The 223,843-nt window shown below is 62.0% G+C and carries 210 protein-coding genes, 7 tRNA genes and 1 pseudogene (2 of these 218 only partly in view); 125 read left to right on the top strand and 93 right to left on the bottom strand.

All coding sequences use genetic code 11. The features are described from left to right. From AACO21_RS04155 to AACO21_RS04120, 8 genes are all read left to right on the top strand, one after another. A protein-coding gene (locus AACO21_RS04155) for an ATP-dependent DNA helicase (protein WP_346191228.1) crosses the window boundary here: on the top strand, positions 1–895 show its final stretch. It extends 1,046 nt beyond the left edge of the window; only the last 895 of its 1,941 coding nucleotides appear in the window; its start codon lies beyond the left edge, outside the window; the stop codon is at positions 893–895. Beyond that, a complete protein-coding gene (locus tag AACO21_RS04150) occupies positions 888–2,075 on the top strand; it encodes a hypothetical protein (RefSeq protein ID WP_346191227.1) in 1,188 nt (395 codons plus the stop codon). The genes AACO21_RS04155 and AACO21_RS04150 overlap by 8 nt, the downstream gene beginning before the upstream one ends. 17 nt (positions 2,076–2,092) lie before the next feature. Continuing rightward, on the top strand, positions 2,093–2,593 hold the full coding sequence (gene mobB / locus AACO21_RS04145) for a molybdopterin-guanine dinucleotide biosynthesis protein B (protein WP_346191226.1): 501 nt from the start codon (positions 2,093–2,095) through the stop codon (positions 2,591–2,593). Then, the gene (glp, locus tag AACO21_RS04140; RefSeq protein WP_346191225.1) at positions 2,593–3,804 is read left to right on the top strand and encodes a gephyrin-like molybdotransferase Glp; all 1,212 of its coding nucleotides are present in this window, start codon (positions 2,593–2,595) and stop codon (positions 3,802–3,804) included. Before mobB ends, glp begins: the two co-directional genes overlap by 1 nt. Next, complete coding sequence (gene moaD / locus AACO21_RS04135) at positions 3,801–4,049, top strand: molybdopterin converting factor subunit 1 (RefSeq protein ID WP_346191224.1); 249 nt, start codon at positions 3,801–3,803, stop codon at positions 4,047–4,049. The genes glp and moaD overlap by 4 nt, the downstream gene beginning before the upstream one ends. A 1-nt stretch (position 4,050) precedes the next feature. Further along, complete coding sequence (gene ylqF, locus AACO21_RS04130) at positions 4,051–4,971, top strand: ribosome biogenesis GTPase YlqF (protein WP_346191223.1); 921 nt, start codon at positions 4,051–4,053, stop codon at positions 4,969–4,971. 74 nt (positions 4,972–5,045) lie between these two features. After that, positions 5,046–5,121: transfer RNA gene (locus AACO21_RS04125), tRNA-Asn, on the top strand. 47 nt (positions 5,122–5,168) lie between these two features. Next, positions 5,169–5,243, top strand: a tRNA-Thr gene (locus AACO21_RS04120). Between the two features lie 45 nt (positions 5,244–5,288). Here AACO21_RS04120 and AACO21_RS04115 read toward each other — a convergent pair. Next, positions 5,289–5,516 carry a hypothetical protein gene (locus AACO21_RS04115; protein WP_346191222.1) on the bottom strand — a complete coding sequence of 76 codons (228 nt, stop codon included), beginning with the start codon at positions 5,514–5,516 and terminating at the stop codon, positions 5,289–5,291. 215 nt (positions 5,517–5,731) lie between these two features. Between AACO21_RS04115 and AACO21_RS04110 the strand changes: the two genes are divergently transcribed. The 5 genes from AACO21_RS04110 (at position 5,732) to AACO21_RS04090 (ending at position 13,608) form a co-directional block, all read left to right on the top strand. Continuing rightward, positions 5,732–7,789 (top strand): TonB-dependent receptor, encoded by a 2,058-nt coding sequence (locus AACO21_RS04110; protein ID WP_346191221.1) that lies wholly within the window; start codon positions 5,732–5,734, stop codon positions 7,787–7,789. A gap of 260 nt (positions 7,790–8,049) precedes the next feature. Beyond that, positions 8,050–9,165, top strand: coding sequence for a sialidase family protein (locus AACO21_RS04105; protein WP_346191220.1), 1,116 nt, complete (start codon positions 8,050–8,052; stop codon positions 9,163–9,165). Beyond that, on the top strand, positions 9,165–9,647 hold the full coding sequence (locus AACO21_RS04100) for a TlpA disulfide reductase family protein (protein WP_346191219.1): 483 nt from the start codon (positions 9,165–9,167) through the stop codon (positions 9,645–9,647). Before AACO21_RS04105 ends, AACO21_RS04100 begins: the two co-directional genes overlap by 1 nt. Before the next feature lie 211 nt (positions 9,648–9,858). After that, a complete protein-coding gene (locus AACO21_RS04095) occupies positions 9,859–12,150 on the top strand; it encodes a TonB-dependent receptor (RefSeq protein ID WP_346191218.1) in 2,292 nt (763 codons plus the stop codon). A 231-nt stretch (positions 12,151–12,381) separates the two neighbouring features. Beyond that, a complete protein-coding gene (locus AACO21_RS04090) occupies positions 12,382–13,608 on the top strand; it encodes an OFA family MFS transporter (protein ID WP_346191217.1) in 1,227 nt (408 codons plus the stop codon). 68 nt (positions 13,609–13,676) lie between these two features. On the opposite strand, the gene ettA is transcribed toward AACO21_RS04090, so the two are convergent. Both ettA and AACO21_RS04080 read right to left on the bottom strand, forming a co-directional pair. Beyond that, the gene (ettA, locus tag AACO21_RS04085; RefSeq protein WP_346191216.1) at positions 13,677–15,341 is read right to left on the bottom strand and encodes an energy-dependent translational throttle protein EttA; all 1,665 of its coding nucleotides are present in this window, start codon (positions 15,339–15,341) and stop codon (positions 13,677–13,679) included. An 87-nt stretch (positions 15,342–15,428) separates the two neighbouring features. Beyond that, entirely contained in the window at positions 15,429–15,962 is a 534-nt protein-coding gene (locus AACO21_RS04080; RefSeq protein ID WP_346191215.1) for an RcnB family protein, read from the bottom strand. A gap of 138 nt (positions 15,963–16,100) precedes the next feature. On the opposite strand from AACO21_RS04080, the gene AACO21_RS04075 reads away from it, so the two are divergent. Together AACO21_RS04075 and AACO21_RS04070 are read left to right on the top strand one after the other, a co-directional pair. Then, positions 16,101–16,177, top strand: a tRNA-Arg gene (locus tag AACO21_RS04075). A 264-nt stretch (positions 16,178–16,441) separates the two neighbouring features. Next, the gene (locus AACO21_RS04070) at positions 16,442–16,834 is read left to right on the top strand and encodes an Hpt domain-containing protein (RefSeq protein ID WP_346191214.1); all 393 of its coding nucleotides are present in this window, start codon (positions 16,442–16,444) and stop codon (positions 16,832–16,834) included. Here AACO21_RS04070 and AACO21_RS04065 read toward each other — a convergent pair. Continuing rightward, positions 16,831–17,517: a response regulator transcription factor gene (locus AACO21_RS04065; RefSeq protein WP_346191213.1), complete on the bottom strand. Its 687-nt coding sequence runs from the start codon at positions 17,515–17,517 to the stop codon at positions 16,831–16,833. The genes AACO21_RS04070 and AACO21_RS04065 overlap by 4 nt on opposite strands. Positions 17,518–17,722: 205 nt before the next feature. On the opposite strand from AACO21_RS04065, the gene AACO21_RS04060 reads away from it, so the two are divergent. The 3 genes from AACO21_RS04060 (at position 17,723) to AACO21_RS04050 (ending at position 19,921) form a co-directional block, all read left to right on the top strand. Beyond that, positions 17,723–18,250, top strand: a complete 528-nt coding sequence (locus AACO21_RS04060) for a phasin family protein (protein ID WP_346191212.1) — start codon at positions 17,723–17,725, stop codon at positions 18,248–18,250. Between the two features lie 100 nt (positions 18,251–18,350). Next, the gene (locus AACO21_RS04055) at positions 18,351–18,791 is read left to right on the top strand and encodes a cyclic nucleotide-binding domain-containing protein (RefSeq protein WP_346191211.1); all 441 of its coding nucleotides are present in this window, start codon (positions 18,351–18,353) and stop codon (positions 18,789–18,791) included. Further along, on the top strand, positions 18,788–19,921 hold the full coding sequence (locus AACO21_RS04050) for an AI-2E family transporter (protein WP_346191210.1): 1,134 nt from the start codon (positions 18,788–18,790) through the stop codon (positions 19,919–19,921). Before AACO21_RS04055 ends, AACO21_RS04050 begins: the two co-directional genes overlap by 4 nt. 77 nt (positions 19,922–19,998) lie before the next feature. Here AACO21_RS04050 and parC read toward each other — a convergent pair whose 3' ends face one another. Genes parC through AACO21_RS04030 form a run of 4 tightly spaced genes read right to left on the bottom strand, consistent with a single transcriptional unit; the run spans position 19,999 to position 26,335 of the window. Then, entirely contained in the window at positions 19,999–22,317 is a 2,319-nt protein-coding gene (parC, locus tag AACO21_RS04045; RefSeq protein ID WP_346191209.1) for a DNA topoisomerase IV subunit A, read from the bottom strand. Further along, on the bottom strand, positions 22,314–24,245 hold the full coding sequence (locus AACO21_RS04040) for an ATP-binding protein (protein WP_346191208.1): 1,932 nt from the start codon (positions 24,243–24,245) through the stop codon (positions 22,314–22,316). The genes parC and AACO21_RS04040 overlap by 4 nt, the downstream gene beginning before the upstream one ends. 7 nt (positions 24,246–24,252) lie before the next feature. Continuing rightward, positions 24,253–25,023, bottom strand: a complete 771-nt coding sequence (locus AACO21_RS04035) for a substrate-binding domain-containing protein (protein ID WP_346191207.1) — start codon at positions 25,021–25,023, stop codon at positions 24,253–24,255. Positions 25,024–25,075: 52 nt separating this feature from the next. After that, a complete protein-coding gene (locus AACO21_RS04030) occupies positions 25,076–26,335 on the bottom strand; it encodes a putative Na+/H+ antiporter (RefSeq protein ID WP_346191206.1) in 1,260 nt (419 codons plus the stop codon). 216 nt (positions 26,336–26,551) lie between these two features. On the opposite strand from AACO21_RS04030, the gene AACO21_RS04025 reads away from it, so the two are divergent. Beyond that, entirely contained in the window at positions 26,552–29,704 is a 3,153-nt protein-coding gene (locus AACO21_RS04025; protein ID WP_346191205.1) for a response regulator, read from the top strand. Positions 29,705–29,722: 18 nt separating this feature from the next. Here AACO21_RS04025 and AACO21_RS04020 read toward each other — a convergent pair whose 3' ends face one another. The 3 genes from AACO21_RS04020 to AACO21_RS04010 are packed head-to-tail and all read right to left on the bottom strand — an operon-like array spanning position 29,723 to position 32,317. Continuing rightward, positions 29,723–30,244: a gamma carbonic anhydrase family protein gene (locus AACO21_RS04020; protein WP_346191204.1), complete on the bottom strand. Its 522-nt coding sequence runs from the start codon at positions 30,242–30,244 to the stop codon at positions 29,723–29,725. A gap of 50 nt (positions 30,245–30,294) precedes the next feature. Further along, positions 30,295–31,068, bottom strand: coding sequence for an alpha/beta hydrolase (locus AACO21_RS04015; RefSeq protein ID WP_346191203.1), 774 nt, complete (start codon positions 31,066–31,068; stop codon positions 30,295–30,297). 10 nt (positions 31,069–31,078) lie between these two features. Beyond that, a complete protein-coding gene (locus AACO21_RS04010; protein WP_346191202.1) occupies positions 31,079–32,317 on the bottom strand; it encodes a dicarboxylate/amino acid:cation symporter in 1,239 nt (412 codons plus the stop codon). An 83-nt stretch (positions 32,318–32,400) separates the two neighbouring features. Here AACO21_RS04010 and AACO21_RS04005 point away from each other — a divergent pair, with 83 nt between their 5' ends. Together AACO21_RS04005 and AACO21_RS04000 are read left to right on the top strand one after the other, a co-directional pair. Continuing rightward, complete coding sequence (locus tag AACO21_RS04005; protein WP_346191201.1) at positions 32,401–32,754, top strand: nucleotide pyrophosphohydrolase; 354 nt, start codon at positions 32,401–32,403, stop codon at positions 32,752–32,754. A 116-nt stretch (positions 32,755–32,870) separates the two neighbouring features. Then, on the top strand, positions 32,871–33,899 hold the full coding sequence (locus AACO21_RS04000; RefSeq protein ID WP_346191200.1) for a cyclic nucleotide-binding domain-containing protein: 1,029 nt from the start codon (positions 32,871–32,873) through the stop codon (positions 33,897–33,899). Between the two features lie 112 nt (positions 33,900–34,011). Here AACO21_RS04000 and rlmJ read toward each other — a convergent pair whose 3' ends face one another. Then, a complete protein-coding gene (rlmJ, locus tag AACO21_RS03995) occupies positions 34,012–34,857 on the bottom strand; it encodes a 23S rRNA (adenine(2030)-N(6))-methyltransferase RlmJ (protein WP_346191199.1) in 846 nt (281 codons plus the stop codon). Here rlmJ and AACO21_RS03990 point away from each other — a divergent pair. The 14 genes from AACO21_RS03990 (at position 34,856) to moaE (ending at position 50,180) form a co-directional block, all read left to right on the top strand. After that, positions 34,856–35,221, top strand: coding sequence for a DUF3301 domain-containing protein (locus tag AACO21_RS03990; protein WP_346191198.1), 366 nt, complete (start codon positions 34,856–34,858; stop codon positions 35,219–35,221). The two genes, rlmJ and AACO21_RS03990, sit on opposite strands and share 2 nt — an antisense overlap. Beyond that, entirely contained in the window at positions 35,205–36,053 is an 849-nt protein-coding gene (locus AACO21_RS03985; protein WP_346191197.1) for a D-hexose-6-phosphate mutarotase, read from the top strand. Before AACO21_RS03990 ends, AACO21_RS03985 begins: the two co-directional genes overlap by 17 nt. Positions 36,054–36,112: 59 nt before the next feature. Further along, positions 36,113–36,520, top strand: coding sequence for a hypothetical protein (locus AACO21_RS03980; RefSeq protein WP_346191196.1), 408 nt, complete (start codon positions 36,113–36,115; stop codon positions 36,518–36,520). Between the two features lie 97 nt (positions 36,521–36,617). Next, complete coding sequence (locus tag AACO21_RS03975) at positions 36,618–37,874, top strand: TolC family protein (protein WP_346191195.1); 1,257 nt, start codon at positions 36,618–36,620, stop codon at positions 37,872–37,874. A 9-nt stretch (positions 37,875–37,883) separates the two neighbouring features. Next, entirely contained in the window at positions 37,884–38,378 is a 495-nt protein-coding gene (locus AACO21_RS03970) for a hypothetical protein (RefSeq protein ID WP_346191194.1), read from the top strand. Next, positions 38,375–39,523 (top strand): HlyD family efflux transporter periplasmic adaptor subunit, encoded by a 1,149-nt coding sequence (locus tag AACO21_RS03965; protein WP_346191193.1) that lies wholly within the window; start codon positions 38,375–38,377, stop codon positions 39,521–39,523. The genes AACO21_RS03970 and AACO21_RS03965 overlap by 4 nt, the downstream gene beginning before the upstream one ends. A gap of 9 nt (positions 39,524–39,532) precedes the next feature. Continuing rightward, positions 39,533–42,661, top strand: a complete 3,129-nt coding sequence (locus AACO21_RS03960) for an efflux RND transporter permease subunit (protein ID WP_346191192.1) — start codon at positions 39,533–39,535, stop codon at positions 42,659–42,661. Positions 42,662–42,685: 24 nt separating this feature from the next. Next, positions 42,686–43,069, top strand: coding sequence for a hypothetical protein (locus AACO21_RS03955; RefSeq protein WP_346191191.1), 384 nt, complete (start codon positions 42,686–42,688; stop codon positions 43,067–43,069). Between the two features lie 25 nt (positions 43,070–43,094). Continuing rightward, positions 43,095–43,559, top strand: a complete 465-nt coding sequence (locus AACO21_RS03950; RefSeq protein WP_346191422.1) for a DUF411 domain-containing protein — start codon at positions 43,095–43,097, stop codon at positions 43,557–43,559. A gap of 157 nt (positions 43,560–43,716) precedes the next feature. After that, positions 43,717–46,671: an EAL domain-containing protein gene (locus tag AACO21_RS03945; RefSeq protein WP_346191190.1), complete on the top strand. Its 2,955-nt coding sequence runs from the start codon at positions 43,717–43,719 to the stop codon at positions 46,669–46,671. 9 nt (positions 46,672–46,680) lie between these two features. Next, a complete protein-coding gene (locus AACO21_RS03940) occupies positions 46,681–47,046 on the top strand; it encodes a hypothetical protein (RefSeq protein ID WP_346191189.1) in 366 nt (121 codons plus the stop codon). Positions 47,047–47,319: 273 nt separating this feature from the next. Then, complete coding sequence (locus AACO21_RS03935) at positions 47,320–48,066, top strand: DUF2189 domain-containing protein (RefSeq protein ID WP_346191188.1); 747 nt, start codon at positions 47,320–47,322, stop codon at positions 48,064–48,066. Positions 48,067–48,097: 31 nt separating this feature from the next. Continuing rightward, positions 48,098–49,684, top strand: coding sequence for a peptide chain release factor 3 (locus AACO21_RS03930; RefSeq protein ID WP_346191187.1), 1,587 nt, complete (start codon positions 48,098–48,100; stop codon positions 49,682–49,684). Positions 49,685–49,706: 22 nt separating this feature from the next. Further along, positions 49,707–50,180 (top strand): molybdopterin synthase catalytic subunit MoaE, encoded by a 474-nt coding sequence (gene moaE / locus AACO21_RS03925; RefSeq protein WP_346191185.1) that lies wholly within the window; start codon positions 49,707–49,709, stop codon positions 50,178–50,180. Between the two features lie 74 nt (positions 50,181–50,254). Here moaE and AACO21_RS03920 read toward each other — a convergent pair whose 3' ends face one another. Continuing rightward, positions 50,255–51,886, bottom strand: a complete 1,632-nt coding sequence (locus tag AACO21_RS03920; RefSeq protein ID WP_346191184.1) for a methyl-accepting chemotaxis protein — start codon at positions 51,884–51,886, stop codon at positions 50,255–50,257. A gap of 159 nt (positions 51,887–52,045) precedes the next feature. On the opposite strand from AACO21_RS03920, the gene clpB reads away from it, so the two are divergent. Then, complete coding sequence (clpB, locus tag AACO21_RS03915; RefSeq protein ID WP_346191183.1) at positions 52,046–54,628, top strand: ATP-dependent chaperone ClpB; 2,583 nt, start codon at positions 52,046–52,048, stop codon at positions 54,626–54,628. 110 nt (positions 54,629–54,738) lie between these two features. Here clpB and AACO21_RS03910 read toward each other — a convergent pair whose 3' ends face one another. The 3 genes from AACO21_RS03910 to AACO21_RS03900 all read right to left on the bottom strand — a co-directional run bounded on the left by AACO21_RS03910 (position 54,739) and on the right by AACO21_RS03900 (position 56,566). Beyond that, entirely contained in the window at positions 54,739–55,029 is a 291-nt protein-coding gene (locus AACO21_RS03910; protein WP_346191182.1) for a DUF2502 domain-containing protein, read from the bottom strand. Positions 55,030–55,242: 213 nt separating this feature from the next. Continuing rightward, positions 55,243–55,824 (bottom strand): FlgO family outer membrane protein, encoded by a 582-nt coding sequence (locus AACO21_RS03905; RefSeq protein ID WP_346191181.1) that lies wholly within the window; start codon positions 55,822–55,824, stop codon positions 55,243–55,245. A 1-nt stretch (position 55,825) separates the two neighbouring features. Beyond that, entirely contained in the window at positions 55,826–56,566 is a 741-nt protein-coding gene (locus AACO21_RS03900; protein ID WP_346191180.1) for a hypothetical protein, read from the bottom strand. Positions 56,567–56,741: 175 nt separating this feature from the next. On the opposite strand from AACO21_RS03900, the gene AACO21_RS03895 reads away from it, so the two are divergent. After that, complete coding sequence (locus tag AACO21_RS03895) at positions 56,742–57,539, top strand: DUF1684 domain-containing protein (RefSeq protein ID WP_346191179.1); 798 nt, start codon at positions 56,742–56,744, stop codon at positions 57,537–57,539. Positions 57,540–57,613: 74 nt separating this feature from the next. Then, entirely contained in the window at positions 57,614–58,036 is a 423-nt protein-coding gene (locus AACO21_RS03890) for a DUF4395 family protein (RefSeq protein ID WP_346191178.1), read from the top strand. 131 nt (positions 58,037–58,167) lie between these two features. On the opposite strand, the gene AACO21_RS03885 is transcribed toward AACO21_RS03890, so the two are convergent. Both AACO21_RS03885 and AACO21_RS03880 read right to left on the bottom strand, forming a co-directional pair. Continuing rightward, positions 58,168–60,861 carry a bifunctional acetate--CoA ligase family protein/GNAT family N-acetyltransferase gene (locus AACO21_RS03885; RefSeq protein WP_346191177.1) on the bottom strand — a complete coding sequence of 898 codons (2,694 nt, stop codon included), beginning with the start codon at positions 60,859–60,861 and terminating at the stop codon, positions 58,168–58,170. An 83-nt stretch (positions 60,862–60,944) separates the two neighbouring features. Continuing rightward, a complete protein-coding gene (locus tag AACO21_RS03880) occupies positions 60,945–61,355 on the bottom strand; it encodes an OsmC family protein (protein ID WP_346191176.1) in 411 nt (136 codons plus the stop codon). Here AACO21_RS03880 and AACO21_RS03875 point away from each other — a divergent pair. Next, positions 61,354–61,896 (top strand): methyltransferase domain-containing protein, encoded by a 543-nt coding sequence (locus AACO21_RS03875; protein ID WP_346191175.1) that lies wholly within the window; start codon positions 61,354–61,356, stop codon positions 61,894–61,896. The genes AACO21_RS03880 and AACO21_RS03875 overlap by 2 nt on opposite strands. Here AACO21_RS03875 and mnmH read toward each other — a convergent pair. Beyond that, positions 61,869–62,930 carry a tRNA 2-selenouridine(34) synthase MnmH gene (gene mnmH, locus AACO21_RS03870; RefSeq protein WP_346191174.1) on the bottom strand — a complete coding sequence of 354 codons (1,062 nt, stop codon included), beginning with the start codon at positions 62,928–62,930 and terminating at the stop codon, positions 61,869–61,871. The genes AACO21_RS03875 and mnmH overlap by 28 nt on opposite strands. A 4-nt stretch (positions 62,931–62,934) precedes the next feature. Further along, on the bottom strand, positions 62,935–63,558 hold the full coding sequence (locus AACO21_RS03865) for an arylesterase (RefSeq protein WP_346191172.1): 624 nt from the start codon (positions 63,556–63,558) through the stop codon (positions 62,935–62,937). Between AACO21_RS03865 and AACO21_RS03860 the strand changes: the two genes are divergently transcribed. Next, on the top strand, positions 63,557–64,231 hold the full coding sequence (locus tag AACO21_RS03860) for an ABC transporter ATP-binding protein (RefSeq protein ID WP_346191171.1): 675 nt from the start codon (positions 63,557–63,559) through the stop codon (positions 64,229–64,231). The two genes, AACO21_RS03865 and AACO21_RS03860, sit on opposite strands and share 2 nt — an antisense overlap. 81 nt (positions 64,232–64,312) lie before the next feature. Here AACO21_RS03860 and AACO21_RS03855 read toward each other — a convergent pair whose 3' ends face one another. The 5 genes from AACO21_RS03855 to hpnC form a co-directional block, all read right to left on the bottom strand. Continuing rightward, complete coding sequence (locus AACO21_RS03855; protein ID WP_346191170.1) at positions 64,313–65,182, bottom strand: HDOD domain-containing protein; 870 nt, start codon at positions 65,180–65,182, stop codon at positions 64,313–64,315. A gap of 2 nt (positions 65,183–65,184) precedes the next feature. Next, a complete protein-coding gene (locus AACO21_RS03850) occupies positions 65,185–66,468 on the bottom strand; it encodes a bifunctional diguanylate cyclase/phosphodiesterase (RefSeq protein WP_346191169.1) in 1,284 nt (427 codons plus the stop codon). An 84-nt stretch (positions 66,469–66,552) separates the two neighbouring features. Next, positions 66,553–67,782, bottom strand: a complete 1,230-nt coding sequence (gene hpnE / locus AACO21_RS03845) for a hydroxysqualene dehydroxylase HpnE (RefSeq protein ID WP_346191168.1) — start codon at positions 67,780–67,782, stop codon at positions 66,553–66,555. Between the two features lie 5 nt (positions 67,783–67,787). Beyond that, positions 67,788–68,621, bottom strand: a complete 834-nt coding sequence (hpnD, locus tag AACO21_RS03840) for a presqualene diphosphate synthase HpnD (RefSeq protein WP_346191167.1) — start codon at positions 68,619–68,621, stop codon at positions 67,788–67,790. 4 nt (positions 68,622–68,625) lie between these two features. Continuing rightward, positions 68,626–69,435 (bottom strand): squalene synthase HpnC, encoded by an 810-nt coding sequence (gene hpnC, locus AACO21_RS03835; protein WP_346191166.1) that lies wholly within the window; start codon positions 69,433–69,435, stop codon positions 68,626–68,628. A 53-nt stretch (positions 69,436–69,488) separates the two neighbouring features. Between hpnC and AACO21_RS03830 the strand changes: the two genes are divergently transcribed. Both AACO21_RS03830 and AACO21_RS03825 read left to right on the top strand, forming a co-directional pair. Then, positions 69,489–69,573: transfer RNA gene (locus AACO21_RS03830), tRNA-Leu, on the top strand. 228 nt (positions 69,574–69,801) lie between these two features. Next, entirely contained in the window at positions 69,802–71,121 is a 1,320-nt protein-coding gene (locus AACO21_RS03825; RefSeq protein WP_346191165.1) for a hypothetical protein, read from the top strand. 270 nt (positions 71,122–71,391) lie between these two features. Here the strand turns inward: AACO21_RS03825 and AACO21_RS03820 are convergent, their stop codons facing one another. After that, positions 71,392–73,596 (bottom strand): OsmC domain/YcaO domain-containing protein, encoded by a 2,205-nt coding sequence (locus tag AACO21_RS03820; RefSeq protein ID WP_346191164.1) that lies wholly within the window; start codon positions 73,594–73,596, stop codon positions 71,392–71,394. A 355-nt stretch (positions 73,597–73,951) separates the two neighbouring features. Between AACO21_RS03820 and AACO21_RS03815 the strand changes: the two genes are divergently transcribed. Continuing rightward, the gene (locus AACO21_RS03815) at positions 73,952–74,965 is read left to right on the top strand and encodes a diguanylate cyclase (protein WP_346191163.1); all 1,014 of its coding nucleotides are present in this window, start codon (positions 73,952–73,954) and stop codon (positions 74,963–74,965) included. Positions 74,966–75,015: 50 nt separating this feature from the next. On the opposite strand, the gene dinB is transcribed toward AACO21_RS03815, so the two are convergent. The 4 genes from dinB to AACO21_RS03795 form a co-directional block, all read right to left on the bottom strand. Further along, on the bottom strand, positions 75,016–76,167 hold the full coding sequence (dinB, locus tag AACO21_RS03810) for a DNA polymerase IV (protein ID WP_346191162.1): 1,152 nt from the start codon (positions 76,165–76,167) through the stop codon (positions 75,016–75,018). A 206-nt stretch (positions 76,168–76,373) separates the two neighbouring features. Then, positions 76,374–77,345, bottom strand: coding sequence for a ParB/RepB/Spo0J family partition protein (locus AACO21_RS03805; RefSeq protein ID WP_346191161.1), 972 nt, complete (start codon positions 77,343–77,345; stop codon positions 76,374–76,376). An 80-nt stretch (positions 77,346–77,425) separates the two neighbouring features. Further along, positions 77,426–78,400: a DHHA1 domain-containing protein gene (locus tag AACO21_RS03800; protein ID WP_346191160.1), complete on the bottom strand. Its 975-nt coding sequence runs from the start codon at positions 78,398–78,400 to the stop codon at positions 77,426–77,428. A gap of 21 nt (positions 78,401–78,421) precedes the next feature. After that, complete coding sequence (locus tag AACO21_RS03795; protein ID WP_346191159.1) at positions 78,422–78,625, bottom strand: SlyX family protein; 204 nt, start codon at positions 78,623–78,625, stop codon at positions 78,422–78,424. 133 nt (positions 78,626–78,758) lie between these two features. Here AACO21_RS03795 and AACO21_RS03790 point away from each other — a divergent pair. The 15 genes from AACO21_RS03790 (at position 78,759) to rpoS (ending at position 90,208) form a co-directional block, all read left to right on the top strand. Continuing rightward, positions 78,759–78,835: transfer RNA gene (locus AACO21_RS03790), tRNA-Val, on the top strand. A 136-nt stretch (positions 78,836–78,971) separates the two neighbouring features. Beyond that, the gene (gene thrS, locus AACO21_RS03785) at positions 78,972–80,888 is read left to right on the top strand and encodes a threonine--tRNA ligase (RefSeq protein WP_346191158.1); all 1,917 of its coding nucleotides are present in this window, start codon (positions 78,972–78,974) and stop codon (positions 80,886–80,888) included. A 24-nt stretch (positions 80,889–80,912) separates the two neighbouring features. Then, entirely contained in the window at positions 80,913–81,434 is a 522-nt protein-coding gene (gene infC, locus AACO21_RS03780) for a translation initiation factor IF-3 (RefSeq protein ID WP_346191421.1), read from the top strand. 141 nt (positions 81,435–81,575) lie between these two features. Next, complete coding sequence (gene rpmI / locus AACO21_RS03775) at positions 81,576–81,773, top strand: 50S ribosomal protein L35 (RefSeq protein ID WP_153148261.1); 198 nt, start codon at positions 81,576–81,578, stop codon at positions 81,771–81,773. Positions 81,774–81,784: 11 nt separating this feature from the next. Next, positions 81,785–82,144 carry a 50S ribosomal protein L20 gene (rplT, locus tag AACO21_RS03770; protein ID WP_121459511.1) on the top strand — a complete coding sequence of 120 codons (360 nt, stop codon included), beginning with the start codon at positions 81,785–81,787 and terminating at the stop codon, positions 82,142–82,144. 121 nt (positions 82,145–82,265) lie between these two features. After that, entirely contained in the window at positions 82,266–83,312 is a 1,047-nt protein-coding gene (gene pheS, locus AACO21_RS03765; protein ID WP_346191157.1) for a phenylalanine--tRNA ligase subunit alpha, read from the top strand. A gap of 21 nt (positions 83,313–83,333) precedes the next feature. Further along, on the top strand, positions 83,334–85,718 hold the full coding sequence (pheT, locus tag AACO21_RS03760; RefSeq protein WP_346191156.1) for a phenylalanine--tRNA ligase subunit beta: 2,385 nt from the start codon (positions 83,334–83,336) through the stop codon (positions 85,716–85,718). A gap of 14 nt (positions 85,719–85,732) precedes the next feature. After that, positions 85,733–86,035, top strand: a complete 303-nt coding sequence (locus AACO21_RS03755; protein ID WP_346191155.1) for an integration host factor subunit alpha — start codon at positions 85,733–85,735, stop codon at positions 86,033–86,035. After that, complete coding sequence (locus AACO21_RS03750; protein ID WP_346191154.1) at positions 86,019–86,396, top strand: MerR family transcriptional regulator; 378 nt, start codon at positions 86,019–86,021, stop codon at positions 86,394–86,396. Before AACO21_RS03755 ends, AACO21_RS03750 begins: the two co-directional genes overlap by 17 nt. 34 nt (positions 86,397–86,430) lie before the next feature. After that, positions 86,431–86,507: transfer RNA gene (locus tag AACO21_RS03745), tRNA-Pro, on the top strand. A gap of 24 nt (positions 86,508–86,531) precedes the next feature. After that, positions 86,532–86,942, top strand: a complete 411-nt coding sequence (locus AACO21_RS03740; RefSeq protein ID WP_346191153.1) for an H-NS histone family protein — start codon at positions 86,532–86,534, stop codon at positions 86,940–86,942. 3 nt (positions 86,943–86,945) lie between these two features. Further along, positions 86,946–87,686, top strand: a complete 741-nt coding sequence (surE, locus tag AACO21_RS03735) for a 5'/3'-nucleotidase SurE (RefSeq protein WP_346191152.1) — start codon at positions 86,946–86,948, stop codon at positions 87,684–87,686. A 4-nt stretch (positions 87,687–87,690) separates the two neighbouring features. Beyond that, the gene (locus AACO21_RS03730) at positions 87,691–88,341 is read left to right on the top strand and encodes a protein-L-isoaspartate(D-aspartate) O-methyltransferase (RefSeq protein ID WP_346191151.1); all 651 of its coding nucleotides are present in this window, start codon (positions 87,691–87,693) and stop codon (positions 88,339–88,341) included. Beyond that, complete coding sequence (locus tag AACO21_RS03725; RefSeq protein ID WP_346191150.1) at positions 88,338–89,276, top strand: peptidoglycan DD-metalloendopeptidase family protein; 939 nt, start codon at positions 88,338–88,340, stop codon at positions 89,274–89,276. Before AACO21_RS03730 ends, AACO21_RS03725 begins: the two co-directional genes overlap by 4 nt. Then, positions 89,273–90,208: an RNA polymerase sigma factor RpoS gene (rpoS, locus tag AACO21_RS03720; RefSeq protein ID WP_346191149.1), complete on the top strand. Its 936-nt coding sequence runs from the start codon at positions 89,273–89,275 to the stop codon at positions 90,206–90,208. Before AACO21_RS03725 ends, rpoS begins: the two co-directional genes overlap by 4 nt. A gap of 95 nt (positions 90,209–90,303) precedes the next feature. Here rpoS and mltB read toward each other — a convergent pair whose 3' ends face one another. From mltB to AACO21_RS03700, 4 genes are read right to left on the bottom strand one after another with little or no spacing between them, the layout of a single operon-like run. Then, positions 90,304–91,305 (bottom strand): lytic murein transglycosylase B, encoded by a 1,002-nt coding sequence (mltB, locus tag AACO21_RS03715; RefSeq protein WP_346191148.1) that lies wholly within the window; start codon positions 91,303–91,305, stop codon positions 90,304–90,306. Next, complete coding sequence (locus AACO21_RS03710) at positions 91,302–93,248, bottom strand: DUF3488 and transglutaminase-like domain-containing protein (RefSeq protein WP_346191147.1); 1,947 nt, start codon at positions 93,246–93,248, stop codon at positions 91,302–91,304. The genes mltB and AACO21_RS03710 overlap by 4 nt, the downstream gene beginning before the upstream one ends. After that, positions 93,245–94,237, bottom strand: coding sequence for a DUF58 domain-containing protein (locus AACO21_RS03705; RefSeq protein WP_346191144.1), 993 nt, complete (start codon positions 94,235–94,237; stop codon positions 93,245–93,247). Before AACO21_RS03705 ends, AACO21_RS03710 begins: the two co-directional genes overlap by 4 nt. Before the next feature lie 17 nt (positions 94,238–94,254). Beyond that, complete coding sequence (locus AACO21_RS03700) at positions 94,255–95,190, bottom strand: AAA family ATPase (protein ID WP_346191143.1); 936 nt, start codon at positions 95,188–95,190, stop codon at positions 94,255–94,257. 127 nt (positions 95,191–95,317) lie between these two features. Between AACO21_RS03700 and AACO21_RS03695 the strand changes: the two genes are divergently transcribed. The 5 genes from AACO21_RS03695 to AACO21_RS03675 all read left to right on the top strand — a co-directional run bounded on the left by AACO21_RS03695 (position 95,318) and on the right by AACO21_RS03675 (position 98,568). Beyond that, complete coding sequence (locus tag AACO21_RS03695) at positions 95,318–96,244, top strand: histone deacetylase family protein (RefSeq protein WP_346191142.1); 927 nt, start codon at positions 95,318–95,320, stop codon at positions 96,242–96,244. 90 nt (positions 96,245–96,334) lie between these two features. Then, complete coding sequence (locus AACO21_RS03690; RefSeq protein WP_346191140.1) at positions 96,335–97,555, top strand: aspartate kinase; 1,221 nt, start codon at positions 96,335–96,337, stop codon at positions 97,553–97,555. A 55-nt stretch (positions 97,556–97,610) separates the two neighbouring features. After that, positions 97,611–97,703, top strand: a tRNA-Ser gene (locus AACO21_RS03685). A gap of 58 nt (positions 97,704–97,761) precedes the next feature. Then, on the top strand, positions 97,762–98,322 hold the full coding sequence (locus AACO21_RS03680) for a flavin reductase family protein (RefSeq protein ID WP_346191139.1): 561 nt from the start codon (positions 97,762–97,764) through the stop codon (positions 98,320–98,322). A gap of 24 nt (positions 98,323–98,346) precedes the next feature. Further along, positions 98,347–98,568 carry a DUF3079 domain-containing protein gene (locus AACO21_RS03675; RefSeq protein ID WP_346191138.1) on the top strand — a complete coding sequence of 74 codons (222 nt, stop codon included), beginning with the start codon at positions 98,347–98,349 and terminating at the stop codon, positions 98,566–98,568. On the opposite strand, the gene AACO21_RS03670 is transcribed toward AACO21_RS03675, so the two are convergent. Both AACO21_RS03670 and AACO21_RS03665 read right to left on the bottom strand, forming a co-directional pair. Continuing rightward, positions 98,546–98,839 (bottom strand): GIY-YIG nuclease family protein, encoded by a 294-nt coding sequence (locus AACO21_RS03670; RefSeq protein WP_346191137.1) that lies wholly within the window; start codon positions 98,837–98,839, stop codon positions 98,546–98,548. The genes AACO21_RS03675 and AACO21_RS03670 overlap by 23 nt on opposite strands. Next, entirely contained in the window at positions 98,836–99,093 is a 258-nt protein-coding gene (locus AACO21_RS03665; protein ID WP_346191136.1) for a hypothetical protein, read from the bottom strand. Before AACO21_RS03665 ends, AACO21_RS03670 begins: the two co-directional genes overlap by 4 nt. Positions 99,094–99,183: 90 nt before the next feature. On the opposite strand from AACO21_RS03665, the gene AACO21_RS03660 reads away from it, so the two are divergent. From AACO21_RS03660 to AACO21_RS03645, 4 genes are read left to right on the top strand one after another with little or no spacing between them, the layout of a single operon-like run. After that, positions 99,184–99,816: a YceH family protein gene (locus tag AACO21_RS03660; RefSeq protein ID WP_346191135.1), complete on the top strand. Its 633-nt coding sequence runs from the start codon at positions 99,184–99,186 to the stop codon at positions 99,814–99,816. Positions 99,817–99,825: 9 nt separating this feature from the next. Continuing rightward, complete coding sequence (locus AACO21_RS03655) at positions 99,826–100,851, top strand: J domain-containing protein (protein WP_346191134.1); 1,026 nt, start codon at positions 99,826–99,828, stop codon at positions 100,849–100,851. After that, complete coding sequence (locus AACO21_RS03650; protein ID WP_346191133.1) at positions 100,848–101,435, top strand: YigZ family protein; 588 nt, start codon at positions 100,848–100,850, stop codon at positions 101,433–101,435. The genes AACO21_RS03655 and AACO21_RS03650 overlap by 4 nt, the downstream gene beginning before the upstream one ends. 54 nt (positions 101,436–101,489) lie before the next feature. Beyond that, positions 101,490–102,077, top strand: coding sequence for an HD domain-containing protein (locus AACO21_RS03645; protein ID WP_346191132.1), 588 nt, complete (start codon positions 101,490–101,492; stop codon positions 102,075–102,077). Between the two features lie 119 nt (positions 102,078–102,196). Here AACO21_RS03645 and AACO21_RS03640 read toward each other — a convergent pair whose 3' ends face one another. Then, positions 102,197–103,123 carry a LysR family transcriptional regulator gene (locus tag AACO21_RS03640; RefSeq protein ID WP_346191131.1) on the bottom strand — a complete coding sequence of 309 codons (927 nt, stop codon included), beginning with the start codon at positions 103,121–103,123 and terminating at the stop codon, positions 102,197–102,199. Between the two features lie 116 nt (positions 103,124–103,239). Between AACO21_RS03640 and AACO21_RS03635 the strand changes: the two genes are divergently transcribed. From AACO21_RS03635 to AACO21_RS03620, 4 genes are all read left to right on the top strand, one after another. Continuing rightward, on the top strand, positions 103,240–103,761 hold the full coding sequence (locus AACO21_RS03635) for an SRPBCC domain-containing protein (RefSeq protein WP_346191130.1): 522 nt from the start codon (positions 103,240–103,242) through the stop codon (positions 103,759–103,761). Between the two features lie 13 nt (positions 103,762–103,774). Beyond that, positions 103,775–104,638, top strand: a complete 864-nt coding sequence (locus AACO21_RS03630) for an NAD(P)-dependent oxidoreductase (protein WP_346191129.1) — start codon at positions 103,775–103,777, stop codon at positions 104,636–104,638. Between the two features lie 73 nt (positions 104,639–104,711). After that, the gene (locus AACO21_RS03625; protein ID WP_346191128.1) at positions 104,712–105,809 is read left to right on the top strand and encodes an NADH:flavin oxidoreductase/NADH oxidase; all 1,098 of its coding nucleotides are present in this window, start codon (positions 104,712–104,714) and stop codon (positions 105,807–105,809) included. Positions 105,810–105,896: 87 nt separating this feature from the next. After that, positions 105,897–106,229, top strand: coding sequence for an SMR family transporter (locus AACO21_RS03620; protein ID WP_346191127.1), 333 nt, complete (start codon positions 105,897–105,899; stop codon positions 106,227–106,229). Positions 106,230–106,526: 297 nt separating this feature from the next. On the opposite strand, the gene AACO21_RS03615 is transcribed toward AACO21_RS03620, so the two are convergent. The 5 genes from AACO21_RS03615 to AACO21_RS03595 form a co-directional block, all read right to left on the bottom strand. After that, positions 106,527–106,724, bottom strand: a complete 198-nt coding sequence (locus AACO21_RS03615) for a hypothetical protein (protein ID WP_346191126.1) — start codon at positions 106,722–106,724, stop codon at positions 106,527–106,529. A gap of 196 nt (positions 106,725–106,920) precedes the next feature. Then, a complete protein-coding gene (locus AACO21_RS03610; RefSeq protein WP_346191125.1) occupies positions 106,921–107,640 on the bottom strand; it encodes a phosphoadenylyl-sulfate reductase in 720 nt (239 codons plus the stop codon). A 10-nt stretch (positions 107,641–107,650) separates the two neighbouring features. After that, positions 107,651–108,157, bottom strand: coding sequence for a DUF934 domain-containing protein (locus AACO21_RS03605; protein WP_346191124.1), 507 nt, complete (start codon positions 108,155–108,157; stop codon positions 107,651–107,653). Then, positions 108,157–109,848, bottom strand: a complete 1,692-nt coding sequence (locus tag AACO21_RS03600; protein ID WP_346191123.1) for a nitrite/sulfite reductase — start codon at positions 109,846–109,848, stop codon at positions 108,157–108,159. The genes AACO21_RS03605 and AACO21_RS03600 overlap by 1 nt, the downstream gene beginning before the upstream one ends. Positions 109,849–109,869: 21 nt before the next feature. Next, on the bottom strand, positions 109,870–110,646 hold the full coding sequence (locus AACO21_RS03595) for a sulfite exporter TauE/SafE family protein (protein WP_346191122.1): 777 nt from the start codon (positions 110,644–110,646) through the stop codon (positions 109,870–109,872). An 82-nt stretch (positions 110,647–110,728) separates the two neighbouring features. On the opposite strand from AACO21_RS03595, the gene AACO21_RS03590 reads away from it, so the two are divergent. Next, a complete protein-coding gene (locus AACO21_RS03590; protein ID WP_346191121.1) occupies positions 110,729–111,670 on the top strand; it encodes a CysB family HTH-type transcriptional regulator in 942 nt (313 codons plus the stop codon). A 67-nt stretch (positions 111,671–111,737) separates the two neighbouring features. Further along, complete coding sequence (locus tag AACO21_RS03585; RefSeq protein ID WP_346191120.1) at positions 111,738–112,580, top strand: HDOD domain-containing protein; 843 nt, start codon at positions 111,738–111,740, stop codon at positions 112,578–112,580. Here AACO21_RS03585 and nosD read toward each other — a convergent pair. The 5 genes from nosD to AACO21_RS03560 all read right to left on the bottom strand — a co-directional run bounded on the left by nosD (position 112,574) and on the right by AACO21_RS03560 (position 115,909). Beyond that, positions 112,574–113,791, bottom strand: coding sequence for a nitrous oxide reductase family maturation protein NosD (gene nosD / locus AACO21_RS03580; RefSeq protein ID WP_346191119.1), 1,218 nt, complete (start codon positions 113,789–113,791; stop codon positions 112,574–112,576). The genes AACO21_RS03585 and nosD overlap by 7 nt on opposite strands. A 110-nt stretch (positions 113,792–113,901) precedes the next feature. Continuing rightward, on the bottom strand, positions 113,902–114,693 hold the full coding sequence (locus tag AACO21_RS03575; protein WP_346191118.1) for a peptidylprolyl isomerase: 792 nt from the start codon (positions 114,691–114,693) through the stop codon (positions 113,902–113,904). Positions 114,694–114,732: 39 nt separating this feature from the next. Next, complete coding sequence (locus tag AACO21_RS03570; protein ID WP_346191117.1) at positions 114,733–115,002, bottom strand: BolA family protein; 270 nt, start codon at positions 115,000–115,002, stop codon at positions 114,733–114,735. Continuing rightward, on the bottom strand, positions 114,999–115,301 hold the full coding sequence (locus AACO21_RS03565; protein ID WP_346191116.1) for a YciI family protein: 303 nt from the start codon (positions 115,299–115,301) through the stop codon (positions 114,999–115,001). Before AACO21_RS03565 ends, AACO21_RS03570 begins: the two co-directional genes overlap by 4 nt. Further along, the gene (locus AACO21_RS03560) at positions 115,301–115,909 is read right to left on the bottom strand and encodes a septation protein A (protein WP_346191115.1); all 609 of its coding nucleotides are present in this window, start codon (positions 115,907–115,909) and stop codon (positions 115,301–115,303) included. The genes AACO21_RS03565 and AACO21_RS03560 overlap by 1 nt, the downstream gene beginning before the upstream one ends. A 52-nt stretch (positions 115,910–115,961) precedes the next feature. Between AACO21_RS03560 and AACO21_RS03555 the strand changes: the two genes are divergently transcribed. Both AACO21_RS03555 and AACO21_RS03550 read left to right on the top strand, forming a co-directional pair. Continuing rightward, positions 115,962–117,020 carry a two-component system response regulator gene (locus tag AACO21_RS03555; RefSeq protein WP_346191114.1) on the top strand — a complete coding sequence of 353 codons (1,059 nt, stop codon included), beginning with the start codon at positions 115,962–115,964 and terminating at the stop codon, positions 117,018–117,020. Positions 117,021–117,094: 74 nt separating this feature from the next. Continuing rightward, positions 117,095–117,433, top strand: a complete 339-nt coding sequence (locus AACO21_RS03550; protein ID WP_346191113.1) for an Hpt domain-containing protein — start codon at positions 117,095–117,097, stop codon at positions 117,431–117,433. Here AACO21_RS03550 and bioD read toward each other — a convergent pair. The 6 genes from bioD to AACO21_RS03520 are packed head-to-tail and all read right to left on the bottom strand — an operon-like array spanning position 117,430 to position 123,274. Further along, a complete protein-coding gene (gene bioD / locus AACO21_RS03545) occupies positions 117,430–118,113 on the bottom strand; it encodes a dethiobiotin synthase (RefSeq protein WP_346191112.1) in 684 nt (227 codons plus the stop codon). The two genes, AACO21_RS03550 and bioD, sit on opposite strands and share 4 nt — an antisense overlap. Next, complete coding sequence (gene bioC / locus AACO21_RS03540) at positions 118,110–118,871, bottom strand: malonyl-ACP O-methyltransferase BioC (protein WP_346191111.1); 762 nt, start codon at positions 118,869–118,871, stop codon at positions 118,110–118,112. Before bioC ends, bioD begins: the two co-directional genes overlap by 4 nt. Beyond that, positions 118,864–119,577, bottom strand: a complete 714-nt coding sequence (locus AACO21_RS03535) for an alpha/beta fold hydrolase (protein WP_346191110.1) — start codon at positions 119,575–119,577, stop codon at positions 118,864–118,866. Before AACO21_RS03535 ends, bioC begins: the two co-directional genes overlap by 8 nt. Continuing rightward, positions 119,574–120,737, bottom strand: coding sequence for an 8-amino-7-oxononanoate synthase (gene bioF, locus AACO21_RS03530; protein WP_346191109.1), 1,164 nt, complete (start codon positions 120,735–120,737; stop codon positions 119,574–119,576). Before bioF ends, AACO21_RS03535 begins: the two co-directional genes overlap by 4 nt. Beyond that, positions 120,734–122,089, bottom strand: a complete 1,356-nt coding sequence (gene bioA, locus AACO21_RS03525; RefSeq protein ID WP_346191108.1) for an adenosylmethionine--8-amino-7-oxononanoate transaminase — start codon at positions 122,087–122,089, stop codon at positions 120,734–120,736. The genes bioF and bioA overlap by 4 nt, the downstream gene beginning before the upstream one ends. 12 nt (positions 122,090–122,101) lie before the next feature. Then, complete coding sequence (locus AACO21_RS03520; protein WP_346191107.1) at positions 122,102–123,274, bottom strand: DUF2863 family protein; 1,173 nt, start codon at positions 123,272–123,274, stop codon at positions 122,102–122,104. A gap of 93 nt (positions 123,275–123,367) precedes the next feature. On the opposite strand from AACO21_RS03520, the gene yaaA reads away from it, so the two are divergent. Beyond that, positions 123,368–124,141 (top strand): peroxide stress protein YaaA, encoded by a 774-nt coding sequence (gene yaaA, locus AACO21_RS03515; RefSeq protein WP_346191106.1) that lies wholly within the window; start codon positions 123,368–123,370, stop codon positions 124,139–124,141. 62 nt (positions 124,142–124,203) lie between these two features. Here yaaA and AACO21_RS03510 read toward each other — a convergent pair whose 3' ends face one another. Together AACO21_RS03510 and AACO21_RS03505 are read right to left on the bottom strand one after the other, a co-directional pair. Further along, positions 124,204–127,173 (bottom strand): PAS domain S-box protein, encoded by a 2,970-nt coding sequence (locus AACO21_RS03510; RefSeq protein WP_346191105.1) that lies wholly within the window; start codon positions 127,171–127,173, stop codon positions 124,204–124,206. Between the two features lie 73 nt (positions 127,174–127,246). After that, positions 127,247–127,690, bottom strand: a complete 444-nt coding sequence (locus tag AACO21_RS03505; RefSeq protein WP_346191104.1) for a putative toxin-antitoxin system toxin component, PIN family — start codon at positions 127,688–127,690, stop codon at positions 127,247–127,249. Positions 127,691–127,741: 51 nt separating this feature from the next. Here AACO21_RS03505 and AACO21_RS03500 point away from each other — a divergent pair, with 51 nt between their 5' ends. Genes AACO21_RS03500 through AACO21_RS03490 form a run of 3 tightly spaced genes read left to right on the top strand, consistent with a single transcriptional unit; the run spans position 127,742 to position 129,711 of the window. Continuing rightward, positions 127,742–128,713 carry a tRNA-dihydrouridine synthase gene (locus tag AACO21_RS03500; protein ID WP_346191103.1) on the top strand — a complete coding sequence of 324 codons (972 nt, stop codon included), beginning with the start codon at positions 127,742–127,744 and terminating at the stop codon, positions 128,711–128,713. A gap of 9 nt (positions 128,714–128,722) precedes the next feature. After that, positions 128,723–129,388 carry an SAM-dependent methyltransferase gene (locus tag AACO21_RS03495; RefSeq protein WP_346191102.1) on the top strand — a complete coding sequence of 222 codons (666 nt, stop codon included), beginning with the start codon at positions 128,723–128,725 and terminating at the stop codon, positions 129,386–129,388. Then, positions 129,385–129,711: a YkgJ family cysteine cluster protein gene (locus AACO21_RS03490; RefSeq protein ID WP_346191101.1), complete on the top strand. Its 327-nt coding sequence runs from the start codon at positions 129,385–129,387 to the stop codon at positions 129,709–129,711. Before AACO21_RS03495 ends, AACO21_RS03490 begins: the two co-directional genes overlap by 4 nt. Here the strand turns inward: AACO21_RS03490 and AACO21_RS03485 are convergent. Further along, positions 129,708–132,965: an EAL domain-containing protein gene (locus AACO21_RS03485; RefSeq protein WP_346191100.1), complete on the bottom strand. Its 3,258-nt coding sequence runs from the start codon at positions 132,963–132,965 to the stop codon at positions 129,708–129,710. The two genes, AACO21_RS03490 and AACO21_RS03485, sit on opposite strands and share 4 nt — an antisense overlap. Positions 132,966–133,210: 245 nt before the next feature. On the opposite strand from AACO21_RS03485, the gene AACO21_RS03480 reads away from it, so the two are divergent. The 6 genes from AACO21_RS03480 to AACO21_RS03455 all read left to right on the top strand — a co-directional run bounded on the left by AACO21_RS03480 (position 133,211) and on the right by AACO21_RS03455 (position 141,087). Next, positions 133,211–134,281 carry an efflux RND transporter periplasmic adaptor subunit gene (locus AACO21_RS03480; RefSeq protein ID WP_346191099.1) on the top strand — a complete coding sequence of 357 codons (1,071 nt, stop codon included), beginning with the start codon at positions 133,211–133,213 and terminating at the stop codon, positions 134,279–134,281. After that, positions 134,281–137,367 carry a CusA/CzcA family heavy metal efflux RND transporter gene (locus tag AACO21_RS03475; protein ID WP_346191098.1) on the top strand — a complete coding sequence of 1,029 codons (3,087 nt, stop codon included), beginning with the start codon at positions 134,281–134,283 and terminating at the stop codon, positions 137,365–137,367. Before AACO21_RS03480 ends, AACO21_RS03475 begins: the two co-directional genes overlap by 1 nt. Beyond that, positions 137,360–137,662: a DUF3240 family protein gene (locus AACO21_RS03470; RefSeq protein WP_346191097.1), complete on the top strand. Its 303-nt coding sequence runs from the start codon at positions 137,360–137,362 to the stop codon at positions 137,660–137,662. Before AACO21_RS03475 ends, AACO21_RS03470 begins: the two co-directional genes overlap by 8 nt. A 5-nt stretch (positions 137,663–137,667) precedes the next feature. Further along, on the top strand, positions 137,668–138,957 hold the full coding sequence (locus AACO21_RS03465; protein WP_346191096.1) for a TolC family protein: 1,290 nt from the start codon (positions 137,668–137,670) through the stop codon (positions 138,955–138,957). Between the two features lie 136 nt (positions 138,958–139,093). Continuing rightward, complete coding sequence (locus AACO21_RS03460) at positions 139,094–139,750, top strand: response regulator (protein ID WP_346191095.1); 657 nt, start codon at positions 139,094–139,096, stop codon at positions 139,748–139,750. Continuing rightward, entirely contained in the window at positions 139,747–141,087 is a 1,341-nt protein-coding gene (locus tag AACO21_RS03455) for an ATP-binding protein (protein ID WP_346191094.1), read from the top strand. Before AACO21_RS03460 ends, AACO21_RS03455 begins: the two co-directional genes overlap by 4 nt. Positions 141,088–141,269: 182 nt before the next feature. Here AACO21_RS03455 and AACO21_RS03450 read toward each other — a convergent pair whose 3' ends face one another. The 4 genes from AACO21_RS03450 to AACO21_RS03435 all read right to left on the bottom strand — a co-directional run bounded on the left by AACO21_RS03450 (position 141,270) and on the right by AACO21_RS03435 (position 146,382). Beyond that, positions 141,270–143,156, bottom strand: a complete 1,887-nt coding sequence (locus AACO21_RS03450; RefSeq protein WP_346191093.1) for a methyl-accepting chemotaxis protein — start codon at positions 143,154–143,156, stop codon at positions 141,270–141,272. Positions 143,157–143,314: 158 nt separating this feature from the next. Further along, a complete protein-coding gene (locus AACO21_RS03445; RefSeq protein ID WP_346191092.1) occupies positions 143,315–144,757 on the bottom strand; it encodes an aldehyde dehydrogenase family protein in 1,443 nt (480 codons plus the stop codon). A gap of 110 nt (positions 144,758–144,867) precedes the next feature. Beyond that, complete coding sequence (tal, locus tag AACO21_RS03440) at positions 144,868–145,905, bottom strand: transaldolase (RefSeq protein ID WP_346191091.1); 1,038 nt, start codon at positions 145,903–145,905, stop codon at positions 144,868–144,870. 54 nt (positions 145,906–145,959) lie between these two features. Continuing rightward, positions 145,960–146,382, bottom strand: a complete 423-nt coding sequence (locus tag AACO21_RS03435) for an Lrp/AsnC family transcriptional regulator (RefSeq protein ID WP_346191090.1) — start codon at positions 146,380–146,382, stop codon at positions 145,960–145,962. Between the two features lie 135 nt (positions 146,383–146,517). Between AACO21_RS03435 and AACO21_RS03430 the strand changes: the two genes are divergently transcribed. Further along, positions 146,518–147,570, top strand: coding sequence for an ornithine cyclodeaminase (locus AACO21_RS03430; RefSeq protein WP_346191089.1), 1,053 nt, complete (start codon positions 146,518–146,520; stop codon positions 147,568–147,570). Positions 147,571–147,899: 329 nt separating this feature from the next. Then, on the top strand, positions 147,900–148,103 hold the full coding sequence (locus tag AACO21_RS03425) for a 4-oxalocrotonate tautomerase family protein (RefSeq protein WP_346191088.1): 204 nt from the start codon (positions 147,900–147,902) through the stop codon (positions 148,101–148,103). A 58-nt stretch (positions 148,104–148,161) separates the two neighbouring features. Here the strand turns inward: AACO21_RS03425 and AACO21_RS03420 are convergent, their stop codons facing one another. From AACO21_RS03420 to AACO21_RS03385, 8 genes are all read right to left on the bottom strand, one after another. Continuing rightward, positions 148,162–148,674: a TlpA disulfide reductase family protein gene (locus AACO21_RS03420; protein WP_346191087.1), complete on the bottom strand. Its 513-nt coding sequence runs from the start codon at positions 148,672–148,674 to the stop codon at positions 148,162–148,164. A 72-nt stretch (positions 148,675–148,746) separates the two neighbouring features. After that, positions 148,747–149,646, bottom strand: coding sequence for a DMT family transporter (locus AACO21_RS03415; protein ID WP_346191086.1), 900 nt, complete (start codon positions 149,644–149,646; stop codon positions 148,747–148,749). Between the two features lie 22 nt (positions 149,647–149,668). Next, positions 149,669–150,604: an arginase gene (gene rocF, locus AACO21_RS03410; protein ID WP_346191085.1), complete on the bottom strand. Its 936-nt coding sequence runs from the start codon at positions 150,602–150,604 to the stop codon at positions 149,669–149,671. Positions 150,605–150,613: 9 nt separating this feature from the next. Further along, the gene (locus AACO21_RS03405) at positions 150,614–151,210 is read right to left on the bottom strand and encodes a MarC family protein (protein ID WP_346191084.1); all 597 of its coding nucleotides are present in this window, start codon (positions 151,208–151,210) and stop codon (positions 150,614–150,616) included. A gap of 63 nt (positions 151,211–151,273) precedes the next feature. Beyond that, complete coding sequence (locus AACO21_RS03400) at positions 151,274–152,704, bottom strand: DcaP family trimeric outer membrane transporter (protein WP_346191083.1); 1,431 nt, start codon at positions 152,702–152,704, stop codon at positions 151,274–151,276. Positions 152,705–152,741: 37 nt separating this feature from the next. After that, complete coding sequence (locus AACO21_RS03395; protein ID WP_346191082.1) at positions 152,742–153,500, bottom strand: amino acid ABC transporter ATP-binding protein; 759 nt, start codon at positions 153,498–153,500, stop codon at positions 152,742–152,744. A 10-nt stretch (positions 153,501–153,510) separates the two neighbouring features. Next, the gene (locus AACO21_RS03390) at positions 153,511–154,269 is read right to left on the bottom strand and encodes an amino acid ABC transporter permease (protein ID WP_346191081.1); all 759 of its coding nucleotides are present in this window, start codon (positions 154,267–154,269) and stop codon (positions 153,511–153,513) included. Positions 154,270–154,283: 14 nt separating this feature from the next. Further along, the gene (locus tag AACO21_RS03385) at positions 154,284–155,057 is read right to left on the bottom strand and encodes an ABC transporter substrate-binding protein (protein WP_346191080.1); all 774 of its coding nucleotides are present in this window, start codon (positions 155,055–155,057) and stop codon (positions 154,284–154,286) included. Between the two features lie 411 nt (positions 155,058–155,468). Between AACO21_RS03385 and AACO21_RS03380 the strand changes: the two genes are divergently transcribed. Next, entirely contained in the window at positions 155,469–158,066 is a 2,598-nt protein-coding gene (locus AACO21_RS03380) for a bifunctional aconitate hydratase 2/2-methylisocitrate dehydratase (protein WP_346191079.1), read from the top strand. 169 nt (positions 158,067–158,235) lie between these two features. On the opposite strand, the gene AACO21_RS03375 is transcribed toward AACO21_RS03380, so the two are convergent. Beyond that, on the bottom strand, positions 158,236–158,616 hold the full coding sequence (locus tag AACO21_RS03375) for a cupin domain-containing protein (RefSeq protein WP_346191078.1): 381 nt from the start codon (positions 158,614–158,616) through the stop codon (positions 158,236–158,238). 87 nt (positions 158,617–158,703) lie between these two features. After that, positions 158,704–159,654: a cache domain-containing protein gene (locus AACO21_RS03370; protein WP_346191077.1), complete on the bottom strand. Its 951-nt coding sequence runs from the start codon at positions 159,652–159,654 to the stop codon at positions 158,704–158,706. A gap of 267 nt (positions 159,655–159,921) precedes the next feature. Between AACO21_RS03370 and AACO21_RS03365 the strand changes: the two genes are divergently transcribed. Together AACO21_RS03365 and AACO21_RS03360 are read left to right on the top strand one after the other, a co-directional pair. Further along, positions 159,922–161,019 (top strand): ABC transporter substrate-binding protein, encoded by a 1,098-nt coding sequence (locus tag AACO21_RS03365; protein WP_346191076.1) that lies wholly within the window; start codon positions 159,922–159,924, stop codon positions 161,017–161,019. 86 nt (positions 161,020–161,105) lie between these two features. Beyond that, positions 161,106–162,272, top strand: a complete 1,167-nt coding sequence (locus AACO21_RS03360) for a diguanylate cyclase (protein ID WP_346191075.1) — start codon at positions 161,106–161,108, stop codon at positions 162,270–162,272. Here the strand turns inward: AACO21_RS03360 and AACO21_RS03355 are convergent. Both AACO21_RS03355 and asd read right to left on the bottom strand, forming a co-directional pair. Further along, on the bottom strand, positions 162,269–162,481 hold the full coding sequence (locus AACO21_RS03355) for a hypothetical protein (RefSeq protein WP_346191074.1): 213 nt from the start codon (positions 162,479–162,481) through the stop codon (positions 162,269–162,271). The genes AACO21_RS03360 and AACO21_RS03355 overlap by 4 nt on opposite strands. Continuing rightward, positions 162,478–163,326 (bottom strand): archaetidylserine decarboxylase, encoded by an 849-nt coding sequence (gene asd / locus AACO21_RS03350; RefSeq protein ID WP_346191073.1) that lies wholly within the window; start codon positions 163,324–163,326, stop codon positions 162,478–162,480. The genes AACO21_RS03355 and asd overlap by 4 nt, the downstream gene beginning before the upstream one ends. 209 nt (positions 163,327–163,535) lie before the next feature. Here asd and AACO21_RS03345 point away from each other — a divergent pair, with 209 nt between their 5' ends. Next, positions 163,536–163,970, top strand: a complete 435-nt coding sequence (locus AACO21_RS03345) for an amine oxidase (protein WP_346191072.1) — start codon at positions 163,536–163,538, stop codon at positions 163,968–163,970. Positions 163,971–164,068: 98 nt separating this feature from the next. Here AACO21_RS03345 and rlmF read toward each other — a convergent pair whose 3' ends face one another. Together rlmF and AACO21_RS03335 are read right to left on the bottom strand one after the other, a co-directional pair. Continuing rightward, positions 164,069–165,076 (bottom strand): 23S rRNA (adenine(1618)-N(6))-methyltransferase RlmF, encoded by a 1,008-nt coding sequence (rlmF, locus tag AACO21_RS03340; RefSeq protein WP_346191071.1) that lies wholly within the window; start codon positions 165,074–165,076, stop codon positions 164,069–164,071. A gap of 37 nt (positions 165,077–165,113) precedes the next feature. Continuing rightward, positions 165,114–166,277 (bottom strand): NnrS family protein, encoded by a 1,164-nt coding sequence (locus tag AACO21_RS03335; RefSeq protein ID WP_346191070.1) that lies wholly within the window; start codon positions 166,275–166,277, stop codon positions 165,114–165,116. Positions 166,278–166,441: 164 nt separating this feature from the next. On the opposite strand from AACO21_RS03335, the gene AACO21_RS03330 reads away from it, so the two are divergent. The 5 genes from AACO21_RS03330 (at position 166,442) to AACO21_RS03310 (ending at position 170,579) form a co-directional block, all read left to right on the top strand. Further along, positions 166,442–167,698, top strand: coding sequence for a nitronate monooxygenase (locus tag AACO21_RS03330; protein ID WP_346191069.1), 1,257 nt, complete (start codon positions 166,442–166,444; stop codon positions 167,696–167,698). 131 nt (positions 167,699–167,829) lie between these two features. Continuing rightward, positions 167,830–168,294, top strand: a complete 465-nt coding sequence (locus AACO21_RS03325) for an ankyrin repeat domain-containing protein (protein WP_346191068.1) — start codon at positions 167,830–167,832, stop codon at positions 168,292–168,294. Between the two features lie 60 nt (positions 168,295–168,354). Continuing rightward, entirely contained in the window at positions 168,355–169,557 is a 1,203-nt protein-coding gene (locus AACO21_RS03320; protein WP_346191067.1) for a hypothetical protein, read from the top strand. 8 nt (positions 169,558–169,565) lie between these two features. Beyond that, on the top strand, positions 169,566–169,994 hold the full coding sequence (locus AACO21_RS03315; protein WP_346191066.1) for a hypothetical protein: 429 nt from the start codon (positions 169,566–169,568) through the stop codon (positions 169,992–169,994). Positions 169,995–170,138: 144 nt separating this feature from the next. After that, positions 170,139–170,579: a CBS domain-containing protein gene (locus AACO21_RS03310; protein WP_346191065.1), complete on the top strand. Its 441-nt coding sequence runs from the start codon at positions 170,139–170,141 to the stop codon at positions 170,577–170,579. Here the strand turns inward: AACO21_RS03310 and AACO21_RS03305 are convergent. Both AACO21_RS03305 and AACO21_RS03300 read right to left on the bottom strand, forming a co-directional pair. Continuing rightward, positions 170,573–171,355, bottom strand: coding sequence for a tRNA pseudouridine(65) synthase TruC (locus AACO21_RS03305; RefSeq protein WP_346191064.1), 783 nt, complete (start codon positions 171,353–171,355; stop codon positions 170,573–170,575). The two genes, AACO21_RS03310 and AACO21_RS03305, sit on opposite strands and share 7 nt — an antisense overlap. Next, a complete protein-coding gene (locus AACO21_RS03300; RefSeq protein ID WP_346191063.1) occupies positions 171,348–172,331 on the bottom strand; it encodes an aldolase/citrate lyase family protein in 984 nt (327 codons plus the stop codon). Before AACO21_RS03300 ends, AACO21_RS03305 begins: the two co-directional genes overlap by 8 nt. Before the next feature lie 157 nt (positions 172,332–172,488). Between AACO21_RS03300 and AACO21_RS03295 the strand changes: the two genes are divergently transcribed. After that, the gene (locus AACO21_RS03295; protein WP_346191062.1) at positions 172,489–175,458 is read left to right on the top strand and encodes an ATP-binding protein; all 2,970 of its coding nucleotides are present in this window, start codon (positions 172,489–172,491) and stop codon (positions 175,456–175,458) included. A gap of 96 nt (positions 175,459–175,554) precedes the next feature. Here the strand turns inward: AACO21_RS03295 and AACO21_RS03290 are convergent, their stop codons facing one another. After that, complete coding sequence (locus tag AACO21_RS03290; RefSeq protein WP_346191061.1) at positions 175,555–176,541, bottom strand: malate dehydrogenase; 987 nt, start codon at positions 176,539–176,541, stop codon at positions 175,555–175,557. Between the two features lie 199 nt (positions 176,542–176,740). On the opposite strand from AACO21_RS03290, the gene AACO21_RS03285 reads away from it, so the two are divergent. The 13 genes from AACO21_RS03285 to AACO21_RS03225 all read left to right on the top strand — a co-directional run bounded on the left by AACO21_RS03285 (position 176,741) and on the right by AACO21_RS03225 (position 190,505). Further along, positions 176,741–177,493 (top strand): GntR family transcriptional regulator, encoded by a 753-nt coding sequence (locus tag AACO21_RS03285; protein WP_346191060.1) that lies wholly within the window; start codon positions 176,741–176,743, stop codon positions 177,491–177,493. A gap of 118 nt (positions 177,494–177,611) precedes the next feature. Continuing rightward, positions 177,612–177,998 (top strand): succinate dehydrogenase, cytochrome b556 subunit, encoded by a 387-nt coding sequence (sdhC, locus tag AACO21_RS03280; RefSeq protein WP_346191059.1) that lies wholly within the window; start codon positions 177,612–177,614, stop codon positions 177,996–177,998. Beyond that, a complete protein-coding gene (gene sdhD / locus AACO21_RS03275; RefSeq protein WP_346191058.1) occupies positions 177,995–178,342 on the top strand; it encodes a succinate dehydrogenase, hydrophobic membrane anchor protein in 348 nt (115 codons plus the stop codon). Before sdhC ends, sdhD begins: the two co-directional genes overlap by 4 nt. A gap of 2 nt (positions 178,343–178,344) precedes the next feature. Beyond that, positions 178,345–180,129, top strand: a complete 1,785-nt coding sequence (sdhA, locus tag AACO21_RS03270) for a succinate dehydrogenase flavoprotein subunit (protein ID WP_346191057.1) — start codon at positions 178,345–178,347, stop codon at positions 180,127–180,129. 12 nt (positions 180,130–180,141) lie between these two features. Beyond that, positions 180,142–180,852, top strand: coding sequence for a succinate dehydrogenase iron-sulfur subunit (locus AACO21_RS03265; RefSeq protein WP_346191056.1), 711 nt, complete (start codon positions 180,142–180,144; stop codon positions 180,850–180,852). Further along, positions 180,852–181,094: a succinate dehydrogenase assembly factor 2 gene (locus AACO21_RS03260; RefSeq protein ID WP_346191055.1), complete on the top strand. Its 243-nt coding sequence runs from the start codon at positions 180,852–180,854 to the stop codon at positions 181,092–181,094. The genes AACO21_RS03265 and AACO21_RS03260 overlap by 1 nt, the downstream gene beginning before the upstream one ends. Positions 181,095–181,179: 85 nt before the next feature. Continuing rightward, on the top strand, positions 181,180–182,478 hold the full coding sequence (gene gltA / locus AACO21_RS03255) for a citrate synthase (protein ID WP_346191054.1): 1,299 nt from the start codon (positions 181,180–181,182) through the stop codon (positions 182,476–182,478). A gap of 104 nt (positions 182,479–182,582) precedes the next feature. Next, complete coding sequence (locus AACO21_RS03250) at positions 182,583–185,420, top strand: 2-oxoglutarate dehydrogenase E1 component (protein WP_346191053.1); 2,838 nt, start codon at positions 182,583–182,585, stop codon at positions 185,418–185,420. A 25-nt stretch (positions 185,421–185,445) separates the two neighbouring features. Continuing rightward, the gene (gene odhB, locus AACO21_RS03245) at positions 185,446–186,687 is read left to right on the top strand and encodes a 2-oxoglutarate dehydrogenase complex dihydrolipoyllysine-residue succinyltransferase (protein WP_346191052.1); all 1,242 of its coding nucleotides are present in this window, start codon (positions 185,446–185,448) and stop codon (positions 186,685–186,687) included. A gap of 76 nt (positions 186,688–186,763) precedes the next feature. Next, positions 186,764–188,188 carry a dihydrolipoyl dehydrogenase gene (lpdA, locus tag AACO21_RS03240; protein ID WP_346191051.1) on the top strand — a complete coding sequence of 475 codons (1,425 nt, stop codon included), beginning with the start codon at positions 186,764–186,766 and terminating at the stop codon, positions 188,186–188,188. A 124-nt stretch (positions 188,189–188,312) separates the two neighbouring features. Continuing rightward, positions 188,313–189,431, top strand: a complete 1,119-nt coding sequence (gene zapE / locus AACO21_RS03235; protein WP_346191050.1) for a cell division protein ZapE — start codon at positions 188,313–188,315, stop codon at positions 189,429–189,431. A 16-nt stretch (positions 189,432–189,447) separates the two neighbouring features. Continuing rightward, entirely contained in the window at positions 189,448–190,251 is an 804-nt protein-coding gene (locus AACO21_RS03230; protein ID WP_346191049.1) for a secretin N-terminal domain-containing protein, read from the top strand. Beyond that, the gene (locus AACO21_RS03225; RefSeq protein ID WP_346191048.1) at positions 190,248–190,505 is read left to right on the top strand and encodes a hypothetical protein; all 258 of its coding nucleotides are present in this window, start codon (positions 190,248–190,250) and stop codon (positions 190,503–190,505) included. Before AACO21_RS03230 ends, AACO21_RS03225 begins: the two co-directional genes overlap by 4 nt. Before the next feature lie 55 nt (positions 190,506–190,560). Here the strand turns inward: AACO21_RS03225 and AACO21_RS03220 are convergent, their stop codons facing one another. From AACO21_RS03220 to lysS, 7 genes are all read right to left on the bottom strand, one after another. Continuing rightward, on the bottom strand, positions 190,561–191,022 hold the full coding sequence (locus tag AACO21_RS03220; RefSeq protein ID WP_346191047.1) for a PaaI family thioesterase: 462 nt from the start codon (positions 191,020–191,022) through the stop codon (positions 190,561–190,563). Between the two features lie 163 nt (positions 191,023–191,185). Further along, positions 191,186–192,457, bottom strand: coding sequence for an aminotransferase class I/II-fold pyridoxal phosphate-dependent enzyme (locus AACO21_RS03215; protein WP_346191046.1), 1,272 nt, complete (start codon positions 192,455–192,457; stop codon positions 191,186–191,188). Between the two features lie 94 nt (positions 192,458–192,551). Next, positions 192,552–193,301, bottom strand: coding sequence for a glycine zipper 2TM domain-containing protein (locus AACO21_RS03210; protein WP_346191045.1), 750 nt, complete (start codon positions 193,299–193,301; stop codon positions 192,552–192,554). A 120-nt stretch (positions 193,302–193,421) separates the two neighbouring features. After that, positions 193,422–195,329 (bottom strand): bifunctional tRNA (5-methylaminomethyl-2-thiouridine)(34)-methyltransferase MnmD/FAD-dependent 5-carboxymethylaminomethyl-2-thiouridine(34) oxidoreductase MnmC, encoded by a 1,908-nt coding sequence (gene mnmC / locus AACO21_RS03205; protein ID WP_346191044.1) that lies wholly within the window; start codon positions 195,327–195,329, stop codon positions 193,422–193,424. Continuing rightward, positions 195,330–195,842: a hypothetical protein gene (locus AACO21_RS03200; RefSeq protein WP_346191043.1), complete on the bottom strand. Its 513-nt coding sequence runs from the start codon at positions 195,840–195,842 to the stop codon at positions 195,330–195,332. 1 nt (position 195,843) lies between these two features. Further along, positions 195,844–196,683 (bottom strand): hypothetical protein, encoded by an 840-nt coding sequence (locus AACO21_RS03195; RefSeq protein ID WP_346191042.1) that lies wholly within the window; start codon positions 196,681–196,683, stop codon positions 195,844–195,846. A gap of 51 nt (positions 196,684–196,734) precedes the next feature. Then, positions 196,735–198,234 (bottom strand): lysine--tRNA ligase, encoded by a 1,500-nt coding sequence (gene lysS / locus AACO21_RS03190; protein ID WP_346191041.1) that lies wholly within the window; start codon positions 198,232–198,234, stop codon positions 196,735–196,737. Between the two features lie 122 nt (positions 198,235–198,356). Here lysS and AACO21_RS03185 point away from each other — a divergent pair, with 122 nt between their 5' ends. Then, the gene (locus tag AACO21_RS03185; protein ID WP_346191040.1) at positions 198,357–199,478 is read left to right on the top strand and encodes a response regulator; all 1,122 of its coding nucleotides are present in this window, start codon (positions 198,357–198,359) and stop codon (positions 199,476–199,478) included. A 6-nt stretch (positions 199,479–199,484) separates the two neighbouring features. Continuing rightward, on the top strand, positions 199,485–200,648 hold the full coding sequence (locus tag AACO21_RS03180) for a response regulator (RefSeq protein ID WP_346191039.1): 1,164 nt from the start codon (positions 199,485–199,487) through the stop codon (positions 200,646–200,648). Here the strand turns inward: AACO21_RS03180 and AACO21_RS03175 are convergent. Together AACO21_RS03175 and prfB are read right to left on the bottom strand one after the other, a co-directional pair. Beyond that, complete coding sequence (locus AACO21_RS03175; protein WP_346191038.1) at positions 200,631–200,969, bottom strand: cupin domain-containing protein; 339 nt, start codon at positions 200,967–200,969, stop codon at positions 200,631–200,633. The genes AACO21_RS03180 and AACO21_RS03175 overlap by 18 nt on opposite strands. Positions 200,970–201,009: 40 nt before the next feature. Next, positions 201,010–202,114 (bottom strand): peptide chain release factor 2 gene (prfB, locus tag AACO21_RS03170; protein ID WP_346191037.1). Its coding sequence is split into 2 segments (ribosomal slippage): positions 201,010–202,032 and positions 202,034–202,114, totalling 1,104 coding nucleotides; the frame shifts between segments, so codons are not numbered across the junction. A 294-nt stretch (positions 202,115–202,408) separates the two neighbouring features. Between prfB and AACO21_RS03165 the strand changes: the two genes are divergently transcribed. Both AACO21_RS03165 and AACO21_RS03160 read left to right on the top strand, forming a co-directional pair. Beyond that, a complete protein-coding gene (locus tag AACO21_RS03165) occupies positions 202,409–203,311 on the top strand; it encodes a nitrate- and nitrite sensing domain-containing protein (protein WP_346191036.1) in 903 nt (300 codons plus the stop codon). A 16-nt stretch (positions 203,312–203,327) separates the two neighbouring features. Next, positions 203,328–205,439, top strand: coding sequence for an EAL domain-containing protein (locus tag AACO21_RS03160; protein ID WP_346191035.1), 2,112 nt, complete (start codon positions 203,328–203,330; stop codon positions 205,437–205,439). A 9-nt stretch (positions 205,440–205,448) separates the two neighbouring features. Here the strand turns inward: AACO21_RS03160 and recJ are convergent, their stop codons facing one another. Together recJ and AACO21_RS03150 are read right to left on the bottom strand one after the other, a co-directional pair. Further along, the gene (gene recJ / locus AACO21_RS03155) at positions 205,449–207,137 is read right to left on the bottom strand and encodes a single-stranded-DNA-specific exonuclease RecJ (protein ID WP_346191034.1); all 1,689 of its coding nucleotides are present in this window, start codon (positions 207,135–207,137) and stop codon (positions 205,449–205,451) included. Beyond that, positions 207,134–208,156 carry a hypothetical protein gene (locus tag AACO21_RS03150; RefSeq protein WP_346191033.1) on the bottom strand — a complete coding sequence of 341 codons (1,023 nt, stop codon included), beginning with the start codon at positions 208,154–208,156 and terminating at the stop codon, positions 207,134–207,136. The genes recJ and AACO21_RS03150 overlap by 4 nt, the downstream gene beginning before the upstream one ends. 182 nt (positions 208,157–208,338) lie before the next feature. On the opposite strand from AACO21_RS03150, the gene AACO21_RS03145 reads away from it, so the two are divergent. From AACO21_RS03145 to AACO21_RS03130, 4 genes are all read left to right on the top strand, one after another. Continuing rightward, on the top strand, positions 208,339–209,580 hold the full coding sequence (locus AACO21_RS03145; protein WP_346191420.1) for a lipoprotein-releasing ABC transporter permease subunit: 1,242 nt from the start codon (positions 208,339–208,341) through the stop codon (positions 209,578–209,580). Then, positions 209,573–210,253, top strand: coding sequence for an ATP-binding cassette domain-containing protein (locus AACO21_RS03140; RefSeq protein WP_346191032.1), 681 nt, complete (start codon positions 209,573–209,575; stop codon positions 210,251–210,253). The genes AACO21_RS03145 and AACO21_RS03140 overlap by 8 nt, the downstream gene beginning before the upstream one ends. A gap of 75 nt (positions 210,254–210,328) precedes the next feature. Further along, positions 210,329–212,344, top strand: a complete 2,016-nt coding sequence (locus tag AACO21_RS03135; RefSeq protein ID WP_346191031.1) for a methyl-accepting chemotaxis protein — start codon at positions 210,329–210,331, stop codon at positions 212,342–212,344. A 181-nt stretch (positions 212,345–212,525) separates the two neighbouring features. Beyond that, on the top strand, positions 212,526–214,541 hold the full coding sequence (locus AACO21_RS03130; protein ID WP_346191030.1) for a methyl-accepting chemotaxis protein: 2,016 nt from the start codon (positions 212,526–212,528) through the stop codon (positions 214,539–214,541). On the opposite strand, the gene AACO21_RS03125 is transcribed toward AACO21_RS03130, so the two are convergent. Beyond that, entirely contained in the window at positions 214,531–215,064 is a 534-nt protein-coding gene (locus tag AACO21_RS03125; RefSeq protein ID WP_346191029.1) for a DUF2062 domain-containing protein, read from the bottom strand. The two genes, AACO21_RS03130 and AACO21_RS03125, sit on opposite strands and share 11 nt — an antisense overlap. 84 nt (positions 215,065–215,148) lie before the next feature. On the opposite strand from AACO21_RS03125, the gene AACO21_RS03120 reads away from it, so the two are divergent. Further along, positions 215,149–215,646, top strand: a complete 498-nt coding sequence (locus AACO21_RS03120) for a DUF4131 domain-containing protein (RefSeq protein ID WP_346191028.1) — start codon at positions 215,149–215,151, stop codon at positions 215,644–215,646. On the opposite strand, the pseudogene AACO21_RS03115 reads toward AACO21_RS03120, so the two are convergent. Continuing rightward, positions 215,627–216,463: pseudogene (locus AACO21_RS03115) on the bottom strand (DEAD/DEAH box helicase family protein); the annotation flags it as partial. The gene AACO21_RS03120 and the pseudogene AACO21_RS03115 overlap by 20 nt on opposite strands. A gap of 259 nt (positions 216,464–216,722) precedes the next feature. On the opposite strand from AACO21_RS03115, the gene AACO21_RS03110 reads away from it, so the two are divergent. The 6 genes from AACO21_RS03110 to AACO21_RS03085 all read left to right on the top strand — a co-directional run bounded on the left by AACO21_RS03110 (position 216,723) and on the right by AACO21_RS03085 (position 220,912). Beyond that, complete coding sequence (locus AACO21_RS03110) at positions 216,723–217,298, top strand: hypothetical protein (protein ID WP_346191027.1); 576 nt, start codon at positions 216,723–216,725, stop codon at positions 217,296–217,298. After that, entirely contained in the window at positions 217,295–217,459 is a 165-nt protein-coding gene (locus AACO21_RS03105) for a hypothetical protein (protein ID WP_346191026.1), read from the top strand. The genes AACO21_RS03110 and AACO21_RS03105 overlap by 4 nt, the downstream gene beginning before the upstream one ends. A gap of 7 nt (positions 217,460–217,466) precedes the next feature. After that, positions 217,467–217,895: a hypothetical protein gene (locus AACO21_RS03100; protein WP_346191025.1), complete on the top strand. Its 429-nt coding sequence runs from the start codon at positions 217,467–217,469 to the stop codon at positions 217,893–217,895. Between the two features lie 87 nt (positions 217,896–217,982). Further along, positions 217,983–218,144, top strand: a complete 162-nt coding sequence (locus tag AACO21_RS03095; protein WP_346191024.1) for a hypothetical protein — start codon at positions 217,983–217,985, stop codon at positions 218,142–218,144. A gap of 286 nt (positions 218,145–218,430) precedes the next feature. Further along, entirely contained in the window at positions 218,431–220,020 is a 1,590-nt protein-coding gene (locus AACO21_RS03090; protein ID WP_346191419.1) for a DNA internalization-related competence protein ComEC/Rec2, read from the top strand. 37 nt (positions 220,021–220,057) lie between these two features. Next, positions 220,058–220,912 (top strand): alpha/beta hydrolase, encoded by an 855-nt coding sequence (locus AACO21_RS03085; protein WP_346191023.1) that lies wholly within the window; start codon positions 220,058–220,060, stop codon positions 220,910–220,912. Between the two features lie 3 nt (positions 220,913–220,915). On the opposite strand, the gene AACO21_RS03080 is transcribed toward AACO21_RS03085, so the two are convergent. The 3 genes from AACO21_RS03080 to AACO21_RS03070 all read right to left on the bottom strand — a co-directional run. Beyond that, positions 220,916–221,674, bottom strand: coding sequence for a M90 family metallopeptidase (locus AACO21_RS03080; protein ID WP_346191022.1), 759 nt, complete (start codon positions 221,672–221,674; stop codon positions 220,916–220,918). Beyond that, the gene (locus AACO21_RS03075; protein WP_346191021.1) at positions 221,674–222,561 is read right to left on the bottom strand and encodes a DMT family transporter; all 888 of its coding nucleotides are present in this window, start codon (positions 222,559–222,561) and stop codon (positions 221,674–221,676) included. Before AACO21_RS03075 ends, AACO21_RS03080 begins: the two co-directional genes overlap by 1 nt. 84 nt (positions 222,562–222,645) lie before the next feature. After that, a protein-coding gene (locus AACO21_RS03070) for an EAL domain-containing protein (protein ID WP_346191020.1) crosses the window boundary here: on the bottom strand, positions 222,646–223,843 show its 3' portion. It continues 1,814 nt past the right edge of the window; 1,198 of the gene's 3,012 nt are visible here — the last part of the coding sequence; the start codon falls outside the window, past its right edge; it ends in the stop codon at positions 222,646–222,648.

Below are 223,843 nucleotides of genomic sequence, written 5' to 3'. Positions count from 1 at the left end.
CGGCCAGTGGCGCACCATGACCGACGACGGCTATGTGCGCTGGGCCGAGGCTTTTACGCAATCGCTGCAACTGAACGCGACGCCGCTCGATGTGGCGGATATTTTCCGCAAGCAGATGGGCGGCCATCCGCGTGCCTGGATTTTTACGTCCGCCACGCTGGCGGTGCAGGGGCGTTTCCATCATTTCTGCGCCGAACTGGGGCTGGGCAATCCGGATGCCGGTTGCTGGCAGAGCCCTTTCGATTACGAAAAGCAGGCCATCCTGTACGCGCCGCTCGGTATGCCCGAGCCGAATGCCTACCACTACACCGAAGCCGTGGTCGATGCCGCGTTTCCGGCGCTGGAGGCGGCGGGGGGCGGGGCGTTTTTCCTGTGCACCAGCCTGCGCGCCATGCGCCGCACGCATGAGCTGCTCAAGGAACGCATGGAGGCCGCCGGGCTCGATCTGCCGCTACTGATTCAGGGCGAGGGTAGCAAGACCGAACTCTTGGAACGCTTTCGCCGGCTCGGCAATGCGGTGCTGGTCGGCAGCCAGAGTTTCTGGGAAGGCGTGGATGTGCGCGGCGAGGCGCTCTCGCTGGTCGTCATCGACAAGATTCCCTTCGCGCCGCCGGACGATCCCGTGCTCTCGGCGCGCATCGAGCAGATGAAGCAGCAGGGCCGCAATGCCTTCATCGAATACCAGCTGCCGCGCGCCGTGATCAACGTGAAGCAGGGCGCAGGCCGCCTGATCCGCGACGAGAACGACCGTGGCGTGCTGATGATCTGCGACCCCCGACTTTTATCAAAGCCCTATGGCCGTCGCGTCTGGCAAAGTCTGCCGCCGATGAAACGGACCAAGGAGCTGAAAGTGGTGCTCGATTTCTTCCATCAACGGAATGCCGGTCATGCTTGAACGCCGCCAACTCGATGCCGCGCTGAGCGCCGCCGGCCTGGATGCCACGGCGATGGCCGAAACGCATCCGGCCCTGTTTTCGCTGACGGCGCTGGCGCTGCCCGCTGCGGCGCTGGCCGCCACGCGCGATCTGGTGGCGGCGCTCGATGCCGTGGCCGCCTTGCCCGCCTGGCAAGCCCGGGTGCTCGCCTGGGCGCCGGCCATCGCGCAGCTGCCGCAAGCGGCGCAGGGCGTGTTTTTCGGCTACGACGTGCATCTGACGGTCGACGGCCCCAAACTCATCGAAATCAACACCAACGCGGGCGGGGCGCTGCTCAACGCGCTGCTCCTCAAGGCGCATGGCCGGCAGACCGAAGCGGCGGCGCTGGAAGCTGCCATCGTCGCCATGTTCCGCGCCGAATGGGCGGCGGCGCGCGGCGATGTGCCGCTGACGCGCATTGCCATCGTTGATGAACAGCCGGCGAGCCAGTATCTGGCACCGGAATTCCAGCTCTTCAAGCAGCTTTTCGAGGCGCACGGCATCGCCGCCGTGGTGGCCGACCCGGCCGATCTGGTGCGTGCGGGCGATGGTCTGTGCCACGCCGGCCAGCCGGTCGACCTGATCTACAACCGCCTCACCGACTTTGCCCTAGCAGCGCCGGCGCACGCCCATCTGGCGGCGGTGTATCAGGCGGGCGGGGTGGTCGTGACGCCGCATCCGCGGGCGCACGCGCTGCTGGCCGACAAGCGCAACCTGATGTTGCTCTCCGATGAGTCCAGCCTGATCGAACTCGGCGTGCCGGAAAATCTGCGCCGGATCATCCTGGCCGGCGTGCCGCGTACGGTGGCGGTCGAGGCCGGGCCGGACGATCCCGATTGGGCCGAGCGCTTCTGGGCCGAGCGCAAGCGCTGGTTCTTCAAGCCGGCGGCCGGTTTCGGCAGCCGCGCCACCTATCGCGGCGACAAGCTGACCAAGCGCGTCTTCGAGGAAATCCTGCAAGGCGGCTACATTGCGCAGGAAATCGTGCCGCCCTCCGAGCATCCGGTCACGGTGGGCGCGGAGACGCAGTCCTTCAAGGCCGATCTGCGCGCCTACGCCTATCAGGGGCAGGTGCAACTGTTTGCCGCCCGTCTGTATCAGGGCCAAACCACCAATTTCCGGACGCCGGGCGGCGGTTTTGCCCCGGTTTTCCCGGCTTGAAAGCGTAAAATCCCGCCATGAACGTTTTTGGCATTGCCGGGTATTCCGGCTCCGGCAAGACCACCTTGCTGGAAAAACTCATTCCCGTGCTCACCGCCCGCGGCCTCAAGGTCTCGGTCATCAAGCACGCCCACCACGGTTTCGACATCGACCGTCCGGGCAAGGATTCCTACCGCCACCGCGAGGCGGGCGCCAGCGAGGTGCTGCTCGCCTGCAACGACCGCTGGGCGCTGATGCACGAACGGCGGACGGAAGCCGAGACCACGCTGAGCGAGCTGCTCGGCCGTCTCTCGCCCTGCGATCTGGTGCTGATCGAGGGCTTCAAGCAGGAACCGGTGCCCAAGCTGGAAGTCTATCGGCCAGAAAACGGCAAGCCGCCGCTTTTTCCCGAGCGCAACGACATTGTCGCCGTGGCCTCCGATGCGGCGCTGGAGACCGCCCTGCCGGTCCTGCCCCTGAACGACATGAATGCCATCGCGGATTTCGTGATGGCCCGCCTGAATTTGAAGGAACGCTGATGCTCAGTTTTGACGACGCCCTGGCGCAATTGCTGGCCGCTGTCTCGCCGGTCGAAGAAATCCGCCGCGTGCCGCTGGAAGCCGCCGCCGGGCGCATTTTGGCCGAAAACCAGCGGTCGACCGTCGCCGTGCCGCCGCTCGATAATTCCGCGATGGATGGTTACGCCGTGCGCGCCGCCGATGTGACAGCGGAAGGCGTGTGCCTGCCGGTCAGCCAGCGTATCCCGGCCGGTACGGTCGGGATGCCGCTGCAAGCCGGGACGGCCGCCCGCATTTTCACCGGCGCGCCGGTGCCGGCCGGTGCCGACGCGGTGATCATGCAGGAGCGTTGCGAGCACGGGGAGGGCGGCGTGGTCCTCAACCAGGTGCCGCGTGTCGGTGAAAACATCCGTCGGCGCGGTGAAGACATCGCCGTCGATGCCGAGATTCTCCGGGCCGGTACCCGCCTGCGTGCGCAGGATGTGGCGCTGGCCGCCTCGGCGGGCCTGCCGGAACTGCCGGTACTGCGCCGCGTGCGCGTCGGCGTCTTTTTTACCGGTGACGAACTGGTGCAGCCGGGCGAGCCGCTGCCGCCGGGCGCCATCTACAACTCCAACCGGTACGCGCTGCGCGCCCTGCTCGAAGGGCTGGGCTGCGAGGTGCGCGATCTGGGCAGCGTGCCGGACCGTTTTGACGCGACCCGCGATGCCCTGAAGCGGGCTGCCGCCGAAAACGACCTGATCGTGACCAGCGGCGGGGTGTCCGTCGGCGAGGAAGATCATGTCAAGCCGGCCGTCGAGGCCGAGGGCCGGCTGGACCTCTGGAAACTCGCCATCAAGCCGGGTAAGCCGCTGGCCTTCGGCGAGGTCAACAAGCCGGAAGGCGGCAAGGCCTGGTTCATCGGGCTGCCGGGCAATCCGGTCTCGGCCTTTGTCACCTTCCTGATGCTGGTGCGCCCCTTCCTGCTCAAATTGCAGGGCGCCAATGCCCTTAACGCCGCCCGCTTCACGTTGCCGGCCGGTTTCGACTGGCCGCGCCCGGACCCCAAACGCACCGAATTCCTGCGTGCCCGGATCGGTACCAACGGTCAGCTGGAACTCTTCCCGAATCAGGGCTCCGGCGTCGTCACCTCGCTGTGCTGGGGCGACGGCCTGGTCGTCAATGCGCCGGGACAGGCCATCACCCGCGGCGACGCCGTGACGTTCATTCCTTTCTCGGAGCTGCTGTCGTGAGCATCACCATTCTGTATTTCGCCAGCCTCAAGGAAAGCCTCGGTCTGGCCAGCGAGACGGTCGACCTGCCGCAAACGGTCAAAACGGTCGGCGATTTGCGCGACTGGCTGGTCGGGCAGGGGCGCGATGCCCTGGCCACGGCCAAAAATCTGCGCTGTGCCGTCAATCAGGACATGGCTAAACTGAATTCCCCGGTGGCGGAGGGCGATGAAGTCGCCTTCTTCCCGCCGGTCACCGGAGGCTGAGATGGCGATTCAATGGTACCCGGGGCACATGACCTCGGCCCGCAAAAAGGCGGCAGAAACCATGGCCGTGGCCGATGTCGTGGTCGAGGTGCTCGATGCGCGTCTGCCGCAGGCCTCGAGCAATCCGATGATTCACGAGCTGCGCCACTTCCGCCAGCGGCCGTGCCTCAAATTGCTGAACAAGGCCGATGTGGCCGATCCGGTGGCGACCAAGGCCTGGCTTGAGCATTTTTCCAAGCAGCCGGGCGTCACCGCCGTGGCCATCTCCTGCAAGAAGGCGGGTGATGTCGCCAAGATCCCATCGCTCGCCCAGAAGCTGGCGCCGCACCGCTGCGACGCCGTGAAGCCGCTGCGCCTCCTGATCATGGGTATTCCCAACGTCGGTAAATCGACCTTGATGAATGCGCTGGTCAAGAAGAAGGTGGCGGCTGTCGGTGACATGCCGGCCGTGACCAAGAGCCAGCAGCGCATCGACATCAGCTCGCGCCTGACCATCTACGACACCCCGGGCATGCTCTGGCCGAAGATCGAACATCCGGTCGATGGCCTGATGCTGGCCGCCAGCCATGCGGTCGGCGTCAATGCCTACATCGATGAAGAAGTCGCCACCTGGCTTGCCGGCTACCTGCTCGAAAACTATCCAGGCTTGCTCAAGGCGCGCTACGGCTTTGCCACCGAGGGCATGGATGCCGTGGCCGTGCTCGAAGCCGTGGCCAGAAAGCGCGGCTGCATCCTCAAGGGGCGCGGCGGCGAACTGGATCTGGAAAAGGCCTCGGGCATCCTGCTCAACGATTACCGCACCGGTACGCTCGGCCGCATCACGCTGGAAACCCCGGCTTTGCGCGCCGAACGCCTGGCCTCCCTGACCGAGCCCTTCGTCGAAGATCCTGACGCTGCACCGCTTTCGGAAGATTTATCTTAAAAAAGTATTGCGCTTTTTAGAAACTGGTCTATAATGCGCACCTCGTTAGCAACAACGGCTAACGAAAAAGTTGTTCCCCGATAGCTCAGTCGGTAGAGCGCCGGACTGTTAATCCGTAGGTCCCTGGTTCGAGCCCAGGTCGGGGAGCCAAAGAATTGATCGCGGCTCGCAGTAATGCGGGCCGTTTTCATGTGAATGCCCATGTGGCTCAGTGGTAGAGCACTCCCTTGGTAAGGGAGAGGTCGGCAGTTCGATCCTGCCCATGGGCACCAGTTCTTCTGGTGATGATGAAAGCCGCAGCAGCGGCTTTTTTCTTTTCAGCTTTCCGAATCGATCAGGACCGGCCAGCAGGCCCAATGTCCGCATGCCGAGCGCGCCCGCCGTTCCGAGCCATCCCACGGCCCGCCATGGCAGAGGCCGGTATCCGTTTCCGCAACCACCCGCACCGTACCCGGCTCGCCCGCAACGCGCGCACCCGTCCAGCGCCGGCAACTGGCGCAGCGCTTACGGTCGACCGCGATGGCAACGGCAAAATCGGGGGGCATGGGTGCTTTATTGATAAATTATTTTGTGACGCATTAATATGCAATTCTGTTTGTTCCGATAAGTTTTAATGCTTTGCATTAAATTATTAATTTATTCTAATTTTGTGTTTTTTTGATCTGTCTAAAGTAAAGCCTTGTGTCTGCGTCAATTTGTCGCACCTGTCTGTTGTTTTTCCCAATTAAGATCCGCCTGGAACAATATAGTTGAGGGAAAAATGCAGCATACTTTCAAGCTTAATGCCTGTACTCAGGCTGTTTTTATTGCGTACTCGGTGTTGATTGGGTCTGCTATCGCCAATCAAGAAAAGATACTGCCAGAAGTGCGTGTGAGTGCTCAAGGGGAGCAGGCTCCGCTTAGCCTGACTGCACCCGGGATGGATGTTGCTAAAGAAAGAATCAAGACGACCCCTGGAGGGGTGGATTTGATTGATGCAGAAATATACAAGGCTAGTCGGACGTCTACCCTTCAGGATGCATTGAGTGGGTCCCCTGGTGTTTTTGTTCAGTCTCGCTTTGGGGCTGAAGAGTCACGTATTTCCATTCGTGGTTCAGGGATTCAGCGCACATTCCATGGGCGAGGGATTAAGCTGATGCAGGATGGGATTCCTGTCAATTTGACTGATGGAAGTTTTGATTTTCAAGCTATGGAGCCGCTGGCTGCGCGTTACGTAGAAGTTTGGCGTGGTGCCAATGCATTACAGTACGGGGCAAGTACCTTAGGGGGGGCCATCAATTTTGTCTCGCCGACTGGCTATGATGGGGAGCGGTTTCGAGCACGTCAGGAAGTCGGCTCTTTCGATTACCGTCGTAGTTTCGCTAGTGCCAGCGGTGTAGCAGGGCCTGTTGATGCGTATGCCGCGGTTGGTACTTTTTCTCAAGATGGCTATCGAGAGCATGCGCGCCAAGAAACCTATCGTTTTCTAGGTAATGTTGGCTGGCGGGTTAATGAAAATACTGAAACCCGCTTCTACCTTGGGCATTTTAAATCGAACTCCGAATTACCAGGAAGCTTGACCAAGGCTCAGCTGGATAATAATCCGCGTCAAGCAAACTCTACGAGTGTGTCAGGGAATCAGAAGCGCGATATTGAATTGAATAGGATTGCTAATAAAACAACGATCCGTTTGTCGTCGGAAAGTCGGATTGAATTAAGTGCATTTCATAGTAGCAAGAATTTATTTCACCCTATTTTTCAGGTTATCGACCAAAACAACAATGATAATGGGGTTGAATTTAGATTTGTTACAACAGCAAGTTTGGCAGGGAATCGCAACCAATTTACTTTTGGTGTTATGCCGACTTGGGGGAAAACAGATAACAGGCAGTGGCAGAATCTGAGTGGGCGCAGGGGGACTTTGCAGCGCTCTGATATTCAAGACTCGAAGAATCTCGACGTATATTTTGAGAATCAGCATCACGTCACAGATCAGTGGGTCTTCGTGGCGGGAGCTCAGGCTGTTCGAGCAACTCGAAAGCTTGATGTGACCTACACAGCAAGTTCAGACAAGGGCTTTGATCGCGACTACCAAGGCATTAATCCTAAATTGGGTGTTCGTTATGACTTGTCACCTACAGCGCAAATTTTCGGTAACCTTTCTCGTAGTTACGAACCGCCGTCGTTTGGGGAAATGTCTACTACGTTGACAAATGTGACCGCCAATTTGAAGGCGCAGCGTGGTCAGACTGCAGAAATTGGTACTCGTGGTCATTCTCGTGACTTTGCCTGGGATGCCACTTTTTATCGTGCTCAATTGAAGGATGAACTACTGAGTTATAACTTAGGTGGATCGCAGACCGCAACGATTAATGCGCCAAAGACGCGCCATCAGGGTATCGAGTTGTCTGCTGCTTGGCGCGTACTGCCGGAACTGGAACTGCGTGAAACCTATATGTGGAATGATTTCCGGTTTGATAATGACCCAACTTACGGGAACAATCGTTTAGCAGGGTTGCCTGTTCATTTTTCGAGAACTGAAATCACGTGGCGGAATCCTCATGGTTACTATATCGCTGCAAATCTTGATTGGTCTCCGCAGCGTTACGCAGTTGATTTGAAAAATACCTTGTTTGCAGATTCGTATGCAATTTGGGGTGTCAAGGCTGGGCGGCAATTGGAAAAAGATATCTCATGGTTTATTGAAGGCCGTAATCTATCCAATAGGCCTTATGCTGCCAGTACCGGTGTAATTATCGATGCTGCAGGGAAAGATCAGGCTCAATTTGCTCCTGGAGATGGGCGTTCCTTTTTTACTGGCATCGAAATAAAGATGTGATTTTTCTGGCATTGAAAGATTGGGGTGGTATTGATTAAGGATTTATTTGCCTTGAAATGCTGCTCCAACTCTATTGTCTATAGATAGCTATCGTATCAATGTTGTTCTGTGGGCACCGGAATTTGAGTCGTTTGTAAATCCAACAAGCTTGGTAATTTATGTTAAAAAAAGCGCATTTATGGCTTTCGGCCTTGGTGGTTGTCGGAGGTATCCTTCAACCGGATAATCTTGCTGCACATGAACATCCGGTTGCTTCGCCCATGGCGCAGCATTGGCAGGCGCGTCTGGCTGCCGCAAAGGGGACGGCGCTATCGGTGGCGCTGGATGCACAGGGCCGCCTGTGGTCGGTCAGCATGCGCCAGGGGCAACTCTGGTTGGCGCGTTCTCTGGATGGCGGGCGAACCTTTACCGAGATGGCGGCGGTCAACGCCCAGCCGGAGGCAATTTTGGCCGACGGGCAAAGCCGTCCGGTGATTGCCGTGCAGGGTGAGGTGGTCCTGGTGTCCTGGTCGCAAGCCCTGCCCAAACTCCATACCAGCCATGTACGGATGACACGTTCGGAAGATGGCGGGCGCAGCTTTTCGGCGCCGGTCAACGTCAATGACCATCGTGAAGAAGTCGGCCATGGCTTCAATGCCATGAAAATGGATGCCCAGGGCAATGTCGTGGTCGCCTGGCTCGACGGTCGCGAGCGCAGCGCCGCGCAGCGCAAGGGCGGCAAGTACGCCGGTTCGGCGCTGTATTACGCCACCTCCCGCGATTTCGGGAAGACCTGGTCGGCCAATACCAAGCTGGCCGACCATACCTGCGAATGCTGCCGGATCGGCCTGGCGATCGGGCCGGATGGCACGGCGGTGGCGCAATGGCGGCATCTGTTTGCCGGTGGCGTGCGGGATTTCGCCACGGCTGAACTGAAGCCGGGGGCACCCGTTGTACGGGCCAGCGAGGATGGCTGGGAAATTGCCGCCTGCCCGCACCACGGGGGTGATCTGGCGATCGATCCGGCGGGGCGCCGGCATTACGTCTGGTTTACCGGCAGCGCCAAGGGCATGGGCCTGTTTTACCGCTACGCGGAAGGGGCGCAATTCAGTGCGCCACTGCCGTTTGGTAACCTCGATGCCCAGGCCGGGCATCCGACGGTGCATGCCGATGCGCAGCAGGTCAATGTGGTCTGGCGCGAATTCGATGGGCGGGTCTATCGCCTGCGCCGCATGCAGTCGGCAGATCGCGGTGCGACTTGGTCGGCCCCGGTGACGCTGGCCGAGGCGGAAGGGGCGACCGATCTGCCGCTCTTTGTCCAGGGCGCCCGCACCCCCCTGCTGGCCTGGGGCACGGCGGAAGGTGTCCGGGTGATCGATCTGCGCGAGGTGCCCTGATGCCGACCTGGCTGAAACTGTATTGTGCGCTGTGCCTGGGGGTATTTTTCGGGAACGCGCAGGCGGCCGCTCCGCAGCCGTTCGTGGTCGGCAGCTTGCAGGAGATTCTCGCCCAGCACGCCGGCAAGCCGGTGATCGTGGCGTTCTGGTCGGTCGGTTGCACGCATTGTCCGGCTGAATTGAAAACCCTGGGCGCCCTGAAGCGCCGTCATCCCGGCCTGAATGTCGTGCTGGTGGCCGCCGATACGCCGGAGGACGGCCCGGAAACACAGCGCCTGGCAGCCCGTTATGGCTTGGGCAAGGTGCCGCAATGGGTCTTTGCCGATCCCATCCCAGAGCGCCTGCGCATGGATATCGATCGCCGCTGGTACGGCGAATTGCCCCGCACGCATTTCTACGATGCCGCGCATCGTCTGGAGGCGTTCGCCGGTGTCGTGCCCGAAGCGCGTTTGCGCGACTGGATTGCGGCTAACGTGCGCTGACACTCGCTGCCTTCCCGGCGGTTCTCTCCGAAAAAAGCCGTTCCGGTGACGTTGACCGTTGCCGGCGCGGTTTTGTGCATTTTTTCGGCAAAAAATGCACAAAAATCGGTGAACTAGTTCATTTTGACTGCGACAACGTGTCGCATTCCCGGATTTTGTTCGCTTTTCCATAATGCCGCCCTTGATAACCAGATGTGTCAGGGAGTTCGGTATGCAGCATCGTTTTCATCCTTTGGTCATGGCATTGGCGACGGCCTTTGCTGCTACGGCTCAGGCCCAGGTCGCCGAGCGCAGCCCGTCTTCCTTGGGCGAGGTCGTGGTCACCGGGCAGCGCATTGCGGATCTGCCCGAGAACAGCCGATTGTCCGGCCGCCAGGTGCGTGACTTGGGCGTGGCGACGAGCGATACGGCGCAACTGTTGCGCGATGTGCCGGGCGTCTTCCTGCAGGGGGCAGGGGGCGTTTCCAGCCTGCCGAGCGTGCATGGCCTGGGCGATGATCGCCTGCGTATCACGGTGGATGGCATGGACCTCATTTCGGCCTGTGCCAATCACATGAACCCGCCCTTGTCCTATATCGACCCGAGCCATGTCGACGAGATCAAGGTCTATACCGGCGTCAGCCCGGTCAGCGCCGGTGGCGACAGCATCGGCGCCGCCATTCAGGTCAGTTCCAAGGCGCCGCGTTTTGCCAAGGCGGGAGAGGGCGTGCTGACGACGGGCGAATTGGGCAGCTATTACCGCTCGAATGGCGATGCCTTTGGCGTCAATGCCTCGGCCACGCTGGCCACCGAGAATTTCAGCCTGCGTTATAGCGGCGCGACGGCCGAGTCGAACAACTATCGCTCGGCCAAGGCCTTCAAGCCGGATGTGAATGCCACGAACCTGCGCGGCGGCACGCGTGTCATCGCCGGTGATGAAGTGGCGTCCAGCGCCTACAAGACGGAAAACCATCAACTGGGCATGGCCTATCGCCTCGACCAGCATCTCTTCGATCTGCGCCTGGGTTACCAGCACATTCCGAATCAGGGCTTCCCGAACCAGCACATGGACATGACCGACAACAAGAGCACTCAGGTCAATGCCCGCTACACCGGCGATTACGCTTGGGGCAAGCTCGAGGCGCGTGTGTATAACGAACACACCCGTCACAAGATGGATTTTGCCGATGACAAGCGCTACTGGTTCGGTGCCTCGGCCAACATTGCCGGCATGCCGATGACGACCGAAGGCAAAACCACCGGCGTGAACGTCAAGGCGACGCTGCCGCTCTCTGCCCGCGACCTGTTACGCGTCGGCGGCGAAGTTCAGCGTTATCGCCTGGACGATTGGTGGGACCCGGTGGCCAATTCGAACGGGATGTCGCCCAACACCTTCTGGAACATCAACAATGGCAAGCGCGATCGGCGCGACCTCTTCGGCGAATGGGAAGCCACCTGGACGCCGCAATGGCAGACGCTGCTCGGCATGCGCATCAGCCAGGTCGAGATGGACACGGGAACCGTCCGTCCCTACGCCAATACCGGTGATGCCAATGCCACCGTGGCAATGCTGAATATGCAGGCTGCCGACCGCACCGCTGCTGCCACCTTCAACGCCAGCGAGCGCAGCCGCAGCAATACCCTGGTCGACCTGAGTGCCATGGCGCGCTACACCGCCAGCAGCACCCAGGATTACGAAGGCGGCTATGCCCGCAAATCCCGCGCGCCCAGCCTCTATGAGCGTTACACCTGGGGCGTGGGCGGCATGGCGATGACCATGAACAACTGGGTCAATGACGGCAATGGCTACGTCGGCAACATGGATCTCAAGCCGGAAGTCGCCCATACCTTCAGCCTGACCGGCAACTGGCACGATGCCGCGAAGCAGGACTGGTCGCTGCGCGTGACGCCGTACTTCAGCTATGTCGACAACTACATCGACGCCACCTGCGCCCAGGCCAAGACTGGCAGTGCCTGTGCCGCCGGGAAATACAACTACCTGACCCTGGTGAACCAGACGGCCCACCTTTACGGGATCGATGTCTCCGGATCGGCCCGTCTGGCCCAGGTGGCCGGCGTGGGGGAGTTCAGCTTCCGCGGCAGCCTGGCCTATACCCGTGGCAAGAACCACGATACCGGCGACAACCTGTACAACATCATGCCGCTCAATGCGCGCCTGGTACTGGAACACCGCCTGGGTAACTGGACCAACACCGTCGAGGAGCAGCTGGTCAGTGGCAAGGACGATGTCTCGGCCACGCGTGGCGAGATCAAGACGGCCGGCTACGGCCTGCTCAACCTGCGCTCCAGCTACCGCTGGCAGAACGTCCGCTTTGACATTGGCCTCGACAATGCCTTGAACAAGCAATACGGCCTGCCGCTCGGCGGCGCCTACATCGGCCAGGGTTCGACCATGTCGCTCTCGAGCAGCACGACCTGGAGCGGCACCACGGCGCCGGTCTACGGCGTGGCCGTCCCGGGTATGGGCCGTTCGCTCTATGCCGGGGTGAATGTCAGTTTCTGAGCGCGGGCAGAACCCATCCAAAGCCCGCTGCAGTTTGGCGGGCTTTTTGTTGTGCTTTCGGCGTGTTGCAGACGGTCGACCGTCGCCCAGTGCCAAAAATGCCTTTCCTTGCGCTGCAATGACGAATCGTCTCTCTCCTTTCCGCTGTCATGACCCGCTTTGTCTTAGAATGTCACCATAATTCATTACTAAGTTTTTAATTACAACAGCAGTACAAGGAGAGCAGTCATCATGGAAAAAGCAGGAAATCGGGCGCTGGTTTTAGCGGCAGGCATGCTGGTCATGCTGTGTTCCGGCGCGGTGTATATCTGGGGCGTCTTTCAGGGGCCTCTGGTCAGCATGTTCGCGTGGACGCAGACCGCGACCGCGTTCACGTTTTCACTCACGCTCGGCATTTTTGGTCTGGGTACGGTGGTGGGCGGGCGGATTGTCGATAAATTCGGCCCGCGCGAGGTGACGGCGGTGGGTGGCCTCCTGATCGGTGGCGGGGTCTATCTGGCCAGTTGGGTCACTGCTGACCGGATCTGGCTGCTCTGGTTGTCCTATGGCGCCATGATGGGGTTTGGCGTCGGGATGATCTATACGCCGATCATTGCCTGTCTGTCGAAGTGGTATCCGGACAAGAAGGGGATGATCACCGGCCTGGTCGTCGGCTCGCTCGGGGCAGGGGGACTGGTCTTTACGCCGGCGGCCAAGACGTGGGTGAGCACCTATGGCGTGCTCGGGACCTTCGCCATCATGGGCATCCTGTTCGGGTGCATGGTCGTGGGGGCGGCTTTCTTTCTGAAGAACCCGCCTGAAAACTACAAGCCGGCCGGTTGGGTGCCGCCGACCACCGGTGCGAGCGCTGCCGTGACGAGAAACTATCCGCCGGCCGCGATGCTGACGACACCGCAGTTCTACGCCTTGGCCATGGTGCTGCTCATCGGCACGATGTCGGGCCTGATGGTGATCCCGTTCGGCAAGATTCTCGCCGTCCAGGCGGGGCTTTCGGATACGGTGGCCACCATGGCCATCATGCTGATCTCGATTGGCAATGCGGCCGGCCGTTTCATCTGGGGCACCGTTTCGGACAAGCTGGGCCGCCTCAGAACGATCATGGGGATTCTGTGCATTTCCGGGACGACCATGCTCTTCCTGAGCCAGTTGACCGGCATCAGCTCCCTGGTCGGGATCGGGATCGTGGCGTTTTGCTACGGCGGCATTTTGGGCACCATGCCGGCCACGACGGCGGATTTCTTCGGTGCCAAGAATCTCGGGACCAACTACGGCGTGCTGCTGCTGGCCTTCAGCATCTCCGCCATCGGGGCGCCGATTGTGGCCGGCATGGTCAAGGATGCGACCGGCGACTTCACCACGGCGTTCCTGATCGGCGGTGTGTCGTGCCTGCTGGCTTTGGTCATCGCCTTCTTCATCAAGCCGCCCGCACCGCGGGAGGTCAGCCTGAATCCGGCCTGAGCGGGCGGGGGTTCAAGCCCAAACAAAAATCGCGGCCGAGGCCGCGATTTTTTTGAGCTGCGCTGCGCTTAGCGCGAAATCGGCTTGTAGCGGATGCGCTTGGGCTTGGCGCCTTCTTCACCCAGACGGGCCTTCTTGTCGGCCTCGTATTCCTGGTAGTTGCCCGGGAAGAACGTCCATTGCGACTCGCCTTCAGCAGCCAGGATGTGGGTGCAGATACGGTCGAGGAACCAGCGGTCGTGCGAGATGACCAGCGCACAGCCCGGGAATTCAAGCAGGGCGTCTTCGAGGGCGCGCAGGGTTTCCACGTCGAGGTCGTTCGACGGTTCGTCCAGCAGCAGGACGTTGCCGCCGGCCATCAGCGTCTTGGCCAGGTGCAGACGACCGCGTTCGCCGCCGGAGAGATTGCCGACCTGCTTGCCTTGGTCGGCGCCCTTGAAGTTGAAGCGGCCGATGTAGGCGCGGCTCGGCATTTCGAACTTGCCGATCTGCAGGATGTCGCTGCCCTGCGCGAGTTCTTCGAACACGGTCTTGCTGCCGTCGAGGCAGTCGCGCGACTGGTCGACGTAGGCCATCTTCACGGTCTGGCCGATCTTCACTTCGCCGGCGTCCGGTTGCTGCTGGCCGGTGATCATCTTGAACAGGGTCGACTTACCGGCACCGTTCGGGCCGATGATGCCGACGATGGCGCCCGGCGGGATGGCGAAGCTGACGTTGTCCATCAAGAGCTTGTCGCCGAAGGACTTGGTGACGCCGTTGAATTCGATGACCTGGTCGCCCAGGCGCTCGCCGACCGGGATGAAGATTTCCTGGGTCTCGTTGCGCTTTTGGTATTCGTAGGAGGACATTTCCTCGAAGCGGGCCAGACGGGCCTTGGACTTGGCCTGACGCGCCTTGGGGTTGGAGCGGACCCATTCGAGTTCCTGCTTCATCGCCTTCATGCGGGCGGCTTCCTGCTTTTGTTCCTGCTCCAGGCGTTCTTCCTTCTGTTCCAGCCAGGAGGAGTAGTTGCCCTTCCAGGGGATGCCTTCGCCGCGGTCGAGTTCGAGAATCCATTCGGCGGCGTTGTCGAGGAAGTAACGGTCGTGGGTGACGGCAACCACCGTGCCCGGGAAGCGGACGAGGAACTGTTCCAGCCATTCAACCGATTCTGCATCAAGGTGGTTGGTCGGTTCGTCGAGCAGCAGCATGTCCGGCTTGGAGAGCAGCAGCTTGGCCAGGGCGACGCGGCGCTTTTCACCGCCGGACAGAACGCCGATCTTGGCATCCCAGGGCGGCAGACGCAGCGCGTCGGCGGCGATTTCCATCTGGTGCTCGGTGTCGGCGCCGGAGGTGGCGATGATGGCTTCGAGGCGCGCCTGTTCTTCAGCCAGCTTGTCGAAATCGGCTTCCGGATCAGCGTAGGCGGCATAGACCTCGTCCAGCTTGGCCTGGGCCGACATCACTTCGCCTAGGGCGGATTCGACTTCCTCGCGCACGGTCTTTTCGGCGTCGAGTTGCGGTTCCTGCGGCAGGTAGCCGATGGAGAGATTCGGCTGCCACTGCACTTCGCCGTCGTATTCCTTCTCGACGCCGGCCATGATCTTCAGAACCGTCGATTTACCTGCGCCGTTCAGGCCGAGCAGGCCGATCTTGGCGCCGGGGAAGAAGGAAAGGGAAATATCCTTGATGATCTGCCGCTTGGGCGGCACAACCTTGCTCACGCGGAGCATGGACATCACGTATTGGGCCATGAAAATACCTTGTAGGGATTGCTGAAAACAAAGCGGGCCCGGCAACCGGGCCCTTCACGCATTATTATCGCCTAAATTGCAGCGCGATCAGCGCAGGATGTCCTCGATGGCATCGACCACCATGCGCGTGCCGACAGCAATCATCAACACATCGGCACCGATGCGGACATAGTCGTAACCGGCAGGCGGACGGGGCAGTCGCCCACGCAGGTCGCCCGGGATCGGGTAATAACGGATGTCCTGAGGCAGCGCGTAACCACGCTGCCATTTGCGGGCCTGACCCGGCGGCAGGCAGCCATTGCCTTTCTTGGCCAGGCCCGGCGGGCAGTGGCCGCTGCGGCGCTGATCACCGTAGTAGTCGTAGATGGCACGGCGATCGTCGTCGCCAAAGCGGATGTTGATATTGATGCCGCCATCGCGCCGGTCATCGCGGTCATAACGGTCGCGGTCACCACGGCGGTCATCATAGCGGCGATCATCGTAACGTTCTTCGTAGCGGTCATCGTCCCGGCCATGCCCGTGTCCGTGTTTGCCGCCTTTGTCAGCCAGCACGGATTGGCTGGTTCCTAAAAGGAGGCAGGTTAGGGCACAGCAGGCGCGTTGCTTGAACGTGGCGGTCATGGCTTTCGTCCTCATGAAAACGGTGGCGTGGCGATCAGGATTCCCCAAGTTTAGTGCTGTTTCTGTCCCCGCTGCAAAAAACGCGAAACAGGGCTTGCGTTCTCGCTGAATGTCCGTATAATGCGCGGCTCTGACAGCGCGCCCGTAGCTCAGTTGGATAGAGTACTTGGCTACGAACCAAGGGGTCGGGCGTTCGAATCGCTCCGGGCGCGCCATTCAGAACAAGCACTGGGGCCAATCAATTGATTGGCCTTTTTGCTTTGCGTGGGGAGAAATTGGGGAGTGTACTTGCCTGTTCTTTCCCGCGGCACGCTTGGGCATTTTTTTGCCTTTACGGCGATGCTGGCGCGATCGATGTATTGGGTCGCTTTGCCTCACTGGCTCAGAGGGCGAATCTGCTGATCCTGCCTAGGTATTCCCCCTGTTTACCATTGTCATGACTCCTCCTATCCTGCGCGGTTACGCACAGGAGGATGACAATGACGAGCAGTTCGCTGGACGATATCCCTTGCGATCTTTCCTACCTCTTGGGCAACCTGGGGGGAAATCGCGAGTCTGCCCGGCGCCTGATCGGTATTTATCTGGATAACTATCCAAAACTGCGCTCATCCCTCGAGGCCAGCTTTGCTGCCCGTGATCTGGAAGCCCTGCATAACCTGATTCACGATATCCGGGGGGGCTGTGTGCTGTTTGGTGCGGCCCGTTGCATCCGTCTGGTGCGCCAGATGGAGGATCAGATCCGCATGCATCGTTTTGATGTGCTTCAGCCGGCACACTGGGCTCAGTGGGCGGATGATGCGGAGGCATTGGGGGCTGCGCTGGAGGAACTGGCGAGCGAACTGCGCCAGTTTCTCGAGGCTGAGTTTGCTTAATCGAGCAGGGCGTGTTGCAAGGCGTAGCGGGTCAGGCCGGCCACATCGCGCAGGCCCACCCGCTGCATGAGCTGCGAGCGGTGAAACTCGACGGTTTTGGGGCTGATCCCCAGTTCGCGGGCGATGGTTTTGGTGGTCATGCCCGAGGCGACGCGTTTCAGAATTTCCAGTTGTCGTGCGGTCAGGGCGGGGGCGGAGGATTTGTCTGCCCCTTCGCTGCCAGCCGGTGAGGGCTGCAGGCGCGGTGAGATGTAATGGCCGCGTTCACGTACCGATGACAGGGCATCGGCCAGTTCCTGGAAAATGAAGTCCTTGGCAAGGTAGCCGTTGGCACCTGCATCCAGGGCTTTTTCAGCGCTTTCCTGACGGTCCACCACGGAGAGCATCAGAATTTTGGTGTCGTGGTTGAAGCTGCGGATGTGTCGGGCAACCTCGATGCCGGAGAGCCCGGGCATCATGAGGTCGAGCAGGATCAAGTCCGGCGAGAGCGTTTTGGCCATCGTGACCGCCTCCGTGCCATCCGCACATTCTCCAACCACGCTGTAACCGGGCAGTGACTCAAGCAGTGCTCGAATACCGGCTCGGGCAAGCAGGTGATCGTCCACGAGAAGGGTACGGGTCTGGTGCATGTGATCGTCGGCGGTGGATATAAGGCGCGGATGATAGAGGATGCTTTCGTTCATATCCACAGGGTATATCACTAGTCACTGCTATGAATTCTGATCTGGATCAGCATTCGTCATGGCATTGCCCATTCTGGGTTTTGTGAATATTTTGTTGCGCTGCACAAAATATGTTGACAAGCATTGAGCAATAAATAGAATGAAGTCATTGTGCGGTGCAACAAAGCCCGCCGCGAACCCCCAAAACCCCAATGGAGTGCATACCATGTACGTCAAGCCTGAAGATTTCGCCAAGTCCGGTGTCAATTTCGCCGTTTTCTTTGCCAACACTGCCTTCGAAGGCATCGAGCGCCTGGTTCTCCTGAACATGGCCGCTTCGCGCTCCGTGTTTGAAGCCACCATGTCCAATCTGAGCGCCATGCTGGGTGCCAAGGACGTGCACGCCCTGATCGAAATCCAGAAGGGCCTGGCCGCCCCGTCCGTGGAGCAAGGCATGGCCTACTCCCGCAACGTGATCGCCATTGCGACCGAAACCAAGGAAAAGATCGCCAAGGAAGTCGAAGCCAAGGTTGCTGAAACCAATGCTCAGGTTTCCGGCCTGGTTGAGAAGGCGCTGGCCTCCGCTCCGGCTGGCTCCGAAGCCGCTGTGGCCGCCGTCAAGACCGCGATCAAGACCGCGAACGAAGCTTACGAAGGCCTGAACAAGGCTGCCAAGCAGGCTGCTGAAGTGGCCGAAGCCAGCGTGGCTGCCGTGACCGACGCAACCATGAAGGCTGCCAAGAAGGTTGCCTGAGTTTTACGCGCTGCATTTTAAAAATACCGGGGTACGCCCCGGTATTTTTTTGTCTTTTATCGCTTCCTGATAGAATTTTGTCATTTTTTGGGGGGTGATCATGGCGGCTGGTGCGGAAAAATCGTCCGATTCAATTTTGCTACGTGGCTTGTCGGCACGAGAACAAACGATCATCCACGGATTTTTTCATTACCGTGACTACCAGATTGGCGAGGTCATCTTCGATGCGGGTGAAGAAGGTCAGGCGCTTTATCTGATCGAATCCGGGGATGTAGCGATTTGCCTGCCTGGGTCGCAAGCAACCCCGGTCGCCAAACTGAGTTCGGGCGATTTTTTTGGTGAAATGGGCCTGCTGGATGATGCGCCGCGTTCTGCTCAGGCTCGCGCGACGGCGCCGGCGCGCGTGGCCGTGCTGTCGCGCAGCGATTTCGATCGTTTGATGGCTTCGCATGCACGTATTGCATCATGCGTTGCTTTCCAACTGGCCAGGGAATTGGGGCTGCGTCTGCGCGGCATGTTGCAGGCCGGAGCGGTTAAATGAAGTCCTTACTCGCCCGCTATCAACCCGGTCCAGTCGTTTGGGTCGGGAATATTCTGGTTACCTGCCTGATTCTTTTCGCCTTTCAGAAGCTGCTCTGGCTGGTGGTGCCTTTTGTTTTGGCACTGGTTATTTATTATGCATTGCTGCCCCTGAAGTTTCGCCTGGTCTTGCGAGGCGTGTCGCACGACAATGCGGCAGTCAGGGTCAGCCTCGCAGCCTTTGCCCTTGTTTTGCTGATGCTGGTTTTCGGCTTCCCGGTCTTGCTGGCGGAGTCAGTGACCTGGAAGGCCACGGCCATGCGCTACTTGAATGGGGGCTTGCAAATGCTGGAGACAGTATTGGTCCAACTCGAGGGGGAGGTGGAGATGCTGGCTGAGGCGCATGTGAGTCAGGCGATGGCGCAGCAGATTGCTCACTTTTCTGCAGATTTTTCGGAAAAGCACTTGCCGCACATCGCCATGGGGATCGCTTCCTGGTCTCCGACCTTGTTGCTGGCGCCCTTTCTTGCATTTTTCATGCTCCGGGATGGATGGCGCTTCCGCAAGTTTATTATTCGCGCGGTGCCGAATGCCTATTTTGAACGCAGCCTGTATTTGATCGATCAGGTGGATCGTACGTCGCGTCTTTATTTCATGGGCCTGATCAAACTGACCGCTCTGGATACAGCCTGTCTGGCCGGGGGGTTGTGGCTGATCGGGATATCGGGTGCGCTTGGTTTGGGCCTCCTGACTGCGGTACTGGCCTGGATCCCATTTATCGGTTCTGTGGTCGGATGCGTCTTGGTGGTATTGGTGGCAGCCACGGATTTTCCGGGGGACCCCAATATGGTTTACGCCACCGTCGGCTTGTTTATCTTTGTCCGCCTGCTGGATGATTTTGTATTTATGCCCATGACCATTGGGAAGAGTCTCAATATGCATCCCATGCTGACGGTCCTGATGATTTTCATCGGTGGCGCGGTGGCAGGGGTGCCCGGACTGATGCTGGTTTTGCCGGTGCTGGGGGTGGTCATGGTCTTGGGTGAAACGAGCGGCCAGTTGTTGACCGATCCGCGCCTGCGCGCCCGGCATGCACATGCGCGTGCTTTGCGCGCACATCAGGCGAGACAGGATCTGGATTTCCCTGGCTGAGCTTTTGCTGATCGCAACTGCGCTGGATCAATAGAAAAGGGGCCAATTTGGCCCCTTTTTGCATGTCGACCGTCGGCTTACTTGCGGCTGGCCTTGGTCGGCTTGCCCTTGCCGCCGCGTGCGCCGCGGCAGTTTTCCAGGCGTTCGCCCTTGAGTTTGCCGGCTGCACCGTCAATCACCGGTTCAATGCTCTCCAGGCCCAGCTTGCCCGGTTCGGCGGCAATCAGTTTGAGACCGCGTCCCTTGGGCAACTGGCGGATTTCCTCGATGGGGAAGACCAGGGCACGGCCATCCTTGGTGAGGACGGCGATTTCACCTTCGGTGGGTGCCGGCTGGAAGATCGCCGGTTGTTCGCCTGCGTCGAGTGTCAGGAAGGCTTTGCCGGCCTTGCCGCGGGAGAGGAGGTCTTCGCCCTTGACGCGGAAACCGTAGCCGCCTTCGCCCGCAACCAGGTACAGCTTGTCGGTTGAAATGGCTTGGGCAAGGACCGTTTTACCGCCATCCTGGAAGTCGACCAGCGAGGTGGCCGGGACGCCGTCCCCCTTGCCGCCGGGCAGATCGGCGGCAGGAATGGAGTAGGCGCGGCCCTGGTGGTCGAGCAGGATCAGGTGGTCGACTGTCCGGCAGGGAATGCAGGCCAGCAGGCTGTCACCGGAGCGGAAGCTGAGCTGGGTCGGATCGACGTTGTGGCCGGTGCGGGAGCGCAGCCAGCCGTGTTTGGAGACGATGAGCGTGGTCGGCTCATCCGGGATCGAGACATTCTTGGCGTCGGAGAGGGTGACGCGCTCGGCGGCTTCGATCAGGGTACGGCGGTCGTCGCCGTATTTTTTGGCATCGGCTTCGATTTCATCGGCGACACAGGCGCGCAACGCGGTCTCGGCGTCGAGCAGGGTACGCAGACCGGCGGCCTCGGCGCGCAGTTTGGCGAGTTCTTCGCCGATCTTGATGCCTTCGAGGCGGGCCAACTGGCGCAGGCGGATTTCCAGGATGTCTTCGGCCTGGATCTCGGTCAGCTTGAAGTGGGCGATCAGATCGGCCTTCGGGTCATCCGATTCGCGGATGACTTTGATCACGCGGTCGATGTCGAGCAGGATGGCCTGGCGGCCTTCCAGGATATGAATGCGCTTTTCTGCTGCGGCGAGGCGATGGCGGGTGCGCCGTTCGACGGTCGACAGGCGGAAACGGCACCATTCCGAGATCATGTCGTACAGCGTGCCCTGGCGCGGCGCCCCGGCCAGGCCGAGGATGGTGAGGTTGATCGAGGCGTTGGTTTCCAGGCTGGTATGGGCGAGCAGCAGGCGGATCAGGTCGTCCTGGCCTTGGCGCGAACTGGCCGGCTCGATGACCAGGCGCACGGCGTGTTCCTTGCCGGATTCATCACGCACGCCGCCTTCGGAGATGGCCGAGAGGAAGGCAGCCTTGAGGTTGAGCTGTTCCGGCGTGAAGACCTTTTTCCCGGCTTTTTCCTTGGCCACCGGGTTCGAGCAGCTTTCGATTTCCGACATCACCGTGGCCGTGGAGACGCCCGGGGGCAGCTCGGTGATGACCAGGCGCCACTGACCGCGCGCGAGGGCTTCGATCTTCCATTTGGCCCGCACACGCAGGCTGCCACGGCCGGTTTTGTAGGTGGCGGCAATGTCTTCCGGCGTCGAGATGATCTGGGCGCCCCCCGGGTAGTCCGGGCCGGGGACGCAACGCAGCACGTCGTCTTCGCTGAAATCCGGGTTGCGGATGAGGTTGACCGCCGCCGAGGCGATTTCACGCAGGTTGTGCGACGGAATTTCGGTGGCCATGCCGACTGCGATACCGGAGGCGCCATTCAGCAGGCAGAAGGGCAGGCGGGCCGGGAGCAGGCAGGGTTCGTCATTGACGCCATCGTAGTTCGGCTTCCAGTCAACCGTGCCTTCGTCGAGTTCGGCGAGCAGCAGTTCGGCAATCGGCGTCAGGCGGGCTTCCGTGTAGCGCATGGCGGCGGCGTTGTCGCCGTCGCGCGAACCAAAGTTGCCCTGGCCGTCGACCACCGGATAGCGCAGGTTCCAGTCCTGGGCCATGCGCACCATGGCGTCGTAGACCGAGGAATCGCCGTGCGGGTGGTATTTACCGATCACATCGCCGACGACGCGCGCCGATTTGACGTGCTTTGGGCTCTTGTAGAGGCCCATGCGGTGCATGGCGTAGAGGATGCGGCGCTGCACCGGCTTCTGGCCGTCGGCATTGGAGGGCAGGGCGCGGCCGGTGACGACGCTCATCGCATATTCGAGGTAGCGGCGGGCAGCGTAGTCGGCCGGTGAGGGAATGTCCGGTGCTGCAGCCTGGGCTGCCGGGGGCAGGGGCGGCGGCGTCTCCGGTGATTCGGCAGGTTGCGGGGCGTTAAACAGGTTCAGCTGGTCAGTCATGTGTCTGCGGGGAAAGTACGGGCAAGCAGGGCCTGCAAGGCCTGTGCGTTAATGGGTTTCGTGACGAAATCGTTCATGCCCGCCTCGAGGCAGCGTTGGCGGTCGCCTTCTGCTGCGTTGGCGGTCATGGCAAAAATGCATGCCGGTGTCTGGCCGGTGCGGGCTTCGCGGGCCCGGATTTTCTCTGTGGCCTCGATGCCGTCCATGATGGGCATCTGCATGTCCATCAGGATCAGGTCAAAGGTGTGTTCATTCAGGATGTCGAGTGCCTTGCCGCCGTGATCGGCAATGGTGACATGGTGGCCCCAGTTGCCGAGGAGCTTGCTGGCAACGCGCTGGTTGAGGACGGTGTCTTCGACCAGCAGGATGTTCAGGGGGCGAGCCTTTTCCGCTGGCTGCAGCACGTCGACCGGGGCGGACACTTGCTCCGGCACGCGGGGCAAGGCCAGGGTGACGACAAAACGTGTGCCTTGGCCCAGGACGCTGTCGATCCTGATCTCACCGTGCATCTGTTCGACCAGGCGTCGGCAGATGGTCAGGCCGAGGCCGGTGCCGCCGTAGCGTCGCGTTGTCGATGCGTCGACCTGGGTGAAGGCCTTGAAGACCTCCTCGAGCTTGTCTTCCGGGATGCCGATCCCGCTGTCACTGACCGTGATCTGTACCCGGCAGATGTCCGGCTGTTCGGACGGCATGCTGTCAACGGTGAGTGCAATATGGCCGCGGTCGGTGAATTTGACAGCATTACCGAGCAGATTGAGCAGGATCTGGCGCAAGCGGACCGGGTCGCCGAGCAGTTGGGGCGGCAGGTCGGGCGGGATCGTTTCGCGAATCTGCAGCCCTTTGGCGCGGGCGCGTACGGCAATGTTTTCCAGCGACTCGTGGCAGAGATCGGCCAGTGACAGCGGGATGCTTTCGAGTTGAATCTGGGTCGATTCGATTTTCGAGAAATCCAGAATGTCGTTGATGATCTGCAGCAGGTGATTGGCCGAATTCCGGACAATGCTGAGCTGTTCTGTCTGCTCCGGGTTGAGCGGGCTTTCCAGGAGCAGTTCCGTCATCCCGATGATGCCATTCATCGGCGTCCGGATTTCGTGACTGATGTTGGCCAGGAACTGCGATTTGGCGATGTTGGCGGCCTCGGCCGCCTCGCGGGCGCGCTCGATATGTGCCTGAGTGGCCTCGATCCGGCGCATGGCCAGCCAGCCCAGCAGCATCACGGTCAGGACGACCAGAACGACAATCGCCAGTTGGGTATGCAGCAGATTGCGTTTTTGCTCCTGCAGCTTCTGTTCCAATGCTTGCAACTGGTTGTTGCCGACAAAAAACAGGCGGTTGGCGTTTTCGTTCAGCCGAAAGAAAAAGGAGGGGATGCTCTTGTACTGATAGAGCAGTTGCTCCCGGGTCGTGCGGAAACAGGCGACATCGTTTTCGGCGCAATGCTCCTGGCGGCTGAGCGTGGCATCCAGCGTGGCGAGGCGCGTGCGGAGTTGATCGATGTAGGGCGAGATTTCAATGACTTCGAGGACGAATTTCGAGTTGCCGGCATCGGGCTGGTAGTACTCCTGGCGCACGGTTTCGTCGTAGCCCTCGATGTTCAGATAAAGACGTTTCGTGACCACGCCGCCCGATTGCAGGACATGAATGGCATGTTCCAGCTCATTCGTGCTGCGCAGGATGTCCCGGCTCAGGCGTTGACGGGTGGCTTCACCCGCCACGGCAAACTGGAAAAAATGACTTTCGATCTGGCGAATGGTGTTGGCGATGTGCTCACCAATGAACAGCCGTGCCCGCTCATTGGCGCTTTGCGCATCGAGATCGTCGATCAGATTGCTGATCACGGCATTGACCCCGACGATGGCGAGAAAGCCCGTCAGGAAGAGGGCCAGCAGTGCAAGCAGGAATCGGCTGGTCAGCGAACGTTGGATCACGGCGGGGTCAGGGCGCGCTACGGTTGTCGAGGAAACCGAATTTGCGGAAGACGGCCTGGCCTTCCGGGCCGGCAACAAATTCAGAGAACTGGCGTGCCAGCGGCTGATTTTTCGAGAAGTTGAGTTGAATCAGCAGCAAGGCCTGCAGGGGGGCCGTGCGTGCATCAAGATCCAGCGCCTGGATATGGGGTGCATTGTCGGGAAAGAAGGCCGTTGCCCGCCAGTTGAGCGCGATATCCCCTTCGCCACGGCGCAGGGCCAGATTGATGGCACGGGAGTCCGGCATCAGCATGGCGCGGGACACGGCTTTCGGAAAGAGTTTGCGTTCATCGAGTATGCGTTTGCTTTCCAGGCCGACGCTGCCGCTCTCGGCATTGCCGAGAATCAGGGCCAGGTCCTTGCGCAGCAATTCGTTGAGATCGGCTTTGACCTGTTTCGGATTACCTTTCGGGACAAAAATGGCAATCTGGTTGTAGCCGACCACGCGATGTTCGCCGAGCAACCCTTCGCTCAGGTATTTGGTGCGATAGCTGGGCTCACCCGGTAGATAAAGGTCCCCCTGACGGCTCTTTTTCAGGCTTTGATAAAGATCTTCAGAGCCTCCCTGGGTCAGGGTGACCTTCACTTTCTGGCTGCGCTCGAATTGCTGAGCCAGTTCGGTCATCGGCCGGATCATCGTGATCCCGCAATAAATCAGGAGTTCGCGGTCAGCCAGTGCGTTCAGGCTGGTGAGCAGGCCGGCGGCCAGGCAGATGAATCCTCTCAGCGTACGTGTCATGTGCTTCTCCCCATTTTCTTATGGTGCGATTGTACGACCGATTGCAGTCCACTCAGAGGAGCAGGAAGGCCAACATCGCAACCAGCGTTGGCAGCATGGCTGCGGCGAGCAAGCCGAGCGGGCTGACCGACTCATCGGCAAAGTGCGATTTGAGGATGGCCACACCGGCGGGATTCGGCGCATTGGCGATGATGCTGAGGCCGCCTCCGGTGACCGCGCCGGCGACGATGGCGTATTTGAATTCATCGCTGACGCCCTCGACCAGCGAGGCCAGATAAGTCAGGGCGGCATTGTCGGTGATGGCCGTGAGGCCTGTGGCCAGATAGAACAGGACAGAAGGTTCGACGCTGGTCAGGCTGGGTTGCAGCCACCACTGCTGGAGGCCGCCCAGAACGACCAGGCCGGCCAGGAAGAAGGCAACGAGCAGGCCCTCGCGCAGGATGAGGGGCGACTGGTACTGCTTGTACGCTTCGGTGTAGCCGAGGAAGAGCAGAAAGAGGCCCATGAACATCGCGGGGTGGTGAGCAAAGAGCACCACGCCCACCAGAAACACCAGATGGATGCCGGCTACCGTGATCGGCGTAGCGGTGGTGTGATCTTGCCGGGCTTCCGCCGTTTTTTCCTGTAGTTCCTGGCGGAAGAGGAAGGTCACGACCAGCGCGTTGACCATGACGGCCAGGGCGGCTTTCCAGCCGAATGTCGTGAACATGAAAGCCGTATCCCAGGCCCAGGTGGCTGCCACCATGAGGACGGGCGGGGCGGCAAAATGGGTGAGGGTGCCGCCGATCGAGATATTCACGAAGAGGACACCGAGCGTTGCGTATTGCAGGCGCGGCGACAGCCTTTGCGAGAAATAGCGGTCACGCAGCATCAGGGCGGCCAGTGTCATGGCCGCAGGTTCGGTGATGAAAGAGCCCAGCAGGGGAAGGGCGGACAGGCAAAGAAAATACACACCCACCGCCGGCGAGAGGGGCAGCAGGCGAGCCAGCCCGTTGATCAAGCCAATGATGGTGTTGAGAATGGGGCGGCTGGCGGCAATGACCATAATCACGAAAACGAACATGGGCTCCGTGAAATTCCGGCTTTCCAGATAGTCGACCGCCGCCGTCTGTCCGGTGAGCCAGAACAGGGCAAGGATCAGGATGAAGGCCCAGAAGCCAAACACCACCTCGACTTCGCCGAGGAGGTGCCAAAGCCCGGCATGCCGCGGCTGGACATGCGCCAGATGGCTGAACAGCTTGGTCGAGAAGGTGTGAAGAACGGCAATGCCGAAAATCAGGGCGGCAACAATTTCAGGAAGGCTGGTGGTCATGCGGTATCCGGTCAAACAGGGGTGTGCGTCAGACAGATCATGATGTTACCTGTTCCCGCTACCCGCTAGGGGGCTTCCCCAATGCCACGGGGGGGCGATTTCCGCTTGGAAAATGGCGCCGAATGCTTGTCGCAAGCATCCGGGCGGGCTAATCTTCGTTGGCATAGGGGCGAGAGGCGTGTGCCAACAAGTAAGGTGTTCAGGCAGGGGGCGGGGATGAAGCTGTTCAGGTCGTCGATTACGGTTTTGGTGGCACTGGGACTGGTGTGCGTGACCACCCTGATTCTGGGCGGTGCGGCCTTCATTTTTCATGACAATGAACGGCGTACCCAATATACGCAATTCGAGAACACACTCGAGATGTCGGCTGACCAACTGGTGGCGGCGTTGCGTGGCCCGCTCTGGGATATCGATGAGTTGCAGGTCCTGGCGATCATGCGTAGCGCCATGCGGATGCCCTCGATTCACGCCGTTGAGGTTTCTGACGGACAACAGCGTTTTCTGCTGACCCGCGATGAAAACTGGAATGTGGTCAGCGGCCAGGCGCTGCCCGAGGGGGACGATCTCCGGGTGATCGTTCGCCAGGTGAACTATGCCCCGGACCGTGTCCTGGCCGATCTCAAACTCTATGGCAACCCGAAGGCACTGGAAGCCCACCTGCAGAAAAGCCTGCAGTTGCTGTTGTCCGGGATCATTCTGCTCGACCTGTTGCTGGTGATCAGCCTGTTTTTGCTCTTGCGCTACCTGATTTTGCGTCCGCTGGCGCGTGTCCGCGAACATGCGGTGGCGGTCGGTGAGGGGGCGGGACTGCCGGAGAAGACCTGGCGCTATTTTGGCGAACTGGACTCTCTGGACGACTCCCTGCGCAAGGCGGCGGAATTGATCATTCAGCGCTATGAGGCGGTGCGTCAGAGCGAGGAGCGTTTCCGTTCCTTGTTGAGGGCATCGCCTGTGCCGATGGTGATCTGCTCCAATGACCGACTGGTTTTCATGAATGCCGCGTTCATCCGGACATTGGGCTACGACATGACCGATTTGCCCGATACGGCGGCATGGTGGCGGAGTGCCTATCCGGATGCGGATTATCGGGAGCATGTTCAGACCTACTGGGCCCAATTCCAGCGCAAGATTGAGGATGGCCACGATCCTGAGCCGGTCGAGGCGCTGGTTCAGACCAAGCAGGGAAAACAACTGGTCATGCTGTTCGATACGGCCATGTTGGGCGCGTCGTTCAAGGACGATTACCTCGTTTCCATGGTTGATATCACGTCACGCAAGGAGGCCGAGAACAGCCTGCGCGAATCCAATCAGCGCCTGGAGGAGCGGGTCGGCGCGCGGACGCGCGAACTCAATGAGGCCAAGGATCTGGCCGAGGCTGCTACCCGGGCCAAGAGCGAATTTCTCGCCAACATGAGCCACGAAATCCGGACCCCGATGAATGCGATTATCGGGATGGCCGATCTTGCCCTGCGTACGGGCCTCACGCCGCGCCAGCACGATTACGTTGCCAAGATCAAAACGGCGGCCGATTCCCTGCTCGGGATCATCAATGACATTCTCGATTTTTCGAAGATCGAGGCCGGACGGATGGAGCTTGAGGAAGGTGAATTCAGCCTGAACGAAGTGCTTGAGAAGGTGACTGCCCTGATTGCGCTGAAAGCGCAGGAAAAAGGCCTGGAGTTCCTGATCAATACACCGCCGGAGTTGCCGGACAGCCTGATCGGCGACCCCTTGCGTCTGCGTCAGGTGCTGGTCAACCTGTGCAATAACGCGGTCAAGTTCACCGAGCAGGGCGAGATCGTCATTGTGGCCGTGGATCGGGTCGACTGGAGCGACCAGAAAGTGACCTTGTGCTTTACGGTGCGCGATACGGGGATCGGGATGGCCCCTGATCAAGTGGCCAAGCTCTTCCAGCCCTTCACCCAGGCCGATAACTCGACGACGCGGAAGTATGGGGGTACCGGCTTGGGGCTGGCCATCAGTCAGCGCCTGGTCAGCCTGATGGGGGGCGAGATCTCGGTGCGGAGCGAGCCCGGCATCGGCAGTGATTTCAGTTTCACGGTCTGTTTCGGGCTGGGCCAGAATCCGGTACAGTCCGCCCGCCGCAGCGTACCGGCGCATGCCATTGGTCGCGTTTTGGTAATCGATGACAGTGCCAATTCGCGCGATATCTTTCAGGGCTTCCTCGGTGCATTGGGGTACGAGCCCAGTCTGGCCGAGTCGGCGGAGCAAGGCATGGCCATGCTGGCCGCCGAGGTGCAGCGGGCCCCCTATCAACTGGTTTTGATGGATTGGCGCATGCCCGGCATGGATGGTTTCGAGGCTGCCCGGCGTATCCGGAACGAGCCGGCGCGTTATGGCTCACCCAAAATCATCATGGTGACGGCGTATGGCAGCACGGATGTGGCGGACAGGGCGCGGCATCAGGCCCTGGATGCCTATCTGACCAAGCCGGTCAGTGTGTCGTCGTTGTTCGATACGATCATGACGGTGATGGCTCCCCGCGATACCTATGTCGAATCAGGGCAGCTGGCCAGCGAGTCGGATGCTGCCGCGCCGTATCTGGCGCGTATTCGCGGTATGCGGGTGCTGCTGGTTGAGGACAATGAATTCAATCAGCAGGTGGCGCAGGACCTGCTTGAAGGGGTGGCCGGCGTGCGGGTGGAGGTCGCAGGTAATGGCCGTGAGGCCCTGGAAAAGCTCGCGCATACCCAGTACGACGCAGTGCTGATGGATATCCAGATGCCGGTGATGGATGGCTTCGAGGCGACCAGCCGCCTGCGTCAGGAGGCGCGTTTCAGCAATCTGCCCATCATTGCCATGACCGCCCACGCGCTGGCCAAGGATCGCGAGGCCTGTCTGGCGGCCGGGATGAACGATTACATCAGCAAGCCGTTCGACCCGCTGGCCCTGTTTGCCAGTCTGGCCCGCTGGGCGCCGGTCTGGGAGAACGTGCGTGCATCGGTGGATGAGGCCGGTGCGGCGGAGCAGGCAACGGGGAGCGATGCCAAGGACTTGCCGGGTATTTCCCGCGAGCGGGGCATGTCGCGCTGTTTCGGCAATGCCGAGTTGTACGAGCGCTTGCTCAAACTCTTCCTGAAATCTCAGTCCAGTAACGGCATGGGGATCGGCGAAGCCTTGCAGCGCGGCGATCTCGATGCGGCGGGGATGCTGGTGCACTCACTCAAATCCAGTGCCGGGACCATCGGTGCCGAGGGGTTGCAACAGGTGGCGGCGGATCTGGAATCAGCCATCAAATCGGGCGATGCCGCGCAATGGCAGCCCAAGCTGGCCGCCTTCGAGTCGGTTTTTGAAGAAGTGATGGCCGGACTGCGTGGGTATGTCTACGCAGGCAACCCGGCTGCCTGATCCGCGCCTGCGGCGGGTTCAGATTTCCGACAACGTCGTCCGGTAACGGGCGGCGTTGTCGACGTAGTGCTCGGCCGATTTTTTCAGGCGTGCCACGTCCTCGTCGCTCAACTCGCGGACCACTTTGCCCGGTGAGCCCACGATCAGCACCTTGTCCGGGAAGACCTTGCCTTCCGGAATCAGCGTATTGGCCCCGACGATGCAGCCTTTGCCGATCACCGCCCGATTGAGCACGACGGAGCCGATGCCGATCAGGCTGCCGTCACCGACGGTGCAGCCGTGCAGCATGACGAGATGGCCGACGGTGACGTCGTTTCCGATGTGCATGGGCACGCCTTCATCGGTATGCAGCACCGAGCCGTCCTGGATATTGGTGTTGTCGCCGATGTGGATCGGATCGTTATCGCCGCGCAGCGTGGCGTTCCACCAGATCGAGGCATTTTTGCCGAGGCGGACGTCGCCGATCACGGTGGCGTTCGGGGCGATCCAGGCGTTGTCGCCGATCTGCGGGGTTTTGTCGCCAAGTTGGTAGGTGGGCATGCAGGTCTCCTGATATCGGTTTTTCGGGGTTTTCGACGGTCGACCGTCGCTCAGTCGAGTGAACGGGCAACAAAGGCCCGCGTCGCCTCGATCACGGCGGCAGGTTGATCCTTGTGGGGCGAGTGCCGGCAGTCGGCCAGTTTGACCAGATCCACATCGCGGGCGCCGGCGGCGATGCGGTCGATCTGATCCATCGTCGCATATTCGTCATCCTCGCCCTGGATGGCGAGCACCGGGCAGGTGATGCCGGGCAGGCAGTCCTCGATGTTCCAGTTGCGGAAATCCGGGTGCAGCCAGATGTCGGTCCAGGCATGAAACACCGAATCGACATCGCGGTGGTGTTTGGCCAGCTTGGCCTTCAGGTCGGTCGTCTGCCAGACCTGCAGGGCGGCCCTGATGCCGGCGAGGGTGATGTCTTCAACCATCACGTGCGGGGCCAGCACGACAATGCCGCGTGGGCGGGTACGGCCCTGGCCGGCGTTGAGCAGGGCAATCGAGCCGCCGTCGCTGTGGCCGAACAGGATGTACTGATCGATGGCCAGGTGATCGAGGAATTCAGGCAGGGCGAGCAGGGCCTCGTCGTGCATGTAGCGCGGTGTGCGCGGTGTGCCGTCGCGCGGGGTCGAGCGGCCGTAGCCGTAGCGCGAATAGACAATGGCCTCGCAGCCGGTGGCATCGGCGACCTGCTGCGGAAAGTCGCGCCACATCGAGATCGATCCCAGGCCTTCGTGCAGGAAAACGATGGGGGGCGCATCGGGGCGCGGATGGGCGGAAGGCAGGCGCAGGTATTCGAGCTGCCGGCCCTGGACGGTCACGGTAAGCATGGGGTTCTCCTCAGGACGTGGGCTGATCTGCAGTCAGCTTCTGGACAATCAAGGCCCCGACCATGTCCCCCTCGACATTGACCGCGGTGCGGGTGGTGTCGAGCAGGCGGTCGATGGGCAACAACAAGGCGATGGCCTCGGTCGGCAATCCGACGGACTCGAGCACCAGCACCATGGACAACATGCCGACGCTGGGAATCCCCGGCGCTCCGATGGCCCCGAGCATGGCGACGGCAAAGATGATCATCTGGCTGGCGATGTCCAGCTCGATCCCGGCCAGCCGGGCGACAAAGAGCGCGGCAGCGGCCTCGTAAAGAGCCGTCCCGTCCATGTTGACCGTCGCCCCCAGCGGCACGACAAAGCTGGCGATGTCCTTCCGGACATGCAGGTGCTGTTCGGTGCAGCGCAAGGTGATGGGCAGCGTGGCGGCGCTGGAACTGGTCACGAAAGCGGTGATCAGGGCTGCGCGGGCGCCTTTGAGAAAACGGATGGGCGAGATGCCGGTGATCAGCCACAGGATGCCGGGCAGGACGATCAGGCCATGGAAGAGCGTGGTGCCGGTCACGACGACGATAAAGTGAGCGAGGCTGGCCAGCAGATCCGCTTTTTGCGTGGCCACCAGTTGCAGGAGCAGGGCAGCGAGGCCCAGCGGCGCCAGGTGCATGATCCAGCCGACGACCAGCAGACAGAGGTCCTGCAGTTCGGTGAACAAGGCGCGCAGGCGGTCGAAGCGCTCGCCGCCGACGACCAGGGCAATGCCGAGAAAGAGCGCAATGATGACGATGGCCAGGATATCGCCGCTCGCCAGCGCCTTGAACGGGTTCTGGAACAGGCCGCGCAAGAACTGGGCGATGTAGTCCGGGAGCGGCATCTGACGGGCCTGGTAATTTGCGGTGGCCTCGGCAAACATCGCGAGCTGCATGCCTTCGCCCGGACGGAAAAGGTGGGCGGCGCCAAAGCCGATCAGGATGGCGATGCCCATCGTGGCAAAGAAAAACAGCAGGGTCGTCGTCCACACCCGGTGCATGCGATGGTGGGCGCGCAGATTGGCCACGCCGGTCACGATGGAGGCGAACACCAGCGGCACCAGCACCATGCGCAGCAGATCGAGAAACAGGTTGCCCAGCATCTTGGCACCATAGAGCACGGGACCGCTGGTCTCGGCCGGCGCGCCATGCAGCCAGAAGCCCGCCGCCATGCCAGCGAGACAGCCGATCAAAATCCGGGTGTTGAGCGAAACCGCTTTCATGACGCAACCATGCAATGAACGAAGCGGCATTGTAGCCGCCCCGGCCTGTGGCAAGATGCCCGCCTGTTTACCCGGAGCTGAAAATGCGCGACCTGACGACGTTGACCGCCGCCCTCAAGGCTTTTCGCGATGCGCGCGACTGGGCGCAGTTCCATTCGCTGCGCAACCTGATCGTCTCCCTCAATCTCGAAGCCGGGGAGTTGCTTGAACTTACGCAATGGCTGAAGGATGAGGAAGTCGAAGCCCTGCCGACCGACCCGCTCAAGGCCGAAGCCCTGCGCGACGAGTGCGCCGACATCCTGCTCTACTTGCTGCTGGTGGCGGACAAAGCCGGGATCGACCTGATCGAGGCTGCCGAGCAGAAACTCGAGAAAAATGCGGCGAAGTATCCGGTCGATCGCTTCAAGGGATCGCGGGCGAAGTACGATGCAGTCTGAGTGGATCGGACGCGCTCGTCCTTCATCGGCCGGGCAAATGATGCGAAAGCGTCGAAAATGGGAAAACTGGTAACATCCTCCTGTCACGCGCTTGCCCTTTCCTTCCAAGGCCCATCATGCTCAATCCCAGCGACCTCTCGCAGTTTGTTCCGCTTTCCGATCTGTCTGCCGCCGCATTGGCGCAGGCCTGTCAGCTGGGAAAGGTGCTGACGTTGAACGCCGGCCAGGAAGTGTTTGCCAGAAAGGCCACGGATACATTGAGCTACTACCTCTTGTCGGGGGAGGTGGTACTGGATGCAGAGGATGGAAAACTGCCCCTGCGCATCGTTGCCGGGGCGCCATCGGCTCGGTCAGCCTTGTCCCGCCAGCGACCACGTGGGCATCGTTGCCATGCCGCCAGCCAGTGCCAGCTGGTCGTTTTTTCTGAAGATGATCTCGATCATCTGTTGGCGCGTGATCAGGCAACGGCCTATGAGGTGACGGAGTATGAGGGGGATGATCCTCAGTGGATGTTCGACCTCTTGCGTAACCCCGCCTTCGAAAAATTGCCTCCGGCAAATTTGAATCAGTTGTTTGCCCGATTTCAGCCTCTCAGCCTCTCAGCCGGAGCGTGTGTGATCCGTCAGGGGGATGCCGGTACCGATTACTATCTGATCCGCAGCGGTCGCGCCCGGGTTTCCCGCATGACAGCGGGGGCTTTGCCGATCACCTTGGCGGAGCTTGGGCCGGGGCAAGGATTTGGCGAAGAGGCCCTGATTTCGGGGGAGCCTCGAAATGCCAGTATCGAGATGCTGACGGACGGGCAGTTGATGCGTCTGTCGGCTGCGGACTTCCATGCCTTGCTCAAAACCTCACTGGTCAGCCAGGTCGATGTCTTGCAGGCTGGCAGAATGGTTAAAGAGGGGGCGCAGATGGTGGATGTGCGCTTGGAGTCCGAGTTTGCGACCGGCTCCTTGCGCGGGAGCATCAATATTCCGCTATACCTGCTGCGCCTGAAGGTGGCGACGCTGGACCGCACAAAGCCCTGCATCCTGATTTGCCAGAGTGGGCGACGCAGCAGCGCAGCGGCTTTTCTGCTGGCGCAGAGAGGGTTCGATGTGCGCGTGCTGAGCGGTGGGCTCGATAGCCTTGGCGAGGCTCACTAGGCCTGCTGAAGTGTGCAGAAGCTTGTGGGCTCAGGCATGGACGCCGGGCACCACCCGCAGGCAAAGGCAGTACCCGGATTAAAACAGGCCGGCGTTGAGGCCGCGGCCGAACTCAGTCGCCCTCGCTCTCCAGCGTGTACTTGGCGCCCGGTCCCTGGGCCAGCAGGCTGGTCAGCGCGGGGAGTGTTTCGTGCAGGGTTTTTTCCAGCGTCCACGGCGGGTTGATGATGAACATGCCGCTGCCGTACATGCCGATGCCGTCCGGCGACGGGGCGCTGACTTCCAGCGTGGCGTGCAGCCAGTTCTTGGCGCCGAGGCCCTTCAGGCGGCCCGGCAGCTGGCGTGACTCGATCTTCGAGAGCATCGGGTACCAGATCGCGTAGGTGCCGGTGGCGAAGCGCTTCAGGGCTTCCTGCATGGCCTTGATCAGGTTGGCGTAGTCGGGCTTCGTCTCGTAGGACGGATCGATCAGCACCAGCGCCCGGCGCGGCGGCGGCGGGAGCAGGGCCTTGAGGCCGGCAAAGCCGTCGCTGTTGGCGATCTGCACCTTGCGCCCGGCGCCCTTGAAGCAGTCCTGCAGGTACTGGATGTCGGTGCTGTGCAGTTCGAAGAGGCGCAGGCGATCGCTGTCGCGCAGCAACTGGCCGGCCAGCCAGGGCGAACCCGGGTAATGACGCAATTGACCGTCCGGATTGAGCATTTTGACGAAATCCAGATAGTCGACCGCCGCCGGCGGCAAACTTTTCGCGTCCCACAGGCGGCCGACGCCATCGCGCCATTCGGCGAGCTTGTTGGCCTGGGCGGAGTCGAGCGCGTAGCGGCCGGCCCCGGCATGGGTATCGATCACCCAGAACGCTGCCGGCTTCTCGCCCATGTACTGGGCGATCTGCAGCAGGATCAGGTGCTTGAGGACGTCGGCGTGGTTGCCGGCGTGAAAGGCATGACGGTAACTGAGCATGGGCGAAGTATACTGCGGCCCCATGCCGCTCACCGAAACCTTTTTCCTCTGCCTGGCCGCCGTCGGCGCCTGGTATTGGCTCGATACCCTGAAAGTCCGCGAAATCGGCATTGAGGCCGCCCGTCGCGCCTGTGCCGAAGAGGGCTGGCAGTTTCTCGACGAAAGCGTGGCGGGGCGGGGTGTTCGCCTGGCGCGCGATGACGACGGTCAACTGCGCCTGCGCCGCATTTATGCCTTCGAGTACAGCGACACCGGCGACAACCGCCGGCAGGGGAGCGTGACCCTGCTGGGCGACGAGATCGAGCTGCTTTCCCTACGTACACGCCTGACCCTAGTCCAGAATACGCATGAAACCGACCATTGAAACCATTGACTTCCACGGTATCGAGGCCCTGCGCCTGACCGGCCCGCGCGGCGCTGCCGCCGTCATCAGCCGTCTCGGCGGCCAGGTGCTCTCCTGGACCACGCCGGACGGGCGTGAGCGCCTCTTTCTGTCCGACAAGGCCGTGTTCGACGGCAGCCAGCCGATTCGCGGTGGTGTGCCGGTGTGCTTCCCGCAGTTCGCCAACCTGGGCGACCTGCCCAAGCACGGTTTTGTCCGCACCCGCCTGTGGGATGTGGCGGCGCGCCGGGCCGGTGACGATTACGCGCTGGTCACCATGGAAACCGCGGATGACGAAGCAACCCGCGCCCTGTGGCCGCATGCCTTCAAGCTCGAACTGACCGTGATGGTCGAGACGGACCGCATCGACTTCGAACTGTGCGTGGCCAATACCGGCGAGACCGACTTCACGTTCACCGGCGCCCTGCACACCTATCTGCGCACCGTGCAGGTCGAGGATGTGGCCATCGAAGGCCTCTACGGCCACGATTACCGCGACGCCGCCAAGGGCAACACGGTCCAGCGTGACACCGGCACCCAACTGCTGATCGAGGCCGAGACGGATCGCGTGTATCGCCAGATCCGCCGCCCGCAACTCGTGCAGGCCGGCAACCTCAGTACCGGCATTCAGAGCCAGGGTTTCCCGGATGTCGTCATCTGGAACCCGTGGGTCGAGCAATGCGCGGCGCTCAAGGACATGCCGGCGGACGGCTGGCGTCACATGCTCTGCATCGAAGCCGCTGCCGCCGATACGGCCGTGACCGTACCGGCGGGCGAAGAGTGGTACGGACGCCAGACGCTGGTGGCGGTTTGAGGCCAGATTTTTTGATGCGAATCGTTTGCAAATAGCGCACTTTTGGCTATAGTCGGCGCATGCGTGCCTTTCGTCATCTGATCGCCCGTCTCGTCCTTGCCGTGATGCTGGCCACCGTCTTCTCGCCGAGTTTCGGCTGGGAGATGCTGGAAGGCATGACGCCGCATGACGCGAGCGCGACGCTGGGCGACATGCACCATGCGCCTCAGTTGGCCGAGGAGAACTGCCACGGCCATGCCAAGGGCGATGCACTGGCGAGCGACACGCACGCCAGTTCGCCGGCAGACGGCGATCTCCAGCATCACTGCTGCCCGGGCCATGTGCTGGGGCATCTCCAGGCCGGGCTGGGGCAGGGCTTGGCCTTGCCGCTGCCACGTGCCAGCCGGGCGACGGTCGACCGTGCCGAAACGGCTTTTTCTTCCCGCGCCCCGGACGGGCTTGAACGTCCGCCCCGTCACGCCGCCTGAGGGCGGCGGCTGACCGACTTTCTCCCTTTTTGAAAGCGGCCCCTGGGGCCGTAGGCTGGCCGCCGGTTGTCATGTATTACAACCGGAGTGATTCATCATGCGTGCCTTTTTTCAGCTCGCACAGTTATCAGCAGTGCTATTGACCTTGAGCCTGGGCGCAAGCGCCCCGGCGCGTGCGGATGCGGCTCATCCGAATCCGCCGCCGGGCCGGGGTGCCCTGGCGGTATTTTTTGAACAGGCCTGGGCCGGCCAGCCGGCAGCGGCCTCGTTTTCGGAGCGGACCCGCGCCGCGACGGCGCAGCGCGAAGCCGCGTCCACCTGGACGGCGGCCCCGCCCAGCATCGAAGTCGGCGGTCGAACCGATCGCTACAACCGGGATCGCGGCAGCCGCGAGCAGGAGCTGGGGCTGGTCTTGCCGCTCTGGCTGCCGGGCGAGCGCAGTCAGTCGCAAGCCCTCGCGGAAGCCGAAGGGGAGGCCTTGCACGCCCGCCAGCGGTCGACGCAGCTCAACCTCGCGCAATTTGTCCGGGATGCCTGGTGGGCCTGGCTGGCCGCCGCCAATGAAGCCGATCTGGCACAGGCGCGGCTGGCTGCGGCCAGCCGTCTGCGCGATGACGTGGCCCGTCGTTTCAATGCCGGTGATTTGTCGCGTGCCGATCTCAATCAGGCGGCCGGTGCGCGTGCCCAGGCCGAGGCGCAAGTGGCCGAGGCCGGTGCCGCCGAGCAGTTGGCCCGCTACCGCTTGCAGGCCTTGGGGGCGCCCTTGCCGGCCAGCCCCGAGATCGTTCCGGAACCTGAGCCCGCCGCAGCCGGTGCAACGGCACCGCACCCGCGTGTTCAGGCCTTGCAGGGGCGGGCCGAGGTGGCCCGGCAGCAGGCAGCCCTGGCGCGCGTGCAGTCGCGGAGTAATCCCGAACTGACGATTTCGACCCGGCGTGATCGGTCGACCGGCGGCGAGGCCTTCGATCAGACCTGGGCGCTGGCATTGCGCGTGCCTTTCGGTGCCGGTCCTCGGCACGAAGCGCGGCTGGCCACGGCCAATGCCGAGGCGGTGGAGGCTGAAGTCGAACTGCAGCGCGAACAGGCGCGGATCAATGCCGAGCAAGGCGCGTATGCGGCCTGGGTCGAGGCGGCCCGGCAGCAGGCGCAGGCCGCGTCACAACGGGCCGAACTGGCGCGTGAAAACCGCCGTTTCTACGACAAATCCTTCCGTCTGGGCGAGACCGACCTGCCCACCCGTTTGCGCATCGAAAGCGAAGCCATGGAGGCGGAGCGGGCGCTGGTACGGGCGCGCATCGCGCAGGCCCAGGGCATTTCGCAGTGGCGCCAGGCCTTGGGCCTGTTGCCGGAATAAGGAATACACATGAAAAAACATCTCTGGATGGCGTTGACCGTCGGCCTCTGTCTGGCCGGCCTGGTGCGCGCTGATGAGGGGGCCGTGCCCCTGCCGGTGGCCGTGCTTGAAAGCGAAAGCTTCGAAGCCGTTGGCCGACTGAAGGCCGAGGGGTTCAGCTGGTACATCGATCAGGCCGACAGCAATGCGCCGGTGCTGGGCGCAGCGGTGGACATCGAGTCTGGCGGACGCAGCGTCAAAGCGGTGTTCCGGCCCGAGACCGGCGATTACTGGGTGGCCGATGAGGCCTGGTTGAAACCGCTGCGTGCCGCCGGCCATCACCCGCTGGCCCTGACCGTCATTGCCGGGCAGGACAGCGATCTCCTGGCTGGCGAACTGCATGTCGAGGCGGGCGACTCTGTTTCCCCGGGCCGCTTTGACGCGGACTGGCGCTGGGTCGGGCTGGCAGTGTCCGGCCTGCTGGTGTTCGTCTGGTTGCGTCGCAAGCGGGGAGGTGCCGTATGAAAACGAGGCTGAATTTGAAACCGCTTGCCATGCTGACGCTGCTCCTGCTGGGGCCTGCCCTGAACACGGGGGCGTGGGCGCATGAGGGACACGACGATGGCGATGCGAAAAAAGCCGTGCTGGTGCCGGGCAATGCGCCGCTGCGCCTGCCGGACGGGACGGTCTTTCTCCCCAAATCCGCCCAGCGCGGCATGGGGGTGTTGACCCAGGCGCTGGTCGCGGCCGATTTGCCGCGCACGCTCGAACTGCCGGGGCGGGTCATCATGGACCCGCACGTCGGTGGCCGTGTGCAGGCCATGATCCCGGGCCGCATCGAGGCGGCCGGGCCGCATGGTTTGCCGGCCGCAGGCAGCAAGGTGAAAAAGGGCGACATCCTGGCCTGGGTGGTGCCGGCATCCGGCGCCATCGAACGGGCCAACCAGTCGGCCTTGCAGGCAGAACTGAAGGCCAGCCTGGGCCTGGCCGAACGACGTCTGGCGCGCCTGCGCGAACTGGCTGACACGGTGCCTAAAAAGGACATCGATACCGCCGAGAGCGATGTGGCCAGCCTGAAAGGGCGTCTGGCGGCGGTGAGCGGCGGCTTGTCCGGCCGGGAGGCGCTGGTTGCGCCGGTGAGTGGCGTGCTGGCTGCGAGCAATGCCGTGGTCGGTCAGGTGGTGGAGCCGAAGGAACTGATTTTCGAACTGATCGATCCGGACAGCCTGCATGTTGAAGCCACCGCCTTTGATCCGATCCCGCTCGATCAGGTGGCTGCGGCCACAGTCGCTGTCGGCGAGGGCAGCCAGCAGCAGGCCATTCCGCTGAGTTTCGTCGGGGCGCCGCGCCGGCTGCGTGAGCAGGCCTTGCCGCTGATTTTCGAAAATCATGCGGCCGGGGCGGGCATGGCCCTGCCGCTGGGCCAGCCGGTGAAAGTGCAGGTCAAATTGAAGTCGACCGTCAGCGGCCTGCCGTTGCCGGCCTCGGCGCTGACCCGCAATACCGCCAACCAGATCGTGGTCTGGGTGAAGACGGCGCCGGAACGTTTCGAGGCCCGTCCGATCCGCAGCGAGCCGCTCGACGGCGTGCGCGTGCTGGTGACCGACGGCCTCAAGGCCGGCGAGCGGGTGGTGGTGCAGGGCGCCAGCCTGATCGCGCAGATTCGCTAGGAGCTGCCCATGTTTCAATGGTTAGTCGAAAAAAGCCTGGGCAGCCGCCTGTTCGTGCTGGTTGCGGCGGCGGTGCTCATGGTCTGGGGCGCCGTGCAGGCGACCCGTCTGCCGGTCGACGTGTTTCCCGACCTCAACAAGCCGACCGTCACGGTGATGACCGAGGCGGGCGGCATGGCCCCGGAGGAAGTCGAGCAATTGCTCAGTTTCCCGCTGGAGACCGCGATGAGCGGTTTGCCCGGCATCGCCAACGTACGCTCGATTTCGAGTGCCGGTCTGTCCTTCGTGTATCTGACCTTTGACTGGAGCGTCGATGTCTATCGCGCCCGGCAGATGGTCAGCGAACGTCTGACGGCCATGGAGGCGACGCTGCCGCCCGGCGCCGTGCCGCGCATGGGGCCGGTGTCGTCGATCATGGGCGAGATCATGCTGGTGGCCATTCCGATCCGGGGCGGCCAGGCCGATCCCAAGGCCGCCCGCGAGTACGCCGACTGGGTGCTCCGGCCGCGCCTGATGGCGATTGCCGGCGTCTCGCAGGTCATCCCGATCGGCGGCGAGGTGCGTCAGTTCCAGGTCCAGCCGGATACCCAGAAGATGGCGACGCTGGGCATTTCGCTGGCGCAGATCGAGGACGCGGTGCGCGGCTTTGCCGCCAACACCTCGGGCGGTTTTCTTGAACTCAACGGCCGCGAGTACCTGATCCGCCACCTGGGCCGCAGCGCCCGTCTGGACGATCTGCGCAATCTGGCACTGACCTCGCGCGAATCGGTCAGTGGCTACCAGCCGATCCTGCTCCGTCAGGTCGCCGAAGTCGGTTTTGCGGCGGCGATCAAGCGCGGTGACGGCGGTTTTGCCGATGCCGAGGGCGGCACGCCGGCGGTGATCCTGAGCATCCAGAAGCAGCCGACGGCCGATACGGTCGACCTCACCCGGCGCCTCGAAAGCGCGCTGGCCGAGCTGAAAACCAGCGTCCCGGCCGGCATGAGCGCGCCGCAGGTGATCTTCCGCCAGGCCGATTTCATCGAGGCCTCGCTCGGTAACCTGCAGATGAAGCTGCTCCTGGCTGCCTGCCTGGTGGCGGGCGTGCTCTTCTTCTTCCTCGGCAACTTCCGCACCATGCTGATTTCGCTGACCGCGATTCCGCTGTCCATCCTGACCGCCATCCTGGTCTTCAAGTGGCTGGGGCTGTCGATCAACACCATGACGCTGGGCGGGCTGGCCATCGCCATCGGTGAACTGGTGGACGATGCGGTCGTGGATGTCGAGAACATCCTGCGCCGCCTGAAGGAAAAGGCAGCCAGCGGTGTCGCGTATTCGGTGCGCGAGACGGTGATTGCCGCCTCGCTGGAAGTTCGCACGGCCATTGTCTACGCCACCCTGATCATCGCCCTCGTGTTCGTGCCACTTTTTGCCTTGCCCGGCATTGAAGGGCGTTTGTTCGTGCCGCTCGGCGTGGCCTACATCGTCTCGATCCTGGCCTCGCTGGCGGTGTCGGTGCTGGTCACGCCCGTGCTCGCCTCGCTCCTGTTGCCGGCGCTGGTGCGCGAGACGCATGGCGAAACACGGCTGGTGGTCTGGCTCAAGGGCCACTACGCACGGGCTCTGCAGCGCGTCCTGGCGGCGCCCAAGGGGCCCGTGGCCGCAGCGGCTGCGATGGTCGTGCTGGCGACGGCGGCGGTGCCGTTCTTCCCGACCACCTTCCTGCCGCCGTTCAACGAAGGCTCGATCACCCTCGGCCTGCGCCTCAATCCCGGGGCCACGCTGTCCGAGTCGATCCGCATCGCCAGTGCGGCGGAACAGGCCCTGCGCGGCCTGCCGGAAATCCAGCACATGGGTCGGCGGACCGGGCGGGCCGAGCTCGACGAGCATGCCGAAGGCGTGCATGTGACCGAGTTCGAGATCAAGCTGAAGCCGGGCGGGCGGCCCAAGGAGGCGGTCTATGCCGACATCCGCCAGCGCCTCAAGGACCTGCCGGCCAGCCTCAGCCTCGGTCAGCCGATTGCCCACCGCATCGACCACATGCTCTCTGGCGTCCGCGCGCAGATCGCGATCAAGCTCTTTGGCGAAGATCTCGATACGCTACGCTCGCAGGCCGGGCTCCTGCGCGAGCGCCTGGCGAAAATTCCCGGCATGGCCGACCTGGAAATCGAGAAGCAGGTGCTGGCGCCGCAGATCAAGGTGCGGGTCGATTTCGACGCGGCCGCCCGCTACGGCATCTCGACCGCGCAGCTGACGCGCAGCCTGCAGACTCTGGTCGATGGCGAGAAGGTGACGCAGATCGTCGAGGGCAACCGCCGTTTCGATCTCGTCGTTCGTCTGCCGGAACGCGGGCGCTCGCTGGAAGGCCTGGACAAGCTGCTGATCGAAACGCCGGGCGGGCGCGTCCCGCTCTCCAAGCTGGCCAGCATCGAGGATGCCGACGGGCCGAACCAGATCACCCGCGACGAAGGCCGGCGGCGCATCGTCATCTCGGCCAACGTGCAAGGCCGGGCCTTGTCCGAGGTCGTCGATGAACTGCGTGCGGCGGTTGCCGCCTTCCCGTTGCCGGAAGGCTATTTCATTACCCTCGGCGGCCAGTTCCAAGCACAGGAAGAAGCGGCACGGCTGATTGCGCTGCTCGCGCTCGGTTCGGCCCTGCTCATTTTCATGGTGCTCTACAGCCGCTACCGCTCCGCCGTGCTGGCCGGGCTGATCATGGCCAACGTGCCGCTGGCGCTGGTCGGCAGCGTGATCGGCCTGTGGCTCTCCGGGCAGCCGCTCTCGGTTGCGGCCCTGATCGGCTTCATCACGCTGGCCGGGATCGCCACCCGCAACGGCATCCTGAAAATCAGCCATTACCTCAACCTGATGCGCTTCGAGGGTGAGGTGTTCGGTCTGCCGATGATCGTGCGCGGCTCGCTCGAACGCCTGACGCCGGTGCTGATGACCGCGCTGGTCGCGGCCTTTGCGCTGGCCCCCTTGCTCTTCGAGGCCGAGCAGCCGGGGACGGAAATCCTGCATCCGGTGGCGGTCGTCATCTTCTCCGGGCTGGTCAGTTCGACCCTGCTCGACACCTTCATCACCCCGGCCCTGTTCTGGTTGTTCGGGCAACAGCCGGCCCAACGTCTGCTCGCCGAAGGCGGCGAGGACAATTTCTGATTCATTTCTGCAAGGAGTTTGAAAATGCATGCAAAAACCCTGTTGACCGTCGCCGCCACCCTGTTTGCGCTGGCGCTGCCCATGACCGGCGCGCAGGCCCATGTCGATCACGGCAAGCCGCAGTTCGGCGGCGTGGTTGCCGAGGCCGGTGAGGCGCAGTTCGAAATCGTCAGTGCCGACGGCAAGATCACCGTCCATGCCAGCAATCATGGGGCGCCTGTCGCCACGGACGGGGCCAGTGGCAAATTGACCATCCTGGCCGGGGCAGAGAAGCGCGAAGTGCTCTTGAAAGCAGCCGGCGCCAACCGCCTGACGGGCGAGGGTACTTACAGCGCCGGTGCCAAGCTGCTCCTGCAGGTGCAGTGGCCGGGCAAGGCCCCGCTGCAGGCTCGCGTGGTCGTTCGTTGAGGGGGCGGCGATGCGTCCCCTCATGATGCGTCGTCGCCTGCTCGGTGCCGCGGCCCTCGGTCTGGGGCTCGGCCTCTCCGGCCTGACCCGCGCGGCCCGGCCGACGGTCGACGTCTGGAAAGACCCGAATTGCGGGTGTTGCCAGGACTGGATTGCCCACCTTGAGCAGGCGGGCTTTGCCGTGCAGGTGCACCCCACCGGCAATCAAGCCGCCCGTCAGCGCCTGGGCTTGCCCGAGCGCTACGCCTCCTGCCATACCGCGCAGATTGGCGGCTATGTGATCGAAGGGCATGTGCCTGCCCGTGATATCCAGCGCCTGCTGCGCGAGCAGCCCAAGGCCCTGGGTCTGGCCGCGCCGGGCATGCCCGTGGGGTCGCCGGGGATGGATGGCCCGGCCTACGGGGGACGTCGCGATCCCTATGCGGTTTTGCTGGTCCAGCGCGATGGCAGCAGTCGGGTTTTTGCCCGTTATCCGCAGGCGGGGGGATAGGCGCTGTGCCAAAACAGGGTGATCCCGGGGGAGACCGACGCACAGCCTCCCCGGGGGACACCCTCGTTACCTTGCCGGCGGGTTGGGCGCTGGGCTAGGATGCCGCTATAAAGAACGCGGGAGTAGGGGAATTCGGGTGCCTTTTTTGCCTGGTCGCATGAGTATCGTCGCCACGTTGGCGACCCTGGTGGTGTGTTTGCTGGCCAGCGGCGTGGTGGGTTGGCTCGATCTCCGACGTCAGTCGAGCGATGAGCGCCAGCTCGTCCTGATCGAACTGGCCCCGGTCCGGGCGGACCTGGAAGGCACCATCAACGCGACCTTTCGCGCCACGGACGGCTTGTGTAACCTGATTGCCATCCAGCGGGGGGTATCCCCCGATTTGTATGCGGAAATGGCACGCATGGCCATCGCGCAAAGCCCGCATATCCGTAATATCGCAGCGGCCCCCGATGATGTGGTGCGCTTTGTCTATCCGCTTGAAGGCAATGAGCGCGTCCTCGGCTTGCGTTACGAGTCGGTGCCGGAGCAATACCGCACGGTGAAACTGGCGCGCGAACTGCGCCATGCCGTACTGGTCGGTCCGGTGAATCTGGTGCAGGGCGGACGGGCCTTGATCAACCGGACACCGGTATTTATCTCCCACAACGGCAAAGAAACCTACTGGGGGACCGTGGCCATTGTGGCGCGTGTGGAGTCCCTGCTGGCGCCGCTGATGCAAGGCGAGCAGGGGCGTGTCCGTTATGCCCTGCGCGACAAGCGGGATACACAGGGCTTGATCCAGGGCGACCCGGCGGTCTTTTCGGCCAGCCCGGTCGTCACCGAGATTCAGGTGCCAGGCGGGACCTGGGAGCTGGCCGCCGTGCCGGTGGGCGGCTGGCATTCGCGCAGCCTGCTGCATTCCGTCTTCTTTCAGGTCGGTATTCTGATCAGCCTGTTGATCAGCACCATCGTCATGCTGCGCGCCTCGCATTTGCAGCAGGCGCGGCAGCGGCAGCGCGAACTGGAGCAGGAAATCGCCGAACGCCAGCGTCTGGAAGTGGCGGCGGAACTCACCCGTCAACAGCTCTTCGCCAATCTGGAGAACACGCCGACAGTGGCCATCCAGTGGTATGACGAAGACGGACGCGTACTCTACTGGAACCCGGCGTCGGAGACGCTTTATGGGTATTCGGCGGGAGAAATGCTGGGCACGATTCCCGAAGGCACCTTGTTCGACAAGGCTACCTTTGATGCCTTCCTGGAGATTACCCGCGAGATCAAGGCCTCCGGCCAAGCCTACGGGCCGTATGAGATCAATACCCGCCACAAGGATGGCCGCGTCATTTCGCTGATGGCGACCACCTTTGCGATCCCGATGGATCAGGGCGGAATCGGTTTTGTCTGCATGGATGTGGACATGACTGAACACAAGCTGCAGCAGGAGCGTCTGAAACTCTCTGCGGCGGTGATGGCGTCAACGGCGGAGGGTGTGCTGATTACTGATGCCAGCACGCGCATTGTGGCGGTGAATCCTGCCTTTACCGAGATTACCGGCTATCAGGAGGCCGAAGTCCTCGGCCAGAAACCCGCCATCCTCCGCTCCGATTGCCATCAGGAAGATTTCTACCAGACGATGTGGCGGACCCTTCAGGAGGCCGGGGTCTGGCGTGGGGAACTGTGGAACCGGCGCAAGAACGGCGAGCTGTTTCCGGAGTGGCTGACCATCAGCACCCTGCGTAACGAAGCCGGCGACGTTACGCATTATGTCGGCGTCTTCTCCGATATCTCCTCGATCAAGCAATCGCAGGAAAAACTCGAGCACCTGGCGCATTTTGATCCGCTGACCGAGTTGCCCAACCGCGTTCTCTTCCAGGATCGCCTGGCCCATGCCATTGACCGGGCGCAGCGCTACGACCATCAGGTGGCGGTCCTGTTGATGGACCTCGATGGTTTCAAGACGGTGAATGACAGCCTCGGTCATCCGGTGGGGGACCAACTGCTGCAGGGCGTGGCGGCGCGCCTGCGTGCCTGTGTGCGCGTCGAAGACACGGTGGCCCGTCTGGGCGGCGATGAATTCGCGCTGATCCTGTCCAACATGCAGGATGGCGGCGATGCCATCGAGGTGGTGCGCAAGATTCTCTCCAGCGTCGAGCAGCCGTTCAGTCTGAATGGGCTGGGGGCCATGGTGACCGCCAGTGTCGGGATTGCCGTCTTCCCCGGTGATGGAAAAACATCCACTGAACTGGTGCGTAATGCCGACGCGGCGATGTATGGCGCCAAGGAAGGCGGCCGCAATACCTACCGTTTCTACCAGGCGTCGATGACCGAGAAAGCGCAGGATCGCCTCTTCCGCGAAGCAGCCCTGCGCCGTGCCATTGAAAACCGTGAATTCGAAGTCTGGTTCCAGCCGCAGGTCAGCCTGCACACGGGCCGGATGACCGGCGCGGAAGCCCTGGTTCGCTGGCGCGACCCCGAGCGCGGGCTGGTGCCGCCCATCGACTTCATTCCGCTGGCCGAGCGTACCGGCCAGATCATCCAGATCGGTGAGCAGGTGCTTGATCAGGTCTGTGCTGCGGCGCGGCGCTGGCTCGATGCCGGGCATGCCTTCGGGCGGCTGGCCATCAATGTGGCCATTCCGCAGATCGAGCGCAGCGATCTGGCCGCCACCCTGCGCAGCCGTCTGACGGCGGCCCGGCTTCCGCCGGATTGTCTGGAAATCGAGATTACCGAAAGCCTGATCATGGAGAGCGGCGGCACCGCCCGCGACGTCCTGCTCGCCGTGCAGGGGATCGGTGTGACGACTTCGGTGGATGATTTCGGGACGGGTTATTCGTCGCTGGCCTATCTGAAAGACCTGCCGATCGACAATCTCAAGATCGACCGTGCTTTCATCCGTGACCTGCCGGATAATCCGGACGACATCGCGATTGCCCGTGCCATCATCGCGATGGCGCACAGCCTGGGCTTCAAGGTCATCGCGGAAGGGATCGAAACCGAGGCGCAGATGGATTTCCTGAAGGCCGAAGGCTGCGATGAGGCTCAAGGCTATTTCATCGGGAAACCGATGCCCATGACCGACTTCGAGTCCTGGCTGACCACCTCGCGCTATGCCCCCGGCGCCACTCCACACTGATCGAACTGCGTGATTCTCAAGAAAACCGAACATCTCCCGGCCGAAGACCGAGGTACCCGCGTTGCCCTCATCTATGCCGTCACCGCCGAAGCCTTGGATGCGTTTTACGAGCATGGCCAATGGTTGACCGTCGCCCAGGCGGCCAGCCTCTGTGCCGACTGGCTGGCCCGCTCGCGCCGCAGCTTGCCGCAGGAGGAGCGCAAACGACTGGCAGGCCACGGCTGTGCCCTGGCTCAGGAGGTCGCAGCTGCGCTGTCGCGCGAGGCGGGTCTGTTCATGGCGCACGAACTGATGGCCTCGCTCGATCGCAACTACATTTCCGATGCCGGCACCTCCATCATGGACGAATGCACGCGGCGCGAGGCATTGCCTTGAGTCGCTGGCCAAACTGACCAGGGCCGCTCAAGCGCAGGCGGCGCTGTATCCGCACGGGGTTGTGCGACGTTTCCTGCGGTCGACCGTCGGACAGGGCTGAAAATCAAGCGTGATACGTGGGCGACGGTGATGCGATCTGCGTCGGTGTCCCTGTCGCCATCGCTTTCAAGCCTGCCCAGACTGTCTGACTGCTCGCGCCGTTTTTGATCCATCTTGGCGACCTGTCCGCAGGCGGCTGTTAGCGTGTTCCTTTTCAGCGGGCGGGGAGACGGGATGCAGCCGAGGCAATTGGGTTGGCAGGACATCGGTGCGGCTTTGCGATCGGGGGCGGTGATGCTGCGGCAGGCGCGGGGAACGGCGCTGGCCTTCGCCGCTTGCTTCGTGCTGCCCGGCGCGTTGCTCATGGGGACCCTGCTGGCGCTGGGCTGGACGCCATTCCTGATCCCGGCAGCCGGTGCCTTCATGCTGATTGCACCGGTGGGTCTCGCCGGCTTCTTCGGGCTGGCACGGGCTGTTGAGCAAGGTCTCCCGCTGGGGGCACCGGCCGTGCGCCAGGGATTTGCCGGCGCAGCCCCGGCCCTGTGGGCGCTGGCCTTGGTCTGTGCCTTGCTGTTCATGATTTTCGTGACCGATGCCGCGATCCTGTACGCCTATATGGTCGGCGGCGAGGCAGTGAGTTGGGCGGCCTGGCTCGGGCAGGGCGGCATTGCGCGCTTTGTGCTGTGGGGGAGTGTGTCCGGCGCCGTGATCGCCGGCTTGCTCTTCGCCGTGTCGGCGTTTTCCGTGCCGCTCCTGTGCGAGCGCAGGGCTTCGCTGGTGGCGGCGGTGGTGCTCAGCATCCGCATCATCCTGGGTAATTTTCTCCCGGCCCTGGCCTGGGGGGCGCTGCTGGCTGGTGTGACCATGCTCAGCGTGCTGCTCCTGCCGCTCTTGCTGCTCACCCTGCCGTGGCTGGCCTTTGCTAGTTGGGCACTCTATCGGCACGTGTTGCCGGAGGGTCCGACGGTCGACCGGGTATAATGTCCGGTTTTCCGCTTTTGACTGAGCCGCCGTGTCCGTTCTTGACGAAGAAATCTCCCGCCGCCGCACTTTTGCGATCATCTCCCACCCCGATGCCGGTAAAACGACGCTGACCGAAAAACTGCTGTGGTTCGGCGGCGCCATTCAGGTGGCCGGCGAAGTGCGCGCCCGCAAGGCCTCGCGCCACGCGACCTCGGACTGGATGGAGCTGGAAAAGCAGCGCGGCATCTCGGTGACCTCGTCGGTCATGCAGTTCCCGTACCGCGAGTGCATGATCAACCTGCTCGATACCCCGGGCCACGAGGACTTCTCGGAAGATACCTACCGCACGCTGACCGCCGTCGATTCGGCAACCATGGTGATCGACTCGGTGAACGGCGTCGAAGCACAGACCATCAAGCTGTTGAACGTCTGCCGCATGCGCGACACCCCGATCCTGACCTTCATCAACAAGCTGGACCGCGAAGGCAAGGAGCCGATCGATCTGCTCGACGAAATCGAGTCCGTGCTCGGCATGCAGTGCGCGCCGATCACCTGGCCGATCGGCATGGGCAAGCGTTTCCGTGGCGTCTATCACCTTTACGACGATACCATCGCCTTCTTTGATCCGCAGGCCGAGAAGGGCACGGCCGAGATCATCCAGGGGCTCGACAATCCGCGTCTGGATGAGCTGATCGGCACCCAGGCCGACGAACTGCGTACGGACATCGAGCTGGTGCGCGGTGCATCGCATCCCTTCGATGCCGAAGCCTATCTGTCCGGCAAGCAGACGCCGGTGTTTTTCGGCTCGGCGGTCAATAACTTCGGCGTGCAGAGTCTGCTCGACGCCGTGGTCGAACTCTCACCGGCCCCGATTTCCCGCCCGGCCCTGGCCAAGGGCGAGGCACGCCAGGTGGCCCCGAACGAAGCCAAGTTCTCCGGTTTCGTGTTCAAGATCCAGGCCAACATGGACCCGAAGCACCGCGACCGCATTGCGTTCCTGCGTGTTTGCTCGGGCCGCTTCGACCGGGGCATGAAGGTCAAGCAGGTGGCGACCGGCAAGACCCTGTCGATCAACAACGCGATCACCTTCATGGCGCGCGACCGTTCGACGGCCGACGAAGCCTGGTCCGGCGACATCATCGGCATCCCCAACCATGGCACGATCCGTCTCGGCGAAACCTTCACCGAAGGTGAGGAACTGCGCTTCACCGGCATTCCGTCCTTTGCCCCGGAAATGTTCCGCCTGGCCCGCATCGCCAACCCGCTGAAAATCAAGCAATTGCAAAAGGGCTTGCTGCAGCTGGCGGAGGAGGGCGCGACCCAGTTGTTCCGTCCGATTTCCGGCTCCGACATGATCCTCGGCGCGGTCGGCGCGCTGCAGTTCGACGTGGTGGCGCATCGCCTGGAGCACGAATACGGCGTGCAGGTGATCTTCGAGCACTACAACTGCGCCACGGCGCGCTGGATCGTTGGTGACCAGAGCGAACTGCGTCAGTTGTCCGACCGTTACAGCGCCAACGTCGCGCTCGATGGGGCGGACGATCCGGTCTATCTGGCGCCAAACAATGTGTATCTGAACATGGTTCAGGAAAAATACCCCAACCTGCGCTTCCTCGAAGCGCGCGAAGTGGCCTGATCGGGCCGGAGCGAGGCAGCGCATGAGCGTACGTGTCCAGACCACGGATTTCGACCTCGGGACCGAGTTGACCGCCCAGCGCGCGCAGGATGCGCGCATTGGTGCCCAGGTCAGCTTTCTGGGTCTGGTGCGCGACATGAACGAGGGGGCCAGCGTGGCCGGCATGACCCTGGAGCATTATCCGGGCATGACCGAGAGGGCGCTGGAAGCCATCGTCGATGAGGCCAAGGCGCGCTGGGATCTCTACGACGTGCTGGTCATCCACCGTGTCGGGCCGCTCAAACCGTGCGACCAGATCGTGCTCGTGGCCGTGACCAGCGCGCACCGCGGCGAAGCCTTTGCCGCCTGCGAGTTCGTCATGGACTATCTGAAAACCCGTGCCCCCTTCTGGAAGAAGGAAGACACGCCTGATGGCGGGCGCTGGGTCGATGCGCGCGACACGGATGACAGCGCGGCTGAGCGCTGGTCGGCAGCACCTGCGCCGCTGATGCGTTGAGGACGGGCTGCGAGCGCTGCCCGGCGACATGAAAAAAGGGGCCATTGGCCCCTTTTTGCTGGGTGCGAACCGGCTCAGGTCCGGAATTGAGCGACCGCAGTGTGCAAAGAGGCGGACAGGTCATGCAGGTGGCGCGCGGCGCGTGCCGTATCGGCCACAGCTGCGGCACTTTCCTCGGACATCTGGGCAATGGTTTCCAGCTGCTGGGCGATCTGGTTCCCGGCCTGGCTCTGCTCGCGGATGGAGTCGGAAATGCTGTTGACCACATGCGTGACGCGCTCGGCGCCTTCGCGGATACGGTTGATCGATTCCCCGGCCTGATTGGCCAGTTCCACCCCGTTGCCGACCTGCGACACACCGGCCTGCATGCTGCTTACGGCACTCTTGGTGCCGTTCTGGATGCGGCCGACCATGTCGGTGATTTCGGTGGTCGACAGCCCGGTGCGCTCGGCCAGCTTGCGGACCTCGTCCGCCACGACGGCAAAACCGCGGCCTTGCTCGCCGGCGCGGGCGGCCTCGATGGCGGCGTTGAGGGCGAGCAGGTTGGTCTGGTCGGCAATTTCCTTGATGGTATTGACGATGCTGCTGATCTGGTCGGACTGCTTGCCCAGATCTTCAACGATTTGCGATGACGCTTGCACGGCATCGGAAATCTTGCGCATTTCGCTGGCGGCGTTGTGGATCACCTGTGCGCCGGCATCGGAGATGTTGCCTGCTTCAATCGAAATGCCATGGGCTTCCGAGGCGTTGTCCCGCACCTGATCGATGCTCACCGCCATTTCTTCCACCGAGGCAGCCATCGAGGACGCGGCATCGCTCTGGGAGCGGGCGCGCTCGGCGACTTTTTCCGAGGCTTGCAGCAACTCGTCGGCGGCACGGGCAACCTGTTCGGCGTTGCCGGTGATGGTGCCGATCATGGAACGCAGGGTTTCCTGCATGGTGCGGATGTTGGCGAGCAGGCTGGTTTTGTCGTCTGTCGGACAGTCGACCGGCGTCGCCAGATCGCCGGCGGCAATGCGTTGCGTAATGGCGGATGCAATGGCCGGGTCGCCGCCCAGGGTACGGATGATGTTGCGGGAGAGTACCAGCAGGGAAATGGCGATGAAGCCGCAGATCAAACCGGCCCAGAGGAGCAGCTTGAAGGCCTGATTCTTGAATTTTTCATCGACGTCGTCGACGTAGATGCCGGACCCGATCACCCAACCCCATGGCGTGAAGCCCATCACATAGGAGAGCTTGGGCACGCCGGCGTCGCTGCCGGGCTTGGGCCAGTAGTAGTCCACAAAGCCTGACCCCTGGTTTTTGACCACGGTATTGAATTCACGGAAGAGGAACTTGCCATTCTTGTCCTTGAGCTGATCCAGCTTCTTGCCGTCCAGTTCAGGCTTGATCGGATGCATGACCATGAGGTCGGTCAGGTCGTTGATCCAGAAGTATTCGGTTTTATCGTAGCGCATGGCCTTCACGGCCAGCTTGGCGAGCTTTTGCGCTTCTTCGACGGAAAGGCGGCCTTCCCGTGCTTCCTTTTCGTAGTGGGCGACCGTGCCATAGGCCACTTCAACGAGACTGCGGACCTTGTTCTGTCGGTCCTCCAGCATTTGATGCCGCTCCCCGTTCAGCATCAGGACAACCAGTGCAACCAGGGCCAGGATGGTAATGAGGGTCATCCAGGTCAGTTTGCTGCGGAGCGTCATGGATTTCGCCATGGTATGCCTCCTCTTTCTTTTTTTTGGTAAAAATACCACTTCTGCCAATCTAGCACAGCCCATGTGATCGCGCCCTGATTTTGATCAACAGGGCGGTTGAAATGCGGACATTCATCCTTACCTTGTCCTCATTCGGAATTGCGCACAGGGAGATTGACCATGCGACTCGACAAATTGACCACCAAATTTCAGCAGGCGCTGGCCGATGCCCAGAGCCTGGCGCTCGGCAATGACCAGCAGCTGATTGATCCGCTGCACCTCCTGATGGCCCTGCTCAATCAGGATGATGGCGGCACGACGTCCTTGCTGGCCCGCGCCGGGGTGAATGTTCCGGGCCTCAAGCGTGATCTGGAGCAGGCCCTGACCCGTCTGCCCAAGATCGAAGGCCACGGCGGTGACGTGAGCATTGGCCGTGATCTGGGCAATCTGCTCAATCTGACCGACAAGGAAGCCCAGAAGCGGGGTGATCAGTTCATCGCCAGCGAGATGTTCCTGCTCGCCCTGTGCGACGACAAGGGGGATGCCGGCCGCCTGGCGAAACAGCACGGCCTGCAGAAAAAGGCGCTGGACGCCGCCATTCTCGCCGTGCGTGGCGGGCAGTCGGTGAATTCGCAGGAGGCCGAAGGCCAGCGCGAGTCCTTGAAGAAATTCTGTATCGACCTGACCGAGCGCGCCGCCATGGGCAAGCTGGATCCGGTGATTGGCCGTGACGACGAAATCCGCCGCGCCATCCAGATTCTCCAGCGTCGCTCGAAAAACAACCCGGTCCTGATCGGTGAGCCCGGCGTCGGCAAGACCGCCATCGTCGAAGGACTGGCCCAGCGCATCATCAATGGCGAGGTACCGGAAAGCCTGAAGGGCAAGAAGGTGCTGGTGCTGGACATGGCCGGTCTGCTCGCCGGTGCCAAGTACCGTGGCGAGTTTGAGGAGCGCCTCAAGGCCGTACTCAAGGAGATCGCCCAGGACGAAGGCCGGATCATCCTCTTCATCGATGAAATCCATACCATGGTCGGTGCCGGCAAGGCCGAAGGCGCCATCGACGCCGGCAACATGCTGAAGCCCGCCCTGGCGCGCGGCGAGCTGCATTGCATCGGTGCCACCACGCTCGACGAGTACCGCAAGTACATCGAGAAAGATGCCGCGCTGGAGCGCCGCTTCCAGAAAGTGCTGGTCGAGGAGCCGTCGGTGGAAAGCACCATCGCCATCCTGCGTGGGCTGCAGGAGAAGTACGAACTGCACCACGGCGTCGACATCACCGATCCGGCCATCGTTGCGGCGGCCGAACTGAGCCATCGCTACATCACCGACCGCTTTTTGCCGGACAAGGCCATCGACCTGATTGACGAAGCGGCGGCGCGTATCAAGATGGAAATCGATTCCAAACCGGAGTCGATGGACAAGCTGGATCGCCGCATCATTCAGCTGAAAATCGAGCGCGAAGCCGTCAAGAAGGAAAAGGACGAAGCCTCGCAAAAGCGCCTGGCTCTGATCGAGGAAGAAATTGCCCGCCTGACCAAGGCGTATTCCGACCTGGAAGAAATCTGGAAGGCCGAAAAATCCGCCGTGCTGGGTTCCGCCCAGATCAAGGAAGAAATCGACCATCTGAAGGCCGAGATCGTGAAACTGCAGCGCGAAGGCAAGCTGGAAAAGGTGGCCGAGCTGCAATACGGCAAGTTGCCGCAACTGGAAGCGCAGTTGAAGGCGGCGGATACGGTCGACCCTGAAAAACAGGTCAAAAACAAACTGCTGCGCACCCAGGTCGGCGCCGAGGAAATCGCCGAAGTGGTCAGCCGCGCCACCGGGATCCCGGTCAGCAAGATGATGCAGGGCGAGCGCGACAAGCTCCTCAAGATGGAAGACAAACTGCATCAGCGCGTGGTTGGGCAGGATGAAGCCGTCCGCCTGGTGGCAGATGCGATCCGTCGCTCCCGCGCCGGTCTTTCCGATCCGAACAAACCCTACGGCTCCTTCCTTTTCCTGGGCCCGACCGGTGTCGGCAAGACCGAGCTCTGCAAGGCCCTGGCCGAGTTCATGTTCGATTCTGAGGAACACCTGATCCGCATCGACATGAGCGAGTTCATGGAGAAGCACTCGGTTGCCCGCCTGATCGGCGCGCCGCCGGGTTATGTCGGCTATGAGGAAGGCGGTTACCTGACCGAAGCCGTGCGCCGCAAGCCGTACAGCGTGATCCTGCTCGATGAGGTGGAAAAAGCCCATCCGGATGTCTTCAACGTGCTGCTGCAAGTCCTGGACGACGGCCGCATGACCGACGGCCAGGGGCGTACCGTGGATTTCAAGAACACGGTGATTGTCATGACCTCGAACCTGGGCAGCCAGATGATCCAGCAGATGCAGGGCGATGATTACGGCCTGATCAAGCTGGCCGTGATGGCCGAGGTGAAAACCTATTTCCGGCCGGAGTTCGTAAACCGGATCGACGAAGTGGTGGTCTTCCACAGCCTGGATGAGCAGCACATCGCCGGGATCGCCAAGATTCAGCTGGCGTATCTGGAAAAGCGTCTGGCACAGCTGGAGATGCAGCTTATTGTGGACGATGCGGCGCTGCTCGAACTGGCCAAGGCCGGCTTCGATCCGGTGTTTGGTGCGCGGCCGCTCAAGCGGGCGATTCAGCAGCAGATCGAAAATCCGCTGGCACGTGCCATCCTGGAAGGCCGCTTTGCCGCCAAGGATGTCATCCGCGTCGGCATCGACAACGGCGAGCTGCACTTCAGCAAAGCCTGATCGGCAGCAGGTAAGTAAAGCGATGGCAAAACGGCGAGGTGGGCAACCTCGCCGTTTTGGTTTTTTGGGGTGTCAGGCGGTTGACCGCCGGACTGTGCCTGTGACGGGGATCAGCAATTGCCTTTCTTGGCCTGGCCCGGCGGGCAATGGCGGGCATCGTGGCCCTTGCCATGGCCCGTGTAGTACTTCTCACCGCGCGGGCCGCCATGCCGCTTCCAGTAATCCGGATCGCGGTACTCGTAACCATCCCAGTAATAACCCCGTGTATCGCGACTGCCAAAGGTCACGGTCACGCCACCGGGCCCCTGGACGCGAACGTTCCCGAGGTTGACGTTAACATCGACGGCGCTGGCCAGCAGGGGCGTCAGGCCGATCAAGGCGGCCAGGAACAGTTTTTTCATTGCAAGACTCCGGGAAATGGGGGAGGGAACAAGGCCTCCTCTGAGATATTAACGACGCTTTGTGCAAAGCGCTGACACAGGCGGTAGAAAATCTTTCGGGGCGCTCGCTCAACGGATTTTTTACCTTGGGCAGAGCAAAAAAATGGCGTGCTTGTGACGGCACGCCATAGGCGGAGCTATTACGCGGCACAGGTCCGCGTGCAGTACGACAAATCAGCTGTTGTTGCCGGTTTTCCGGAGCATTGACTTGGTTTCGGGGTCCAGCGGCAACGAATAATCATGCGCCGACAAAACCATGCTGCTTGCCGGATCAACCAGCTTCAAGGTGATATGGACGAAGGAGGCGCTGACGGCATAGGTCCCGACAACGACGGCTTGGGCTCGGTAAGTTGCTGCAGTTTCCTTGATTTCACGCGTGAGCAGGAATTCGCCTTCGGATTTCCGCATATAAACGCTGTTGCGGACCTTGAGGTCGATGACACGGTGTCCTGTTTGGGTCAGGCGAGATGAAATTTGTTCGGAGATGGCGCGTCCGAGGGTGGACGATTGCTCAAGTTGATCAACATTCACCAGGGTCGTAATGACGAAAGGGGCGGGGCCGCTGTCGTTGCCACGATTATTGGTGAAGGCCGATCCATAATTTTTGAGCAGGGCATCGGTTGCAGCGTAGTTGCTGGCACGGAATGGATTGGATGCTGCTTGTTCGTAAGTGGGGGCCTCGACTTTGGCCGGCTGCCCTTGGCAAGCCGTTAATGTGAGGGCAAGGAAGGTTGCGGGAAGCCAGACTGATTTCATCTTATTTGCCCTCCGCTTGCATGACTTTCAGGGTGGTGCCTGCGTTGGTATTTTGCTTGTTCCAGTACAGAGCATGATCTTCATCTGCCGTGTAATAGATGTTGCTGACGCGGCTGATCAATCGATTGCCGTCCGCAATGGAGGTGGTGAGAAGAATTTCGGAACGGGGAACTGCGCCATTGGCAAAGCGGCCTCGACCGAGTGCTTCGTTGCTCAGCCAGCCAAATCCATCCAGTGCTGCGGCGCCGGTCAGAAGTTTGATCCCTGCGTCCACGCCTTTGGCGCTTGCGAGATTTCCCGCCATGACCCCTCCGACCGCCCAGAGTCCTGCTGCGAGTGCAGTTGCATCACCGTAATGGTAGGTTTGGCGGGCTCGCTCCTCCGAAAATTTGAAAATTGAATACTGCACATCGACCTGCAGTGCTTGCTCTGGTTTGATGCTGACAGGCGTGCCTTGGCGAACCAGTTCGGTGATCAGGAGTTCTCGGAAACCCGTAACAAAGGCTTGTTCGTTATTGGGTGTCGGTACATAGATCAGGCGTCCGTTGAGTCGATCTGCCGTATCGTCAGCGATTTGCTTGGCGATGTGCCGAGCAATCAGCTTCCAATGATTGGCTGCCTGCAACTTTTGTTGCTCTGCATTTTCAAAACGGGTCGGCGCCGGTACGTCTGCATATTTGCTCGCACACCCACCCAGCAATAGAGCTGAAGAAAATAGGCCTAAAGTAATAAATTTTATCAATTTAATGCTCCATGGAAATCTGATTTGGGTAACTTTTGCATGTTACTTGCAGTGCTTGATCCGTGTAAACCATGGTGGCACAGTGTTTTGTGCTTTTGATGGTTTTGATCGGTTTCGGGTTTTGTGATTGGTTATTAAAACAGTGATTTTTTAATTTGTTTCGGACGGAGGGTGCGTGATCGATACGGAGTTTGATGGCATTGCCTCATGCAAAAGCTGGCAGGCTGCACGCATGGCAGAACTCAGCGGGCCGGATAGCTGGCTGGGGGTTGTTGGCTTGTTTTGGCTGGAGCCCGGGCAGAATCGGGTGGGGGCCGGTGAGGATTGCGCGATACGCCTGCCGGGTGGTCCGGCTTACCTGGGGGATGTGCAACTGACGGCAGATGGCCTCCTCTGGCAGCCCCGACAAGGCGCGTCGCAGCCGCTGGTATCGGACCGTGACGGGCCTCCCAGTGTGATCAGCTTTGAAAACTGGTCTTTTTTTGCCGTCGACCGTGACGGGCGGATTGCCATTCGGGTACGTGACCGGGCCTGGGCGCAAGCCCGTCCTTTTGCCGGTTTGACGTATTTCGATGCGGATCCGGCCTGGATGATCGAGGCGACCTGGGAAGTCTTGCCTGCGCCCATCCTGATGGCGGTACCGAATGTGAGCGGCGAGTTGAAAGAGGTCGCTGTCACGCATCGGGCCGTGTTTTCGGTGGCGGGGGAACCGGTGGCCTTGCTGCCCATGTCGGTCAGCGCCGAAGCGGCTTTCTTTGTCTTCCGTGACCGGACGAGTGGTCGTGAAACCTATGGTGCCGGGCGTTTCCTGAAAGCTGCACCGGCGGTCGACGGGCGGATTCGCCTCGATTTCAACCGCGCGTTTAATCCGCCTTGTGCGTTTACACCCTTCGCGACATGCCCTTTGCCGCCGCCGGAAAACTGGCTGCCCTTTGCCGTGCGTGCGGGGGAGTTGAAGCCGGTATCAAAATAATCAAATACTGATATTGACATTAAATAAGCGTTTGCTAATATGACTGCATCGATGATTTTTCAGGAGTGCATGCCATGTTGCGTTTCGATATTGCCCCCGTCTGTGCCAATGCCTACCGCTTTCAGGCGCTGATGAGTTTTGCCATTGCGGCGGTGTATCTCTTCACGCCGTATCAATGGGCCGCCATCCTCCTGGCGGGCGGTGGCTTCATCCGTGGTTTTGTCTCCCCGCACAAATGTCTGTCGTACCGCCTGTTTGCCGGGCTGACCGAGAAGTTGGGTCTGCGCAAGCTGCAGAATGCCGGTTCCAAGATGTTTGCCGACAAGATCGCCTTTGTTGCCGGCGCGGCCATGAGCATTTCCTGGGCGCTGGATGCCGGTTTTGGCGTGATCCCGGCGACGGCCATCCTGATCTTTGCCTTCATCGATCTGGCGACCGGCTTCTGCGCTGCCTGCTGGGCCTATGCTGCCTGGTACCGCGTGCGTGGTGCAGCCTGATACGTCGCGGGAAACTGCGCTAGAGAGCACGCTTGAGCCTTTTGGCTGCCGCAGCGCGACTGTCTGAAGCATGAAAAAACGCCGCCGGGCGCAAGCCTCGGCGGCGTTTTTGATGGACAGGCAGTGGGTGATCAGCCCGTCAGCGGCTTGACCACGCGCTTCACGGCCGTGTCGTCCGGATGCGGGTGGATGGTAAAGCCCAGGCTGGTCATCAGGCGGAACATCTTGCTGTTGGTCGACAGCACGTCGCCGACCACGGCACGGTAGCCCTTCATGCGGGCACAGTCGATCAGCGCCGTCATCAGCTTGCGGCCGACACCGCACTTCTGCCAGTCGTCGCCCACGGCGAGCGCGAACTCAACCGTTTCGCCGTCCGGATTGAGCACGTAGCGGGCCACGCCAATCTGGTTTTCCTTGCCGTCATCGCCGGGCAGGGTGGCGACCAGGGCCATTTCGCGGTCATAGTCGATCTGGGTGAAGCGGACCAGCATGGTCTGCGTCAGTTCGCGCAGGGTGTCCATGAAACGGTAGTAGCGGGATTCGTCGGACATTGCCTTGACGAACTCCTGCTCCATGTCGGCATCTTCCGGACGGATCGGGCGGATGGTGACGACCTTGCCGTCGTTCATCGTCCAGTCCTGGATCAGGTGCACCGGGTACGGGTAGATCGCCATGTGGGCGTAACGGTCACCCGAGGCGCCGACGGCGTGATCGATGACGATGCGGGCATCGGCGGCGATGGCGCCGTTTTCATCGACGATCAGCGGGTTGAGGTCAAGCTCCTGAATCCACGGCAGTTCGCAGACCATTTCCGAGATGCAGAGCAGGACTTCCTTCAGGGCGTCACGGTCGACCGCCGGCATGTTGTGGAATTGACCGAGGATCTTCGCGGCGCGCGTCGAGTCGATCAGATCCTTGGCCAGGAAGCGGTTCAGCGGCGGCAGGGCAACCGAGCGGTCGGAGAAGATTTCGACGTCGAAACCGCCGGCGCCGAAGGTGATCACCGGCCCGAAAATCGGATCGCGGAAGACGCCGATCATCAGCTCGCGCCCGTTCGGACGGGACAGGAAGGGCTCGATCGAAACGCCATTGATCTTGGCGTTCGGATGACGCTTGCTCACCGTGTCCAGAATGTCGTGGTAGGCGTTACGGACGGCCGGGGCATTGACGATGTTCAGGCGCACGCCGCCGGCGTCCGTCTTGTGGGTGAGTTCCGGACAATCCACCTTCATGGCGATCGGGAAGCCGATCTGCTCGGCGAGCAGCAGGGCTTCGGTTGCCGTGCGGGCCACCATGGTCTGGGCCACCGGCACCTTGAAGGCCCGCAGGATGGCCTTGGATTCCATCTCGGAGAGCACCTTGCGGCGCTCGGCGAGCAGGGCCTCGATCAGCATCTTGGCGCCTTCGGCTTCCGGGCGGCCATGCTGGCGGGTCGGCTCCGGCGTTTGCAGCAGGAGCTTCTGGTTGCGGTAGTACTTCGAGATGTGGTGGAAGAGCTCGATCGCGGTTTCCGGCATGCGGAAGGCCGGGATGCCGGCATCTTCCAGCGCCTTGCGGGCCTCGGCCACCTGTTCTTCACCCATCCAGCAGCAGATCAGCGAGCGGTTGAGCTTGTCGGAGACCTCGATGATGGCCTTGGCCACTTCCATCGGTTCAGTCATCGCTTGCGGCGAGAGCATGACCAGGGTGCTGTCGACATTCGGGTCCTGCGTGACGGTCAGGATGGCCTCGCGGTAACGTTCCGGCGTGGCGTCACCCATGATGTCGATCGGGTTGGCATGCGACCAGTTGATCGGCAGCACCTTGTTCAGGGTGGCCATGGTTGCATCGGACAACTGGGCGAGCGGGATGCCGAGGTCGCCGGCACGGTCGGCCGCCATGGCGCCCGGGCCGCCGCCGTTGGTGATGATGGCCAGACGGTTGCCCTGCGGGCGGAACTTGGAGGCGAGGGCCTTGGCGGCGTAGAAGAGCTGGCCGACGTTCTGCACGCGGACCACGCCGGCGCGGCGCACGGCGGCGTCGAAGACGCTGTCGGTCACGGCGATCATGCCGGAGTGCGCTTCGGCGGCGTTGGAGCCGGCCTCGTGACGACCGGCCTTGAGCAGGATGATCGGCTTGATGCGGGCGGCCGAACGCAGGGCGCTCATGAAGCGGCGGGCGTTACGGATGCCTTCCACGTACATCAGGATGTAGTGGGTGCGACTGTCGTAGATCAGGTAGTCGAGGATTTCGCCGAAATCGACATCGGCCGTCGTGCCGGTGGAGATGACGGACGAGAAGCCGACCTGGTTGGCCTTGGCCCAGTCCAGCACTGCGGAGCACATGGCGCCGGATTGCGAGACGAGGGCGAGGTTGCCCGGATTGGCGGTGATCTTGGTGAAGGTGCCGTTCAGGCCGAGTTCCGGGCGGATGATGCCGAGGCAGTTCGGGCCGAGGATGCGCACGTTGTAGGAACGGGCGATTTCGAGCATCTTGCGCTCGATGGCGGCACCGACGTGACCGGCCTCGGAGAAGCCGGAGGCGATCACGATGACGTTCTTGACGCCGCTACGGCCGCATTGCTCGATCAGGTGCGGGACCGTCTGCGGGCGGGTGCACAGGATGGCCATCTCGACGCGGGCGCCGATTTCCTCGATGGACTTGTAGGCGGGCTGACCCTGAATCGTCTCGTGCTTCGGGTTGATGGCGTAGAGCTTGCCCTTGTAACCCTGATTCAGGATGTTCTTGAAGATGATGTTGCCGACCGAGTTTTCGCGATCGGATGCGCCGATGACGGCGACCGATTTCGGTTCGAACAACGAGGTCAGATAGTGCTGTTCCAGCATCTCATGGCCCTCCCAGGCTGTTATTGTGCATCGCACGATTCTGGCACAAACACTAAGGGATTGCCATGAGGGAAGTCAGCTGATCAGGACTCCGTGAGCGAGCAGTCGAGCTGGAAGGATTGCGACAGGGCGCGATGCACCGGGCATTTGTTGGCGATCGCCAGCAGGCGTTGCCGTTGCTCGACGGTCAACGCCCCGGTGAGGGTGATTTTCCGCTCGATGCAGTCGCGGCTGCCGGTCTCGGTGTCGAGCTTGTGGTGGCGCAAGGCGACCTCGACCTTCTCCAGCGGCAGGCCCTTGCGCTCGGCGTACATGCGCAGGGTCATCGAGGTGCAGGCGCCCAGGCCGGCCATCACAAAATCGAAGGGGGCCGGGCCGGCATCGCCGCCGCCCATGCTGGCCGGTTCGTCCGCGACCAGCCGGTGTTCGCCGGCCGTGACCGATTGCTGGTATCTTCCGAGTCCGTTTTCTGCAACGAGCACCACGCCTGACATGTCCGATCTCCTTCACGTTGAAAAGAGCCCGATGATAGCGCCCTCGGCCTGGGTCGTGGCACATGCCGCCCAACTGCCGAAAAGCGGGCGTGTGCTTGATCTTGCCTGCGGTAGCGGACGGCATGCGCGCTGGCTGGCGGCGCAGGGTTGGTCGGTGCATGCGGTCGACCGCGATGCCGAGGCCATTGCTGCGCTGCAAAACGAGGCGGGTATCACCGCCGAGGTGATGGATCTCGAAGGCGACGATTGGCCGCTGGCCGGGCAGGCTTACGCCGGTATCGTCGTCACGAATTATCTGTGGCGCGCCCGTCTGCCCGAATTGCTCGCCCTGCTGGCGCCGGGCGGCGTGCTCATGTACGAAACCTTCATGCAAGGCAATGAGGCCTACGGCAAACCATCCAGCCCCAAATTCCTGCTCGCGCCGGGTGAGTTGCGCCAGGTTTGCAGTGCGGCGGGCTTGCGCGAACTGGCCTTTGTCGAGGGCTACGTCGAGACGCCGAAACCGGCGCTGCGTCAGGCCATCTGCGCGCGGCGCGACTGAATGATGGCGGCTGCCAGACGCTCGATCCCGACGGTCGACAGGTCGTCGGTGGCAAAAACGGTGGCGTCGGCCTGACGGGCAAAGTTGCGATCCTGCGAGCGACGGTAGAGCGGGTCGTAGTGTTTTTCCAGCAGGTCGCGCACGATGCCCGGCCAGTCACCGGCCTGGATCAGGGTCTCCCACTGGTTCATGACCTCGCGGCTGTGCAGGTTGCGCAGCGCTTCCAGGCGGCGTTGCAGGCGGGCCGGATCCTGGATGAAATAGTCGTAGTCGTCCTGGAGGAAGGTGACGCGTGCGTCCAGCGAGGCGTCGATCTGAATGCACTCGCCCAGGCGGATGCGCTCGATCAGGCCTTCCGGCAGGTGAATGCGGCCGATCTTCCGGCTCTCTGCTTCCACATAGACGGGCCGGGCCGGATCGAAGGCCTCCAGTTGTTGCAGGACACAGGTCTCAAACCATTTTTGCGGCGGTTGCGGCTGGCCGGGCAGGGTGCCGAGCACCGAGCCCTTGTGGCTGGCCAGGGTTTCCAGATCGAGCACCTGCTCGCCCTGACGGGCCAGCGCTTGCAGGAGGCGCGTCTTGGCGCTGCCGGTCGGGCCGCCGATGACCACGAACTGCATCTCGGCCGGGCGCGCGATCAGGCGTTCGACGGTGTGACCCCGCCAGGCCTTGTAGCCGCCGTCGAGTTGTCCGGCCGACCAGCCGATGGCGCGCAGGATGGTGGTCATCGACCCGCTGCGGTCGCCGCCGCGCCAGCAGTAGATGAGCGGCTTCCACTGCTTGGGTTTGTTCAGGAAACGTTCCTTCAGGTGGCGGGCGATGTTCTCGGAAACCAGCGCCGCGCCCAGCTTTTTCGCTTCGAAGGGGGAAACCTGCTTGTACAGCGTACCAACCTCGGCGCGTTGCGCATCATCGAGGACCGGGCAGTTGATGGCGCCCGGAATGTGGTCTTCGGCAAATTCGCCTGGGGAGCGGACATCGATGATTTCGTCGTAGGCCGGGATGTCGGCCACGGTCGGGCGGGCGTATTTCATCCCGCTATTTTAGCAGCGGCTGCAGGCTGCCCCAGACATGATCGAGAATGCGCGGTTGGGCGTCGGCCGTGGGGTGCAGATTATCCGGCAGGAAAAAGCGCGCCTCGCTGGCCACCGGTTCGAGCAGGAAAGGCAGCAAGGGGCTTTTTTGCGCCTGTGCCACGCGGGCGAAACTGGCCTGGAACTCGTCGGCGTATGGTCCATAGTTCGGCGGCAGACGCATGCCGGCGATCAGCACGCGGGCACCGGCCTGGCGGGCGCTGGCGGTCATGGCCTCCAGATTGGCCCGCATCTGGGCCAGCGGCAGGCCGCGCAGGCCGTCGTTGGCGCCCAGGGCAAGGATGACGACGGCCGGGCGATGGGTCTTGAGCGCGGCATCGAGGCGGGCGCGCCCGCCGGCGGTGGTCTCGCCGGAGATCGAGAGATTGGCAACGCTATAATCCAGCTTCCGCGCTTTCAGCCGCTGGTCAAGCAGGGCTGGCCAGGCTTCGTCCGGGCGCAGGCCGTAACCGGCGGAGAGCGAATCGCCGAAAACCAGCAGGGTTTTCGCCGCATGGGCGGGCTGGGGAAGCAGGCTGGCGAGGATGGCCAGCATCGACAGAATCAGTTTCAGGGGAATACGCCGCATGGCAGATCAACCGGTGGTCAACGTCGAAAAATTGGGCAAAACCGTCGATAACGGCGGGGCCGAACTCTGCATTCTGCAGGAGATTTCCTTTTCGGTCATGCCGGGGGAAAGCGTGGCCATCGTGGGCGCCTCCGGTTCCGGTAAATCGACCTTGCTTGGTTTGCTGGCCGGGCTGGATGTGCCGAGCAGCGGCTCGGTGCGGCTGGACGGGGTGGCCCTGGCCGACCTCGACGAGGATGCGCGTGCCCAGGCGCGGGCGCGCCTGCTCGGTTTCGTTTTCCAGAATTTCCAGCTGCTGCCGTCCCTGACGGCCCTGGAGAATGTGCAACTGCCCCTGGAATTGGCCGGTTCTGGCCGGTCGACCGTCGCCGCCAAAGCCTGGCTGGAACGCGTGGGCCTGGGGCATCGCCTTGGGCATTACCCCAAGCATCTGTCCGGGGGCGAGCAGCAGCGCGTCGCCCTGGCCCGCGCCTTTGCACCCGAGCCGCGCCTGGTCCTGGCCGATGAGCCGACCGGCAACCTCGATGCCGACACCGGCGCGCAGATCATTGACCTGATGTTCGATCTGAATGCCCGTCAGGGCACGACGCTGGTGCTGGTGACGCACGATGAGCAGATTGCCCGGCGCTGCGGGCGCACCCTGCGCATTCAGGGCGGGCGCTTGCACGACTGAAGGGGCGTGGCGCCCAGCGCTGCCCCACTACGCGGCTGATGCGCCGGGACGGCGCTGCTTTCCCGGCGGGGGGAGCGCGTCTCAGTCGCTTTCAGTCGGCAGCGTGCCGGCTTCGATGACCAGCGCGGCGAGGGCGGGGTCGCTGAGGCCCAGATACGCCTGGATCGGCTTGCCGATCTTGAGCCACTCGTTGGTCTGGTTCTGGCCGGTGAGTTGCTGGTCGATGTATTCCGCCAGACCGGCGATGGCAATCAGATTGCGCGACAGCGGCGGCAGGGCGCCGCCACCTGCAGCCAGCGTGATGAAATCGTGGTGATTGCGGATGGCCAGGCAGGTTTCCTCGGCGAGCCACCAGGATTGCGCCAGCAGGCAGCCGACCACGGCATGGTTGGTCGGGAGATGCTGTTCTTCAACCACCGTGAACGGCAGCGCGGGATCGCCATTGGCCGCGGCCAGAATCTCGAAGTAGTTCGGGAACTTGCGCATCATGATCGGGATGCCGCAATCCCGGAACAGGCTGAAGGTATAGGCATCTTCCGCACGCAGGCCGGCGACGGCCTCGCATTTCTGGCTGAGCCAGGCAGAGAGGCGGGCGACGCGGGCCGAGGCATCCCAGAAGCGTTCCAGGCGCGGCATCGGCGGCAGGGCCTTGCGCAGCACAATGCCGGCAATGGTGCTGGCGGCCACGGCCAGCCCGAGCATGGAGAGCGCATCCTGGACCGTGCGTGCCTTGCTGCGGTAACCGTAGAAGGGCGAGTTCACCACCTTGAGCAGACTGCCGGCAATCCCGACGTCGGCGCTGATGGCGCGGGCCAGGGCGCGCAGATCGGGTTCGTCACGCCCCATCTCCGCCACAACCTGTTCGAGGATCAGGGGGCGGGGGGGAATCCCGATCTGGCGGATGCTGTTGAGCAGTTCGCCTTCGAGGGTCTTGGGGGCGGGAGCGTCCATAATCAGTAATGCGTAGCGAGCCAGGTTTCGAGTTCGGTTTCAGGAAGCGGATACGACAGCAGGAAGCCCTGCAATGCCGTGACGCCGGCCTCGGCCAGGATGTCGCGTTGGGCGTCCGTCTCGACGCCCTCGGCCACGATGGTCATGCCCAGATCGGCGGCGAGCTGCGTAATTGTACGGATTATGGCAAATGATTTTCTATCTTCGGGTAAACCTTTTACAAAAGCCCGGTCGAGCTTGAGTTTGCGGGCCGGCAAATCCTTCAGGTAAGCGAGGCAGGAATAGCCCGTACCGAAGTCGTCGATGGCCAGCGGGAAGCCGGCCTCCACCGCTGCCGCGAGGTTATTGCGCACGGTCTCGGAGGTGTCCATGAACAGCGATTCGGTGAGCTCCAGCTCGATCAGGCCGGGCGGCACATCGCTACAGGCGAGCACGCCGTAGAGCACCTGGCGGAACTTGGGCGCGGTCAGCTGGGCGCGCGAGACATTGACGGCGATCTTGGTCGGGCGCCCGATCTGGATCAGATGGTCGGCCAGGCGCGCTGCGGTCAGCATGGTCCATTCGCCCAGGCGAATGATCAGGCCGGTTTTCTCCGCCACCGGGATGAACTGGTTGGGCTGGATGGAGGCGCCGCGCGAATTGCAGCGCATGAGGGCTTCGCACGCCTCCAGGCTGCCATCGGCGAGATTCAGGATGGGCTGGTAATGCAGCGCGAGGCCGCCATTTTCGAGCGCCTCGTGCAGGCGCTCCTCGATGGCCAGTTCTTCGCGGGCGAGTTCGGTGCCAAAGCGTCCGGTGATGCGTTCCTCGCCGGCCACCGCCGTCTGGTTGCCACCGGCCCGCTTGGCATCGTGCATGGCGCGGTCGGCGCGTTCGAGCACATCGAGCGGACGTTCGGTGAGATCAAGCAGGGCCAGGCCGATGCTGCAGGCCTGACGCAAGGCCACCTGGCCGACTTCGAGCGGCGCCTGCAGGATGCGGTGAATGCGGTCCGCCGCGATCTCGGCGCCGGGCATCGGCGTGCGCGGCAGGATGACGACAAATTCGTCCCCGCCGATGCGGCCCAGGATGGCCTCCGGATCGGCCTGGGTTTTCAGGCGGTAGGCCAGCATGGCGAGCACGTTGTCGCCGGCTTCGTGGCCGAAGGAGGTGTTGACCTGACGAAAGCGGTCGAGCCCGATCCAGAGCACGCACAAGGGCGTCTCGTCCTGACGGGCCTGGCTGGCCAGCCGGTCGATTTCGCGCATGCATGCTTTGCGATCGAGAAAGCCTGTGAGGCTGTCCATCCGCTCCCGTTCCCCTCCCTGTCTTGATCTTCGGGAGTCTAGCGCAACTTTGGCGCTTCGTGGGGACGGGCGTCGGGCGAGTTTTCAGGTGAGCTGGCGGGCAGCGTGAAGGCCGCTGCGGACAGCGCCTTCGAGCGTTGCCGGGTAGTCCTGCCAGGTATGGTCGCCGGCAATCCACAGCTGCGGCCAGCGGGTGGCGGCGGGCGTACGTGCCAGCTGCGGTCGACCGGAAAACGTGGCCCGTTTTTCGCGGATGACGCGATACCAGCGCGGGCTGTGCGTCAGCCCCAGTTCTGCCTGCAAGGCTTCGGCCAGCGCCCGGTCGCTCAAGGCCTCCCAGGGGCCGTGGCCGCTCAGTACGGCGCCGAGCACCCCATCGCCCCGATCCACCACCCATTGCCCGATACGCCCGTTCAGATGCTGCAGCGGGAAGGGCAGGGTGGCCGCCGGTGCGGCGGTTTTGGCACCGATTTCGAGGTAGACCGTCGCGATGGGCTCGTAGTCGAGTTGGGGCGCGGCGTCGGGCAGAAGGCGCGCAAGGTGCTGTGGCGCCACGGCCAAAATGGCGGCGTCGAAGGCCTCGCCGTCGATCAGCACCGCGTTGTTCTGCGGCGTCACCTGTTGCACGCGTACGCCAAAGCGCAGCGTCGCACCCTGCTGCGCCAGCCAGCTTACGGCCGGTTCGGGCAGCACATCGCCGAGCGGCACGCGCGGCAGCAGCAGGTCGGTATCGGCGCGGCGCGGGCTGCCCAGGCTGTCGCGCAGAACATTGGCAAAGAGCTGGGCGGAGGCGCGTTCGGCCGGGGTGTTGAGCGCCGCCAGACAGAGCGGTTCCCAAAGGTGTTTCCGGAAAGCCCCGGTCTGGCCGGCGGCGTCGAGCCAGGCTGCGACGGTGGTGTCGTTGCCCACCCGGAACCCCCGCGCTTGCACGCCGAGCATCCAGCGGGCGGTTTTCAGCTTTTCAGCGAGGTCGACCGGCGCCGCCGTGAGCAGGCCCCAGGCCAGGTTGAGCGGCGCGGGCAGCTTGGGCAGGGCGAGGCGGAAGCGGCCCGGCTCATGCACGGCCAGCGGGCGTCGTTCAAACAGCTGATCCGGATCGGCCCCCACCCGGCGCATCAGCGCCAGGGTGTCGCGATAGGCACCGAGCAGGATGTGCTGGCCGTTATCGAGGCGTCGTCCGTCGAGTTCCACCGTGCGCGCCCGACCGCCGGCCACCCGGCCCGCCTCGAAGAGCGTCACGGCATGGCCACGCGCGGTCAGTTCGACGGCAGCGGCCAGACCGGCCCAGCCGGCACCGACGATGGCAACGCGCATGGCGCTCAGCCGCGAATCCAGGTCTTGCAGGCGATCCAGATCTTGCGCACCGGCGTCAGGGCAATGCGTTGATGCAGCACCTGGAAGTTGTCGCGGCGGATTTCATCGAGCAGGGTGCGATAAATCGCCGCCATGATCAGGCCCGGACGCTGATTCTTGCGGTCGACCGCCGGCAACTGGGCAAAAGCCTGGGCGTAGTATTTTTCCGCCCGCTCGGCCTGAAACTGCATCAGGGCGACGAAGTTGTCGGAATACTTGCCGTCCAGAATGTCCTTGGCCGGAACATTGAACTGCTTGAGTTCATCCATCGGGATGTAAATGCGGCCCCGGCGGGCATCTTCCCCGATGTCGCGGATGATGTTCGTGAGCTGGAACGCCATGCCCAGATCGTGCGCATATTTCTGCGTCTGACGATCCTGATAACCGAAGATTTCGGCTGCCAGCAGGCCGACCACGCTGGCCACGCGGTAGCAGTACAGCGACAGGCCCTTGAAGTCGAGATAACGCGACTGCTGGAGATCCATCTCCATGCCGTCGATGATTTCCAGCAGTTGTTCCTTGGGCAGATGGAAGCTGCCTTCCAGCGCCTTCAGCGCCTGGCCGACCGGATGCTGCGGCTGGCCGCTCGCCACCCGTTCAATCTCCTGGCGCCACCAGGTGAGCTTGGTCGAGGCGAGCGAGATGTCCTGGCATTCATCCACCACATCATCCACCTCGCGGCAGAAGGCGTAGAGCGCCATGATGGCGCGCCGGCGCTCCAGGGGCAGGAAGAGGAAGCTGTAATAGAAGGAGGAGCCGCTGGCGGCGCACTTTTCCTGGCAGTATTGATCAGGCGTCATGGTCTTACATTCTAAAAGCGCGGCCGATCATCACCAGCCAATCACGGGGGCCCAGCGTGGGGCGTTGCTCAAAGACATTGCCGCGCACTTGGCGCAGGCGTTCAAGTATACGTAGACCGCCCTGGACGGTCAGGCGGATTTCCCAACCCAGGCGGCCGGGCAGGGCATGCACCAGCGGCTGCCCGCGCTGCATCAGGCGCTCCGCACGCTCGATCTCGAACAGCATCAGGCGTTCCCAATGGGGCGACCAGCGGCCCGCCGCAATATCGGTTTCGCAAATGCCGAAGTGCGGCAGATCGGTCTGCGGGATGTAAACACGGTTCTTTTGCCAGTCGACCGCGACGTCCTGCCAAAAATTGATCAATTGCAGCGCCGTGCAAATGCAGTCCGACTGCTCCAGATGTTCCGGCGACGTGCGGCCCACCAGATGCAGCACCAGACGCCCGACCGGGTTCGCGGAGCGGCGGCAGTACTCGATCAGCTCCGGATAATCGGCATAGCGCTTCTTGATCACATCCTGCGCAAAAGCATCCAGCAGATCGCGGAACAGGCGGATCGGCAAGCCATGCGCCCGGATCACCTCGCCCAGGCGGACAAAGAGATCGGTGGTTGGTGTTTCCCCCACCTCAATGCGATCCAGCTCCCGGTGATAAGCATTCAAAGCCTCGATCCGGGCCGCCGGCCCGGCATCGCCCTCATCGGCAATATCATCCGCGCTGCGCGCAAACTGATAAATCACCTCGATCGGCCGGCGCAGGGCTGGCGGCACGAGCAGGGAGGCAACCGGGAAGTTTTCGTAATGGTCGACGGGCATGGGGCCGCAAGTATAGGGGGGAAGCGCCACTCATGGTAGACTGCGCGCCGCTTGCCCAGGTGGCGAAATTGGTAGACGCACCAGATTTAGGTTCTGGCGCCGCAAGGTGTGGGGGTTCGAGTCCCTTCCTGGGCACCAGCAAGCACGGCACACACTGCCTACCCAACATGAAACCCGCGTGACAGCGGGTTTTTTGTTGCCTGTTGGGTTTGTGAAGGGAAGAAAAAAGCGCCTTGGGGGCGCTTTTTTTGTTGGGCGGGTTGTCGGTCAAAAGTTGAGCAGTTTGCTTAATATGCTTTATTCCGGATGGCTGTCATTTCAAATGGCATAATCCAAGCATCGAAATTCAAAAATAAGGACTAGACGATGCATAAGGTTTTTGAGGACATCTGTGGGTCGTTACGAAATTTGGCTGACGCTGTTCGCAATACCTCCGGAGAAAGCCGAACCTTAACAGAAGCATATGGATGGAATTGCCCCGCCATAACCCGTATCGATTTAGCCGCCATTCCCGACAGCATAGCGATGTGGTTGGAGGAGGCGGACCCAGAAAAGATTGACCTGGATGAGTTTGATTGTCTAACACTACTACCCAAGCAAATCGAAGTTCTAAAGCAGCAGACAGTCCCTCAACTCTTTAACGGGGGTAACGTACCACACGCATCTGCCGCGTATATGGCAACGATGTCCTTTCTGGAAAAGGAACTGGCCCCTTATTACTCTTGGCAGAAAATTGATGACCCATCACGGCTTCCACCGAAATTGGCGAGGAGGGTCAGAGGCTGCGCTGCCCGTTTGGCTGAGATAGAGCCAGAGTTGGAGTCCTTGGACGAAAAAGTTAAAGGAATACTAAGTGCCCATGATGCTGCGGAGTCACTTCCTGCAGACATGGAAGCACTTTCGGAAGCTCGAAAAAAAATCGACAGGTTGACCGAGGGAGCAGTAATTGATGTTGAAAAAATAGCCTCACGAGAAACGCAGGCGAAGGAATATCTTGATGGGATGGTTGGCAAAGCGAAGGAGGCTGCAAAAATTGTCGATCAGTGTGATGAGGCTTACCGTGCAGCCACGACCAAGGGACTTGCCGCTGCCTTTGATGAGCGGGCAGCTTCGTTACGAGTATCTATGCGCTATTGGGTTTTTGGGCTGGCCGCAGCATTAGCCGCTGGAGGGGCTATTGGTAAAAACCGAATAGATACACTATCAGCTGTTTTTTCCAGCGGAACGCTCCATTGGGAAACTGTGTTTGCTCACATTCTTTTGACGGTATTGGGTATCGGTGGCCCCCTCTGGTTTGCTTGGGTCGCTACAAAACAAATAGGTCATAGATTTAGGCTGGCCGAGGACTATGCTTTTAAGGCGTCTGTGGCGAAGGCTTATGAGGGTTATAGGAGAGAGGCTGCGAACATTGATGAAGTGTTTGAGGCCCGATTATTTAGCACTGCATTGGTGCGCTTGGAGGAGGCTCCTTTGCGCCTTGTCGAGGGGACAACTCACGGAAGCCCTTGGCATGAATTTATGACCTCTCCGGTCTTTAAAGAAGCAATGGCTGCGGTTCCAAATTTCAAAGACACCCTGGTTGAAATTTTCAAGAAGGGCCGGAATACAACAGATGGGTTTGCCCAAAAGACAACAGGAGAGGGGAAGCAGGAGTCTGAAGAGTTAGGCAAGGCTGCTACACAGTAGACCGGTAGCAGCGCACCTAGCGCGTTGGAATGGTATCTGCTCTAGCAGTCCATGAGTACGCATGAATAATGGGCGAAAGTTTCGCGCTTTTTCCAAAGGGACTTGTATCTGGCATGCCTCATGCGGTAGCACCGGTTGAGTAACCCATAGTTGCTTGCCCCGACAAATTATCCGAATGGCTGCTTCGGCTGACCACCCGCCACCCACCTCAAACAAAAAGCCCAGGCATGCAGCCTGGGCTTTTTGTTGTCCTGAGGATGAGTTCCCTGTTCAGCCTTGCTTGGCCACCGCTGCCACGCGGGCCTGATGCAGTTTCCGGTAGCTGTCGATCAGGCGCTGGTGGCGGTCGAGGCCTTCCAGTTTCATGCTCGTTTCCGTCAGGCCGTAGAAGCGGAGGCTGCCTTCCAGTGAGCCGATGACGGCGTCCATGCGGTCGTTGCCGAACATGCGGCGGAGGTTGGGTTCGTAGTCGGCGAAATCCATCTCGTCGTCGAGTTCGATGCTCAGGGCGGCGCTCATGGCCTGGTAGAAGAGGCCGCGGTCGACGGTGTTTTCGTTGTATTGCAGGTAGGCGTCGACCTGATCCTTGGCGGATTCAAAGTCTTGCAGGGCGAGGTTGATCAGGAGCTTGAGTTCGAGGATGGTCAGCTGGCCCCAGACGGTGTTTTCGTCGAATTCGACGCCGATCAGCGTGATGATGTCGGTGTAGTCGTCGAGTTCGCTTTCTTCCAGGCGTTCGAGCAGGTCGGCCAGCGCGTCGTCGTCGAGGCGGTGCAGGTTGAGGATGTCTTCGCGGAAGGCGAGTGCCTTGTTGGTGTTGTCCCAGATCAGGTCTTCCACCGGGTAAATCTCGGAGTAGCCGGGCACGAGAATGCGGCAGGCAGTGACACCGAGCTGGTCGTAGACCGCCATGTAGGCTTCCTTGCCCATGGCCTCCAGGATGCCGAAGAGGGCGGCGGCCTCCGTGGCATTCGAGTTTTCGCCGTGGCCGGAGAAATCCCATTCGACAAAGTCGTAGTCCGACTTGCTGCTGAAGAAGCGCCAGGACACGACGCCGCTGGAGTCGATAAAGTGTTCGACGAAGTTGTTCGGCTCGGTGACGGCGTTGCTCTCGAAGGTCGGGCGCGGCAGGTCGTTCAGGCCTTCGAAGCTGCGGCCTTGCAGCAGTTCGGTGAGGCTGCGCTCGATGGCGACTTCCATGCTCGGATGGGCGCCAAAGGAGGCAAAGACGCCGCCGGTGCGCGGGTTCATCAGGGTCACGCACATGACCGGAAATTCGCCGCCCAGCGAAGCATCCTTGACCAGGATCGGGAAGCCCTGGCTTTCCAGCTCGGCAATGCCGGCGAGGATGCCGGGGTATTTGGCCAGCACCTCGGCCGGGACATCGGGCAGGGCGATTTCGCCTTCGAGGATGTCGCGTTTGACGGCGCGCTCAAAGATTTCCGACAGGCATTGCACCTGCGCTTCCGGCAGGGTATTGCCGGCGCTCATGCCGTTGCTGAGGTAGAGGTTGTCGATCAGGTTGGTCGGGAAGTACACCGTTTCGCCGTCGGATTGGCGCACGTAGGGCAGGGCGCAGATGCCGCGTTCGGTGTTGCCGGAGTTGGTGTCGTAGAGGTGCGAGGCGCGCAGTTCGCCGTCCGGGTTGTAGATTTCCAGCGTGTACGCGTCGAGCAGGTCCTTGGGCAGCGCATCCTTCTTGCCCGGCTTGAACCAGCGTTCTTCCGGGTAATGCACGAAGGGCGCATCGGCAAATTCTTCGCCCCAGAACTGGTCATTGTAAAAATGGTTGCAGTTCAGGCGCTCGATGTATTCACCCAGCGCCGAGGCCAGCGCGCTTTCCTTGGTGGCGCCTTTGCCGTTGGTGAAACACATCGGCGAGTGCGCGTCGCGAATGTGCAGCGACCAGACATTCGGCACCAGATTGCGCCAGGAGGCGATTTCAATCTTGATGCCCAGGCTGGCCAGAAAGCCGGACATGTTGGCGATGGTGTCTTCGAGCGGCAGGTCTTTGCCGGGGATGGTGGTTTTGGTGCCCGAGGTGGTGTCGACCGTCAGAAGGGCCTGGGCGTCGGCGTCGAGGTTCTCGACTTCCTCGATGATGAATTCAGGGCCGGTCTGGATGACTTTCTTGACGGTGCAGCGCTCGATCGAGCGCAGGATGCCCAGGCGGTCGCGCTCGGAAATGTCCGGCGGCAGTTCGACCTGGATCTTGAAAATCTGCTTGTAGCGGTTTTCCGGATCCACGATGTTGTTCTGCGACAGGCGGATGTGCTCGGTCGGGATGTGGCGCGTGTCGCAGTAAAGCTTGACGAAATACGCCGCACACAAGGCCGACGAAGCCAGGAAATAGTCGAACGGCCCCGGCGCAGAGCCGTCGCCCTTGTAGCGGATGGGCTGGTCGGCAATGACCGTGAAGTCGTCGAACTTGGCTTCCTGACGAAGCTTGTCGAGAAAGTTGACCTTGATTTCCATGCGGGGATTTCCAAAAAGCGTTCAAAACAAAAACGGGGCAGCAGGGGCGACATTATCCGGGTTTCCGGGAGGTACGGGCGCCCGGTGTCCGATGTGTCCGGATCGTCGCGGGTGAAATTTGCCCCTTTCCGACGGTCGACCGTCGGTGAGCCGCAGTTTTGCCGGGGGCGGCTTGCGCGCTGTGATGGGCTGTATTGCTGGCCGGGTGTGGGGATGGGCGGGGTGTGGTCAAAGCGTGTTGTTTTGAATGCGTAAACTGATTCATCAATGTTAAATTTTTTCGTCCAAATGCATCATGTCGTGATGGGCCTCGTTATACTTACGTAATAAGCCAAATGGGATAGAGGAGGCCGGGGTGGTCATCGACAGTACGCGCGCATTTGCAATTCGCCTGATGGAGCATCTGGTGGTGCCGACTTTCGTGCTGGATGCCGAGCGTCGGGTCGTGATCTGGAACCGTACCTGCGAACGCCTGACCGGCATCCCGGCCAGCGAGATTCTGGGTACGCGCCAGCACTGGAGCGCTTTTTACGACGAGCCGCGTTATTGCCTGGCCGATATCCTCGCCCTGGGCTGCGCCAACGAACTGGATGCCCTGTATGCCGCCCACACCGAGCCGAGCGAGACCGGCGAAGGCTTGCGCGCCGAGAACTGGTGCACCATGCCCCATACCGGCAAGCGCCTCTATCTGGCCATCGATGCCGGTCCCATCTACGACGATGAAGGGCGCCTGATTGCGGTGGTGGAAACCCTGCGCGACATGACCGAGCAGAAGCTGGCCCAGATTGCCCTGCAGCGGCTGGCCGAGCGCGATGGGCTGACCGGCATCGCCAATCGGCGGCGCTTTGACGACAGCCTGGAACTCGAATTTCTGCGCGCCCAGCGTGAGCAAAGGCCGCTGTCGCTGATTCTGGCGGATGTGGATTTCTTCAAACGCTATAACGACCATTACGGCCATCAGGAAGGGGATGCCTGCTTGAAGCAGGTGGCGTCTGCGCTGGAATCGGCCAGTTTTCGCCCGACCGATCTGGTGGCGCGCTACGGTGGCGAGGAATTCGCCATCCTGATGCCTTATACCGATGAGGCCGGCGCGACGGCGGTGGCGGAGCGTGTGGTCGAGCAGGTTCGTCGTCTGGGCTTGGCGCACGCGGCCTCCGAGGCGGCCTCGCATGTGACGGTCAGTCTCGGTGTGGTCACCCTGCTGCCGGAAGAACAGCACAGCAGTGCCGATTTGCTGAAAGCAGCCGATCAGGCCCTGTACGCCGCCAAGCACGCAGGCCGGGATCGCTTTGTCTGCGGCGCAGTCACGGAGACGCTGCGGGAGCCATTGCGGCGTATCAGCCCGGCCGACGATCTGTGCGCGGCCTGAGGGTCTGAATACCACGCTGCGGCGGGCGCTGCCTGCTCGCCGGGCGGGATTTAAAGCGCGAGCGTCTGCTGGATCGGATGGTTGACCATGCCGGCGGTGGCCTCCAGCCCGGCGGCCCGCACCCCGAGCAGGCGGATGCGTTTTTCCAGCGGCACCCGTTTCAGGCATTCGGTGGCGGCGCGGCGGATGGTGAGCCCGTCATCCGTGGGCGATTCCAGCGTGATATCCCGGGTAATCGACTGAAAATCCGCATAGCGCAGCTTGATACCGATGGTGCGGGCAAACTGCCCTTTGCGCCGCAAATCGTCCGCCACACGCAGGCAGAGCTGGGTGAAGTGTTCCGAGAGCGTGTTGCGGTCGTGCCGCACGTGCAGGTCGCGGGCAAAGGTGCTCTCCCGGCTGACCGATTTGGGTTCGCGCACGGTTTTGACGGGGCGCGCGTCGATGCCGTTGGCAACTTCGTGCATCCAGTGTCCGGTGCTGCGCCCAAAGGTCCGGACCAGCAGGTCGAGCGGGGCCTGTGCCAGATCGCCGATGCGCTGGATGTTCAGCGTGGCGAGGCGGGCATTGGCCTTGGGGCCGATACCGTTGATCTTGCTGGCCGGCAGCGGCCAGATCCGCGTTTCGAGGTCGCCGACGGTCAACACCGTGATGCCGTCCGGTTTGTCGAGGTCCGAGGCGATTTTGGAGAGGGTCTTGTTCGGGCTGATGCCAATCGAGCAGCTGAGCCCGGTGGCGGCCAGCACGGCATCCTTCAAGCGGCGGGCCAGGGTCTGGCTGTCTTCGTCGAAATCGCTCAGATCAATGTAGATTTCATCGATGCCACGGTCTTCGATGGCGGGTGCAATGTCGGCTACGGCGGCCTTGAAGCGGCGCGAATAATCGCGGTAGGCATCGAAATTGGCCGGCAGCAGGATGGCATCCGGCGCGAGCTGGGCCGATTTCATCAAACCCATGCCGGAAAACACACCGAGCGCCCGTGCCTCATAGGTGGACGTGGTGACGACGCCGCGCCCGACGTAATCGCGCAACCGGGCAAAACGCAGGCGGCCATCGCCTTCGGCCTGCGGCACATTCCGGCCACCGACCACCACCGGCTGCCCCTTGAGCATCGGGTAATGGCAGAGCTCGACGGACGCAAAGAAGGCATCCATGTCGAGATGGGCGATCCTGCGTGCGCGGGGCGAATCGGGGTGGCTCATGGCGATGGAACGGGGCGTGCGCCCCGTGGCGGGGGCTTGGCTTACGAATACTGTATTAATGTACAGTTATTGTAATCCAACTTCTCCCCGCCGCGTCACGCTGCCTGTTTTATGGGCAGCGTGAGCAATTCCGATCCGGCTCAAAGACTTAAAGCGCCCACCCAGTGCGCATCCCCAGGCTTATCCACAGATTTTGTGGGCAGTGTTCATTCGGCCTGGGCGATGCCTTTGAGGGCGAGGAACTCATCGATCAGGCGGGCCATCAAGGTGGCCTCATCGTCTTCCTCGATGCCGAGCAGGGCGGCGACTTGCTGGCGCTTGGCGAGGTCCGGCGCGGCCTCGGTGCGGCGGGGTGTGGCCGACGTCGCCATTGATGTCGGGGCGGCAGGGGCGGTTGTGGACGGCTCGGCCTGTGCACCGACGGCCTCCGGGGCGCTGGGGTTGGGCGCAGTGCTCGCCGTTGCCTGGGACGTTGCGGGGGCGGTAATTGTTGCGGCCGCTTGTCCGAAATCTTCCTGAGGGGCGATGGCAGGCGCCCGCGTTTTGCCGGTGGCGCGATCGAGGGCCTTTTTGGAGAGCTTTTCCCCTTCCGGCAGTTGTTCGATCTGCTTGATCAGGGCCTGGGCGCTGGCTTCGTCTTTCTGGACCAGCTTTTCCAGCTGGATGGCGGTGCTGGCGCTGCTGATCTTGCCGGCATCGAGCAGGGCGACCACCGGCTCGGAGAGGCGGGCGGCGGCGGTGGCCTGGTTGACCCAGGTCGGGGCGCGGCCAAAGTAGCGGGCAGCATCGTCGGCCGACTCAAAGCGCTCGGAGAGGCGCTGGATGGCCTGGGCCATGTCGCGCGGTTCGAGGGCGCTGCGCACGCCTTGCCCGAGGTTTTCGAAAATCTGGATGGCCAGCCGGTCTTCCATCGTGCAGGTGCGGATGAGGGCCGGGATCGTCTCGGCACCGGCGGCAAGCGCGGCCTGGCGGCGACGTTCACCGGCCACGACGACGTAGCGTCCGGGCAGCTCGCCGGGGCGGACCAGAATGGGCTGGATCAGCCCGACTTGCTGGATGGCGTTGATCAGGCCATTCAGCGCGCCCTCCGTCTGCTTGGTGCGGACGTGCTGCGGGTCAGGGTCGATGGCGGAAAGGTTCAGTGTCTGGAGTTCGAGGGGCGCGTTGGGGATGGACATGCCGGGACAGCGAAGAAAAAGGGGGCGGCATGTTCGTCTTTTTTGCGCGTTTGATCAATCCAAACTGCGGCCACCTTGTTTCAGAGGCCGAGCACTTCCCGAAAGAACGGCAGCGCCGCCATCTGGAAACCAGCGGCCTTGCGGTGGCCGCCACCCCCGTAGCGTTGCGCGATGGCAGCCACGTCGACCGCGCCTTCGCTGCGCAGGGATGCCTTGATCTGGCCATTGCCGTCCAGATGCCAGGTCATCCCCCAGGTGCCGCTGAGCTGGGCGAGGCGATGGCCGAGATCGGAGGCAAACAGCGGCGGTGCGTTGGCGGCCAGGCCGGGCAGGGCGTGCCAGTGGCTCAGGCCATCGGTGACGATGTCCTGGCCGTGGCGCAGCGCTTGCAGGGCATCGGCCGGTTCGCCGCGCAGGCGGGCGGGGCCGGGGAGGCGACCGCCGCTCATACGCGTCACCTCCAGCATCAGGAAGCGTTCCACGGTCTGGCCACGGTCGACCTGCTGGCGATAGGCAAAATCATCCGCAGACATGCTCACAGTCATGAGTGGCTGCCAGGTCGCGAAGTCGAAATCGAGCAAGCGCAGGGCGCGACAGAATGGCCGGGTGTCCGGGTCCGTGTGCTGCCACAGATCGTTGGCAGCGATGTGCTGCAAGGCGAGCGGCATCGGCTGCCCGGGTTGGAAATGCTGCCAGCTGAGCGCGCAACCGGCCTGGTCCAGATCGAAGATCAGGCGCAGCGGCGCGTGCGGATGCTGAAAGTCGATCGCCGTTTGCTCGCCAAAGTGGCTGGTCCAGGCTTGCCAGGCCGAGAGGTGGTGATCGATCACCGTGACGCCGGCAGCGTGCTGGGCCAGAGTCGTCAGCCTCTCCGGCGGCAGGGCGTAGTCCAGCAGGTAGAGCTGGTGGCCCGCGTAGGCGCTCGCGTCCAGGTGCATGCCGTGATGGCAAGGAATGTAGCGGGCGGTGTTGCCGAAGTGCGTCCAGGCTGCATAGGCCGCGCCAAAGCCATCCAGGCAGTCGGCGTGATAGAGGATGGCGATGGGGGCACTCATGTCGGGCGCGTGTGCGGGCTATTAATAATGCGGGGGAATCTCGTCGCGCAGGTTGCGCGGCTCATTGGGCTGATTGCTTTGCACCTGATCGCGCAGTGATTTCAATTCGCGGATCAGGAAGTCGATTTGCTGCTGCTGACGGTAAATCGTGCGGTTGAGTTCGTCGATCATGTCTTCCGTGTAGGTCAGCTTGATTTCGACGTCGGTCAGACGGGCGTCGTCCATGGGGCATCCTTGGTGATGGGGTGATTCAAACGGGAGAAGTGTATCGGGCGCTGTGCCTGTCCGGGTTTTCGGAAAAATATTTCCTCGAAAGTGTTGACCAATCCTCGTATTGCTCTATAATGCGGCCTTCTTCAGGCGGTTAGCTCAGTTGGTTAGAGCGCCACGTTGACATCGTGGAGGTCGTTGGTTCGATTCCAATACCGCCTACCAAATTCCTGACGGGGTTGATTCCATGTTTTTCCGAACTTGCATCGCAGTTCAGAAACTTTAACGAGTCAGCTTTCGTTCGACCAAAAAGTGCGGCTCGTTCCGCACTTTTTTTTCGTCTTTTTTTCGAGAATCCGCCATGCCTGATATCAAATTGCCCGACGGTTCCATTCGTTCTTTTGAACAAGCTGTCACCGTTGCCGAGGTTGCAGCCAGCATCGGTGCCGGGCTTGCCCGTGTCGCCCTGGCGGGCAAAGTGGACGGCAAGCTGGTCGATACGTCCTATTTGATCGAATCGAATGCGGATCTGGCGATCATCACGGATCGCGATGCAGAAGGCCTGGAAGTGATTCGTCACTCGACGGCGCACTTGCTGGCTTATGCGGTCAAGGAATTGTTCCCGGAGGCGCAGGTGACGATCGGGCCGGTGGTGGAAAACGGCTTCTATTACGACTTCGCCTACAAGCGTCCGTTCACGCCGGAAGATCTGGCCGCCATCGAAAAGCGCATGGCTGAACTCGCCAAAAAAGACATTCCGGTCACGCGTGAGGTCTGGGATCGCGATGAGGCGGTCAAATTCTTCCTGGGGCAGGGTGAAAAATACAAGGCCGAGTTGATCGAGGCGATTCCGGCGGGTGAGCAGGTCTCCCTGTATCGCGAAGGTGACTTCATCGACCTGTGTCGCGGCCCGCACGTGCCGACCACGGCCAAGCTCAAGGTCTTCAAGCTGATGAAGGTGGCGGGCGCCTACTGGCGCGGCGATCATCGCAATGAGCAGCTTCAGCGTATTTACGGCACGGCCTGGGCCAAGAAGGAAGACCTCGAGGCTTACCTGCACATGTTGGAAGAAGCCGAGAAGCGCGATCACCGTCGCCTTGGCAAGCAGTTCGATCTCTTCCATATGCAGGACGAAGCGCCGGGTCTGGTGTTCTGGCACCCGAAGGGCTGGGCGGTCTGGCAGGAAATCGAGCAATACATGCGCAAGGTGTACCGCGATAACGGTTACCAGGAAGTGCGTTGCCCGCAGATTCTCGACAGGTCCCTCTGGGAAAAGTCCGGTCACTGGGATCACTACAAGGACAACATGTTCACGACGGCCTCGGAAAACCGTGACTACGCGGTCAAGCCGATGAACTGTCCGGGGCATGTGCAGGTGTTCAATTCCGACCTGCGTTCCTATCGCGAACTGCCGCTGCGCTACGGCGAGTTCGGTTCCTGTCACCGTAACGAGCCGACCGGTGCGCTGCATGGTCTGATGCGCGTGCGGGGCTTCGTTCAGGATGATGGTCATATCTTCTGTACGGAAGAGCAGATCGAGTCCGAAGTGACTGCCTTCAATGCGCTGGTCAAAAAGGTCTACGCCGATTTCGGCTTCAATGACGTGGCGGTCAAGCTCGCTCTGCGTCCGGAGAGTCGTGTCGGCTCCGACGAGATCTGGGATAAGGCGGAAGACGCGCTGCGCCAGGGCTTGCGTGCCTCCGGTCTGGAGTGGACCGAGTTGCCGGGCGAGGGGGCTTTCTATGGCCCGAAGATCGAGTTTCACATCAAGGATGCGATTGGTCGTTCCTGGCAGTGCGGCACGATGCAGGTCGATTTCTCGATGCCGGGCCGTCTGGGGGCGGAATACGTCGCCGGTAACGACGAGCGCAAGGTGCCGGTCATGCTGCACCGTGCCATCCTCGGTTCGCTGGAGCGCTTCATCGGCATCCTGATCGAGAACTTTGCCGGTTCGCTGCCCTTGTGGCTGGCTCCGGTGCAGGCGGTGGTTCTGAATATTTCGGAAAAGCAGGCCGATTACGCGGCCGATGTTGCGCAAAAGCTGCACCAGGCAGGCTTTAGAGCCGAGGCTGATTTGCGTAACGAGAAAATTACCTATAAAATTCGCGAACATAGCTTGAACCGGCTGCCTTACCAGCTCGTTGTGGGCGACAAGGAAAAGGAAGCCGGCTTGGTGGCCGTGCGTACTCGCGGTGGTCAGGATCTCGGTCAAATGACGGTCGAGGCACTGATCGAGCAACTCCGAGGGGAAGTTGCAGCGCGCAGTGGCACGGCTTAATTATTGATTTTCGGGGGTTTTACCATCGCTCAGAACAAGACCCATCGTTTAAACGATGAGATCACGGTGCCGGAGATTCGTCTCCAGGGTTTGGAAGGTGAGCAGCTTGGGATTGTGAATATCCGTGCTGCACTGCAGATGGCCGAGGAAGCCGGGGTTGACCTGGTTGAAATCGCGCCGACGGCGAAACCGCCGGTCTGCCGCATCATGGACTATGGCAAGTTCAAGTACCAGGAAGCCAAACGCGCGCACGAAGCAAAGCTGAAGCAGAAGCAGGTGCAGGTGAAGGAAATCAAACTGCGCCCGGGTACCGACGAAAACGATTACCAGATCAAGCTGCGGAACATGACCCGCTTCCTGGATGACGGTGACAAGGTCAAAGTGACCCTGCGCTTCCGGGGGCGTGAAATGGCCCACCAGGAATTCGGTATGCGCCAGCTGGAGCGCATCAAGGCTGACCTTGAAGAAGTGGGTCAGGTTGAACAGATGCCGAAGATGGAAGGGCGCCAGATGATCATGGTCATCGCGCCGGCCAAGAAGAAGTAAGGTTTTTTTAGGACCCGGTTTTCGGGTCCGCCTTTGCAGTACCGGCCACTTGGCAACAAGTGGTCAAACACAAGTGCTTACGGGTTGTGGAAGTGTTTCCGTCGGAAACCACCTGCAAGCATGTCATTAAGGAGCATCTAAATGCCCAAGATGAAGACCAAGAGCAGCGCCAAGAAGCGTTTCTCGGTTCGCGCCGGTGGTTCCATCAAGCGCGGTCAAGCCTTCAAGCGTCACATCCTGACCAAGAAGACCACCAAGAACAAGCGTCACCTGCGCGGTGCCGTTGGTGTTAACGAGCGCGACGTTGCATCCGTCCGCGCCATGATGCCCTACGCGTAAGGAGATAAAGCATGTCCCGAGTTAAACGTGGTGTAACGGCTCGCGCCCGTCACAAGAAGGTTCTCGCCCAGGCCAAGGGTTACCGCGGTCGTCGCAAGAACGTATATCGCATCGCCAAGCAAGCGGTGATGAAGGCCGGTCAGTACCAGTACCGTGACCGTCGTCAGCGCAAGCGTCAGTTCCGTTCCCTGTGGATCGCCCGTATCAATGCTGCAGCTCGCGAGCTCGGCATGAAGTACAGCACCTTCATGAACGGTCTGAAGAAGGCCAACATCGAAGTCGACCGCAAGGTCCTGGCCGATCTGGCTGTCTTCGATCAGCCGGCATTTGCCGCTCTGGCCGCCCAGGCCAAGGCAAAGCTCGGCGCCTGAGCTTAAGCTCTTGACGAAAAAGGAGGCGCAAGCCTCCTTTTTTGTTGGTATCCCCCGATACCTGTTGTTGTCACAGGTCTGTCATCCAGACCGTGTTTGGCCCTATTGTTGGTAAAAGTCCATGGACAATCTCGATCAGATCGTTAGCGAAGCACAAGCTGCTTTCGCCGCCATTTCCGACCCGGACGCGCTGGAGCAGGCCAAGGCCCGCTTTCTCGGCAAGAGCGGCCAGATTACCGAACTCCTGAAGGGCCTGGGCAAGCTCCCGCCCGAAGAAAAGAAAACCGCCGGTGCGGCGATCAACGTGGCCAAGACAGCCGTTGAGAACGCCCTGAACGCCCGCCGTGAAGCGATCCGCAAGGCGGCGCTGGAAGCGCGTCTGGCTGAAGAGGCGCTGGATGTGACCCTGCCTGGTCGCGCTGAAGCGCGCGGCGGTCTGCACCCGGTGACGCGCACCCTGGAGCGCATTGAATCCCTGTTTGCCTCGATCGGCTTCGAAGTCGCCGACGGCCCGGAAATCGAAGAGGATTTCCACAATTTCACCGCGCTGAACACGCCCGAGGATCACCCGGCGCGTTCGATGCACGACACCTTCTACCTGCAGAACCCGGACGGCTCGCTGGCCGACAAGGTGCTGCTGCGTACCCATACCAGCCCGATCCAGGCGCGTTACATGCAGGCGCATGTGGCCAAGTACGGTCAACGCGAAAAAATGCCCGAAATCCGCATCATCGCGCCGGGCCGTGTGTATCGCGTGGATTCCGATGCGACCCATTCGCCGATGTTCCATCAGGTCGAAGGCCTGTGGGTGGGAGAGAATGTCTCCTTTGCCGATCTCAAGGGCGTGATCGCTGATTTTCTGAAGAGCTTCTTCGAGACCGACGACCTGACGGTGCGTTTCCGTCCGTCCTTCTTCCCGTTCACCGAGCCCTCCGCCGAAATCGACGTGGCCTTCATGAGCGGTCCGCTGAAGGGGCGCTGGCTGGAGATTGCCGGTTGCGGCATGGTGCATCCGAACGTCTTGAAGATTGCCGGCATCGATCCGGAGCAGTACACCGGCTTTGCCTTCGGCTTCGGTCCGGACCGCCTGACCATGCTGCGCTACGGCGTCAATGACCTGCGCCTGTTCTTCGAAGGCGACCTGCGTTTCCTGCGCCAATTCGCCTGACCCCTTTTTCGAGACAAGCCCATGAAATTCTCTGAATCCTGGTTGCGTACCCTCGTCAATCCGACCCTGTCGAGCGAGGAACTCTCCCATCTGCTGACCATGGCCGGCCTCGAAGTCGAGGACATGGCCCCGGTTGCGCCCGCTTTTCACAGCGTGGTCGTTGCTCAGGTGCTCGAAGTCGTCAAGCACCCGGATGCCGACCGCCTGAATGTTTGCCAGGTCGATATCGGTGATGGCTCGCCGAAACAGATCGTCTGTGGTGCCCCCAATGTCGCTGCCGGCCTGAAAGTGCCGTGCGCGCTGCCGGGTGCTGAACTGCCGGGCGATTTCAAGATCAAGATCGCCAAGGTGCGCGGCATCGAATCCTCCGGCATGCTCTGTTCCGCCAAGGAACTGGGGATTGCCGAAGAGGCCTCCGGTCTCCTGATTCTGCCGGTCGACGCACCGGTGGGGCAGAATATCCGGACCTATCTCGATCTCGAAGACACGGTTTTCGAGATCAAGCTGACGCCGAACCGCGCCGATTGTCTGTCCCTGCTGGGTGTGGCCCGTGAAGTCGGTGCGATCACCGGTGCCGCCACCGATTTGCCGGTGGTCGTCGAGGTGCCGGCCAGCATCGCCGATACCCGTGCCGTTGTGCTGGATGCGCCGGCAGCCTGCCCGCTGTACTACGGTCGCGTCATCAAGGGGGTCAATGCCAAGGCAGCGACGCCGACCTGGATGGTGCGTCGCCTGGAGCGCAGCGGCATCCGCGCCATCTCAGCGCTGGTTGATATCACCAATTACGTGATGCTCGAACTGGGTCAGCCGCTGCATGCCTTCGACAACACCAAGCTCAGCGGCAGCGTGCATGCCCGCCTGGCCAAGGCCGACGAAAAGCTGCTGCTCCTGAACGAGCAGGCCATCGATCTGGCGGCCGATGTGCTGACCATTGCCGATGACAGCAAGGTGCTGGCCATGGCCGGCATCATGGGTGGCGAAGAGAGCGGCATTACGCTGGAGACCAGCGAGCTCTTCCTGGAATCCGCGTTCTTTGCGCCGAAAGCCATTGCCGGCCGTGCCCGTCGTTATGGTTTTGCTTCCGACGCTTCGCACCGTTTTGAACGCGGTGTCGATTTCGGCGGTACGCGTCGTGCCATCGAGCGTGCGACCCAGCTCATCCTCGAGATTTGCGGCGGGCAGGCGGGTCCGGTGGTCGAAGCCAAGGCCGATCTGCCGGCACGTCCGCCGGTGCGTCTGCGCACGGCCCGCGCTGAAAAGGTGCTGGGTGTGCCGCTGGGTGCCGAGCGCATTGCCGGTCTGTTCAAGGGGCTGGCCCTGGCATTCACCTGCGAGGGTGACGATTTCCTGGTCACGCCGCCGAGCTGGCGCTTCGACATGGAAATCGAAGAAGACCTGATCGAAGAAATCGCCCGCCTGGTCGGTTACGACAACATTCCGTCGCTGGCACCGCAGGCGCGCATGGCCATGCTGCGCCAGCCGGAAGCGCAACGCCCGGCTTACCGTATTCGCCAGATGATGGCCGATCGGGGCTATCAGGAAGTCGTCAATTTTGCCTTTGTGGAAGAGGCTTGGGAGGCGGATTTCGCTGCCAAGACCGAAGAAGCGGATCTGATCCGCCTCGCCAATCCGATTGCCAGCCAGATGGCTGTCATGCGGTCGTCTCTCTTTGGCGGCCTGATTTCGAATCTGGTGACCAATCTCAAGCGCAAGCAAACCCGCGTGCGTCTGTTTGAAGTCGGTCGCACCTTCCATCGCGACGCCGATGCCACGCCGGTCAGCGGCTATCGTCAGCCCTGGAAACTGGGCGGTCTGGCGTTTGGTGGCGCCTTGCCGGAAAGCTGGACGAGCGGTGGCCGCAAGGTCGATTTCTACGATGTGAAGGGTGACCTGGAGGCCTTGCTGGCACCGGCTGCCCTGCGTTTTGAGAAGGTCGCCCATCCGGCCCTGCATCCGGGACGCGCTGCGCGCATCCTGCTCGATGGCCAGGAAATCGGTGTCGTCGGCGAGCTGCATCCTGAATGGGTTCAGAAATATGACCTGCCGAACGCCCCGGTGCTGTTCGAGCTGGATTTTGCCGTACTGAAAGCGTCGACCGTCCCGGCCTATGCCGAGGTCTCCAAGTTCCCGCCGGTCATCCGTGATCTGGCGGTGGTGGTCGATCAGTCGCTTGCTTTGCAGGCCCTGATTGATGGTCTGAAACAGGGCTTGCCGGGCCTCGTTCAGGACATTCAATTGTTCGATGTGTACGTCGGCAAGGGGGTTCCTGAAAACAAGAAAAGTCTTGCGTTCCGTATAGTTATGCAAGATACTCAACGCACTTTGCTAGATTCTGAAGTTGATGCTGCGATGCAGCAACTGGTGTCCTGTCTCGAACAGGCATTCGGTGCTCAACTGCGTGCCTGATGGAAAAAACGACGATGACGCTTACCAAAGCTGAACTCGCGGACCTGCTCTTCGAGCGAGTAGGTCTGAACAAGCGTGAAGCCAAGGACATGGTCGAGGCTTTCTTCGAAGAAATCCGTAACGCCCTGGAAACCGGTGATGGTGTCAAACTCTCCGGTTTCGGCAACTTCCAATTGCGCGACAAGCCCCAGCGCCCGGGGCGCAATCCCAAAACCGGGCAGGAAATTCCGATTACGGCACGCCGTGTCGTGACTTTCCATGCCAGTCAAAAGCTGAAGTCCGACGTTGAACTTGCTTACGATGGAACCACGGCATAAACCTGCTGGCGGCGAGGAGTTGCCGCCCATTCCGGCCAAGCGCTACTTCACCATCGGTGAGGTGAGCGAGCTTTGTGGCGTCAAGCCGCATGTGTTGCGCTACTGGGAACAGGAATTCACCCAGCTGAAGCCGGTCAAGCGGCGCGGTAACCGCCGCTATTACCAGCATCACGAAGTCCTGCTCGTCCGGCGTATTCGCGAGCTGCTTTATAATCAGGGCTTTACCATCAGCGGTGCGCGTAATCGCCTGGACGAAGGCGATGTCGGGCATGCTGACGAAGGCCTGAAAATCGAGGCGGCCGCCCCGGTTTCCGGACTGCGTCAGGAACTGCAATCAATTATTGCGTTGCTGCGGCTTTGAAAATCCGGAATTTCCGGTATAATGCGCGGCTCGTCGGGGTGTAGCGCAGCCTGGTAGCGCACTTGCATGGGGTGCAAGGGGTCGCGAGTTCGAATCCCGCCACCCCGACCATTGATTCGATGAAAAACCGGCCTCGTGCCGGTTTTTTATTTTTATCTGTTGAAAAACGGATTTAGACAAATTAAATTACTGCCACCCGTTTATTTATTACTGGAGGTAATCATGGATTTGTCGACTCTTTCTGTTCCGCAATTGCGCGAACTGCAGCAGCAAATTCCGCTCGAAATCAAACGTCGCGAAGTTCAGGAAAAGGCTGAAATCCTGAATGAAGTCCGTGCTTTTGCCAAAGCCCGTGGTTATGCCATTGAGGATTTGCTGACTGGCAAGGAGCCGAAAGTTAAAGTCCCGTCCGCCGGTGGCAAGGTCAAAGTCAAATACCGCCATCCGCAAAATGCGGAACTGGAATGGACGGGGCGCGGTCGCAAGCCGAAGTGGGTTGAGGCTTGGCTGGCCGAAGGTGGTTCCCTCGATAATCTCCTGGTGTAATTCATGCGTATTCTGCTCAGTAACGACGACGGCTATTTCGCACCGGGCCTGGCGGCCCTGGCGGAGGCACTGGCTGGATTGGGTGACATCATCGTGGTCGCGCCTGAGCAGAATCGCAGTGGCGCCAGCAATTCACTGACGCTGGATCGCCCGATGTATTTGAAAACCGCGCAAAGTAGTTTTCATTATGTAAATGGCACGCCCACCGATTGCGTGCATCTTGCCGTTTCCGGCATGCTGGATATTCAGCCCGATATTATTGTTTCCGGGATTAATCTCGGTGCCAATATGGGGGATGACACCATTTATTCCGGCACGGTGGCGGCTGCCACGGAAGGGTATTTATTCGGCATTCCGTCTTTTGCCGTTTCACTGACCAGTTTTGAAGGCCGTCATTTTGCGACTGCAGGCAAGGTGGCACGTGACATGGTCGAACGTTTTGTTCGCGATCCGATTCGCGAACCGGTATTGCTGAATATCAACGTGCCGGATATTCCGGCGAACGAACTCAAGGGCGTGGTCACCACCCGTCTGGGCCGGCGCCACAAGGCCGAGCCGATGGTGCGTACCGTTTCTCCCCGGGGCGAAACGATGTACTGGATCGGCGCCGCCGGTGCAGCATCGGATGCCGGTCCGGGTACGGACTTTCATGCAGTCGAATCCGGTTATGCCTCGGTGACGCCTTTGCAGATCGATTTGACCAATCAGGCGCAATTGCCGGCGATTCGCCGCTGGATGGAGTAAGGGCATGTTGCAGGGTATCGGTATGACTTCCCAACGGACGCGCGTGCGCATGATCGATCGCCTGCGTGAGCAAGGGATTCGTAGCGACGCCGTGCTCAGTGCCATGGCAGCGGTCCCGCGCCACATCTTCGTCGAGGAGGCCCTGGCGTCCCGTGCTTACGAAGATACTGCCCTGCCGCTCGGCATGGGCCAAACGATTTCCCAGCCCTATGTGGTCGCGCGGATGATCGAGCTGCTGCTCAACGGCCGTAGCACGCTGGGCAAGACCCTCGAGATCGGTGCAGGCTGCGGTTATCAGGCTGCGGTACTGGCGCAACTGACCAAGGAAGTTTACGCCATCGAGCGCCTGGGGCCCTTGCTGGAAAAGGCCAAGCTGCACATGCGCGCCTTGCAGCAGTTCAATGTGCGTCTGAAACATGCGGATGGCCAGTTGGGTTTGCCCGAGGCGGCACCATTTGACAGTATCATTGTCGCTGCGGCCGGCATTCAGGTGCCGCCTGCGCTGTTGTCGCAGCTGGCGGTCGGCGGACGCATGGTCTTGCCAGTCGGGACAACGGAGCAGTATCTTAGCTTCATCGAGCGTACCCCGGAGGGCTTCACCGAAACCCGTCTGGATGCCGTGCGCTTTGTCCCGTTATTGTCTGGAACCCAATGAACTGTCGTTTTCTCGTTCTCGCTTCGATTCCTGTCTTGTTGAGCGGCTGCTTCTCGCAACCGCCGGCGCCGACGGTCGACCGTGCCGGCGGGGCACAATCCCGTGCAACGACACCCGCGCCGACGGCGGTTGCTGCGCCCGTGGCCGGGCCGGGGTATTACACGGTCAAGCGCGGCGATACCCTGTATCGCATCGCGCTGGAGAACGGTCAGGATTATCGCGAGATCGCGGCCTGGAACAATATTGCCTTGCCGGCTGCCATCATCAAGGAAGGGCAGGCCCTGCGCGTGCAGCCGCCGGGTGATAACGGGCCGGTGGTGACCAAGCCGATTGCTGCCGCCTCCGCTGTCGAGTCCCGTCCGCTGGATCCGCAGCCGGTGGCTGCGCCTGCAACCAATGCCGCCAATCCCAACCTCAAGCGCGAGCCGCGGGTCGGCAAAGAACCCTATTCCGACGAGGCTTACGCCCGCCTGAACCGTACCGAGCCGCCCAAGGCGCCGGAAACCAAGCCGGAGCCGGCGCCGACACCTGCACCCACTCAGGCGCCCGCTACCGCTGCTGGCCCGGATGACGTGGCCTGGGCCTGGCCGACCAATGCCAAGCTCTCCACGCCGTTCAGCGATGCGGGCAACAAGGGCTACGATTTTGCCGGCAAGGCGGGGGATCCCGTGCTGGCGGCAGGCGATGGGAAAGTCGTCTATGCCGGGGCCGGCTTGCGTGGCTACGGCGAACTGGTGATCGTCAAACACAACGGTACCTATCTGTCGGCCTATGCGCATAACCGCAAGATTCTGGTCAAGGAAGGCCAGAGCGTGACGCGCGGTCAGAAGATTGCCGAGATGGGCAATACCGACGCCGATTCGGTCAAGCTGCATTTCGAAATCCGCAAGCAGGGCAAGCCGGTCGATCCGTCGCAGTATCTGCCGAAACGATGAGCGAACGGGACGACATCAGCGAAGAGCCGGCGTTTGGCGAAGAGCCTGACGAGGCGCTGCTGCTGGCGGAGCCCGAGACGGTGGCGCCGGAAATCGAGCTGCTCGAAGATGTCACCCAGCTTTATCTCAACGAGATCGGCGCCAAGCCGCTCCTGACGCCGGATCAGGAACTGGCGACGGCCCGGCGCGTACGGGCCGGCGATTTTGCCGCCCGGCAAAAGATGATCGAGCACAACCTGCGGCTCGTCGTGAATATCGCCAAGCATTATCTCAACCGGGGGATTCCGCTGCTCGATCTGGTCGAGGAGGGTAATCTCGGTCTGATTCACGCGCTGGAGAAATTTGATCCGGAGCGCGGTTTCCGTTTCTCGACCTATGCCACCTGGTGGATTCGCCAGAGCATCGAGCGCGGCATCATGAACCAGTCGCGCACCATTCGTTTGCCGGTGCATGTGGTCAAGGAAATCAACGTTGTCCTGCGTGCGATGCGCCACCTGGAGTCGGCCGACCGGCGCGAATCGACGCTGGAAAAAATCGCGTTGCTGCTCGATAAGCCGATTGAAGACATTCGTCAGGTGCTGGCGCTGAACGAGCACATTGCCTCGCTGGACGCGCCGCTCGAAATCGATTCGGCACACACCATGGCCGAAGTGATCGCCGATGACAGCGAGAGCGCCGATCCGGCCTCCCTGCTGGAGCACAGCGAGGTCGGCCATTTGCTGGAAGACTGGCTGACTCAACTGACCGATCGTCAGCGTTTCGTGCTGGAGCGTCGCTACGGCCTGAACGGTCATGACATTGCGACCTTGGACTGCATCGCCACGGAATTCGGCCTGACCCGCGAGCGGGTGCGGCAGATTCAGATGGAAGGGCTGGATCGCCTGCGCAAGATCATCAAGCGCGGCAACATCAGTCGAGACTCTCTGCTCTGATCGCGATCATGGCCTGATCTCAGGCAGCAAAAAGCCCGCTTTCAGACGGTCGACCGTCGGAAAGCGGGCTTTTTCAATGGCGGGCCAGGCCGGCTTCAGCGCGGCATGCGTTCGCGGATGGCTTCCGCCAGTTGAAACACCGACATGGCGTAGAAGCTGGAACGGTTGTAGCGGGTGATCACGTAAAAATTGTCGTAGCCCAGCCAGTATTCCGTTTCCTTGCCGGGCGAGGCGAGGTCGATCAGGGCGACCTTGGCCTGCTGGTCTGCGGTGCTGGCTACGCCCTGCTGCTGCAAGGCTGCTGCGGAGAGCGTGGGACGGATGCCGGCTTCCAGCCAGGCCGGATCCGGTTGGCCGGCCAGTTGTGCCGGAACGGCGACGGGTTGGCCGGCCTGCCAGCCGTGTTGTTCGAGGAAGCGGGCCACGCTGCCGATGGCATCCTCGACGCTGCCGGAGAGATCCACGCGCTGATCTCCGTCGAAGTCGACGGCGTAGCGGCGCTGGCTGCCCGGCATGAACTGCGGGATGCCGATGGCCCCGGCGAACGAGCCCTTGACCGCGAGCGGGTCGAGCTGGTTTTCGCGGCTCAGGATCAGGAATTGTTCGAGTTCGGTCCGGAAGAAGTCGGCACGGGGCGGGTAATTGAAGGCCAGGGTGGCGAGGGCTTCGAGCACACGGAAGCCCCCCGTGTTGCGGCCATATTCGGTTTCGACGCCGATGATGGCCACGATCACCTCGGGCGGGACGCCGTAAAGCGTACTGGCGCGCAGCAGGGCGGCGCGGTTTTCCTGCCAGAAGCGGATGCCGTGATCGATCCGGCGGTCATTCAGAAAGCGCGGGCGATAGCGTTCCCAGGAACGCTGCGTCGGTGTGCTCGGCGGCTTGATCAGTTGAATGACCTTGGCGTTCGGGCGGATCTGGGCAAACTGGCCGAGCAGGGTGTCGGCATTGAAGCCGTGGCGCTGCTCCAGGTCGCGGGCGAAGGCGACAACGGCGGCATCTTCGGCAAAGCTCGGTGAGGCCGGCGTGGCGGCGGTGAGTGTCAGCGGGAGGGCGGTGAGTGCCAGGGCAAGCAGGCGGCGGGCAGACAACTTCAATCGGTTCTCCGTGAGGCAAGGCGGGCCACGGCGGCACGCAAGTCAGTCAGGTCGGTCTGGTTGCCGTAGCGCACCGCCAGGTAGGCGTCGACCACGGCGCTGAAACGGGGTGCCAGGCCGGGCGCTGTCTGCTCGACGCGGGCCAGCAGGCACAAGGGCGTTTCCCAGGGGGCGCAGTCTACCTTGCTTCGCTGCAACTGTCTCAAGGCCTGCTGCCAGAGCTGCCGGGCCGGGTCTGTGCTGCGCTGCGGGCGCAGGGTCCAGGCCAGCAAGGCGAGCAGCAGGGTCGCGATGCTCCCGCCCAGAAAAATGGCCAGGGTTTGCCAGTCGACCGTCTCCAGGCCGAGTGTGGCCAGCAAGTTGCGTTGACGAAATTCGTCGTAGCCCAGCACGTACTGATTCCATTGGTTGTTCAGGGCTTCCCAGCGCTGGCGCAGGTCGCGCAGCCATTCGGCCCGGACCACGAGGGGGAGTCCGTCCGTGCTGGCGAGGGCGCGCCCGATGCCGGTCTCGATCCGGTCGGGCGAGACGGCTGCGGTCGGATCGACACGGACCCAGCCGCGTCCGGCCAGCCAGACTTCCGCCCAGGCATGGGCATCGGATTGGCGAACGACCACATAGCCATCCAGCGGGTTGAGTTCGCCGCCCTGATAGCCCGTCACGACACGGGCCGGGATGCCCGCAGCGCGCATGAGCACGACAAAGGCGGCGGCGTAGTGTTCGCAGAAGCCGCGGCGGGTCGAGAACAGGAATTCGTCGACGCTGTGAATCCCCAGGCGGGGCGGTTCGAGGGTGTAGTGGAAATCGTTCTCTGTGAAGTACTTGAGGGCGCGGCGAACGAGGGCTTCGGGGTTCTGCTCCGCCTGTTGCCATTCGGCGGCAAGCGCCAGCGTGCGGGGGTTGAAGCGGGGTGGTAGCTGCAGATTGTGCATGCGCACCGCCGGTGTTTCATCGACATTGAAGCGGTAGATCAGGGCCGATTGCAGGCGCACGCGGGTGCGCTCGGTGAGCGGGGCGGCGGTACGGGCGGTCAACTGCCCATCGAGGCTCGATTTTTCCGGCAACTGGGTGGGCGCATCCAGGGCCAGCAACCAGTTCTGTGGCGCGGCTTCCAGGGTCAGCTCGTAGTCGAGGCCCGGCCCCAGGGCCTCAATGCGTGGCGGGGGCGTGCGCAGCGGTGTCGGACGCCAGATGCGCCCGTCGAAGGCATCGAGGACCGGCCCGCGCCAATAGCGCTGAGCCGTGCTCGGTACCGGGCCGAAGAAGCGTGTGCGCAGGGCGATGTCGCCACTTTGCACCAACGTGGCAATATCGCCCGGGCTCATGCTGTCGGACAGACCGGTCCGGCCGCTGAACGCATCCTGCGGCAGTCCCCAGAGCGGCCCCTGGATGCGGGGGAAAAGCAGAAAGAGCACGATCAGAAAGGGCAGACCTTGCAGGCACAGGCGTCCGGCAAGCTGAAGCTGCGGGCGTAGCGGTAGCCGCTGGCCGGCCTGCAGGCGGATCTGGGCAAGCAGCGTCAGGGCCACGCAGCCGAACGTCCAGGCTGCGCTGAGAATGTCCTGTGCGTGGAAAAAATGCGTCAGCAGCAGGAAATAGGCGAGCACGATGAGCACCATGGCATCGCGCCGTGTCCGGATTTCCAGGAGCTTGAGCGGGCAAAAGAGCAGCAGCATGCCCATGCCTGCATCGCGCCCGAGCAAGGTCCGGTATTCGACAGCCAGTCCAGCCAAAGCGGCCAGCGTGGCCAGGGTCAGCAACCCTCTGGCGGGCATGGGCTCATCGCGTTGCCAGCGTCGGAAGGCCCAGAGCACGAGGAGTGCCGAGCTCAGGGCGAGCCAGTGGGGGACAAATAAAACATGCGGCGCCATGGCCGCCAGACTGACCCCAAAGAGCCAGGGGGGCGTACTGCGTTCGAGCCGTTCGCGGGGATCGAAACTCATGGCGTCGGCACGCAGAGCGCCAGCGCCTGCAGGCAGGCGTGACGATGCGCGGGGCCGCTGCCCAGCGGCAATTGCTGATCGGGCAGCGTGAGTGCATAGCGGCGCCCGGCTGCCTCGGCGGCCAGCACCCAGCCGGTGAGCATGGAAATCCGGGTTTCCGCATCGTTGACCGTCGCCGTCAGCGCCCAGTCGAGCATCAGGGCCGTTTCGCTGCCGCTGCCGAATTCCTTGATCAGCAACGGGCGCGCGCCGTCATGGCGGGCATCGATTTTCCAGGCCACATGATTGAGTGCATCGGCCGGCTGCCGTTCGCGCAGGCCGGCAAAGTCATCGTCACCCCGCTGCTGGCTGAGCGGGCCGGCTTCGCCGCCCGCAGCGGCGGGTAACGGCATCTCGATCGGTGTGGGATAAACCAGGCAGCGCATGCTGGGCTGCGGGTAGGCCCAGGCCACGTACAGCCCGAGCGGGTAGCGGGTGCTCAGGCGGAGGCGCGGCAGGAACAGCCAGCCGCGCTGTGTCGTGGGCAGCGGGACAATCAGGCGTTGCAACTGCTGCGGGTCGAGGTGGGTTTCGATTTCCAGTGCGGGTCCGGCGCGCAAACGCAGGGCGGGGCGGTGGCGTGTGCTGCGATTGTCGAGCAGCAATTCGAAACGGGCCGCTTCTCCGGCAAAGACCGGCGGGCTGCTGCCGGCACCCAACCAGAGGCCGTGCATGTTACGGAAGGTTTCCAGCATGCCCGCCAGTGCAATGCCGGCCAACAGAAAGACCAGCGCGTGGCCGAGCGCCAGGCTGTAGTTGATCGCGGTGAGCAACATGGCGATGAGCAGGAGGGCATAGAGCAGTCCTTGTCCGCTGGGCAGGATGTAAATCCGGCGCTGTGTCAGGCAGAAAGGCGCTTCACCATCCGGGCGCGGGCGCAGGAAGGGCGGTATCAGACGTGCCGGCACGCGGGGACGCCAGGAAAACCGGAAGGCATGGGGCTGCGCCACGGTCAACGCTCAGGAAGTCAAGGAATCGAGACGCGCTGGATCAGGGCAGCCAGTTCGGCAGGGCTGGCGCTCCGGCTACTGTGCGGGCTGCTCAGGCGGTGCCCGGCGACGGCGGGAAACACGGCCTGGACGTCGTCCGGCAGGACCATGTCGCGCCCGGCCAGCCAGGCCCAGGCGCGCGCAGCATGGAGCAGGCCGAGTCCGGCGCGCGGGGAAAGTCCGTGGCGGAAGTGGGCCGTGTCGCGGGTGGCGGCGAGGAGTGCCTGGACGTAGTCGATCAGTGCCGCCGAGACGGTCAGCTTCCGGATGTGCGCTTGTAGTGCCGGCAAGGTCTTCGGGTCGAGTTTGGCCAGGCAGGTGTCGGCCACCGGGCGTACACTGCCCGTGGTGAGCAGGTGCCGTTCCGCAGCGCGATCCGGGTAGCCCAGCTCGATGCGCATCAGGAAACGATCCAGCTGCGATTCCGGGAGGGGGTAGGTGCCGATCTGATGCGCCGGATTCTGTGTCGCGATGACAAAAAAGGGCTCCGGCAACGCATGGGTGACGCCGTCGCAGGAAACCTGGCCCTCCTCCATGGCTTCAAGGAGCGCGCTCTGTGTCTTGGGGCTGGCGCGGTTGATTTCGTCGGCCAGCAGCAGTTGGGCGAAGACAGGTCCCGGCTGAAAGCGGAACTGCTGCGCCGCGCGATCGAAAATCGATACCCCCGTGATGTCCCCCGGAAGCAGGTCGCTCGTGAACTGGATGCGTGAGAACTGCAGGCCGAACAGTCGCGCCAGGGTGTGGGCCAGCGTGGTCTTGCCCATCCCCGGCAGATCCTCGATCAGCAGATGTCCGCCGGCCAGCAGGCAGGCACAGGCCAGGCGGATTTCCCGGGGCTTGCCGAGGACGATGCGCCCAGCCTCTTCAAGGAGGTCGGCGAGGCGTGCGGCATGATCATGGTTGGGGTTTTGCATGCGGGTTCCGGAGGGTTTGCTTCAGTCGATTCTAATGCTTGAAGCCGGTCGTGAAATGGGACGATAATGGCATTTCGACGTGCGCCTCAGGGGGGCGCCGGTACGGAGAGAGAAAGAAAGAGAACAAGTGACTACCACGGCCTTTATCACCCATCGCGACTGCTTGTTGCACGACATGGGAACGCATCACCCGGAATGCCCGCAACGTCTCACCGCCATCAACGATCACCTGATTGCCCAAGGCATTGACGCTTACTTCGTTTACTACGATGCCCCGCTGGCAAGTTTTGAACAACTGCTGCGCGTACACCCCGCGTCTCACCTCGAACGCCTGAAGCGTGCCTCGCCGGAAATGGGGGTGGTTCACCTCGATCCGGATACCGCGATGAATCCGCACACCTGGCAAGCTGCCTTGCGCTCAGCCGGGGCGGGGTGCATGGCCGTTGACCTCGTCATGCGCAAGGAAGTTCAGAACGCTTTCTGCGCCGTCCGCCCGCCCGGTCACCACGCCGAAAAAGCGACCCCGATGGGCTTCTGCTTCTTCAACAACATCGCAGTCGCCGCCCAGCACGCGCTCAAGGCGCATGGCCTGGAGCGCGTGGCCATCATCGACTTCGATGTGCATCACGGCAACGGCACCGAAGACTGTTGTGCCGGTGATGACCGCATCCTGATGTGCAGCATTTTCCAGCATCCGTTCTATCCCTATTCGGGCGCCGACAACCCGGCCAGCAACATGTGCAACGTGCCGCTGGCGGCCGGCAGTGGCGGCGAAGAATTCCGCGATGCCGTGATGCAGGTGTGGACGCCGCGCCTCAAGGAATTCAAGCCGCAGATGATCTTCATCTCCGCCGGTTTTGACGCGCATTACGAGGACGACATGGGCGGCCTCAAGCTCGTCGAGAAGGATTTTGCCTGGTGTACCGACCATCTCATGAAACTGGCGGCAGAAATCTGCGACAAGCGCATCGTTTCGATGCTCGAAGGCGGTTATGTGATGACCTCGCTGGCACGCAGCGTCGGCGCGCATCTGCGCGTGCTGGCCGATCTCTGATTCAGGTCTGCGGTTCACCTTAAAAGGGGCTGGATAGGTTAAAATCCAGCCTCTTTTCATGTTTATTACAACGTTTAAACGGACAAATCCATGGCGTTGATTGTTCAGAAGTACGGCGGCACGTCGGTCGGCAATCCCGAGCGCATCAAGAATGTCGCCAAGCGCGTTGCCAAGTTCCACGCGCAAGGGCACCAGGTGGTGGTGGTCGTTTCCGCAATGAGCGGTGAAACCAACAAGCTGATCGCGCTGGCCAAGGAAATTCAGGCCAATCCCGATCCGCGCGAGCTGGATCAGATCTGCTCCACCGGCGAGCAAGTCACCATTGGCCTGTTGTCGATGGCCCTCAAGGAAATCGGTGTCCCGGCCAAGAGCTACACCGGTGGCCAGGTCAAGGTCCTGACCGACAGCACCTTCACCAAGGCCCGCATCCTGTCGATCGACGAATCCAACATGCGTCGTGATCTCGACGCCGGCAAGGTCGTCGTCGTGGCAGGCTTCCAGGGTGTTGATGCCGACGGCAACATCACCACGCTGGGTCGTGGCGGTTCCGATACCTCCGGCGTGGCCCTGGCGGCTGCCCTGAAGGCCGACGAATGCCAGATCTACACCGACGTCGATGGTGTCTACACCACCGATCCGCGCGTTGTGCCGGAAGCGAAGAAGCTCGACACCATCACCTTCGAGGAAATGCTGGAAATGGCCAGCCTCGGCTCCAAGGTGCTGCAGATCCGCTCCGTCGAATTCGCCGGCAAGTACAAGGTCAAACTGCGCGTGCTGTCCAGCTTCCAGGATGAAGGCGAGGGCACGCTGATTACTGTTGAGGAAGACAAGAACATGGAACAACCGATCATTTCCGGCATCGCCTTCAACCGCGACGAAGCCAAGCTGACCGTTCTCGGCGTTCCCGATACCCCGGGCATCGCCTACCAGATCCTGGGCTCCATCGCTGAAGCCAACATCGACGTCGACATGATCATCCAGAACGTCGGCCACGATGGCACCACCGACTTCTCCTTCACCGTCAACCGTGGCGATTTCGCCAAGGCCCAGGCCATCCTGGAAGACGTCAAGGCCAAGCTGGGTGCGCGCGAAGTGACCGGCGACAACAAGATCTGCAAGGTCTCCGCCGTTGGCGTCGGCATGCGCTCCCACCCGGGCGTGGCCTCCAAGATGTTCAAGGCCCTGGCTGACGAAGGCATCAACATCCAGATGATCTCCACCTCCGAGATTAAGATTTCCGTCGTCCTCGACGAGAAGTACCTGGAGCTGGCCGTCCGCGTCCTGCACCGCGCCTTCGGTCTGGATCAATAAGGTTTGACCAACGGGCGCGAACTCTATATCATTCGCGCCTCGTTGTCCGAGGCATGGAGACGTGGCCGAGAGGTCGAAGGCACTCCCCTGCTAAGGGAGCATGCGGGCAAAACCTGCATCGAGGGTTCGAATCCCTCCGTCTCCGCCAGTATGACAACCTACAGAAAGCGTCCAATCGGACGCTTTTTGTTTTTCCGGAGTCCGCCATGCATCATTACGCTGCCGTTCCGCTCGATAAATCCTATCTGCTTTTGAATCATGGCCCGGTGACGCTGGTTTCCAGCGCTGCGGCGGGGCGTCAGAATGTCATGGCGGCTGCCTGGGCCATGCCGCTCGATTTTTCGCCGCCCAAGGTGGCGGTGGTGATCGATGCGCAGACGCTGACGCGCGAATTGATCGAGGCTTCCGGCGAGTTTGTTCTCAGCATTCCGGTGCGGGCGCAGGCCGAACGGGTCTTGGCGGCCGGCTCGCAAAGCGGGCGCGATGGCGACAAGTTCGTGCTGACCGGCCTCTCGCCGCTGGCGGCCAGCCAGGTGGGGGCGCCGCTGATTGCCGGCTGCGCGGCCTGCCTGGAGTGCAAGGTGCTGCCTGAGGCGCACAACCAGCAGCGCTACGATCTCTTTATCGGCGAGGTGGTGGCGGCGTGGGCCGATCCCGCCGTCTTCAGCCAGGGGCGCTGGCATTTTGATACCGACGCCGCACGTACCCTGCATTACGTCGCTGGCGGCGCTTTCTTTGCGACGGGCGAGCCGGTCGCGGTATCCTGATCTTTTCGCTTGAGCGGAGGCCGCATGGCCAAGCGTTTTCCTCTCCATCCCAAACACCCGGAGCGCATCTGCTGGGGCTGCGATAAATACTGTCCGGCCAATTCGCTGCAATGCGGCAATGGTTCGGGGCGGACGCAGCATCCGGCGGAAATGCTGGGGGATGACTGGTACACCTGGGGCGATTGGGGCATTGTCGATGCCGAGGACCCGACGGCCGATCCCGTCAAGCCGTCAGGGCAGGGCTGAGCGCTTCCGGTGTGCCCGGCTGGAGCGTCGCGGCATAGCGTCGCTTCTCCGTCGCACTCAGTTGTTTGATCCGGTATTCGGCCCGGCTGGCGCTGGCGCGATCCGGGTGGGATTCCCAACCCAGCAGGTTGGCCGGCGGATGGCTGCGCGTATAGCGGGCGCCCGTCCCCGCAACATGGGCCGCATAGCGCGCCGCCACGTCGACTGTGATGCCGGTATAGATGCTGCCATCCCGACATTCGATCAGATAGAGAAACCAGGGTTTGCTCACGCGGCGCTGCCCGGCTGCCGTGCCAGCGCGGCGCGAATGCGTGCCAAGGTGTCCTCGATCGCGGCCTTGCGTGACACCTCCAGCCCGAGATCGCGGGCGATCTGATTGACGCGGGCCGCATTGAGCGGAATGCCGCCGCGATCGACGGCCTCGATCAGCTGGCGGGCGCGTCCGTACTCGTCGAGCGCGGCGGGGGCCGGAAAAAAGCGCGCTTTGAGGCGGGCAAAGAGACCGGAGGAACGGCGAGATGTCATAAACTTCAGGCTTTGCAAAATGCGGGTTGTCCGACGGTCGACCGTCGGCAGGCCACCATTTTGCCATGCACGATAACCGGACTGCGAATCATGACCGATCTCTCGACGTTGCCCGAACTTTCCCTGATTGAAACGCGCATCCTCGGCACCCTGTTTGAAAAACAGCGCACCGTGCCGGATACCTACCCACTTTCCCTCAATGCCCTGCAGGCCGGGTGCAACCAGAAAACCAGCCGGCATCCGGTGATCGAGGTGCAGGAAGCAGAGCTTGTTCAGGCCCTCGAAGCCCTGCGCGAGCGGGGTTTGGTGGCTGAGGTCAGCGGCAGCCGGGTGACGCGCTACGAACATCGCCTGGAAAAAGGGTTGGGCGTGCCGGGGCAGGCAGCCTCCCTGATCGCCGTGTTGATGCTGCGTGGCCCGCAGACGGCGGGCGAGTTGCGCCTCAACAGCGAGCGTCTGCATCGCTTTGCCGATATTTCATCGGTCGAGGCGTTTCTGGAGGAACTGGCCGAGCGCGAGGGCGGCCCGCTGGTCATTCAGTTGCCGCGCCTGCCCGGCGCCCGTGAAAATCGCTGGATGCATTGCCTGAGCGGCGTGCCGGAGGTGATGCCGGGGGCCGCTGCTGCGCCGCGCGAATCGGGGGATCTGGCTCGCCGGGTTGAGGCGCTTGAGGCCGAAGTGGCCGAGCTACGCGCGCAGATTCAGGCCTTGCTGGACCGTTGACCGCCGCTCATGCTTGAAGCGCTCGCATTGCTGGGTCTGGCACCGGAGAGCACGCCGGCCGAGTGGAAACGAGCGTATCGCCGCCTGGCCATGCGCTGGCATCCGGACCGCTGCGATCACCCGGAGGCCACCGAGCGTTTCAAGGCCATCGCCGCCGCTTACGACACCCTGCTGGCTGCACAGGCGGGGGAGGACGCAGCGGAAGATGCCGAGCCGGATGAGGCAACACCGGAACCCGATGCGCCGGCGCCGCACGCGCCTGCCTCGCCACCGATGCCGGATATCCGGCTCAGCCTGACACTCAGTCTTGAAGAAGCCGCGGTGGGTTGTCGCAAGACCCTGCGCGTGACACGCCATACGACCTGTGAAACCTGCGACGGCAGTGGGGAGTCCGGCCTCTCCCGCACCCGTTTCTGCGACGCGTGCCATGGCAGTGGCCGGCTGCATGATCGCGAACGGGGTCTGGTGCATTGCCCCGCCTGCGCGGGCAAGGGTCTGTTCACCGAGCGCCAATGTCCGGCGTGTGAAGGCAGCGGCCAGTTGCCGAGCGAGGTCGATCTGGTTGTGCGTATTCCACCGGGCCTGCTGCCCGGGGATGACCTGCGCCTTGCGGGGCAGGGGCAGGCCGCGCAGGGTGACCGGCCGGCCGGCGATGCCTATGTGACCATCCTGCTTGCAGCCCACCCCGTTTTTGAGCGGCACGGGCGGGATGTGCACGTCGTTGTGCCGGTCAGTGCGCTCAGCCTGCTGGCCGGCGGCGACATCCAGATTCCGGGTTTGCTGGGGATGCTGCCCCATTCCCTCTCGCCCGGCGCGGTGGCGCCGCGCACCCTCTGCCTGAAAGGTGTGGGCTATCCCGGTCGCGGCAGCCAGCCGGCCGGTGATCTGCATGTGCGTTGCGAGCCGGTCTATCCGGCATCGCTTGACGCCGCCACCCGCAAGCGTTTGCTCGCCATCGACGCCGCCTTGATCGCCCAGGGCGCCTATCCGGCGCTGAACAGCGGGGCGGGGAGCGCGGATGGGGGGGCTGGGTGAGCGAGGTGTACACCCTGGCGGTGCCGGTGTGCAGCGCCTTGCTGATCAAGAAAAGCCGCTTCATCGGCTGTGTGCAGCCGGTGCATGATCGCAGCGAGGCGCAGGCCATCGTGAGCGCCTTGCGTGCCGAACATCCGGGGGCGGCGCATGTTTGCTGGGCCTTGCTGGCAGGCGGCCAATCCGCTGCCGTGGATGATGGCGAACCGAGCGGGACGGCCGGGCGCCCGATGCTGGATGTCTTGCGGCATCAGGGTCTGGAGGGGGCGCTGGCCACCGTGGTGCGCTATTACGGTGGCGTCAAGCTGGGCGCGGGCGGCCTGGTGCGCGCCTATACCGACTGCGTGGCCCAGGCCCTTAAAAGTGCCGAGAAAATTCCGCGTATCGCGCAGACAGTGCTGGCCTGCACCGTGCCCTATGCGCAGGAAGGGCTGCTCAGACGGGAGATCGAGCGGGCGGGGGCGCAGCTGTTGCGTGTCCAGCACGGTAGTACCGTGTGTTTTGAGGTCCGGCTCCGTACGGCGCAGGCCGTGGATTGGCAGGCCGAGATCGGCGAACTGACGCAGGGGCGGGTCGTCTGGTCCTGAAGCAGGGGGCTCTGCTAGACTGCCGCCTCCGTTTTCGCAAGCAGGCTAACGATCGTGATCCCGAGCACCCTGGCTAAACAACTGGCTTTCCTGCAGGAAATCGACAAACTCAAATCCGTGATCCGCCTGACGCCGTTGATCGACCGCTCACGCCGGGAGAACAGCGCCGAACATTCCTGGCACCTGGCCCTCTACGCCCTCGTGCTGGCGGATTATGCGGCGGCGACGGTCGACGTCGCGCGGGTGGTCAAAATGCTGCTCATCCATGACATCGTCGAAATCGACGCGGGCGACGTGCCTTTCCATGCACCGGAAACCCACGTCGGCCAGGCCGACCGTGAGCGCCTGGCTGCCGAGCGCCTGTTTGGCCTGCTGCCCGACGCGCAGGCAGCCGAATTCCGTGACCTGTGGTTCGAGTTCGAAGCGGCAGAAAGCGCAGATGCCCAGTTCGCCAAAGCCCTGGACCGCTTCCAGCCCATGCTCCACAACGCCGCCACCGACGGCGGCACCTGGATCGAATGTGCCGTCACGTTCGACCAGATCAAAGCCCGTTGCCAACCCCCCATCGAACGCGGCGCCCCGGCCCTGTGGGCGGCAGCGGAGGAGATGGCGCGGGGGTATTTCGAACAGGCTGCTGAATAGGCGGGTAGGGAGGGGCGGGGTTCGACCACAAGCTGACTGTCAGCCAGGTGAACATTGAGACGTCCAAATGACTGCTTCGATTTCAAAGCGGTCGGCGCATCAGCGATTAAAGCATTTCACTACAGAGTCCTGGCTGGGTGGCGAAGCCTCTCCAGCATGAAGTCCACAAACGCTCTCACCCTGGCAGACAAATGCCTGTTTTGCGGATATGTGACAGAAAACTGACGCGACCTTCCGCCATACCCTTGCAGTACTTCAATCAATTCGCCGCGAGCCACTGCCGCTCCTGCGATGAAGTGATAGGTCTGGAACAGGCCACCTCCAGCGTTGCCCCAACTGATGCAGCCAAACGCATCATCAAGCAGGCGGAAACGGCTGCGGAACCCATAATCCATCTCCTGCCCGTCCGGCATCTTCAGTATCCAGGGCATGGCCCGTCCGGTAGTCGGCAGAATGAATTGCAGGCAGTCGTGCTTTGCCAAGTCATCAAGGTGTTCGGGAATACCTTTGCGAGCCAGGTAGTCCGGTGTCGCAAAGATGCCGACCGTCGCGTCTTCCAGCTTGTGCGCAATCAGGCGTGAGTCCTGGGGCGTACCAATCCGGATGGCTAGGTCGTACCCCTCATCGACAATGTCAGCCACCCGGTTGGACAGACTTAGTTCCAGTTCAATCTGAGGATACGCCGTGGTGAAATGGTGCAGCATCGGGAGAAGGCGGTAATTGGCATACAACGTCCCGACGCTGATGCGCAGCAATCCGCTGGGGACTTTCTGATTCCCTGTGATGGCCCGTTCAGCCTCGGCAATCTGCTCCAGCGCCTGCCGGCATTCTTGCCAATAGAGTTCGCCCTCACTGGTGAGCCGTACATTACGTGTCGTCCGCGAGAAGAGGCGCACCCCCAGCCGCTCTTCCAGACGCTTGATGGAACGACTGACCGAAGCCGGCGTTAGTCCCATCGCTTCAGCCGCCGCGGAGAAACTGCCCAATTCGGCGGCCTTGCAAAAGAGCTCGATGCTGCCGACCTGAGTGTTATCGAAAGTGCGCATCAGTTGTTCGTGTATGTAATAAATAATGTGATTTTAAGGTAATTTATTCATTCGAGTGTCGAAAGTACAGTGCACCCCATCGGCACTTTTGCCACGACTTGATAGAGGAAATCACCATGAGCGACATTCTTTGGCCGGCTGGTTATGTGCCCGGTTTCACCGACAACTACTGCTCCAACGAAGTCATCGTCACCGGACTGACGGCCGAAGAGCTTTGGCCCTTCCTGAACACCCCGTACCTGTGGCCAACCTATTACGCCAACTCAGCCAATACCCGTTTTTACGACGGCAAAGGTCCGGAGCTGGCCCTGGGTGACCGCTTCTACTTCGAAACCTTCGGTTTCCCCGTTGAAGCACAGGTCGTTGAGCACGTTGCGCCGGTAGTCGGCCAAGCAGCACGGATTGCCTGGCATGGCTGGGCGGGCTCGACGCAGGAAGACCGTCTCGATGTTCACCATGCGTGGTTAATTGAGGAACTGTCTGCGGGTCGTGTTCGCATCCTTACGCAGGAAACCCAGGTAGGGAAGCCAGCGCAAGCGCTGGCCCAAGCCAAACCGAACCCGATGATTAACGGCCATCAGGATTGGCTAGATGGCATGGTGGCTGCGGCTCGCCAAGCCAAACTAGCTGCTCAATAAACAAGGGAAGCAAATGTCACACATTGCCTTTTTGGGTTTGGGTGCGATGGGCAGCCGAATGGCCTCCCGTCTCCTTCAGGCCGGACAGCAGGTCACCGTCTGGAATCGTTCATCTGCGGCCAGCGAAGCACTGGCCAAACTTGGGGCCCAGATTGCGCCAACGCCACGTGCTGCTGCCCAATCTGCCGACTTCGTCATTACCATGGTGCGTGATGACGAGGCTTCCCGGCAGATTTGGCTCGACACAGAGAGCGGTGCTTTGATGGGGATGCGCCATGGGAGCATCGCTATTGAGAGTTCGACGCTATCGCATCGTTGGGTCGTCGAACTTGGCCAAGCCTTTAAGGCTGCCGGTATGCTGTTTCTGGAGGCGCCGGTATCCGGCTCACGCCCACAAGCGGACGCAGGCCAGCTCATCTATTTCGTGGGTGGTGACGCAGTGGTAGTAAAACAGGCTGAGCCGCTGCTGGCGTTAATGGGGGGTGCTATCCATCCGGTCGGGCCGGTTGGGAGTGCTGCCATGACCAAGCTGACCACCAATGCCCTGCTCGGTATTCAGGTGACCGCGATGGCCGAACTCGTGAACATCCTCCAGCGCTCCGGTGCGGATACCGCTCAGATTCTTCAGGCCGTCGCTGGAACCGTGGTGTGCAGCCCCTTCGCCAAACGCGCTGCCGACAGTATGCTGGCTGGCGATTTCACGCCCCAGTTTCCGGTGGAACTGGTCGAGAAAGACTTTGCCTACGTGTTGGCTTCAGCAGCTTCCCCAAAGTCTGTGCCGACACTGGCCGCCGCCCATCAAGTGTTTGCTGATGCGGTTACCCAAGGCTTGGGGAACGAACATCTGACCAGCGTCGTGAAGCTGTTTGCTCAATAGGCAGCGCGCCTCGAGCCTCATTTTTTCGGCACGTCACCCTGATGTGCTGCTGCTGTTTCAGGAGCCTATTCATATGTCCGGATTGTTTTCGAGTTTCAAACTGAAAGACGTTACCCTGCGCAATCGGATTGCTATCCCGCCCATGTGCCAGTACAGCGCCGTCAATGGGATGGTGAACGACTGGCATGAAGTGCATTACGCCAGCCTCGGACGTGGCGGTGCCGGGCTGGTGATTGTGGAGGCGACCGGTGTTGCCCCCGAAGGCCGTATCACGCCGGCTTGCCTCGGCTTGTGGAACGATGCCCAGGCTGCCGGACTCGCCAAGGTCGCTGCTGCCATCAAGGCGGGAGGCGCCGTTCCCGGCATTCAAATTGGCCATGCCGGCCGCAAAGCCAGCGCCAATCTTCCTTGGGAAGGCGATGACCATATTGCCGAGGGCGACCCGAGAGGCTGGAACACCCTTTCACCCTCGGCTGTTGCCTTTGGTGCCAATTTGCCCAAGGTGCCCAAAGCCATGACTCAGGAAGATATTGCACGCGTCCGCGATGACTTTGTCACGGCAGCGCGTCGGGCACGTGAGGCCGGGTTCGAGTGGCTGGAATTGCACTTTGCCCACGGCTATCTGGCGCAGAGCTTCTTCTCCGTACATGCCAATCAGCGCACCGACCAGTATGGTGGTGACTATGCGGGACGCAGCCGCTTCCTGTTGGAGACCCTGGCCGCCGTCCGGGAAGTGTGGCCCGAGCACTTGCCATTGACCGCCCGTTTTGGCGTCATCGAGTTTGATGGCCGGGACGACGAAACCCTTGCCGAAGCGATTGAGCTGTCCATCGCTTTTCGCAAAGCCGGTCTGGATATGCTGAGCGTGAGCATGGGCTTCTCGACACCGAAGGCCAATATTCCCTGGGCTCCCGCTTTCCTGGCGCCCATTACCGAGAATGTACGCAATGCGACCGGCTTACCTGTCGCTTCCTCCTGGGGAATCGACTTGCCGGCCACTGCGGAGCGTGTGGTCGTGGACAAGCAGATGGACCTAGTAATGATTGGCCGCGCTCATCTAGCCAATCCGAATTGGGCCTATCAGGCGGCTAAGGCGCTTGCCAAAGACAAGCCATCCTGGGTCTTGCCGGCACCGTATGCGCACTGGTTGGAGCGCTACAGCGTAGCTTGATTCCGCATTAGTATCGCGGATATTTCTTGTGTCATTCGGGGGTGGCTCAGTTGAGTCGTCCCCCTGCGTGCATTGGTAGGAACGAGTATGAAAACCTGGCTGCTTCTGTTGGTGGCGATTATTTGCGAAACGGTTGCCACTTCCGCACTGAAATTGAGTGAGAACTTCACGCGACTGCTGCCATCACTGGTCGTTGTTGCCGGCTACGCTGCTGCCTTCTACCTGCTTTCATTAACGCTTCGGGTGATTCCGGTCGGTGTTGCATATGCCGTTTGGTCTGGCGTTGGTATTGTTCTCATCACCTTGGCCGGCTGGTTCGTGTTTGATCAGAAACTGGACATGCCGGCATTGCTCGGTATGGGCCTGATTGTTTCCGGTGTGGTCGTTATGAATGTATTTTCGAATAGCACGGCACACTAAAACGCTTACAGCACTGTCAACCCTCAACAGGGTGTTGATAACCAGGCATAGTTATCTTTCGTCTCGAAAAACAGCATTGGCTCGTTTTGAGATATTCGGGCAGCAACTCAGCATTTTCTCCAGACAAAAAAACGCCCGCGCGAGGCGGGCGTGAAATCCAATCCATTCAGGGGTTGGAGGAGGAGACAGACCTCAGTATCCTCCAACTCGTTGTGCATTGCAGCATACGATGTGTAGCGCTGTGTAACAGTTAGTGACCGGTGAGTCAGTAATTATCGGGCGCGCTGGATTTTCGTATCAGGTTGGGTTGGGCAGGGGCATCAGTGAGCGGGCGGGGACAATCATGCGCTTGCGGGCGCCGCCGCCGATTTCGCGCTCGACTTCCCACATCGCCAATCCTTTGACGATGGCCACCTGTTCGATGGCGGTGACAACTGCGCCGAACTTCACACACACATATTCGGCACCGCGTTTGATCGTGGTCGTGACTTTCACTGCTAGGCCTCCTGTGTTACGAAAAAGTGATGTTTATATTACCGCTGCCGGCCATCTTGTGAAGGGGGGCGGCACCTGTTTTATGTTCAGATTTTTTCGAATTATTGAAGGCTTGAAATACAAAAAGCCCTGATATTTCAGGGCTTTTTGGGGGCTCGCACCCGGGAAGCCCGGGCGGGTGGGCGTGTCGGGGCGTTTATCCCTTGACGTGCAGGCCGCACTCCTTGGATTCCGGGTTTTCCCACCACCAGCGACCGGCGCGGACGTCCTCGCCCAGCGAAATGGCGCGCGTGCAGGGGGCGCAGCCGATGCTGGGGTAGAACTTGTCGTGCAGGGCGTTGTAGGGGACGCCGTGTTCCTTGATGTAGGCCCAGATTTCCTTTTCAGACCATGCGGAGAGCGGGTTGAATTTTTCCAGCCCATTGCCTTCGTCGTACTCGCGCACAGCCAGGTTGCCGCGGGTGGCGGCCTGTTCGGCACGCATCCCGGTGATCCAGGCTTGCTTGCCGGCCAGGGCGCGCTTGAGCGGCTCGACCTTGCGCGCGTAGCAGCAGGCCTTGCGCAGCGTCACGGAATCGTAGAAAGCGTTGATGCCGTGCTGGCGGACGTAGCTTTCGACTTCTTCGGCCTGCGGGAAGTAGAGCTTCAATTTGAGGCCGTAGTGGGTGTCGACCGTCGCCATCAGGTCGTAGGTTTCCAGCGGCAGGCGGCCGGTATCGAGGCTGAAGATTTCGATGGGCAGCTTGGCCTTGACGATGAGGTCGGTGAGGACCATGTCTTCGGCACCCAGGCTGTTGGCAAAGGCGCAGGCCGGAAACTCACGGGCGATCTCGGCGAGCAGGGCTGCGGCTTGGGCAGCCTTCTCGGCGGTGCTGGCAGCGAGTGCCGGCGTGACGTTGAGCAGGGCGGGATTCATCGGCAAGTCCTCAGGCGCGGCGGCGGAAGAAGGGTTGCGGTTCGCTGGTGGCGCCCTGGTAGGCATCCGAGAAGGTCGTGAAACCGGCTTCCAGTGCGTAGCTGATGTTCTTGCCATCCTTCAGCGCAAAGCTGTTGAAACCGACGCGGCGCATGAAGAAAAGCTGATCGTGCAGCACGTCGCCGACGGCGCGCAGTTCGCCGGTGTAGCCGTAGCGCTGGCGGATCAGGCTGGCGGTGGAGTAGCCGCGACCATCGACGAACTTCGGGAAATTCACGGCGATGATGGCAAAGCGCTTCAGGTCGGCGGCCACGTCTTCGACGCGGTCAGCCGGTTGCAGCAACAGACCGAGTTGTTCGCGGCCGGCCAGTTCGCCCTGGCGGGCTTGCCAGACGGCGAGCGGAACGATCAGGTTGCCGGCGGGCAGGGCGATGCTTTCCGGCGTGTCGCCTTCAGCCAATTCGAGGGTCTGCCAGGTGTCGACCGCAGCGGACTGGTTCTGGATCAGTTGGGCCATTATGCGGTCTCCTTTTCAGCGGATTTGGCCTTGCCGTGGGCGCGGCCTTCATAAACGAGGTTCTTGAAGGGATCGAGGCCGATACGGTCAAAGGTGTCGATGAAGCGTTCATCCTCGTGACGGTTGCCGAGGTAGACCTTGATGATCTTTTCGACGACGTCCGGCATTTCTTCTGCCGAGAAGGAGGGGCCGATCACCTTGCCGAGCTTGGCATCATTGCCCTGGCGGCCACCGAGGGTGACCTGATAGAACTCGGCGTCGTTCTTGTCGACCCCCAGCACGCCGATGTGGCCGACATGGTGGTGGCCGCAGGCGTTCATGCAGCCGGAGATGTTGAGGTCGATCTCGCCGATGTCGAAGAGGTAATCGAGGTCGTCGAAACGGGCCTGGATGGCCGTGGCGATGGGGATGGACTTGGCGTTGGCCAGGTCGCAGAAATCGCCGCCCGGGCAGCAGATCATGCCGGTGAGCAGGCCGATGTTCGGCGTGGCGAGGCCGGCGGCGCGGGCCTTCTCCCAGACCTCGTGCAGGTCGCCCAGCTTGACGTCGGCCAGGATGATGTTCTGCTCGTGGCTGATGCGCAGCTCGCCGAAGCTGTAGCGGTCGGCCAGATCGGCCACCAGATCCATCTGTTCAGCAGTGATGTCGCCCGGGGCGATGCCGTGCTTCTTGAGCGACAGGGTGACGGCGGCGTAGCCCGGCACCTTGTGGGCGTGCGTGTTGCGCTCGACCCAGCGGGCGAAGGCCTTGTCAGCGGTCTTTTTGGCCTCGAAACCGGCGTCGACCGTCGGCAGGGCGGCATAGGCCGGTGCGGTGAAGTGGGCGGCAACGCGGTCGTATTCGGCCTGGGTGAGGGTCATCGGACCGCCCTTGCCGTGCGCCCATTCGGCGTCGACCTGTTCGCGGAAAGCCTCGATGCCGAGCGCCTGGACGAGGATCTTGATGCGCGCCTTGTAGGCGTTGTTGCGGCGGCCATAGCGGTTATAGACGCGCAGGATGGCTTCGCAATAGGAGAGGATGTCCTGCCAGGGCAGGAAGTCACGAATGATCTGGCCGCGAATCGGCGTACGGCCCAGGCCGCCGCCCACGATGACCGTGAAGCCGACCTGACCATCGACCTGCTTCAGGTGCAGGCCGATATCGTGGAACCAGGTGACCGCGCGGTCTTCCTGCGTGCCGGAAATGGCGATCTTGAACTTGCGCGGCAGGAAGGCGAATTCCGGATGGAAGGTCGTCCATTGGCGCATGATTTCGGCCAGCGGGCGCGGGTCGATGATCTCGTCGGCGGCCACACCGGCAAACTGGTCGGTGGTGATGTTGCGCAGGCAATTGCCGGAAGTCTGGATCGCATGCAGGTCGACCGTCGCCAGCTCGGCGAGCATCTCGGGCACATCCTCGATCTTCGGCCAGTTCAGCTGCAGATTGTGGCGGGTCGTAAAGTGGCCGTAGCCGCGATCGTAGGTGCGGGCCAGATGGGCCATCTTGCGCAGCTGGTCGGCGCTGAGCATGCCGTAGGGCACGGCAATCCGGAACATCGGCGCGTGGCGCTGGATGTACAGGCCGTTCTGCAGGCGCAGCGGACGGAATTCATCGTCGGCCAGCTCGCCGGCTTTCCAGCGGCGAACCTGATCTCTGAACTGGGCGACGCGCTCGTTGATCAACTGGCGGTCGATGGCATCGTATTTATACATGATGATTCCTTGGGGAAAACCTTAAGCAAGGACCAGCTTGGTGCCGATCAGCACCAGCATGGAGGCCAGGATGCGGCGCAGGATATGTTCCGGCACCTTGGCAGAAAGATGGCTGCCGAGCCAGATGCCCGGCAGTGAACCGAGCAGCAGGGCACCGAGCAGGGACCAGTCAACGCCGCCGAGTAACCAGTGACCGAGGCCGGCCACCAGCGTGAGCGGCACGGCATGGTCCACGTCGGAGCCGACAATCTTGACCGGCGACAGTTTGGGATACAGGAAGAACAGGGCCGCCACCCCCAGCGCGCCCGCGCCGACGGAGGAAATCGTGACCAGCACGCCGAGAATGGCGCCCACCAGCACGGTAACCTTGGGCAGGCAGCAACGACGGAATTCGGATTCTTCGTGCTGGGCTGCGTACTCCCGCAGCTTGCGGCCAAACAGGATGGCCACGGCAGTGAGCATCAGCGCAAAACCCAGGCCGTGCGAAATGATCGCGCCAATCGCGTTGCTGCCCTTGGGCAGCTGGGACAGGACATAAATGGTGATGGCGGCAGCCGGAATGCTGCCGGCGGCGAGCCGGCCGGTGATGGCCCAGTCGATATGGCCCTTCCGTCCGTGCGCGACCGTGCCGCCAGCCTTGGTCATGGCGGCATAGAGCAGGTCGGTACCGACCGCCGTGGCGGGATGCACGCCAAACAGCAGCACGAGCAGCGGGGTCATCAGCGAGCCGCCACCGACGCCGGTCAGACCGACAATGGCGCCGACCGCAAAGCCGGAAAGGGTATAGAGATAGTCCATGGCCGCGCATCTTACGGGCCTTCGTTTGAAACAAAAAGAATATTGCGTTAGATTGTTATAAACTTTGGTTATTAAGCGATCCATGAAACTTCAACAGCTCCGCTACATCGTCGAAATCCAGCGTCAGGGCCTCAATGTTTCCGAGGCGGCCGAGAGCCTCTACACCTCGCAGCCGGGCATCTCGAAACAGGTGAAGTTGCTGGAGGACGAACTCGGGATTGCCATCTTTGAACGCAGCGGCAAGCGCTTTACCGGCGTTACCGAACCCGGCAAGGCAGTGCTGGCCATTGCAGAGCGCATCCTGCGCGAAGCGGAAAACCTCAAGCGTGCGAGTGCCGAATATGCGGCGGGCGACAGCGGTCGTCTGGTCCTGGCCGCGACGCATACGCAGGCGCGCTATGCCTTGCCGCTGGTGGTGCGCGACTTCGTGGCCCAGCATCCGCATGTCCGGCTTGAGCTGCACCAGGGCAGCCCGACGCAGATTGCCGAGTGGGTGGTGGCGGGGGAGGCCGATCTCGGGATTGCGACCGAGGCCCTGGATCAATATCCCCAGTTGGTCACCCTGCCGGTACGCCAGTGGAGCCACTGCGTCATCGCCCCCGAGGGCCATCCCATTCTGGCGACCGGGCCACTCTCGTTGCAGGAACTGGTCAAGTGGCCGTTGATCACCTACGACACGGCGTTTACCGGACGTTCCCGGATCAACCGGGCCTTCGAGCGGATCGGTAGTCAGCCCAATATCGCCTTGACCGCCCTGGATGCCGACGTGATCAAGACGTATGTCAGCCTTGGTCTCGGTCTCGGCATCATCTCGGCCCTGGCTTTTGACGCTCAGCGCGATGCCGGTCTGGTGGCCCTGGATGCCGGGCATCTCTTCGAGTCGAACACGACCCGGCTCGCCCTGCGCAGGGGCAGTTACCTGCGCCGGTATGACTATGATCTGATCGGCCTGTTTGCGCCGCATCTGGACCGGCGCGTTGTCGAGATGGCCATGCAGGGCGGGGGCGATGCCTATCAACTATAACTTTTGTCGGATTTGAAACAATCGTCATTCGGCGTACCCTTTCGGCTATCGCGAGGGAGTACGCCAAATGAATGCAGTCTCTGACGAAGGGCAGTTGAGTTTGTTGTTGCAGGGGATCGATATTCCCCCCTGTCCGGCCATCCTGATGGATATTGACCGTGAATTGCGCAAGGAAACGGTCGATCAGCGGGAAATCGCCCGCCTGGTTGCCCGCGATGTCGGGCTCTCCGGTCAACTGATGCAGTTGGCCAATTCTCCGGCCCTGAGCGGCGGACGTCAGTTCACCTCGGTCATCCAGGCCTTGAATGTCCTCGGCACGCAGCAGGTGCTCAACCTCGTTATCGGCCAGTTGCTCAAGGTGGCCATGGAAGAAGGGCAGTCCGTTTCCCTGGAGCGTTTTTGGGACAGTTCGGCCCAGACCGCGCGGGTTTCTGCCGAAATCGCCCGTCGCTTGCGCTGCATGCGGCCCGATGTCGCGTATACCTTCGGCCTGTTTCACGATTGCGGCATCCCGCTGATCATGAAGCGTTTTCCCCAGGCGAAGTCCGTGCTGGCCCTGGCCAATGGCGAAGAATTCCACAATTTTAGTGCAGTTGAAGAAGCGCACTTGGGCACCAGCCATGCCATCGTCGGCTATTTCTTGGCCAAGCGCTGGAATCTGCCGGACTTCGTGGCCGAAGCCATCCTGCATCACCATGATTACGTCGTCTTTGAGGACAAACTCTGCTCGGAACCGGTGCGCAATGCAATTGCCGTTTGCGTGCTCGCCGAGCATGTGATCCGTCTGCAGCATGGTGGTCTGGCAGACATGGAGTGGGTCAAGGCGGCGCCCGGTGCGGCCAGCCAACTGGGTATTTCACTCGTCGAGGTGGATGACCTGATCGAGGATTTGCTCGACTGGCTTCACTGAGCGTGTGGCGTCATGCGCGGCGCCGGGTCGCGCAGGATCAGCGCCGGGGCTGAAAACGGGGCCAGGCGTTCAAGAAAATCCAGAAGTTCGAGCACCGGCGCATTGCGGAAAAAGCGTGCAGCCGGCGTTTCCATCCAGATCCGGTCGGCGTAGGCATAGAGTTCATGCGGGGTGTCGCCAATCCCGTCATGATTGCGGTCGAACCCCTGGTAGTCGTCCCAGGTATTCCCCCACCAGACATCATCCATCGGATTGCCGTCACCAATGATGGTGACGGGCCACAGGTTGCCCTTGAAGCGGTTGTTGAGGGCGATGTGGCCGCCTTTCACGCCGTAAAAGTAGATGCCGGTGACGTTGTGGGCGACCGTGTTGTTGTGAAAGACGATGCGGCTTTGCGGGTGCGTGGGGGAGTCGGCCATGATGCCGTGGGCGCAATGCACAATCTCGTTGCCATCCACCAGGGCAGCCGATGTCTCTTTGAGCGCCACGCCGGCCCCGGACGGGTCCATGGCATGCAGGATGCGGTTGCCGCGGATGAGCAGCCCTTCGGAGTTGAGCGCGACGATGCCGGTTGAGTTGTTCTCGAAGCGGTTGCCTTCGATCAGGGTGCGATGCGCGAAGAGCAGATTGAGTGCACGTCGGCTTTGGCGGACCGTATTCCCGATAAAGCGGTTGTGGGTGGCATTGCTGACCGTGATGTCGCGGATCTGGGCAATATCGTTGTTTTCGATGCGGTTATGGCGGCTGTACCAGAGACGCACGCCGTCGCCGCGGTCCGCTGCATCGACCGGCAAGGAGCGAATGTGATTGGCGCGGATCAGGCTGTCTTCGCTCTTGTGCAGTGAAATGCCGAAGAGCACATTCTCGATCCGGTTGTTTTCGATGCGCAGTCGATGGCCTTCGGCCATGATGCCCCCATCAATGGCATCGTGTGACTGCCCGCTGTTGCGCAGGGTCAGGCCGCGGACCGTGACGTCGTCAGCCTGGATGTGCAGGATGGTGCCGCGGCCACCCGCATCGATGATCGCCTGGCCGCGTCCTTCGAGGGTGAGCGGTTTGGTGATGCGTGCCGGCCCGAAATATTCACCGGGTGTCAGGATCAGGGTGCTGCCGGCCGGGGCTCGGTCGATCAGCGGCTGCAGCAGTTGGGCTGCCCGGGCAGAGCAGGCCAGCAGGGGCAGCAGGCAGAGCAGCAAAAAATGAAAACGCATGATTCCGGCATCCTGCGGTCAACGGCCTCGGATTGCCTGAATCTGCATCAAGTTCCGGATGTGAAAAAGCCCGCCGAAGCGGGCTTTTGTTGGGTCAAGGCAGGTGTCGATCAGTTGATCTTGGCCTTTTTGCGCAGTTCCTGCACCAGGCTTTCAACCTTCTGCTGATTGGCGCGCTGCAGCAGTTGCGGACGAACCTGCTCGAACGGCGGCGGGGTCAGGTCGCGGGTGTCTTCGAGCTGGATCACGTGCCAGCCGAACTGGCTCTGCACCGGATCCTTGGTGAATTCACCCTTCTTGAGGGAAACCAGCGCGTCAGCAAACGGCTTCACGTAGCTGCCCGGGGTGCTCCAGCCGAGGTCACCACCGGTTTCGCGGGAACCCGGGTCCTTGGAGTCCTTGGCCAGGTCAGCAATCTTTTCGCCCTTGTTCAGCTTGGCGATGATGGCCTTGGCTTCTGCCTCGCTCTCGACCAGGATGTGGCGGCTGCGGTATTCGGTGCCACCGAGGTTTTGCTTGATCAGATCGTATTCCGCCTTGAGCTGGGCATCGCTGACCGGGTTGCTGCGGACGGTATCGGTGAGCAGCGCATTGACCAGCACGGCCTGGCGGGCAGCTTCGATCTGCAGCTGGATCTCGCTCTTCTTGTCGAAGCCCTTGCGCTTGCTCTCCTGCACCAGGAGTTCGCGGGCAATCAGTTGATCCTTGATCGATTCACGCAGTTGCGGGGTATCGGGCACGCCTTTGCTGGTCTGCTCGGCGACGATGGTGTCGAACACGGCTTGCGAAATCGGCTGACCATTCACGGTGGCCAGAGCCTTGGCCTTGTCGGCGGCCAAGACCGGAGCAGTCATCACGGCACCGGCGATGAGCAGGGCGGACAGACGGGAAAGCTTGCGCATGGATGTGTATCCTTTGGAAATCGGGAAAAAGCCGGACGATTATACTTCTGCCGGCGTTCTGGCTTCGATGATCAACGCATGAATCTTGACTCGCATCAAGTCACCGGCAGCAGCATAGACCAGACGATGCCGGGCGAGGGTGTTTTTCCCCGCGAAGGCCTCGGCGACGATATGCAGACGGTAATGCCCGCCGCCGTCGCGCGCACCGGCATGACCGGCATGCAGGTGCGACTCGTCGATGATTTCAGTGCTCAGCGGGGCGAGCGTGCTCAGGCGCTCGCGCAGCAGGGCAACGGTGTCCTGACTCACGCCGGCAACGCCTTCTTGAAGGGCTTGATGGTGACTTTCTCGTAGACGCCGGCGGCAATGTAGGGGTCGGCATCGGCCCAGGTTTGAGCGGCTTCGAGCGAGGCGAATTCGGCAATGATGATGCTGCCGGAGAAACCGGCCGGGCCCGGGTCCGGCGAGTCGATGGCCGGGCAGGGGCCGGCAACGAACAGGCGGCCTTCCGCCTGCAGGGCCTGCAGACGTTCCAGGTGGGCCGGACGGGCGGCGAGGCGGGCTTCCAGCGAATTGGCGCGGTCTTCGCCGATGATCACGTAGAGCATTACTTGTCTTCCTCAATGTATTTCGAGAGCAGCATGCCTTGCGCCAGGACGAACAGCAGCATGAGGCCCATGCCCCCGAAGAGTTTGAAATTGACCCAGGTATCGGTCGGGAAATTGAAGGCGATGACCAGATTCAGCACGCCCATGGCGGCGAAAAAAGCGATCCAGGCCAGATTGACGCGCGCCCAGATCGGCTCGGGCAGCGTCATCTGTTCGCCCAGCATGGTGCGGATGGCGTTCTTTTTGAGCACCAGCGAGGAGAAGGCCATGCTGCCGGCGAACACCCAATAGAGCAGGGTCGGCTTCCATTTGATGAAGGCCTCGTTCTGGAAAAATAGGGTCAGGCCGCCAAACACGACAACCAGCCCGAGGCTGATCCAGAGCATCTTGTCGACCTTGCCGTGTCGAATGCGTACCCAGACGATCTGGGCCACGGTGGCCACAATCACCACCACGGTCGCCAGCAGAATCGGGGCTTGCTTGAGGTCGACCGCCGCGCTGCCGAGCAGGCTGGTGAGCAGGTCTGCCGCAGTCTCCGGATGCTTTTCCGAGTACTTGAAGGCCCCAAAAAAGAGGATGACGGGAAAGAGATCAAAAAGCAGTTTCATGGCGCGGCATTATATACTTCCCTGAACTGGCAACTCGTTGCGGAATTACCCTATGCATACCGTCCTGATCGTCGACGACAGCGACATCAATCTGACCTTGATCAAGGCCTTGGTCTTGAAGCTGGGTAATTGCAATCCGGTCTTGTTCGATCATCCCCTGAAAGCGGTCGAGTGGTGCCAGACCCATATCCCCGATCTGGTGATCGTCGATTACATGATGCCGGACATGGATGGTCTGGAATTCATCCGTACCTTCCGCGCCCTGGACGGACGCGCTGAAATCCCGGTCCTGATGGTGACGGCCAATGACCAGAAGGATGTGCGCTACGAGGCACTGAGCGGCGGGGCCAATGATTTCCTGAACAAGCCGATCGATCGTGTGGAATTCACGGCGCGTGTGCGCAACATGCTGGACCTGCGCACCGGCCAGAAATTCCTGGCTGATCGCGCCCAGCATCTGGCTTCCTTGGTGGCCGAGCAGACGCAGGAAATCTGCGATCGCGAAAAAGAGCTGATTTTCCGTATTTCACGGGCCGCCGAGTTCCGCGATCCGGAAACCGGGGCACATATCCAGCGCATGGCGCATTATTCGCGCCTCATTGCACGTGCCCTCGGACTGGACGAATCGACCCAGAAGCTCATTCTGGAAGCGGCGCCGATGCACGATGTGGGCAAGATCGCCATCCCGGATTACATCCTGCTGAAGCCGGGGCGGCTGACGCCGGAAGAGTTCGAAATCATGAAACGCCACGCCCAGCTGGGGTATGACCTGCTGGCGGGCAGCCACTCCGAGATCATGAAGGCCGGCGCGATGATTGCGCAGAGCCACCATGAAAAGTTTGATGGCAGTGGTTATCCGGCGGGTATTCAGGGTGAGGACATTCCCCTGTTTGGTCGCATCGTCGCAGTGGCGGATGTCTTTGACGCCCTGACCTCGGAGCGTCCTTACAAGAAGGCATGGTCACTTGAGGACGCGCGCAAATTTCTGGAGGAAGGCGCGGGCAAGCACTTTGATCCGCGTTGTGTGGCGGCGTTGTTCGAAGAGTGGCCTGAGGTGTTGGAAATCCGCCAGCGCTTTGCCGATCAGCACGACACCATGCCGGTGTGCTGATCGAATTTCGAACTTTAGTAATAGAATTCTGAAATTAATAATAATGTCGCGCTTGGGCGCGGGAGACACCCCTGATGTCCGTCCTGTTTGAACTCGACCGAAAGACCATCCTGGCTCGCCTGGGGGGCGATGAGGAAATCCTCGAGATCATGATCGATGCTTTCCTCTCGGATTACGAGAACAACTGCCAGCAACTGCTGGCAGCCTGGTCGGTGCGTGATGCCGGGTTGATCGCCCGCGAGGCCCATACCCTCAAAGGCTTGCTCGCGACCCTTTCCGATGAGTCCGGGGCGGAACAGGCCTACCTGCTTGAACAGAAGGCGCGCCAGGGGGCAATTGCCGATCAGGACGCGATGGTCGATGCGCTGGTGCAGCGCGTGCGCACCGTGGCGGGCGTATTGAGCGCGCGTTAAGCGCGATGCGCTACGCCTGACGCAGGCAACTGCAGCATCAAGGCAGCACCACGGCTACCTTCGGCCGGCGCATGCGGGACAACGCCGAGCAGCGGCGCCGGCATCAGCGCCTGCAAACTCCCCAAATTTTCCTCGAAGCGGGACATCGCCGGATCGATCCGGTTGGCGACCCAACCGGCCAGTGTCAGGCCGCGCGCGGCAATGGCCTCGGCGGTGAGCAAGGCGTGGTTGAGGCAGCCCAGGCGCATGCCGACCACCAGGATGACGGGGGCGCCGAGCGCGACCGTCAGATCGGCGCTGTCACGGTCAACGCCCAAAGGAATGCGAAAACCGCCCGCGCCTTCCACCAAAACCAGATCGGCAAGCGCCTGTGCTGCGGTCACGCTGGCCTGAATGCGCTTGAAATCCACCTCGACACCGGCTTCGCGGGCCGCAATATGCGGGGCGATGGCCGGGGCAAAACAATACGGATTGATCACCTCGGGCGGCAGCGCCACGTGATTGGCGGCCGTGATCTCGGCCACATCTTCGTTGATCCCTTGTGCATCGGTGCCGGCGGCGATCGGCTTCAGGCCAACTGCCGTCAGGCCATCAAGGCGGGCGCGATGGAGCAGGGCGCAGGTGATGAAGGTTTTACCGACTTCGGTGTCGGTGCCGGTGATGAAATAGGTGGCGCTCATGCTTGGGCAGAGAGGGTGATGACGTCGTAGCTGAGGGGGAGGCCTGCGGGCGTGCGCAGGGTTTCGAAGGCGGCTTCCACCCGGGCCAGCGCCTGGCGGCTCATCAGGCTGGTGCGCCGGCCTTCCCCCACTTGATTGGCGCCTACCGCCTTGACGGCGCGGAGCAGGGTTTTCAGATCCGGGTAATGGGCGATTTCGGTGTGCCGGGCGAGGTCGACCGTCGGGAAGCCGGTGGCGCGTGCAGCGTCCTCGATGGCGCCCGGTGTCAGGAATCCGAGCGTGTGTTCGTGGCGGTCGATCTCGGCAAAGGCGTGACGCAATTCGTGGAAGGTGGCCGGACCGAGCGTGGCCAGCCGCAGCGTGCCGCCGGGGCGCAGGGTGCGGCTGGCTTCCTGTAGCACGGCCGGCAGGTCGCACCATTGCACGGCCAGGCTGCTCCAGTATAGATCGAGGCTGTGCGGCGCGAGCGGCAGGTGTTCAAGGTCGCCGGCGAGGCGCAGGGCATGGTCCGGCACACGCTTGAGCATGGCGACCGAAAGATCGAGCGTCAGGATGCGGGCGTCCGGGTAGCGTGCCTGCAGCAGGCGCAGGGCGTAGCCGGTGCCGCAGCCTGCGTCGAGGATGCCGGGGGTACGCAGGTCGGGCAGGGCGGCGGCAAGCCGGTCGCAAATGCGGCGCTGAACGTCGGCGGCCTGATCGTAGGTGGGTGCGGCTTTCTCGAAAGAAAGCCGGACACGCGCCTTGCTGGGTTTAGTCATGCAGGAAGCGGCGAACAGCGCTCAGAAAATCAGCCTGGCGGGACACGAAGGGGGCGTGCGCGCAGTCGGCGATCAGGGCCAGCTGGCTGTTCGGCAGGGCGGCCGCCAAGGCTTCGGCAGCCCCTTGCGGCATCAGCGGATCAGCGGCGCCGTGCACGAGCAGCGTCGGCGTCTGAATCCCGGCCAGTTGCGGGCGCAGATCAACGGCAGCCAGCCAGGCCAGCCCGGCACAGAGCACCTCGGCGGACGGGCGCGGATCGGCCAGTTCGAGCAATTGACGGGTGACTTCCTTGGCCTGCGCATCGCCCCGGTTAAAGCCGCCGACAAAGCGCGGCAGCATGGCTTCGGCATCGGTCGCGATGGCCGTGGTGAATTCGGCGAGGGCGGCCGGCGGCATGGCAAAGGGCCAGCCGTCGCGCTGGACGAAGGAGGCCGTGCCGGCCACCAGCACCAGCTTGCCGACCTTGTCCGGATGACGGGCGGCAACGGCCAGCGCCAGTTGGGCGCCGAGCGACCAGCCGGCCAGCGTGCTGCCCGGGGCCAGCGTTGCGGCCACGGCATCCGCGGCAGCATCGAAATCGGTGATCAGCGGCGTGCCGGCATAACCGGGCAGATCGAAAAACTGCCCTTCCAGGGCGTCGACCGTCGACTGCAGGGGACCGCGACCCAGGCACCAGCCGGGGATGAAAACGAGGGGGGCGTTCATGCAAGCTCCTTCAGGGTACTGACCAGTTGATCGATGTCGGCGGCAGTGTGCGCGGCCGAGACGGAAATGCGCAGGCGGGCGGTGCCCTTGGGGACGGTGGGCGGCCGGATGGCCGGGACCCAGAGGCCACGTTCCCAGAGTGCTTTGGCAAGTGCGAGCGCAGCGTTGTTGTCGCCAACGATGAGCGGCTGGATGGCGGTGGCCGAGGGCATCAGCGTCCAGGGCAGACCGGCCAGGCCGTCACGCAGGCGGGCGATGTTGGCAAACAGTTGCCGGCGCAGGGTATCGCCGCTGCGGATACGCTCGAGGCTGGCCGACAGGGCGCAGGCCGTGGCCGGTGGCGCGGCTGTCGTGAAGATGTAGGCGCGGCCGGTATTGAGCAGGTAGTCGATGGCCAGGGCCGAGCCGGCGACAAAGGCACCGCCGACTCCGGCGGCCTTGCCGAGCGTGCCCATGAGCAGGATGCGCGGGCTGGCCGGCAGGTTGAAGTGCGCCAGACTGCCTTCCCCATGCGGGCCGAGCACGCCGAAGGCATGGGCGTCGTCGATGACCAGCCAGGCGTCAAAACGCTCGGCCAGCTCAAAGAGGGCGGGCAGAGGGGCGAGGTCGCCATCCATGCTGAACACGCTGTCGGTGACGATGACTTTGGTGCGCGCCGTGCTAGCCGACAGCATGCGTTCGAGCGCCGCAACATCGTTGTGCGGATAGCGATTGACCTCGGCCCCGTTGGCCTTGGCCAATTGCATCGCATCGATCAGCGAGGCGTGGTTCAGCTTGTCGGCAAAGACGGCGTCGCCGCGCCCGGCTAGGGTGGGCGTGACGGCCAGGTTGGCCAGGTAGCCGGTCGAAAAGGTCAGCGCGCGGGGAAAGCCGGTGAAGGCGGCCAGTGCGTTTTCCAGCGTTTCGTGCGGCGTCAGATGGCCGCTGACCAGGTGCGAGGCGCCGCTGCCGGCGCCCCAGGTCAGCGCGCCCCCGGCCAGCGCACGCGCCAGATCGGCATCGCCGGCCAGGCCCAAGTAGTCGTTGCTGGCGAAATTGAGCAAGGTTTGGCCGTCGACCGTGGCCAGACGCCCGCAGGGGGTTTCCAGCACGCGGCGGCGCCGGGTCAGGCCGGCGGCGGCGATCTCGGCGAGTTCGGCCTTGAGGCGGTCTTCGATCATGCGAGGGCAAGCTCCAGGGCGCGTTGCGCTGCCAGCCCGAGGGCGGCAATGTCGTCGTCCGACACGATGTAGGGCGGCATCAGGTACACCGTGTTGCCGATCGGGCGCAGCAGTGCGCCGGCATCGAGGGCGGCGCGGTAGAAGCGGCGGGAGAAATACGGGTCGTCGGTGAGCACATCAAAGGCGGCGATCATGCCGCGCTGGCGCAGGTGGCGCACCTTCGGGTGTTCGGCCAGCGGGGCCAGGGCGGCGGCGATTTTGGCCGCTTTGGCCCGGTTGACCGTCAGGACATCGTCGCTGGCAAAGATGTCCAGCGTCGCGAGGCCGGCCCGGCAGGCCAGCGGATTGCCGGTGTAGCTGTGCGAATGCAGGAAGGCGCGTGCCACCGAATCGTCGAGGAAGGCCGCGTAGATGCGGTCGCTGGCGAGGACGATGGAAAGCGGCAGGTAGCCGCCGGAGATGCCTTTCGAGAGGCACATCAGGTCCGGGCGGATCGGGCGGCCATCGATGTCGGCCTGCTCATGCGCGAAGAAGGTGCCGGTGCGGCCGCAACCGACGGCGATTTCGTCGCAGATCAGGTGAATCTCGTAACGGTCGCACAACTGGCGGGCCAGACGCAGGTACTCGGGGTCGTACATGACCATGCCGGCCGCGCCCTGGACCAGCGGTTCGACGATCAGGGCGGCTGTCTGTCCGGCGTGGCTTGCCAGATAGGCTTCCAGCGCAGCTGCGGCCCGGCGGGCGACATCGGCCGCCGTCTCGCCCGGCTCGGCCAGGCGTGCATCCGGCGACGGCAGGATGTGGGCCGCCCGGCGCACGAGCGGCGCGTAGGCATCCTTGAAAATCGCCACGTCGGTCACGGCCAGCGCGCCCACGGTTTCGCCGTGATAGCTGCCGGCCAGACACAGGAAACCGCTTTTTTCCGGGCGGCCGACATTACGCCAGTAGTGGAAGCTCATCTTGAGCGCGATTTCCGTGGCCGAGGCGCCGTCGGAGGCGTAGAAAGCGTGCCCCAGCTGGTGGTCGGTAAGCGCCGCGAGGCGCTCGGAGAGTTCGACCACCGGTTGATGCGTGAAGCCGGCGAGCATGACGTGTTCCAGCGTGTCCAGCTGGTCGCGCAGGGCCGCGTTGATGCGCGGGTTGGCATGACCGAAGAGGTTGGTCCACCACGAGCTGATGCCGTCGAGGTAGCGGCGGCCATCGAAATCGATCAGCCATGGCCCTTCGCCGCGCGCGATCGGGATCAGCGGCAGGTGGGCCGGGTCGCCCGTGCGGGCATGGTGCTGCATCTGCGTGCAGGGGTGCCAGACCGCCTGCTGGCTGCGCGCGAGCCAGTCGGAATTCTGCGTCATGCCGTCAGTCGCTCAATGCAGGGCTTGCGAATTGCCCGTGTTTTGCTCCGGCATTTCGGCATGCACCAGCTCGCCTTCGGCGTTCGGGAACATCGGGGCGCCGCAGTCGTCGCAGAACTCCATCGGGAAGTGATGGTCGAGGAAGAGTACGTCCTTGACCCCGCATTCACGCAGCACGGCTTCGATTTCGCCGGCCGCATCGGTGGCCTCGTCTTCGGCACCGAGCAGCGGCCAGACGATGCCGTGGTAAGTCAGGTCCTGGTCCTTCGGACCGAGGCCAACGCGGTATTCCTCCATGCGGCGGCCGTAGCAGGGACCGACCACGGCGCGGATATCGGCCGGCATCAGGCCGAGCATGGTCTGCAGGAAAGCGACCGAGGCCTTCAGCGAATAGGGGCGGGAATGACGGTCGGCGTTGCGGCAGGCGGCGTGGTAGGCATCCGGCAGGATGGGTTGCCAGGCACAGCCGGTGAGCAGCGGCTCGAGGCTGGGGCTGCCTTGCTTGATCCATTCCTTGAGTGCCGTGTCCTTGTTGCCGTCCGCTTCGTTCCAGCGGAAGATGGCTTGGCCGCGCGGCACGGCGAGCGCCCCGACGAGGTAGCGCACATCGGAGAGGAAGCGGTTGGTTTCCGGCATGCCGGCGGTGTCGACCGCCAGATGCTCGCCGGCCAGGGCAGCCTTGCCGAGTTCGCGGGTGAGCTGCCAGGTGTCGCAGAAACTGCGCGGCAATTGATCCGGGCTGAACAGGTAATCCGCCAGTGCAATGCGGGCGCCGGCCCCAAAGGTGTGGGCGCCCAGTTGCACGGCAAGCGCGTCGACCGTGGCGCGCGGCAGGGCGCAGGCCGGGATCGAGAAGCGCGACCAGGCCAGCACCGGGGCAGCAAACAACAGGATGTCGAAGGCCTGGCCCAGGGCCTCGACCTGATCGGACTCGGCGCAGGCTTCGACCATGTCGGCCAGTTCATCGTGGGCGCGCGGGTTGGCTTCGAACAGGCGGTCGAGCGCGGTGTTGATGTCGTCCTCGGCGCCGCTTTTCAGGAGGCCGCTGACCGTGTCGGCCAGCTGGGTTTCCCAATAGCGGTCTTCCAGCTTGCCGCCGGATTCCGAAAGGCCGGTGGCAAGGCGCTGCAATTCAGCCGCTTCGCGCGAAAGACGGTCGCGCGAACCGAAGCGGGTACGTTTCATCAAGGGTCCAGACAATCAAAAATACAAAGGGGGGATTTTACCAGCCGGTAAAATGTCACGCAGTCAGAAACGTACTTTGAGGCCAAGTTCCCGATGCTGATTTTTCTTTCTCCTGCCAAATCGCTGGATTACGACACCCCGCCGCATGTGCCGACGTATACCGAGCCGGCTTTTCTGGATCGCTCGGCAACCCTGATCCGCCAGTTGCGTGCGCTCTCGCCGGCCGATATCGCGAATTTGATGGATCTCTCCGACCCGCTGGCGCTGCTCAACTTCCAGCGCTATGCCGACTGGTCCCTGCCGTTTACGCCACAGAACGCCAAACAGGCCGTGCTCGCCTTCGATGGCGATGTCTATGACGGTCTCTCGGCACGGACCTTGAGCGCCGCCGATCTCGATTTCGCCCAGCAGCACGTGCGCATCCTCTCCGGCCTCTACGGCATCCTCAAGCCGCTCGACCTGATGCAGCCGTATCGCCTGGAGATGGGCACCAAGTTCAAGAACGAGGCCGGCAAGGATCTGTATGCCTTCTGGGGAGAGACGCTGCTCAATACGATCAATGCCGAACTCGACACACTGGCGCGTCCGGTGGCGGTCAACCTCGCCTCCGAGGAGTATTTCAAGGCAGCCATCGGCCGCAAGTTCAAGGGCGAACTGATCCAGCCGGTGTTCGAGGACTGGAAGGGCGGCAAATACAAGATCATCAGCTTTTACGCCAAGCGGGCGCGCGGCCTGATGACGCGTTTTGCCATCGAACGCCGTCTGACGGCACCGGAAGGCTTGCAGGCATTCGACAGCGAGGGCTACGCGTTTGCCCCCGAGGCCTCGGATGCAACGACCTGGGTATTCCGGCGTCGTCAGGACTGAAAAACCGCCCTGGGCGACGGTCGACCGTCGCCCAGGGGCAAATTTGTGCGGAGCGTGATGCCTCAGGCCTGCGGTGGCTGTGGCGATTGTGGTGACTGTGGCGGCGTGGCCGGAGGATGCGCCAGCCAGCGGAGCAGGGTGGCAAACAGGTGGTCGGGGACCACGGGCTTGGCCACAAAGTCGTTCATGCCGGCGTCGAGGCAGTGCTGACGGTCTTCGGCAAAGGCATTGGCAGTCATGGCAATGATCGGCATGTTGCCATCCGGGCGCAGACGAATCTGCCGCGTGGCCTCCAGGCCGTCCATGACCGGCATCTGCATGTCCATCAGGATCGCGGCGTAGCGTTGGGTGGCCACGCGTTCCAGCGCTTCGGCGCCATCGCCGGCCACATCGACGCTCAGGCCGACATCTTCCAGCAAGGCGCAGGAAATTTCACGGTTGATCGGCTCGTCTTCGACCAGCAGAATCGGCGTGCCGGCGTAGCCGGCCTGTAGTCTGGCCTCGATCTCGGCCGGTGCGACCGCCTCGGTGGTGGCGGCTGCCTGGGTCTGGCGTGCCAGACGGGCCGTGAACCAGAATGTGCTGCCTTGCCCCGGTGTGCTTTCGGCGCCGCTCTCACCGTCCATCAGTTCGGCGAGGTGGCGGGTGATGGCCAGGCCGAGACCGGTGCCGCCGTGTTTGCGGGTGGTGCTCAGGTCTGCCTGTTCAAAGGCGTGGAAGAGGCGGCTCAGGGTGTCGGCGTCGATGCCGACGCCGGTGTCGCTGACTTCAAAACGCAGGTGCGCCTGTGCTTCGCTCAGTGCGGAGACCCGGATGCGCAGGCAGATTTCGCCGCGTTCGGTGAATTTGATGGCATTGGAAACGTAGTTGAGCAGGGCCTGCGTCAGGCGGGTCGGGTCGCCGAGCAGGTTGTCCGGCAAAGGATCGTGCTCGACGCGCAGCGTAATGCCTTTGGCGCGGGCATGTTCGCCCATCAAGGAGAGGATGTTTTCCGGGAGTTGGCCGAGGTTGACCGGGATCGATTCCAGGACCAGCTTGCCGGCATCGATCTTCGATAGGTCCAGCACATCATTGATGATGCGCAGCAGGTAGTTGGCCGATTGCTCGATCTTGCCCAGCTGCTCGTGTTGTTCCGGTTGCAGGGTGCCGCGCCGCATCAGGTGCAGCATGCCGGTGATGCCGTTCATCGGGGTGCGGATCTCGTGGCTCATGTTGGCCAGGAAGGCTGCCTTGGCGCGTGCGGCCTGGTCGGCAGCCTGGTGGGCTTGCTGCAGGGCCTCGTTGGCCGCCTGCAGGGCGGCGGTGCGTTGGCTCACGATGTCTTCGAGCCGGTTCCGGTATTGGGCCAGTTCCATTTCCTGCTGACGCTGCAGGGTGACATCCTGCTTGATGGCCAGGTAATGCGTGATCGTGCCGTCGTTTTGGCGAATCGGAGAAATGATTTCCGACTCGATGTAAATCTCGCCGTTCTTGCGCCGATTGATGAATTCCCCTTCCCAGGCTTTGCCGTCCTGGAGTGCTTGCCACAGGGCCTCATAGGTTTCGCGCGGCGTCTGGCCGGAAGCGAGCAGGCGGGGATTGTTGCCGTTCAGTTCTTCCCAGCTATAGCCGCTGCTCAGCAGGAAGGCGTGATTGACATACTCGATGGCGCCGCTGGCATCGGTGATCATGATGCTTTCCGGGCTTTGTTCCACAGCTTGCGAGAGCTTGCGCAGCGCTTCCTCGGCGCGGTGACGCTCGGTGATGTCACGCGAGGCGGCAAACAGGAGCGGGCGGCCATTGAGTTCAAAATAGCGGCAGCTCACTTCAACCGGGAAAATCAGCCCGGAGGCATGGCGATGCTGGGTCTCCACCAGGCGGTGGGCGCCGCTTTTCCGGATATCTGCGATATTGCACTGAATTTGCGTCAGAGACAGGTGGGCGTCGAAACGGTCGGCCATGACGGTGCCGATATCGTCCGGCTTCAGGCCCGTGCTGTCGAGGAAGGCCGGGTTGGCTTCGACCAGACGTCCAGACATGTCCAGTACGTGGATGCCATCGGTGGCGGTTTCGATCAGGGCGCGTTGCATTTCGATGGTTTCCCAACTGCGCCGGATGCGCCGTTGGTAGAGCGAGAGGGCCACGCACGCCATCAGTGTAGCCAGTGCGAGCATGCCCATCGAAAGCAGCGCCTGCATGCGCCACTCGGCGTAAATGGCGTCGGTGAGTCGTCCGGTACCCACGACCAGGCCTGCATCGAGCTGCAGTGCGGCGGGCTGGATGGTCCGCAAGACCATGGTGCGCTCCTCTCCGGTCAGCGCAACTTTGCCTTCGAGGATGCTTTCCTGCTGCCTGCTGTCACGGTGGCGGGAGAAAAAGGAGCCGGGAACGTCGATTTTTTTGCCGGACAACTCAGGTTGCTCGGGGGCCGTCATGATGTTGATACCGGCGGTATGCCCGAGTGCGACCCACATGTCGGGGGCGTAGAGGGTCCCATTCAGCAGACGGGAGATGAAAGGCGCATCGATGGTGGCCATCATGACCCCGGCGAACTCGCCTTGCGCGGTCAGGAGCTTACGCGACAAGGTAAAGGTGTAAGTGCCGAGAACGGTTTGAAAGGGGAGTGACAGAATACGGCTTTGCTCGGATGTGGCGTCACGTGCCTGGTGAAAGTAGTAGCGGTGTCCCACATCCAGACCAAGCAACTCGCGGCGGCTGGAGGCCACGACACGGCCTTGTGCGTCTGTCATCAGCAGGATGTCCGTACCGGGGGAGACGCGGGCCATGCGTTCGAGTTCAACACTCGCCGGGAGGTTGATCCGTCGTGTGCCGTGTGTGCTGAAGACGGTTTTGATGGCGGTATCGATCAGCGCATCCGACGTCATCAACTGACGTTCGATCATGTCTGCCGTAATCCGGCCGAGATTGACCAGGTGTCCTTGCTGTTCCCGCAAGGTGTTTTGACGTAGTGCCCAGAGATCAATGCCCAGGATGCATGCCATGCTCGCGACAAAGGCGAGCAGCATTTTCCATTGGGTTTTGAATACGGGCATGGGCAGGGTCAAAAAAGGCCAAGTCTAAAACGCCCTATTTTAGGGAGTGATGATTGACCTCGCTTGATCCTGGTCAACCTGCCGGTGGATTGGCCGGGGTGCTTTGTAGCCGGGCAGACAGGACTGCCGGTTTGACGATCTGGAAAGCCAGTTTGGTGCGGCCCCGGAGTTTGAGCAGGGCTTTGTCCTTGCTGACCAGGATGTCGGCACCGCTGCGCGCGGCCAGTTCAAGAAACTTCTGGTCATCGCGATCCTTGCAGCGCGGCAAGGCCGGTGCTTCCCCTGCCGCGACCACCGAGACGAGGGCGGTGTAGCGCGCCCAGCGTTCGGCGATCATCTCCGGCGTGAGCTTGAGTTGCGGATAGGTGAGGACGCGCTGCAACTCGTCGAGCGTGCGTTCGTCCGCCAGGCAGGTGATCTGGCCCGCTTCCAGGGCGGCCATGATGGGGACCGCATCCACGTTGGCCCAGTGGAAGAGGTCGAGGACGACGTTGGTATCGAGAACAATGCGCAGCATGGGCGGCATTATAATGCCCGCCTTTTCAAGCGTTTGCCGAAAGTGTCACCGATGTCGCCTGTTGCTCCCCGTATCCTGCTGGCCCCCATGGAGGGTCTGGCCGACCCGCTGATGCGCAGCGTGTTGACCGGGATTGGCGGCTACGACTGGGGAATTTGTGAATTCGTCCGGGTCACGGCGAGCGTTTTGCCCAACCGGACCTTCCTGCGTACCTGCCCGGAATTGACGCAGGGCAGCCGGACGGATGCCGGGACGCCGATGCGGGTGCAGTTGCTGGGCTCCGATCCGCATTTCATGGCGGCCAATGCGCGCCGTCTGATGCGCCATCATCCGGCCGGGGTCGATATCAATTTCGGTTGTCCGGCGCCGACGGTATTCCGCCATCGCGGGGGCTCCGCGCTGCTGGGGGAACCGGAACTCCTCCACGACATCGTCTCCGCCGTGCGTGCGATGGTGCCGGTCGACACCCCGTTTACGGCCAAAATGCGCCTCGGCATTCAGGATGATTCGCTGGCCGTGGCCTGTGCTCAGGCCATCGAGGCGGGCGGAGCAGATGAACTGATCGTGCATGGGCGGACCAAGGTCGACGGTTACAAGCCGCCAGCCCGCTGGCATTTGATCGACAAAGTGCGCCAGGCGGTGCGCATTCCCCTGATTGCCAATGGCGAAGTGTGGACGGTGGACGATTTCAAGGCCTGTCAGGCGGCGTCCGGTTGTCCGGACATCATGCTCGGCCGTGGGGCGCTGGCCGATCCGCTGCTCGCACGCAAGGTGCGCGGCGAAGCGACCGGCGGCTGGGCGGAATTGCTGCCCTGGATTGCTACGTATTGGTTCGGGGTGCGCGAGCGCGTTTTGCCCGTGCATGCCGGCGGGCGATTGAAACAGTGGCTGATGCTGCTGCGTCGCCACTATCCGGAAGCCGAAGCGCTTTATCAGCAGTTGCGGCCGGTGAAGGGGGCGGAGGAGATTGATGCGCAGCTCCTGGCAGCCGGCGTGATTCCGCATTTGCCCCTGGCTGCCTGAGGACACGAGATGGATGCCAATTCCCGCGAAATCACCAGCGCCCAGGACGGCGTGCATGCCGATTTGCCGGCCTTGCTGGCCCGCCATCTGGCGCACCCGTTCCGCAAGCCGATCCTGGATTACAACCGCACGGCCTTTGCCGAGGCGCTGGCCGCATGGCAGGCCTGGCGCGCCGATGCGCCGCTCATTCTCGATGCCGGATGCGGCGTGGGCTGGAGCACGCTGCGCATTGCGGCGCAGTTTCCCGACCATTTCGTGATCGGCGTCGATCAGTCGAGCGACCGGATCGGGCGCGGCAAGCCGGAGGATCTGCCGGCGAATGCCGTGCTGCTCCGGGCTGATCTGGTTGATTTCTGGCGCCTGCTGGCCGAGGCGAAAATTCGCCTGGCCCGTCACTACAATTTGTATCCCAATCCGTGGCCGAAGATCGGCCATCTGGCCCGGCGCTGGCATGGTCATGCCGTTTTTCCGGTGTGGCGCGACTTGGGTGGCGTGCTGGAGTGCCGCAGCAACTGGTCGATCTACATCGCGGAAATGGCCTGGGCCTTGAGCCGTTTGTCCGGTCAGGCGGTGGCTGCCGAAGCCTATGTGACGGCCGATCCGATGACGCCGTTCGAGCGTAAATACCTTGCCTCGGGGCATCAGCTGTGGCGCTGCCAGGTGGATTTCGGATGAGCGTTTGCCAGACTTGCGGTGCGTGTTGCGCCAGCCTGCGCGTCGATTTTCATCCGGCTGAACTGGCCGGTGGGGCCTTTGCCTGGGGCGAGGGCGTTCCGCTGGCCATGACGGTGCCGGTGACCCCGGCCATCGTCCGCATGCGCGGGACTGACGATCCGCTACCGCGTTGCGTGGCGCTGAAGGGCACAGTCGGCGTGGCGGTAAATTGCGGCATTTACGACGGTCGACCGTCGCCCTGCCGCGAATTTGATGTGGAGCACAGCGCCTGCAACCGGGCGCGTCAGCGCTGCGGTTTGCCGCCTTTACCCCACCCGGATTAGCGCTGGCGCGACCAGACCTCGAAGTCGCTGGCCGAGATCGGCTTGCTGTAGAGGTAGCCTTGCAGGATCGGACAGCCGCGTTCGATCAGGAAATCGCGTTGTGCTTCGTTCTCGACGCCTTCTGCCACGACCTCCATGCCCAGGTTGCGGGCCAGCGACAAGGTGGCGGCGGCAATGGCCGCATCTTCCGCATCATCCGGCAGGTCCATCACGAAGCCGCGGTCGATTTTCAGGCGGCTGATCGGCAGGCGTTTCAGGTAACTCAGGCTGGAGTAGCCGGTACCGAAGTCGTCGAGCGCGAGGCGGATGCCCATGCTGCGCAGGCGTTGCATGCGGGCCAGCACTTCGTGGGTTGGCTGCATGAGGGCGCTTTCGGTGAGTTCGAGTTCAAGCCTGTCCGGGGCCGCACCGGATTCCTCCAGAATGCGGCAGACGCTGTCCGAAAAGCCGTTCTGACGGAATTGCAGGGCGGAAATATTGACGGCCATGGTCAGCAGGAGGCCTTGCGCTGCCCAGCTGACCTGCTGGCGGCAGGCCTCGCCCAGAACCCACTCGCCCAAAGCGTGGATCAGTCCGCTTTCTTCCGCCACCGGGATGAAACGGGTCGGCGGCATCAGGCCGTATTCCGGATGTTGCCAGCGCACCAGCGCTTCGGCACCGACCAGTTTGCCTTCCGCATTGACCTGTGGCTGGTAGTGGAGGAAGAGTTCGCCTCGCTCAAGACCGCGGCGCAGGGCATTTTCGAGCATCAGCCGTTCGACGGCCTGGGCATCCATTTCCGGAGCGAAGTAACAGTAGGCATTCCGTCCTTCGGCCTTGGCGGTGTACATCGCCACGTCGGCGTGTTTCAGGAGGGTGCTGACGTCCTGGCCGTCTTCCGGGTAGAGGGCGATGCCGATGCTGGTCGAGATGTTGAGTTCGTGTTCGTCGATTTCAATCGGCCGGCGCAAGGCCTCGATCAGTTTCTGAGCCACCGGCGTGACGGCTTCTCGGTCTTCAAGGCGGGGCAGGATGACGACAAACTCGTCGCCGCCCAGGCGGGCCAGGAAATCGCTGTCGCGCAAACTGCTCGACAGGCGGTCGGCCACAGTGGACAGCAGACGGTCACCGATGGCGTGGCCCAGCGAGTCATTGACCGACTTGAAGTGATCAAGATCGAGGAAGAGCACGGCCAGCCGGTCATTGTGGCGGGCCGCCGAACGCAGTTCGGTATGGGCGCGCTCATTCCAGTGGGTGCGGTTGGGCAGGCCGGTCAGCTGATCGTAATGGGCCAGGAAGGCGATGTGCGCTTCGGCGGCGCGGGCGCTCGTCACATCCTGGGCCGTGCCGCGCACGCGCAAGGTGCCGCAAGGCTGGGCATGGCTTTCAATGCGGAAATGCAGGGTGCGCGTGTGGCCGGCTTGCATGTCGCTCGGACGCAGGCGGCAGTCCAGCGAAATATCGCCGGCATGCGCGGCGGATTGGGCCAGGGCGTGGGCCAGCGCAGCCCGGTCGTCCGGGTGAATGCAGGCGAGCAGGCGCTCTTCATCCACGGGCGTGGCAGGCGTCAGTTGCAGCAAGTTGAGTAACTCGTCCGAACAGGTGATCCGTTCGTCGCCCACGTCGGCCTCCCAACTGCCCAGGTGCGCAATACGCTGGGCCTGGGCGAGCTCGTCCTGCTTTTGCTGCAAGGTCTGCGTGGCGCTGGCCAGCTGATGGGTCCGTTCCGCAACCAGCGTCTCGACCCGCCGCGTGCGCCCGCTGGTCTGGAGCAGGAAGGCGCCGAGCAAGGCGGTGGCGATCAGGCCGATGGCCAGCGAGAGCCAGCTGCCCAGGCTGCGCTGTTCGTCCTGATAGGCGGGGGTGGCACGCAGGACCAGCGACCAGGTCCGCCCGGCGAATTCGATGGGTGTGGACCAGCTGGCGACCACGGGCCCGCTGGGTTGCTCGCAGCCATAGGGGCCATACAGACGCTGGATGCCTTGGCTGGTATGCGGGTCGATCAGGCAGGTGATGATGTGCTTGCGATCGTGTTTGAGCAGCGCCGCATTCATCGCATCGTCCATGCGGAATACGCCGGAAATCATGCCGAGCTGGCGTTCCGGTGTGCCGCCGAACACCGCCAGATACAACACCACGCCGCGCTGTTCGCCGATTTCCTGAACCAGCCGGATTGACTCGGTGGCCACCAGTTGCCGGATTTCACGGGTGTGACGGGCGGCGGCAGCGGTCTTGTCGAGGATCAGCGGGTCGAGACCAATGACATTGCGATTGTTGGCTTCCGGCTCAACATAAAGAATGGGCAGGTATTCCGCCTTGCGCTCTGCCGGATAGGTTTTCCCGGCCGCATTGCGGCCCAGGATGGCGAAGTCGGGATGCTCGTGCTCGCGAATCCGGGCTTCGAAGGTATTACGTTCCTCATCGCGGATCAGCGGGCTCCAGCCGAAGTTCTGGGTGCCCGGGTAGCGCTCCAGAAGGGGGAGCAGGAAGGTCCGCCAGGTGTCGCGGGTCAGGCCTGGATGTACGGTTGCCAGGCGCTCCAGCGCAATGATCTGGTCGAGCTGATCGTCGAGGCGTTTCTGGATCAGGCTGGCCACATGTTCGGCATCCCGGTTGAAGCGGGCGTGCAGACGGCTGGATTCCCACTCCTGGACCTGATGCACGGTGAGGGCGAGCAGTACGAGGGCCGCCAGCATGGGGATGGCAACCACGGCGCGGCGGGGGCGCCAGTCGCCAGCCGGTTCCCCGAGGAAAACCAGCAGCAGGGGAATCATGATCAAAATGCCCAGCGTGTCCCCGGCCCACCAGTTGAGCCAGCTGAACAGCACGGTGCTCTGCGTCAGGGACCCATTCAGGTAAAGGGCTGTCGTGGCGATGGTGGCGCTGAGCAGGCAGGCCACCGGGGCAACGATGCCGATGAAGCGGATGATGCTTTCGTGGCTGTCGAGCGGATTGTCACGGCCAATCAGCCGGACATACAGCCAGCAGGCCAGCATGGCCTGGGCTGTCGAGCCGAATGCGATCAGCGTGACGATGAGCGGCGCGGCGGGACCGATGCCGAACTGCTGAGCGGCCAGTATTTCGACTGCGGCGGCGGCAATGAAAATGCCCGGCATGGCACGCCAGCCATGAATCAGCAGTGCAGTCAGGGCGATCCCGGCGGGCGGAAAGAGCGGGACGGCAATGCCGGCGGGGACCGCAATCTGCAAGGCCAGCCAGCCGGTTGCGACGTACGCGAGGAAATAAGCAAGTTGACTGCGCAAGAACGTCGTCATGGGGCGACTGGAGGGCGTGGTTGAATCGGTCAAACCCTAAGTCTAACAGGACTCTTCGCCAAATCCGGCTTATCCACTTTAAGGTCGGAGAAAGCTGTGGATAACGGCTGGACAAGCGAGCCAAGTCGCTGATCCGACGTTGAATTGCGCGCGCTGCTTAAAAATTGGGCAAATGGGCGGGCTTAAGGTTTCATTAATCTCCCCCGCTTAAGCTTTCTCCCAATGGGTGAACGATAGGAAACAGCATGGCTTGGTTTCGGTCTGTATTGGCAGGTCTGGGGTGTTGGGCGGTCTGGGGCGGCGCGCAGGCGGCGCCTTTGCTCTTGCAGGCAGCGCAAATGAAGAACCTCGGCATTGAGCTGCAGGTACCGGGAGGGGCCGCGCAGGGCGGCAGCGCCGTGCCGGCGCGCGTCATCGTGCCGAATGCCCAGATGCGCGTCGTGGCAGCGCCGGTGGCGGGGCTGGTCGAGCAGTTGTTGGTGGCGCCCGGCAGCGTCGTGCGCAAGGGGCAGGTGCTGGCTCGTCTGGCCAGCCCGCAGGCCCTCGCCCTGCAGCGTGATGCCTTGCAGGCGGGAAGCCAGTCCGCACTGCTGCAGCAGAATCTGAAACGCGACGAACAGCTTTTTGCCGAGGGCTTGATTGCCGAATCCCGCTTGCAGGCCAGTCGTTCTGCCGCTGCCCAGGCCGATGCGCTGGCCAGCGAGCGGCGTCAGGGGGCGGCCCTGGCCGGCTTGGTGCCGGGTAAATCGGGGCTTTCTCTGGCGTTGACCGCACCGCTTGATGGCGTGGTCCTGGAGCAGGGCGCCCAGACCGGCCAGCGCGTCGAGGAGGCTGCGCTGATCTATCGCATCGCCCAGCTTTCTCCGCTGTGGCTGGAAATCCAGGTGCCGCTTGACGTCGCGGCCAGCCTGCAGCCCGGCCAGAGCGTGACGCTGAGCGGGAGTGGCGTGCGCGGCAAGCTGCTCTCGGTCGGGCGGGCGGTTGATCCGGCCAGCCAGAGCGTGCTGGTGCGGGCGGAGGTGAGTCAGGGAGCAGAAAAACTGATTCCCGGCCAGATGGTGGCCGTCGATCTGGGCCGGCCGGGGGGCGGGGTGAGCGTCCCGACAAGCGCCGTCATCCGCCACGGCGGGGAGAGCCTGCTCTTCGTCCGGACGGGCGGCGATGCCCAGTCGATGCAGTTTGAGGCGCGTCCGGTCAAAATCCTGCAACAGGGGGCGGGGGCCCTGGTGGTCGATGGCGTGAAGCGGGATGAATCGATTGCCGTGAAAGGCGTTTCCGGCCTCAAAGCCATGCTGACCGGCGTCGGGAAAGAGTGATGCTGGCCGCCCTGATCCGTTTTTCACTGACTCAGCGCCTGTTGGTGCTGGTCGTCACAAGCATCCTGATCGGCGCCGGCATCCATGCTTTTCTGGGCCTGCCGATCGATGCCTTCCCGGATGTCTCGACGACGCAGGTCAAGATCATCCTGAAGGCGCCGGGCATGACGCCGGAGGAAGTCGAGACGCGCATCGCCGTGCCGGTCGAACAGGAAATGCTGGGGATTCCTCATCAGCGCCTGCTGCGTTCCGTGTCGAAATATGCGCTCACCGACATCACCCTCGATTTTGAAGATGGCACCGACATCTATTGGGCGCGCCAGCAGGTGGGAGAGCGGCTGGCCGCCGCGATGGACAACCTCCCACCGGGCGTCAATGGCGGTATGGCGCCGATCACGACGCCGCTCGGGGAAATGTTCATGTTCACCATCGAGGGCGATCTGCCGCTCGCCGAACGGCGTGCCTTGCTCGATTGGGTGATCCGTCCCCAGTTGCGCACCATTCCCGGTGTGGCGGATGTGAATAGCCTGGGCGGCGAAGTGCGGACGTTCGAAGTGGTCCCGGATGCGACCTTGCTGGCCGCACGCGGTGTCGCCTTGCGCGATCTGCAGGCGGCGCTGGAGGCCAATAACCGCAATGATGGCGCCGGTCGTCTGAACGATGGCGAGGAGTCGCTTCTGGTGCGTGCCGAAGGGGCGATCCAGACGGTCGACGATGTTCGGGCCATCGTTTTGCAGGCGCGGGCGGGCCAGGTGCTGCGGGTGGGCGATGTGGCCGAAGTGCGTTTTGGTGCACTGACCCGTTACGGTGCCGTGACGCGCAGCGGCCAGGGCGAAGCCGTCCAGGGGCTGGTGCTCGGTCTGCGCGGAGCCAATGCCGGGGCGGTGGTCGCGGGCGTCAAGGCGCGTCTGGCCGAGATCGCACCGACCCTGCCGGACGGCGTGCGGATTGAAGCGTTCTATGATCGCAGCCAGCTGGTCGACCGTGCCGTCGGCACCGTCGCCAAGGCGCTGGTCGAAGCCATCGTGCTCGTGGTCCTGCTGCTGCTCGCCTTCCTCGGCAACCTGCGCGCGGCGCTGGTCGTCGCGCTGATGCTGCCCTTGTCGGCGCTGGCCACCTTCATCCTGATGCGCAGCATGGGGCTTTCGGCCAACCTGATGAGCCTGGGCGGGCTGGCCATCGCCATCGGCATGCTGGTCGATGCTGCTGTGGTGGTGGTCGAAAACGTCGAGAGTCAGCTCGCCTCGGCACCGGACAACCTGCCGACCCTGCACCTGGTGTTCCGGGCGGCGCGTGAGGTCGCAGCCCCGGTGGCCTCCGGCATCCTGATCATCATTCTGGTCTTTCTGCCGCTGCTGACCTTGCAGGGCCTGGAAGGCAAGATGTTCGGGCCGGTGGCGCTGACCATTGTCTTTGCCCTGGCCAGTTCGCTGCTGCTGTCGCTGACCGTGGTGCCGGTGCTCGCGTCCTGGCTGATCCAGCGGGGTGTGCACGCCGAGCCCTGGCTGGTGCGCAAGCTCGCGGCGGGCTATGACCGCCTGCTCGCCTCGGCCCTGGCGCACAGCCGGCGCTATGTGGCGGGCGCCGTGCTGGCCCTGCTGGCTGCTGGCGGTGCCTTTGGCCTGCTCGGCAAGAGCTTCATGCCGACCATGGATGAAGGCGATCTGATCATGCAGCTGGAAAAACTGCCCTCGATCGGCCTCGATCAGACCATCGCCATCGATACCGCCGTGCAGCAGGCCATCCTGGCCCAGGTGCCGGAAGTGAAGGCGATTGTGGCACGGGCCGGTGCGGATGAACTGGGCCTGGACCCGATGGGCCTCAACCAGACCGATACCTTCATGGTGCTGGCGCCGCGCCAGACCTGGCGAGTGGCGGATCCCGCCTGGCTGGCCGATCAGATGCGTGCGGTGATGGCGGATTTCCCCGGGATCGGTTTTTCCTTCACGCAACCCATCGACATGCGTGTCTCGGAAATGCTCACCGGCGTGCGGGGCGATCTGGCGATCAAGGTCTTCGGCCCCGATCTGCCGACCCTGAACCGTCTGGCGGTCGACATCGAAAAAGCGGTCAAATCCGTCCCGGGGGCGGAAGATACCTTCACCTTGAAGAATGACGGGGTGCAGTACCTGAAGATTGCAGTGGATCGTCTGGCCGCCGGTCGCCTCGGGCTCAACGTCGATGCCATTCAGAATGACCTGAAGGCCTTGCTGGAAGGACGTACGGTCGGCACGGTGATCGAGCAGGGGCGGCGCGTGCCGGTGGTCCTGCGCGGTCCGGCCAGCCTGCGCAATGCCCCGGCCGACTTTGCCGCGCTGCGCCTTGCCCTGCCGGATGGCGCCAGCGTGCCGCTGGCCAGTGTGGCGCGGATCGAGCGCATCGATGGCCCGGTCAAGGTCGATCGGGAAAACGCGCAGCGCTATGTGGTGATCCAGTCCAATGTGCGCGACCGCGATCTGGTCGGGTTTGTCGAGGAAGCCAAGGCCACGGTGGCGCGCGAGGTCAAACTCCCGCAAGGCTATCGCCTGGTCTGGGGCGGCCAGTTCGAAAACCAGCAACGGGCGGCTGCGCGTCTGGCGGTGGTGGTGCCGGTGGCCCTGCTGCTCATCTTCTTCCTGCTTTTTTCGACTTTCCGCTCGGTACGCCAGGCCTTGCTGGTGCTCTCCAATATTCCCTTTGCGATGATCGGCGGCATTTTCGGGCTGCTCATCGCCGGCGAATATCTGTCTGTACCGGCGTCGGTCGGCTTCATTGCCCTGCTGGGCATCGCCGTGCTCAATGGCGTGGTGATGGTGACCTACTTCAACCAGTTGCTGGCGCGCGGCATGCCGGTGGCCGAGGTGGTCATCGAAGGCGCGCGCCGGCGGCTGCGCCCGGTCATGATGACCGCCTGCATCGCCGCCTTCGGCCTGGTCCCCATGCTCTTCGCGAGCGGTCCGGGCTCCGAGGTACAGCGGCCCCTGGCCATCGTCGTGATTGGCGGGCTGATCACCTCGACAGCGCTGACGCTGATCTTGCTGCCCATCCTGTTTCGCCGGTTTGGTGTCGAGCCGGCCGCTACCCTGAACGAGGTGCCCCGTGGCTGATGTATTGCTGACCCTGGTGGTCCCGGACAGCGTGGCCGAGCAGGTGGAAGATTTCCTGCTTTCCCGTCCCGATCTGGTGCGCGGCTTTACCGTCACCCGTGCCGATGGCCATGGCTCCCTGGTGCCGCTCTTGGAAGTGGCTGAACTCGTGGCCGGTCATGCGCCGCGCCATTTGATCCGTACCCTGGGCGAAGCGGAGACCATGCGCGCCGTGCTCGCGGCCTTGCGCGGCGCCATGCCCGGAGTGCATGTGTATTACTGGCTGACGCCGGTGCTGGAAGCGGGGCGTTTATGAGCAAAATGGGCATTTTCAGAACGTTGACCGTCGGACTGTGGTGCGCCGCAGGGGGAAATATCCTGCTGGCTGCGCCGCCCGCTGTCGTGGCAGTGACGCCCCCGGCGGCATCCACCCTGGCCGATATCCTGCCGGATCCGCTGCGCGTGAGCAGCGTGCTCGAGGCGGCCCCGGAGGCCGCCGCGGCGCGTGCCCTGGTGACGGCAGAGCAGGCGGAGCAGATGCGTTTGCAGGCCGGGCCTTACGAGTGGTCCCTGCGCCTGGGTGGCCAGCAGCGGCGGAGCACACCGGCCAATGCGAGCGGGGAGCGATTTAACGAATGGAACAGCGCGCTCGAACGGCCGCTGCGCCTGCCGGGCAAGGCCGGGCTGGATCGTCAGCTCGGTGAGGCCGGGGTGGCCCAGGCCGAAGTGGCGCGCGACGATGCCCGTCACGAACTGGCGCGCAGCCTGCTCCAGGCCTGGTTTGCCACCGTGCGCGAACAGCGCGGGGCGGCCATCTGGCAGGATCAGCAGGCGTTGCTCGCGCAGCAGGCCAAGGGTGTGGCCCGCCGCGTCCAGTTGGGGGAGGCGGCACGGCTGGAGGCAGTGCAGATCGAGGCGGCGCTGGCGCAGGTCGAGGCGCAGCACGCACAGGCGATCCATCGCCGGGATTTGGCAGAAGCCGCCCTACAGCGTCGTTTCCCCGGCCTCGGCTTGCCTGCCACGGCGGCGCTGCCGGTACCGCAGGCGTTGAGCGGTGATCTGGAGAGTTGGTTTGAGGCCCTGTTGGCGCATAACCACGAATTGATGCTGGCCGGGCGTCAGCGTGAGCGTGTTGTGCTGCAGGCTGAGCGCGCGCGACGCGAACGCGTGCCTGATCCCGCCATCGGCCTGGCCTTCTCCCGCGAACGCGGCGGTGAGGAGCAGGTGGTCGGTGCTTATATCAGCATTCCGCTGCCGGGCGGGGCCCGTTCGGCCACAGCCGATGCCGCGCAGGCCCGGGCGGCGGCGGCAGAACGCGATGAAGCGGCGGTGCGCCGCCGCATTGAGGCCGATGCCCAGGCGCGTTTCATGACAGCCCAGGCCGCAGTACCGGCCTGGCAGGCCGCTGCGCGCTCGGCCCAGCAGCTGCAGCGCAGCGCCGAGATGCTGGGGCGTGCCTATGCCCTGGGCGAAGGGGCGCTGGCCGAAGTCCTGCAGGCCCGCCGTCTGGCCGTGGAGGCCCGACTTGGCGCCGAGCAATTGCAGCTGGATGCGCTGGAAGCGCAGGCCCGCCTGTTACTCGACGCCCATCGCTTGTGGGCGGACGATTGAGCGCGGGCCGGCCTCAGCGCCGGCGGGCGCCATGCATCGCAGGCTGGCGTTGGCGTACGACCTCGCGCTAGCATCTGCCTCCGGGGTGGCATGCCGCATGTCCACCGCCCGTCCTTGATTCTGCTCGCTCCCAACCATGCGCATCCTGCTCGTAGAAGATGATCCTCAACTTGGCGACGGCCTCTCCGTCGGCTTGCGTCAGGCCGGCTTTGCCGTCGATTGGCTGCAGGACGGGCGGGCGGCGGATCATGCGCTGCAGAGCGAAAGCTTCGATCTGGTCGTGCTCGACCTTGGCTTGCCCGGTATCGATGGCATGCAGGTCCTGCAGGCGGCACGCCAGCGCGGGCTGCGTGCGCCGGTACTGGTACTCACGGCCCGCGATGCGACCGGCGACAAGATCGCCGGGCTGGATGCCGGGGCCGACGATTACCTCGTCAAGCCGGTCGATCTCGACGAACTCGCAGCCCGCTTGCGTGCGCTGCTTCGGCGCAGTGCGGGGCGGGCGGCGCCGGTGCTGCAACGCGGCGACCTGCAACTCGACCCGGCGGCCCGCTCGGTCAGCCTGGCCGGTCAGCCCATCGACCTGCCGGCCCGCGAATTCACCTTGCTCCAGCTTCTGCTGGAAAACGCGGGACGGGTGCTCTCACGCAGCCAGATCGAGCAGTCGCTGTATGGCTGGCGCGAGGAGCCCGACAGCAATGCGCTCGAAGTGCATATCCATCACCTGCGTAAAAAGCTGGGCAGCGAGCTGATCCGCACCTTGCGTGGCGTCGGCTACACCATTCCCAAATGAGCACGCGCTGGTATTCGCTCAAGCGCCGCCTGCTGGCGCTGTTGCTCGGTGGCGTGGCGGTGGCCTGGCTGGCCACCCTGGTCTTCAGCTACTTCGACGCGCATGCCGAGGTCGATGAGCTCTTCGATGCCCAATTGGCCCAATCGGCCCAAACCCTGCTCGCGCTGGCCGGCGAAGGGCAGGGCGCCGCGGTGGGCGATCTGGGGCCGGTCGGGCACAAATACCAGCGTCACCTGCTGTTCCAGATCTGGGATGCCGACGGTCGACTGCTGCTGCGCTCGAATTCCGCCCCCGAAACCCCGTTGACCGTCGCCGATGGCTTTACCGAGATCGAGGACGAGCAGGGTCACTGGCGTCTCTACAGTCAGTGGAATACGGCACATCGGCTGCAGGTGCAGGTGAGCGAGGACCACCGTATCCGCGATGAACTGATCGGTCAGATTGCCTGGCGCCTCCTCTTGCCGGCCTTGCTGGGGCTGCCTTTGCTGGGCCTGGGGGTCTGGCTGGCGACCCGGCGCGGCCTGACTTCGCTCGACAGCATGGCGAAACAGATTGCCAGCCGTGATCCGACGCAGTTGCAGCCCGTCGTGCCGCAGGAGGCCCCGGTTGAAATCCGCCCCTTGCTGGAGGCCCTGAACGGTCTGCTGCAACGCGTCGATCAGGCCCTTGAAGGCGAGCGACGCTTTACGGCCGATGCCGCCCATGAATTGCGAACGCCGCTGGCCGCCCTGCAAGCCCAGCTGCAGGTGGCGCGACGCGCCCGTGATACCGCCGAGCACGACCATTCCCTGGCGCAGTTGCAGGAAGGCCTGAGCCGCGCCGCGCATCTGGTCGAACAGATGCTGCAACTGGCGCGCCTGGACCCCGAATCCGGCTTGCCGAACCCGCAGACGGTCGACCTCGGAAAACTAGCCGAAATGGTCTGTGCCGAGCTGGGTAACGGCATTCTGGACCGCCAGCTCGATTTCGACCTGTTGGCCGAGCCGGATTGTCTGGTGCGCGGCCAGCCGGAATGGCTGGCGGTGGCGCTGCGTAATCTGATCGGCAATGCCATGACCTATACCCCGCCGGGTGGCCTGCTCAAAGTGATTGTGCGGCGCCAGGGGGCGGGTCTCGAATTCGCTGTTGAAGACAGCGGGCCGGGCATCCCGGCGAGTGAACGGGCCGCCGTCATGCAGCGGTTTCATCGCCTGCCCTCGGCCAATTCGGGCGGCAGCGGGCTGGGTCTGGCCATCGTCGGGCGCATTGCCGAACTTCACGGTGCCCGCTGCAGCCTCGATGCCGCATCCCAAGGCGGTCTGCGGGCCAGTCTGGTGTGGCAGCCTGCCTCAGACTGAGGTGAGGGTGCCGCAGGCGTCATGTGCGGCCGGTTTATCCCCGTTTGGGTCGAGCAAGGCTGTGGATAAGCACTGGACAGCCTCGGCAAGTCCTTGAGTGCATGGGGTAAAGGGGTGGTTGCCTAAATTTTGTGCAATTAGGCGCTGGGCGACGGTCGACCGTCGCCCAGGCCCCTGTTTGCTTAGAGCCTGAACCCGGCGAGCAGGGTCCGGGTCTGGGCCGCCGTGCTGGCCAGCACGGTGAGTTCGCGGCGGGCATCCTGAATGGCGCTGTCTTCGGCCATCACGCGGTTGTTGATTTCCTCGGTGGTCTGCGCCATGGCCGTGGTGGCCGTGCGCTGTTCGTCCGTCGAGAGGGCGATTTCACCGACCCGATCCACCGCCTCCTGGATTTTCTGGCCGATTTCGTTGATGCGGGCGACGGTTTCACGCGACCGATCAACGCCATGACGGACCGTATCGACGGTGGTGGTCATGGTGCGGCCGGCTTGCGAGGTTTCGTTGCGGATGGCGTCGATCATGCCGGCGATCTCGATGGTGGCCTTGGCCGTGCCTTCGGCCAGCTTGCGCACCTCGTCCGCCACGACAGCAAAGCCGCGTCCCTGTTCGCCGGCACGGGCGGCTTCGATGGCGGCGTTGAGGGCGAGCAGGTTGGTCTGGTCGGCAATGCCCTTGATCACATTGACGATGCCCTGGATTTCCTCGGAGCGCGCATCGAGGCTGTGCAGGATGCTCGACATTTCCTCGACCTGGCTGACCGAACTTTCAGCCTCGCCCGCGCTGTCGGTGACCGTCTGCACGCTGTCGCGGGTCAGGTTTTCGGTGGTGCGCATCATGTGATCCACATCGCGGGCGTTGTCGGCAATATGCGAGACAGCGACGGTGATTTCCTCGATGGCGGCCGCGTTCGAACTGGCCGTTTCCGAGAGGTGCATCGATTCTTCGGCAATCGTGTCGATCACGCCATTCAGACGCTGGACGCCCTCGGCCAGCCGGTTGGCTTCATCGCGCAGGCTGCCGAACATCTGGCCGGTCTGGGCGAGGAACTGGTTGAAGGCTTGGGCGGTTTCGCCAATTTCATCCTTGCTGTTGATGGCGAGGCGCACGGTCAGGTCGCTGCCGCCCTTGGCGATTTCCTTCATGCGGTCGCGGATCTCGCGCAGGCCTGCGAGCATCCGTCGCGTGATGGTGCCGGCCAGCGCCATGGCAACCACCACCACCACGATCAGCGTGCCGATCAGGGTGGTGAGCAGACGGTCCAGCGGCGAGAGGATTTCCTGCTTGGACATCGACACACCCAGAATCCACTCGCTGTTCTTGACCGGGCTGAGGTAGATGAATCGCTCTTCATCGGAGCGCTTCACGGTGAACATGTGCTCTTCCTGAATGGCCTTGGCAATCCGCTCGGGCGTGAGCTCGGGGGCCAGGGAGGCAATCGGCTTCAGGATCGCATCCTTGTTCGGATGCACGAGGACGGTGCCGTCCTTGTGCAGGATGTAGGCGTAGCCGTTGCCCGGGAGTTTGACCGAGAGGATTTCCTTGGCGATCTGGCTGATTGTCATGTCGTTGGCGACGACCGCCTTGGTTTTTCCGCCATCCTGGACCACGGCGGCGAGCGACATGATCAGCTGGCCGGTAAAAGCATCCACATAGGGCTTGCTGACGAACACCTGGTTCGGGCCGGCCTTCTCCGCACCCTGGTACCAGGGGCGCTGCGCCGGGTCATAGCCGGGTGGGACGTCGGAGGGCTTGGAAAACACCATGCGCTTGTCCGGAAAGCCGGCATAGACCAGATCGAAAGCACCGGCCTCGGCGTAGCGGGCAAACAGTTCGGCGGCATCCGGACGGCTGACCGTCGGGCGGAGCGAGGCAATCATCTGGGAGCGGATGCCCAGCCATTCGCTGATCGCGAAGGCATTGCCCAGGCTGGCGGAGCGTGCTTCCTGCTCGGCGCTGTCCAGAAGCTGCTGGCGGAGTTGCTGGTAGAACAGGATGCCCAGCGCGACCACGGTGACCGCAATCAGGCTGATCAGGAATGCCAGCAGGCGTGACTGCAAGGAACGAAACATGACGACCTCCCATGGCACTCGGGTGCCCGTAAGTGTTAGGTGCTGTGCTCTCGTATTTTCTAAACCGCGTTTTTGCCCATTATTGAAGAGGCGATCCGGGAAGGCAAGCCACCATGAAAAAACCGGCCAGCAGGCCGGTTCGGGGTTTTAGCAGCACGTCATGCCTGAGCAGGCGGCTTGAATTGCATGGCCTTGGTTTCGAGGAACTCTTCGAGGCCGGCTTTACCCAGCTCGCGCCCGTTGCCGGACTGCTTGTAGCCGCCAAAGGGGGCGTACATATTGAAGGGGCCGCCGTTGATCTCGACCTGCCCGGTACGCAGCTTTCGGGCCACGGCTTCGGCGCGCGTATCGCTGCCGGCCCAGACTGCACCGGAGAGGCCAAAGGGGGTGCCGTTGGCGATGCGGATGGCAGCTGCTTCGTCGCCGTCCGGATAGGTCAGGATGGCGAGCACCGGACCGAAAATTTCTTCCTGGGCAATCCGGCTCTCCGGGCGCACGCGGCCGAAAATGGTCGGGCGGACGTAGGCATGGCTCGCCGGGACGCCTTCCGGCTCTTCGGCACCGCCGGTCAGCAGGGTTGCCCCTTCCTCAAGCCCGATCCCGATGTACTCACGCACGCGGTCGGCCTGGGCTGCGGAGGAGAGGGGGCCGAGGCGGGTGGTTTCCAAGCGGGGATCGGCCGGCACAAAGCGGGCAGCGGCGGCCACGGCGCGTTCGGCAGCCTCGTCGTAGCGGCTTTCCGGGACCAGCAGGCGGGTTTGTGCCGTGCAGGTCTGGCCGGCATTTTGATAACAATGGGCGACCACGGCGGGGATCGCCACGCTGAAGTCGGCATCGTCCAGGACGATGGCGGCCGATTTGCCGCCGAGTTCGAGCGAGACGCGCTTGACCGTGGCGGCGGCCACTTCGCTGACCCGGCGACCGGCACGGGTCGAGCCGGTGAAGGAGACCATATCCACCTCCGGATGCGCCGCCATGGCTTCACCCACCACCGGTCCAAGGCCGGTGACCAGATTGAACACGCCCGGCGGCAGGCCGACAGCGTCGATTACGTCGGCCAGGATGAAGGCGTCGAGCGGGGCGATTTCAGAGGGCTTCAGGACGACGGTGCAACCGGCTGCCAGCGCGGCAGCGACTTTGGCAGCCACCTGATGCAGGGGGTAGTTCCAGGGCGTGATGGCAGCGACCACACCAATCGGCTCGCGCACGACCTTGGAATGCCCGATGCTCTCCTCGAAACTGAAGTCGCCGAGCAGCTTGGCGTACATGCTGAACACCGCCACCGGCGAACCGACCTGAACGGTTTGGGCAAAGCGGATCGGGCACCCCATTTCCTGCGTGATGGTCTGGGCAATCTCCGTGGCGCGGGCCTTGAGCCCGGCCTGAATCTGCTTCAGAAAGGCGGCGCGTTCAGCCGGCGGGGTGGCCGCCCAGCCGTCGAATGCCTGACGGGCGGCGGCGACAGCACGATCGACATCGGCTGCCGTGCCCGCCGGGATTTTGGCCAGTGCGCTGCCGTCGACCGGCGAGATGACCTCAATCTGGGCCGTGTCGACCGGGGCCTGCCAGCGGCCATCGATGTAGAAATGAGTGCGATCCATCTGGGTGTCTCCTTTTTAGATTTGCCTGTGGGGGCGGCCTCTCGGGAGGCCTGTTGTTCTGCGGATGAAATGCGGGGCGACCGGGGTGGCAATCCGGTCGCCGGATGGGGTCAGCGTACGAGATCGAGCAGTTTGGCGAAGGCTTCTTCAAACTGTTTCAGGCCGGCGGTCTGGAGTTCGGCGCCGACGGCATTCAGGTCGATCCCGATTTCCTGCAGGGCAGCCAACTGGATGCCGGCTTGAGCGGCCTGGGCCGGCAGGGTCAGGTCCGCTTCGCCATGGTCGCGGAAGGCGGCCAGGGTGGCATCCGGTACCGTGTTGACCGTACCCGCGCCGATCAGTTGTTCGACATAAATCACGTCGCGATAGGCCGGGTTCTTGGTCGAGGTTGAAGCCCAGAGCAGCGTCTGAGCACGGGCATTGCCGGGCAGGGCGGGCTGCTGCTGCCATTCGGCGTAGGCCTGGGCAGCCAGGGCGATGGCGGTTTTGCCCTGCAGGGTGGCCGGCAATTGCGGGTCGAGCAGGCTGTCCAGGCGGCTGATGAACACGCTGGCCACGGAGGCGATACGGTCGACCGGCAAACCGGCGGCAAAACGACGTTCGATGCCGCGGCGATAGGCGGCATGTACGCCAGCCAGTTGTTGCGGCGAGAAAATCAGCGTGACATTCACATTGATGCCGTCGGCGATGGCATCGGCAATCGCGGTCAGCCCGGCCACGGTGGCCGGAATCTTGATCATGGCATTCGGGCGGTCGATCTCGGCCCAGAGGCGGCGTGCAGCGGCGAGCGTGCCGGCGGCATCGTGGGCGAGGTCCGGGGAGACTTCAAAGCTGACGAAACCGGCCTGGCCGTCGCGGGCGGCATACAGCGGTGCAAACAGGTCGCAGGCCTTTTGAATATCCGGCAGCACCAGTTTTTCAAAACGGCGCTCGGCATCGAGCGGGCTGTCCTTGAGGGCGGCGACACCGGCCTGATAGGCCGCATCGTTCTTGATGGCATTGAAGAAGATGGCCGGGTTGGAGGTGACGCCGGCAATGGCGTCGTCGGCAATCCAGCGGGCGAGTTCGCCGGAATCGAGCAGGTGGCGGGTCAGGTTGTCGAGCCAGATCTGCTGGCCGAGCGGGGCAATGGCGGCAATGCGGGACATGTCGATGACGTTGTGATTGAGCGGTAAAAGGGAGAGTCTAGCAGCCTGCTGCATTTACGTGCGGTAGGTGGCCAGATGCAGGCTGGTTTCCGTGGTCTGGATACTGCGGATCAGGCGGATGCGTTCGAGGATATCCGACAATTCTTTCAGATTTTCGGCGCGCAGTTCGGCGAGCAGGTCCCAACGTCCGTTGGTGTCGTAGAGGCGGGCGACCCCGGGCTCGCCGAGCAGGCTGGCGATCACCGAGCGGGTTTCGTTGCCGGAGACGGCGATGCTCATCCAGGCACGGATTTCGTTGGGCTGCGAGTCCGGGCGCAACTGTACGGTGTAACCGGTGATGATGCCCTCGGCTTCGAGGCGGGCGAGGCGATTGGTGATCGTGCCGCGCGATACCTTCAACTTATGAGCGAGGGTGGCCACGCTCTGGCGTGCGTTGTGGCGCAGCTGGGCGATGAGTTGCTGGTCGAGGCTGTCCATTTGAACATTCCGTCAATGAGTGCTGTCATTTTGCATTATAAATTGCCGAAATGAAGCATTTGTTGCGATTTTGTCTGACATCGGGCCGTGAGAACATGACTGAAATACTCAACTATGCGCCGAATGGAGGCCACCATGTCCGCCTTGCCCAGCCTGTCCGTCCCTTATCTTTCCGCCGATGCCGTCGCCCATTTGATTGCCGCACGCGGGCCGGCGACCTGCATGGCCGAGATTGCCGAGCGGATCGAGGCGGATTTCCGGCGCTGGGGTGAATTCGACAAGACGCCGCGCGTGGCCAGCCATTCACCGGAGGGCGTGATCGAGCTGATGCCGGTCTCGGATGGCCGACACTACAGTTTCAAGTACGTGAATGGTCATCCGAAAAATCAGCGCGTCGGCCTGCCGACCGTGCTGGCCTTTGGTGTCCTGGCCGATGTGGCGACCGGCTTGCCGGCCTTGCTGTGCGATCTGACCCTGACCACGGCTTTGCGCACGGCGGCCATGTCGGCTTTGGCGGCACGGGTGCTGGCCCGGCCGGATTGCCGCCGCATGGCCGTGATCGGCAACGGGGCGCAGAGCGAGTTTCAGGTCCTGGCCTTTCATCGCCTGCTCGGCATCCGTGAATGCCACCTGTACGACATCGATCCGGCGGCGACCACCAAGCTGATGTCCAACCTGGCCCGTCTGGGCATCGTCGCCAAGCCCTTCGAGAGTACGGCGGCTGCGGTCAAGGGCTGCGATATCGTGACCACGATCACGGCCGACAAGACGAATGCGACCATTCTCACGCCCGAGATGATCGAGCCCGGCATGCACCTGAATGCTGTCGGGGGTGATTGCCCGGGCAAGACGGAACTGCACCGCGACATCCTGCTGCGGGCGGGGCAGGTGTTTGTCGAATACGCACCCCAGACGCGGATTGAGGGCGAGCTCCAGCAGATGCCGGACGATTTTCCGGCCATCGAGTTCTGGTCGGTGCTCGATGGCAGTGCGGCGGGCCGTCCGACGGTCGACGCGCTGACCATCTTCGATTCCGTCGGCTTCGCGCTGGAGGATTTTTCTGCGCTGCGCTGGCTGCAATCCGTGGCCACGCAGCCGGCGGCGCTCGGTCTGCTGCCGCAACTCGACGAGCCGCGCAATCTCTTTGGTTATCTGCCGCTCGCCGACTGCCTGCCCAAGGCCGCCTGAGCCCGGCAGCGCTGCCAGTTTTATCCCCGCTCGCGTCGGATAAGCCTGTGGATAAGCCGGGGGCAGGATGCGTAATGTCCTGATCTCAAGGGGGAAAGCACCCGCTGCCTAAATATTGGGCACAGGCTGGGCAAAGGGGGAGCAGCCCGACCTGAACGGATCACCCGGGCTCGGGCTGTTGAGTGTCCGCAGGTGGCATCAGGCGGTATCCGGTGTTTCTTTTGATTGATTCATTATTGAGAATATTTACTTCTCAATAATTCAATTTTAAAGAATGGGCGTGGCCGGTATGCTGCGGGTTTGATCAACGCGTCTTACCGGAGTCCGTCATGCCCTACGTCAATATCAAGATCACCCGCGAAGGCGCCACGGCCGAGCAGAAGGCCGCACTGATCAAGGGGGCCACCCAATTGCTGGTGGATGTGCTCGGCAAGAACCCGAATACCACGGTGGTGGTGATCGACGAGGTGGATACCGATAACTGGGGAATCGGCGGTGAGCCGGTTACCTTGCGTCGGCAGCAAGGCCGCTGAGCGATCTTGTTCAGATCCAGGTGCAGAAGACGCTGGCCTGTTCGCTGGGTGCGCGCGCTTACTGCCCTTTGAGGTTGAAAGTCCGGTTGATGTCGTTCAACGCGGCCGGGCTGTCCCATTCCCGCGCCCCGACATGGCGGGCGCGAACAAGCCCGTTGGCATCGATCAGCAAGGTCAGCGGCAGACGGTCGGCGCCCAGCATGTTTTCGAGCGGCCAGGGCGGGCGGTCGAGATACATCGGCAGGGTGATGCCGGTCTGCTTTAGAAACGCCTGGGCGCGTTCCGGATGGTCGTCGGTGGAAATGCCGATCACGCTGGCCTGCGGGCCAAGGCGCTGCGCCAGACGGACGAGTGAGCCCATCTCGGCCCGGCAGGGGCCGCACCAGCTGGCCCAGACGTTCAATACCAGCGGTTTGCCGCGATAAGCGGAGAGCGGGCGGTCCGGCCCGTTCAGGCCGCGCATGGGCAGGTCGCGGAGCGGCGCGCCGACCGGGATTTCACCCGGGGTTCGGGCGATGCCGAGGGTGGGCGCGAGACTCAGGCCAGCGGCCAGCAGCAGGGTGCCCGCCACGGATCGGGCGCCGGAAAAAAGCCCCTTGGTGCGCGTTGACCGCCGGACACGGGGCGCGTACCCGAACATCGATCAGTGTGCGGCAGCTTTGCGCTCCAGCCACAGGGGCAGGAGCTGAACGGCCAGGATGCTGGTGAAAATCAGCGCGCAGCCGGAAAGCTGCATGAACGAGAGGCGCTCGCCCAGGACCAGCGCCCCGGCAATGCCGGCAAACAGGGTTTCGGACGACAGCAGGATGGCCGCATCGGCGGCACCGGTATGGCGCTGGGCGACGACCTGCAAGGTGAAGCCGACGCCAACCGACAAGACACCGCCGTACAGGATGGCGGGCAGGGCGGCGATCAGCGCGGCTTGCGACAGCGGTTCGGTCAGGAGGCCCCAGGTCAGGGCAAGCACGCCGCAGACCACGAATTGCGAGAAGGCCACGAGAATCGGCGTGCCTTTGCGTGCCGCGATGCGCCCGACGTAGAGCACATGCAGGCCCCAAAATACAGTGCTGGCGATGACCCAGAGGTCGCCTTCGCTGAACTCGCTGAGTTCGCCGCCGGCGAGCAGCCAGGTGCCGCCCAGACAGGCCGCGACCGCCGGCCAGGTCGACAGATGCGGCATCTGGCGATGGATGATCCAGGCGAGCAGCGGCACGAGCGGGACGTAGAGCGCGGTCAGGAAGCCGGCATTGGTCACGGTGGTCGCACCGATGCCGATCTGTTGCAGGATGATGCCGCAGAAGAGCAGACTGCCCAGGGCGCACCAGTAGGTCGCATCGCGGCGGTCGAGCACCACGGCGCGGTCTTTCAGGCGCACGTATTCACGTACGGCCATCGGCAAGACGATCAGCGCGCCGAGCAGGAAGCGCAGGCCGGTGTAGAGGAAGGGGCCGATGTTGTCGAGGACAACCTGCTGGGCCACAAAGGTGGTGCCCCAGATCAGGGCAGCGATCAACAGCAGGGCATTGGCACGCAAACGTGTCATGGCAGCTTTCAGGAAGTGGGGGTCAGGCGTGAATGCGGCAGAGCGTGCTCTTGCCGAACAGGCTCTCGATCAGATCGACCGCCAGTTCCGCCGTTTGGTTCTTGTGATCGAGCGCCGGATTGAGTTCGACGATGTCGAGCGAGGCCATCAGGCCGGTGTCGGCAATCATCTCCATACACAACTGGGCTTCGCGGTAGGTCGGGCCGCCGCGGACCGTGGTGCCGACGCCGGGGGCGATCTCCGGGTCGAGAAAGTCGACGTCGAGGCTGACATGCAGATGGGTGTTCGCATCGAGCCCGGCCAGCGCTTTTTCCATCACGGCGCGCATGCCATGTTCGTCGATGTAGCGCATGTCGAAGACTTCGATGCCAAGCTGGCGCAGGAAGAGCTTCTCGCCCTCATCGACGCTGCGGATGCCGATCTGGCGGAAGGCGCCGGGTTGCATGGCCGGTACGTGACCACCGATTTCGTTCAGGGGCTGCGGGCCATGGCCGCACAAGCAGGCCACCGGCATGCCGTGGATGTTGCCGGAAGGCGTCATGGTTGCCGTATTGAGGTCGGCATGGGCGTCAAACCAGAGCACGCGCAGGGTCTTGCCCTGTTCGCGTGCATGGCGGGCCACGGCACTGATCGAGCCGATGGCCAGGCAATGGTCGCCGCCGAGCATGATGGGCAGACGGTCCGCCTTGAGTTCGGCGTAGACGGCCTCGTGCAGCAGGCTGTTCCAGGCGTGGACTTCGGCCAGATGACGCAGGCCGTCGACCGCCGGCTGGTCCGGGTTGGTCGGGCCGGCCAGGTTGCCGCAGTCTTTCACGTCGACACCAAAGGCCGCCAGGGCCTGGGTAATGCCGGCGACGCGCAGGGCTTCCGGACCCATGCTGGCACCGCGGGTGCCGGCGCCGACGTCGGTGGGGGCGCCAATCAGGCTGATGCGGGAATTCTGGACGGTGGCGGTCATGGCATGTCCTCAGGCGGTGGCGAAGGCTACTTTGAGGCCGGAAATCAGCATCTGCACGGCCATTGTAGTCAGGATCAGGCCCATCAGGCGTTCCATGGCCTCCAGGCCGGAGCGCCCGAGAATGCGGGCCAGCGGGTCGGAAATGAGCAGAATGCCGGTGTTGACCGCCGAGGCGAGCAGTACGGCACCGACCCAGGGCAGCGGATCGCCGGATTGGCGTGAGGCAAGCAGGACCATGGCCAGCGCCGAAGGGCCGGCAATCATCGGCACGGCCAGCGGCACGATGAAGGGCGCCGGGCGCGGTTCGGCCTCGGCCAGGTTATGACCGGCCGGCGGAAAGACCATGCGCAGGGCAATCAGGAAAAGAATCAGGCCGCCGGAAATTTCCAGCGCGGGGTCGGAGAGGCGCATCACGGCGAGCAGCCAGTCACCGACAAAGAGGAAGGCGACCAGCACGGCGGTCGCAATGGCGCATTCGCGCAGGATGATGCGGCGCTTTTGCGCCGGGGTCTGCTCGCGCAGCAGCGAGAGCACGAACGGGACGTTGCCGAGCGGGTCGAGGACCAGCAGGAGCAGAAAAACGGAGGAGAGAATTTCGGGCGTCATGGTCAGATCCGGAGCCGGCTGACCGGCCCGGGGCCGATGCAGCCGGCCCCGGGAAGCCGAGGCTTAGTTGAAGTTGTAACGACCCATCAGGTTGATGCGGGACATGTCGCCACGCTCGCCCAGGATGGTTTCGCGACGGCCATAGATGTACTCGGCACCGATGTCGACGTACTTGACCGGGTTCCAGATCGCACCGATGTGCAGCTGGGAGACGGTGTTGTTGGTCAGCCAGCGGTGATCGCTGGGCAGATTGGTGCGGGCGTACTGGGTGTACTCGTTGTCGTAGGTCTTCTGGAAACCATAGGCAATGTTCATACGCAGGGTGTCGCTGAACTTGTGCTGATAGCCGGCAACGACACCCAGGGAGCGCTCGAGCACGATGCGACGGTTGGCCTGGTCGTAGGCAGCACCTTCAATGAAGTTGAAGTAGCGACCGATGCCGTCGCCGCCGGTGACGTTCAGGCTCAGCAGGTCATTGTCCGTCGGCTTGTAGGTGACGGCAGCGCCGACGCCGTAGCCACGGCGGCTGACGTTGAGGCCTTTGCCATCTTCGATGGCGTGTTCGTGCGAAACGCCACGCAGGCTCATCGTGCCCCAAGTGAAGGCACGGTCCCAGCGCAGGACCACGTCGGCCGTCTTGGAGAAGCCATCGGTGGTGGCAGTCCAGTCCTTCAGGACGTAGCTCACGGAGTTTTCAACAGCGGCAGAGAAGTTTCCGTAGTTCTGGGTGGCGTAGGTGTAACGCACTTGCGGCTGACGGATGAAGGTGCCGCCGATCGGGCCGTTGAAGTCGACCACTTCCGGGGTGGCATCCAGATCCATGAAGGTGGACCAGGTCTGACCAACGGTCCAGCCAGCCAGCTGGAAGTAGGCGTGACGCAGACGGAAGTCGTAGCTGTTGGTTGCCTGCTGGCTGTAAATGTTCTTCACGTCGCCATAAACAGCGGAGTTGCCGGTACGCGGATCGTTGTTGAAGTCACCTTCGATCTTGGCAACCAGTTGGCCATACTGGGTCGGGGTCGAGGCTTCAATGCCAAAACGCGATGTACGGGCATGCAGGTAGGTTTGGCCGGTACGGTTGGCGGCGGCAGAGCCGCGCAGCGGCGCGTAGGGCATGAACGTGGAGTAGTCGTTATCGGCGTTGGTACCCTTGTTTTCGCGCACCATGTTCATCTCGGCAATGCCGTACACGCGGATCGAGGTATCGCCGCTGGCCAGACGCATGGAGTTCGGCAGATCGCCGGCCACGACGACTTCCTTGCCCTGGGCAACGACCTGGTCCTGCAGCTGGGCCAGCTCTTCCTTCTGGCTCTTCTGGGCGGTCGACTGGGTTTTTTGAATGTTTTTCAGTTCTTCGATCTGGGCCTGCATGGCCTTCAGCTGGGATTCCAGCTGGGCGATGCGGTTGGCTTCAGCGGCGGCGTTGCCAGCGGCGAAGGCTTGGGTGCCGGCGCCCAGGGCAGCGATCGCGAGGGCGATGTGCTTGAGTTGCATGAGGTGTCCTCTCAAAGTGAATGGATAGTTTGGATTTTTAGAAACCGTGGCGGACCTGCGTCAGGAAGGTCTTGGCACGGTCGTGCTGCGGGTTATTGAAGAAGTCCGCCGGCGTGCTGTCTTCGAGGATCGTCCCGTGATCGAAGAAGATCACGCGATCCGCCACTTCACGGGCAAAGCCCATTTCGTGGGTGACGACGAGCATGGTGATGCCGGTGTGTGCCAGCTCACGCATGACGGCGAGGACTTCATTGACCATCTCCGGGTCCAGGGCCGAGGTCGGCTCATCGAAGAGCAGGACCTTGGGGTCCATGGCCAAAGCGCGGGCGATGGCGACCCGCTGCTGCTGGCCGCCGGACAACTGCACCGGGTACTTGTGGGCATGGGCCTTCAAGCCGACCCGGTCAAGCAGGGCGAGGGCCTTGGCTTCGGCATCGGCAGCGGACATCTTGCGGACGCGCATGGGCGCCAGCGTGATGTTCTTCAGGATCGACAGGTGCGAAAACAGGTTGAAGCTCTGAAACACCATGCCGACTTCGCGGCGGATGGCATCCAGGTTCTTCAGGTCGTCGTTCAGGTCGATCCCGTCGATGACGATGCGCCCGGCATCGTGGGCTTCCAGGCGATTGAGCGTGCGCAGGAAGGTCGATTTGCCGGAGCCGGAGGGGCCGATGATCGCGGTGACTTCCCCTTCGCGGAAAGTCGCGGAGACTTTCTTCAGGGCATGGAAAGCGCCGAAGTGCTTGTCCACATCCGTGGCGACGATGATCGGGCGGGCGGTTGAGGTGGCGTTCATGCGGGCTCCCTTAGCGCTTGCGACCGACATCGAGCTGGCTCTCCAGGGCGGAGGTCAGCGTCGTGAAGGCAGTGGTCAGAATCAGGTAGATCACGGCGATGGTCAGGAAAACCGGTACCGGCTGGTAGCTTTCCGCCTGAATGCGATAGCCGACCATGGTCAGCTCAACGACGCTGATCGCGTAGGCCAGCGACGAGTCCTTGACCAGCGAGGCCAGGTTGTTGGCCAGGGCCGGCAGGGCGACCCGCATGCTTTGCGGCAGCGTGATGTCGATGAAAGTCTGGGTCGGCGACAGGCCCAGGGCGCGGGCAGCTTCAACCTGCCCATGCGGTACGGCGAGGATGCCGGCGCGGACGCACTCGGTGTTGTAGGCCCCGATATTCAACGACAGCGCGATGACCGCACAGGCAAAGTCGGAGAGCTGGATCGCATCCGGCAGCACTTGCGGCGCAACCAGCCAGACAAACAGGATCTGCAAAAGCAGCGGCGTACCACGGAACAGCCAGACGTAAAACGCACACAACCAACGCACCGGGGCGAAAGCGGAGAGTTTGCCGAGACCGGCCAATACGCCGAGTACGACACCAATCGTGCCAGAGATCAGCGTCAGGAGGACGGTCATGCGCGCGCCTTCTGCAAACTGCTGCGCGGCCGGACCGATCGGTTCAGGTGCCATGGACAGCGGGATGGCCATGCCCCACAAAAAGAGGAGCAGACCGATCATCGCGCCGAACATGGTCCAGCCGGGGTTTTGCTTGATCCAGTTCATCTTGGCTCAGTCGTTCAGCGGCAGGAAACGTCGGTCTTGAAGTACTTCTGCGACAGGGTGGCGTAGGTGCCATCCTTGACGACTTCAGCCAGGGCGCGGTTGTAATTGTCTTGCAGTTCCTTGTTGTTCTTGCGCATGATGGCCGAGACGCGCTCGACGAAGACCTGCTCACCGGCAACGATGCCGGCATCGGCGTTCTTTTCCAGGGTGGCCTTGATCAGCCACTTGTCGGAAATCCAGGCGTCGACTTTCTTGGCCTTGAGGGCGGAGAAGGCTTCCGGATCGGCCTTGTAGGTCTTGATTTCCTTCACGCCGGCAATGCGCTTGGCGCTGTCGGCATAGCTGGTGGCGAGCTGCACGGCGACAGTCTTGCCGGCCAGGGCTGCGGCGGTCAGGGCGCCATCTTTCGGTGCAGCGATCTGGCCGCCGGTGCAGTAGTGCGGTGCGGCGAAGTCGACCGACTTGGCGCGTTCCTCGGTGAAGCCGTGAGAAGCGATGGCGAAGTCAAAGCGGTCCTGGCGGATCGAAGCAACTTGAGCGTCGAACGGCACGACGCGCCATTCGATGGCCAGCCCCAGCTTCTTGGCGACGGCTTCGGCCACTTCGACTTCGAACCCGGTGAGTTTGGAGCCTTCGAAGAAATTGAACGGGAAGAATGCCCCTTCGGTCACGGCGATGATCTTGCCGTCAGCCTTGATGGTGTTCCAGTCGCGGGCTTCAGCCGTGGTGGCAGCCAGGGTGAGCAGTGCCGGCAGCAGCGCGGCGCAGAGTTTTTTCTTGAGCTGCATGATGTCTCCTCAAGGACTGCCGTACCGAACGCAGGCGGTCGGCAAGCAACAGTCAGGATTGGATTGAAAGGTAATCGGAAAGACAGTCTCGCCCGCGCGGACGAGCTCCGAAGGTCGCGGATTCTAGGAGGGGTGGGCGATGATCACCATGGCTTCTGTCGTGATTTACGGGTTAACCCTTAACGAAAGTGTTGGGTTTTTCACACAAATGAAACCTTGGCGCGGCGGCTGGGAGGCCCGCTTTGTCGCGAACTCGCTTGGCGATCGGCGGCACGCTGTGTTCGCTGGATCGGACTCGCCATGGGGCGAGGGATAACATATAATATATAAGACTTGCGATTCCGATCCGGATGCTGCAATCGTCGTAGAATACTTATTTCCCAGAGCAACCCTTTACGAAAGGAAGTCGCCGTGCTTGAAGCCTATCGCGCCCACGTTGCAGAGCGTGCAGCCCTCGGTATCCCGCCGCTGCCCCTGTCCAAGCAACAGACCACCGAGCTGGTCGCCCTGCTGAAGAACCCGCCCGCTGGCGAGGAAGCCTTCCTGGTCGAACTGCTGACCTATCGCGTTCCGGCTGGCGTGGATGATGCCGCCAAGGTCAAGGCTGAGTTCCTGGCCAAGGTTGCCAAGGGTGAAGAAACCTGTGGCTTGATCTCCAAGGTCAAGGCCACCGAACTGCTCGGCACCATGCTGGGTGGTTACAACGTCAAGCCGCTGATCGATCTGCTGGCCTGTGGCGAATGCGGTGCCGCCGCTGCCGAAGGTCTGAAGAAGACCCTGCTGGTGTTCGACTACTTCCACGACGTCGCCGAACTGGCCAAGGCCGGTAACGCCAACGCCAAGGCCGTCATGCAATCCTGGGCCGACGCCGAGTGGTTCACCTCGCGTCCGGAAGTCCCGGCTTCGCAGAAGTTGACCGTGTTCAAGGTCACCGGCGAAACCAACACCGACGACCTGTCGCCGGCTCCGGATGCCTGGTCCCGTCCGGACATCCCGCTGCACGCCCTGGCCATGCTGAAGAACCCGCGTCCGGGTATCGAAGCCGACGAGCCGGGCTCCCGCGGCCCGATCAAGCAACTGGAAGCGCTGGCTGCCAAGGGCAACCTGATCGCCTACGTCGGTGACGTGGTCGGTACCGGTTCTTCCCGCAAGTCCGCCACCAACTCCGTGCTGTGGTTCACCGGCGAAGACATCCCGTTCGTGCCGAACAAGCGCTTTGGCGGCGTCTGCCTGGGTTCCAAGATCGCCCCGATCTTCTTCAACACGATGGAAGATGCCGGCGCACTGCCGATCGAAATCGACGCCGGCCAGATGGACATGGGCGACGAGATCGAACTGAAGGTTGACGGCGCCACCGGCAAGGTTACCGCCACCAAGAACGGCGCCACCATCGCCGAGTCCCAGCTGAAGACCCTCGTCATCCTCGACGAAGTCCGCGCTGGCGGCCGTATCCCCCTGATCATCGGCCGTGGCCTCACCGCCAAGGCGCGTGAGGCCCTCGGCCTGCCGGCCTCGACCCTGTTCCGTCTGCCGCAGCAGCCGAACGATCCGGGCACCGGCTACTCGCTGGCCCAGAAGATGGTCGGCCGCGCCTGTGGTCTGCCGGAAGGCAAGGGCATCCTGCCGGGTACCTACTGCGAACCGAAGATGACCACCGTCGGCTCCCAGGACACCACCGGCCCGATGACCCGCGACGAACTGAAGGATCTGGCCTGCCTCGGCTTCTCCGCCGATCTGGTCATGCAGTCCTTCTGCCACACCGCCGCCTATCCGAAGCTGGTCGACGTCAAGATGCACCGCGAACTGCCGACCTTCATCGCCAACCGTGGCGGTGTTGCGCTGCGTCCGGGCGACGGCGTCATCCACTCCTGGCTGAACCGCCTGCTGCTGCCGGATACCGTCGGTACCGGTGGTGACTCGCACACCCGTTTCCCGATTGGCATCTCCTTCCCGGCCGGTTCCGGTCTGGTTGCCTTCGCTGCCGCCACCGGCGTCATGCCGCTGGACATGCCGGAATCCGTGCTGGTTCGCTTCAAGGGCAAGATGCAAGACGGCATCACCCTGCGCGACCTGGTTAACGCCATTCCGCTGTGGGCCATCAAGCAGGGTCTGCTGACCGTCGAGAAGAAGGGTAAGAAGAACATCTTCTCCGGCCGCATCCTCGAAATCGAAGGCCTGCCGGATCTCAAGGTCGAACAGGCTTTCGAACTCTCCGACGCCGCTGCCGAGCGCTCCGCTGCCGCTTGCGCCATCGCCCTGAATAAGGAACCGGTGGTCGAGTACATGCGTTCCAACATCACCCTGATGAAGTGGATGATCGCCGAAGGCTACGCTGATGCGCGCACCCTGAAGCGCCGCATCAAGTCGATGGAAGAGTGGATCGCCAACGGCGAACTGCTGAAGTCCGATGCCAACGCCCAGTACGCTGCCGTGATCGAAATCGATCTGGCCGAAGTCACCGAGCCGATCCTGGCCTGCCCGAACGATCCGGACGACGTCAAGGTGCTGTCCGAAGTCGCTGGCGACAAGATCGACGAAGTCTTCATCGGGTCCTGCATGACCAACATCGGTCACTTCCGTGCTGCCGGCAAGGTGCTGGACGGCAAGAGCGACATCCCGGCTCGCCTGTGGATCGCCCCGCCGACCAAGATGGATGCCCTGATCCTGACCGAAGAAGGCTACTACAGCGTCCTCGGCAAGGCCGGTGCCCGTATGGAAATGCCGGGCTGCTCGCTGTGTATGGGTAACCAGGCTCAGATCCGCAAGGGTTCCACCGCGATCTCCACCTCCACCCGTAACTTCCCGAACCGTCTGGGCATCGACACCCGCGTCTACCTCGGCTCCGCCGAACTGGCCGCGATGTGCGCCCTGGCTGGCCGTATCGTGACCAAGGAAGAGTACATGGAGCAGATCAAGCTGGTGAACGCCAAGGCTGCCGACGTGTATCGCTACATGAACTTCGACCAGATCAAGGACTTCGTCGAAGTCGCTGCGACCGTCGAGATGTAATGGGTGAAAATCGACCGGTTTGACCGGTCGACCGTCGCCGAACAAAAACGCCCCTGCCGGCTTGCCGGTGGGGGCGTTTTACGTTGAGCTTCAGAACATGCAGTCGTCGCAGGTCGGCAGGTCTGACTGCGTTCCGCCGTGAGACGACGGCGGTCTCAGTGGCGGTGAATTACGGCTGATCTGGCTCGAGAATTTCCGTATCGTCATCGCGATAAGCCGGGCTGCAAACGCACAGGATGCGGAGCGGGACGGGCCAGGTGTTGTGCAGGGCGTGGGGCGTGCCGGGAGGAATCAGGATCGTGTCGCCCACATTGATGGGGAAGCGCGTCTCGCCCAGGATCATCGTGCCTTGGCCGGCTGTGACGTGATACAACTCTTCGGTCTGATGATGGCGATGCAGCTGGGTTTTCTGACCCGGCTGCACGGTTGCTTCGGCCAGGCTTGAGGCCTGATTGCCGTGGGTGGCGGGGTGCATCAATTCCCGGATTTCAGAACCGTCCTTGGTGGTGAACGGGCGGACGTCGTTGTAGCGGCTGAGGTGGGTCGGCATGGTCGATGCAGTGGCGCTGAGCAAAAGGTGACGACATGATGCCCGACTCGCCGTCCGCTGAACATCCCGCCGTGTTCGCGCGGGTGCTTACAGGCTACCAGCGGTGGTGTGCCGTTTGCGTCGGAAAATGAGCCCCAGCGCTGCCGCCATCAGGATGCCGATGACGGCGAGCAGGAGATAGGTGCGCGTTTTAACGACCTCGAACGGGGCCTCGGCATCGGCAAGGGGGTAGTTTGCAGCGAGCAGCCAACCGGTCGATTTGAGGTAGTGCACGCCCAGGATCATCGGGACTCCCAGGCTGTTGATGGTTTGCCCGTGACCTTCAAATCCTTCCGTGATCGCTTTGTCGAGTAGCTGGTTTTGCCCGGGTCGGGTCGCCGGCTTCATGATGCGCCGGGGATCCGGATGCATGATCATCGTGCGTTCGCGGGTAATCAGATAGAGGTAGCCGGTCTTGCCGACGCGGACATCGTTGATCGCCGCCAGCATGTTTTCGCCATCCAGGCGAAGCGCGCCGGCGACGTACCCGAGGAAGCGGCCATCTGCATGAAAGACGGGGGTCACCATGGCGATGGCCGGACAGCCGTCGCAGGATGGTGACGCGTAGGGCTGCGAGATCAGGGTGCGGCGCTGTTCGCGGGCCCGCCAATTGAGATCGCTGGCGCTGGTTTTGCCACCAATCCGCTTGCGCGCCTGCTGCATGTCCCGTAACTGTGCGCCAAGAATGATTTCGTCTGGATTTGCCATGTACAAACCGAGATCGAACAGCGCCAGCAGTGGGGCGTAATGGGTCAGATAAGCCTGGGCCTGGTCCGGGTTCTCAAAAGCCCTTTCTGGCGCGTTGTCTGCAATCCCCTGCAAAATCTGGCGCGTGCGTTCGATCTGCTGATCCAGTGCTGCAGCATGGCTCTGCACGAGGACTGCCATATCCTCGCCAATGGTCTCCTGCATGCTGCGGTGCAGGGTTGCGATCACGATTTGTCCTGCACCGGCAAGTGCAATGAGCAAGGTGATCAGGCTGAGGGTGAGTTGGCGCATGCAAGAGCGGGGCGGCGGAAAAGGCTGGGTGAAAAGTACTCAGCTCGGCCCGTTGGTATCGGGATCGACGAGTGAGGAATCATGCCATACTCAGACTGGGTTGGGGTGTAAATTTATAACCAAAGTTATAGGCTTAAATCGATTCGTCATTGCGCTCTTTTTGCGTGAAAACTGTGTCACGAATGGGGTTTTTACAGTTTTTGACGTAGGCAAAATAAAGGCAGCTATACTTATGACCAAAGTGATAAATCTGCTCAAGGAGCGGTCATGCGGCATGTCGTCCTGTGGCTGACTGGTTGGTTGTGCCCTCAGCTCGTGTTTGCCATGTCGGTGGTGTTTATCAACCCCGGCAAATCTGATGAGGTGTATTGGGTTAGTGCTGCGCGTGCGATGGAAGCGGCGGCGAAGAGTCTCGGCGTTTCCCTGCAAGTGATGTACGCGGAGCGAGATCATCCTAAAGCCATCGAGATTGCGCGGACAATCGCAGCGCGCACGCCGGCGCTGCGGCCTGATTACGTTGTCTTCACCAACGATTACGGAACCGGCCCCGAAATCATGCGCGTGCTGGATGAGGCCAGGATCAAGCATTTCATGGCATTCAGCGGGATTTTCGAGAGCGCGGTTCGACAAAAAGTCGGCCTGCCGCGCCAACAGTATTCGGCTTGGCTCGGCTCTCTGGAGCCGAAGGCGGAAGAAGCCGGTTATTTGACCGCCCGCGAACTGATTCAGGTGGCGCGGCGCGCCAAGGCCTTCGGCTCGGATGGGCGACTCCATATGCTGGCCGTGAGTGGCGACCGTTCAACCCCCACCTCGGTGCGGCGGAGTGAAGGGATGCGACGCGCGATTGCGGAGGCCGGAGATGTGGTGCTTGATCAGGAAATCCACGGTGCCTGGGGTCGGGAAAAGGCGGCGGAGCAGGCCGCATGGCTCTATCAGCGCCATCCCGAAGCACGCCTAATCTGGGCCGGAAACGATCTGATGGCCTTTGGTGCGATGCAGTCCTGGCGGGCTCGGGGCGGCAAGCCTGGCAAGGATGCCTGGTTCAGCGCCATCAATACCTCGAGCGAGGCGATGACAGCGATTCAGTCAGGGGAGTTGTCAGCGCTGGCCGGCGGCCATTTCATCGCGGGTGCCTGGGCATTGGTCATGTTGTATGACTACCATCATGGCCGGGATTTCGCGCAAGAGGAGGGGCTGGAACTGAACCAGTCCATGTTCGTTCTCTTTTCACCGACGCAGGCTGCGCGTTTTCAAAAACGCTTTGGCAATCTGGATTTTCACAGCATCGATTTTCGACGCTTCAGTAAAGTCCTTTCGCCGCAAATCAAGCGTTACGACTTCAGCTTCAGTCAGTTACTGAACTGAGGGCGAATTGGATGCCCGATACCCATTTCCGGTCCATCGCACAGACGCTGAATGCCCGGATTTGGCGTTGGGCTACGGCGTGCGCCATGCTCATCGTGTTGGGACAGACCATGGTGTCCTGGCAGGAAGTGACATCACGCTTTGAGAATGAGCTTCTGGATATTCAGGAAACCAATATTCCCCTGTTGTCCGTGAGCGTCTGGGATATCGAACCCAAAGTTATTCAGTGGCAACTTGATAACCTGACCGAGCGCCACAGTCTTGGCTTTGTCCGCTTGACGGTGGAAAGTGGCCAGATTTTCGTGGCCGGCAATGCGTCGCTGGCCCAGAGCAAGGTGTTGCGTACCTTCGATGTTCCGGCCCCGGATCGGGGAACGCGGATCATTGGCCACCTTGAAATCATGGAAAACCCCGGTGTTTTCTTCCGTGCCTGGATGCAGCGGGTGGGGGTGGCGGTGCTCGCCTACGGCATTCTGACCCTGATGATCTGTGTCCTGGTGGCCTATGTGTTACGCCGCGAACTGGAATGGCCGCTGCGCCACATTGCGCGTTTTGCGGCCGAACTGACGCCGGATCGCTTGTCTACGCCCTTGACGGTTGAACGACCGAAGCACCGCCATCAGGATGAAATCGATCTGGTGGTGACGGGCTTCCAGACTTTGCAGCAGGGGCTGAATCGCCATGTGGCCAATCTCGATGAGCGGGTCAGGGAAAGGACACGTGAGCTTGAGGAGGCCATGCTCTCCATTCAGCGCCTCTCTCAGGTAGATAGTCTGACGGGCTGCGTCAATCGCCGCCATTTCAACGAACGCATCCTGGCCGAGGCCGAGCGGGTGGGGCGCTATGAGCGAAAGCTGTCGGTGCTGTTTTGCGATATCGATCACTTCAAGCAGATCAACGACACGCTCGGTCATCTGGCCGGCGACGAGGTTTTGCGGGCTGTCGGGCGTATTTTCCTGATGCAGGTCCGCGATGACGTCGATTGGGTTGCCCGTTACGGCGGTGAAGAGTTTGTCGTGGTCTTGCCCGAAACCGGCCAGGCCGAGGCGATGGCGACCGGTGAGCGCTTGCGCGAGATTTTGGCATCTACGCCGGTTGAGCTTGCTCAATGCCCCATCCCGGTGACGATCAGCATCGGTGTTGCCGAGCTGCGCACCGGGGAGTCCGTCAATGAGCTCCTGGCTCGGGCCGATACGGCGCTTTATGCGGCGAAAGCTGCGGGCCGCAATCGGGTCCTGATGGCCAGGGGTTAAACGAAACAGGCGGCGATGAAAAAGCCGACCATGCCCCAGCCGGCGATGCCGCCGAGCAGCATCGCACGGTCGCCTTTCAGCCCGAGCGGCAGCATTTCGGTGACCGGGATGCGTCGACCGTAGCGGGCGACGCCGGCTTCGCTGATGCGTAGCGACACCCGCGCGGCCACGATGCCCAGCGCAATGCAGAGCAGCGTGGGCAGGCTCATGCCTGGCTGGCCATGGCTTCACCCATGCGGATGGCGCGGGCCGGGGACCACTCGGGGTTAAAGCGCAGCGTCTGCTTGGGGAAGAGCATGACGACGGTGGAGCCGAGCAGGAAACGGCCCATTTCTTCGCCTTTTTTCAGGTTGACCGCCGTCTCCCCGTCGTAGCGCCATTCGCGCACAACCCCCGGGCGGGGCGGATTGACCACACCATGCCAGACGGTCGCCATGCTGCCGACAATGGTGGCCCCGACCAGGGTCAGGACGAAGGGACCGTGGGCCGATTCAAACACGCAGACAACGCGCTCGTTGCGGGCAAACAGGCCCGGTACGCCGCGGGCGGTGGTCGGATTGACCGAAAAGAGGGCGCCCGGTACGTAGATCATGCGGGTCAGCCGGCCATCGCAGGGCATGTGAATGCGGTGGTAGTCGCGCGGGCTCAGGTACAGCGTCGCAAAATGGCCGTTTTCAAAACGGGCGGCCAGCTCGCGGTCGCCACCGACCAAAGCGGTGGTGGAGTACTGATGGCCCTTGGCCTGAAAAATCTGGTCGCGTTCGATAGGGCCAAACTGGCTGATCGCACCATCGACCGGACAGAGAAAGTCGGTCTCGGCGAGCGGGCGGGCGTCAGCCTTGAGCGGGCGCGTGAAAAACTCGTTGAAGCTCGCGTAGCTGGCGATATCCGGATTGGCCGCTTCCGCCATGTTTACGCCATAACGCCCCACGAACCAGCGGATGACCGCCGTGGTCAGGCCGCCGGCCTGGGCGCCCGCCAGTTTGCCGGCCAGCACGGTCAGCGCTTGTTTCGGAATCAGATACTGGGGCAGGACGGCAAGACGGTCGGACACGGGGAAACCCTGACAATGAAAACGGCAATTATACCGGCTTGCCGGCATTTCCCCGGAAACGCCCTGAAACAGAGCGGTTACATGGCGATACACAGGCTTACGCAGGCGCTGACATCCGGGCTGCCTGCCCCTGCGTTATTCGGCACAAGGCGCTGCGAAAAAGATGGGCAGCACCGAGCACCTAACCCAATATCGCTAGGAGAAATGAAATGCAAATCACCAAGACCCTGATCGCCCTGTCTGTTGCTGCCGGTTTCGCGAGCGGCGCTTTTGCTCAAGGTGCCGTGCAACCGGCCACGCCGGCAGCGCCCGCCGCCAAGATCAGCGCACCTGCCCCGGCCGCAGTCGAGAAGAAGGTCGAGGCTGCCAAGAGCGTTGCCCCGGCTGTCGAGAAAAAGGCGGAGGCGGTCAAGGCGGTGGAGCCCCTGAAGGCGGAGGCCACCAAGCCGGAAGCCGTCAAGGCCGATGCAGGCAAGCCGGGCGCGCCGGCAGAGAAGGCCAAGGGGCATGAGAAGCATGCGGAAAAGCATGCGGCCAAATCGGCAGAAAAGCAGCTTGAGAAGCAGGCCGAAAAGGCGGAGGCCAAGGCCGAGGTGAAGCGCCCGGCCCCGGTGGCAGCAGTGATGCCGGCACCGACCAAGTAAGGTGCGTTGAGTCAGTTCCCCCGGGATAAAACCGGGGGATTTGGCCTGTTTCAGACGGTCGACCGTCTGAAACAGGCCAATTTGTGTTGCCGGCTGGGTTACTCGGCCGGCGTTGCTTCTGGTGGCGTCTCAGCGGCCGTCCCGCTGTTGCGGTCGCTGCTGTTGCCCTGGCTGGCCCAGCGGCGTTTTTTCCAGGCCTGATGTTCGCGCGGGCTGTGGAAGGTCCAGGCCACGATGCGGCTCTGCTTCTGGCCTTGCGCCATCGGAATGATGCGTGTGGCCTGGGCATGTGCCTGCTTTAGCGCGGCTTCGATGGTGGGCAGGTTGTCGGCCTTGGAGACCAGGCTGGTGAACCAGAGCACGCGTTTGGAGATGGTCGCGCTTTGCTCGATCATCGTTTTCAGGAAACCGCGTTCGCCGCCCGGACACCAGAGTTCGAGGTCGCCGCCGCCAAAGTTGAGATGCGGCGTCTGGCTGCCTTTCTTGGCGCCGGGTTTGCCGAGCTTGTTCCATTTGCGCTGGCTGGCCGCGCGCACATCTTCGGGCGAGGCATGGAAGGGCGGATTGCAGAGGCTGACATCGAAATACTCGCCATGGCGCAGCAGGCCCATGAAGATGTCGTTTGGGCTGGTTTGCTCGCGCACCTCGACGGTTTTGCCGAGGCCCGGATTCTTGCTCAGGATTTTTTCGGCATTGGCCAGGGCGGTCAGGTCGATCTCGCTGCCGACAAACGACCAGCCATATTCGGCGTGGCCGATGAGCGGATAGACCAGGTTGGCGCCGGTGCCGATATCGAGGGCATAGATCTTGTTGCCGGTCGGGACATTGCCCTGATTGTCATCGGCCAGCAGGTCGGCCAGGGCGTGGATGTAGTCGGCCCGGCCCGGGATGGGCGGGCAGAGGTAGCCGGTCGGCAGGTCCCAGCCGCGCACAGCGTAGTGGTGCATCAGCAAGGCCCGGTTGAGGGCTTTGACGGCACCGGGGTTGGCGAAGTCGACCGTGGGCTCGCCCGCCGGCGAGGGGCGGACATATTTGGCCAGGGCCGGCGAGGTCACCGCCAATGCTGCGAGATCGTAGCCGCCGGCGTTTTTGTTGCGTGGGTGCATGGGAAATCCTGAGCGTTAAGGCGAACAGTGTACTCCATCAGTGTTCGCGACCGTCGATGCGTGCTTGCATCAGGATCGGGATGTAGCGGACGGCGAGGATGGCGAAGGCAATCGCCCAGAGGGCGGCTGCGGCATGAATGCAGGCCAGATACTGCGCCGGGAAGAGTTGCGGCAGCACGATGCGGACGCCGAGCGCCGCCAGCATGAGCCAGAGCACGGCCTTGTCGGCAGGCTGAAACACCACTTTGCGGCCGGTGTGGCCGTTGGCGATGCGGACGATCATGGCGGGGATCACACAGCCCATGGCGCCGAAGGTAAACAGATGCACGGCCACGCTGCCCACAGCCGTGATGCCGACGCCCCGTTGCGCTGCATCGAGCAGCAGCTGGCCGACAATGGCCAGGTAGCCGACGAACATGATCCCGATATCGATGCGCGTGCAGGCACGCAGCGGCGCCCAACGCGTCAGGCGGATGAGGAGCAGGGCGGCCAGGGCGAGCGAGAGGCCGACGGTCAACGTGTCCGGGAAGGCAAAATCCAGCACCAGCATGAGGCCGAGCAATTTGATCGGCAGGTCGAGCTTCGGCGTGCGCAGGATCTGGATTTGAAAGGCGGCCTTCATGAACTGGGTCAGGGTCCGTTCCAGCATGACGAGAAACGCCAGGCGGAAAAGCGCCAGGCTCATGCGGTAAGCCGTGTGCAGATCCGTGCCGAAAAGCAGCCAGGTTTTGGCGACCAGAAAAGCCGGCAGCATGATCAGGAAAAAACGGTTGTCGGCGCGATAGCTGTCCTGCTCGCGATGACGCACCAGGGTGCTCAGGAGCAAGGTGGCGATGCCGCCGATAAAAAGATAGCTGCCGACCAGCGCAATGGCCGGGGGCCAGGCGCCGCCCCAGGCCAAGGTGGCGCGCTCGAAAAGCCATGCGGCTGCGAGCAGCATCAATGAGCGTCCGTGATGGCCGCGCACATTGACCCAGTTTTTCGTCGATGTCAGGAGAAAGCCGCCGAGAACTGCCCAGCCAAAGCCATAGAACATCTCGTGGGCGTGCCAGCGGATCGGATCGAGGCTGCCCTGAGGCAGGCTGATCTTGCCACTGAAAATCAGAATCCACAGCAGCGGGAGAACGATGCCGGCCAGGCAGGCGAGGCTGAAAAACGGACGAAAGCCGACCAGCCAGAGCGGGTGTCGCGCAGAAAACATGATCGTGATGTCGAAGAGACGGGAAAGGTCGGCAGTTTAGCCACAGCAGCGATACGACGCTTTGATTTGTCCGAGAGATCGCGCACGACGGTTTCACAATCGCGTAAAATTCGTGTCCTGGCCAGTAGCAGGGTAAGAGCCAGGCCGATTTCCTAAGGACAATAATGAAGCGTGTGGATGATTTCCGCTTGCGACTGGGCAAGCACGAACTGGTGCCGATCATGATCGGCGGCATGGGGGTCGATATTTCGACCGCCGACCTGGCACTGGAGGCGGCCAGGCTGGGGGGCGTGGGCCATATCTCGGATGCGATGATCAATACCGTGTCCGATCGGCGCTACGAAACCAAGCACGTCAAGGAAAAGCTCGCGTTGTACAAGTACAACGTGCTCAATGAAGACAAGTCGCCGGTCAAGTTCGACCTGGGTCGTCTCGAAGAAGCCACCCGCCTGCACGTTGAAGCGACGATGCGTCGCAAGCAGGGCGATGGCCTGGTCTTCATCAACTGCATGGAAAAGCTGACCATGAACGCGCCCAAAGAGACGCTCAAGGTCCGCATGACGGCTGCCATGGACGCTGGCATCGAAGGCATCACGCTGGCCGCCGGCCTGCATCTGGGCTCTTTCGCCCTGATCGAAGATCACCCGCGTTTCCGTGACGTGAAGCTGGGCATCATCGTGTCCTCCGTCCGCGCGCTCCAGCTTTTCCTGAAGAAAAACGCCCGCACCGGCCGCATGCCGGATTACGTCGTGGTCGAAGGCCCCCTGGCCGGCGGCCACCTCGGCTTTGGCATGGATTGGGCCGAATATGATTTGGCCACCATCGTCGCTGAAGTGCTGGCCTACCTGAAGGCAGAAAACCTGGATATTCCGGTCCTGCCGGCTGGCGGGATCTTCACCGGTTCCGATGCGGCCGCCTTCCTCGAGCAGGGTGCCGGTGGCGTTCAGGTGGCGACGCGTTTCACGGTGGCCAAGGAATGTGGTCTGCCGGACGACGTCAAGCAGGAATACTTCAAGGCCGATGAAGACGATATCGAGGTCAACCAGATTTCGCCGACCGGCTATCCGATGCGCATGATCAAGGGCAGCCCCGGTATCGGTGACGGCATCCGCCCGAACTGCGAAGCTTACGGTTACCTGCTCGACGCCAACGGCAAGTGTTCCTACGTCTCGTCCTATAACCGTGAAGTGGCCGCCCATCCGGGTGAGCGCAAGGTCAAGGTCTGGGACAAGACCTGTCTGTGCACCCACATGCGCAATTTCGATATCTGGACCTGCGGTCAGCTCACCTGGCGCCTCAAGGACACCACGATCAAGCAGGATGACGGTCAGTATCAACTGTTGTCCGCGGAGCATATCTTCAAGGATTATCAGTTCAGCACGGACAACAAAATTGCCCTGCCGGACGCGTTGACCGCCTGATTCAGGTTTGCAGCGCTGCATGAAAAACCCGGGTCAAGCCGGGTTTTTTTATGCCTGTTGAGGTGTATCAAGCAGATGCCGCCGAGGCGCTCCTAGACTCTCTATTCCGTGTTTCCCCCTGACCTTATTTCATGCTTCGATCTCGCGCCGCGCTTATCCTTTGTCTGGCCTGGGCTTCAGTTGCCTCGGCTGGTGAATTGCCCATCCACGATGCTGCCCGTAACGGCAATGCACAGGCCGTCAAGGCAGCCCTGGCGACGCAGCCGGCAAGCCGTGATGCCCGGACGGACATGGGATCGACGCCTTTGCACCTGGCTGCGGCCAATCCGGATGTGACCGCTCTACAGGCCCTGGTCGCTGCAGGCGCAGACCCGAATGCACGTGATGCCGACGGGCTGACGCCCTTGCACATGGCAGCCTACAGCCAGCAGGCTCGGCATGCGCGCCTGCTCCTTGAAGCCGGCGCGGATCCCATGGCCAAGACCAACGCCGGTCGGGACCCGACCTCGATGGCGCGCAAGGCCATGGCGAACGAAGCGGCAGGGGTGATCTCACTGTGGATTCTGAAAGGCTGCCAGGCGGGCAAACCCTGTTGATGATGCCGGGCGATGTGCTGCGTCTTGGCTACAATAGCGCCCTGGCATAAGAGGGCGAACATGAAATCAAGCGTGATGACGATCCTGCAAAGGCTGCTGTGTTGCGGTTTGCTGGCCGCCGGACTCGGTGCGGGCGCTGCAGGCGCCGATGAGTCGGCGTTCTCCCTGAGCGGTTTCGGAACGCTGGGGGCTGTCCGCACGTCAACAGACCATGCGGAGTTTGTCCGTGACCTTTCTCAGCCGCGTGGCGCAACGTCGAGTTGGACGAGTGCCGTCGATAGCGTCCTGGGGGTGCAGGCCAACTGGAAAATGAGCCGGGAATGGGAAGCCGTCGTTCAGCTCAATAGCCGTTACCGTTTTGACCGAAGCTTTCGCCCGGACCTCGCCTGGGCCTATCTGAAGTATGAGCCCCTGCCGAATGTCAGCCTGCGTGCGGGCCATCTGGGGACCGAATTTTTCATGCTGGCCGATTCCCGTTGGGTCGGTTATTCCTTCCTGACGGTTCGGCCGCCCGGGGATTTTTTCTGGTATCTGCCTTTTTACAGCATCAACGGGATGGATGCGGCATTGACCGTGCCCCTGGGCGAGTCGCAGATCCGGGGCAAGGTGTTCTGGGGGAAATCCCAGGGCAAAGTGCCTTTGGCCGAAGAGCAATGGAATATCGATGGCTCGCCGATGATGGGCGGTTACGTCGAATACCATCATGGTCCGTACTGGTTGCGCGGGAGTTACGCCAACCTTAAATTCACCCATGATCTGCCGCTCAATCCGGTGCTCGCCCGTGAAGCCGGGATGCAATTGAACGCGAGCCAGCTGGCCTATCTTGCCACCACCGGCAAGCGGACACATTACGCCTCCCTGGGGTTTGTCTATGACGATGGCCCATGGCAGGGGCAGATCATGCTCAATATGATCAATCAAGGCTCGCAGGCCTTTGAAAACTCCCTGGGTGGCTATGCGCAACTCGGCTACCGGGTGGGCAATGTGACCCCGTATCTGGGCTATTCTCAAGTGCGCTCCAAGGGCCGTGAGAATGAAACCGGTCATCCGCTGGTCGGCTACGTGATGGCCGATTCTCATACCGATCAGAAGACACACTTTGCCGGTGTGCGTTGGGATTTCGCGCGCAATCTGGCACTCAAGGCGCAGTGGGATGGTATTCGCGGGACAGCCAGTTCGATCCTGCCTTATCGTCGCGAAATCCGTTCCCAGTGGGATGGTCGGATGGATGTGTTCTCGCTGTCCCTGGACTTCATTTTCTGAGGCATGGAATGCGCGTGAAATCATTCCTGCTCTTGCTCGGTGTGCTGCTTTGCGGCACCGGCATCCATGCACAGGATCTGGTGGTGGTGGTTAGCCCGCGTAGCGGGGTGGCGGCAATGACGCGAGCTGAAGTCATCAATTATTTTTTTGGCCGCAATCGTCAATTCTTTAACGGCGTGGAGGCCGAGCCCGTCGACCTGCAGGACAGCAACCCGTTACGAGAGCGTTTTTATCGCCAGCTGGTCGGCAAGGAACTGGCCGAGGTGAATGCCTATTGGTCGCGCCAGCTCTTTTCGGGCCGCATGCAGCCCCTGCCGCGGGTCGCCTCCAGCGATGAGGTACTCAAGTGGGTGGCAGCGCACCCGGGTGGGATCGGATTTGTCGAGGCACACAAGGTCGATGCGCGTGCCCGTATCGTCTATGAGTTCAAGCCATGAACATCGAATTGATCGGCATGTGCCTGATTTTTGTGGCAATCGTCTGGATTGTCCTGCGCAGTTCGTGAGCGCAAGGGGGCTTGCGTTTCCGGGTGGAAATGGGGACACTGGTATGGCCCCAACATAACACCAAAGGAGACAAAAGTGCCAAAACGTACAATTTCGGATGTGATTGCCGGTCGTCCCTTGATTCACGCCGAGGCGTCCATGACGGTGCGCGCAGCGGCGGTGCGCATGGCGGAATGCCGGATCGGCGCCTTGTTGATCCTCGACGGCGATCAGATTGCCGGCATTTTCACCGAGCGCGATGCGCTGAATAAAATCCTGGCTGCCGGCCTTGATCCTGATAAAACCACGCTGGGGGAGGTGATGGTCCGCCATTTGCAGACCATTGGCGCCGACAAACCCCTGGCTTACGCACTGCACATGATGGCGGAAGGCGGGTTCCGCCACGTGCCGGTGGTGGATGCCTCCGGCAAGGCTTTGGGCATGGTTTCCGCGCGCGATGCATTGGGTCAGGACATGGTCGATCTGGAGCGCGATCTGCGCCGCCTGGCCGAACTCGAAACCTCGATCGGTTATTGATCCCGCGCTGGCGCAGGCCAGCCGAATTGCGCCAGCAGGGCGGCAAATTCGCCGCTCACTGGCGCATTTATTTTGAGCGCTTGTCCTGTTTCGGGGTGCGTGAACGCCAGCTCCGTGCAGGCAAGTAGCATTCGGCGACACTCGAACTGCTCGGCAATGAAGCGGTTGTGGCGGCCTTTGCCGTAGGTCGCATCGCCGATGATGGGATGGGCGATGTGCTTCAGATGCCGGCGGATCTGATGGCGCCGTCCGGTGACCGGATTGAGTTCCAGCAGGGCGTAACGGCTGGACGGGTAACGGTCAACGCAAAATGGCAGCTCGATTTCAGCAAGACGACGGAAATGGGTGAGCGCGGCTTGCGCTTCCTGCTGCATCGCTTCGCCCTGAAACGCGTAATCGTCACGTTGGCGTGTGAGCGGGTGGTCGATGCTGCCGTGCAGGGGCGGATGGCCCCGCACGACGGCGAGGTAGCGCTTGCCGACCGTGCCCGCCTCAAATTGCCGTCCCAGCTTGCCCGCGATCTCTGCCGTCAGCCCAAACAGCAGCACGCCTGAAGTGCCCCGGTCGAGCCGATGTGCGGGCCAGACCCGCTGGCCAATCTGGTCGCGCAGCAACTGGATGGCAAAGCGGGTTTCGTGGCGGTCGATTTCCGAGCGATGCACGAGCAGATTGTGCGGCTTGTCGATGACGACAATGTGCGCGTCGCGATAAAGCAGCGTCAGCGGCGCCGTATCTTCCGTGAGGTCCGCCGGACGGTCGACGGGCTGGTCAAGCAAAAAAACGTTCCTGTGCATGGCTCGGGATGGCCATTCCCGTGACGTGAGCGCGCTCAAGCAGTTCCCAGTAGTAACGGTAGGAGGCGCGGTCGTGGAGTTTGCCCGAGTGCTGGATCGGGCCCCAATCCTTGTCCTGGGCGGCGATCAAAATTTCGGCAGCAGCCTGGACTTCGGAGAAGTCGGGGCGCATGGCATCCACGATGGGTTGAATCTGGTTCGGGTGAATGCTCCACATGCGCAGATAGCCAAATTCGTTGCGGGCGCGCTCGGCATCCCGGCGGATGTAATCGAGATCCTTCAGCTCGGTGGTCACGTTATGCGACGGCACGACCCCGTTGGCCAGTGCGGCGGCGGTGATCTCGCTTTTGGCGCGGGCCACCAGCGGGTGGTCGAACTGGCCGGGGCTCGTCATCGCACTGCCCGGAATGGCGCCGTGATGCCCGGAAACAAAATCCATCAAGCCAAAATCGAGGGATTCGACGCCGGGCAGGGCGGCAATGTCCCAGACTTCACGCAAGGCGCCATGCGTTTCGATCAGAACATGGACCGGAATCCGGCGGTCAACGCCGAATTTGCGCTCGATTTCACGCAGGGCTTCGATCTGGATCATCACATCACCGGCGCTGCAGGGCTTGGGGAGGGTCAGGAAGGGCAAGCGGTTGCCAGCCTGGCCGACCAGGATTTCCATGTCCTGGCGCCAGTGCGGATGAGTGACGTCATGCACGCGGGCGCCGACGCGGTTGAAGCGGTTCTCCGGGCTATTGATGATGGCAGCCGCCATCTCGGCATGTTCGCGCTCTGCACCGGCATGTGCACCGTCTTCGCAGTCGCAGGTGATGTCAAAAATCGGTCCCAGCTGATTCTGAAGTGCCAGCGCCTTGTGCATCAGCTTTTCTGAGCCGGCGTAATGGTCGACCGCCGGCAGGATGGGGAAGGGTTTCTCACCCGCGAAGAGAACGGTTTTGGGATGGCGCATGATCGAATGTGCGGTCAGTCGAAAATCCCATTTTACCGCGCCCCCAAGGCTTGCGGCGTTTTCGCCAATATTTGATATTGTTGAATTAGCTACATTTAATATATTGTTGTGGTCATTCGGATGGCACTGGATGCTGGATGTGCGACAGGGAGCGGCCATGACGCAGGTGAAGGCGAAGACGGTCAAGCACTGGGGGCTCAGGAACCTTCTGGTTGCGCTGTGCTATGCCCTGCTTGGGTGGCTGGCGCACTATTTGTCGACGGCCAGTGGCTTTGCTTCGGTGATCTGGTTTCCGGCCGGCCTGGCGCTGGGGTGTACCTTGGCCTGGGGATGGCGGATTCTCCCCGGCGTTGCGTTGGGCGCATTGCTCATCAATACGATCCTACATGCTGTCAGCGGTTACTCGGCTGCGTTATCGCTTGTCGTCGGCTTGGCGATTACCTTTGGCGTTTGTTTGCAGGTGGTGCTGGCGGTACGTCTGATTTGCCAGGATGAGGATGTGCCGCTTCTGGATCGCTGGCCGGAGATCATGCGATTTCTCTTGTTGGGCGGATTGGCGGCGCCTGCGATCAGTGCCAGTATTGGTGCCGCCACGCTGATGGTGGCGCAGGACAAGGAGTTGCTGCAGTGGGCCGATGTGGCGCTCTCGTGGTGGCTGGGAGATGCACTCGGGATCATGTTGTTGGCGCCGGTGGCCCTGTCTGTATGCATTTCCCTGGATGATCCGGCTTCCATTTGGGGCAAACGTCGCATTTCGGTCGGCTTGCCGCTTTTGGCCACCTTGTTGGTGTTGACCGTCGCCTTCATGATTGTCGGGCGTTTCGATCGGGATGCCCGTCAGGCCGAATTCGATCAGCATGCCACACGCCATGCGGTGACCTTGGCCACCGCCTTTCGGGCCGCACTCGAGTTGCCGCTGACCTTGCGCGATCATTTCAAGGTCAGTGGTGCATTTGCAAAACGGGATTTCGAGGCGCTGGCAGCGCGATTGCACATTCGTCACCCCGGGGTGCGCGGCATGGTATGGCTGCCCGTCCAGTCGAATACGTCACGTCTGACGGTGGCGTATGCCTTCCCGGCGGGGCTTTATAGTCACCTGCACGGGATCGATTTCGAGCGTGTTCCACTCTGGCGAAAAGCCCTAGATGAGGCGCGGGAGAATCGCTTGCTGGGTGTCTCGGGGGGAAGTTTATTGCCTGGCTCCAGCTTGCAGGATGGCGAGGCACTGATGGCCTTCGTCCCCGTTTTCTGGTCCCCCCCGGATCGGGCGGAAGAGGTGCTCGTGGGGGTGGTGGCAGCGATCGTGCCGACCGGCGGCATGGCGCGCAAAACACTGCCTGCCCTGGTCAGCGATGGGGTGCAGCTGAGTATTTTCGATGTCACGGAGGCGCGGGAACTCGGGCATCCGTTGTTTCAGACGGCGACGCAGCATGGTAGCCAGGTCATGCTGAATAGCACCCGTATTGAATACGGCAGCCGGATTATCGATTTCGTGTTCTCGGCGGAGCCCGGCGCATTTTCTCCGGCACGGGTGACGGGAAATAGTTGGTTCATTTATCTTGCCGGCTTGCTATTCAGCCTGTTGCTTGTCGGCGTCTTGCTGGCAGCCAGTGCCAGTGCGGCGCGTGCAGAGGTCCTCGTGAGCGAGCGGACAGCCGAGTTGGAGCGGGCGCGAAACGAGGCAGAGAAAGCCAATAAACTGTTTCATGAAGCGGTGGGGAGCATTGCCCAGGGCTTCACGATTTACGACGAGCAGGATCGACTCGTCGTGTGTAACGAAACCTATCGTCAGATGTATGAAGCCAGCCGCGATCTGATCGTGCCGGGGGCGACCTTCGAGGAGATCGTCCGCCGGGGGGCCGAGCGTGGCCAGTACGCGGATGCAATCGGGAAAGTGGATGAATGGGTGGCCAACCGGGTGCGCCAGCATCAGGCGGCGACCGGCAAGATCGTCGAGCAGCATTTGGGAGACGGGCGCTGGTTGATGATTGTGGAACATCGGACGCCCAGTGGTTATATCGCCGGTAACCGGATCGATATTACGCCCCTCAAGTTGGCCACGGCGCAGTTGGAAGAACGCAACGCTCAACTGGATGCCTTGTTCATGTTGAGTCCGGATGGTTTCGTGGCGTTTGATGGGGACGGCCTGGTTCAGTTTGCCAACCCCGCTTTCTATCGGATTACCGGCCTGAGTGCCGGGGAGGTGGTGGGGCGGGATGAGCGGGCGCTGGAAAAGGCCTTGCTGGCCCGGGTGGAGCGTTCTTCTGCTGCTTTCCGCTTGCAGGAGGCCTTTACGGCCGAAGCTTACGAACAGCCGTTGTTGCTCAATTTGTCGATCCCGCAATGGCGTTGCGTGCAAGTCTTGGGGGTGGAAAATACGACCACCACCGTCGGGCGTATTCTGTATTTCCGGGATGTGACCCGCGAGGTCGAGGTGAGCCGGATGAAGAGCGAGTTTCTGTCGCACGCCGCTCACGAATTACGTACGCCCATGACCAGTATCCTGGGCTTTTCCGAATTGCTGATGCTCAAGTCCTTCCCGGCGGAGAAACGTCAGGAAATTATCGAAACCATTCACCGTCAAACGCGCTGGCTGGTCGATATCATCAATGAGCTACTTGATCTGGCGCGGATCGAGGCGCGACGCGGCAAGGATTTCAACCTCGAAAGCCTGGATTTGCGGGATGTGGTTGATCCTGTGCTGGTGGGGCTGGCGTTCGATCGTACACGGTGGCCGGTGCGCTGGCAGCGCCCGGAGGCGGATTTCAAAGTGATGGCAGACCCGGCAAAACTGCGTCAGGCCTTGCTTAACCTGATCAGCAATGCCCAGAAATATTCACCGGATGGCGGGGAGATCGTTGTCACGCTGCGTACGGATGGCGGACGCTTCGGGATTGAGGTGGCGGATCATGGGCTCGGCATGACGCCGAATCAGCTTGCCTCGTTTGGCGAGCGTTTCTGGCGCGCCGATACCTCGGGTAAAACGCCGGGCACCGGATTGGGGGTTTCAATCGTCCGTGAAATCGTCGAATTGCATGGCGGCAGTCTGGAGACGGCCTCGGAGCCGGGGGTAGGGACACGGGTCAGTCTTTGGTTGCCAGCCGAGCAGACGGACGTGCATTTGTAGCGTCTGGCCGACGGTCGACCGAGATTTGGGCGATGAATTCGGGAAATAAAAAAGCCGCAGCAGTGCTGCGGCTTTTTGTGTCTCAGGCAGGCTGGATTACAGCATGTCCTTGACGGCTTCAGCCTCGTCGGTCAGTTCCTTGAGGGTGATGTTCATCTTTTCGCGGCTGTATTCGTCGATTTCCAGACCCTGGATGATCTTGTACTGGCCGTTCTTGCACTCGCACGGGAAACCGTAAACGATGCCTTCCGGAATGCCGTAGGAACCATCGGACGGAACGCCCATGGTGACCCATTCGTCGGAACCGAGGACCCAGTCACGGACGTGGTCGATGGCAGCGTTGGCAGCGGAAGCAGCGGAGGACAGGCCACGTGCTTCGATGATGGCGGCGCCGCGCTTGCCGACGGTCGGCAGGAAAACGTCGTTGTTCCAGGCGTGATCGTTGATCAGCGCCTTGACGTTGTCGCCGTTCGAGGTGCAGTTACGGTAGTCGGCGTACATCGTCGGGGAGTGGTTGCCCCAGACAACGAGTTGCTTGAAGGAAGAAACCGGGCGGCCGGTCTTTTCAGCCAGCTGGGACAGGGCGCGGTTGTGATCCAGGCGCAGCATGCCATGGTAGTTCTTCGGGTTCGTGCGGCCAACCTTCTTGGCGGCGGCAGCGGCGATGAAGGCATTGGTGTTGCACGGGTTGCCGACGACGAGAACCTTGACGTCTTCCTTGGCGTTCTCGGCAATGGCCTTGCCCTGAACGGTGAAGATGGCGCCGTTGGCGGCCAGCAGGTCGGCACGCTCCATACCCTTGGTGCGCGGACGGGCGCCGACCAGCAGGCAGACGTCAGCATCCTTGAAGGCAACGTTCGGGTCGTCGGTGGCGATCATGCCGGCGAGCAGCGGGAACGCGCAGTCGTCCAGTTCCATCATCACGCCCTTGACGGCCTGCTGGGCCTGCGGCAGATCCAGCAACTGCAGAATGACCGGTTGATCCTTGCCAAGCATTTCGCCAGAGGCAATGCGGAACAGCAGGCTATAACCGATCTGGCCGGCGGCGCCGGTCACGGCAACGCGCATGGGGGCTTTGGACATATGTCGCTCCTGTATTTAAACAGCGGGTTGAAATATTCTGGTTTTTGCTCGCGTGCCGCTTCAACCGTTACCTTGCATCGGTGGGCACTGGAGACAGCTGATGTTAGAAGGTCGGGGCGATACTGTCAATTCATCATGTGTCTTATATAAGACAACTTTTCGTGGACGCTGGCGCTGAAATGTGCTGAAATCCGCCACCATGACCCGTGACGCTTCCCGTCCTTCCCGCGTGCCTTCGCCCACGTTCAGCCCACTCTACCGGCAGATCAAGGATTTCCTGATCCGCAGCCTGGAGGCGGGGGAGTGGGGGCCTGGTGATGCCATCCCCAGCGAGGGGGAGTTGGCTGCACGTTTCAATGTCAGTCAGGGGACGGTGCGCAAAGCCATCGATGAAATGGCCTCCGAGAATTTACTGGTCCGGCGTCAAGGCAAGGGGACCTTCGTGGCGACGCACGAAGATCCGCGTTCCTTTTTCCGTTTTCTGCGCCTGGTGCCGGATGACGGGAATGTCTTGCCCAGTGTCAGTGATCCGTTGTCGTGCACTCAGATTGCTGCGCCTCAGGATGTGGCGGATGCCTTGGGTATCGCTCCTGGTGATGCCGTGTTGTGTGTCGAGCGCCTGCTCCGCTTTGGCGGCGAGCCCATTGTTTACGACCGCATTTATCTGTTGGCCGACTCGTTCCAGGGCTTGGGGTTGGATAAATTGCGTGCTTCCGAGCGCTCTCTCTATAGTCTCTTCGAGAGTGATTACGGTGTCCGGATGATTAGTGCTGAAGAACGCTTGCGTGCGGTTGCCGCAGATGCGTACAGTGCTGGCCTGCTCGGGGTTGGGGTGGGGGAGCCGTTGCTGCTCGTGGAGCGGACGGCCTACACCTATGGTAATAAGCCGGTGGAGTGGCGGCGTGGTTTGTATTGCACCCACCGTCACTATTATCGGAACAACCTCGGGTGATGGAACTCCCGTGTGGTGCGCTTTGCGGCGTGTCTGCGCGGAATTTGAATGTATAATTACGGTTCTTTTCAAACCACGTACAAGCGGATAACCGCATCTTTCGCGAGGGATGACGTTCATGGCAGAAATGACCATCAAGAAACGTCCAAAAAACTTGGACTTGACAACTATCCGGCTGCCGTTGCCGGGCAAGGTTTCAATCCTGCATCGTGTCAGCGGTGCCGGGCTGTTCCTGTGCTTCCCGGTATTGCTGTGGCTTTTTGGTGCCAGCCTTGGCTCCCCTGAAAGCTTTGCAAACTTCAAGCAAGTTGCAGGCATGCTGCCGGTCAAGGTGATTCTGGCAGGTTTGCTGTGGGCTTTTGTCCACCATTTCTGTGCCGGTATCCGTTTTCTGTTGCTGGATGTGCATGTCGGCATCGAGAAAGAGGCTGCCCGTAAGTCGGCTGGCATTGTCTTCGCTGTCAGCGTTCCGCTGACCCTGGTTCTGTGGGGGATTCTGCTGTGATCAACCGTATCGTTGTCGGGGCTCATTACGGCCTCAAGGACTGGATCGCGCAGCGCGCTACCGCGGTCATCATGGCGGTGTACTCTGTGTTGATCGCCGCTGTGTTGCTGGTGGTTCGTCCTTCCACGTTTGAAGCCTGGCAGGGTGTATTCGCCAATGGCGTCATCAAATTCCTGACTTTCCTCTTCTTCGTCAGCTTGTTCTATCACGCCTGGATCGGTGTGCGTGATATCTGGATGGATTACGTGAAGCCGGTCGGCCTGCGCCTGACCCTGCACGTTCTGACCATTGCTGCGCTGGTGGGTTACACCGCGTGGGCTGCTGCGATTCTCTGGAGGCTGTAAGCGTGAGTATTCCTGTTCTGAAATTCGACGCAGTCATCGTGGGTGCCGGTGGCGCCGGTCTGCGTTCTGCGATTCAATTGTCCGAGGCCGGTCTGAAGACGGCTGTTCTGTCCAAGGTATTCCCGACCCGCTCGCACACTGTTGCCGCTCAGGGCGGTGTTGCTGCTTCGCTGGGTAATTCCGAGGAAGATAACTGGCATTGGCACATGTACGACACCGTCAAGGGCTCCGACTGGCTCGGTGACCAGGATGCGATCGAATTCATGTGTCGCAAGGCCAACGAGGTTGTCGTCGAACTTGAGCACTACGGTATGCCGTTCGACCGTACCGATGAGGGCAAGATTTATCAGCGCCCGTTTGGTGGTCACATGTCGAACTTCGGCGAGAAGCCGGTTCGTCGCTCCTGTGCCGCTGCTGACCGTACCGGTCACGCCATGCTGCACGCGATGTATCAGCGCAACGTCAAGGCCAACACCCAGTTCTTCGTGGAATGGATGGCCCTGGATCTGGTGCGCGACAGCGAAGGTCATGTCGTCGGTGTGACGGCCATGGAAATGGAAACCGGCAAGATTGTCATTTTCCACACCCGTGCAACGATTTTCGCCACCGGTGGTGCCGGTCGCATCTTCCACTCCTCCACCAATGCCTTCATCAACACCGGCGACGGTCTGGGGATGGCTGCACGTGCCGGTATTCCGCTGGAAGATATGGAATTCTGGCAGTTCCACCCGACCGGCGTGGCGGGTGCTGGTGTGCTGATTACCGAAGGGGTGCGCGGCGAAGGCGGCATTCTGCGTAACAGCAGCAAGGAGCGCTTCATGGAGCGCTATGCCCCGAACGCCAAGGATCTCGCTTCCCGTGACGTGGTTTCCCGCGCCATGGCAACCGAAATCAAGGAAGGCCGTGGTTGCGGTGCTGGCAAGGATCACGTTCTGCTGGATATTACCCACCTGCAGCCGGAAACCATCCTGAAGCGCCTGCCGGGTATTCGTGAGATCGCCATCCAGTTTGCTGGTGTCGATCCGATCAAGGAACCGATTCCGGTTGTGCCGACCTGCCACTACCAGATGGGCGGTATCCCGACTCACTTCTCCGGTCGTGTTGTCGTGCCGCAGAATGGCGATTTCAATACCGTGGTCCCGGGTTTCTACGCTGCGGGCGAATGTGCCTGTGCCTCCGTGCATGGCGCCAACCGCCTCGGTACCAACTCGCTGCTTGATCTGCTGGTCTTCGGTAAATCCGCCGGTGACTCCGCAGTGGAAGACCTCAAGTCCGGCAAGGCCCATCGCGAACTGCCGAAGGATGCTGCTGAGCAGTCCCTGTCGCGCGTCAATGCACTGAATACCCGTCAGGGTGGTGCCAATGTGCATGAGACCCGTCTGGCCATGCAGCGCACCATGCAGGATCACGCGGGTGTTTTCCGCTTTGGCGACATGCTCAAGCAAGGCGTCGAGAAGATTCTCGAAGTCGAGAAGGCAGCGCGCCAACTCGAGATCAAGGACAAGTCCCAGGTCTGGAACACCGCACGTGTCGAAGCCCTCGAAATGGAAAACCAGATCGAAGTGGCCAAGGCGACGATGATCTCCGCAGAGGCCCGCAAGGAGTCCCGTGGTGCACACGTCCGCGACGACGCGCCGGATACGCCGGAATTCCCGAATGGTCGTAATGACAAGGAATGGCTGAAGCACACCCTGTTCAGCCCGGTGGATAACACCATCGCCTACAAGCCGGTGAACATGCAGCCGCTGACCGTCGAAACCATCGCGCTCAAGACGCGTTCGTACTAATCGGAGAAAATGATGAGCAAACGTACGGTTCAATTCAGCATCTACCGCTACGATCCGGATAAGGACGACGCGCCCTACATGCAGGATATTTCCGTGGAACTCGATGCCACGGACCGCAAGTTGCTGGACGCCCTGACCAAACTGAAGGCCAAGGACGACACGCTGGCTTACCGTCGCTCCTGTCGTGAAGGCGTCTGCGGTTCCGATGCCATGAACATCAACGGCAAGAACGGTCTGGCCTGTCTGCAGGACATCGATGAACTGAAGCAGCCCATCGTGTTGCGTCCGCTGCCGGGCTTGCCGGTCATTCGCGATCTGATCGTCGATATGACCCAGTTCTTCAAGCAGTACCACTCGATCAAGCCCTATCTGATCAACAACGATCCGGCACCGGAGCGTGAGCGCTTGCAGTCGCCGGAAGATCGTGAAGAACTGAACGGTCTCTACGAGTGCATCCTGTGTGCCTGCTGTTCGACCTCCTGCCCGTCTTTCTGGTGGAATCCGGATAAATTCGTCGGCCCGGCTGGTCTCTTGGCGGCATACCGTTTCATCGCCGATACGCGTGATCAGGCAACCAACGAGCGTCTCGATAACCTCGAAGACCCGTATCGCCTGTTCCGTTGCCATACCATCATGAACTGTGTTGACGTGTGCCCGAAGGGTCTGAACCCGACCAAGGCCATCGGCAAGATCAAGGACATGATGGTTCGTCGCGCCGTCTGATGGAACGTAAGGACTACGAACGTCTGCGTTGGCGCTGCATCCGCCGCGCATTTCTCGAACTCGATATCGTGTTCACGCGATTTCTTGAAAACGGGTTCGAGCAATTGAGCGAGGAGCAAAAGCAGGCGTTCGTGGAACTTGCCGACATGGAGGATCACGATCTCTGGTATCTCGTCAGTGGCAAGACAGAGACCGATGATCCCCGCTTTGCGCCCCTCGTGGCGCTGCTTCGTAAGTGTTAAGTAAGGTTGGCGGCGTAATTTCGTTCCGTTGACCGCTTTTTGGCAGTGCAGTGATATAACCAACACCTGTTATAGGGAATAAACCATGACGACCGAACGCAAGGCAACTTTGAACATCGATGGACAGGCTCCCGTCGATTTCCCGATCATGTCCCCGACGCACGGCAACGATTGCGTCGATATCCGTACGCTCGGTGGCAAGACCGGTCTGTTTACCTACGACTCCGGTTTCCTTTCCACCGCCAGCTGCAAGTCCAAGGTCACCTATATCGATGGTGACAAGGGCGAACTGCTTTACCGTGGTTATCCGATCGAGCAACTGGCTGAAAACTGCAACTTCCTTGAAGTGACCTATCTGCTGAAGAATGGCGAACTGCCGAATGCACAGCAGAAGGGCGATTTCGAAAACACCATCAAGCGTCACACGATGGTGCATGAGCAACTCTCCAAGTTCTACTCCGGCTTCCGTCGCGATGCTCACCCGATGGCCGTCATGACGGGTGTTGTTGGCGCGCTGTCTGCCTTCTACCACGATGCCATGGACTTTTCCGATGCCGAGCATCGCAATGTCAGCTTCAATCGCCTGATTGCGAAGATGCCGACCATCGTTGCGATGGCTTACAAGTACAGCACCGGCATGCCGTTCATGTACCCGGACAATGAACTGGATTACACCGCCAACTTCATGCGCATGATGTTCGGCAATCCGTGCGAAAAGTACGTGCCGAACCCGGTTCTGGTGCGCGCACTCGACGTGATCTTCACCCTGCACGCCGACCACGAGCAGAACGCATCGACCTCGACCGTTCGTCTGGCTGGCTCCTCCGGTGCCAACCCGTTCGCCTGTATCGCTGCCGGTATCGCCTGTCTGTGGGGCCCGGCACACGGTGGTGCGAACGAAGCCTGTCTGCAGATGCTGGAGCAGATCGGTGACGTTTCCAAGGTCGGTGAGTACATCAACCGTGCCAAGGACAAGAACGACTCCTTCAAGCTGATGGGCTTTGGTCACCGCGTCTACAAGAACTTCGATCCGCGCGCCAAGCTGATGCGCAAGGTGTGTAACGAAGTCCTGACCGAACTGGGCCTGGAAAACGACCGTCTGTTCAAGCTGGCAATGGAACTCGAAAAGATCGCGCTGGAAGACGACTACTTCGTCGAGAAGAAGCTCTACCCGAACGTCGATTTCTACTCCGGTATCGTTCAGAAGGCCATCGGCATTCCGACCGAAATGTTCACCTGTATCTTCGCGCTGGCCCGTACGGTCGGCTGGATGACGCAGTGGGAAGAAATGATTACCGATCCGGAATACAAGATCGGTCGCCCGCGTCAGCTGTACATCGGCGCTGCCAAGCGCGACGTTGTACCGCTCGCCCAACGCGGCTAAGCAGAAAAACTGGGCGGCCATTGGCCGCCCTTTTTTACTTGCAGGGCTATTGTGCACTGCAACCCGCAGCCTAAGAGAAAGACAACACCCTCAAGGGGACGCCTATGACTACAATGAACCAACTGTTCGACAGCACCATGTATTTCGGTGGTAACGCACCGTTTGTCGAGGAACTGTACGAAACTTATCTGAATGACCCGACTGCCGTTCCGGCAGAGTGGCGCGACTACTTCGATCGCCTGGCACAAATGCCGGGCTTTGTTGCTCGTGACGTGGCGCATGCGCCTGTCATCGCTGCTTTTGCCGAGCTGGCAAAAGACGGTGGCTTCCGTCCGGTCGCAAAATCCTCCGATGGCGAGAACAAGAAGCAGTCCGCCGTTGGGCAACTGGTAACGGCCTACCGTTCCCTGGGCACCCGCTGGGCAGATCTCGATCCGCTCAAGCGCCTGGCTCGCCCGAAAATCGACGAACTCGAGCCGTCCTTTTACGGCTTTACCGATGCCGATCTGAACAAGACGTTCAGCGTGGGCTCGCTGCAGGGTCTGCCGGAAACCGCCAAGCTGGGCGATATCCTGGAAACCCTGAAGCAGACCTATTGCGGCACGGTCGGCGTCGAGTACATGTACATGACGGATTACAACGAGAAGCGCTGGTTGCAAGAGCGTCTCGAAAAAACCCGTTCCCGCCCGTCGTATAACGCAGATCAGAAAAAGCGCATTCTGGAGCGGTTGACCGCAGCCGAGACCCTGGAACGTTACCTGCATACCAAGTATGTCGGTCAGAAGCGTTTCTCGCTGGAAGGCGGCGAATCCCTGATCGTTGCGATGGATGAAGCCATTCGCACGGGCGGCGCAACCGGCGTTGATGAAGTGGTCGTCGGTATGGCGCACCGCGGTCGTCTGAACGTCCTGGTGAACACCCTGGGCAAGGCACCGTCCATGTTGTTTGCTGAATTCGAAGGCAAGAAGAAGAGCGATCTCTCTGCCGGTGACGTGAAGTACCACATGGGCTTCTCGTCCGACGTGGCCACGCCGGGTGGTGCTTGCCACCTGACCCTGGCGTTCAACCCGTCCCACCTGGAAATCGTGAACCCGGTCGTGGCCGGTTCCGTCTATGCACGCCAGGTGCGCCGCGGTGAAGGTAGCCAGCAGAAGGTCATGCCGATCCTTGTGCACGGTGATGCCGCTGTCGCTGGTCAGGGCGTGAACCAGGAAATGCTGAACTTCGCCCAGACCCGTGGCTACGGTGTCGGTGGTGTTCTGCACATCGTGGTGAACAACCAGGTTGGCTTCACCACCTCCGATCCGCGCGATTATCGCTCTGGTCATTACTGCACCGACATCTTCAAGATGGTCGATGCCCCGATCTTCCACGTCAATGGCGACGATCCGGAAGCCGTGGCACTGGTGACGCAGATCGCCGTTGAATATCGCCAGACCTTCGGCAAGGATGTCGTGATCGACATCATCTGTTTCCGCAAGCTCGGCCACAACGAGCAGGACGAGCCGATGGTCACCCAGCCGCTGATGTACAAGATCATCAGCAAGCACCCGGGTACCCGCAAGCTGTACGGCGACAAGCTGGTGGCCGAAGGCGTGCTGCCGGCCGACGGTCCGGATCAGATGATTACCCAGTACCGCGAGCACCTGGACAAGGGCGAGCTGCTGTACAACCCGGTGATCGCCGGCTACAAGCACCCGAACACGATCGACTGGACCCCGTACCTGACCAAGTCCTACATCGAGACCTGCGACACTACCGTGCCGGTCAAGGAACTGCAGCGTCTGGCTCAGCGCCTGACCACGTTGCCGGAAGGCTTCACGCTTCATTCCCGCGTCAAGAAGATCGTCGAAGATCGTGCTGCGATGGGTGAGGGCAAGCTGTCGGTTGACTGGGGTATGGCCGAGAATCTGGCCTACGCTTCCCTGCTGGTCTCCGGTTATGGCGTGCGTATCTCCGGTGAGGACGTCGGTCGCGGTACCTTCTTCCACCGCCACGCTGCCTTCCACGACCAGAATCGTACGAGCTGGGATGTCGGTACCTATCATCCGCTGAAGAACCTGCAGGAAAAGCAGGCAGGCTTCCAGTGTTACGACTCCGTCCTGTCCGAAGAGGCCGTGCTGGCTTTCGATTACGGCTATGCTTCCGCCAACCCGTACGAACTCGTGATCTGGGAAGGCCAGTTTGGAGACTTCGCCAACGGTGCTCAGGTGGTGATCGACCAGTTCATCGCTTCCGGTGAGGCCAAGTGGGGTCGCGCCTGCGGTCTGGTCATGCTGCTGCCGCATGGCTACGAAGGCCAGGGTCCGGAACACTCTTCCGCACGTCTGGAACGCTTCATGCAAGCCTGTGCAGAGATGAACATGGAAGTCTGCGTGCCGACCACGGCCGCCCAGGTCTTCCACATGCTCCGCCGTCAGGCTGTCCGTATGCAGCGCAAGCCGCTCGTCGTGATGTCGCCGAAGTCCCTGCTGCGTCACAAGGACGCTTCTTCCTCGCTGGAAGAGCTGGCAAACGGCGAATTCAAGCGCGTCATCGGCGAAGTGGACGAACTGGATCCGAAGAAGGTCAAGCGCGTCGTCCTGTGCTGCGGCAAGGTCTACTACGACCTCGTCAATGCCCGTCGCGAGAAGAAGATCAACGATATTGCCATCATTCGTCTGGAACAGCTCTATCCCTTCCCGAAGGAGAGCCTGGAGAAGGAACTGGCCAAGTATCCGAAGGCGACCGAAATCGTCTGGGCCCAGGAAGAACCCCGCAATCAGGGTGCCTGGTACTGGATCGCTTCGCGCCACCATCTGGATTCCCAGGTCAGCACCAAGCAGAAGCTTCTGCTGGTTTCCCGTCCGGCATCGTCGTCGCCGGCCGTTGGTTACCTCGCCAAGCACAACGAGCAACAAAAAGCACTCATCGAGTCCGCACTGGGCAAGATCGAGTACTAATAACTAGAGCAGAGTGGAGTCACCCATGAGCATTATCGAAGTACAAGTCCCGCAATTGTCCGAATCCGTCGCCGAAGGCACCCTGGCCTCCTGGAAGAAGAAGGTTGGCGAAGCCGTTGGCCGTGATGAAATCCTGATCGACATCGAAACCGACAAGGTCGTCCTGGAAGTGCCGTCTCCGGCCGCTGGCGTGCTGGTCGAGATCATCAAGGGCGACGGCGAAACCGTCGTCTCCGGCGAACTGATCGCCAAGATCGACACCGAAGCCAAGGCAGGTGCGGCCGCGCCGGCTGCCGAAGCCCCGAAGGCCGCTGCTGCTCCGGCGGCTGCCCCGGCTGCTGCCGCTGCAGCGCCGGCCGGCACGGCCAGCCCGGCTGCCCGCAAGATCCTCGACGAGAAGGGCATCGCTGCTGCTGACGTCGCTGGTTCCGGTCGTGGTGGTCGTGTGACCAAGGAAGACGCGGTCTCCGCACAGGCCAAGCCGGCTGTTGCGGCGGGTCCGGTGGTTGCTGCTGCCCAGGCCGTGTCGCTGCCGACGCCGCCGACCGGTGTCGATGCAACCGCTGCCCGTACCGAGCAGCGCGTGCCGATGTCCCGTCTGCGCGCCCGTATCGCCGAGCGTCTGGTTCAGTCCCAGTCGACCAACGCCATCCTGACCACGTTCAACGAAGTGAACATGGGCCCGGTCATGGCGCTGCGCAAGCAATACGCCGAAAAGTTCGAGAAGACCCATGGCGTTCGCCTGGGCTTCATGGGCTTCTTCGTCAAGGCTGCCTGTGCTGCCCTGCAGAAGTTCCCGGTCCTGAACGCCTCGGTGGACGGTAACGACATCGTCTATCACGGCTACATCGACATCGGTATCGCGGTCGGTTCGCCGCGTGGCCTGGTCGTGCCGATCCTGCGCAATGCCGATCAGATGTCCATCGCCGAGATCGAGAAGAAGATCGCCGAATTCGGCAACAAGGCCAAGGATGGCAAGCTGTCGATCGAAGATCTGACCGGTGGTACCTTCTCCATCTCCAACGGTGGCGTGTTCGGTTCCATGCTCTCGACCCCGATCATCAACCCGCCGCAATCCGCGATCCTCGGCATCCATGCCACCAAGGACCGTGCTGTGGTTGAAAACGGTCAGGTTGTCGTGCGTCCGATCAACTACCTCGCCATGTCCTACGATCACCGCATCATCGACGGCCGTGAAGCCGTCCTCGGTCTGGTGACCATGAAGGAAGCGCTGGAAGATCCGTCCCGCCTGCTGCTTGGCGTCTAATTGACGCGAGCTGGCGCCAGTTCCCGCTTGCGGGCGCTGGCGCCTTTGCACATCTGAAGAACAAAAGAGGTAATACATGTCCAAGCAATTTGACGTCCTCGTCATCGGCGGCGGTCCTGGCGGCTATATCGCGGCAATCCGCGCCTCCCAACTCGGTTTCAGCGCAGCCTGTGCCGAATCCAATCCCTATGCCGACCCGAAGGGCGAGCCGCGTCTGGGCGGCACCTGTCTGAACGTGGGCTGCATCCCGTCCAAGGCGCTGCTGCATACGTCGCACCTGTTTGAAGAAGCCAACCACAGCTTTGAAGCCCAGGGCATCAAGGTCGGTAAGGCCACCATTGACGTGCCGACCATGAAGTCGCGCAAGGATGGCGTGGTCAACCAACTGACTGGCGGCATCAAGATGCTGCTGAAGAAGAACAAGGTCACCTTCCTGCCGGGCCATGGCTCGTTCGTGGGCAAGGAAGGCGACTATTGGAAGGTCAAGGTCGGTTCCGAGGAAGTGCTGGCCAAGCAGGTGATCCTCGCTACGGGTTCCAAGGCCCGTCATCTGCCGAACGTGCCGGTCGACCAGAAGATCGTCATGGACAACGAAGGTGCCCTGAATCAGGAATCCGTGCCGAAGAAGCTGGCCATCATTGGCGCCGGCGTGATCGGTCTGGAAATGGGTTCGGTGTGGCGTCGTGTCGGTGCAGAAGTCACCATTCTCGAAGCGATGCCGGATTTCCTGGCTGCTGCCGACGTTGATGTCGCCAAGGAAGCCCTCAAGCTGTTCACCAAGCAGGGTCTGAACATCCAGATGGGCGTCAAGATCGGTGAGATCAAGACGAGCAAGAAGGGTGTTGCCATTGCCTATGCCGACAAGGATGGCAAGGAGCAGAAGCTGGAAGCCGATCGTCTGATCGTCTCCATCGGTCGCGTCCCGAACACGGACGGCCTCAACGCCGAAGGCGTCGGCCTGAAGCTGGATGCCCGCGGCTTCGTCGAAGTCGATGGCCATTGCCAGACCAACCTGCCGGGTGTCTGGGCGATTGGTGACGTCGTGCGCGGCCCGATGCTGGCGCACAAGGCCCACGAAGAAGGCGTCATGGTTGCCGAGCTGATGGCCGGTCAGGCCGGTCACTGCAATTTCGACACCATTCCCTGGGTCATCTACACCTCGCCGGAAATCGCCTGGGTGGGCAAGACCGAGCAGGCGCTCAAGGCCGAAGGCATTGAGTACAAGGCCGGCAAGGTGCCGTTCCTGGCCAATGGCCGTGCGCTCGGCATGGGCGATCCTTCCGGTTTCGTGAAGATTCTGGCCTGCAAGCAGACCGACCGTATCCTTGGCGCCCACATCATTGGTGCGAACGCCTCGGAAATGATCGGCGAGTGTGTGGTCGCCATGGAGTTCGGTGGTGCTTCGGAAGATCTGGCACGAATCTGCCATGCTCACCCGACGCTGTCCGAAACCATCCATGAAGCAGCGCTGGCCTGCGACAAGCGGACCCTGAATTTCTGATCTTCGCGAAGATCAGTCCGAGAAGAGAGCCTGGCAACAGGCTCTTTTTTTTCGCCTCGTGATCGATGCTTGAACCGCCTTCAAGCATGTCCGAGCGGGGCGGCGACTGATAGAATGTTGCGCCATGCCACACAAGAAACTCAACGTTCCCGCCCGGGGCATGCTCGATGCCTACGAGGCCTTGCTTGCCAGCCGCGGCTATGTTGCCGATGCCGCCCAGATGGCGGCTGCGACGGCCCTCCAGCATCTCTACGAAAACCTGCTTGCCTTCAAGGTTGACCGGGGCAGCACGCTGAAACGCCTGTTGTCGCCGCCCAAACCGCCGAAGGGCGTGTATTTCTGGGGCGGGGTCGGACGCGGCAAGAGCTTCCTGATGGACTGCTTCTACGATGCCGTGCCGTATCGCCGCAAGAAGCGCCTGCATTTTCATGCCTTCATGCAGCAGATCCACCGCGATCTCGATCAGTTCAAAGGTGAGCCCGATCCGGTGCTGAAAGTCGCCGAGCAGGTCGCCAAGGATGTGCGTCTCCTCTGTTTCGACGAATTTCACGTCTCCGACATCGCCGATGCGATGATTCTCGGCCGCCTGATGGAAGGCTTGTTCAGCAAGGGCGTGATTCTGGTCATGACCTCCAATTACCCGCCCGATCGGTTGTACCCGAATGGCTTGCATCGGGAAAGCTTCCTGCCGACCATCGCGCTCCTCAACAAGCATCTCGATGTGTTCGAGGTCGAGGCCGGCATCGATTACCGCCTGCGTGCTCTGGAGCAGGTCGAGATCTACCATCATCCTGCGGATGACGCTGCCGAGAAGAAAATGCTCGAGTATTTCCGCATGGTGGCTGGTGAGGAAGGAAAGCGGGGCGGTCATATCGAAGTCCTCGGGCGCGATATCGATACGATCCGTCGGGGCAATGGCGTGATCTGGTTCGATTTCCGTACCCTCTGCGGCGGGCCGCGCTCGCAGAACGACTATCTCGAGATTTCGCGCAGCTACCACACGGTGCTGCTGTCCCATATTCCGAAGATGACGGTGCATCAGGCCTCCGAGGCCCGGCGCTTTACCTGGCTGGTCGACGTGTTTTACGACCACAAGGTGAAGCTGATCGTGACGGCGGATTGTGCTGCAGACGATCTGTATACCGAAGGCACCCAGGCCAGCGAATTCAAGCGAACGGTCAGCCGGCTGACCGAGATGCACTCGCAGGAATACCTGGCCCTGCCGCACATTCCTTCAGCCTGAACGACGGGAGCGTGTGATGAAAATGCTGGTCCGCACCCTGTTGACCGTCTGGCTCGTGCTGATCAGCCTTTCGGCCTGGGCGCAGCTCGAAGTGATCGAGCTGCGCAGTCGCTCTGCGGAGCAGGTTTTGCCCGTCCTGCTGCCCCTGGTCGAGCCGGGTGGCACGCTGACCGGAGTGAATAACCAGCTTTTTCTGAAAGCCTCGCCGGGCAACCGGGCTGATATCAAGCGCGCGCTGGCTGCGCTCGACAAGCCCCTGCGGCGCCTGATCATCCGCGTTGCACACGACCGCCAGGCCACGCAGAGCGCACGCGGTGGTGAAGCCAATGGGCAGATTGTGCTGGGCGGCACCAACCGGATACAGGGCGAGGCGCGTGTCTGGGATACGCGCAGCCTGCAGCGCGACAATGCCGCCCAGATGGTGCAGACGGTGGAAGGCGGGCAGGCCTTCATCCAGGTGGGGCGTACTTTGCCGTTGCCGATGCGCCAGGTGATCATTGGTCCGGGGGGGGCCATCATCAACGAAACCACCGTGTATCGCGATATCGGCAGCGGTTTCTATGCCTCCCCACGCGTGAATGGGCAGCGCGTGACCCTGGACATCTCGCAACAGGCCGAACAGATGGCCGGAAATGGGCCGTATGGACGCGTCGACCGTCAGCAACTGTCGACCACGGTCTCCGGGCAGTTGGGTGAGTGGATTGAACTGGGGGGGAGTGGTCGTCAGGCTCAGGGAGAGCAAGGCGGCGGCTTCGCCTACGGCACGCGCGATGGGCGCGAGCAACGCAGCATCTGGCTGAAAGTCGAGGAAGTTGAATGAGCGATGTGATTGTCCGCAAGCCCCGCCACATCGGGCACAAGATTGCGTTGGCCTGTGCCTTGGGGTGCGGGGTGCTGATGGTCCCGGCCATCCTCGGTTTCCTCTGGATGTGGATGACTTACGGAACGGCGAATACCTGGACGCCCAGCATGGCGGCCGTGGTGGCGTTTCTGGGCTGCTGTGCCGGTGTCCTCTACGCCACCAGCGTGCCGCAGCCGCTGCTGCCTCCGGAGGATCAGGCGCCTCAGGCCTGACTGGATCAGCCGGGCGCTCGTCTGAGCGCCCGTGTGCGTTTGCCGATGTGAACGCTCAGGCTTTGAACGTGTCCGGCATCTGGACCGCCACGACTTCGCCGCGCGCCGTGGCGATGCCATTGGCGTAAACCACGGCTTCGACCACCACTTTGCGGCCGCGAATTTCCTTGATCTTGCCACGCAATTCAAGCTCGGGCCCCATGGGGGTCGGTTTCAGGTAATCCACATGCAGGGAGCCGGTGACGAAGCGGAAGGCCGGTTCGCTGTCCATCGGGCGATTTTCAGCACGATACATCGCCGCTGCGGCCGTGCCGGTGCAATGGCAATCGATCAGCGAGGCCAGCAGGCCACCGTAGACGAAGCCGGGGATGGCGGTGTGTTCCGGGCGCGGGGTGTAACGGGTGACGGTTTCATCGCCCTCCCAGTGGGTCTTGATCTGATGACCCTGGCCGTTTAAGCGGCCGCAGCCGTAACAGTGGGCAACGTTGTCGGGGTAAAAATCCTGAAAGGCGCTCATGGGGTCTCCTGGGGGTGTTGTGGTTGGATTCCCGCCATCTTAAGTGGCCCCGCGTGCTGTGGCCGAGTGCAGCGGCGGTCAGATTTCATGCACTTTTTGCCAGTCGACCGCCAGAAACGACAACGCCCGGCCAGGCCGGGCGTTGGTGCGCAGTGGGCGCGGATCAGGCGGCGTTGAGAGCCTGGTCCAGATCGGCGATCAGGTCGTCGATGTGTTCGATGCCGACCGACAGACGGATCATGTCTTCGGAGACGCCGGCCTTGACCAGTTCTTCCGGCGACAGTTGACGGTGCGTGGTCGAGGCCGGATGGCAGGCGAGCGACTTGCAGTCACCGATATTGACCAGGCGGGTAACCAGCTTCAGGGCATCCTGGAAGCGGGCGCCGCCGTCGCGGCCACCCTTGACGCCGAAGTTCAGGATGCCGGAAGCGCGGCCCCCCATGTACTTCTGGACCAGCGGGAAGTCCTTGTGATCCTCGAGGCCGGCGTAATTGACCCAGCTGACCTTCGGATGGTTCTTCAGGAACTTGGCAATCGCGGTGGTGTTCTCGCAGGTGCGGTCCATGCGCAGGGCCAGGGTCTCGATGCCTTGCAGGATCAGGAAGGCGTTCATCGGGCTGATCGCGGCGCCCATGTTGCGCAGCGGCACGACGCGGGCGCGGCCGATGAAGGCGGCGGGGCCGAGGGCTTCGGTGTAGACCACGCCGTGGTAGGAAACATCCGGCTCGTTCAGGCGCTTGAAGCGGGCCTTGTGCTCGGCCCACGGGAACTTGCCGCTATCGACGATGATGCCGCCGATGGAGTTGCCGTGGCCGCCGAGGTACTTGGTCAGCGAGTGCACCACGATGTCGGCGCCGTGTTCGAAGGGGCGGCACAGGTAGGGCGAGGGCACGGTGTTGTCGACGATCAGCGGCAGGCCATGCTTGTGGGCGAGTTCGGCCAGCTTTTCGAAATCGGTGATGTTGCCCAGCGGGTTGCCGACGGACTCGCAGTAGATGGCCTTGGTGCGGCTGTCGATCAGCTTTTCGAAGGCTTCCGGATCGCGGTAGTCGGCAAAGCGGACTTCGATGCCGTACTGCGGGAAGGTGTGGGCGAACAGGTTGTAGGTGCCGCCGTAGAGGGTCGATGCGGAAACGAAGTTGTCACCGGCTTCGCAGATCGTCTGGATCGCGTAGGTGATCGCGGCCATGCCCGAAGCCACGGCCAGCGCGGCAATGCCGCCTTCCATCGCAGCGACGCGCTTTTCCAGCACGTCCTGGGTCGGGTTCATGATGCGGGTGTAGATGTTGCCGGCGACCTTGAGGTCGAACAGGTCGGCGCCGTGTTGGGTGCTGTCGAAAGCGTAGGAAGCGGTCTGGTACACCGGGACGGCAACGGCCTTGGTGGTCGGGTCCGGGCTGTAGCCGCCATGCACGGCGAGGGTTTCGATCTTCATGGTGCGTCTCTCTCTTCTTGTCGTGGAGGGAAAACGCAAAGTGTAACAGGGCTGCCGCGTTCCGGGCGGCAGCCCTGTATCGAATTAGCATGCGTCAGAGGGCTTGCAGGCCACCGTTGTGAAGGCGGACCCGATCACCGGCACGCCAGCGTCCGGTGCTTTCCAGTGTCATCGTACGCACGGCCCCATCATCAAAACGCAGCGTGACTTCAAGCTGCTTGTTGGCGCGGACGTGCTTTTCAGCCTCGTGGCCGGCATAAGCGCCGCCCAGGGCGCCGACGATGGCGGCCGCCGTGCTGCCGTTCCCTCTGCCCACTTGCTTGCCGAGCAGGCCGCCGATGACGCCGCCGGCTACTGCGCCCAGGCCGCTGCCTTCGCCCGGTGCACTGATTTCACGCACCGCATCAATCGTGGCGCAGTCCTGGCAGACCGGCGGCTGGGGCGGGCGGGCCTCGATCACGTCAATCCCGTTATCGTTGCCGGCAGCGGGAGAGGCTGCCGGCTGGGTGCTGGCGTAGTGCAGGTTTTTCGGTCGCTCACTCCGGACGGTCGTAGGGTGACTGGGCGGCGTGGCGACGGCTTTGCGGACCGGTGCGCTGGTCTGGGCTTGCGCTTCCGGGGTCTTGGCGACAGGCGGCGTGCTGACCGGCGCAGGGGGCGTCACGGCTTGTGCTGCTGCTGTCTCCGCTGTCCCGCTGGCTGCTGCCAACGGCGCTGCCGTGGTCGTGGGTGCGGCAGACTGCTGGGGCAACCAGCCGACGAAATGGGCGGTAGCGGCCAGGCTGGCGATCGTGGCGGCGGTGGCGGCCACGATGATCATCGGGTGAGTGGTGTGCGTGGACATCAAGTGCTCCTGTGAAAATCGCTGATGAGCAGATTAACGCGGCGCATCGCATCCGGCGGACGCCCGAAACAAAGACTTACAAGTTGGGCTGCGCCGGAGGGTGCGCCCATTCTTACGTGTTCAGGCGTCGTCGCCGGCGTCGGGGGGTGTGGCGCGACCAAGCAGGAAACGGCCGGGATCGACTGCGTCGATCAGATCGGTCTCCAGTGGCAGCGGTTCGCCTTCGAGGCGCGACAAGAGCAGATCCGCCATCAGGGCCGACCAGACGATGCCGCGTGCGCCGTAACCTTGAGCGCACCAGAGTCCGGGCAGGCGCGGCAGGCTGGGCAGGCGATGTTTTGCACTGACTTCAGCATGGGCCGGGACGGCGCCCAGGATGGGAAGGCGGTCCGGCGACATGGGGCGGAAACCGACTTTGCCGCCCAGCGTGCTCGGGTCGACCCCGCTGGCAAACCCGGGCAGGCTGAGGTTCAGCCGGGCCAGATTTTCCTGATGATCGGCCAGGCGCAAGGCCGTGTCGTCGTCGCGTGCTTGCAAGGTGGCCCCGATCAGGCCAAAACCATCGACGACCGGCGCGGCGTAGCCGAGTTTGCAGACCACATGCGGCAATGCGGGGGTACTGCCCGCCGGCAGGTGGCTGACCTGGCCGCGGGCGGATTTTTGCGGCAGCCAGGCGAGTGGCGCGAAGCGGGTGGCCGCAGCACCGGCTGCGATGATCAGGGTGGAGGCTTCGGCCAATATCCGCCCATTGGCATCCAGCACCTGCCAGCCGAAATCGCCGTGTTCCAGACGGTCGACCGTCGTCGAAGCACGAAAATCAATGTGGCCCGGGTAGGCGGCAAGGGCCGCACGGCAGAGCGAGGGGGGCTGCACCCAGCCGCCGTCCGGGAACCACCAGCCGCCAGTATCGACCGGCCAGCCCAGCCGGGTACTGGCTGCGGCCGCATCGATGAACTGCAGTACCTCCGACGGCCAGCCCAGTTGTTCCACGGCACGGCGCTGCTGTGCCTCATGGATGGGCTCGCGGCCGAGATGCAGCACCCCGCAGGGCGACCAGCGGGCATCGGGCAGGTCGGCGAGCAGGGCGCGGGTGGCCAGGTAGCCGGCACGGGTCAGCCGGGAGAGGCGGTTGTCGTCAGCGCTCGGCAAGGGGCGCAGCACGCCGGCCAGATTGCCGGAGGCCGCCATGCCTGCATCCGGTGCGGCATCGAAGACCGTGACCTGCCAGCCGGCGCGGGCAAGCGCATGAGCCGAGGTGCTGCCGGCAATGCCCGCCCCGAGGACGATTGCCTGCCGGCTCTTGGGCGGCTGATGGCGATTGGGGCGCCGGGAGCGAAAACGCCCGGTCAGCATGTCGCGCTTGCCGGCAAAGCCGGGGCGCTTTTCCAGATCGAATTCGGCGTCGCTCAGGGCTGTGCGGACGTGTCCGGCCACCGACCAGGTGGCCAGCGTGGCGCCGGGCGCAGCCAGGCGGGCGAGGGCGCGGCAGAGCTCGGGTGACCACAGTGCTGGATTTTTGGCAGGGGAAAAGCCATCCAGGAAAAAGGCATCCGCAGCGAGGTCGACCGTCCGCAAGCGCGTGGTCGCATCGCCAAAAATCAGGGTCAGGATGACGCGTCCGCCTTCCAGGTGCAGGCGATGCATGCCGGGGGTCGGGTGCGGCCAGCGTGCCTGGAGCTGTGCGGCGAGCTCGGCAAATTCCGGCCAGGCAGCCTGTGCCGTGGTGAGGTCTGCTGCCGAGAACGGATGCTTCTCGACGGACACGAAATGCAGGCGCTGGCTGCGCGCCGGATCGTTGCGCCAGGCTTGCCAGGTGGCGAGGAAATTCAGGCCCAGGCCGAAGCCGGTTTCGAGAATGACAAAACGGTGCCGACCCTGCCAGCGGGCAGGCAGATCGTTGCCGCCGAGAAAGACATGACGGGCTTGTGCCGGGCCGCCGTGGGCCGAGTGATAGACGTCGCCGTAGGTGCTGGAGACCGGCGTGCCGTCGGCAGCGAATTCGAGGCGGGCAGGGACGAGGCGTTCCACTTAATGCAGCAGCTTGGGGGCGTCCTGGACGATCAGCGGTTGCGGGCTGGAACTCGGGGCTTCCCAGGGTAACTCCAGATCCCAGCGTGCCTTGTCGGCACCGGCGCGCAGCATCGAGCAGAACGCGCGCATCAGGTCGCCGTTCAAGGTCAGGGCCACGCTGCGCTCGCGTCCTTCGCGCAGGGTCAATTGGGCCAGCCCGGGACCGGCAGCGACCAGATTGGCTTCGCTGGCCAGAATGGGCGATGCGCCCAGGGGCAGGGTCGGTTGGTTGGCCTGGTAGGGTTCGCTGAATGAGGCCGTTTCGCTCGCGGTGGTGTTGGCCGGGTCTGTGCTGAGAGTCGGGCGGCTGGCCAGATGGCCTTCCAGCATGGTCACGAGATGCGGCCAGAGTTCGCGCAGAAAACGGCGGGTGATATGCACCCGCATTTCCTCGTTGGCCGGCGTGGCAATGCGCAGGAGCAGGCGATCCTGAATGTTTTCGTTCTGAATCTGCAATTGCCGGATGTTCATGTCAGACGCTCGAGAGGATATCGCTCAGGATGATGACACGCCGGATGCCCTTGCGCGACCAGCGCTGAAAGAGGCCCGCAAAGCGGGCAAAGCGCTGGAACATCGGCGCGGTACGGCGAATCACGGCTTTCACTTCAGGCGCCGGATGGGCGGCAAAGTAAGCATCGAGCAGGCGCGGCAGCAGGGTCCGGGCTTCCGCTTCATGAATGGGGCCGGCCAGGGAAATCGAGTTCAGGAAGAGGACGAGGTCCGCCGCCTGTGAGGCAGCGAGAGGCAGGTACTCGCCAAAGTTTTCCTCGAAGTCGATGCGGTAGGCTTGCCCATCCTGCAGGGTCACGTTCTTGATCTGGGCGCCGCCATGCCAATGGCCGGCCGCGTGAAATTCGCCCAGCTCCTGTGCCTGACGAACGAGTTCGCGGCGCCAGGTGTCCGCCTCCCAGCTTTCAAGCAGGGTGGCAATGACGGTGCCGCAGTAGTCGAGGACGAAGAATTCCGGCATGACCAGCGCGACCTGCGGTACACGCACGCCTTTGGCTGCCAGGTCGATCAGGCGCTTGGCCTCATAGTCCATGCCGCCGGCTGCCTGGTTCAGGGCCAGCGTGCGCAGCGGCAGCGGCTGGCCGGTGATGCGCTTGACCAGCCAGCGCATGAACAGGATCTGCATCAGCCCGCGCGACTGATCGGCGAGGCGTTTGACGACATAACGCTGTCCATTGTGTTCGAACAGGCGGGCACGGCTCTGACCACCCGCGAGGGCGGTGCGGGCGGCGGCTTCGAGGCTGGGTTGAGGCGCGTTCAAAATCAGCTTGTGTGTCGGGGAATGGCGGCGTGAAAACAACATCGCCGCCAGCCTGCCCGGGCGGGCAGTGGCGGCGATGGCTCGATGGTCGGATTACTCCGGACGCATCGACGGGAAGAGAATGACGTCGCGGATGGCCGGGGAGTCGGTCAGCAACATGATCAGGCGGTCGATGCCGATACCGCAGCCGCCGGTCGGGGGCAGGCCGTACTCCAGGGCGCGGATGAAGTCGGCGTCGTAATACATGGCCTCTTCGTCGCCGGCATCCTTGGCTTTCATCTGCTCCAGGAAGCGGGCAGCCTGATCTTCCGGATCGTTCAGCTCCGAGAAACCGTTGGCGATTTCGCGGCCGACGATGAAGAGCTCGAAGCGCTCGGTGATCTCCGGGTTATTGTCGGCGGCACGCGCCAGCGGCGAAACTTCGACCGGGTAATCGATGATGAAGGTCGGTTCCCAGCACTTGGCTTCGGCACAGGCTTCAAACAATTGCAGCTGCAGACTGCCCAGACCACCCGGCTTGACCTTCTCGCCAAAGGCGACGATCTTGGCCTTGAGGAATTCGGCATCGGCCAGCTGGGCGTCGGTGAAGTCCGGCTGCTCGCGCTGGATGGCCTGGCAGATGGTCAGGCGGTGGAAAGGCTTGGAGAGGTCAAGCTCACGGCCCTGATAGACGAATACTTCCTTGCCCAGCGCTTCGCGGGCGGCCTGACGGATCAGGCCTTCGGTGAAGTCCATCAGCGTGTGGTAGTTCGCGTACGCCTCATAGAATTCCATCATCGTGAATTCCGGATTGTGGCGCGGCGACAAACCTTCATTGCGGAAGTTGCGGTTGATTTCGAAGACCTTCTCGAAACCGCCGACCACCAGGCGCTTCAGGTAGAGCTCCGGCGCGATGCGCAGGAACTGCTGCATGTCCAGGGCGTTGTGATGGGTGATGAAGGGCTTGGCCGCAGCACCGCCCGGGATCGGGTGCATCATCGGCGTTTCGACTTCCATGAAGCCATGGCCCGTCATGTAGTTGCGGATCGACGCGACGATGGCGGAACGGGCGCGGAAGGTGAAACGCGTTTCCTCGTTCATGATCAGGTCGACGTAGCGCTGGCGATACTTCATTTCCTGATCGGCCAGGCCGTGGAATTTGTCCGGCAGCGGGCGCAGGGACTTGGTGAGCAGACGGATTTCGCTGGCCTGGATGGTCAGTTCGCCGGTCTTGGTCTTCATCAGGGTGCCGACGACACCGAGAATGTCGCCCAGATCCCAGGACTTGAACGCAGCGTAGGCTTCTTCACCCACCTTGTCGCGGGCGATGTAGGTCTGGATGCGGCCGGAAACGTCCTGCAGGGTGGCAAAGGAGGCCTTGCCCATGACGCGCTTCAGCATCATGCGACCGGCGACCTTGACTTCGACCGGCATGCCTTCGAGTTCTTCCGTCGATTTCTCGCCGTAACCGTCGTGCAGTTTCTGCGCGGTATTCTCGCGCTGGAAATCGTTCGGGAAAGCGACACCGGCCTGGCGCAATTCGGCCAGCTTGGCACGGCGTTCCGCGATAATGTGGTTCTCGTCCTGCTGGACGGGTTGCTCGACGTTGGACATCCGAAATCCTCGAAAACAATATACCGGCCGGATAATGGCCTAAAATGTGACATTTTCTCGCATTAGGCGGGTTCGGGACAAGCGCGATCTAGCATCAAGCCGATTATTTCCGGAGAGGTGTTGTGAATATTTTGCTGGTCGAGTCATCGACGCTGTACAAAGACATTCTTCAGCGTGCCTTGCAGGGCATGTCCGACCTCAACATCGATCAGGTCGGTACTGCTGCCCAGGCGTGGCAAGCCCTGCAACATCAGTCGTATCAGTTTTTCGTGCTGGCCGGTCAATTTGATGACGGTACGGGTATCGAGCTGGCGCGGGCGTTGCGGGTCAATGCAGCGGCGGCCACGGCACCGATTGTCGTGCTGACCTCCAGCGCGTCGGCCGAGATGGCTCAGGCGGCCGCGCTGGCCGGAGTCACCGAGTTGTTCCGCAAGCAGGACATCGATGAACTGGTGCGTTTCATGCGCCACTACATCGATGTGCAGTCGCCCATGCATTGTCGCGTCCTGTATGTCGAGGATGCCAACGATCAGCGTGCATTGCTGACAGCCGCCCTGACCGACTGGGGCATGCAGGTCGATGCCTTTGCTTCGGCCGATGAAGCCTGGAAGGCGTTTCCGGCGGGGCGTTACGATCTGGTCCTGTGCGATGTGGTTTTGAGCGGTGCGATGAGCGGTGCACGCCTGATCAACCGCATTCGCCGTCTGCCGGTGCCTTTGGGCGCAACGCCGCTGCTTGCGGTGACCGCTTTCGACAACCCGGCCCGCCGGATCGAACTTTTTCAGCTCGGTGTGGATGATTACGTCCAGAAGCCGATTCTGCTTGAAGAATTGCGCGTCCGCATTTTCAACCTGCTCTCCAGGAAGCGGGCGCTTGAGCGTAATCAGATCCTGCTTGCCGCAACGGCCCTGGGCGTCGTCTATCTCTCAGGCGACGGTGTGGTTACTGCGGCGGATGACAATGCGGAAAACCTCTTTCGTGCGCCGGAGAAGGGCTTGCTCGGGCGGGCCTGGCATGAGCTGTTGTGCCCGCTCTCCGTCTCGATAGGCGAGGATATCTGGCATACCCTGGCGCGGGGTGAGTCCATTCATGGGCAGCATCTTGCCGTGCGCCGGCTCGACGGGACCGTCTGCCCCGTTGAACTGACCGGCCTGGAAGTGGCTGAGATCTCGGATCAGCGGCAGTATGTGCTTTTGCTGCGCGATACCGAACAGGAACATGCCCTGGCCGAAAAACTGGTGTAGGCCAAAGTGGCGGCAGAGAGTGCGGAGCGTCTGAAGTCGGAATTCATGGCCAATATGAGCCATGAAATCCGGACGCCCCTGAATGCCATTATCGGCTTGTCACATCTCTTGAAACAGTTGCCGATCGAGGATGAGGTGCGTGAGCATATCGGTCGGATCGACTCGGCGGGGCAGCAACTGCTGGAGCTGGTCAATAGCGTGCTGGATCTGGCCCGGATCGGTGCTGGCAAGTTGCAGCTCGAGTCGCATCCGGTCAAGCCGGAAAGCCTGCTTGACGAGGTGGCGGGCATGATTGCCGAAAAAGCCCGGCAAAAAGGGGTGGCGATCCGGATCGAAACCGAAGCCTTGCCCTCCGGTTTGATGGGTGATCCGCTGCGCTTGCGGCAGGCCCTGCTGAACTATGCGGCCAACGCGGTGAAATTCACCGAGGCGGGGCAGGTCGACCTGCGCTGCCGGATTGTCGAACGGCAGGCGCGTGGCGTGACGCTCTGTTTCGAGGTGGAAGACAGCGGCATCGGCATTGCGCCGGAACAGCTTCCCGCGTTGTTTGCTGCCTTTCGTCAGATCGACGGGTCGGCCTCACGGCGCTTTGGCGGGGTCGGGCTGGGGCTGGCATTGACGCGGGAACTGGCCGAGCGCATGAAAGGCACGGTCGGCGTCAGGAGTACCTTGGGCTCCGGTAGTGTTTTCTGGTTCACGGCTTTCCTGGAGTACGGCCAGGGGCGGGCACTGGCTACGGCGCCGGTCAACCTGCTGCCGGTGGCCGAAATGGAAAAGATCTTGCGCGAGAGCTTTGCCGGCACCCCTGTCCTGCTGGTCGAAGACAATGCCATCAATCGCGAGGTCGCCCAGGCCTTGCTGAGCCGTTTGGGGCTGGTTGTCGATCTGGCGGAGGATGGCGAGGAGGCGGTGCTGAAGGCTGGCAGCAATCGTTATGCCTTGATCCTGATGGACCTGCGCATGCCGCGCATGGACGGCTTTCAGGCTACCGAACTGATTTTGAAGCAGGGCCTGGCGGCCAAGGCGCCGATTGTTGCACTGACGGCGAATGCCTTGCCAGAAGAGCGGACGCGCTGTCTGGCGGCGGGGATGAAGGATTTCATCAGCAAACCGATCAAGCCGGAGGTGCTCTACGCGGTGCTGTTGCGCTGGTTACGCGAGATCGACTGAGTCGTCGGGGTAAAACACGGCCAGCCAGACCGTGGACGCATCGGCCTCGGTCCAGTCGACACGGTGGCGGCGGTGCGGGGCAATGTCGATATGGTCGCCGGGGTTCAGGATGCGGGTCTCCGGCGGATCCAGCAGGGTCAACTGGGCGCGGCCGGTGAGGACGATGACCCATTCTCCCTCCTGCTGGTCGTACCAGAAGTCCGGCGGACTGCAGTGGCCGGTCGAGACAATGCGTTCGATGCGTACGCCCGCGCGTTGAACGAGGGTTGAAAAAGCCTCGTCGGCAAGCGTTGACCGTGGGAGATCGGCAAACAGGTTCATGGGCAGAAAAAAGCCCGGCCTGGGCCGGGCGTGTCGTCCTTTAGACGCCTTGTTTCAGGCTGGCTTCAATGAAGCCGTCCAGGTCGCCATCGAGCACGGCCTGGGTGTTGCCGACTTCGTAGTTGGTGCGCAGATCCTTGATGCGGCTCTGGTCGAGTACGTAAGAGCGGATCTGGTGACCCCAGCCGATGTCGGACTTGGCGTCTTCCAGTTTCTGCTGTTCGGCCTGCTGCTTGCGCAGTTCGTGTTCGTACAGGCGGGCGCGCAGCATGGACCAGGCTTCGTCGCGGTTGCGGTGCTGTGAACGGTCGTTCTGGCACTGCACGACGATACCGGTCGGCACGTGGGTCAGACGCACGGCGGAGTCGGTCTTGTTGATGTGCTGACCGCCGGCACCGGAGGCGCGGTAGGTATCGGTACGCACGTCGGCCGGGTTGATTGCGATCTCGATCGAGTCATCGACTTCCGGGAAGACGAACACCGAGGTGAAGGAGGTGTGGCGGCGGGCGTTGGAGTCGAACGGCGATTTGCGAACCAGGCGATGGATGCCGGTTTCGGTCCGCAAAGTGCCGTAGGCGTATTCACCGGAGATTTTGACCGTCGCACTTTTCAGACCCGCGACATCGCCTTCGGATTCTTCCATGACCTCGACGCTGAAGCCCTTCTTCTCGCCGAATTTCAGGTACATGCGCAGCAGCATCGATGCCCAGTCCTGGGCTTCCGTACCGCCGGCACCGGCCTGGATTTCCAGGAAGCAGTTGGACGGATCGGCCGGGTTGTTGAACATGCGGCGGAATTCAAGCCGGGCCAGTTTGCTGTCCAGTTCAACGTTGTCCGCCTCGACGGCGAGCAGGGTGTCGTCGTCACCGTCGTCGCGACCCATGTCGAACAGTTCGCGGCCATCGCGGATGCCGGCATCCACGGCTTCGAGGACCAGAACGATGTCTTCCAGCGATTTCTTTTCACGGCCCAGTTCCTGGGCGCGCTTCGGTTCATCCCAAATCTTGGGATCTTCCATCTCCTTGTTCAGGAGGGTCAGACGCTCACGTTTGTGATCGTAGTCAAAGATACCTCCGTAGCTCGTCGGCGCGCTGCGCCAGATCGTCGAGCTTGTTGGAGATACTGTTGATGTGTTCGGCTTCCATGCTTGTTGTACCGGTGAATGTCAAAACGCTGATTATACAACGCGGACGCTGGGCCGACTTCCGGCTTTGCGGGGGCATCGAGGCACCAGAATGGGTTGTGTGCGCCATTTTGGGGCGTGGCGATGCGCCGCAGCAGGCGACTTCGCGTTTTGACATGAATCAAAATTGATGGCACGAATGTTGCGACGCACAAGAAAAATAACCCGATGCCACGCAAATCATGTTCCCCATTGCCTGTTCCCGTGTATGCCGTGTTTATCTGGATGCCCGATGCATCCGGTCTGCGGAGGGCGTATGAGTAACATCGCGCTCCTTGCTCTCCAGATCGGCGTGCTGGTGCTCTTTGTTTCGTGTTGTCTCGCCTACCGCTGGCGGGTGGTGCATGAGCAGGACGAGCAGTTGGCAGCGCATTTGCTGGGGGCTCAGACCTTGCTGCAACTTGTGATGTGCATTCAGCAGCATCGGGGGATGGCGTCGGCCTGGCTTGGGGGCGATGAGCGATTTGAGCGTCGTCTGGAGGAGAAGGCGGCAGAGGTAGTGGCGAAATTTCCTGCCTTGCGTCGTCTGGCCCGCCGCGAAGCGCAGCGGCAAATGCCGTGTTTTACGCTCAATGATGTCGCCTTGCTGATGCATGCCTGGCAAGAAGTCCGGGAGGCGTTGCCCGGGTGTTCGGTCGAGCAAAGCCTGGCCCGTCACAGTTATCTGATCACGCAGTTGCTGTCCTGGTTGGCGGACTACGGAGAAATCCGCCTGGTCCCGCATGTGGCGCCGCGCTGCCTGGGGGCGTTGCGTAATCACGTGGCCCGATTGCCCGCCTTGGCGGAATGTCTGGGGCAGATGCGGGCCTTGGGGATGGGAATTGTCGTCCGCAAGCGCTGCTCGGCCGTGGCGCGCGTGCGCATGATGTATCTCGCCGGACGGGCTGAAATGCTGCTGCGTCAGGCGCGCCAGGGGGCACCGGCCTTGCCGGCGACGGTCGACGCCGAAAAAGAGGTGCTTTTCCTGACCCGCCTGGTGCGGACACGGATGCTCCAGGCTGATGGCATTACGGTGGAAACCCTGGATTACTACACAACGGCGACCGCCGTGATCGACCAGGTGTTTGCCTGGGCTGTCGCCAGTGGCGAGGCTGTGATCAGCCCGGAAAAGGATGGAGAACACACGCATGTTATTGCGGATCGCACCGCGTCCGTTTGAGGGCGAGGAGAGGGGCATGAGGTTTCAGGATCAGCGCAGCGCGAATGCCGGCGCGCCCTCAGGGGGAGCCTTGAGGGCGACCGATGCCTTCTTTGATCATCTGGACGGGGCCTATTTTCAGGCCCTCGCCATGCCATCCCGGCCCTTGCAGGTCTTGAGTCAGGGCTGTGCGGGGTTGTTCGGTTATGCCGTGGATGCCTTGCAGGCCCAGGGGATGTCCTCGCTGGATGCGCTGACGCATCCGGAGGACCGGGAGGCGGTGCGCGAACAGGTGCTGGCCGCTTTGGCAGCCGGACAGCCTTATCGTGTGGAATACCGGGTCATTTGCCGGGGCGGCGATGAAAAATGGCTGCTCGAGCGTGCCGTGCCGACCCGGGCCGCTGATGGCACCTTGCTGCTCGAAGGGTATCTGGAGGATGTCAGCGATTGGGTGCTGTCGCAGAGTTATCTGGCGGAAACCGAACTGCGCTATCGGAGCATGTTCGAGAACTCGGTGATCGGGATGTTCCAGACCAGCGAGGATGGGCACTATCTGGCGGCCAATCCAGCCTTGGCCAAACTGTATGGCTACCCGGATCCGGAGGCGCTGATGCGGGGCCTGCAGGACATTGCGAGCAGCCTGTATGTCGATCCCGGGCGACGGGAGGCCTTCAAAACCTTGATCCAGCGCGACGGGCGCGTACGCGACTTCGAATCCGAAGTGGTGCGCCGCGACGGCACGCACATCTGGATTGCCGAAAACGCCCATGCCGTGCATGCGCCGGATGGCAGCCTGCTGTTTTATGAAGGGACGGTGGAAGACATCACGGAGCGGCGCCGTCATCAGACGGAACTGCACCATCAGGCCACGCACGATCCGTTGACCGGCCTGCCCAACCGCCAATTGCTGGCCGATCGCCTGAATCAGGCGATCAAACGGGCCAAGCGCGATAACGGACATGTTGCCCTGGCCTTTGTCGATCTCGATAACTTCAAGGTGATCAACGACAGCCTGGGTCATGCCATGGGGGATCGCCTGCTGGTGGAAGTGGCGGGCCGCCTGCGGAGTGCGCTGCGTGCGGTGGATACCGTGGCGCGCTATGGTGGGGATGAGTTTGTCCTGATCATGGGCGATGTGCACGATAACGAGGGCATCACGCACTTGTTGGATCGAGTGGTGTCGACCGTGCAATCGCCATTGGCGCTGGGCGGGCACGCGCTGCAGGTCAGTTGCAGCATCGGGGTCAGCGTGTTTCCGGAAGATGCGCCGGACCTCGACGGTCTGTTGCGTGTGGCGGATGTGGCCATGTATCAGGCCAAGGAACGCGGAAAAGGGCAGTATTGTTTCTATACGCGTGACCTCAATCGGGCGGCCCAGGAACGCTTTGCCCTGGAAAACGCCTTGCACGGGGCCATCGAGCGCCAGGAACTGACCGTGGTCTATCAGCCCAAGGTCGGTCAGGATCGCCGCATGCAGGGCTGTGAGGCGCTGGTGCGCTGGCGCCATCCTGTGCATGGTCTGGTGACGCCGGACCGCTTTATCCCGTTGGCAGAGGAAACCGGGCAGATTATCGCGATCGGCGAGTTCGTCCTGTTTTCAGCCTGCAAGGCGGCGGCGCAATGGCCGGAGGTCAATGGCGAGCGCTTGAGCGTGGCGGTGAACCTGTCGGCCCGTCAGCTACGCGAACCCGGCCTGCCCGGCATGGTGGCCGCCGCACTCTCGGTGTCCGGCCTGCCGCCCGAGTGCCTGGAACTGGAAATCACCGAAAGCATGATCATGGGCGACATCGAGCACACCATCACGATGCTCGATACGATCCGTCGTCTGGGCGTCCGGGTGGCGGTCGACGATTTCGGTACCGGCTATTCCTCGCTCGCCTATCTGCAGCGTTTGCCCATCGATACGCTGAAAATCGACCGTTCCTTTGTCTCGGGGTGCGATCAGGACGGGAAGGCGATGGCCATTCCGCACGCCATCATTTTCCTGGGGAAGAGCCTGAGTCTGCACCTGGTTGCCGAAGGGGTCGAGACCGAGCGGGAGTTCGAGATCCTGTCTACCTGTGGCTGCAGCACCTTTCAGGGCTATCTCTTTGCCAAACCGATGCCGGAAGCCGAGCTGGCCGCCTTCATCGACGGTCAACTCGGTTAAGCGGCTGTATTACTCGAGATATTCGATCATCAGTTGGGGGGACTCGACCCCCATGTACTCGTTGATTGCCAGCCGGAAGGCCGCACGGGTCCGGTCGCCCGGTTGGCGGGCAAAGTTGAACTGGATCGCGTCGATGCGCGCATTGCCCTTGCGCAGGCGCAATTTGAGGTGTTTGTCCTTGAGCACGCGTTGTTGCTCGACCTCGAATTCATCGACGAACAGCGGTGCCGGGAAACCCTGGCCCCACACCTCGTTTTCCAGGAGACGGGCGATGTCGAGCGAGATATAACCGGTCTCCAGTGCGCCGTCGGTTTCCAGCGTGCGGGTCAGATCGGCCGGATCGAGCAACTCGCCGGCCACCTCGGCAAAGAGGGCCTGGAAGCGCTCGAAATCGCCTTCGCGCAACGTCGCGCCCGCTGCCATGGCATGGCCGCCAAAACGGACGAGAATGCCCGGCGCGCGCTTGGCGATCAGGTCGAGGGCATCGCGCAGGTGCAGGCCGGGAATCGAGCGGCCCGATCCCTTGATGATGCCGCCCTCGCTGGCGGCGAAAGCAAATACCGGGCGGTGCAGTTTTTCCTTGATGCGCGAGGCGAGGATGCCGACCACGCCTTCGTGCCAGCTTTCATCGAAGAGGGCAACGCCGGGGGCGGGGTCATCGGTGTTCAGGGCCTCGAGCAGGACGAGTGCCTGATCCTGCATGTCCGATTCGATTTCGCGGCGCTCGCGGTTCAGGTTGTCGAGTTCCTGCGCAATTTGCAGGGCACGGGCGGGATCGTCGGTGCTCAGGCATTCAATGCCCAGGCGCATGTCGGCCAGACGACCGGCGGCATTGAGGCGCGGCCCGAGCAGGAAGCCGAGGTCGAAAGCGGAGGCGCGCTTGGGGTCCCGTCCGGCGGCTTTGAACAAAGCGGCAATGCCGGGCTGCATGCGGCCGGCGCGCATGCGCTTCAAGCCCTGGCTGACCAGGATGCGGTTGTTGCGGTCGAGTTTGACCACGTCGGCCACCGTGCCGAGCGCGACGAGGTCGAGCAGGTCGGCAAAGTTTGGTTCGGGATGATCGTTGAAATAGCCCCGTTCGCGCAGCTCGGCACGCAGGGCAAGGGCGACATAGAACATGACGCCTACCCCGGCAATGCACTTGGAGGGGAAATCGCAGCCCGGCTGGTTCGGATTGACGATGCAGTCGGCGGGCGGCAGGGTCTCGGCCGGCAGGTGATGATCGGTAATAAGCACGGCAATGCCGTGTTCCTGGGCGCGGGCGACGCCTTCCAGACTGGCGATGCCGTTGTCGACGGTGATGATGAGGTCCGGCGAGAGGCTGGCGGCAACATCGACGATCTCCGGCGAGAGACCATAACCCAGCTTGAAACGGTCCGGGACGAGGAAGTCGACCGTCGCCCCCAGACTCTTCAGCGCACGCAGGCCGACGGCCGTGGCGGTGGCGCCGTCACAGTCGTAGTCGCCGATGATCAGCAGGCGGGCTTCCGCTTCGATGGCGTCGGCGAGGATCTGGGCGGCATCGGTGGCGTGCGTCAGGCTGGCCGGCGGCAGCAGGGACTTCAGTTCGTAATCGAGTTCGGCCTTGTCGGTGACCCCGCGTGCAGCGTAGAGGCGGGCAAGCAGCGGGTGCAGGCCTTGTTGTTCGAGTTGCCAGACGGTGCGGGGGGCAGCATTGCGGGAGACGAGGCGGGTCATGCGGTAGCGTTTTCAGCGAGGTGGCGTGCGGTATCGGCCAGCGGGCGGGGGGATTTCCAGAATGTCCAGCGTGCCGAGGGGCTCAGGGAGAGGCGCAGGCAGCCATAAATAGTGGGGGCGATGATGTCCAGACGGTCGACCTGCCTGCCGAGGCATTTTTGCAGCGGCGTAAACCAGGCCTGGTCCAATGCGTCGCAACGGCTGCGCCAGTCGCCCCCGTTTTCATACAGAACGGGCGCGAGGAGGTCGTCGAGGACGATGAGCGGATTGGGGCCGAGATCCGCCTTGGGGTCGAAGCGCGCGGGCATCGCCGGCGCTGGCGTGGCGCTGAGCCGCGCCAGGCCGAGGGCAATCGGATCGCGGGCCAGCACGGCGCTGAACGGGCTGGCCAGTTGCTGCGGCAAACTGCCGCCGCCCCACAGCCAGAGGCTGTTGATGGCCGGTTTGCCGACGGCCTGGCGTTGCGAGTTGACCGGGTGGCCGTGCAGGAACATCTGAACTTCGTTGAGCCAGCGGGTGAGGGTGGCATCGCCCGTGGGCAAGGCACCGTCGATGCGTCGCCCGGCCACGGCAGAAAGTGGCTGTACGGCATGGTCGACCGCCTGATGCAGGCGCAGATAGCAGCGCCGGGCGTCGCCGAAGTGAAATTCGCCGATGTCGGCAAACGTCGTGTTGAGATCGGCCAGCAGGGCTTGGGTTTCGGACGCGTCGACATCGAAGGCGCCGGCATCGGCGAGGACGATGCGCTCATGGTGGAAGCGCAGATGGACCGGGTCCGCACACAACCAGTGCCCGCTGCGCGCGTCGTCATGGCCGTCACCCAGGCGACGCAGCGCGGCCAGCCCGGGCGCGCCGGGAAACGCGGCGCAGAGCGCCGTTTCAAATGGCGTGCGTGCGTGCTGCGTCAGTTCGGCGCGGGCAAACAGCCAGGCCAGGCCCGGCGCTTGCAAGGCGTCAAAGGTCTGGCGGTCATCGGGCTCGGGCCAGAGCAGTTCGGGAACAATCAGGGTGAGGTGCACAATGGATCAGGCTTGGAGTAAGGCGTGCAGTTTACCACCCCGCCTGGCAGGCGGTTTCGTCTGGTGGCGCGGAATCGCCGCCATCGCCGGATGCATGGATTTTGATGTGAATCAAGAATATGAGGCGGTGATGAGTGCGTGTAAGATGACGCCCTGATCGATACCGGTTTTTTCCAATGGCATTGCCTTACGAGTTGCTGATCGGCCTGCGCTACACCCGCGCCAAGCGACGTAACCATTTCATTTCATTCATTTCCATGATCTCGATGCTCGGGATCGCATTGGGCGTGGCTGCGCTGATCGTCGTCCTTTCGGTCATGAATGGATTTCAGAAAGAACTGCGCACGCGCATTCTGGGCGTGGCTTCCCATATCCAGATCACGGGCATGAGCGGCGAACTGGATAACTGGCCGGAAATTGCCCGGCAGGCGGGGCAGCATCCAGCCGTACGCGCTGCAGCGCCGTTTGTGCAGTCCCAGGGGATGTTCACCGTCGAAGGGGATGTCAAAGGTGCGTTGATTCGCGGCATCCTGCCCGATCAGGAAGATACGGTGGCTGATTTTCGCAAGACGATTGTCAGCGGGAGCCTGGACGACCTGCGGCCGGGTGAGTTCGGCGTCATTCTGGGCAGCGATCTGGCGCGCTCCCTGCGTGTGTTCACCGGCGACAAAGTGACGCTGATTGCCCCGCAGGGGACCGTGACGCCGGCCGGGGTGGTGCCGCGTGTGCGTTCCTTCCGCGTGGTCGGGATATTCGAGGTGGGCATGTATGAATACGATGCCGGCCTCGCCTTGATCCATCTGGCCGATGCGCAGCGTTTGTATCAGCTCGGTGACCGGGTGAGCGGGGTGCGCCTGAAGGTCGAGGATCTCTTTGCCGCCCCGCGTATTGCCCGCGAACTGGCCGGATTGATCAATGCCGATGCCTATCTGCAGGATTGGACCAAGAGTCACGCCAATTTCTTCCGGGCGGTGCAGATCGAAAAGACGATGATGTTCATCATCCTGTCGCTGATCGTGGCCGTTGCTGCCTTCAATCTGGTGTCCACGCTGGTTATGGCCGTAACCGACAAACAGGCCGATATTGCCATCCTGCGGACCCTTGGGGCGCGTCCGGCCTCGATCATGGCCGTGTTCGTCGTGCAGGGCGCGCTGGTCGGTTTTGTCGGCCTCGGCTTGGGCGTACTGGGTGGCGTCGCGCTGGCGCTCAATATCGATGTCGTGGTGCCGGCGCTGGAGCGCCTGCTCGGCATCCATTTCCTGGCCAAGGACGTGTATTACATCTCCGACCTGCCTTCCGATCTGCAATGGGGCGATGTCTGGGGGGTGACGGTGATTGCTTTTGTCCTCTCCCTGCTGGCAACGCTTTACCCGAGCTGGCGGGCCGCGCGCGTGAATCCGGCGGAGGCGCTGCGCTATGAATAAGCCCGTGCTCTCGGCCCGCCAGATTGGCAAGACCTTTACCGGCGGTGGCCTGGACGTCAGTGTCCTGGCCGGGATCGACCTTGATGTTCTGCCGGGCGAAACGGTGGCCATCATCGGCGCCTCCGGCTCCGGAAAAAGTACCCTGCTGCATCTCCTGGGCGGGCTGGATACGCCCTCTCAAGGACAGGTCGAGTTGATGGGGCGTGATTTTTCGGCCATGAACGAGGTCGACCGTGGCGATTGGCGCAACCGGCATCTGGGTTTCGTGTATCAGTTTCACCATTTGCTGCCCGAGTTCTCTGCCTTGGAAAACGTGGCCATGCCTTTGCTCATTCGTCGTCAGGCCCGTGAGCAAGCCTTGGCAACGGCAGGCGAGATGCTCGCGGCGGTCGGGCTTGGGCATCGCCTGCAGCATCGCCCGGGTGAATTGTCGGGCGGCGAGCGTCAACGTGCAGCCATCGCCCGCGCCTTGGTCACGGCACCGGCTTGCCTGCTTGCGGACGAACCGACCGGCAACTTGGATGGCGGTACGGCAGGTGCCGTCTTTGAATTGTTGATCAATCAGGTTCGGACGCGTCAGGCGAGCCTGATCATGGTGACGCACGACCCCAAAATTGCAGCGCGCGCAGACAAGGTGTTAACCCTGGTTGACGGCAATCTGCGTGCGGCCTGACTGTTTGGTTGGTATTATTTGCACTTATAAGATAATTTGAGAATGCTTGAGGCATCTTCCCGCGGAGGAAATACCATGAAAGCCTTGTTTTCGCCGGCCATTGCGCTGATGAGTCGCTTGCGCTACACGAGCAAGTTTATCCTGTTGGGCGCTGTGGTCGGGGCCGTCATCCTGCTGCTGCTCTACACCGTCTATGCCAATCTGAGCCGCGATATCAGGGTGGCCGAGGACGAACTGGTTGGCTTGCAGGCCTTGAAACCGATGAACAAGATGGTTCAGATGATGCAGCAGCATCGCGGCCTCTCATCGGGGGTCCTGAACGGTAACGATGCCATGCGCGAAAAACGGGCCGCCAAGGAAAAAGACGTGGCTGACGCGCTCGCGGCGACCGAGGCCGCCCTCTTGCCGCAGGCACGGGCGTCCGCATTGTGGAAAAACGTGCGCAGCGATTGGGAGGCCATTCGTGCGCAGGGTTTGACCTGGACTCCGCCCGAGAACATCAAGCGCCACACGCAGATGATCAACAAGGCGCTGGAGCTGATGGTTGATGTGGCAGACGAAAGCCAGCTGACGCTCGATCCGGAAATGAATACCTATTATTTCATGGACACCGTGGTCACCAAGATGCCCGCGATGCTGGAACCGATGGGGATTACCCGCGCACGCGGCACCGGGGTGCTGACGAAGAAAGAACTGTCCCCGCAACTGCGGATCGATATTGCCGCCACCGTGGCGCAAATGTCGCAAACGCTGCATGCCCAGAACAAGAACCTCGAAAAAGTCATGCTCAGCACGCCCTCGCTGAAGGCGGCGCTGGAAGGGCCGACCAAGGCCTTTTCGGATGGCGCGGAGAAGATTTTTGCCCTGGTGCGCGAGGACATCCTGAGCGAGCGCTTTGCGACGGCGCCGCAGGACTATTTCGCCATGACGACCGAGGTCATCGATCTCGGGTACAAGATCATGTTCGAGACGCTGATTCCGGAGTTCGAAGGTCAGTTGCAGGTGCGTAAAGCCCAGGCGCAGCGCGTCCTGATGCTGGATCTGCTGGTTTCCCTGCTCGTCGTGCTGGTGGTGGCCTACCTGTCTGCCGGGACGTACTACTCGGTGGTTGGCAGCGTGGATGTGTTTTCCAAGGCTGCAAGCCGCCTGGCCGATGGTGACCTGCGGGTGAATTTCGATACCGGCGGTACGGATGAACTGGAGGATGCCGCGCAGAATTTCAACCGGATGGCCGAGTCCTTCCGCCAACTGCTTGGGCGTATCCAGTCCGATGTCCAGGAGTTGCGTGGTGCGGCACAGGATCTGGCTACGTCCAGTGAGCAGATCGCACACAGTGCGAGTGCCCAGAGCGATTCTGCATCCAGCATGGCGGCTGCCGTCGAGGAAATGACGGTCGGTGTCGATCATATTGCCAAGAATGCTCAGGATGCCCAGACGGCATCCCAGAGCTCGGACGAGGTCGCCGAGTCCGGCGCGGTCATCGTGCAGCGTGTCGTGACGGAAATTCAGGGCGTTGCATCGACCGTGAATGAGTCTGCGTCGGCGGTCGAATCCCTGGGGCGTCAATCGGATCAGATTTCTGCGATTGTCGGCACCATCAAGGATATTGCCGATCAGACCAATCTGCTCGCCTTGAATGCGGCCATTGAAGCGGCTCGGGCGGGTGAATCCGGGCGCGGTTTTGCCGTCGTGGCGGATGAGGTTCGCAAGCTGGCTGAACGCACGGCCAAGTCGACCCAGGAAATCACGGACATGATCACCGCGATCCAGCAGGGTACTGCAGCGGCCGTGAGCAGCATGAAGCAGGGGGTCGAGCGTGTGGCCTCCGGTGTGGCTCAAGCCCAATCGGCAGGCGAGGCGATCGGTCAGGTGCAGAACCAGGCGCGCCAGGTGGTCGATTCCGTCTCCGAAATCACAGTCGCCTTGCGCGAACAGGCAACCGCCAGCACCGATATCGCCCAGAACGTCGAGCGCATTGCCCAGATGGCAGAAGAAAACAATGCTGCCGCAGGCAACAATGCCTCGACGGCAGACAATCTGCGTCGTATGGCAGAAACGCTGAGTACTGAAGTGGCCCGATTCAGAACCTGACGCTGATTCATCGTCGAGAGAAAAGGCACCGGTATCACGGTGCCTTTTTTTATGCCCATTACGGTCGTCCATCAGGAGACGGTGTCAAAAAAATATTTCATGACTAATCCATGATCGAGATCAGGGTTTTACGGAGCGCGAATTCTTAGCATTCAGCCTTTCCCTTGTGCCGAGTGTGGTTATGAATCTGCTGTTCTCTCCGGTGATCCGTTTGCTGGATCATCTGCGCTACCCCTTCAAGTTTCTGCTCCTGGCACTGTTTTCCGGTGGCGTGATGTTGGCGTTGCTGGGCATGCTCTTTCAGGGCTTGCGCCATGATGTGTTGCTGGCAGATCAGGAGTTGGAAGGCGTCCAGATGTTGCGCCCGGTCAATCGTCTGACACAGCTGATCCAACAGCATCGGGGCTTGTCTGCCGGCCTCCTGGGCGGCAATGAGGGGATGCGCGAGAAGCGCCAGGTCAAGGCGCAGGAAGTCGAGGCTGCCTTGCAGGCTGGCGATGCTGCGCTGGCAGTGGACATGCGCAGCGGCCCGGCCTGGCAGGCTGTCCGGGATGGCTGGAGCGCGCTGGCCGCAAATGGCCTGAGCCTGACGCCGGCCGAGAACGTAAAAGCGCACAATCAACTGATTGACCGCATCTTGTTGCTGATGGCCGACCTGGCCGATTACAGCCAACTCAGCATCGATCCCGAGATGCACACCTTTTATATGATGGATACCGCCGTGTATCGGATGCCGGCGATGCTGGAACGCCTGGGCCAAACCCGGGCGCGGGGAACCAATGTGCTGGCCAACCGGACTTTGAGCGCACAGCAGCGGATTGACATCGCCGCCACCCTGGCAGAAATGAGCGGGACCTTGCGGGCGCAAAACATCAATCTGGGCAAGGTGATCCGTTTTCAGCCCGGCCTGCGCGGGGCATTGGAGGCACCGGCTGCCGCTTTCTCGGCCGATGTGGAGAGCGTCATCCGTCTGGTGCGTGAGGACATCCTGGCTGAGCGTTTCGAAACACCGGCGCAGCGCTATTACGAGCAGACGACGGCACTCATCGACAGCGGCTATCGCATGATGTTCGAGGTCTTGCTGAGCGATTTCGAACAACAACTGGCCTTGCGCAAGGCCGCCAAGAGCCAGCGCATGTGGCTGGCGGTGGGGCTCACCCTGGGCTGCCTGTTGTGTCTGGCTTATCTCGCGGGCGGGATGTATTACTCCGTGCTGGGCAGTGTCGATGTGTTTTCGAGGGGGGCAAAATCTCTTTCCGCTGGCGACCTGACGGCTGACTTTACGATGCGCGGGCGTGACGAATTGCATGGTGCAGGGCGTCATTTCAGCAGTATGGCGGCTAGTTTTCGCGGGCTTCTGGGCAATATTCAGCGTGAATCGGAGGCCTTGAATCAGGCAGCCGAACAACTTTCCGTATCGAGCCGGCAAATTTCCAGCGGTACGGCGGCCCAGAGCGATGCCGCCTCGGCCATGGCATCTGCCGTGCAGCAGATGACGGTGGGCGTCGATCATATTTCGCGTAATGCCGAAGAGGCTGAGCGCAGCTCTGCCGAATCGGACAATGTGGCAGCCGAAGGCGCGCAAATCGTTCAGGGGGTGGTGGCGGAGATCCAGTCGATTGCCAGCAGCGTGCAGTCTTCCGCCCAAGCCGTGGCTGCGCTGGGTGCCGAGTCGGACAAGATTTCGGCCATCGTCGAGACCATCAAGGAAATTGCCGATCAGACCAATCTGCTGGCGCTCAATGCGGCCATTGAAGCTGCCCGGGCGGGTGAATCCGGACGTGGCTTTGCCGTCGTGGCAGATGAAGTCCGCAAGCTGGCAGAGCGTACCGCCAAGTCAACGCAGGAAATTGCCGCCATGATCAGTGCGATCCAATCCGGAACGGCCGCAGCGGTGGCTTCGATGCAGCAAGGGGTGGCGCAGGTTGGTAGCGGCGTTGCGCAGGCTGAGCGTGCAGGCGATGCGATCAGTCAGGTTCAGGCACGGGCACGGCTGGTGCTCGGGGCGGTGTCTGAAATCACCTCGGCTTTGCGGGAGCAGACCATGGCCAGTACTGAAATTGCCCGCAACGTCGAGCAAATTGCCCAGATGGCTGAGGAAAATAATGCCTCGGCACGCGGCAATGCGCAGACTGCAGATGATCTGCGCGTGTTGGCCGAGAGCCTGGCGCAGGAAGTCGGGCGCTTCAAGACCTGAGTCGGCGTTGCCGGCAGGCGTGCAGCAGGTAAAGTCGCCAGCCGGCCTTGACCGCCAGATAGCCCAGTGTGGCAAAGCTGGCGGCCAGGGCGAGCAGGCCCAGGGCCAGCGGTTTGGCGGCTGCGACGATCCAGCCTTGAAAGGCGACGGTCCACGCCTGCAAATGCACCAAATCCAGCACTGGAGGCGGTGCGAACCCGTGATCAATGCCAAGCAGAAAACGTCCGATCTGGTAGGCCAGCAGGTACAGCGGCACGATGGTCAACGGGTTGGTGTACAGCGTGACGAAGAGCGCCAAGGGCAGATTGACCCTGAAAAGTACCGCGCAGACTGCCGCCCCCAGCATCTGTAACGGGCCGGGAATCAGTCCGCAAGCCAGACCGGCAGCAACCGCACCGGCCGCCGAGCGGCGGTTGAGGTGCCAGAGGCGCGGATGCAGCAGGGTGTTCTCGAACGGTTTGAGCCACGGGTTGCGGCGTATCGTTTCGTGGTCCGGCAGATGGTGCTTGAGGAACTTGCGCATGGTGAAGCCAGCTTAGCGCGGATTCTTGCTTCCTGCCAAGCTGGATCGGTTGCATGATATATGCATAAATGAAATGATCCGGGGATGCGTCTTGCCATCCTCGCTTTTGCTGCCGGAACACTCTGGGTTCAGTCGGCTGCCGTCTTGCCACCCTCGGTGGCATATGGCGTGGGCGGGCTTGTTGTGGGGGCGGCAAGCTGGCTGAGCCGACGTACCGCGCCATGGTTGCGTCTGATCCTGTGTTGTCTGGCTGCGTTCATGCTGGGGGTGGCCTGGGCCGCGTGTCGGGCGGAGGGACGCCTGTCCGAGGTCTTGCCGCTTGCACTCGAAGGGCAGGATATTCGTATAACGGGACAGATCGATACCCTGCCGCAACGAACCGAGCGGGGCTGGCGTTTCGAATTTGCCGTCGATCCGGCGTCGACCGTCGCCCATGGCATCCCGGCCAGGCTACTCTTGTCGCTGGGGGCGAGCGATCTGGGGCGTGGCGGCAACCCGGCTGAAACGCCACAAATCGATGTCGGTCACCAGCGACACACGGTGTGGCGGTCAGGCCGATCTGCACTCCGTCAAAATGCTTGAGAACACCACTCCACTTGCCATAGATGCTGCGATGGCATTCATCCGAAATGACCAGATCGAAGTAACCGGGGGAATAGTCAGCATAGACATTCACCATAGATTGCAGCGTGGTGATGGTGATTCGCTTTTCGTCCTGAAACCGGCGACCGGCACGCAATACATAACAGGGAAAGTCTTGCAGGTGCTCAACGAAAGCATCCTCTGTCTGCTTTGCCAATGGAATCCGATCAACCAAGAATAGGACTCGGGTAACAAGGTTTGCTTCAAATAATCGCTTGATGAGTGCCGCCGCTGTTCGGGTCTTGCCGGTGCCCGTCGCCATTTCGATTAGCAACTTGCGGCGCCCTTGGTGGATTTCCTGCGAAACCTTCTGAATGCAATCCTGCTGATAGTCCCGGCCAGCAATCCGTGAATCGATTGGAACATTCAGAGGATTGCGCCGAACTTTTGTCGTAGCGAATCGGCGCTCAAGGTCGTCTTGCTTGAAGAATGTCTTGACCGGGCGCGGAAATGCCTCAGTCTCCCATTCCCAAAATCGTGTCTCTGCGCCATTGGCAAGAAACACATACGGGACGCCCATTAGCTTTGCGTAATGTTTGGCCTGTTCTGCGGCATCGCCCGGATTAACGGAAAACCGCTTGGCCTCAATGACGGCCATTGCGCGTCCGTCACGATCACACAGCACATAGTCAGCGCGTGTCCCGTCCTCCAAAACGACCTCGAAGCGGACGCTATTTTGGTCTTGGACGTTCCATCCCAACGCCGTCAGTTGTGCATCGATAACGACTCGTGAAAAGGCTTCGTTCTTATTTTTCATTGCAGATTCACTGCTTTTTCAGCGCCTTTGCGCCACGAAATGGTTAATAACAAAAGTCTATCAAATGAAAGCTATCCATAAAAAAATATCATAGATATTTTTGGATTTTGTAATCACTCGGGCAATAAATAGAAAGATTACTGGATATATGCGTTACTCGCTATATAAAAGTACCAATAAAACATACACCTACATACGCCTAACTACGCACGGCATTGGATTTCCTTTGCCTATGCAAACCAAATCAAAGGACTCTCATATGCAAATTCATCATTTTCAGACAAACCAACATCAAAATCAGCCAAATCCAGTGCTTCCAGAGACGAATTTCTACAAGAAAAGCGTTTTGTCTCCTGCGCTTCAATCAATGCTTCTCGACATTGAACCGCAATGGCACATCACAGCCAACTTCAACCGAGAAACCAGCCTTCGTACCGGCTCCGCCAAGCTCAAGACCTGGGCCTCATTCATCGATCGCAAGCTATTTGGCCGCAACTACTACAAGAAGCCCAATGACCAGCGCCTGTTCTTCTTCGCCTTTCCCGAAATCGGTTCCGAATCCGAATTTCTGCACTATCACCTACTCGCCAAGCTACCCGAGACACGGCACCAGAAATTTACCGAACTTGCCGAACAGATCTGGCTCGATGAAGTTAAAACCGGCAGTCTATACGTGCAACGCATTGGCAACGACGAGTCCGACCTGCAACGCGTCATCTCTTACGACCTCAAGGATATCTGGAAACGTGGCAACTACGACAATTTCATAATCTCCAGCGAATTCGCGCCATCGCCATCAGAAACTTCTCGCGCCCAACAAGGAACCGTGCAATGAAACCAACAGCCCAAACCAAACCTATCTGCCTGCGCGTTCGTAATTCCGAGATCGAACGCATCAAGTCTGCCGCCACTAAACAAGGAATGACATCGCCAGACCTGCTGCGCTACATCATCGGCAACTACCTCGACTACTTCGAGCAATCCAGCAAGGAATAGCACAGCGATGAGTATCTTCTATCGAATCACGCCCATCAACAAGAAGTCCATCGATTTTTCCTGTGATGTCATTGCCGAGGATGGCCGTACCTGCACCATCACGCAACGTTATAGTTACGGCCAAGGCTTCCTCCCCCTGAATGACAAAGATAAGCGCAATGAACGAGGCAGCATTGAGTGCGACCTCGATCTCGGTTGGGGTGCTGAACTTGATGAACTGGAATCGACTCAATTCGAATTCGACGACGCATTCACTGACATCGACAAGCAGGTATTCAAAAATCTCTGGAATGAACACGACGTCGGCCTTGACGATCAACCTGAACACGGCTGGCGCATCGATAACTACCGACTCGTGATTTATGAGCCAGTGCTATGGGAACTTGCTAATGATGAGCAAGTGACCCCAAAAGCTGACGCCAACCCAAGCCACTAACGGCATCAGCAACAACGCTCACCCGCTTATGTACTTTCCTGCCCGTCTGTATAGGATGCAATTGTCATCAATCACAGGAGGTACAAAATGGCAACCAAGCCCGCCACAACAATTCAACCTGCCGTAACGGCCGCATCTCAACCCGAACAATCCATCCAAGTTCCCGTGCGGCCTATCAAGGTCATTCCGATCACGAAGATGCCAGCATTAACAATGGCGATGAACTGCTGTAATGCGTCAAAGACGTGATCCCGGGATAGGCGATCTAAGTGTTCAACAAGTAGATACGAGCCTTTCTTAACTCGCTTGTCTTCAACGGCTCGCAAAAAGCTCCCGAGCGCCCCTTTGGTTATGTTCGACTTGTCAAACGCTGACAAGCCAAAATCACGCAGATTTAGCGAGTTGTCGAGTGTCAGACCGTGCTCTTCTGCGTATTTCTCTGACTTTTCCGCTTGCCGGCGAAGTGAATCACCCTTTAGCTGCTCAGGCGTGGAAAAGCGAATGTAGGAGTAGGCAATAGGAATGGCAGCACCAGATAATTTATGTTTTCATTGTCATTATATTCTCGATTTCCGGGTTGCATGTAACCCTGGTGGCGGCCCTCTTCGGGCATCTGCTCAGCTTTTGCTGGCGGCGCATCCCAGCCCTGGCCCTGCGCTGGCCGGCGCAGCAGGCCGGTTTGTTGGGGGCCGCCGCGGCCGCCCTGGGCTATGCTGCCTTGGCCGGATTTGCCATTCCCGCCCAGCGCACGGCCTACATGCTCGCGGTGACGGCCCTGGCCATGCTCGCGCGGCGACAACTCGCCCCCAGCCGGATACTGGCCCTTGCCTTGTGCTGCGTGCTCGTTCTGGATCCTTGGGCAGGCATGTCTGCCGGGTTCTGGTTGTCTTTTTGTGCCGTCGGCGCTTTGCTCTATATCGGCGGAGGTGTCCGTGCACAGGCATTGAACTGGCGGCAGAAACTGCTCGCCTGGCAAGGGGTGCAATGGGCCGCCACCCTGGCTTCCTTGCCGATCGTGCTCCTGTTGTTCCAGCAGTTTTCCCTGGTCTCCCCGCTGGCCAATGCCCTGGCGATTCCTGTGATCAGTTTGGTCGTGACGCCGTTGGCACTGCTGGCCTCCCTGTTGCCCGGCGGGGCGCTGATGGTTCTGGCACATGTCGTCCTGTCCGGCTTGATGGCGGTCTTGGGGTGGCTGGCCGTGTGGCCGGTCTGGCAGGCCCCGGCCCCGCCCCTCTGGGTGGCGATCCTGGCCGGAGTGGGCGTCATCGTCGCCTTATTGCCCCGGGGTGTGCCGGGGCGTTATGCCGGACTCGCCTTGGTGATCCCGGCGCTGGCCTGGCCGCCACAGCGCTTGCCGCCGGGTGAAGCGCGGATCGATGTGCTGGATGTCGGGCAGGGCCTGGCCGTGGTGGTGCGCACCACCCGGCATGCGCTGATTTACGATCCGGGTCCGCTGTATGGGCCGGAGAGCGATGCCGGCCAGCGTGTGGTCGTCCCTTATCTGCGCCATGAAGGGGTGGATCGTATCGATATGATGATGGTGACGCATCGCGACAGTGATCATTCGGGTGGCGCTGCGTCGGTGCTGTCAGCGTTGCCGGTCGATGAAGTCCGTTCCTCCGTGGCCGGCATGGCCGGCACACGCTGCGTTGCAGGCCAGCGTTGGCAGTGGGACGGTGTGGTATTTGCCGTCTTGCATCCGGCCGAGGCCGCGCCGACGGTCAACCTGAAAAGCAACCATCTTTCCTGCGTTTTGCGAATTTCTGCAGGCGGCCGGCATGTGCTGCTGACTGCCGATATCGAAGCCGAGGACGAGGCACACCTTCTTCAGGCCTGGCCATCCGCATTGCCGGCGGATGTGTTGCTGGTGCCGCACCACGGCTCGCGGACCTCGTCGACGCCCGCCTTTCTGGCAGCCGTGGGGGCCCGCGACGTTATCTTTCCCGTGGGCTATCGCAACCGTTTCGGCCATCCTGCGCCGCTGGTTCTGGCTCGTCATGTCGCGTTGGGCAGCCGTCTCTGGCGAACGGATGCCGATGGCTGTGTGCGGATTCATCTGAGTACGGATGCGGTTCGTCTGGAAGGTGCGCGGGCTGCGCGTGCACGGTATTGGCATGGCCGGTGATAGAGTGAGCCCATAAACCAACAAGAAGGAGGGGAGCATGACAATCAATCAACGCGGTGTGCAGTGCATCAGTCCATCCGGCTTGCATCGGATGGCGTATACCGAATGGGGCGCACGCGATAACCCGCGCGTGCTGGTCTGCGTGCATGGTCTGACGCGTAATGGCCGGGATTTCGATGTCCTGGCCCAGGCTTTGTCCAGCCATTACCGGGTGATTTGCCCGGATGTGGTCGGGCGCGGCGTGAGCAGCCATCTGCGTGATCCGGCAGGGTACGCCATTCCCCAGTATGTGGCGGATATGGTGACGCTGATTGCCCGTCTGAATGTCGACCATGTCCATTGGCTGGGCACGTCCATGGGGGGGCTGATCGGCATGGCGCTGGCAGCGCAGCCGGGAACGCCGATTCATCGCCTGGTCTTGAACGATGTTGGCCCCTTGCTGCGGGCCGATGCCCTGCGCCGCATCGGCGAGTACGTTGGTGCCGATCCCAGCTGGCCGAGTTACGAGGCTGCCGAGGTTTACATCCGGGCGATCAGTGCGCCGTTTGGTCCGCTCACCGATGATCAATGGCGCGCGCTGTCTGAAAGCAGTGTCCGTCAGGGCGCCGATGGGCGTTGGCGTTTCCGCTACGACCCGCAGATCGCGGTGCCTTTCCGCCAGGCCTTTGTCGATCAGGATATCGATCTCTGGCCCTTGTATGACGCCATTGCCTGTCCGACCCTGGTCATCCGTGGTGCCCAGTCCGATCTGCTCGACGAGCCCACCTGGCAGGCCATGGGTGAGCGGGGGCCGCGTGCGGCGCTGGCACAGGTGCCGGGTGTGGGGCATGCGCCCATGTTTCAGGATGCCGCTCAGATCGCCCTGGTGCGGGAGTTCCTGCTGGCCAGCTGAGCGTCAGGCGCGGGCCAGCGGGTCTTGCCGGTAGTAACGGCAGAACAGCTGGTAGAGCGCGGGATAGTCGGTATTGAGGAGGGCGGGGCTGACGAAGAAGGTTTCCGAAGCCACCGCGAAAAACTCGCCTTCATCCTGGCTGGCATAGGGATCGATGCGGGTTTCTTCCCCCGCATCGACGCGCGTGCAGAAGTCTGCAAAAGCAGGATCGAAAACCGCCAGCCAGTCTGCTTCACGGATACCCGAATGCAGGGCCGGGATGCCATCGGCGTCCCCGTTCAGCATGTCCAGTTTGTGGGCGAATTCGTGGATCACCACGTTGTAGCCCTCGTAGCCGGCCTGGCCACTGAGCTGGGCATCCTGCCAGGAAATCAGCAGCGGGCCGCCGGCCCAGGCTTCGCCGGACAAGACATCGTCGAGTTCATGGACGATGCCGTGATCGTCCTCGATGCGGCGTTGCACGACGAACTCATCGGGATAGACGATGATCCCGACCCAGTCCCGGTAGGCGGACAAACCCAGTCCCAGAATGGGCAGGCAACCTTGGGCGGCAATCGAGACACAGATTTCGTCGCTGAGCACAAGGCCCCCGGCCGCCGTGAATTCCTTTTCGGCGAGAAAGGCTTCGGTCAGCGTTTTCAGCTGTTTTTGCGCGTCGACCGTCAGGCAACGCAGAAACGGCAGTTTGTCGACGGTCGACTGCCACAGGGTATCGGAAATGGCTGTCGGCTTCGTCCGGCGCAACCAGTCGAACAGTCCCATCAGGCCTTTTTCATCGTCAGCCAGATCCCGGCAAAGATGAGGCCGATGCCGAGATAGTGATACCAGAAGGGAACCTCACCGAGAAACACGGCAGAGAGCAGGGTGCCGAACACCGGCATGAGGTGGATGAAGAGACTGGCCTTGTTGGCGCCGACCTCTGCTACCCCGCGATTGTAGAAAATGTAGCCGACGAAGCTCGGGAAAATGCCCACGTAGGCGAGGGCGGCCAGCGATCCCGGATAGAGATTGATGTGCCGGCCGCTGGCCATTTCCCACAGGTAAGCCGGGAACAGTGCGGCCAGGCCGACGGCGGTAAACGCCGCGAGCATCAGCATCGGGTGTACGCCGGCCGGGCGCCAGGCCAGGCCCACGGTGTAGATGGCCCAGATGAGCACGGCACCGAGCATCCAGACGTCGCCGATATTCAGGTTGAGATGGGTCAGCACCTGCAGGTCGCCGCGTGCCACGATGGTCAGCGCACCGATCAGGGAGAGCAGCAAACCCAGGCCTTCCTGACCGCGCAGGTGCTTACCCAGGAAAGCCCAGGAGATGGCAATGGTGGCGACGGGGATGAAGGAGTTCAGGAGGACAGCATTGGTCGCCACGGTGTATTGCAGGGCGACATAGGCAAAGGTGTTGTAACCGCCGACCCCCAAGAGCCCCAGGATGAACACGGGTTTCCAGCCCTGCTTCAGCTGCGGCCACTGGCTTTTCAAATGGGGCAGGGCCAGGGGGAGGACCAGCAAAAAGGCGATCAGCCAGCGCCAGAAAGCCAGGGCCATGGGCGGGATGTCGGCCCGGATGCCGCGCCCGAGCACCATGTTGCCGCTCCAGAAGAGGGCGGTGAGGGTCAGGAGCAGATAAGGATTGGTGAAGCGTTTCAGCATGGTGGGCGATTATGCCTGAAAAGCCGGGGGCTGCCGGGCGCGTTTACCCTGAGGCCGGCCTGCCCGTTTTGCCCGGACAGCGCATCAGGCGGGCAGGTGCATCACGGCCCGATGCAGGTGGTGCAGACTGTCCAGCAGCCGGGTCCTGCAGCGGTGCAGTTCGCTGATGCGGGCGCGTGCTGCCACGGGCGACTCTGCCCGCAGGGTCAGCAATTCTTGCCCGCAGCGATGGGCGTCAAGATGGCGCTCGAGCACTTGCTCGAAAGCCGGGATGCCACTGTAGCGGACCCGTCCATCGCCGCGCAGCCATTGACCGAAGCGGCAGTCGCGCGGGTCGGTGGGCGGCAGGGGCAGGGTTTCGTCGTCGGACATCAGGACTGTTTCCAGTTGGCGAATCCAGCGGACGTGATCGATTTCCACCGTGAGCAAGGGGAGATCGCCGCTCGGCCAGCGATTGGCCACCCGCCATTCCGCCGGCTGTTTCCATTCGAGTATCCAGTTGGCCAGTGCCGCCGCCGGCATCGGTCGGGCGATGCCGAAGCCTTGGCCCCATTCGCAGCCGAGTTTGAGCAGCAACGTGCCGTGTTCGATCGTGGCAACCCCCTCTGCCACCACGCGGCGCCGGAAGGCACCGGCCAGACCGATGACGCCATCGACGATGGCCAGATCGTCCGGGTTGTCGAGCATGCTCTGGACAAAGGAGCCGTCGATCTTCAGTGTTTGCATCGGCAGTTGCTTCAGGTAGGAGAGCGAAGAGTAGCCGGTGCCAAAATCATCGATCGCAAATTGCACGCCGACCTGACGACACGCTGCGATGCGCTCTGAAATCTGTTCAAGGTCCTGGAGTGCGGCTGTTTCGACAATTTCGAACTCCAGTTGGGGCGGCAGCACATCCGGATAAGCATCGAGCAGATGGTCGAGTCGCTCAGGAAAGTCTGCTTGCTGCAGGTGGACCGCATCGATGTTGAGGCTGACGGCCAGTTGCAGTCCGCGCTTGGCCCAGTCGGTCATCTGTGCAAGTGCTTCGCGGATCACGTATTCACCGAGCTCGGCCTGACGGTGCAGGGTGTCGATCAGGGGCAGGAAATTTTCCGGCAGCAGCAGGCCGCGGGTGGGGTGTTGCCAGCGTACCAGCGCCTCCGCACCGACGATCTCGCCTTGGCGCATGTCGACTTTGGGCTGGTAGTAGAGGACGAATTCCCGTTCCCGGAACGCCTGTTCGATTTCCAGTGCCTGGGCGTTGTCGACCGCCGCCATGTGCTGCCGGTAACGCATCTGACGC

This window comes from Dechloromonas sp. ZS-1, from assembly GCF_039649255.1.
Taxonomy (GTDB): Bacteria; Pseudomonadota; Gammaproteobacteria; order Burkholderiales; family Rhodocyclaceae; genus Azonexus.
The sequence above is the reverse complement of the archived record's forward strand: the minus strand, read 5'-3'. Positions and strand labels throughout refer to the sequence as shown.

Excerpts from the sequence above, each read along its gene's own strand:
- AACO21_RS04005 (WP_346191201.1), top strand. The coding sequence starts at position 32,401 with ATGCGCGACCTGACGACGTTGACCGCCGCCCTCAAGGCTTTTCGCGAT.
- AACO21_RS03635 (WP_346191130.1), top strand. The coding sequence starts at position 103,240 with ATGAGCGACATTCTTTGGCCGGCTGGTTATGTGCCCGGTTTCACCGAC.
- AACO21_RS03610 (WP_346191125.1), bottom strand. The coding sequence starts at position 107,640 with ATGAATCCCGCCCTGCTCAACGTCACGCCGGCACTCGCTGCCAGCACC.
- lpdA (WP_346191051.1), top strand. The coding sequence starts at position 186,764 with ATGTCCAAGCAATTTGACGTCCTCGTCATCGGCGGCGGTCCTGGCGGC.
- mnmH (WP_346191174.1), bottom strand. The coding sequence starts at position 62,930 with ATGAAATACGCCCGCCCGACCGTGGCCGACATCCCGGCCTACGACGAA.
- AACO21_RS03450 (WP_346191093.1), bottom strand. The coding sequence starts at position 143,156 with ATGTTTCGTTCCTTGCAGTCACGCCTGCTGGCATTCCTGATCAGCCTG.
- AACO21_RS03730 (WP_346191151.1), top strand. The coding sequence starts at position 87,691 with ATGTTGCAGGGTATCGGTATGACTTCCCAACGGACGCGCGTGCGCATG.
- AACO21_RS04015 (WP_346191203.1), bottom strand. The coding sequence starts at position 31,068 with ATGCTTACCGTGACCGTCCAGGGCCGGCAGCTCGAATACCTGCGCCTG.
- AACO21_RS03215 (WP_346191046.1), bottom strand. The coding sequence starts at position 192,457 with ATGAAGATCGAAACCCTCGCCGTGCATGGCGGCTACAGCCCGGACCCG.
- rpmI (WP_153148261.1), top strand. The coding sequence starts at position 81,576 with ATGCCCAAGATGAAGACCAAGAGCAGCGCCAAGAAGCGTTTCTCGGTT.
- AACO21_RS04110 (WP_346191221.1), top strand. The coding sequence starts at position 5,732 with ATGCAGCATACTTTCAAGCTTAATGCCTGTACTCAGGCTGTTTTTATT.
- AACO21_RS03805 (WP_346191161.1), bottom strand. The coding sequence starts at position 77,345 with ATGTCCATCCCCAACGCGCCCCTCGAACTCCAGACACTGAACCTTTCC.
- AACO21_RS04090 (WP_346191217.1), top strand. The coding sequence starts at position 12,382 with ATGGAAAAAGCAGGAAATCGGGCGCTGGTTTTAGCGGCAGGCATGCTG.
- sdhC (WP_346191059.1), top strand. The coding sequence starts at position 177,612 with ATGGCAGAAATGACCATCAAGAAACGTCCAAAAAACTTGGACTTGACA.
- AACO21_RS03095 (WP_346191024.1), top strand. The coding sequence starts at position 217,983 with ATGGCAACCAAGCCCGCCACAACAATTCAACCTGCCGTAACGGCCGCA.
- AACO21_RS03195 (WP_346191042.1), bottom strand. The coding sequence starts at position 196,683 with ATGTTGTTTTCACGCCGCCATTCCCCGACACACAAGCTGATTTTGAAC.
- AACO21_RS03165 (WP_346191036.1), top strand. The coding sequence starts at position 202,409 with ATGAGTAACATCGCGCTCCTTGCTCTCCAGATCGGCGTGCTGGTGCTC.
- AACO21_RS04065 (WP_346191213.1), bottom strand. The coding sequence starts at position 17,517 with ATGAACGAAAGCATCCTCTATCATCCGCGCCTTATATCCACCGCCGAC.
- AACO21_RS03655 (WP_346191134.1), top strand. The coding sequence starts at position 99,826 with ATGCTTGAAGCGCTCGCATTGCTGGGTCTGGCACCGGAGAGCACGCCG.
- AACO21_RS03905 (WP_346191181.1), bottom strand. The coding sequence starts at position 55,824 with ATGAAATCAGTCTGGCTTCCCGCAACCTTCCTTGCCCTCACATTAACG.
- AACO21_RS03355 (WP_346191074.1), bottom strand. The coding sequence starts at position 162,481 with ATGAGCCTGCCCACGCTGCTCTGCATTGCGCTGGGCATCGTGGCCGCG.
- AACO21_RS03265 (WP_346191056.1), top strand. The coding sequence starts at position 180,142 with ATGAGCAAACGTACGGTTCAATTCAGCATCTACCGCTACGATCCGGAT.
- AACO21_RS03320 (WP_346191067.1), top strand. The coding sequence starts at position 168,355 with ATGAAATCAAGCGTGATGACGATCCTGCAAAGGCTGCTGTGTTGCGGT.
- AACO21_RS04080 (WP_346191215.1), bottom strand. The coding sequence starts at position 15,962 with ATGACCGCCACGTTCAAGCAACGCGCCTGCTGTGCCCTAACCTGCCTC.
- AACO21_RS03660 (WP_346191135.1), top strand. The coding sequence starts at position 99,184 with ATGACCGATCTCTCGACGTTGCCCGAACTTTCCCTGATTGAAACGCGC.
- rocF (WP_346191085.1), bottom strand. The coding sequence starts at position 150,604 with ATGACCGCCACCGTCCAGAATTCCCGCATCAGCCTGATTGGCGCCCCC.
- thrS (WP_346191158.1), top strand. The coding sequence starts at position 78,972 with ATGCCTGATATCAAATTGCCCGACGGTTCCATTCGTTCTTTTGAACAA.
- AACO21_RS03085 (WP_346191023.1), top strand. The coding sequence starts at position 220,058 with ATGACAATCAATCAACGCGGTGTGCAGTGCATCAGTCCATCCGGCTTG.
- AACO21_RS03295 (WP_346191062.1), top strand. The coding sequence starts at position 172,489 with ATGACGCAGGTGAAGGCGAAGACGGTCAAGCACTGGGGGCTCAGGAAC.
- tal (WP_346191091.1), bottom strand. The coding sequence starts at position 145,905 with ATGTCCCGCATTGCCGCCATTGCCCCGCTCGGCCAGCAGATCTGGCTC.
- AACO21_RS03285 (WP_346191060.1), top strand. The coding sequence starts at position 176,741 with ATGACCCGTGACGCTTCCCGTCCTTCCCGCGTGCCTTCGCCCACGTTC.
- AACO21_RS04060 (WP_346191212.1), top strand. The coding sequence starts at position 17,723 with ATGTACGTCAAGCCTGAAGATTTCGCCAAGTCCGGTGTCAATTTCGCC.
- AACO21_RS03335 (WP_346191070.1), bottom strand. The coding sequence starts at position 166,277 with ATGTTTTCTGCGCGACACCCGCTCTGGCTGGTCGGCTTTCGTCCGTTT.
- AACO21_RS03850 (WP_346191169.1), bottom strand. The coding sequence starts at position 66,468 with ATGGACAGCCTCACAGGCTTTCTCGATCGCAAAGCATGCATGCGCGAA.
- AACO21_RS03955 (WP_346191191.1), top strand. The coding sequence starts at position 42,686 with ATGCATGCAAAAACCCTGTTGACCGTCGCCGCCACCCTGTTTGCGCTG.
- AACO21_RS03390 (WP_346191081.1), bottom strand. The coding sequence starts at position 154,269 with ATGAACTGGATCAAGCAAAACCCCGGCTGGACCATGTTCGGCGCGATG.
- AACO21_RS03865 (WP_346191172.1), bottom strand. The coding sequence starts at position 63,558 with ATGCGGCGTATTCCCCTGAAACTGATTCTGTCGATGCTGGCCATCCTC.
- AACO21_RS03120 (WP_346191028.1), top strand. The coding sequence starts at position 215,149 with ATGCGTCTTGCCATCCTCGCTTTTGCTGCCGGAACACTCTGGGTTCAG.
- AACO21_RS03405 (WP_346191084.1), bottom strand. The coding sequence starts at position 151,210 with ATGACGCCCGAAATTCTCTCCTCCGTTTTTCTGCTCCTGCTGGTCCTC.
- recJ (WP_346191034.1), bottom strand. The coding sequence starts at position 207,137 with ATGACCCGCCTCGTCTCCCGCAATGCTGCCCCCCGCACCGTCTGGCAA.
- AACO21_RS03220 (WP_346191047.1), bottom strand. The coding sequence starts at position 191,022 with ATGAGCGCCTTTCAGGATTTTTACCCCGACAACGTTGCCCACTGTTAC.
- AACO21_RS04070 (WP_346191214.1), top strand. The coding sequence starts at position 16,442 with ATGACGAGCAGTTCGCTGGACGATATCCCTTGCGATCTTTCCTACCTC.
- AACO21_RS04115 (WP_346191222.1), bottom strand. The coding sequence starts at position 5,516 with ATGCCCCCCGATTTTGCCGTTGCCATCGCGGTCGACCGTAAGCGCTGC.
- ylqF (WP_346191223.1), top strand. The coding sequence starts at position 4,051 with ATGGCGATTCAATGGTACCCGGGGCACATGACCTCGGCCCGCAAAAAG.
- AACO21_RS03360 (WP_346191075.1), top strand. The coding sequence starts at position 161,106 with ATGCTCATCGTGTTGGGACAGACCATGGTGTCCTGGCAGGAAGTGACA.
- AACO21_RS03325 (WP_346191068.1), top strand. The coding sequence starts at position 167,830 with ATGCTTCGATCTCGCGCCGCGCTTATCCTTTGTCTGGCCTGGGCTTCA.
- AACO21_RS03400 (WP_346191083.1), bottom strand. The coding sequence starts at position 152,704 with ATGCAACTCAAGCACATCGCCCTCGCGATCGCTGCCCTGGGCGCCGGC.
- AACO21_RS04025 (WP_346191205.1), top strand. The coding sequence starts at position 26,552 with ATGAAGCTGTTCAGGTCGTCGATTACGGTTTTGGTGGCACTGGGACTG.
- AACO21_RS03860 (WP_346191171.1), top strand. The coding sequence starts at position 63,557 with ATGGCAGATCAACCGGTGGTCAACGTCGAAAAATTGGGCAAAACCGTC.
- AACO21_RS03460 (WP_346191095.1), top strand. The coding sequence starts at position 139,094 with ATGCGCATCCTGCTCGTAGAAGATGATCCTCAACTTGGCGACGGCCTC.
- AACO21_RS04030 (WP_346191206.1), bottom strand. The coding sequence starts at position 26,335 with ATGACCACCAGCCTTCCTGAAATTGTTGCCGCCCTGATTTTCGGCATT.
- AACO21_RS03130 (WP_346191030.1), top strand. The coding sequence starts at position 212,526 with ATGAATCTGCTGTTCTCTCCGGTGATCCGTTTGCTGGATCATCTGCGC.
- AACO21_RS03700 (WP_346191143.1), bottom strand. The coding sequence starts at position 95,190 with ATGCAAAACCCCAACCATGATCATGCCGCACGCCTCGCCGACCTCCTT.
- AACO21_RS03520 (WP_346191107.1), bottom strand. The coding sequence starts at position 123,274 with ATGAAACGTACCCGCTTCGGTTCGCGCGACCGTCTTTCGCGCGAAGCG.
- AACO21_RS03435 (WP_346191090.1), bottom strand. The coding sequence starts at position 146,382 with ATGGACAGCCTCGACCAGCAACTCATCGCCCAGCTGCGCCACAACGCA.
- AACO21_RS03125 (WP_346191029.1), bottom strand. The coding sequence starts at position 215,064 with ATGCGCAAGTTCCTCAAGCACCATCTGCCGGACCACGAAACGATACGC.
- AACO21_RS03965 (WP_346191193.1), top strand. The coding sequence starts at position 38,375 with ATGAAAACGAGGCTGAATTTGAAACCGCTTGCCATGCTGACGCTGCTC.
- AACO21_RS03945 (WP_346191190.1), top strand. The coding sequence starts at position 43,717 with ATGAGTATCGTCGCCACGTTGGCGACCCTGGTGGTGTGTTTGCTGGCC.
- parC (WP_346191209.1), bottom strand. The coding sequence starts at position 22,317 with ATGACTGACCAGCTGAACCTGTTTAACGCCCCGCAACCTGCCGAATCA.
- AACO21_RS03345 (WP_346191072.1), top strand. The coding sequence starts at position 163,536 with ATGCAAATCACCAAGACCCTGATCGCCCTGTCTGTTGCTGCCGGTTTC.
- AACO21_RS03875 (WP_346191175.1), top strand. The coding sequence starts at position 61,354 with ATGTCCGATCTCCTTCACGTTGAAAAGAGCCCGATGATAGCGCCCTCG.
- clpB (WP_346191183.1), top strand. The coding sequence starts at position 52,046 with ATGCGACTCGACAAATTGACCACCAAATTTCAGCAGGCGCTGGCCGAT.
- AACO21_RS03585 (WP_346191120.1), top strand. The coding sequence starts at position 111,738 with ATGAATGCAGTCTCTGACGAAGGGCAGTTGAGTTTGTTGTTGCAGGGG.
- AACO21_RS03620 (WP_346191127.1), top strand. The coding sequence starts at position 105,897 with ATGAAAACCTGGCTGCTTCTGTTGGTGGCGATTATTTGCGAAACGGTT.
- AACO21_RS03590 (WP_346191121.1), top strand. The coding sequence starts at position 110,729 with ATGAAACTTCAACAGCTCCGCTACATCGTCGAAATCCAGCGTCAGGGC.
- AACO21_RS03465 (WP_346191096.1), top strand. The coding sequence starts at position 137,668 with ATGGGCATTTTCAGAACGTTGACCGTCGGACTGTGGTGCGCCGCAGGG.
- moaE (WP_346191185.1), top strand. The coding sequence starts at position 49,707 with ATGAGCGTACGTGTCCAGACCACGGATTTCGACCTCGGGACCGAGTTG.
- rlmF (WP_346191071.1), bottom strand. The coding sequence starts at position 165,076 with ATGCACCCACGCAACAAAAACGCCGGCGGCTACGATCTCGCAGCATTG.
- ettA (WP_346191216.1), bottom strand. The coding sequence starts at position 15,341 with ATGGCCCAATACGTGATGTCCATGCTCCGCGTGAGCAAGGTTGTGCCG.
- AACO21_RS03110 (WP_346191027.1), top strand. The coding sequence starts at position 216,723 with ATGCAAATTCATCATTTTCAGACAAACCAACATCAAAATCAGCCAAAT.
- bioD (WP_346191112.1), bottom strand. The coding sequence starts at position 118,113 with ATGAGCGCCACCTATTTCATCACCGGCACCGACACCGAAGTCGGTAAA.
- AACO21_RS03315 (WP_346191066.1), top strand. The coding sequence starts at position 169,566 with ATGCGCGTGAAATCATTCCTGCTCTTGCTCGGTGTGCTGCTTTGCGGC.
- AACO21_RS03600 (WP_346191123.1), bottom strand. The coding sequence starts at position 109,848 with ATGTATAAATACGATGCCATCGACCGCCAGTTGATCAACGAGCGCGTC.
- AACO21_RS03375 (WP_346191078.1), bottom strand. The coding sequence starts at position 158,616 with ATGCCGACCCACCTCAGCCGCTACAACGACGTCCGCCCGTTCACCACC.
- AACO21_RS03480 (WP_346191099.1), top strand. The coding sequence starts at position 133,211 with ATGGCTTGGTTTCGGTCTGTATTGGCAGGTCTGGGGTGTTGGGCGGTC.
- AACO21_RS03105 (WP_346191026.1), top strand. The coding sequence starts at position 217,295 with ATGAAACCAACAGCCCAAACCAAACCTATCTGCCTGCGCGTTCGTAAT.
- AACO21_RS03250 (WP_346191053.1), top strand. The coding sequence starts at position 182,583 with ATGACTACAATGAACCAACTGTTCGACAGCACCATGTATTTCGGTGGT.
- rplT (WP_121459511.1), top strand. The coding sequence starts at position 81,785 with ATGTCCCGAGTTAAACGTGGTGTAACGGCTCGCGCCCGTCACAAGAAG.
- AACO21_RS03880 (WP_346191176.1), bottom strand. The coding sequence starts at position 61,355 with ATGTCAGGCGTGGTGCTCGTTGCAGAAAACGGACTCGGAAGATACCAG.
- hpnC (WP_346191166.1), bottom strand. The coding sequence starts at position 69,435 with ATGCCCGTCGACCATTACGAAAACTTCCCGGTTGCCTCCCTGCTCGTG.
- AACO21_RS04020 (WP_346191204.1), bottom strand. The coding sequence starts at position 30,244 with ATGCCCACCTACCAACTTGGCGACAAAACCCCGCAGATCGGCGACAAC.
- AACO21_RS04035 (WP_346191207.1), bottom strand. The coding sequence starts at position 25,023 with ATGACACGTACGCTGAGAGGATTCATCTGCCTGGCCGCCGGCCTGCTC.
- AACO21_RS03975 (WP_346191195.1), top strand. The coding sequence starts at position 36,618 with ATGCGTGCCTTTTTTCAGCTCGCACAGTTATCAGCAGTGCTATTGACC.
- rlmJ (WP_346191199.1), bottom strand. The coding sequence starts at position 34,857 with ATGCTCAGTTACCGTCATGCCTTTCACGCCGGCAACCACGCCGACGTC.
- odhB (WP_346191052.1), top strand. The coding sequence starts at position 185,446 with ATGAGCATTATCGAAGTACAAGTCCCGCAATTGTCCGAATCCGTCGCC.
- AACO21_RS03535 (WP_346191110.1), bottom strand. The coding sequence starts at position 119,577 with ATGAACGCCCCCCTCGTTTTCATCCCCGGCTGGTGCCTGGGTCGCGGT.
- AACO21_RS03820 (WP_346191164.1), bottom strand. The coding sequence starts at position 73,596 with ATGGAAATCAAGGTCAACTTTCTCGACAAGCTTCGTCAGGAAGCCAAG.
- AACO21_RS03510 (WP_346191105.1), bottom strand. The coding sequence starts at position 127,173 with ATGCCCGTATTCAAAACCCAATGGAAAATGCTGCTCGCCTTTGTCGCG.
- bioC (WP_346191111.1), bottom strand. The coding sequence starts at position 118,871 with ATGACTAAACCCAGCAAGGCGCGTGTCCGGCTTTCTTTCGAGAAAGCC.
- AACO21_RS03430 (WP_346191089.1), top strand. The coding sequence starts at position 146,518 with ATGTCCGCCTTGCCCAGCCTGTCCGTCCCTTATCTTTCCGCCGATGCC.
- AACO21_RS03475 (WP_346191098.1), top strand. The coding sequence starts at position 134,281 with ATGCTGGCCGCCCTGATCCGTTTTTCACTGACTCAGCGCCTGTTGGTG.
- AACO21_RS03505 (WP_346191104.1), bottom strand. The coding sequence starts at position 127,690 with ATGCTGCGCATTGTTCTCGATACCAACGTCGTCCTCGACCTCTTCCAC.
- AACO21_RS03800 (WP_346191160.1), bottom strand. The coding sequence starts at position 78,400 with ATGAGTGCCCCCATCGCCATCCTCTATCACGCCGACTGCCTGGATGGC.
- yaaA (WP_346191106.1), top strand. The coding sequence starts at position 123,368 with ATGCTGATTTTTCTTTCTCCTGCCAAATCGCTGGATTACGACACCCCG.
- AACO21_RS03890 (WP_346191178.1), top strand. The coding sequence starts at position 57,614 with ATGTTGCGTTTCGATATTGCCCCCGTCTGTGCCAATGCCTACCGCTTT.
- bioF (WP_346191109.1), bottom strand. The coding sequence starts at position 120,737 with ATGATCGAAGACCGCCTCAAGGCCGAACTCGCCGAGATCGCCGCCGCC.
- AACO21_RS03135 (WP_346191031.1), top strand. The coding sequence starts at position 210,329 with ATGAAAGCCTTGTTTTCGCCGGCCATTGCGCTGATGAGTCGCTTGCGC.
- AACO21_RS03795 (WP_346191159.1), bottom strand. The coding sequence starts at position 78,625 with ATGGACGACGCCCGTCTGACCGACGTCGAAATCAAGCTGACCTACACG.
- AACO21_RS03080 (WP_346191022.1), bottom strand. The coding sequence starts at position 221,674 with ATGGGACTGTTCGACTGGTTGCGCCGGACGAAGCCGACAGCCATTTCC.
- AACO21_RS03330 (WP_346191069.1), top strand. The coding sequence starts at position 166,442 with ATGAAGCGTGTGGATGATTTCCGCTTGCGACTGGGCAAGCACGAACTG.
- AACO21_RS03495 (WP_346191102.1), top strand. The coding sequence starts at position 128,723 with ATGGATGCCAATTCCCGCGAAATCACCAGCGCCCAGGACGGCGTGCAT.
- AACO21_RS03920 (WP_346191184.1), bottom strand. The coding sequence starts at position 51,886 with ATGGCGAAATCCATGACGCTCCGCAGCAAACTGACCTGGATGACCCTC.
- AACO21_RS03970 (WP_346191194.1), top strand. The coding sequence starts at position 37,884 with ATGAAAAAACATCTCTGGATGGCGTTGACCGTCGGCCTCTGTCTGGCC.
- AACO21_RS04050 (WP_346191210.1), top strand. The coding sequence starts at position 18,788 with ATGAAGTCCTTACTCGCCCGCTATCAACCCGGTCCAGTCGTTTGGGTC.
- AACO21_RS03680 (WP_346191139.1), top strand. The coding sequence starts at position 97,762 with ATGCATCATTACGCTGCCGTTCCGCTCGATAAATCCTATCTGCTTTTG.
- hpnE (WP_346191168.1), bottom strand. The coding sequence starts at position 67,782 with ATGCGCGTTGCCATCGTCGGTGCCGGCTGGGCCGGTCTGGCCGCTGCC.
- AACO21_RS03855 (WP_346191170.1), bottom strand. The coding sequence starts at position 65,182 with ATGGACGCTCCCGCCCCCAAGACCCTCGAAGGCGAACTGCTCAACAGC.
- zapE (WP_346191050.1), top strand. The coding sequence starts at position 188,313 with ATGCCACACAAGAAACTCAACGTTCCCGCCCGGGGCATGCTCGATGCC.
- gltA (WP_346191054.1), top strand. The coding sequence starts at position 181,180 with ATGACGACCGAACGCAAGGCAACTTTGAACATCGATGGACAGGCTCCC.
- AACO21_RS03910 (WP_346191182.1), bottom strand. The coding sequence starts at position 55,029 with ATGAAAAAACTGTTCCTGGCCGCCTTGATCGGCCTGACGCCCCTGCTG.
- AACO21_RS03200 (WP_346191043.1), bottom strand. The coding sequence starts at position 195,842 with ATGAACATCCGGCAATTGCAGATTCAGAACGAAAACATTCAGGATCGC.
- AACO21_RS03710 (WP_346191147.1), bottom strand. The coding sequence starts at position 93,248 with ATGAGTTTCGATCCCCGCGAACGGCTCGAACGCAGTACGCCCCCCTGG.
- AACO21_RS03605 (WP_346191124.1), bottom strand. The coding sequence starts at position 108,157 with ATGGCCCAACTGATCCAGAACCAGTCCGCTGCGGTCGACACCTGGCAG.
- AACO21_RS03690 (WP_346191140.1), top strand. The coding sequence starts at position 96,335 with ATGGCGTTGATTGTTCAGAAGTACGGCGGCACGTCGGTCGGCAATCCC.
- AACO21_RS03140 (WP_346191032.1), top strand. The coding sequence starts at position 209,573 with ATGAATAAGCCCGTGCTCTCGGCCCGCCAGATTGGCAAGACCTTTACC.
- AACO21_RS03630 (WP_346191129.1), top strand. The coding sequence starts at position 103,775 with ATGTCACACATTGCCTTTTTGGGTTTGGGTGCGATGGGCAGCCGAATG.
- AACO21_RS03755 (WP_346191155.1), top strand. The coding sequence starts at position 85,733 with ATGACGCTTACCAAAGCTGAACTCGCGGACCTGCTCTTCGAGCGAGTA.
- AACO21_RS03990 (WP_346191198.1), top strand. The coding sequence starts at position 34,856 with ATGGGCGAAGTATACTGCGGCCCCATGCCGCTCACCGAAACCTTTTTC.
- AACO21_RS03230 (WP_346191049.1), top strand. The coding sequence starts at position 189,448 with ATGAAAATGCTGGTCCGCACCCTGTTGACCGTCTGGCTCGTGCTGATC.
- AACO21_RS04105 (WP_346191220.1), top strand. The coding sequence starts at position 8,050 with ATGGCGCAGCATTGGCAGGCGCGTCTGGCTGCCGCAAAGGGGACGGCG.
- AACO21_RS03100 (WP_346191025.1), top strand. The coding sequence starts at position 217,467 with ATGAGTATCTTCTATCGAATCACGCCCATCAACAAGAAGTCCATCGAT.
- nosD (WP_346191119.1), bottom strand. The coding sequence starts at position 113,791 with ATGCGTTTTCATTTTTTGCTGCTCTGCCTGCTGCCCCTGCTGGCCTGC.
- AACO21_RS03885 (WP_346191177.1), bottom strand. The coding sequence starts at position 60,861 with ATGCTGGAACAGCACTATCTGACCTCGTTGTTCGAACCGAAATCGGTC.
- AACO21_RS03550 (WP_346191113.1), top strand. The coding sequence starts at position 117,095 with ATGTCCGTCCTGTTTGAACTCGACCGAAAGACCATCCTGGCTCGCCTG.
- AACO21_RS03210 (WP_346191045.1), bottom strand. The coding sequence starts at position 193,301 with ATGTCCACGCACACCACTCACCCGATGATCATCGTGGCCGCCACCGCC.
- AACO21_RS03260 (WP_346191055.1), top strand. The coding sequence starts at position 180,852 with ATGGAACGTAAGGACTACGAACGTCTGCGTTGGCGCTGCATCCGCCGC.
- AACO21_RS04150 (WP_346191227.1), top strand. The coding sequence starts at position 888 with ATGCTTGAACGCCGCCAACTCGATGCCGCGCTGAGCGCCGCCGGCCTG.
- bioA (WP_346191108.1), bottom strand. The coding sequence starts at position 122,089 with ATGACGCAGAATTCCGACTGGCTCGCGCGCAGCCAGCAGGCGGTCTGG.
- AACO21_RS04055 (WP_346191211.1), top strand. The coding sequence starts at position 18,351 with ATGGCGGCTGGTGCGGAAAAATCGTCCGATTCAATTTTGCTACGTGGC.
- AACO21_RS03395 (WP_346191082.1), bottom strand. The coding sequence starts at position 153,500 with ATGAACGCCACCTCAACCGCCCGCCCGATCATCGTCGCCACGGATGTG.
- AACO21_RS03665 (WP_346191136.1), bottom strand. The coding sequence starts at position 99,093 with ATGACATCTCGCCGTTCCTCCGGTCTCTTTGCCCGCCTCAAAGCGCGC.
- AACO21_RS03640 (WP_346191131.1), bottom strand. The coding sequence starts at position 103,123 with ATGCGCACTTTCGATAACACTCAGGTCGGCAGCATCGAGCTCTTTTGC.
- glp (WP_346191225.1), top strand. The coding sequence starts at position 2,593 with ATGCTCAGTTTTGACGACGCCCTGGCGCAATTGCTGGCCGCTGTCTCG.
- AACO21_RS03485 (WP_346191100.1), bottom strand. The coding sequence starts at position 132,965 with ATGACGACGTTCTTGCGCAGTCAACTTGCTTATTTCCTCGCGTACGTC.
- AACO21_RS04100 (WP_346191219.1), top strand. The coding sequence starts at position 9,165 with ATGCCGACCTGGCTGAAACTGTATTGTGCGCTGTGCCTGGGGGTATTT.
- AACO21_RS03675 (WP_346191138.1), top strand. The coding sequence starts at position 98,347 with ATGGCCAAGCGTTTTCCTCTCCATCCCAAACACCCGGAGCGCATCTGC.
- AACO21_RS03490 (WP_346191101.1), top strand. The coding sequence starts at position 129,385 with ATGAGCGTTTGCCAGACTTGCGGTGCGTGTTGCGCCAGCCTGCGCGTC.
- rpoS (WP_346191149.1), top strand. The coding sequence starts at position 89,273 with ATGAGCGAACGGGACGACATCAGCGAAGAGCCGGCGTTTGGCGAAGAG.
- AACO21_RS03175 (WP_346191038.1), bottom strand. The coding sequence starts at position 200,969 with ATGAACCTGTTTGCCGATCTCCCACGGTCAACGCTTGCCGACGAGGCT.
- AACO21_RS03980 (WP_346191196.1), top strand. The coding sequence starts at position 36,113 with ATGCGTGCCTTTCGTCATCTGATCGCCCGTCTCGTCCTTGCCGTGATG.
- hpnD (WP_346191167.1), bottom strand. The coding sequence starts at position 68,621 with ATGACGCCTGATCAATACTGCCAGGAAAAGTGCGCCGCCAGCGGCTCC.
- AACO21_RS03985 (WP_346191197.1), top strand. The coding sequence starts at position 35,205 with ATGAAACCGACCATTGAAACCATTGACTTCCACGGTATCGAGGCCCTG.
- AACO21_RS03225 (WP_346191048.1), top strand. The coding sequence starts at position 190,248 with ATGAGCGATGTGATTGTCCGCAAGCCCCGCCACATCGGGCACAAGATT.
- AACO21_RS03825 (WP_346191165.1), top strand. The coding sequence starts at position 69,802 with ATGCATAAGGTTTTTGAGGACATCTGTGGGTCGTTACGAAATTTGGCT.
- AACO21_RS03555 (WP_346191114.1), top strand. The coding sequence starts at position 115,962 with ATGCATACCGTCCTGATCGTCGACGACAGCGACATCAATCTGACCTTG.
- AACO21_RS03455 (WP_346191094.1), top strand. The coding sequence starts at position 139,747 with ATGAGCACGCGCTGGTATTCGCTCAAGCGCCGCCTGCTGGCGCTGTTG.
- AACO21_RS03370 (WP_346191077.1), bottom strand. The coding sequence starts at position 159,654 with ATGCGCCAACTCACCCTCAGCCTGATCACCTTGCTCATTGCACTTGCC.
- AACO21_RS03385 (WP_346191080.1), bottom strand. The coding sequence starts at position 155,057 with ATGCAGCTCAAGAAAAAACTCTGCGCCGCGCTGCTGCCGGCACTGCTC.
- AACO21_RS03725 (WP_346191150.1), top strand. The coding sequence starts at position 88,338 with ATGAACTGTCGTTTTCTCGTTCTCGCTTCGATTCCTGTCTTGTTGAGC.
- AACO21_RS03950 (WP_346191422.1), top strand. The coding sequence starts at position 43,095 with ATGCGTCGTCGCCTGCTCGGTGCCGCGGCCCTCGGTCTGGGGCTCGGC.
- dinB (WP_346191162.1), bottom strand. The coding sequence starts at position 76,167 with ATGAGCCACCCCGATTCGCCCCGCGCACGCAGGATCGCCCATCTCGAC.
- pheS (WP_346191157.1), top strand. The coding sequence starts at position 82,266 with ATGGACAATCTCGATCAGATCGTTAGCGAAGCACAAGCTGCTTTCGCC.
- AACO21_RS03625 (WP_346191128.1), top strand. The coding sequence starts at position 104,712 with ATGTCCGGATTGTTTTCGAGTTTCAAACTGAAAGACGTTACCCTGCGC.
- mobB (WP_346191226.1), top strand. The coding sequence starts at position 2,093 with ATGAACGTTTTTGGCATTGCCGGGTATTCCGGCTCCGGCAAGACCACC.
- AACO21_RS03075 (WP_346191021.1), bottom strand. The coding sequence starts at position 222,561 with ATGCTGAAACGCTTCACCAATCCTTATCTGCTCCTGACCCTCACCGCC.
- AACO21_RS03300 (WP_346191063.1), bottom strand. The coding sequence starts at position 172,331 with ATGCGCCATCCCAAAACCGTTCTCTTCGCGGGTGAGAAACCCTTCCCC.
- AACO21_RS03500 (WP_346191103.1), top strand. The coding sequence starts at position 127,742 with ATGTCGCCTGTTGCTCCCCGTATCCTGCTGGCCCCCATGGAGGGTCTG.
- AACO21_RS04010 (WP_346191202.1), bottom strand. The coding sequence starts at position 32,317 with ATGAAAGCGGTTTCGCTCAACACCCGGATTTTGATCGGCTGTCTCGCT.
- AACO21_RS03935 (WP_346191188.1), top strand. The coding sequence starts at position 47,320 with ATGCAGCCGAGGCAATTGGGTTGGCAGGACATCGGTGCGGCTTTGCGA.
- AACO21_RS03575 (WP_346191118.1), bottom strand. The coding sequence starts at position 114,693 with ATGCGCAAGCTTTCCCGTCTGTCCGCCCTGCTCATCGCCGGTGCCGTG.
- AACO21_RS03565 (WP_346191116.1), bottom strand. The coding sequence starts at position 115,301 with ATGCTCTACGTGATCATCGGCGAAGACCGCGCCAATTCGCTGGAAGCC.
- pheT (WP_346191156.1), top strand. The coding sequence starts at position 83,334 with ATGAAATTCTCTGAATCCTGGTTGCGTACCCTCGTCAATCCGACCCTG.
- AACO21_RS03415 (WP_346191086.1), bottom strand. The coding sequence starts at position 149,646 with ATGACACGTTTGCGTGCCAATGCCCTGCTGTTGATCGCTGCCCTGATC.
- AACO21_RS04095 (WP_346191218.1), top strand. The coding sequence starts at position 9,859 with ATGCAGCATCGTTTTCATCCTTTGGTCATGGCATTGGCGACGGCCTTT.
- AACO21_RS03960 (WP_346191192.1), top strand. The coding sequence starts at position 39,533 with ATGTTTCAATGGTTAGTCGAAAAAAGCCTGGGCAGCCGCCTGTTCGTG.
- AACO21_RS03560 (WP_346191115.1), bottom strand. The coding sequence starts at position 115,909 with ATGAAACTGCTTTTTGATCTCTTTCCCGTCATCCTCTTTTTTGGGGCC.
- lysS (WP_346191041.1), bottom strand. The coding sequence starts at position 198,234 with ATGTCCAACGTCGAGCAACCCGTCCAGCAGGACGAGAACCACATTATC.
- AACO21_RS04000 (WP_346191200.1), top strand. The coding sequence starts at position 32,871 with ATGCTCAATCCCAGCGACCTCTCGCAGTTTGTTCCGCTTTCCGATCTG.
- AACO21_RS03425 (WP_346191088.1), top strand. The coding sequence starts at position 147,900 with ATGCCCTACGTCAATATCAAGATCACCCGCGAAGGCGCCACGGCCGAG.
- AACO21_RS03445 (WP_346191092.1), bottom strand. The coding sequence starts at position 144,757 with ATGGATCGCACTCATTTCTACATCGATGGCCGCTGGCAGGCCCCGGTC.
- AACO21_RS03750 (WP_346191154.1), top strand. The coding sequence starts at position 86,019 with ATGGAACCACGGCATAAACCTGCTGGCGGCGAGGAGTTGCCGCCCATT.
- AACO21_RS03290 (WP_346191061.1), bottom strand. The coding sequence starts at position 176,541 with ATGTCCAAAGCCCCCATGCGCGTTGCCGTGACCGGCGCCGCCGGCCAG.
- AACO21_RS03365 (WP_346191076.1), top strand. The coding sequence starts at position 159,922 with ATGCGGCATGTCGTCCTGTGGCTGACTGGTTGGTTGTGCCCTCAGCTC.
- AACO21_RS03160 (WP_346191035.1), top strand. The coding sequence starts at position 203,328 with ATGAGGTTTCAGGATCAGCGCAGCGCGAATGCCGGCGCGCCCTCAGGG.
- surE (WP_346191152.1), top strand. The coding sequence starts at position 86,946 with ATGCGTATTCTGCTCAGTAACGACGACGGCTATTTCGCACCGGGCCTG.
- AACO21_RS03595 (WP_346191122.1), bottom strand. The coding sequence starts at position 110,646 with ATGGACTATCTCTATACCCTTTCCGGCTTTGCGGTCGGCGCCATTGTC.